Annotated in this window: 226 protein-coding genes, 2 tRNA genes and 1 pseudogene; 81 read left to right on the forward strand and 148 right to left on the reverse strand. The window is 65.0% G+C overall.

Going from position 1 to position 206,908, the window contains the following annotated elements:
- From RBB42_RS28075 to RBB42_RS04470, 11 genes are all read right to left on the reverse strand, one after another.
- The coding region (locus tag RBB42_RS28075) for a helix-turn-helix domain-containing protein (protein ID WP_371932217.1) at positions 1–327 on the reverse strand (327 nt) is incomplete at its 3' end.
- Entirely contained in the window at positions 324–845 is a 522-nt protein-coding gene (locus tag RBB42_RS04425) for a GIY-YIG nuclease family protein (RefSeq protein WP_305968308.1), read from the reverse strand. The genes RBB42_RS28075 and RBB42_RS04425, both read right to left, overlap by 4 nt.
- The gene (locus tag RBB42_RS04430; protein WP_305968309.1) at positions 842–1,072 is read right to left on the reverse strand and encodes a hypothetical protein; all 231 of its coding nucleotides are present in this window, start codon (positions 1,070–1,072) and stop codon (positions 842–844) included. The genes RBB42_RS04425 and RBB42_RS04430 overlap by 4 nt, the downstream gene beginning before the upstream one ends.
- The gene (locus RBB42_RS04435; RefSeq protein WP_305968310.1) at positions 1,069–1,764 is read right to left on the reverse strand and encodes a hypothetical protein; all 696 of its coding nucleotides are present in this window, start codon (positions 1,762–1,764) and stop codon (positions 1,069–1,071) included. Before RBB42_RS04435 ends, RBB42_RS04430 begins: the two co-directional genes overlap by 4 nt.
- The gene (locus tag RBB42_RS04440; RefSeq protein ID WP_305968311.1) at positions 1,761–2,165 is read right to left on the reverse strand and encodes a DUF1064 domain-containing protein; all 405 of its coding nucleotides are present in this window, start codon (positions 2,163–2,165) and stop codon (positions 1,761–1,763) included. The genes RBB42_RS04435 and RBB42_RS04440 overlap by 4 nt, the downstream gene beginning before the upstream one ends.
- Positions 2,166–2,177: 12 nt before the next feature.
- The gene (locus RBB42_RS04445; protein ID WP_305968312.1) at positions 2,178–2,969 is read right to left on the reverse strand and encodes a DUF2303 family protein; all 792 of its coding nucleotides are present in this window, start codon (positions 2,967–2,969) and stop codon (positions 2,178–2,180) included.
- Position 2,970: 1 nt separating this feature from the next.
- Positions 2,971–3,282 (reverse strand): YfdP family phage-associated protein, encoded by a 312-nt coding sequence (locus tag RBB42_RS04450; protein WP_305968313.1) that lies wholly within the window; start codon positions 3,280–3,282, stop codon positions 2,971–2,973.
- Positions 3,283–3,322: 40 nt separating this feature from the next.
- Positions 3,323–3,502 (reverse strand): hypothetical protein, encoded by a 180-nt coding sequence (locus tag RBB42_RS04455; RefSeq protein WP_305968314.1) that lies wholly within the window; start codon positions 3,500–3,502, stop codon positions 3,323–3,325.
- Positions 3,499–3,789 (reverse strand): hypothetical protein, encoded by a 291-nt coding sequence (locus RBB42_RS04460; protein WP_305968531.1) that lies wholly within the window; start codon positions 3,787–3,789, stop codon positions 3,499–3,501. The genes RBB42_RS04455 and RBB42_RS04460 overlap by 4 nt, the downstream gene beginning before the upstream one ends.
- A gap of 152 nt (positions 3,790–3,941) precedes the next feature.
- A complete protein-coding gene (locus RBB42_RS04465) occupies positions 3,942–4,376 on the reverse strand; it encodes a hypothetical protein (RefSeq protein ID WP_305968315.1) in 435 nt (144 codons plus the stop codon).
- Between the two features lie 48 nt (positions 4,377–4,424).
- Positions 4,425–4,646, reverse strand: a complete 222-nt coding sequence (locus RBB42_RS04470; protein ID WP_305968316.1) for a carph-isopro domain-containing protein — start codon at positions 4,644–4,646, stop codon at positions 4,425–4,427.
- Between the two features lie 85 nt (positions 4,647–4,731).
- Here RBB42_RS04470 and RBB42_RS04475 point away from each other — a divergent pair, with 85 nt between their 5' ends.
- The 20 genes from RBB42_RS04475 to RBB42_RS04565 all read left to right on the forward strand — a co-directional run bounded on the left by RBB42_RS04475 (position 4,732) and on the right by RBB42_RS04565 (position 16,298).
- Entirely contained in the window at positions 4,732–5,439 is a 708-nt protein-coding gene (locus RBB42_RS04475; protein ID WP_305968317.1) for a S24 family peptidase, read from the forward strand.
- A gap of 75 nt (positions 5,440–5,514) precedes the next feature.
- Complete coding sequence (locus RBB42_RS04480; protein WP_305968318.1) at positions 5,515–6,264, forward strand: DUF3800 domain-containing protein; 750 nt, start codon at positions 5,515–5,517, stop codon at positions 6,262–6,264.
- A 271-nt stretch (positions 6,265–6,535) separates the two neighbouring features.
- Positions 6,536–6,841, forward strand: coding sequence for a hypothetical protein (locus RBB42_RS04485; protein ID WP_305968319.1), 306 nt, complete (start codon positions 6,536–6,538; stop codon positions 6,839–6,841).
- Positions 6,838–7,176, forward strand: coding sequence for a hypothetical protein (locus RBB42_RS04490; RefSeq protein WP_305968320.1), 339 nt, complete (start codon positions 6,838–6,840; stop codon positions 7,174–7,176). Before RBB42_RS04485 ends, RBB42_RS04490 begins: the two co-directional genes overlap by 4 nt.
- A 94-nt stretch (positions 7,177–7,270) precedes the next feature.
- Positions 7,271–7,447 (forward strand): hypothetical protein, encoded by a 177-nt coding sequence (locus RBB42_RS04495; RefSeq protein ID WP_305968321.1) that lies wholly within the window; start codon positions 7,271–7,273, stop codon positions 7,445–7,447.
- Positions 7,444–7,824 (forward strand): hypothetical protein, encoded by a 381-nt coding sequence (locus RBB42_RS04500; protein ID WP_305968322.1) that lies wholly within the window; start codon positions 7,444–7,446, stop codon positions 7,822–7,824. Before RBB42_RS04495 ends, RBB42_RS04500 begins: the two co-directional genes overlap by 4 nt.
- Before the next feature lie 8 nt (positions 7,825–7,832).
- Entirely contained in the window at positions 7,833–8,507 is a 675-nt protein-coding gene (locus RBB42_RS04505; protein ID WP_305968323.1) for a 3'-5' exonuclease, read from the forward strand.
- Positions 8,500–9,267, forward strand: coding sequence for a hypothetical protein (locus RBB42_RS04510; protein WP_305968324.1), 768 nt, complete (start codon positions 8,500–8,502; stop codon positions 9,265–9,267). Before RBB42_RS04505 ends, RBB42_RS04510 begins: the two co-directional genes overlap by 8 nt.
- On the forward strand, positions 9,264–10,436 hold the full coding sequence (locus RBB42_RS04515; protein ID WP_305968325.1) for a recombinase RecT: 1,173 nt from the start codon (positions 9,264–9,266) through the stop codon (positions 10,434–10,436). The genes RBB42_RS04510 and RBB42_RS04515 overlap by 4 nt, the downstream gene beginning before the upstream one ends.
- Positions 10,436–10,978 (forward strand): hypothetical protein, encoded by a 543-nt coding sequence (locus RBB42_RS04520; protein WP_305968326.1) that lies wholly within the window; start codon positions 10,436–10,438, stop codon positions 10,976–10,978. Before RBB42_RS04515 ends, RBB42_RS04520 begins: the two co-directional genes overlap by 1 nt.
- Before the next feature lie 56 nt (positions 10,979–11,034).
- Positions 11,035–11,340: an HNH endonuclease gene (locus tag RBB42_RS04525; protein ID WP_305968327.1), complete on the forward strand. Its 306-nt coding sequence runs from the start codon at positions 11,035–11,037 to the stop codon at positions 11,338–11,340.
- 5 nt (positions 11,341–11,345) lie between these two features.
- The gene (locus tag RBB42_RS04530) at positions 11,346–11,678 is read left to right on the forward strand and encodes a hypothetical protein (protein ID WP_305968328.1); all 333 of its coding nucleotides are present in this window, start codon (positions 11,346–11,348) and stop codon (positions 11,676–11,678) included.
- Positions 11,675–12,367: a hypothetical protein gene (locus RBB42_RS04535; RefSeq protein WP_305968329.1), complete on the forward strand. Its 693-nt coding sequence runs from the start codon at positions 11,675–11,677 to the stop codon at positions 12,365–12,367. The genes RBB42_RS04530 and RBB42_RS04535 overlap by 4 nt, the downstream gene beginning before the upstream one ends.
- The gene (locus RBB42_RS04540) at positions 12,364–12,897 is read left to right on the forward strand and encodes a hypothetical protein (protein WP_305968330.1); all 534 of its coding nucleotides are present in this window, start codon (positions 12,364–12,366) and stop codon (positions 12,895–12,897) included. Before RBB42_RS04535 ends, RBB42_RS04540 begins: the two co-directional genes overlap by 4 nt.
- A complete protein-coding gene (locus RBB42_RS04545; protein ID WP_306043604.1) occupies positions 12,894–13,634 on the forward strand; it encodes a hypothetical protein in 741 nt (246 codons plus the stop codon). Before RBB42_RS04540 ends, RBB42_RS04545 begins: the two co-directional genes overlap by 4 nt.
- Positions 13,631–13,882 carry a hypothetical protein gene (locus RBB42_RS04550; protein WP_305968332.1) on the forward strand — a complete coding sequence of 84 codons (252 nt, stop codon included), beginning with the start codon at positions 13,631–13,633 and terminating at the stop codon, positions 13,880–13,882. Before RBB42_RS04545 ends, RBB42_RS04550 begins: the two co-directional genes overlap by 4 nt.
- Positions 13,875–14,834: a DUF5131 family protein gene (locus tag RBB42_RS04555; RefSeq protein ID WP_305968333.1), complete on the forward strand. Its 960-nt coding sequence runs from the start codon at positions 13,875–13,877 to the stop codon at positions 14,832–14,834. Before RBB42_RS04550 ends, RBB42_RS04555 begins: the two co-directional genes overlap by 8 nt.
- Complete coding sequence (locus RBB42_RS04560) at positions 14,831–15,103, forward strand: hypothetical protein (RefSeq protein WP_305968334.1); 273 nt, start codon at positions 14,831–14,833, stop codon at positions 15,101–15,103. The genes RBB42_RS04555 and RBB42_RS04560 overlap by 4 nt, the downstream gene beginning before the upstream one ends.
- On the forward strand, positions 15,103–15,411 hold the full coding sequence (locus tag RBB42_RS28080) for an excisionase family DNA-binding protein (RefSeq protein ID WP_371931774.1): 309 nt from the start codon (positions 15,103–15,105) through the stop codon (positions 15,409–15,411). The genes RBB42_RS04560 and RBB42_RS28080 overlap by 1 nt, the downstream gene beginning before the upstream one ends.
- 107 nt (positions 15,412–15,518) lie before the next feature.
- Complete coding sequence (locus tag RBB42_RS04565) at positions 15,519–16,298, forward strand: tyrosine-type recombinase/integrase (RefSeq protein WP_371931773.1); 780 nt, start codon at positions 15,519–15,521, stop codon at positions 16,296–16,298.
- 53 nt (positions 16,299–16,351) lie between these two features.
- On the opposite strand, the gene RBB42_RS04570 is transcribed toward RBB42_RS04565, so the two are convergent.
- Positions 16,352–16,426 (reverse strand) — tRNA-Val (locus RBB42_RS04570).
- A gap of 213 nt (positions 16,427–16,639) precedes the next feature.
- Here RBB42_RS04570 and RBB42_RS04575 point away from each other — a divergent pair.
- Both RBB42_RS04575 and RBB42_RS04580 read left to right on the forward strand, forming a co-directional pair.
- Positions 16,640–16,831 (forward strand): ferrochelatase, encoded by a 192-nt coding sequence (locus RBB42_RS04575; protein ID WP_305968336.1) that lies wholly within the window; start codon positions 16,640–16,642, stop codon positions 16,829–16,831.
- 299 nt (positions 16,832–17,130) lie between these two features.
- Positions 17,131–17,379 carry a hypothetical protein gene (locus RBB42_RS04580; RefSeq protein WP_305968337.1) on the forward strand — a complete coding sequence of 83 codons (249 nt, stop codon included), beginning with the start codon at positions 17,131–17,133 and terminating at the stop codon, positions 17,377–17,379.
- Positions 17,380–17,470: 91 nt separating this feature from the next.
- Here the strand turns inward: RBB42_RS04580 and lon are convergent, their stop codons facing one another.
- Positions 17,471–19,882, reverse strand: a complete 2,412-nt coding sequence (lon, locus tag RBB42_RS04585) for an endopeptidase La (RefSeq protein ID WP_305968338.1) — start codon at positions 19,880–19,882, stop codon at positions 17,471–17,473.
- Positions 19,883–20,637: 755 nt separating this feature from the next.
- On the opposite strand from lon, the gene RBB42_RS04590 reads away from it, so the two are divergent.
- From RBB42_RS04590 to RBB42_RS04600, 3 genes are read left to right on the forward strand one after another with little or no spacing between them, the layout of a single operon-like run.
- On the forward strand, positions 20,638–21,855 hold the full coding sequence (locus RBB42_RS04590) for an NAD-dependent epimerase/dehydratase family protein (RefSeq protein ID WP_305968339.1): 1,218 nt from the start codon (positions 20,638–20,640) through the stop codon (positions 21,853–21,855).
- Positions 21,852–22,646 (forward strand): glycosyltransferase, encoded by a 795-nt coding sequence (locus RBB42_RS04595; RefSeq protein ID WP_305968340.1) that lies wholly within the window; start codon positions 21,852–21,854, stop codon positions 22,644–22,646. Before RBB42_RS04590 ends, RBB42_RS04595 begins: the two co-directional genes overlap by 4 nt.
- Positions 22,640–23,464 (forward strand): NAD-dependent epimerase/dehydratase family protein, encoded by an 825-nt coding sequence (locus RBB42_RS04600; protein WP_305968532.1) that lies wholly within the window; start codon positions 22,640–22,642, stop codon positions 23,462–23,464. The genes RBB42_RS04595 and RBB42_RS04600 overlap by 7 nt, the downstream gene beginning before the upstream one ends.
- Before the next feature lie 8 nt (positions 23,465–23,472).
- Here the strand turns inward: RBB42_RS04600 and RBB42_RS04605 are convergent, their stop codons facing one another.
- Positions 23,473–24,234 (reverse strand): NHL repeat-containing protein, encoded by a 762-nt coding sequence (locus tag RBB42_RS04605; RefSeq protein WP_306043605.1) that lies wholly within the window; start codon positions 24,232–24,234, stop codon positions 23,473–23,475.
- 69 nt (positions 24,235–24,303) lie between these two features.
- Complete coding sequence (tgt, locus tag RBB42_RS04610; protein WP_305968342.1) at positions 24,304–25,431, reverse strand: tRNA guanosine(34) transglycosylase Tgt; 1,128 nt, start codon at positions 25,429–25,431, stop codon at positions 24,304–24,306.
- Between the two features lie 116 nt (positions 25,432–25,547).
- Here tgt and RBB42_RS04615 point away from each other — a divergent pair, with 116 nt between their 5' ends.
- The 3 genes from RBB42_RS04615 to RBB42_RS04625 all read left to right on the forward strand — a co-directional run bounded on the left by RBB42_RS04615 (position 25,548) and on the right by RBB42_RS04625 (position 29,821).
- Positions 25,548–27,275, forward strand: coding sequence for a glycosyltransferase family protein (locus tag RBB42_RS04615; protein WP_305968343.1), 1,728 nt, complete (start codon positions 25,548–25,550; stop codon positions 27,273–27,275).
- Positions 27,272–28,222, forward strand: a complete 951-nt coding sequence (locus RBB42_RS04620) for a glycosyltransferase family 2 protein (RefSeq protein ID WP_305968344.1) — start codon at positions 27,272–27,274, stop codon at positions 28,220–28,222. Before RBB42_RS04615 ends, RBB42_RS04620 begins: the two co-directional genes overlap by 4 nt.
- A 198-nt stretch (positions 28,223–28,420) precedes the next feature.
- Complete coding sequence (locus tag RBB42_RS04625; protein WP_305968345.1) at positions 28,421–29,821, forward strand: DEAD/DEAH box helicase; 1,401 nt, start codon at positions 28,421–28,423, stop codon at positions 29,819–29,821.
- Positions 29,822–29,866: 45 nt separating this feature from the next.
- Here RBB42_RS04625 and RBB42_RS04630 read toward each other — a convergent pair whose 3' ends face one another.
- The 31 genes from RBB42_RS04630 to RBB42_RS04780 all read right to left on the reverse strand — a co-directional run bounded on the left by RBB42_RS04630 (position 29,867) and on the right by RBB42_RS04780 (position 55,910).
- The gene (locus RBB42_RS04630) at positions 29,867–30,544 is read right to left on the reverse strand and encodes a hypothetical protein (protein WP_306043403.1); all 678 of its coding nucleotides are present in this window, start codon (positions 30,542–30,544) and stop codon (positions 29,867–29,869) included.
- An 89-nt stretch (positions 30,545–30,633) separates the two neighbouring features.
- Entirely contained in the window at positions 30,634–32,301 is a 1,668-nt protein-coding gene (locus RBB42_RS04635) for a ribonuclease J (RefSeq protein ID WP_305968347.1), read from the reverse strand.
- A complete protein-coding gene (locus RBB42_RS04640) occupies positions 32,298–33,080 on the reverse strand; it encodes a type III pantothenate kinase (RefSeq protein WP_305968348.1) in 783 nt (260 codons plus the stop codon). The genes RBB42_RS04635 and RBB42_RS04640 overlap by 4 nt, the downstream gene beginning before the upstream one ends.
- A 9-nt stretch (positions 33,081–33,089) precedes the next feature.
- On the reverse strand, positions 33,090–33,833 hold the full coding sequence (locus RBB42_RS04645) for a biotin--[acetyl-CoA-carboxylase] ligase (protein WP_305968349.1): 744 nt from the start codon (positions 33,831–33,833) through the stop codon (positions 33,090–33,092).
- A 129-nt stretch (positions 33,834–33,962) separates the two neighbouring features.
- Positions 33,963–35,405 (reverse strand): NADH-quinone oxidoreductase subunit NuoN, encoded by a 1,443-nt coding sequence (nuoN, locus tag RBB42_RS04650; protein WP_305968350.1) that lies wholly within the window; start codon positions 35,403–35,405, stop codon positions 33,963–33,965.
- 13 nt (positions 35,406–35,418) lie between these two features.
- Entirely contained in the window at positions 35,419–36,987 is a 1,569-nt protein-coding gene (locus tag RBB42_RS04655) for an NADH-quinone oxidoreductase subunit M (protein WP_305968351.1), read from the reverse strand.
- Positions 36,987–39,104 (reverse strand): NADH-quinone oxidoreductase subunit L, encoded by a 2,118-nt coding sequence (gene nuoL / locus RBB42_RS04660; protein WP_305968352.1) that lies wholly within the window; start codon positions 39,102–39,104, stop codon positions 36,987–36,989. Before nuoL ends, RBB42_RS04655 begins: the two co-directional genes overlap by 1 nt.
- Positions 39,105–39,110: 6 nt before the next feature.
- A complete protein-coding gene (gene nuoK, locus RBB42_RS04665) occupies positions 39,111–39,416 on the reverse strand; it encodes an NADH-quinone oxidoreductase subunit NuoK (RefSeq protein WP_023849383.1) in 306 nt (101 codons plus the stop codon).
- A 172-nt stretch (positions 39,417–39,588) separates the two neighbouring features.
- Positions 39,589–39,783 (reverse strand): hypothetical protein, encoded by a 195-nt coding sequence (locus RBB42_RS04670; RefSeq protein WP_305968353.1) that lies wholly within the window; start codon positions 39,781–39,783, stop codon positions 39,589–39,591.
- Positions 39,780–40,382, reverse strand: a complete 603-nt coding sequence (locus RBB42_RS04675) for an NADH-quinone oxidoreductase subunit J (RefSeq protein WP_305968354.1) — start codon at positions 40,380–40,382, stop codon at positions 39,780–39,782. Before RBB42_RS04675 ends, RBB42_RS04670 begins: the two co-directional genes overlap by 4 nt.
- Positions 40,379–40,789, reverse strand: a complete 411-nt coding sequence (locus RBB42_RS04680; protein ID WP_305968355.1) for a carboxymuconolactone decarboxylase family protein — start codon at positions 40,787–40,789, stop codon at positions 40,379–40,381. The genes RBB42_RS04675 and RBB42_RS04680 overlap by 4 nt, the downstream gene beginning before the upstream one ends.
- The gene (locus RBB42_RS04685; protein ID WP_305968356.1) at positions 40,786–41,292 is read right to left on the reverse strand and encodes a hypothetical protein; all 507 of its coding nucleotides are present in this window, start codon (positions 41,290–41,292) and stop codon (positions 40,786–40,788) included. The genes RBB42_RS04680 and RBB42_RS04685 overlap by 4 nt, the downstream gene beginning before the upstream one ends.
- A 24-nt stretch (positions 41,293–41,316) precedes the next feature.
- Positions 41,317–41,811: an NADH-quinone oxidoreductase subunit NuoI gene (nuoI, locus tag RBB42_RS04690; RefSeq protein WP_043143624.1), complete on the reverse strand. Its 495-nt coding sequence runs from the start codon at positions 41,809–41,811 to the stop codon at positions 41,317–41,319.
- 83 nt (positions 41,812–41,894) lie between these two features.
- Positions 41,895–42,932 carry an NADH-quinone oxidoreductase subunit NuoH gene (gene nuoH, locus RBB42_RS04695; RefSeq protein WP_305968357.1) on the reverse strand — a complete coding sequence of 346 codons (1,038 nt, stop codon included), beginning with the start codon at positions 42,930–42,932 and terminating at the stop codon, positions 41,895–41,897.
- Between the two features lie 7 nt (positions 42,933–42,939).
- Positions 42,940–43,326, reverse strand: coding sequence for a YNQ4 family lipoprotein (locus RBB42_RS04700; RefSeq protein ID WP_500862273.1), 387 nt, complete (start codon positions 43,324–43,326; stop codon positions 42,940–42,942).
- A gap of 10 nt (positions 43,327–43,336) precedes the next feature.
- The gene (gene nuoG, locus RBB42_RS04705; protein WP_305968359.1) at positions 43,337–45,322 is read right to left on the reverse strand and encodes an NADH-quinone oxidoreductase subunit NuoG; all 1,986 of its coding nucleotides are present in this window, start codon (positions 45,320–45,322) and stop codon (positions 43,337–43,339) included.
- A gap of 212 nt (positions 45,323–45,534) precedes the next feature.
- Positions 45,535–45,927, reverse strand: a complete 393-nt coding sequence (locus RBB42_RS04710) for a DUF5333 domain-containing protein (protein WP_306043606.1) — start codon at positions 45,925–45,927, stop codon at positions 45,535–45,537.
- Positions 45,928–46,053: 126 nt separating this feature from the next.
- Entirely contained in the window at positions 46,054–46,404 is a 351-nt protein-coding gene (locus tag RBB42_RS04715) for a hypothetical protein (protein ID WP_305968361.1), read from the reverse strand.
- 293 nt (positions 46,405–46,697) lie between these two features.
- Entirely contained in the window at positions 46,698–47,180 is a 483-nt protein-coding gene (locus RBB42_RS04720) for a DUF3291 domain-containing protein (protein ID WP_305968362.1), read from the reverse strand.
- Positions 47,181–47,255: 75 nt separating this feature from the next.
- Positions 47,256–47,729: a DUF3291 domain-containing protein gene (locus RBB42_RS04725; protein ID WP_305968363.1), complete on the reverse strand. Its 474-nt coding sequence runs from the start codon at positions 47,727–47,729 to the stop codon at positions 47,256–47,258.
- A 226-nt stretch (positions 47,730–47,955) separates the two neighbouring features.
- Positions 47,956–49,254, reverse strand: coding sequence for an NADH-quinone oxidoreductase subunit NuoF (nuoF, locus tag RBB42_RS04730; RefSeq protein ID WP_305968364.1), 1,299 nt, complete (start codon positions 49,252–49,254; stop codon positions 47,956–47,958).
- A 3-nt stretch (positions 49,255–49,257) separates the two neighbouring features.
- Positions 49,258–49,476: a DUF5337 domain-containing protein gene (locus RBB42_RS04735; RefSeq protein ID WP_305968365.1), complete on the reverse strand. Its 219-nt coding sequence runs from the start codon at positions 49,474–49,476 to the stop codon at positions 49,258–49,260.
- A gap of 13 nt (positions 49,477–49,489) precedes the next feature.
- Complete coding sequence (locus RBB42_RS04740; protein ID WP_305968533.1) at positions 49,490–50,179, reverse strand: helix-hairpin-helix domain-containing protein; 690 nt, start codon at positions 50,177–50,179, stop codon at positions 49,490–49,492.
- A 213-nt stretch (positions 50,180–50,392) separates the two neighbouring features.
- Positions 50,393–50,968, reverse strand: a complete 576-nt coding sequence (locus RBB42_RS04745) for a hypothetical protein (RefSeq protein WP_305968366.1) — start codon at positions 50,966–50,968, stop codon at positions 50,393–50,395.
- A 79-nt stretch (positions 50,969–51,047) separates the two neighbouring features.
- On the reverse strand, positions 51,048–52,256 hold the full coding sequence (locus tag RBB42_RS04750; protein WP_305968367.1) for an NADH-quinone oxidoreductase subunit E: 1,209 nt from the start codon (positions 52,254–52,256) through the stop codon (positions 51,048–51,050).
- A 91-nt stretch (positions 52,257–52,347) separates the two neighbouring features.
- Positions 52,348–52,656 carry a hypothetical protein gene (locus tag RBB42_RS04755; protein WP_043143603.1) on the reverse strand — a complete coding sequence of 103 codons (309 nt, stop codon included), beginning with the start codon at positions 52,654–52,656 and terminating at the stop codon, positions 52,348–52,350.
- Positions 52,657–52,705: 49 nt separating this feature from the next.
- On the reverse strand, positions 52,706–52,918 hold the full coding sequence (locus tag RBB42_RS04760; RefSeq protein WP_305968368.1) for a hypothetical protein: 213 nt from the start codon (positions 52,916–52,918) through the stop codon (positions 52,706–52,708).
- Positions 52,915–54,138: an NADH-quinone oxidoreductase subunit D gene (locus tag RBB42_RS04765; protein ID WP_305968369.1), complete on the reverse strand. Its 1,224-nt coding sequence runs from the start codon at positions 54,136–54,138 to the stop codon at positions 52,915–52,917. Before RBB42_RS04765 ends, RBB42_RS04760 begins: the two co-directional genes overlap by 4 nt.
- Before the next feature lie 190 nt (positions 54,139–54,328).
- Positions 54,329–54,940, reverse strand: a complete 612-nt coding sequence (locus RBB42_RS04770; RefSeq protein WP_305968370.1) for an NADH-quinone oxidoreductase subunit C — start codon at positions 54,938–54,940, stop codon at positions 54,329–54,331.
- Positions 54,937–55,554, reverse strand: a complete 618-nt coding sequence (locus tag RBB42_RS04775; RefSeq protein ID WP_305968371.1) for a NuoB/complex I 20 kDa subunit family protein — start codon at positions 55,552–55,554, stop codon at positions 54,937–54,939. The genes RBB42_RS04770 and RBB42_RS04775 overlap by 4 nt, the downstream gene beginning before the upstream one ends.
- Complete coding sequence (locus RBB42_RS04780) at positions 55,545–55,910, reverse strand: NADH-quinone oxidoreductase subunit A (protein ID WP_305968372.1); 366 nt, start codon at positions 55,908–55,910, stop codon at positions 55,545–55,547. The genes RBB42_RS04775 and RBB42_RS04780 overlap by 10 nt, the downstream gene beginning before the upstream one ends.
- A 307-nt stretch (positions 55,911–56,217) precedes the next feature.
- Between RBB42_RS04780 and RBB42_RS04785 the strand changes: the two genes are divergently transcribed.
- Positions 56,218–56,943 (forward strand): ATP-grasp domain-containing protein, encoded by a 726-nt coding sequence (locus tag RBB42_RS04785; protein WP_306043607.1) that lies wholly within the window; start codon positions 56,218–56,220, stop codon positions 56,941–56,943.
- Positions 56,944–56,985: 42 nt separating this feature from the next.
- On the opposite strand, the gene RBB42_RS04790 is transcribed toward RBB42_RS04785, so the two are convergent.
- The 10 genes from RBB42_RS04790 to RBB42_RS04835 form a co-directional block, all read right to left on the reverse strand.
- The gene (locus RBB42_RS04790; protein ID WP_305968374.1) at positions 56,986–57,366 is read right to left on the reverse strand and encodes a hypothetical protein; all 381 of its coding nucleotides are present in this window, start codon (positions 57,364–57,366) and stop codon (positions 56,986–56,988) included.
- Positions 57,367–57,379: 13 nt separating this feature from the next.
- Positions 57,380–58,156: a crotonase/enoyl-CoA hydratase family protein gene (locus tag RBB42_RS04795; RefSeq protein ID WP_305968375.1), complete on the reverse strand. Its 777-nt coding sequence runs from the start codon at positions 58,154–58,156 to the stop codon at positions 57,380–57,382.
- A 34-nt stretch (positions 58,157–58,190) separates the two neighbouring features.
- Positions 58,191–59,045 carry a hydroxymethylglutaryl-CoA lyase gene (locus tag RBB42_RS04800; protein ID WP_305968376.1) on the reverse strand — a complete coding sequence of 285 codons (855 nt, stop codon included), beginning with the start codon at positions 59,043–59,045 and terminating at the stop codon, positions 58,191–58,193.
- A gap of 14 nt (positions 59,046–59,059) precedes the next feature.
- On the reverse strand, positions 59,060–59,728 hold the full coding sequence (locus RBB42_RS04805) for a glutathione S-transferase family protein (protein ID WP_305968377.1): 669 nt from the start codon (positions 59,726–59,728) through the stop codon (positions 59,060–59,062).
- Positions 59,725–61,662, reverse strand: coding sequence for an ATP-binding protein (locus RBB42_RS04810; RefSeq protein WP_305968534.1), 1,938 nt, complete (start codon positions 61,660–61,662; stop codon positions 59,725–59,727). Before RBB42_RS04810 ends, RBB42_RS04805 begins: the two co-directional genes overlap by 4 nt.
- A gap of 169 nt (positions 61,663–61,831) precedes the next feature.
- The gene (locus RBB42_RS04815) at positions 61,832–63,430 is read right to left on the reverse strand and encodes a carboxyl transferase domain-containing protein (protein WP_305968378.1); all 1,599 of its coding nucleotides are present in this window, start codon (positions 63,428–63,430) and stop codon (positions 61,832–61,834) included.
- A 16-nt stretch (positions 63,431–63,446) separates the two neighbouring features.
- Complete coding sequence (locus RBB42_RS04820) at positions 63,447–64,994, reverse strand: AMP-binding protein (protein ID WP_305968379.1); 1,548 nt, start codon at positions 64,992–64,994, stop codon at positions 63,447–63,449.
- Complete coding sequence (locus RBB42_RS04825; protein ID WP_305968380.1) at positions 64,994–65,473, reverse strand: lysozyme inhibitor LprI family protein; 480 nt, start codon at positions 65,471–65,473, stop codon at positions 64,994–64,996. The genes RBB42_RS04820 and RBB42_RS04825 overlap by 1 nt, the downstream gene beginning before the upstream one ends.
- On the reverse strand, positions 65,470–65,775 hold the full coding sequence (locus tag RBB42_RS04830; protein WP_305968381.1) for a hypothetical protein: 306 nt from the start codon (positions 65,773–65,775) through the stop codon (positions 65,470–65,472). The genes RBB42_RS04825 and RBB42_RS04830 overlap by 4 nt, the downstream gene beginning before the upstream one ends.
- A gap of 49 nt (positions 65,776–65,824) precedes the next feature.
- On the reverse strand, positions 65,825–66,988 hold the full coding sequence (locus tag RBB42_RS04835) for an isovaleryl-CoA dehydrogenase (RefSeq protein WP_305968382.1): 1,164 nt from the start codon (positions 66,986–66,988) through the stop codon (positions 65,825–65,827).
- 143 nt (positions 66,989–67,131) lie between these two features.
- Here RBB42_RS04835 and RBB42_RS04840 point away from each other — a divergent pair, with 143 nt between their 5' ends.
- Complete coding sequence (locus RBB42_RS04840) at positions 67,132–68,655, forward strand: fused MFS/spermidine synthase (protein ID WP_305968383.1); 1,524 nt, start codon at positions 67,132–67,134, stop codon at positions 68,653–68,655.
- On the opposite strand, the gene RBB42_RS04845 is transcribed toward RBB42_RS04840, so the two are convergent.
- Complete coding sequence (locus RBB42_RS04845; RefSeq protein WP_305968384.1) at positions 68,618–69,859, reverse strand: DegT/DnrJ/EryC1/StrS family aminotransferase; 1,242 nt, start codon at positions 69,857–69,859, stop codon at positions 68,618–68,620. The two genes, RBB42_RS04840 and RBB42_RS04845, sit on opposite strands and share 38 nt — an antisense overlap.
- A gap of 49 nt (positions 69,860–69,908) precedes the next feature.
- Positions 69,909–70,148 carry a DUF2798 domain-containing protein gene (locus tag RBB42_RS04850; protein ID WP_305968385.1) on the reverse strand — a complete coding sequence of 80 codons (240 nt, stop codon included), beginning with the start codon at positions 70,146–70,148 and terminating at the stop codon, positions 69,909–69,911.
- Positions 70,149–70,326: 178 nt separating this feature from the next.
- Here RBB42_RS04850 and RBB42_RS04855 point away from each other — a divergent pair, with 178 nt between their 5' ends.
- Positions 70,327–71,631: an MmgE/PrpD family protein gene (locus RBB42_RS04855; RefSeq protein WP_305968386.1), complete on the forward strand. Its 1,305-nt coding sequence runs from the start codon at positions 70,327–70,329 to the stop codon at positions 71,629–71,631.
- A gap of 12 nt (positions 71,632–71,643) precedes the next feature.
- On the opposite strand, the gene RBB42_RS04860 is transcribed toward RBB42_RS04855, so the two are convergent.
- Positions 71,644–72,309 (reverse strand): HAD-IA family hydrolase, encoded by a 666-nt coding sequence (locus RBB42_RS04860; RefSeq protein WP_305968387.1) that lies wholly within the window; start codon positions 72,307–72,309, stop codon positions 71,644–71,646.
- A 111-nt stretch (positions 72,310–72,420) separates the two neighbouring features.
- Here RBB42_RS04860 and glmU point away from each other — a divergent pair, with 111 nt between their 5' ends.
- Genes glmU through RBB42_RS04875 form a run of 3 tightly spaced genes read left to right on the forward strand, consistent with a single transcriptional unit; the run spans position 72,421 to position 76,301 of the window.
- Entirely contained in the window at positions 72,421–73,773 is a 1,353-nt protein-coding gene (glmU, locus tag RBB42_RS04865) for a bifunctional UDP-N-acetylglucosamine diphosphorylase/glucosamine-1-phosphate N-acetyltransferase GlmU (RefSeq protein ID WP_305968388.1), read from the forward strand.
- Positions 73,774–73,809: 36 nt separating this feature from the next.
- Entirely contained in the window at positions 73,810–75,627 is a 1,818-nt protein-coding gene (gene glmS, locus RBB42_RS04870; RefSeq protein ID WP_305968389.1) for a glutamine--fructose-6-phosphate transaminase (isomerizing), read from the forward strand.
- Entirely contained in the window at positions 75,624–76,301 is a 678-nt protein-coding gene (locus RBB42_RS04875; protein ID WP_305968390.1) for a DNA alkylation repair protein, read from the forward strand. The genes glmS and RBB42_RS04875 overlap by 4 nt, the downstream gene beginning before the upstream one ends.
- On the opposite strand, the gene RBB42_RS04880 is transcribed toward RBB42_RS04875, so the two are convergent.
- A complete protein-coding gene (locus RBB42_RS04880; protein ID WP_305968391.1) occupies positions 76,298–76,780 on the reverse strand; it encodes a hypothetical protein in 483 nt (160 codons plus the stop codon). The genes RBB42_RS04875 and RBB42_RS04880 overlap by 4 nt on opposite strands.
- Before the next feature lie 75 nt (positions 76,781–76,855).
- Between RBB42_RS04880 and moaA the strand changes: the two genes are divergently transcribed.
- Positions 76,856–77,863, forward strand: a complete 1,008-nt coding sequence (moaA, locus tag RBB42_RS04885) for a GTP 3',8-cyclase MoaA (RefSeq protein WP_305968392.1) — start codon at positions 76,856–76,858, stop codon at positions 77,861–77,863.
- Positions 77,864–78,189: 326 nt separating this feature from the next.
- On the opposite strand, the gene RBB42_RS04890 is transcribed toward moaA, so the two are convergent.
- Complete coding sequence (locus RBB42_RS04890) at positions 78,190–79,296, reverse strand: anhydro-N-acetylmuramic acid kinase (RefSeq protein ID WP_305968393.1); 1,107 nt, start codon at positions 79,294–79,296, stop codon at positions 78,190–78,192.
- Between the two features lie 62 nt (positions 79,297–79,358).
- Here RBB42_RS04890 and tyrS point away from each other — a divergent pair, with 62 nt between their 5' ends.
- The 3 genes from tyrS to RBB42_RS04905 all read left to right on the forward strand — a co-directional run bounded on the left by tyrS (position 79,359) and on the right by RBB42_RS04905 (position 82,965).
- Positions 79,359–80,612, forward strand: a complete 1,254-nt coding sequence (gene tyrS, locus RBB42_RS04895; protein ID WP_305968394.1) for a tyrosine--tRNA ligase — start codon at positions 79,359–79,361, stop codon at positions 80,610–80,612.
- Between the two features lie 137 nt (positions 80,613–80,749).
- A complete protein-coding gene (locus RBB42_RS04900; protein ID WP_305968395.1) occupies positions 80,750–81,889 on the forward strand; it encodes a hypothetical protein in 1,140 nt (379 codons plus the stop codon).
- 200 nt (positions 81,890–82,089) lie between these two features.
- The gene (locus RBB42_RS04905) at positions 82,090–82,965 is read left to right on the forward strand and encodes a GNAT family N-acetyltransferase (protein ID WP_305968397.1); all 876 of its coding nucleotides are present in this window, start codon (positions 82,090–82,092) and stop codon (positions 82,963–82,965) included.
- A gap of 7 nt (positions 82,966–82,972) precedes the next feature.
- On the opposite strand, the gene RBB42_RS04910 is transcribed toward RBB42_RS04905, so the two are convergent.
- The 3 genes from RBB42_RS04910 to RBB42_RS04920 form a co-directional block, all read right to left on the reverse strand.
- A complete protein-coding gene (locus RBB42_RS04910; RefSeq protein ID WP_306043608.1) occupies positions 82,973–83,941 on the reverse strand; it encodes a DUF3179 domain-containing protein in 969 nt (322 codons plus the stop codon).
- Between the two features lie 92 nt (positions 83,942–84,033).
- A complete protein-coding gene (locus tag RBB42_RS04915) occupies positions 84,034–84,543 on the reverse strand; it encodes a peptidylprolyl isomerase (protein WP_305968535.1) in 510 nt (169 codons plus the stop codon).
- 181 nt (positions 84,544–84,724) lie between these two features.
- The gene (locus RBB42_RS04920; protein ID WP_305968399.1) at positions 84,725–85,237 is read right to left on the reverse strand and encodes a peptidylprolyl isomerase; all 513 of its coding nucleotides are present in this window, start codon (positions 85,235–85,237) and stop codon (positions 84,725–84,727) included.
- A gap of 125 nt (positions 85,238–85,362) precedes the next feature.
- Here RBB42_RS04920 and RBB42_RS04925 point away from each other — a divergent pair, with 125 nt between their 5' ends.
- Positions 85,363–86,553 carry a phosphoglycerate kinase gene (locus RBB42_RS04925; protein ID WP_305968400.1) on the forward strand — a complete coding sequence of 397 codons (1,191 nt, stop codon included), beginning with the start codon at positions 85,363–85,365 and terminating at the stop codon, positions 86,551–86,553.
- 21 nt (positions 86,554–86,574) lie between these two features.
- On the opposite strand, the gene RBB42_RS04930 is transcribed toward RBB42_RS04925, so the two are convergent.
- The 3 genes from RBB42_RS04930 to RBB42_RS04940 form a co-directional block, all read right to left on the reverse strand.
- A complete protein-coding gene (locus RBB42_RS04930; protein WP_305968401.1) occupies positions 86,575–87,597 on the reverse strand; it encodes an alpha/beta hydrolase in 1,023 nt (340 codons plus the stop codon).
- Positions 87,598–87,685: 88 nt separating this feature from the next.
- Positions 87,686–88,693 (reverse strand): alpha/beta hydrolase, encoded by a 1,008-nt coding sequence (locus RBB42_RS04935; protein WP_305968402.1) that lies wholly within the window; start codon positions 88,691–88,693, stop codon positions 87,686–87,688.
- Positions 88,694–88,734: 41 nt separating this feature from the next.
- Positions 88,735–89,670, reverse strand: a complete 936-nt coding sequence (locus RBB42_RS04940) for a hydrogen peroxide-inducible genes activator (RefSeq protein ID WP_305968403.1) — start codon at positions 89,668–89,670, stop codon at positions 88,735–88,737.
- 119 nt (positions 89,671–89,789) lie between these two features.
- Here RBB42_RS04940 and RBB42_RS04945 point away from each other — a divergent pair, with 119 nt between their 5' ends.
- From RBB42_RS04945 to RBB42_RS04980, 8 genes are all read left to right on the forward strand, one after another.
- Positions 89,790–90,029, forward strand: coding sequence for a YdcH family protein (locus RBB42_RS04945; protein ID WP_305968404.1), 240 nt, complete (start codon positions 89,790–89,792; stop codon positions 90,027–90,029).
- Complete coding sequence (locus RBB42_RS04950; RefSeq protein WP_305968405.1) at positions 90,026–90,169, forward strand: hypothetical protein; 144 nt, start codon at positions 90,026–90,028, stop codon at positions 90,167–90,169. The genes RBB42_RS04945 and RBB42_RS04950 overlap by 4 nt, the downstream gene beginning before the upstream one ends.
- Positions 90,170–90,304: 135 nt before the next feature.
- Entirely contained in the window at positions 90,305–90,607 is a 303-nt protein-coding gene (locus RBB42_RS04955) for an FtsB family cell division protein (protein WP_305968406.1), read from the forward strand.
- A gap of 131 nt (positions 90,608–90,738) precedes the next feature.
- Complete coding sequence (gene pdhA, locus RBB42_RS04960) at positions 90,739–91,740, forward strand: pyruvate dehydrogenase (acetyl-transferring) E1 component subunit alpha (protein WP_305968407.1); 1,002 nt, start codon at positions 90,739–90,741, stop codon at positions 91,738–91,740.
- Complete coding sequence (locus RBB42_RS04965; RefSeq protein ID WP_305968408.1) at positions 91,740–92,123, forward strand: VOC family protein; 384 nt, start codon at positions 91,740–91,742, stop codon at positions 92,121–92,123. The genes pdhA and RBB42_RS04965 overlap by 1 nt, the downstream gene beginning before the upstream one ends.
- A 4-nt stretch (positions 92,124–92,127) precedes the next feature.
- Positions 92,128–93,501: a pyruvate dehydrogenase complex E1 component subunit beta gene (locus tag RBB42_RS04970; protein WP_305968409.1), complete on the forward strand. Its 1,374-nt coding sequence runs from the start codon at positions 92,128–92,130 to the stop codon at positions 93,499–93,501.
- Positions 93,498–93,755, forward strand: a complete 258-nt coding sequence (locus tag RBB42_RS04975) for a hypothetical protein (protein WP_305968410.1) — start codon at positions 93,498–93,500, stop codon at positions 93,753–93,755. Before RBB42_RS04970 ends, RBB42_RS04975 begins: the two co-directional genes overlap by 4 nt.
- Before the next feature lie 69 nt (positions 93,756–93,824).
- The gene (locus tag RBB42_RS04980; RefSeq protein ID WP_305968411.1) at positions 93,825–95,135 is read left to right on the forward strand and encodes a pyruvate dehydrogenase complex dihydrolipoamide acetyltransferase; all 1,311 of its coding nucleotides are present in this window, start codon (positions 93,825–93,827) and stop codon (positions 95,133–95,135) included.
- A gap of 99 nt (positions 95,136–95,234) precedes the next feature.
- On the opposite strand, the gene cysE is transcribed toward RBB42_RS04980, so the two are convergent.
- Complete coding sequence (gene cysE / locus RBB42_RS04985) at positions 95,235–96,041, reverse strand: serine O-acetyltransferase (protein ID WP_305968412.1); 807 nt, start codon at positions 96,039–96,041, stop codon at positions 95,235–95,237.
- A gap of 171 nt (positions 96,042–96,212) precedes the next feature.
- On the opposite strand from cysE, the gene RBB42_RS04990 reads away from it, so the two are divergent.
- On the forward strand, positions 96,213–96,455 hold the full coding sequence (locus RBB42_RS04990; RefSeq protein ID WP_371932200.1) for a TraR/DksA family transcriptional regulator: 243 nt from the start codon (positions 96,213–96,215) through the stop codon (positions 96,453–96,455).
- On the opposite strand, the gene RBB42_RS28230 is transcribed toward RBB42_RS04990, so the two are convergent.
- The 18 genes from RBB42_RS28230 to RBB42_RS05075 form a co-directional block, all read right to left on the reverse strand.
- Positions 96,362–96,727 carry a DUF7742 family protein gene (locus RBB42_RS28230; protein ID WP_500862271.1) on the reverse strand — a complete coding sequence of 122 codons (366 nt, stop codon included), beginning with the start codon at positions 96,725–96,727 and terminating at the stop codon, positions 96,362–96,364. The two genes, RBB42_RS04990 and RBB42_RS28230, sit on opposite strands and share 94 nt — an antisense overlap.
- Positions 96,724–100,659, reverse strand: coding sequence for a baseplate multidomain protein megatron (locus RBB42_RS04995; protein ID WP_305968413.1), 3,936 nt, complete (start codon positions 100,657–100,659; stop codon positions 96,724–96,726). Before RBB42_RS04995 ends, RBB42_RS28230 begins: the two co-directional genes overlap by 4 nt.
- Complete coding sequence (locus RBB42_RS05000) at positions 100,659–101,093, reverse strand: NlpC/P60 family protein (RefSeq protein WP_305968414.1); 435 nt, start codon at positions 101,091–101,093, stop codon at positions 100,659–100,661. Before RBB42_RS05000 ends, RBB42_RS04995 begins: the two co-directional genes overlap by 1 nt.
- Positions 101,090–101,974 (reverse strand): phage/gene transfer agent baseplate hub protein, encoded by an 885-nt coding sequence (locus RBB42_RS05005; protein WP_305968415.1) that lies wholly within the window; start codon positions 101,972–101,974, stop codon positions 101,090–101,092. Before RBB42_RS05005 ends, RBB42_RS05000 begins: the two co-directional genes overlap by 4 nt.
- Positions 101,974–102,606, reverse strand: coding sequence for a DUF2460 domain-containing protein (locus tag RBB42_RS05010; RefSeq protein ID WP_305968416.1), 633 nt, complete (start codon positions 102,604–102,606; stop codon positions 101,974–101,976). The genes RBB42_RS05005 and RBB42_RS05010 overlap by 1 nt, the downstream gene beginning before the upstream one ends.
- 10 nt (positions 102,607–102,616) lie before the next feature.
- Positions 102,617–103,267, reverse strand: a complete 651-nt coding sequence (locus RBB42_RS05015) for an RcGTA-type gene transfer agent tail tape measure protein (protein WP_305968417.1) — start codon at positions 103,265–103,267, stop codon at positions 102,617–102,619.
- The gene (locus RBB42_RS05020; RefSeq protein WP_305968418.1) at positions 103,264–103,464 is read right to left on the reverse strand and encodes a rcc01693 family protein; all 201 of its coding nucleotides are present in this window, start codon (positions 103,462–103,464) and stop codon (positions 103,264–103,266) included. The genes RBB42_RS05015 and RBB42_RS05020 overlap by 4 nt, the downstream gene beginning before the upstream one ends.
- The gene (locus tag RBB42_RS05025; RefSeq protein WP_305968419.1) at positions 103,451–103,783 is read right to left on the reverse strand and encodes a gene transfer agent family protein; all 333 of its coding nucleotides are present in this window, start codon (positions 103,781–103,783) and stop codon (positions 103,451–103,453) included. The genes RBB42_RS05020 and RBB42_RS05025 overlap by 14 nt, the downstream gene beginning before the upstream one ends.
- 3 nt (positions 103,784–103,786) lie before the next feature.
- A complete protein-coding gene (locus RBB42_RS05030; RefSeq protein ID WP_305968420.1) occupies positions 103,787–104,194 on the reverse strand; it encodes a phage major tail protein, TP901-1 family in 408 nt (135 codons plus the stop codon).
- 46 nt (positions 104,195–104,240) lie between these two features.
- Positions 104,241–104,657 (reverse strand): DUF3168 domain-containing protein, encoded by a 417-nt coding sequence (locus RBB42_RS05035; protein ID WP_305968421.1) that lies wholly within the window; start codon positions 104,655–104,657, stop codon positions 104,241–104,243.
- Positions 104,654–104,989, reverse strand: a complete 336-nt coding sequence (locus RBB42_RS05040; RefSeq protein ID WP_305968422.1) for a head-tail adaptor protein — start codon at positions 104,987–104,989, stop codon at positions 104,654–104,656. Before RBB42_RS05040 ends, RBB42_RS05035 begins: the two co-directional genes overlap by 4 nt.
- A complete protein-coding gene (locus RBB42_RS05045) occupies positions 104,986–105,579 on the reverse strand; it encodes a head-tail connector protein (RefSeq protein ID WP_305968423.1) in 594 nt (197 codons plus the stop codon). Before RBB42_RS05045 ends, RBB42_RS05040 begins: the two co-directional genes overlap by 4 nt.
- 156 nt (positions 105,580–105,735) lie before the next feature.
- Complete coding sequence (locus RBB42_RS05050) at positions 105,736–106,917, reverse strand: phage major capsid protein (protein WP_305968424.1); 1,182 nt, start codon at positions 106,915–106,917, stop codon at positions 105,736–105,738.
- Positions 106,918–106,944: 27 nt separating this feature from the next.
- Positions 106,945–107,484 carry an HK97 family phage prohead protease gene (locus RBB42_RS05055; protein WP_305968425.1) on the reverse strand — a complete coding sequence of 180 codons (540 nt, stop codon included), beginning with the start codon at positions 107,482–107,484 and terminating at the stop codon, positions 106,945–106,947.
- A gap of 34 nt (positions 107,485–107,518) precedes the next feature.
- On the reverse strand, positions 107,519–107,746 hold the full coding sequence (locus RBB42_RS05060; RefSeq protein ID WP_305968426.1) for a GTA head formation protein, RCAP_rcc01685 family: 228 nt from the start codon (positions 107,744–107,746) through the stop codon (positions 107,519–107,521).
- Entirely contained in the window at positions 107,739–108,938 is a 1,200-nt protein-coding gene (locus RBB42_RS05065; protein ID WP_305968427.1) for a phage portal protein, read from the reverse strand. Before RBB42_RS05065 ends, RBB42_RS05060 begins: the two co-directional genes overlap by 8 nt.
- Before the next feature lie 335 nt (positions 108,939–109,273).
- Positions 109,274–110,533 carry a DNA-packaging protein gene (locus RBB42_RS05070; RefSeq protein ID WP_305968428.1) on the reverse strand — a complete coding sequence of 420 codons (1,260 nt, stop codon included), beginning with the start codon at positions 110,531–110,533 and terminating at the stop codon, positions 109,274–109,276.
- Between the two features lie 19 nt (positions 110,534–110,552).
- Positions 110,553–110,927: a hypothetical protein gene (locus RBB42_RS05075; RefSeq protein ID WP_305968429.1), complete on the reverse strand. Its 375-nt coding sequence runs from the start codon at positions 110,925–110,927 to the stop codon at positions 110,553–110,555.
- A 265-nt stretch (positions 110,928–111,192) separates the two neighbouring features.
- On the opposite strand from RBB42_RS05075, the gene RBB42_RS05080 reads away from it, so the two are divergent.
- The gene (locus tag RBB42_RS05080) at positions 111,193–112,383 is read left to right on the forward strand and encodes a pyridoxal phosphate-dependent aminotransferase (RefSeq protein ID WP_306043609.1); all 1,191 of its coding nucleotides are present in this window, start codon (positions 111,193–111,195) and stop codon (positions 112,381–112,383) included.
- 126 nt (positions 112,384–112,509) lie between these two features.
- Entirely contained in the window at positions 112,510–112,842 is a 333-nt protein-coding gene (locus RBB42_RS05085) for a TfoX/Sxy family protein (RefSeq protein WP_305968431.1), read from the forward strand.
- Between the two features lie 83 nt (positions 112,843–112,925).
- On the opposite strand, the gene ndk is transcribed toward RBB42_RS05085, so the two are convergent.
- Positions 112,926–113,348, reverse strand: coding sequence for a nucleoside-diphosphate kinase (gene ndk, locus RBB42_RS05090; protein WP_305968432.1), 423 nt, complete (start codon positions 113,346–113,348; stop codon positions 112,926–112,928).
- Between the two features lie 182 nt (positions 113,349–113,530).
- Between ndk and RBB42_RS05095 the strand changes: the two genes are divergently transcribed.
- The 3 genes from RBB42_RS05095 to RBB42_RS05105 all read left to right on the forward strand — a co-directional run bounded on the left by RBB42_RS05095 (position 113,531) and on the right by RBB42_RS05105 (position 116,711).
- On the forward strand, positions 113,531–115,381 hold the full coding sequence (locus RBB42_RS05095; protein WP_305968433.1) for an ABC-F family ATP-binding cassette domain-containing protein: 1,851 nt from the start codon (positions 113,531–113,533) through the stop codon (positions 115,379–115,381).
- A 69-nt stretch (positions 115,382–115,450) separates the two neighbouring features.
- Complete coding sequence (locus RBB42_RS05100; protein ID WP_305968434.1) at positions 115,451–116,071, forward strand: MarC family protein; 621 nt, start codon at positions 115,451–115,453, stop codon at positions 116,069–116,071.
- Between the two features lie 58 nt (positions 116,072–116,129).
- Positions 116,130–116,711 (forward strand): TIGR02281 family clan AA aspartic protease, encoded by a 582-nt coding sequence (locus tag RBB42_RS05105; RefSeq protein ID WP_305968435.1) that lies wholly within the window; start codon positions 116,130–116,132, stop codon positions 116,709–116,711.
- A 7-nt stretch (positions 116,712–116,718) separates the two neighbouring features.
- On the opposite strand, the gene RBB42_RS05110 is transcribed toward RBB42_RS05105, so the two are convergent.
- Positions 116,719–117,177: a DNA polymerase III subunit chi gene (locus RBB42_RS05110; protein ID WP_305968436.1), complete on the reverse strand. Its 459-nt coding sequence runs from the start codon at positions 117,175–117,177 to the stop codon at positions 116,719–116,721.
- Between the two features lie 128 nt (positions 117,178–117,305).
- Positions 117,306–118,769 carry a leucyl aminopeptidase gene (locus tag RBB42_RS05115; protein ID WP_305968437.1) on the reverse strand — a complete coding sequence of 488 codons (1,464 nt, stop codon included), beginning with the start codon at positions 118,767–118,769 and terminating at the stop codon, positions 117,306–117,308.
- Between the two features lie 99 nt (positions 118,770–118,868).
- Here RBB42_RS05115 and lptF point away from each other — a divergent pair, with 99 nt between their 5' ends.
- The 6 genes from lptF to rsmA all read left to right on the forward strand — a co-directional run bounded on the left by lptF (position 118,869) and on the right by rsmA (position 126,366).
- A complete protein-coding gene (gene lptF, locus RBB42_RS05120) occupies positions 118,869–120,041 on the forward strand; it encodes an LPS export ABC transporter permease LptF (protein WP_371931831.1) in 1,173 nt (390 codons plus the stop codon).
- On the forward strand, positions 120,038–121,132 hold the full coding sequence (gene lptG / locus RBB42_RS05125) for an LPS export ABC transporter permease LptG (protein WP_305968439.1): 1,095 nt from the start codon (positions 120,038–120,040) through the stop codon (positions 121,130–121,132). The genes lptF and lptG overlap by 4 nt, the downstream gene beginning before the upstream one ends.
- Positions 121,129–123,300 (forward strand): LPS-assembly protein LptD, encoded by a 2,172-nt coding sequence (locus tag RBB42_RS05130; protein WP_305968440.1) that lies wholly within the window; start codon positions 121,129–121,131, stop codon positions 123,298–123,300. The genes lptG and RBB42_RS05130 overlap by 4 nt, the downstream gene beginning before the upstream one ends.
- The gene (locus RBB42_RS05135; RefSeq protein WP_305968441.1) at positions 123,288–124,508 is read left to right on the forward strand and encodes a SurA N-terminal domain-containing protein; all 1,221 of its coding nucleotides are present in this window, start codon (positions 123,288–123,290) and stop codon (positions 124,506–124,508) included. Before RBB42_RS05130 ends, RBB42_RS05135 begins: the two co-directional genes overlap by 13 nt.
- Positions 124,505–125,461 (forward strand): 4-hydroxythreonine-4-phosphate dehydrogenase PdxA, encoded by a 957-nt coding sequence (gene pdxA, locus RBB42_RS05140; RefSeq protein ID WP_305968442.1) that lies wholly within the window; start codon positions 124,505–124,507, stop codon positions 125,459–125,461. The genes RBB42_RS05135 and pdxA overlap by 4 nt, the downstream gene beginning before the upstream one ends.
- Positions 125,462–125,523: 62 nt before the next feature.
- On the forward strand, positions 125,524–126,366 hold the full coding sequence (gene rsmA, locus RBB42_RS05145; protein WP_305968443.1) for a 16S rRNA (adenine(1518)-N(6)/adenine(1519)-N(6))-dimethyltransferase RsmA: 843 nt from the start codon (positions 125,524–125,526) through the stop codon (positions 126,364–126,366).
- 21 nt (positions 126,367–126,387) lie between these two features.
- Here rsmA and RBB42_RS05150 read toward each other — a convergent pair whose 3' ends face one another.
- The 7 genes from RBB42_RS05150 to RBB42_RS05180 form a co-directional block, all read right to left on the reverse strand.
- A complete protein-coding gene (locus tag RBB42_RS05150; RefSeq protein ID WP_305968444.1) occupies positions 126,388–127,167 on the reverse strand; it encodes a DUF4167 domain-containing protein in 780 nt (259 codons plus the stop codon).
- Positions 127,168–127,379: 212 nt separating this feature from the next.
- Positions 127,380–128,228: a peptide chain release factor N(5)-glutamine methyltransferase gene (prmC, locus tag RBB42_RS05155; protein ID WP_305968445.1), complete on the reverse strand. Its 849-nt coding sequence runs from the start codon at positions 128,226–128,228 to the stop codon at positions 127,380–127,382.
- Between the two features lie 4 nt (positions 128,229–128,232).
- Entirely contained in the window at positions 128,233–129,282 is a 1,050-nt protein-coding gene (prfA, locus tag RBB42_RS05160) for a peptide chain release factor 1 (RefSeq protein ID WP_305968446.1), read from the reverse strand.
- A gap of 211 nt (positions 129,283–129,493) precedes the next feature.
- On the reverse strand, positions 129,494–129,907 hold the full coding sequence (locus RBB42_RS05165; protein WP_305968447.1) for a DUF1499 domain-containing protein: 414 nt from the start codon (positions 129,905–129,907) through the stop codon (positions 129,494–129,496).
- Between the two features lie 93 nt (positions 129,908–130,000).
- On the reverse strand, positions 130,001–130,966 hold the full coding sequence (gene speB, locus RBB42_RS05170) for an agmatinase (protein WP_305968448.1): 966 nt from the start codon (positions 130,964–130,966) through the stop codon (positions 130,001–130,003).
- Positions 130,967–131,070: 104 nt separating this feature from the next.
- Positions 131,071–132,234 (reverse strand): M20 aminoacylase family protein, encoded by a 1,164-nt coding sequence (locus RBB42_RS05175; protein ID WP_305968449.1) that lies wholly within the window; start codon positions 132,232–132,234, stop codon positions 131,071–131,073.
- Between the two features lie 165 nt (positions 132,235–132,399).
- A complete protein-coding gene (locus RBB42_RS05180) occupies positions 132,400–133,557 on the reverse strand; it encodes a M20 aminoacylase family protein (RefSeq protein WP_305968450.1) in 1,158 nt (385 codons plus the stop codon).
- 155 nt (positions 133,558–133,712) lie between these two features.
- Between RBB42_RS05180 and RBB42_RS05185 the strand changes: the two genes are divergently transcribed.
- Positions 133,713–134,327: a DUF6854 domain-containing protein gene (locus tag RBB42_RS05185; RefSeq protein ID WP_305968451.1), complete on the forward strand. Its 615-nt coding sequence runs from the start codon at positions 133,713–133,715 to the stop codon at positions 134,325–134,327.
- A gap of 83 nt (positions 134,328–134,410) precedes the next feature.
- Positions 134,411–135,223: a nucleoside triphosphate pyrophosphohydrolase gene (gene mazG / locus RBB42_RS05190; protein WP_305968452.1), complete on the forward strand. Its 813-nt coding sequence runs from the start codon at positions 134,411–134,413 to the stop codon at positions 135,221–135,223.
- Positions 135,224–135,226: 3 nt separating this feature from the next.
- Here the strand turns inward: mazG and RBB42_RS05195 are convergent, their stop codons facing one another.
- The 5 genes from RBB42_RS05195 to RBB42_RS05215 form a co-directional block, all read right to left on the reverse strand.
- Complete coding sequence (locus tag RBB42_RS05195) at positions 135,227–136,135, reverse strand: AEC family transporter (RefSeq protein ID WP_305968453.1); 909 nt, start codon at positions 136,133–136,135, stop codon at positions 135,227–135,229.
- Between the two features lie 124 nt (positions 136,136–136,259).
- Entirely contained in the window at positions 136,260–136,493 is a 234-nt protein-coding gene (locus RBB42_RS05200) for an acyl carrier protein (RefSeq protein ID WP_043143437.1), read from the reverse strand.
- Positions 136,494–136,709: 216 nt separating this feature from the next.
- Positions 136,710–137,447, reverse strand: coding sequence for a 3-oxoacyl-ACP reductase FabG (gene fabG / locus RBB42_RS05205; protein WP_305968454.1), 738 nt, complete (start codon positions 137,445–137,447; stop codon positions 136,710–136,712).
- Between the two features lie 36 nt (positions 137,448–137,483).
- Complete coding sequence (gene fabD, locus RBB42_RS05210) at positions 137,484–138,425, reverse strand: ACP S-malonyltransferase (protein ID WP_305968455.1); 942 nt, start codon at positions 138,423–138,425, stop codon at positions 137,484–137,486.
- Between the two features lie 94 nt (positions 138,426–138,519).
- Positions 138,520–138,762, reverse strand: coding sequence for a hypothetical protein (locus tag RBB42_RS05215; protein WP_305968456.1), 243 nt, complete (start codon positions 138,760–138,762; stop codon positions 138,520–138,522).
- Positions 138,763–138,994: 232 nt separating this feature from the next.
- On the opposite strand from RBB42_RS05215, the gene rpsF reads away from it, so the two are divergent.
- The 5 genes from rpsF to RBB42_RS05240 all read left to right on the forward strand — a co-directional run bounded on the left by rpsF (position 138,995) and on the right by RBB42_RS05240 (position 143,890).
- Positions 138,995–139,357, forward strand: coding sequence for a 30S ribosomal protein S6 (gene rpsF / locus RBB42_RS05220; protein ID WP_305968457.1), 363 nt, complete (start codon positions 138,995–138,997; stop codon positions 139,355–139,357).
- A 24-nt stretch (positions 139,358–139,381) separates the two neighbouring features.
- Entirely contained in the window at positions 139,382–139,609 is a 228-nt protein-coding gene (gene rpsR, locus RBB42_RS05225; RefSeq protein ID WP_058310770.1) for a 30S ribosomal protein S18, read from the forward strand.
- A 12-nt stretch (positions 139,610–139,621) separates the two neighbouring features.
- On the forward strand, positions 139,622–140,245 hold the full coding sequence (gene rplI / locus RBB42_RS05230) for a 50S ribosomal protein L9 (RefSeq protein ID WP_305968458.1): 624 nt from the start codon (positions 139,622–139,624) through the stop codon (positions 140,243–140,245).
- Positions 140,246–140,458: 213 nt separating this feature from the next.
- A complete protein-coding gene (locus RBB42_RS05235) occupies positions 140,459–142,339 on the forward strand; it encodes a PhoX family protein (RefSeq protein ID WP_305968459.1) in 1,881 nt (626 codons plus the stop codon).
- A 129-nt stretch (positions 142,340–142,468) separates the two neighbouring features.
- The gene (locus RBB42_RS05240; RefSeq protein WP_305968460.1) at positions 142,469–143,890 is read left to right on the forward strand and encodes a homospermidine synthase; all 1,422 of its coding nucleotides are present in this window, start codon (positions 142,469–142,471) and stop codon (positions 143,888–143,890) included.
- Positions 143,891–143,990: 100 nt separating this feature from the next.
- On the opposite strand, the gene tig is transcribed toward RBB42_RS05240, so the two are convergent.
- From tig to RBB42_RS05265, 5 genes are all read right to left on the reverse strand, one after another.
- Complete coding sequence (gene tig, locus RBB42_RS05245) at positions 143,991–145,316, reverse strand: trigger factor (protein WP_305968461.1); 1,326 nt, start codon at positions 145,314–145,316, stop codon at positions 143,991–143,993.
- A 100-nt stretch (positions 145,317–145,416) separates the two neighbouring features.
- Complete coding sequence (locus RBB42_RS05250; protein ID WP_305968462.1) at positions 145,417–146,142, reverse strand: sulfotransferase-like domain-containing protein; 726 nt, start codon at positions 146,140–146,142, stop codon at positions 145,417–145,419.
- Between the two features lie 443 nt (positions 146,143–146,585).
- Entirely contained in the window at positions 146,586–147,107 is a 522-nt protein-coding gene (locus RBB42_RS05255) for a putative pterin-binding protein (RefSeq protein ID WP_305968463.1), read from the reverse strand.
- A gap of 200 nt (positions 147,108–147,307) precedes the next feature.
- A complete protein-coding gene (locus tag RBB42_RS05260; protein ID WP_305968464.1) occupies positions 147,308–148,294 on the reverse strand; it encodes a catalase in 987 nt (328 codons plus the stop codon).
- Entirely contained in the window at positions 148,294–149,679 is a 1,386-nt protein-coding gene (locus tag RBB42_RS05265; RefSeq protein ID WP_305968465.1) for a c-type cytochrome, read from the reverse strand. The genes RBB42_RS05260 and RBB42_RS05265 overlap by 1 nt, the downstream gene beginning before the upstream one ends.
- 94 nt (positions 149,680–149,773) lie before the next feature.
- Here RBB42_RS05265 and RBB42_RS05270 point away from each other — a divergent pair, with 94 nt between their 5' ends.
- Positions 149,774–151,906, forward strand: a complete 2,133-nt coding sequence (locus RBB42_RS05270) for a peroxidase family protein (RefSeq protein WP_305968466.1) — start codon at positions 149,774–149,776, stop codon at positions 151,904–151,906.
- 117 nt (positions 151,907–152,023) lie between these two features.
- On the opposite strand, the gene RBB42_RS05275 is transcribed toward RBB42_RS05270, so the two are convergent.
- The 4 genes from RBB42_RS05275 to ectA are packed head-to-tail and all read right to left on the reverse strand — an operon-like array spanning position 152,024 to position 155,733.
- Positions 152,024–153,457 carry an aspartate kinase gene (locus RBB42_RS05275; RefSeq protein WP_305968467.1) on the reverse strand — a complete coding sequence of 478 codons (1,434 nt, stop codon included), beginning with the start codon at positions 153,455–153,457 and terminating at the stop codon, positions 152,024–152,026.
- A 4-nt stretch (positions 153,458–153,461) separates the two neighbouring features.
- Entirely contained in the window at positions 153,462–153,863 is a 402-nt protein-coding gene (locus tag RBB42_RS05280; RefSeq protein WP_305968468.1) for an ectoine synthase, read from the reverse strand.
- 5 nt (positions 153,864–153,868) lie between these two features.
- Complete coding sequence (gene ectB / locus RBB42_RS05285; RefSeq protein ID WP_305968469.1) at positions 153,869–155,155, reverse strand: diaminobutyrate--2-oxoglutarate transaminase; 1,287 nt, start codon at positions 155,153–155,155, stop codon at positions 153,869–153,871.
- 47 nt (positions 155,156–155,202) lie between these two features.
- Positions 155,203–155,733, reverse strand: coding sequence for a diaminobutyrate acetyltransferase (gene ectA / locus RBB42_RS05290; protein WP_305968470.1), 531 nt, complete (start codon positions 155,731–155,733; stop codon positions 155,203–155,205).
- 211 nt (positions 155,734–155,944) lie between these two features.
- On the opposite strand from ectA, the gene RBB42_RS05295 reads away from it, so the two are divergent.
- The gene (locus RBB42_RS05295; RefSeq protein ID WP_305968536.1) at positions 155,945–156,427 is read left to right on the forward strand and encodes a MarR family winged helix-turn-helix transcriptional regulator; all 483 of its coding nucleotides are present in this window, start codon (positions 155,945–155,947) and stop codon (positions 156,425–156,427) included.
- A 278-nt stretch (positions 156,428–156,705) separates the two neighbouring features.
- Here RBB42_RS05295 and RBB42_RS05300 read toward each other — a convergent pair whose 3' ends face one another.
- The 3 genes and pseudogenes from RBB42_RS05300 to RBB42_RS28085 form a co-directional block, all read right to left on the reverse strand.
- The gene (locus tag RBB42_RS05300; protein WP_305968471.1) at positions 156,706–157,680 is read right to left on the reverse strand and encodes a sensor histidine kinase; all 975 of its coding nucleotides are present in this window, start codon (positions 157,678–157,680) and stop codon (positions 156,706–156,708) included.
- A complete protein-coding gene (locus RBB42_RS05305) occupies positions 157,677–158,351 on the reverse strand; it encodes a response regulator transcription factor (RefSeq protein ID WP_305968537.1) in 675 nt (224 codons plus the stop codon). Before RBB42_RS05305 ends, RBB42_RS05300 begins: the two co-directional genes overlap by 4 nt.
- Before the next feature lie 159 nt (positions 158,352–158,510).
- Positions 158,511–159,836, reverse strand: a pseudogene (locus tag RBB42_RS28085) (DUF4153 domain-containing protein); the annotation flags it as partial.
- Between the two features lie 326 nt (positions 159,837–160,162).
- On the opposite strand from RBB42_RS28085, the gene RBB42_RS28090 reads away from it, so the two are divergent.
- Entirely contained in the window at positions 160,163–160,351 is a 189-nt protein-coding gene (locus tag RBB42_RS28090; RefSeq protein WP_371931738.1) for a hypothetical protein, read from the forward strand.
- A gap of 1 nt (position 160,352) precedes the next feature.
- Here RBB42_RS28090 and RBB42_RS05320 read toward each other — a convergent pair whose 3' ends face one another.
- The 3 genes from RBB42_RS05320 to RBB42_RS05330 form a co-directional block, all read right to left on the reverse strand.
- Entirely contained in the window at positions 160,353–162,857 is a 2,505-nt protein-coding gene (locus tag RBB42_RS05320) for a hybrid sensor histidine kinase/response regulator (protein WP_306043610.1), read from the reverse strand.
- 375 nt (positions 162,858–163,232) lie between these two features.
- Positions 163,233–163,400, reverse strand: a complete 168-nt coding sequence (locus RBB42_RS05325; RefSeq protein ID WP_306043611.1) for a hypothetical protein — start codon at positions 163,398–163,400, stop codon at positions 163,233–163,235.
- The gene (locus tag RBB42_RS05330) at positions 163,401–163,601 is read right to left on the reverse strand and encodes a WecB/TagA/CpsF family glycosyltransferase (RefSeq protein WP_306043612.1); all 201 of its coding nucleotides are present in this window, start codon (positions 163,599–163,601) and stop codon (positions 163,401–163,403) included.
- 268 nt (positions 163,602–163,869) lie between these two features.
- Between RBB42_RS05330 and RBB42_RS05335 the strand changes: the two genes are divergently transcribed.
- On the forward strand, positions 163,870–164,484 hold the full coding sequence (locus tag RBB42_RS05335) for a response regulator transcription factor (RefSeq protein WP_306043613.1): 615 nt from the start codon (positions 163,870–163,872) through the stop codon (positions 164,482–164,484).
- A 512-nt stretch (positions 164,485–164,996) separates the two neighbouring features.
- On the opposite strand, the gene RBB42_RS05340 is transcribed toward RBB42_RS05335, so the two are convergent.
- The 11 genes from RBB42_RS05340 to iscR form a co-directional block, all read right to left on the reverse strand.
- A tRNA-Arg gene (locus RBB42_RS05340) sits at positions 164,997–165,073 on the reverse strand.
- 60 nt (positions 165,074–165,133) lie between these two features.
- Entirely contained in the window at positions 165,134–166,144 is a 1,011-nt protein-coding gene (locus tag RBB42_RS05345; RefSeq protein WP_306043614.1) for a methyltransferase family protein, read from the reverse strand.
- A gap of 114 nt (positions 166,145–166,258) precedes the next feature.
- Positions 166,259–167,479 (reverse strand): cysteine desulfurase, encoded by a 1,221-nt coding sequence (locus tag RBB42_RS05350; RefSeq protein WP_305968493.1) that lies wholly within the window; start codon positions 167,477–167,479, stop codon positions 166,259–166,261.
- Positions 167,472–168,056 carry a YIP1 family protein gene (locus RBB42_RS05355; RefSeq protein ID WP_305968494.1) on the reverse strand — a complete coding sequence of 195 codons (585 nt, stop codon included), beginning with the start codon at positions 168,054–168,056 and terminating at the stop codon, positions 167,472–167,474. The genes RBB42_RS05350 and RBB42_RS05355 overlap by 8 nt, the downstream gene beginning before the upstream one ends.
- Positions 168,053–168,553: a YIP1 family protein gene (locus RBB42_RS05360; protein ID WP_305968495.1), complete on the reverse strand. Its 501-nt coding sequence runs from the start codon at positions 168,551–168,553 to the stop codon at positions 168,053–168,055. The genes RBB42_RS05355 and RBB42_RS05360 overlap by 4 nt, the downstream gene beginning before the upstream one ends.
- Positions 168,554–168,556: 3 nt before the next feature.
- A complete protein-coding gene (gene sufD, locus RBB42_RS05365; protein WP_305968496.1) occupies positions 168,557–169,834 on the reverse strand; it encodes a Fe-S cluster assembly protein SufD in 1,278 nt (425 codons plus the stop codon).
- Positions 169,834–170,589, reverse strand: coding sequence for a Fe-S cluster assembly ATPase SufC (gene sufC, locus RBB42_RS05370; RefSeq protein WP_305968497.1), 756 nt, complete (start codon positions 170,587–170,589; stop codon positions 169,834–169,836). The genes sufD and sufC overlap by 1 nt, the downstream gene beginning before the upstream one ends.
- Positions 170,590–170,728: 139 nt before the next feature.
- Entirely contained in the window at positions 170,729–170,938 is a 210-nt protein-coding gene (locus RBB42_RS05375; protein WP_305968498.1) for a hypothetical protein, read from the reverse strand.
- Positions 170,935–172,467 carry a Fe-S cluster assembly protein SufB gene (gene sufB / locus RBB42_RS05380; RefSeq protein WP_305968499.1) on the reverse strand — a complete coding sequence of 511 codons (1,533 nt, stop codon included), beginning with the start codon at positions 172,465–172,467 and terminating at the stop codon, positions 170,935–170,937. The genes RBB42_RS05375 and sufB overlap by 4 nt, the downstream gene beginning before the upstream one ends.
- 15 nt (positions 172,468–172,482) lie before the next feature.
- Positions 172,483–173,532 (reverse strand): cysteine desulfurase family protein, encoded by a 1,050-nt coding sequence (locus tag RBB42_RS05385; protein WP_305968500.1) that lies wholly within the window; start codon positions 173,530–173,532, stop codon positions 172,483–172,485.
- A 141-nt stretch (positions 173,533–173,673) separates the two neighbouring features.
- Positions 173,674–174,141, reverse strand: a complete 468-nt coding sequence (gene iscR, locus RBB42_RS05390; RefSeq protein WP_305968501.1) for a Fe-S cluster assembly transcriptional regulator IscR — start codon at positions 174,139–174,141, stop codon at positions 173,674–173,676.
- A 185-nt stretch (positions 174,142–174,326) separates the two neighbouring features.
- Here iscR and RBB42_RS05395 point away from each other — a divergent pair, with 185 nt between their 5' ends.
- Positions 174,327–174,980, forward strand: coding sequence for an alpha/beta hydrolase (locus tag RBB42_RS05395; RefSeq protein ID WP_305968538.1), 654 nt, complete (start codon positions 174,327–174,329; stop codon positions 174,978–174,980).
- 12 nt (positions 174,981–174,992) lie between these two features.
- The gene (locus tag RBB42_RS05400) at positions 174,993–175,274 is read left to right on the forward strand and encodes a hypothetical protein (protein ID WP_305968502.1); all 282 of its coding nucleotides are present in this window, start codon (positions 174,993–174,995) and stop codon (positions 175,272–175,274) included.
- A gap of 177 nt (positions 175,275–175,451) precedes the next feature.
- Here the strand turns inward: RBB42_RS05400 and RBB42_RS05405 are convergent, their stop codons facing one another.
- The 6 genes from RBB42_RS05405 to RBB42_RS05430 all read right to left on the reverse strand — a co-directional run bounded on the left by RBB42_RS05405 (position 175,452) and on the right by RBB42_RS05430 (position 183,868).
- Positions 175,452–175,868, reverse strand: coding sequence for a DUF1801 domain-containing protein (locus RBB42_RS05405; protein WP_371931739.1), 417 nt, complete (start codon positions 175,866–175,868; stop codon positions 175,452–175,454).
- A 21-nt stretch (positions 175,869–175,889) separates the two neighbouring features.
- On the reverse strand, positions 175,890–177,284 hold the full coding sequence (gene lpdA, locus RBB42_RS05410) for a dihydrolipoyl dehydrogenase (protein WP_305968504.1): 1,395 nt from the start codon (positions 177,282–177,284) through the stop codon (positions 175,890–175,892).
- A gap of 71 nt (positions 177,285–177,355) precedes the next feature.
- On the reverse strand, positions 177,356–177,937 hold the full coding sequence (locus tag RBB42_RS05415) for a DUF924 family protein (RefSeq protein ID WP_305968505.1): 582 nt from the start codon (positions 177,935–177,937) through the stop codon (positions 177,356–177,358).
- Between the two features lie 99 nt (positions 177,938–178,036).
- The gene (locus RBB42_RS05420) at positions 178,037–179,320 is read right to left on the reverse strand and encodes an MFS transporter (RefSeq protein WP_371931740.1); all 1,284 of its coding nucleotides are present in this window, start codon (positions 179,318–179,320) and stop codon (positions 178,037–178,039) included.
- A gap of 181 nt (positions 179,321–179,501) precedes the next feature.
- The gene (gene queA, locus RBB42_RS05425; RefSeq protein WP_305968506.1) at positions 179,502–180,557 is read right to left on the reverse strand and encodes a tRNA preQ1(34) S-adenosylmethionine ribosyltransferase-isomerase QueA; all 1,056 of its coding nucleotides are present in this window, start codon (positions 180,555–180,557) and stop codon (positions 179,502–179,504) included.
- 17 nt (positions 180,558–180,574) lie between these two features.
- Entirely contained in the window at positions 180,575–183,868 is a 3,294-nt protein-coding gene (locus RBB42_RS05430) for a YhdP family protein (RefSeq protein WP_305968507.1), read from the reverse strand.
- 80 nt (positions 183,869–183,948) lie between these two features.
- On the opposite strand from RBB42_RS05430, the gene RBB42_RS05435 reads away from it, so the two are divergent.
- From RBB42_RS05435 to RBB42_RS05450, 4 genes are all read left to right on the forward strand, one after another.
- Positions 183,949–184,410, forward strand: coding sequence for a peroxiredoxin (locus RBB42_RS05435; protein ID WP_305968508.1), 462 nt, complete (start codon positions 183,949–183,951; stop codon positions 184,408–184,410).
- Between the two features lie 91 nt (positions 184,411–184,501).
- On the forward strand, positions 184,502–185,326 hold the full coding sequence (locus tag RBB42_RS05440; RefSeq protein ID WP_305968509.1) for a ferritin-like domain-containing protein: 825 nt from the start codon (positions 184,502–184,504) through the stop codon (positions 185,324–185,326).
- A 163-nt stretch (positions 185,327–185,489) separates the two neighbouring features.
- On the forward strand, positions 185,490–186,797 hold the full coding sequence (locus RBB42_RS05445) for a M23 family metallopeptidase (RefSeq protein WP_305968510.1): 1,308 nt from the start codon (positions 185,490–185,492) through the stop codon (positions 186,795–186,797).
- A complete protein-coding gene (locus RBB42_RS05450) occupies positions 186,787–187,296 on the forward strand; it encodes a bactofilin family protein (RefSeq protein ID WP_305968511.1) in 510 nt (169 codons plus the stop codon). Before RBB42_RS05445 ends, RBB42_RS05450 begins: the two co-directional genes overlap by 11 nt.
- Positions 187,297–187,407: 111 nt before the next feature.
- Here RBB42_RS05450 and RBB42_RS05455 read toward each other — a convergent pair whose 3' ends face one another.
- Positions 187,408–187,677, reverse strand: coding sequence for a hypothetical protein (locus tag RBB42_RS05455; RefSeq protein WP_305968512.1), 270 nt, complete (start codon positions 187,675–187,677; stop codon positions 187,408–187,410).
- Positions 187,678–187,867: 190 nt separating this feature from the next.
- Here RBB42_RS05455 and RBB42_RS05460 point away from each other — a divergent pair, with 190 nt between their 5' ends.
- A complete protein-coding gene (locus RBB42_RS05460; protein ID WP_305968513.1) occupies positions 187,868–189,247 on the forward strand; it encodes a COG3904 family protein in 1,380 nt (459 codons plus the stop codon).
- A gap of 61 nt (positions 189,248–189,308) precedes the next feature.
- Here RBB42_RS05460 and RBB42_RS05465 read toward each other — a convergent pair whose 3' ends face one another.
- The 5 genes from RBB42_RS05465 to RBB42_RS05485 form a co-directional block, all read right to left on the reverse strand.
- Positions 189,309–189,893 carry an HNH endonuclease gene (locus RBB42_RS05465; RefSeq protein ID WP_305968514.1) on the reverse strand — a complete coding sequence of 195 codons (585 nt, stop codon included), beginning with the start codon at positions 189,891–189,893 and terminating at the stop codon, positions 189,309–189,311.
- 489 nt (positions 189,894–190,382) lie between these two features.
- Positions 190,383–190,679, reverse strand: a complete 297-nt coding sequence (locus RBB42_RS05470) for a putative quinol monooxygenase (RefSeq protein WP_305968515.1) — start codon at positions 190,677–190,679, stop codon at positions 190,383–190,385.
- Between the two features lie 334 nt (positions 190,680–191,013).
- On the reverse strand, positions 191,014–191,679 hold the full coding sequence (locus RBB42_RS05475; protein ID WP_305968516.1) for an alpha/beta hydrolase: 666 nt from the start codon (positions 191,677–191,679) through the stop codon (positions 191,014–191,016).
- Between the two features lie 131 nt (positions 191,680–191,810).
- The gene (locus RBB42_RS05480; protein ID WP_305968517.1) at positions 191,811–192,458 is read right to left on the reverse strand and encodes a DNA-3-methyladenine glycosylase family protein; all 648 of its coding nucleotides are present in this window, start codon (positions 192,456–192,458) and stop codon (positions 191,811–191,813) included.
- Positions 192,425–193,141, reverse strand: coding sequence for a precorrin-6A/cobalt-precorrin-6A reductase (locus RBB42_RS05485; RefSeq protein WP_305968518.1), 717 nt, complete (start codon positions 193,139–193,141; stop codon positions 192,425–192,427). The genes RBB42_RS05480 and RBB42_RS05485 overlap by 34 nt, the downstream gene beginning before the upstream one ends.
- A 292-nt stretch (positions 193,142–193,433) precedes the next feature.
- On the opposite strand from RBB42_RS05485, the gene RBB42_RS05490 reads away from it, so the two are divergent.
- On the forward strand, positions 193,434–194,660 hold the full coding sequence (locus tag RBB42_RS05490) for an MFS transporter (protein WP_305968519.1): 1,227 nt from the start codon (positions 193,434–193,436) through the stop codon (positions 194,658–194,660).
- Between the two features lie 9 nt (positions 194,661–194,669).
- Here the strand turns inward: RBB42_RS05490 and RBB42_RS05495 are convergent, their stop codons facing one another.
- From RBB42_RS05495 to RBB42_RS05515, 5 genes are all read right to left on the reverse strand, one after another.
- Positions 194,670–195,443, reverse strand: a complete 774-nt coding sequence (locus RBB42_RS05495) for a squalene/phytoene synthase family protein (protein WP_305968520.1) — start codon at positions 195,441–195,443, stop codon at positions 194,670–194,672.
- A complete protein-coding gene (locus RBB42_RS05500) occupies positions 195,440–196,156 on the reverse strand; it encodes a class I SAM-dependent methyltransferase (protein ID WP_305968521.1) in 717 nt (238 codons plus the stop codon). Before RBB42_RS05500 ends, RBB42_RS05495 begins: the two co-directional genes overlap by 4 nt.
- Positions 196,156–197,775, reverse strand: a complete 1,620-nt coding sequence (gene cimA, locus RBB42_RS05505; RefSeq protein WP_305968522.1) for a citramalate synthase — start codon at positions 197,773–197,775, stop codon at positions 196,156–196,158. Before cimA ends, RBB42_RS05500 begins: the two co-directional genes overlap by 1 nt.
- A complete protein-coding gene (gene cysS, locus RBB42_RS05510; protein WP_305968523.1) occupies positions 197,772–199,226 on the reverse strand; it encodes a cysteine--tRNA ligase in 1,455 nt (484 codons plus the stop codon). The genes cimA and cysS overlap by 4 nt, the downstream gene beginning before the upstream one ends.
- A 282-nt stretch (positions 199,227–199,508) precedes the next feature.
- Positions 199,509–199,889, reverse strand: coding sequence for a VOC family protein (locus tag RBB42_RS05515; RefSeq protein ID WP_305968524.1), 381 nt, complete (start codon positions 199,887–199,889; stop codon positions 199,509–199,511).
- Positions 199,890–200,047: 158 nt separating this feature from the next.
- Between RBB42_RS05515 and RBB42_RS05520 the strand changes: the two genes are divergently transcribed.
- The gene (locus tag RBB42_RS05520; protein WP_305968525.1) at positions 200,048–200,392 is read left to right on the forward strand and encodes an MmcQ/YjbR family DNA-binding protein; all 345 of its coding nucleotides are present in this window, start codon (positions 200,048–200,050) and stop codon (positions 200,390–200,392) included.
- A gap of 252 nt (positions 200,393–200,644) precedes the next feature.
- Here the strand turns inward: RBB42_RS05520 and mltG are convergent, their stop codons facing one another.
- The 4 genes from mltG to RBB42_RS05540 form a co-directional block, all read right to left on the reverse strand.
- Positions 200,645–201,802, reverse strand: coding sequence for an endolytic transglycosylase MltG (mltG, locus tag RBB42_RS05525; RefSeq protein ID WP_305968526.1), 1,158 nt, complete (start codon positions 201,800–201,802; stop codon positions 200,645–200,647).
- A gap of 6 nt (positions 201,803–201,808) precedes the next feature.
- Positions 201,809–203,071, reverse strand: coding sequence for a beta-ketoacyl-ACP synthase II (fabF, locus tag RBB42_RS05530; RefSeq protein ID WP_305968527.1), 1,263 nt, complete (start codon positions 203,069–203,071; stop codon positions 201,809–201,811).
- Positions 203,072–203,254: 183 nt separating this feature from the next.
- Positions 203,255–203,998, reverse strand: coding sequence for a type I methionyl aminopeptidase (gene map / locus RBB42_RS05535; RefSeq protein ID WP_305968528.1), 744 nt, complete (start codon positions 203,996–203,998; stop codon positions 203,255–203,257).
- A gap of 53 nt (positions 203,999–204,051) precedes the next feature.
- Positions 204,052–204,831, reverse strand: coding sequence for a glycosyl transferase (locus tag RBB42_RS05540; protein ID WP_305968540.1), 780 nt, complete (start codon positions 204,829–204,831; stop codon positions 204,052–204,054).
- Positions 204,832–205,090: 259 nt separating this feature from the next.
- Here RBB42_RS05540 and rsgA point away from each other — a divergent pair, with 259 nt between their 5' ends.
- Positions 205,091–206,128, forward strand: coding sequence for a ribosome small subunit-dependent GTPase A (rsgA, locus tag RBB42_RS05545; protein WP_305968529.1), 1,038 nt, complete (start codon positions 205,091–205,093; stop codon positions 206,126–206,128).
- A gap of 372 nt (positions 206,129–206,500) precedes the next feature.
- Positions 206,501–206,797, forward strand: coding sequence for a hypothetical protein (locus tag RBB42_RS05550; protein ID WP_305968530.1), 297 nt, complete (start codon positions 206,501–206,503; stop codon positions 206,795–206,797).
- Positions 206,798–206,908 lie beyond the last annotated feature (111 nt).

A 206,908-nucleotide genomic window follows, 5' to 3' on the forward strand; every position in this document is an offset into this window, starting at 1 on the left:
ATCCGGTGCGGGGGGTGTGCCGGATGAAGGTGGTGCATCCGGTGCGGGGGTACTGCATCCGGTGCGGGGGGTGGTAACGACAGTGTAGAGATTAGATCCAGCCCGACCGGCGCCGTAATCGACAGTCAGAAGACCCTTATCGCAGAGGCGAACGATGACGTTTCGCGTGCCCCTTTCCTTCATCCCTGTCCGCTCGCACAGGCGGCGAATTGAAGGGTAGCATCGGCCATCGTCATCAGCGTGGTCAGCCATCGCCAATAGCACCAATTTCTCGTATGGGTCGAGGTCATCCCTCTCCCAAACTAATGACATAACTCGTACGCTCATTTCCCATCCCCTCGGAAAAATGGCTGATCACTTTCCCACCGCGCTTTTTTTGTCCGGTAGCGTAGAATAGCTGGAATCATCTCGGACGGCTGGATCAGGTAGAAAGCCGAACACACCTCATTTGGGCTTGATCCGCATTCTTGGGCAATTGCGCCTATGTCACCTGGGTCTAAGAAAAGATCGACCTCGCAAATCGTAAATCCCGGTACGAACGCGTCCAGGAAATCATAGACCTGATCGTAATATGCCTCATCAAGCGCATCTTTCGCCTTGGTTACCTCGCACCTAAAAAATTCACGCCTATTACTGATCCGGCATTCAGCGAGAGCGCCGTGAACATAAGCCTCTGCTTCCCTGGCATTCGGGATGCGGACAGAGTGCTCAACAATGAACGGGACTGGCACCCCCGTCTGGTACAATTCCTGTGCCCGCTTGATCGGATTGCCGGTCGTCATGCCGATTTTAACCAGCCCCGGCATCGCTTCGTTCGATAAGGCATAAACGTAACCCTCGCTCATCCTCTCACCTCCACGACCCGCGCCAGCGCCTTGTCGAGTGCGTCGCGGACCTTCTGTGATGATTTACTGGTGGTGTCCCCGGCGAGACGCGGAGATAGCGCCACACGGGCTGCGTGGGCGCGCTCTGCCGGCAGGATGAGGGCAACCATGCCGCCCTCCTGGATCATGCGTACGACGTCTCTTTCATCGCATATGGCCGCAGCTATGCGCTCCAACACGTCGCTCATGCGAAGACTCCATCAAACAGCCCGGGTCCGGTCGGCGCATCCTTGGCCGGGCGGACCATCCATCGGAAGCCGGGTTCAGTGCGCACGTCGTCGCGGTCCCAGACGAACCAAGCGTTGCGCTGGGGCGGGCTTCCCTCGCCGGTGAAATCCAGCTTCCAGCGCATCAGGTAGCAGTAGGAAAACGGGTGCGCGTCCAGCAGCTCGCCAAGCCCATTGGCGCGGGCTGCGGGCCAATCCCATGACAGCAAGAGTGCAAGATAGCGCCAGCCTGGAATGTCGAGCGTGTGCCGGAGCCAGCGACCATGCCCGTCCCTTGCATTGATCAGGCTGTACGGCGGATTGGTGATGATGGCAGGCGCACGAGACCGCAAGCACCCGAAGAAATCAGCCTGCCATGCGTCTGGGCACCCTCTGTCGATCAGATCGGACGCGCAGCAAGGAATGCCAGCGGCGCGGATTTCGCGCACCATCGCGCCGTCGCCACAGGCCGGCTCCCAAACCGTCCCCAAGGACCGAATGCGGGCGCCGTCAGATTGCAACAAACCCCGGATCGCCTCTGGTTGTCCGGTCGGATAGAAGTCATCCTTGCGGCGCCGGGCTGGCTTGGGCGCCTTCGGCAGGTCCATTTCCAGCGTTGGCGGTTTCGAGCGGCCAGAAATGGCGCGGAAATATGGTTTCGCGGATGCGGTCATGTCTCTGTGACCTCCACGCCCTGCGCCGCAAGGATGGCCTTCTTGATCTTGAAGACGTCCGTCGCCCAGCCTTTCGCATCCTCGACCACCTCGACGGGTTCGACCCCAATGCGGTGATCGAGGTAGACGAAATCGGCGATGTAGCGCATCTGCTGACCGGTCGGCGTCAGGATCGGGCCGTCCTTGCCGAACATGGGGAATGGCACCTGGCGCCGCAGGTCGCTGATGCGGCCGCGCTTCTGCTCATCGCGCAGCACCAGCCAGCGGTCCCGCTCGCGGATGCTGTGGAAGGTCTGCCCTTGGCACTGGACGCGCTTCGCCCCCTGCACCCGGCGCCGATCTTCACCGCCCTGCTTGGCGATGAAGTCCCGGTACTCCTGCGGCGTCATGGTGTCGGTCATGCCGCAATCCCGTCAGATCACCGAGTAGATCGGAATCGAGTCGGAAATTTCGACACGAACTGCGTCTTCACAGCGCTGGAAGGCGCGGTCCTCGACCTGTTCCATGTCGTGAATTTCGAAAGTGAAGACGAGCTTTCCGTCGTCAATGTTGTAGCGCAAGCGCACAACCAAGACGTCCGGCTCCATCCCTTCGAAGACCGGAGTGCGGATCTTGATCCGCTCCGGCAACGTGACCGCGCCACGGGCTTCGTTCTCTTCCTGGTAGTGGAACTGGCGCTGACCATCGTGGAGACGTGTCGACTGACGGAAGGTCACCTTCTTCAAGGCGTCGAACTGCATCACCATATCCATGATGGTGGCCGGGTCCGGTTCCATCACGTCAACTGCCCGTTCCTCTAGGAACTCGCCTGCCCGCTTTTGCGTCATCGGGGAGCCGCTGATATTCCGCCAGCGCGCATAGCGCGGATCGAATTGCGCTTGGAACGTGGGTGTCCAATCGCTCCATCCAGGCGTCTTGTCCACCCTGTGATAGTCCAGCTTGGCGGTGATCTGGCGCCTCCCGGCGCTGCTCTCCACGACGGCAACGCCAGCGTCGGCGAAACGATTGATGTATGCAGTCAAGGACGCTGTATTGCGAAAGACCGGGCACGCCTTGATCCGGTTCGGGGTTTCCTGGAGTTTTTCCAGAGAGTCCACCTTCCACCCTTCCGGCACCATCGCGAACTGACCACGCGCGCTGGCGTCGAAGTGATCATGAGCCGATTCCCCGGCGATGAATTCGAAAAGCGTTGCGTTCTCGCTCATGTCAGGTCTCCGATTTCAGAAGCGTTTGCTGCACATAGTCGGGTGCGGTCCTGGTCAGATCGCCGTCTCTCCCCATGAAGAAGAAGGACTGACCGAACTGCAGTTGCGGGGCCTTTGCAGACACCTTCGCCGTCACAGCAAATCCGGTCTCGCCGTTCGGGCTGACCTCAAGGGTCACAGTCACGGTGCCCTTCTTGCCGGTGCGGTTGACTGCGTTCGTGACCTCGCGCAATTGCTCGTCCGCGACCTCGATCGCGTGCCCTCCGTCGATGCGCCCAAGCGCAGCGAGGAAGTGGCTGTTTCCATCAGACATTTCGGGTCTCCTGTGTCGCCCCTGAACCCCGGGGCCGGGATCAGTCGTTTGATTTTGGCTGCTGGTCTTCCCAAGGCGGCGCTTTCTTGAGCGTGATCGGCACCAGTCCGCGCCTCTGGTAGGTTGCAACGCTCTGCGCCGTCGTCATTCGGACCTTGAGGCTTGGCGGGTTCTCGGAAGGGCGCACGATATGAGGCGGTAGGAAGTAATTCTTGCTCACAGGTCATCACCCTGCGGAGGAAGCGCCTCGCTCAAGGTCTCGAAGTGCTGCCCGCTGGCCACGAGGCAGGTGATGCCGTTGGCCATCGTCACCGTGATCGTCCAGGAGCCGGACTCGATCGAGGCAAAGACCTCCATCACCGCGTTGTTGGCGCCCAGACCAATGCTTTGCCGGGTTTCGCCGTACTTCGTGGCCAGTCGGTCGATCACCTGGTCGCGCGGGGCGCAATGGCGGAGATCTTGCGCTTCCGCTCCGGGGACGAGGAACAGAAAGACCCAGGCGGCCATCAGGAACCGCCAGGGCAAGTGCCGCGCCATCATGGTAAGGGGAAGCGGTGAGGTATGAGTGCGCAGGCCGGTGACCGCCCGGGGGGACGTCTGCTCGCCCCCGGCCTGCTGACCGGCGGCTGCCATCGCCGGATTCCGTGAGTGTATGGCGGTCATGTGTCCCGCCCCCGCGCCAAGGGCTGCAACTGCTCGATCAGCGCCGCCGCGACGGGTTGCATCTGCGCGTGTTCCCGGTGGTCGACGTGGCCATCCGCCAGCGCGTCCGCGATCTTGCCTGTGAGGTGTGACATGACCCCGACAACCTGCATGTGCTGGGGATCGTCGGGGGAGCCGTCCCGCGCGACCTGCCCGCAAGGAGCGAGAACATCGCTGGTGAAGGACGGCCCGAGGACAGAGCAGAGCGACAGCAGGTTTTGCAGCCCCGGCGTGGCGCCCTGGACGTAGCTTTCCAGCGTGCGCGTGGCGATGCCGGTGGCGTCGGACAGGGCCACGAAGGAATATCGCTTTCCGCGCCCGACGCGCAGCCTCAGAGCATCCTCTATCCGGCGCGCCGCATCATCGTGGGAAATGATCGTGCCTTTACTCATGGTGACGTTGCTCCGGGCGGCCCATGTTGGTGGCATGGAACAGGGTGGTTATTCTGCGGGGCTGGTGGGAGTTTCCTCGAAGGGAACGAAATGCGCCGGTGTCAGCGTGACCCCCGCCGCCTTTGCCGCATCCCAAATGTCCGCCTTGCGGTCGTCCGGGATACTCCCGCGAGACTTCCAGCTTTGGACGGTCGAGACGGGATACCCTGCGGCTTTCGCCATCGGGCGGACACCGCCGAACGCCTCAACGATACGGTTCACATAGCTCATGTCTGCATTATGCGCACAATCCGACCGCATTTCAAGCGCATTTTGCGGACAGACAGATGCATTCGAATGTGCTCAAACTGCGCACATGCAAAACGCCGAAGAATTGAGGGCCGCAGTGAAGGCGCTGCGTGAGCGAGCCGGGTTCTCGATCCGGGGGATAGCGGATTTCATGGGCATCAGCCCATCCGGCTATTCCCACTATGAACAGCGGATCAAAGAGCCTTATTTGCCCATGAAGTTCGCCATGCCGTTCGCCGACGCCGTTGAAGCGCGCGGCGTTCCGCGCGCAGAAGTCATGGCTCTGGCGCATCCGGGAAGAGCAGACAATCCAGCCGAAACCGACCTGGTTCGCGTCGAGCATGAACAGGTGCCCACGAACGGATCCACCCTCGTCCCGGTCTATGATGTTCACGCCAGCGCAGGCGGCGGCGCGCTCAACCACGAGGAACCCGAGGTCTATAGCCTCGCCTTTCCACCGGCCTACCTGAAAAAGCTCACCAGCAGCTCGCCTGGCAACCTGGCGATCATTTCAGTGAAGGGTGAGAGCATGGAGCCGACGCTACTGGACGACGACATCGTTCTCCTGGACGCCAGCAAGACGAACCTCAGCTATGACGGCCTGTTCGTCCTGCGGTTCGATGATGCCCTGCACGTCAAGCGCGTCGGCCGCGCGCCGAAAAAGGGGCACGTCACAATTATCTCGGACAACAAGGATCTCTACCCGCCGATGCTCATGTCATCGGAAGAGGTCGAGGCCGTGGGTAAGGTGCTCTGGTACGGGCGGAAAGTGTGATGGCCGCGCGGGTGCGCCTGCATTGGCCGGTGGAACTGGTGAGGAAAGTGTGAGTATTGGCTGGAAAGGTGATCTTTGCAATTTTGCTTTGTAGATGAAAGCGGCACACCGCCGTCTAGACCATCGCCAAAAAAGCCTTTTTTTACACTGGGAGCGGCGATCATAGACGTGCGCGATTGGCGAAGCGTTGCCAACAAGATCCTTGGCTACAAGCTGCATCACAAGATTCGGGGCGAGATTAAGTGGAGGTATTTTTCACCACACAACACCGATAAGGCAAATCCGCTCCTCGACCGCCCAGGTGAAGACAGAGTCGCGTTGAGCGACGAGTTCGCTCGGATCATCGGCAGCAGCCCCGTGACCCTTATAGCCTGCGTGACAGACGTCGAAGCTGCGTTCTCTTATGGCACGATCAGCGGGCAGCAAGACCTCTACCATTTCGCCTACAAGCCGATTTCAGAAAGGTTTCAATACCACCTTCAAGACATCAATGATCTGGGGATTGTCGTGTCCGACCATCGGGGGCGTGACAGTGACAAGATGTTTCGCGCCCATCACGACGCCTTGGTAAACGGCAGAGGGGCAACGAAGTCAGGATATGACAGGCTGATCGAAGGGCTGTTCCTGCAGGACTCGGAGCATTCCATTGGGATCCAAATCGCGGACTATGTGGCAGGTGCGATCCACAGGGCCTACAATGTTGGAGACGGCGCCAAAGCCGCCCTGATCAAATCTAAGATGAGAGGCGCAGACCAAGACGCAATACTTGGCCGCGGACTCATTCTGCATCCCAAGAACGCATTCCGGTCAAGCAGAGGGAGTTGACGCCGGGCGGGGCCGTAGCCCCGACGCCATTGGTTGTCAGGCTCCCGAGCGCCTCTAAGATATAGCACCCCGCTCTGGGTGAAACAATGAGTCTATTGCCCCCGCCCCGCGCGGGGTTTTTCTTTGCGCGCTCGGCGCCGTCGAGGCCGGTAAGCCATAGCGATTCCCCCTGCGCACGCTTTGCGCGCAAGTTGTACGCATTTTGCGCTTGACTAATGTGCGCACAATGCGCACATTCTCCCCATAGCCACACGGCAATGGGAGAGACCGAATGCAACCGAAAGCCCCATTTACCGAACAGATCGCCGCCGCCGCTGGCTGGACGATCTTCGAGGCGCTTGACTACTACGCTGACGGCCACACCACGTTTTTCGGGGTGAATGACGAGACCGGCGAGGTCCGCAAGGCTGACGTGACCGGCTGGCACATCGGCCCGCGCCACTACGAGGAAATCCGCGCCGCGCTGCCCAAGCTGGCCGCGCTGGGTTTTCCGCAACGCACCGGATCCGGGCCGCTGACCGCGCCTGAAATAGACGCGCTCTACGCGGCGCATTATCACCTCGAGGCTGCAGAATGACCCCGCTGGACCTGTTCAACCTGGCCCGCGAGAGCGGGCGCAACACCCCCATGTCGGACACGATGGAAATCCTGTACATGATCCGCGACGGAGATGTTCATCACATCGATGGCGATCTGATCACGGCCATGAACCTTCTCGCCAGCGGGGAGAGCGCGGACTACGCGGGGGCCACGATCCATCCGCCCAGCGTTTCGACTGACGGGCGGTTCTGCCTGGTTCGCGGGCGCCTATCCTGCTTCGAAGACACGGCGCTGTCCGCCATGATCGAGGCGCAGCGCACCGCGCACCCGGTCATGTCGCTCGACAAGATGTCGGGATGGAGCGTGGCATGAAACACAAGCCTCACCTCAAAGTCCCGCTCTGGCTGCTGATCGGCGGTGCCGTGGTCGGCGCCTGCATCTACGGCGCGATCTTCTGGTGGCTTGCATGAGCGACCATCCTGAGATTCACGGCATAGGTGAAGTTCCGCGAGAGGTTCAGCCCGAACAGCGCCGGATGTCAAAGCCCCAGCCCTTCCGGGACTCCTCCCTTTTCTGGATTGCCGCTCTCGTCCTGTTCATCGTGTTCAATGTCGGGTCTTCAATCTTCTGGGGCGGCCAATGATCCGCCAGCCCACCAGACTCTCCGTCGCCTACGCATGGTGGCGACAGGCGCTCGCTGACCCACGCACGCCCCGGCATGATGCGGACCCACAGTGCGGCTACTACGCCCGCCGCGCGGTCAAGAACGGCCCGCTCCTGCCCGTCAGCGTCTACCTGGACCAGGAGGTTGACCCGCAGACCGGCGAGCTGACCGCCGACGAGGTGATCCGCGGTGAACAGCTGGGGCGGCCAATCGACCCGGCACGCATCTGGACACACCTGAAACCGATCACCGTCGCCCGCTACGACGCGCTGGTGGCCGAGCATCGCACCAACGCCCGCATGGCGGCCACGCACGCCGCCTACGACATCACCGAAACCCCGATGAGACCCAGTTAGGAAACGTCATGTTCACAGAATTGCGCAACGAAGAACGGACCCCGAAATTCGTCGTGTTCGACACGGAAACGACAGGGTTGTTTCTCTTCCGTGACAAGGAAACCGGACAGCCGGTTCCTGCCGACGATCCCCGGCAGCCCAGAATGGCATCCTTTGCCGCTATCATCTGCGATGAGGGTGGCGACGAGATTTCGAGCGTCAAATTCTTCGTGCAACCTGACGGTTGGAGTATCGACGGAACGAAGGCGTCTGAAATCAACGGGCTCACCGAATCCTATCTCGCGGAGAACGGTGTCCCCGTGTCTGAAATCCTCGATATGCGGGACGAATGGATCAAGGCTGATCTGATCGTAACGGCCTTCAATGCCCAGTTCGACTGCAAGATGATGCGCGCCGAATTGCGCCGGGCCGGTCGTGAAGATCACTTCGAGGCAACACGCAACATCTGCCTGATGCGTGCCCTCAGCCCTTACGGGAAGGAAGGCCTCTGCATTTCCAGGGGCTACGTCAAGTTGTCCGAGGCCTGCGAGTTCTTCTCGATCACCAACGAGAACGCTCACGATGCCATGTCGGACACCGTTGCCTCCGCCCACATCCTCAAACGCCTGATTGCGGACAATCGCCTGCCCGAGGCGAAGGTTCATTACGCCGCTGGCTCGAAGAAGGAAAAGACCAATGCCTGACGGGAACCAGAACGAATTGCCCGGCATGGGCCACAACGCCCCGCCCGTGTTCCGCCAAGAGGTCGTGGACGCTCACGCGGCCAAGGCGTCCGAATTTCTCGACGCCGCCGGCGAATGGCTCGAAGCCGGGGCCATCGAGACCGAAGAGCGCGCGGCCCAGCTGACCGACTTCATCACCGGACTCAAGGCGGTCAAGTCCAAGATCGAGGAAGACCGGAAGACCGACAAGAAACCGCATGACGACGCGGGAAAGGCCGTGCAGGCCGCCTACAAGCCTCTGGCCGACAAGATCGACAAGGCCCTTGGCAAGGTGAACCCGCTGATGGGCGCGTACCTGTCCAAGGTCGAGGCGGAACAGCGCGCCGAGGCCGAGCGCAAGCGCAAGGAGGCCGAAGAGGCACAGAAGGCCGCTGAGGAGAAGGCGCGGCAGGCACAGGCGCGTCATGACGTGTCCGGCGAGTATGACGCCGAAGAGGCACAGAAGGCCGCCGAGAAGGCCCGCAAGGATGCTGACCGCGCAGCCAAGGCCCGGCCCAAGGCGTCCAGCGCCACGGGCGGCGGCCGCGCCATTTCGATGCGCACGGTCTGGACTGCCGAGTTGGCCGACATGAAGGCCGCTTTCATGCAGTTCGCCGATCACCCGGAGGTCGAGGCCCTTCTCGTCCGGCTGGCCGAGGCCAAGGCTAGGTCGCGTGACTTCGACCCGACCAAGCAGACCATTCCCGGATTCACCCTGACATCAAAGAAAGTCCCAGCATGAACACCCAGATCGCAAAAATCCCGCTGCGCCAGGTGCAGGACGTCAAGACCCTCCTGCACAACGACCAGGCGCGCCAGCAGCTCGCCGCCGTCGCCGCCAAGCACATGAGCCCCGAACGGCTGATGCGCGTGACCGCAAACGCGATCCGCACGACGCCCAAGTTGCAGAGAGCAGACCCACTGTCATTCCTTGGGGCGCTGATGCAGTGCGCGGCTCTTGGTCTTGAACCGAATACGGTTCTCGGTCACGCCTACCTGATCCCATTCGACAAGAAGGAGAAGAACAAGAAGACGGGCCGCTGGGAGGTGGTCGGTACTCAGGTGCAACTGGTCATCGGCTACAAGGGGTTCATCGACCTGGCCCGCCGCTCTGGTCACATCACCAGCATTTCCGCCGGCATCCACTATTCTGACGACGAGTTGTGGGAACACGAGGAAGGCACCGAGGCACGCCTTCGCCACCGGCCTGGCCCGCAGGAAGGCGAGAAACTGCACGCCTACGCCATCGCTAAGTTCACCGATGGGGGGCATGCCTACGTCGTTCTGCCTTGGGCAAAGGTCATGCAGATTCGTGACAACTCCGAAAACTGGAAGACCGCGGTGCGCTACGGGAAGCAGCAGGATACGCCTTGGGCAAAGCACGAGGACGCAATGGCGGCCAAAACTGCGATCCGCGCTCTGGCCAAGTTCCTGCCGCTCTCCGTCGAAATGGCCGATGCGCTCACCATCGACCACGACCAAGGCACGCGCGTCGACTATGCGGCCTTTGCACAAAGCCCGGAAGATGGCCCGCAGGTCGAGGAAGGTGAGGAAATCGACGGCGAGGCAACCGAGGTCGAGGAAGGCTCCGACGAACAGCAGGACGCTGGCCAGCAAGAGGCGCCCGAAAAGACCAAGGACAAGCCGACCCAGAAAACCAGCAGCGAGCGCAAGCCCGAGGCCAAGGAGGAGCAGGACAAGCCGAAGGATGACGACGCTGGAATCCCGCCCGCATCGGACCCGAAGTTCGTCAAACTGTTCCAGGACATCGAAGCCGAGCTGACGGACGGCGCGCCCGCGCGCGGCATTCTCAAGTTCCATGAGGCTGCGCTTGCAGAGGTCGAGAAGGAAGACCCTGACCTGCACGGCCAGATCATGTCCATGATCCGGGAAGCAGAGGCCAACGACTGATGGCCCGCGAACCTCTCCTGCGCTGCATCTTCACCGGGACATGCCTTGAACCTGATGGGGCAATCGCGGCAGCGGCCCTCGCCGACAAGTTCGGCGCGGGAGAGGTTGTCGCGATCGACATTGACCCGGATCGCAGCCCGCGCAGCCACAACCACCAGTTCGCCTTTGTCCATCAGGCATGGTTGAACCTGCCGGAGTCACACCACGGCCAGCCCTACGCCGCTTCCTCCGGCCACCTGCGCAAGTACGCGCTCATCAAGTGCGGCTACCACCACGCCGACATGATCGCCCTAGGCGACCCGCGGCGCGCCGAGCGTGTGGCCGTTACTCTGGCACGCCAGTCCGAGCGCGACGAGGTGTACCGGATCATCAACGTCGAGGGCGCCGTGATCTACTCGTTCACCGCCGAGACCCAGAAGATGAAGGCGATGGGCAAGACCCGGTTCCAGCAGAGCAAGCAGGACATCCTGGATTTTCTCGCCGACATGATCGGGGTGAAGCCAGACGAATTGGCCAAGATGGGCAGGAAGGGCACGGCATGACCAGATCTGTCCCCGAATGGATTGGCGCCAACGACGACACATCGCCTCCGCCCCGCGTGAAAGAGCGGATCGTGCTGCGCCAGGATTACATCTGCGGTTGCGGCTGCGGCATGGAATTGGGTCGTTGCGGCGAGGCCATCGAGTTCGACCACACCAAAGCCCTCGCGAACGGTGGTGAGAACCGGGAAAGCAACCTGCGCGCGCTGCGCCGCCCCTGCCACCAGATCAAGACCCGAGCAGACGTGAGCGAGAAAAGCCGCGTCTCTCGCAAGCGCAAGGCGCGACTCGGGTTCAAGCCGAAGAAGCGCAAGATCCCATACCGGAAATTCGACAACACCCCCGTTTGGCCGAAGAGGAATTGAGACTCATGCGTGACACATTCGACTTCCCTGACCCCCAGCCGATGCCGCCGGTGATTTGCGAAATGCTGGATGCTGGCGCACTGTTCTCCGTCAACCATAGCGCTGGCAAGGACAGCCAGGCTATGCTGATCACGCTTCGACGCATGGGAGTGGCCCGCATGCTGGAGGCCGGGCGCCCCTTGGAGCGCCTGGACGCCGTCCTGCGCGACACGGATTTCGAGACGATCAAGGAAGAGGCCAGCCAGTCGCAAAAGCTGAACGGCGGCACGGTGGCAGGCCACGGCACAGACCGGCTGCTGGTACGGGTCAACAAGGGCCTGCGGGAAAAGGTGACATGACCCGCCCCCTCCGCGTCCTCATAGGCTGCGAGACCTCTGGCATCGCCCGGCGCGCCTTTGCCGCGCGCGGGCATGACGTCTGGTCCTGCGACATCGAACCGGCCGAGGACGGCAGCAACCGCCACATCCGCTGCGACATAAGAGACGGCATCCTGACCGAGGGCTGGGATCTGCTGGCGGTCATGCACCCGCCCTGCACCCGGCTCTGCCGCTCTGGCCGCCGGTGGATGAGCGGCGCGGGGAAATGGACCCCGCCAAAACGCCTGCCGCAGGGCCGCAGCTGGGCCGACATGCGCGCCGAGTTTGAAACCGGCGTCGAGATCTTCACCGCCTGCTGGGCCGCGCCGATCCCGCGCGTGGCGATCGAGAACCCGGAGATGAACGACCTGGCGCGCGATCGGATGCCCGCAGACCTGCCCACGCCGCAGATGGTGCAACCGTTCTGGTTCGGTGAACCCGCTTACAAATCCACCGGCTGGTATTTGCGCGGCCTTCCCGAACTGGTCGAGACCGACCGCCTGCCAGAGCCGGAACGCGGCACCGACGAATGGAAGGCATGGAACAGGGTTCACCGCATGCCACCCGGCCCCGAGCGCGCCCGCCTCCGCAGCCGATCCTTCCCCGGCATGATGAACGCCGCCGCTGACCAGTGGGGCGGCTACGCCCTCGCAATGGAGACCGCAGCATGACCGACCAGTCCCGCTTTCGCGAATACGTCACCAGTGGCGCATTCAAGCTGACCCTGTCCCGCAACCAGGTCTCTGCTCTTTCCATGATCGCAGAGGTCGGCGACGTGTCGTGCGGCGGGCACACGTTGGGGGCGCTGTTTCAGAAGGGCTTCGTGACGCACATCCGCAGCGACTGCGGCAAGCTGGAATACCGTCTGACAGAGGCCGGGGTTTTCGCCCTGAAACTGGTCAGGCTGGCGGACCTGGTCCAGGGCGCGCCTGATCCCGTTGCCGAAGAACTTTCCGCCCTGCGCGGGCAACTGGACAAGGCGCGCCGATACGCCCAGCAACTCGCCGCTGACGCATGGGACATGAACGCCCGCGTCCAGAAGGCCGAACAGGCCGTGGCCGAGGCGAAGGCGATGGTGCATGGCCTGCCAGCTCCGCCCAAGCCGATGGTGACCCTGAAGAACAAGCACCCTGAGCGCAGCCAGGCTCAAATGATCGCCCACCTGACCGTGGCCGAGAACTTTCTGGAGGGAGGGACATGACCGACAAGCCCATTCTTTTCAGCGGCCCTATGGTCCGCGCCCTGCTGGACGGTCGAAAGACACAGACAAGGCGGGTGGCCAAGATCACCGCCGTCATGGGTGACAAGGTGGGAATAACCAGCCCAAATGAAAGCCTGATCGAATTAGAGCCAGGCGAGTTTCACAAGGGTATATTCCATTACGAGAGCGTCGATGCGCTCAGCGGCCCTTGCCGCCTGCCCTACGCCATCGGAGACCGCCTCTGGGTGCGGGAAGCATGGCGCACATCACGGCACTACGACGACCTCAAACCCAGCGAAATGGGCGGTGAGGAGCCTGTGCAGTACATCGCAGATGGAGCAGTCTACGCCCATGCAGGGAGCGTCGATGACCTGTCGGGGCGGGCGCGGCCAAGTATGTTCATGCCCCGCTGGGCCTCTCGCCTGACGCTGATCGTGACGGACGTGCGCGTGCAGCGGGTGCAGGAGATCAGCAACGAAGACGCGAAAGCGGAAGGATGCAAGGGCGACCTGTCGCGCATCCGGCAAATGGACCTGTTCGGTGCGTCGGAAGACGACAGAGAAATGATGCGACTGATGACCTGCGGTTGGCAGTTCCGCGACCTCTGGGACGGCCTGAACGCCAGGCGCGGCTACGGCTGGGACGTCAACCCGTGGGTGGCCGCCTACACGTTCAAGGTTCACCGCCAGAACATCGACCAGATGACCGACACCCTGCAACAGATGAGGACGACATGAGCGATCCAAAGCGAGACGCAGAGCGCTATTTCCGCGCAGCGAAACTGGTCCTCGATGGTCGCGATCCGATCAAGGACCGCGGCGAAATCATGGTCACTCTGGAGGGCACCGTGGCCGCCGTTTTGATCATGGTCATGGGCGGCGACCACAGGAAGGCCGCTGCGATGCTGAATGAGGGGCTCACTCCAGGCGTGGAGGGCCGCATCGCGTGGGGCGCAAAGAACGCAGGGAGACACACCAATGGCTGAGAACAGCAAGATCGAATGGACGGATCACACGTTCAACCCGTGGATCGGATGCACCAAGGTCAGCCCGGCCTGTGACCACTGCTACGCCGAGGCGCAGGACAAGTTTCGAAAATGGACGCCGGATGGCTGGGGGCCGCATGGGCCCCGACGCCGCACCAGCAAGGCGAACTGGCGCAAGCCTCTGGCATGGGACCGGGCCGCCCAGAAGGATGGCGTGCGCCGTAAGGTCTTCTGCGCCAGCCTCGCGGATGTGTTCGACAACCATCGCAGCATCGCCCAGGACTGGCGGCGCGACCTCTGGCAGTTGATCGAGGACACACCGCACCTGGATTGGCTGCTGCTGACCAAGCGCCCGCAGAACTTCGCCAAGCTGGCCCCCGCACGCTGGATCCACGACGGCTGCCCGCCCAACGTCTGGATCGGCACCACGGTCGAGAACCAGGCCGAGGCCAACCGCCGCATTCCGCACCTGCTGTCAATCCCCGCCCGCGTCCGGTTCCTGTCCTGCGAGCCGCTGCTGGGGCCGGTGGATTTGACGGCCTTCAAATATGGCCGTGACAATGGGTCGTTTCAGGACGCGCTACGCGGCAAGATATGGATGCCGCCCGAAGCAGTCGACTGGCCAAAACAACCCGCACCAATTGCAGACGACCGCGAGGCCGTCGATCTCTGTCGTAAAGTTGACTGGGTCATCACCGGCGGCGAAAGCGGTCCGCAGGCGCGACCCAGCAACCCGCAATGGTTCCGCGACCTGCGCGACCAATGCGCGGCTGCTGACGCGCCGTTCCATTTCAAGCAGTGGGGAGAGTGGGCCAGCGTCTCCGAGGTCGAAGGCCCCGGCAACCACCACACCTTCCCTGATGGCCGCACCGTCCGCCGCATCGGCAAGAGCCGCGCCGGTCGCACTCTCGACGGCGAGCCGCATGATGGGATGCCGGGAGAAACCCAATGAGTGACGACCTGAAAGAGCGCCTTCGGATGATGCCAACTTACAGCGGCGATCCGAAAGGCCCACACTGGGTTCCAAACCTAGCCGCCGACCGTATAGAGGCCCTCGAAGCCCAGCTTGCCGATGCACTCGCCCAGGCCCGCGCAGACGGGATGCGGGAGGCGGCCACCGTGGCGCAGGCATACGCAATGCAAGCAGGAGCGTCTGGCGCGTTCGTGGCCGGTGAAATACGCGAGCACATCCTCGCGGCTATCGAGAAGGGGGAAGGGTGATGACCTCACCCCGCCCTATCTCAGAGCGCGCGCGCCCGTTCACCCCAGACACCCTTGCCGAACGCTGGGCTTGCTCTGCGGAGACGGTTCGGCAGATGGTGAAGCGTGGGGAATTGCCGGGCTTCCGCGTGGGGCGTCTGTTCCGCATCCCCGTCAACGCTGTGGAGGAATACGAAGAATGCCAGACATCAGCATCGGAAGGTTCAGAGGTGGGCTGTGCGTCTACTGGACCGACGCCAGCACCGGAAAGCGACGGCGCCACCGCCTTGAGGCACGCGCCCGCAAGGAAGCGGAAGCCGAAGCCCTAGCCGTCTATAGGCGCGAGACAGCAATCGCCCGCAATGGCGCGGCAACGGTCTCTGACGTGTGGGAAGAATACCGCCGAGACCTCGGGACCAAGCCGACTGCCAAGACGATGGGCTACACAGGAAAGGCCGTACTAGCCTATTTCGGCGCCCTGCCCCCGTCGCAGATCACCAAGACCATGTGCATAGACTACGGGCGCAGCCGCATGGATGAGGACGGTGTGAGCCAGGGAACGGTCTGGACCGAACTCGGGCACCTGCGCTCCGCCCTGCGCTTTGCCGAGGATACGCGGATGATCGACCGTGCGCCGAAGATATGGCGACCTGAGAAGCCTCAGACGGACAAGCGGATCTTGAACTCTGGCGAAATGCGCGCCCTGCTGGATGCCACCCGCGCGCCTCATGTGCGCCTTGCCGTCGCGCTTCTGCTGGGGACCGCCGCCCGTGTCGGCGCGGTCCTTGATCTGACGTGGGACCGGGTAGACCTAGATCGAGGCGTGATCAATCTGCGTCTGGACGACGCCGCAACGAGAAAGGGCCGCGCGGTTCTGCCCATGAACAAGACAACCCGCGCGGCCCTCGAAGCAGCCTATGAAGCCGCCCTCAGTGACTATGTGATCGAACATGGCGGGCGTCCGGTCAAGAGCATCCGCAACGGTTTCACATCAGCCGTGGACCGCGCCAAGCTGGGCCACGTCCGCATCCACGATCTGCGCCACACCGCCGCTGTGACGATGCTGGTGGCAGGCGTACCGCTCGAAAAGGTCAGCCAGGTATTGGGCCACAGCAACACCGCCGTGACCTTTTCGACCTATGGCCGATTCCTTCCGAGCCACATGCAGGACGCGGTTGATGTGCTGGATTTTGCCAGCCGCCCAAGAAGCGCTTAGGTTCGCTGAACTCGGGCGCGCTTCGTAAAATGGACGGCAGAGCCAAGGGAATATGGTGGGTGATGAGAGATTTGAACTCCCGACATCTTCGATGTGAACGAAGCGCTCTACCACTGAGCTAATCACCCGGTGGCGGACCTATTACCGACAAGCGCAGCCCTGCGCAAGAGGCTTGGCACGCAAAAAATACCCCTCGTGCAACCGTCCCGGGCCGGACGCCCACCGAGGCAGCATCAGCACAGTCGATGCGCGAAAACAACAGGATGCCGGTGGGTTGCTTGACTTGCGGCGAATCTCCAAGGCAGGGTTTCCCAATCTGCCACTTGGGTTTGGAGACTCACATGAAAAAGACAATTGCTGCCGCAAGTCTTCTGATCGCTGCAACGACCACCACGTCGATCGCCGGAAGCTATGAAACCCCCTATGTCGCACCGCCGGTCGTCGTCGAAGAGACGCAACAGACCAGCAGCAGCGCCGGCATGCTGCTTGCGCTGATGACCATCGTGGTCTTTGGCGTGGCCGCCACACAGTAAGGTACGCACGGCCCCGGCCGCCGCGCTCTCACGGAATTTTCGTGAGGGCCTGGCCGGGGGACGCGGGGACGATACCGAACCCAATACGGGACCAACCGGGGACAAGGGCCTCGCAGCATGGCTGCGAGGCCCTTTTCTTTTGGCTGTCCGGAGATGTTGCATCTTGGCCGCGTCGGACTGCCTCGCATGAATTTTCGTCTTGCCCCAACGTCAGTAAGGCGCAGACTAAACACAGCGCCTTCGGGTGCATTGGTTGCATATGCGGTTGACTGTTTATTGAACCAATCACGGGGAAAAAGATGAAAAAACTCGTACTCACCACCGCGCTGTGCCTGTCGGTGGCCAATGCCGCCGTGGCCGATGGCAAGCCCGCACCCAAGATGAGCCCTGAGCAACTGCGGAACGACATGATCGTTTCGTCGCAGAGCGCCGAACTGAGCACCACGTCCTCTGGCGCGGCACTTCTGATTCCGCTGATGCTCTTGATCATCATCGCAACGGCGGTCCATTCCGGCGGGGGCGGACACAGCTATTACTACCCTGAATAACGACGGGCTCTTCAGCCCCTATTGGGAAAAAGAAAACGCGCGGTGGAGGTCCACCGCGCGTTCCCATTTTCAGGCATTGTGGCCGATGTGATCAGTGCGCGGTTGCGCCTGCCACCGAATCCTCGGCTTTCTTGGCGGATGCCGCGGCTGCCGCTTCCTCGGCCGCTTCGTCCCATTCCACCGGCTCGGGCTTGCCGACCAGCGCAATGTCCAGCACCTCGGAGACGTGCTTGACCGGGATGATCTCCAGCCCGTCCTTCACGTTGTCCGGCAGTTCGGCCAGGTCCTTCTCGTTCTCCTCGGGGATGAGAACGGTCTTGATCCCGCCGCGCAGGGCCGCCAGCAGCTTTTCCTTCAATCCGCCGATGGGCATGGCGTTGCCGCGCAGGGAAACCTCGCCGGTCATGGCGATGTCCTTGCGGATCGGAATCCCGGTCAGGACCGACACGATGGAGGTCACCATCGCCAGACCAGCCGAGGGCCCATCCTTGGGCGTGGCACCGTCGGGAACGTGGACGTGGATGTCCATCTTGTCGAACCGCGGCGGCTTGATCCCGATTTCCGGCGCGATCGAGCGCACATAGGACGAAGCCGCGTCGATCGACTCCTTCATCACGTCGCCCAGCTTGCCGGTGGTCTTCATCCGGCCCTTGCCCGGCAATTTCAGCGCCTCGATGTGCAGGAGATCCCCACCGACCGAAGTATAGGCCAGCCCGGTGACGACACCGACCTGGTTTTCCTCTTCGGCCAGACCATAGCGGAATTTCCGCACGCCCAGGAAATCGTCGAGGTTGTCAGAGGTCACTTCGACCACTTCGGTCTCTTTCTTGACGATCTTGGTCACGGCCTTCCGCGCGCATTTGGCGATCTCGCGCTCAAGATTCCGCACACCGGCCTCGCGGGTATAGTACCGCACCATGTCGGTCAGCGCGCCGTCGGTGATCGAGAATTCCTTGGCCTTCAACCCGTGGTTCTTGACCTGCTTGTCCAGCAGGTGCCGCCGCGCGATCTCGATCTTCTCGTCCTCGGTGTAGCCCGAAAGCGGGATGATCTCCATCCGGTCCAGAAGCGGCCCCGGCATGTTATAGCTGTTTGCCGTGGTCACGAACATCACGTTCGACAGGTCGTATTCCACTTCAAGGTAGTGGTCCACGAATGTCCCATTCTGCTCGGGGTCCAGAACCTCCAGCATGGCGCTGGCCGGATCGCCACGGAAATCCTGACCCATCTTGTCGATCTCGTCGAGCAGGATGAGCGGGTTGGTGGTCTTGGCCTTCTTCAGCGCCTGGATGATCTTGCCCGGCATCGAACCGATGTAGGTCCGGCGGTGGCCGCGGATCTCGGATTCATCCCGCACACCACCCAGTGAGATGCGGATGAACTCGCGTCCCGTGGCCTTGGCAACCGATTTGCCAAGCGAGGTCTTGCCGACACCCGGAGGCCCCACGAGGCAGAGGATCGGCCCCTTGAGCTTTTTAGAGCGCGCCTGAACGGCGAGATACTCGACGATCCGCTCCTTGACCTTTTCCAGGCTGTAGTGGTCGTGATCGAGGATCTCCTGCGCCTTGTTCAGGTCTTTCTTCACACGGCTCTTCACGCCCCACGGAATGCTCAGCATCCAGTCGAGGTAGTTGCGGACCACGGTCGCTTCGGCCGACATCGGCGACATGTTCTTGAGCTTCTTCAGCTCGGCGTCGGCTTTTTCCCGGGCTTCCTTCGACAGCTTGGTGGCTTCGATCTTCTCTTCCAGCTCGGCGATTTCGCCTTCGCCGTCCTCGCCGTCGCCCAGCTCCTTCTGAATGGCTTTCATCTGCTCATTCAGGTAATATTCGCGCTGGGTCTTCTCCATCTGCGACTTGACGCGGGTCTTGATCTTCTTCTCGACCTGCAGGACCGACAGTTCGCCCTGCATCAGGCCGTATACCTTCTCCAGCCGCTCGCTGATCGAAAGCGTCTCCAGCAGTTCCTGTTTCTGCTCGACCTCGACACCCAGATGGCCGGCAACCAGATCGGCCAGTTGCGCGGCGTCATTGGCCTCGCCCACGGCGGACAGGGCCTCTTCGGGGATGTTCTTCTTGATCTTGGCGTACCGTTCGAACTCTTCGGCGACCGTGTGCACCAGCGCCTCGATCGAAGCGGTATCGCCCGGCATCTCGGTCAGGTGCTCGGCCTTGGCTTCGAAGAACTTCTCATTTTCGATATATTCGTCGATGCGCACCCGGCTCTGGCCTTCGACCAGCACCTTGACGGTGCCGTCGGGCAGCTTAAGCAGCTGCAAGACGTTGGCCAGCACACCGGCCTTGTAGATACCGCTGGTGTCCGGATCGTCATCGGACGGGTCGATCTGGCTGGCAAGCAGGATCTGCTTGTCGTCGTTCATCACCTCTTCCAGCGCACGCACGGATTTCTCGCGCCCCACGAAGAGCGGCACGATCATATGCGGGAACACGACAATGTCGCGCAGCGGCAGCACCGGGTAGGAAGGATTGAGGGGTTGTTTCATGCTCGTGTCCTGTTCTTGGCAAGACGTCCCTGCCCCGCTTCGCGGCAGCTTGAGGTCGCCTCCGGTCATGAGGGTCAAAGATGGGGTCGCTGCACCGGAATTCAAGCACGCGCACCCCTGACCCTGGATCGGCAGCATGGCCCTACGCCCCCCGGTGTGCAAGCGCCCATCGCGACCTCGCCCCGTGCCACAGCTGCTATCTGCGGAGAATTCCCGAAAAAACGCCGGCCTTTCCCAATGCAGGAAACTCTGCTCGTGCCCGGAAGGCCACAGCAACCACCATCGGGCAGAAAGTTGCGCCGCAAGACCTCAAGGAACACGAACGGGATTCCGGGCAATGCCCTGCCCCCCGCTCTAGGGATCGCCAAGGCCGCTCGTGATCCTTGTATGGCGCGTTCAACGACCTGGCCAACATCCACCTCGTGCCGGGGGCAAAGATTGATGTCCCTAGACCTGCCTCTCGTCGCCGCGGGCGACGATCACCGGACACGAGTGTCGCGAACCTGCTGTTCAGGGCGTTACGCCGAATGGCCGCCTACCCCCGCCCGATCTGACGGGTGGCGGTGATCCGCCGATATCACACCTGTATCAATTTCGCCTGCTACCCTTGAAAACAAATGATTTTCAACGGCACTAAGGACCAATCATGACAGCAATTGTCAAGAAAGCTTCATTTTACTTCCCCGGTTGTGCACCCTAGGGCCAACCGTTAATGCGGCTTTGAACGCGCGAAAACATCCATGAGGAGACCCCAGATGCGTATCGCGATCCTTGGCGGCGACGGCTTCGTCGGCTGGCCCACCTGTCTGCATCTTTCGGCCCAGGGGCACGAAGTGCACATCCTCGACAACCTGTCCCGGCGCTGGATCGACACAGAACTGGGCGTCCAGTCACTGACACCGATGGATTCGATCCAGGAGCGTTGCCGCATCTGGAAAGAGGTCACCGGAGAGACGATCCATTTCCACCTGCTCGACCTCGCCAAGGAGTATGAGCGCCTTAAACAGTGGCTTGGCGAAACCCGCCCCGAGGCGGTGATCCATTTCGCCGAGCAGCGCGCCGCGCCCTATTCGATGAAGACCGACCGCCACAAGGTCTACACCGTCAACAACAATACCAACGCGACGCATAACCTTTTGGCCGCAATGGTCGAATCCGGAATAGACGCGCATCTGGTGCACCTCGGCACGATGGGGGTCTACGGCTATTCCTCGGTCGGCGCACCGATCCCCGAGGGTTACCTGGACGTGACGATCGACACACCCACGGGTCCGAAAGAGCAGGAAATCCTCTACCCGACGCGCCCCGGCTCGGTCTATCACATGACAAAGAGCCTGGATCAGATCCTGTTCCAGTTCTACGCCCAGAACGACGGTCTGCGTATCACCGACCTGCACCAGGGCATCGTCTGGGGCACCCATACCGACCAGACCCGGCGCCACGAACAGCTGATCAACCGCTTCGACTATGACGGCGATTATGGCACGGTGCTCAACCGTTTCCTGATCCAGGCCGCGATCGGCTATCCGCTGACGGTACATGGCACGGGTGGGCAAACGCGCGCCTTCATCCATATCCAGGACTCAGTGCGCTGTATCGAACTGGCGCTGAAGGACGCACCGGACCGGGGCGACCGCGTCAAGATCTTCAACCAGATGACCGAAACGCACCGCGTCCGAGACCTGGCAGAGAAGGTGGCGGGGCTGACCGGGGCAGAGGTGAAATACGTGCCCAACCCGCGCAAGGAAGCGCCGGAGAACGACCTGATCGTCAAGAACGACCAGTTCCTGGACCTGGGTCTGAACCCGACGACACTGGCCGAGGGTCTTCTGTCCGAGGTCGTGGACGTGGCCAAGAAATACGCCCACCGCATCGACCGCTCTCGCGTTGCCGCCGTGTCCGCCTGGACCAAGGACATCGCGGCCAAGGTCGATCATGACCCCGAAGGCAAGGCACTGCGGTCCGTATCGTGAAGCGCGCGTATGTGACACTGGTGACCAACGCGGATTTCGCGTTGGGCGCCAAGGCCTTGCTCCACTCTCTTAATGCCAGCGGAACAGCGGCGGACCGCGTCGTCCTGTACACTGGCGGCGTGCCTGCTGAGTCGCTTGCACCGCTCACCGCCCTTGGCGCGCGGCTGGTGGAAACTGAACTTCTGCCCACATCGGAGGCTCTCAACGCCGCCCACGCGCGCGAGGCCCTGCACGGCGCCGCCCCCTTCACCAAGGGCGAAAAGCCGGCCTTTCACACGCCGCTCGACAATTTCTGCAAGCTGCGCGTCTGGCAGTTGGACTATGATCGGGTGGTCTTTCTCGACGCCGATACGCTGGTCCTGCGCAACATCGACAAGCTTTTTGACTACCCCGAGTTCTGCGCCGCGCCCAACCTGTACCAGACCCTGGCCGATTTGCACCGCTTGAACTCCGGCGTTTTCACGGCCCGCCCGTCGCAGGCGACCTTCGACGCCATGTTGGCCCGGCTCGACACCCCCGGCGCCTTCTGGCGCCGCACGGACCAGACCTTTCTGCAAGCGTTCTTCCCCGACTGGCATGGTTTGCCCGTTACCTTCAACACGCTGCAATATGCTTGGTTCAACATGCCGGAGCTCTGGAACTGGGACTCGATCAAGGTTCTGCATTTCCAGTATGAAAAACCCTGGCAGGACCACGCCAAGGTTGATCGACTGCGCCCGCTGATCGAGCTCTGGCGCACCTATGCGGCGGGCGAAACGCCCGACCTCGCTGCTCTGCCAAACCCATCATGATCGCGCTGACCGGCGCCTCGGGCCTCGTGGGCCGCTTTCTCTTGGCGGGCCTTCCCGGCCCGGTCACGGTTCTGGGGCGCCGCGCCCTGCCCGGCCATGGGTTTCGGCCGTGGGATCTGACCGGCCCGGCACCGGATTTGGCAGGTGTCGATACCCTGATCCATGCCGCGTTTTCCCACGTTCCGGGCCGCTATCGCGGCGGCGAGGGCGACGACCCACGCGGTTTCCTGCAGGCGAACCTGGACGGCACGAGGCACCTCTTCGATGCCGCGGCCGAGGCCGGTGTCACCCGCATCCAGTTCCTGTCGTCCCGGGCGGTCTTTGACGGCGCGCCGGATGGCACGCCCCTTACCGAGGACAGACCTCCCCATGCTGCCTCGCTTTACGGTCAGGTCAAGGCGGTGGCGGAGGCACATCTCTTTGCAATGCCCCTCATCGGGCAAAGCCTGCGCGCAACGGGCGTCTACGGATCCGGCCCGGACCACAAGTGGCGAGACCTCTTTGCCGACTACCTCGCCGGCCGTCCCATCGCCCCCCGCCGCGGAACCGAGGTTCACGGCGCCGATCTGGTCGCCGCCGCACACCTGCTGCAGGGCAGCGCCGAGCGCGGGGCCTTCCACCTTTCGGACCTGCTGCTCGATCGTCACGACCTGCTGACCGAGGTTCAAAACCTCACTGGTTGCCCACACGCGCCGCCGCCGCCAAGCGACCGGCCGGTCAATCCGCTTGTCTGCCAACGCCTGCCCATGCTGGGCTGGAGCCCCGGCGGCATGGCCCGGTTGCGCGCCGATCTGCCCGCGATGCTGCCCCGGGACTGACAGGTTCCTTACATGAAGGAACAAGGCGGCCCGCGTTCCAGCGGGTGCTCGATGGTTACCTCCGTTGGGGTCCAGTCAAAGATCGCCAGCGCCTGCCCCGCATCGAACCCGATGAAGAGCGTCCCTGTCTCCGGCTGCAAAGCCACCCCTTCGGCGTCATAGCCCCAGTGCGACAGCGGCGTGACCGAAATCACCCGCCCGTCCGGCGCCAGTTCGAACAGGGCGTTCAGCCCCTCGTTGTCGTCCACCACCAGGATATTGCCCGAGTAGGGATCCCGCGCGACGCCCTGCGGCTCGACCATCGGCGGATCGAAGCCATCGCCCCAGAGTTCCATCAGGACCGTCCCGTCCGGCGACACACGCAACAGCCGCGAGGGGTCGTCCTCGACCACGAGGAAGGTGCCATCCGCATCGCGATGCATGCCTTCGGTGTCGCGCACCGTCGCACTCAGGGAAAACGGCGCCTCCAATGCGCGCCCCGTCCGGTCAACCCACTGGAAATCCCCCCAGCCATTGGCGATCAGCACGCCCTCATCGGTCACCGTCACCGACCGGACATAGCCCATGTCGGTCTCGAACCGCAGGATCTCGCGCCCGGCTGGAGAGAGCAGCACCAGGTCCGAGCTTTCGCTTGCCACCCAGACACCGCAGACCTGCGCATCATAGGCAAGGCTTACCGCCCGCACACCCGGAAAGGTCTCGAGGTGGCGCAGGTCAGCACTGGCACTGCCTGCCAGGAATATCGTCAGGACCAGACCCAAGACACGCATCATCCCCTCCCTTGATCACTCGGAAAAGGATGGCACGCGGGACGCGCGCTTCAAGTTTTGAAGGCTGGTTCAGACCGGTTCGATGTCGCCTTGGGCGCGCTTTGCATGAAAATCCGCCTCGAACCCGGCGAAATCGCCCGCTTCGATGGCGCTGCGCATGCCCTGCATCAACTCCTGGTAATAGTGCAGGTTGTGCCAGGTCAGCAGCATCCCCGAGATCATCTCGCCCGAGCGGAAGACATGGTGCAGGTAGGCGCGTGAATAGCCCCGGCAGGCCGGGCAAGTGCAATGCTCATCCAGGGGCCGGGGATCTTCCGCGTGCCGCGCGTTCTTGATGTTGACCTGCCCGCGCCGGGTCCAGGCCTGCCCCGTCCGGCCGGAACGCGAGGGCAGCACGCAGTCCATCATGTCGATGCCCCGCTTGACGGCGCCGACGATATCATCCGGCTTGCCCACGCCCATCAGGTAACGCGGCCTGTCCTCTGGCAGCATGTCCGGCGCATAGTCCAGACAGCCGAACATGGCCTCCTGCCCCTCGCCCACGGCAAGGCCGCCCACCGCGTAGCCGTCAAAACCGATCGCTTTCAGCGCCTCGGCGCTTTCGCCGCGCAGGTCCTCTTCCAACCCGCCCTGCTGGATACCGAACAGCATGTGTTCCGGTCGGTCGCCGAAGGCATCGCGCGAGCGTTGCGCCCACCGCATCGACAGGCGCATCGACTGGGTGATCCGGTCGCGATCCGCCGGCAGGGCCGGGCATTCGTCAAAGGCCATGACGATGTCCGAGCCCAGCAGTTTCTGGATCTCCATCGACCGTTCCGGCGTCAGCATGTGTTTCGAGCCGTCGATATGGCTGCGAAAACTCACGCCTTCCTCGGTCAGCTTGCGCAGGTCCGCCAGGCTCATCACCTGAAAGCCCCCTGAATCCGTCAGGATCGGTTTGTCCCAGTTCATGAACTTGTGCAGCCCGCCAAGGCGCGCCACCCGTTCGGCCCCCGGGCGCAGCATCAGGTGATAGGTATTGCCCAAAAGGATGTCCGCCCCGGTTGCCGCCACGCTTTCGGGCATCATGCCCTTGACGGTGGCCGCCGTGCCCACGGGCATGAAGGCGGGGGTGCGGATTTCGCCGCGCGGGGTGCGGATCACACCACGCCGCGCACGCCCGTCGCGGGCTGTCAACTCGAAGGATGTCTGTGCCATGCGCGCTCCTCTACACGCTTCGCCTGCCGGAACAAAGATGCAATCGAAGCCGCCCGTGCGCGGATTTCGCCGGTCCGACACTTGCCCAGACACGCGCCCAAAGCCACTGTAGCGGCATGAGCAGGACACCCACCTACAAAGGCGGCATCAAGGCCGTTCTGGACCAGTACGAAGCCCGGCGCGCGCCCTTGCCGGGAAATGGCGGCTTGCCGGGTTCCGATGTCGATCTAGCCGCGCTGGCCGCGACGCCGGTGCCCGATCCGGCGCAGGGACCGTTTGCGCCACCTTTTGCCGACAACCTGCAGCGCAAGATCTTTCAACTGCGCGAAGAGTTGCAGGGGCAAAGCGAATTGACCGTGTTGCACGGTCTGACCATCTCGCACCTGCGCAAGCGGGCCTTTCCCGGACAGGCGCCGCACCTGTTCCAACGCATGTGGGCGGAACAGGGCGATCACTTGCTGGCACAGCTCGACGCACGCTGGCTGGTCTCTGCCGTGACGACATTCGGCGATCACGGGGAGACGCCGATCCAGCGCAGTTCAGGGTTGGCCCTGACGGCTCTGTTCGGGATGATGAAACTCTACGAGAGTGAACGCCTTTACAGTGGCAGACCTCCGGAAAAGCCCTTTCCGGTCACGGATCGCATCAAGGCCAAGTTGCCGCTGCAGATGGACAGCTATGCGCTGGTGGACGGCGGGCTGGACGTGAACCTGATCGCCCGTCTCTGGCAGGAGGCCGAGGGCGACGCGGTCATCCGCCCCCTCGCCCATCACCTGCTGGATCTGCTGATCCACGACCCCGCAGGCGTCTTTCGCCGGCTCGCGGTCATGGCCGCCCGCAAGGAGAGGCGCAACCGCCAGGCCGCGCTCCGGAACAACGACGCACCCGTGCCCGCGCGTCCCCGCAAGACGGCAGAGACGCTGCGCTGGGGGCTTGTCAGCACCGTCAAGGCGCCGCTGCCGCAGATCGCGCGCTTTGCCGCCCATCACATCGACATGGGCGCCCAGGCTCTGCACCTCTATCTTGATGCACCCGAAGCGGAGGCGGCGGCCTTCCTGGGCCGCCATCCCCGTATCCATGTCACGCAATGCGACGCTGCCTATTGGCAAGCCTCCGGTCGGGACCGTATGGCCCAGCACCAGTTGCGGCAGGCCTTCAATGCCACCCGCACCCTGCGCGACACGTCGGAGACACTGGATTGGCTGGGGCACATCGACCACGACGAATTCCTGATCACCAACCGCCCCGTGGCCGAGATCTTGGCCAGTGTCGGGCAGGACAAGGCCATCGCCCGCGTCCCCCCGGCCGAGGCACTGGCCCGCGAGGACGGACCGCCGCGACATTTCAAGCTGACGCACAAGCAGGCGGGCATCAAGAAATCCCTGCTGCAGGAAATCTATCCCACCTTCGGGCTGCATCTCTTTGGCGGCTTCCTTAGCCATACCGGCGGCAAGATCTTTGCCCGCCCTGGCATTCCCGACACGCGGCTGGGCATCCACACGCTGAAATACAAGGGCGAGGACGCCACCAACCGAATCAAACCGGACGGCATCTACCTGGCGCATTTCCACGCCCCCGATTGGGCCCATTTCCGAGACCACCTCGATTTTCGCCGCGAGAAAGGGTCGTACCGGGCCAATGACGCGCGTCCCGAAATGGGACAGGGCGAATTGCTGTCTTACCTGCAAGCCGAAGAAGGCGAGGCAGGCCTGCGCGCCTTCTTCGATGAGATCTGTGCCGATACACCGGAACTGCGCGACCGCCTGTCGCGGCACGGGATGCTTCTGGCGCATGAGTTCGATTTTGACGCCAGCGTGCGGCGCGTCTTCGGGACGCTGCCGTGACCCGCTGGGGCACCGTCACGACGGTCAAGGCACCTATGCGCGCGATCCTGGATTTCGCCGCGTGGCATCTCGAGCTCGGCGCACATCGGGTGTATCTTTACCTTGATGACGACGCGCCCCGGACCTTTGCGGTGCTCAAGGCGCACCCGAAGATTCGCGTGATTAAGACCGACGACGCGTGGTGGGCGAAACGCAACGGCCGACCCGATAAACACCAGGCGCGCCAAACTGCCAACGCACGCCACGCCAACAACCGCAAACCAGAGGTCGACTGGCTGGCGCATATCGACGTCGACGAGTTCCTTCTGCCGGATTCGCCGGTGAGCGAGCAACTGTCCGCGCTGCCCGCAGACGCGCTTTGCGCCCGAATCCGCCCCGTAGAGGCGCTGGCGCCGGGGAGCGGCACCGCCCCGGGCGAGACCGCATTCAAGGCCTTCCACCTCGACCAGGGCGCCCGCCAGCGGGCCGCACGGGTCTGTTTTCCGACCTGGGGCCCGCAGTTGTCAGGCGGCTTCCTCAGCCATGTCGCGGGCAAGCTGTTCTTTCGCGCCGGCACCAAGGATCTGCAGGTCAGGATTCACAACGTGATCCTGAACGGGATACAGAACCCCGGACAGGTCCCCCTGACCGGGATCGAACTAGGCCATTTCCACGCGCACAGCTGGGAGCATTTCCTCGCTTCTTTCCGGTTCCGCCTGTCCCGGGGATCCTACCGCGCGGAACTGAAACCGCAGGTCCGGCAGGCCGATGCGGTCAACCTCCACGCGTTGTTCCGAGGCATCGAGGCGGCGGGCGGCGAGACCGCGCTGCGCGCCTTCTTCGACGAGGTCTGCGTGGCGGACCGCGCCCTGTGCGACCGGCTGGAGGCCGAGGGACTGCTGCGGCGCCGGGCGATGAACCTTGGCCAGCTGCGCGCGCGGCACTTTCCCGGGGTCAATGCGGGCTGACGGCCCCGATTGACCCGAATAAAGGCCGGAAAACGCCTGCCTTCGCCCCACCGGTGCAAGCTTTGATTGACGTTTCTGTGTGTTTTCACTAAGGGATGCGCCACCAAGGGGAAGAATGCACTGCCACCGGGCCACACGGGTCCGCTCCCCATCAGACGCGCGGGCCAGGCAAAGTGTCCGCAAACCAATCGGACATAAATGACCAAATTCTCTGATCTGAACCTCAGCCCGAAAGTCCTGAAAGCCGTCGAAGAGGCCGGCTACGAGACACCCACGCCGATCCAGGAAGGCGCCATTCCGCACGCGCTCGAAGGCAAGGATGTCCTCGGCATCGCCCAGACCGGCACCGGCAAGACTGCCAGCTTCACCCTCCCGATGATCTGCAAGCTGGCCCGTGGGCGCGCCCGCGCCCGGATGCCGCGCAGCCTTGTCCTGTGCCCGACCCGGGAACTGGCGGCACAGGTGGCGGAAAACTTCGACACCTATTCCAAATACGTCAAGCTGACCAAGGCGCTGCTGATCGGCGGCGTTTCCTTCAAGGAACAGGACCAGCTGATCGACAAGGGCGTCGACGTTCTGATCGCCACACCGGGTCGCCTGCTGGACCATTTCGAACGCGGCAAGCTGTTGCTGACCGGCATCGAGATCATGGTCGTGGACGAGGCCGACCGGATGCTCGACATGGGGTTCATCCCGGATATCGAGCGCATCTTCAGCCTGACCCCCTTCACCCGCCAGACGCTGTTCTTCTCGGCGACGATGGCGCCCGAGATCGAGCGCATCACCAACACCTTCCTCTCCGCCCCCCAGCGGATCGAGGTTGCCCGTCAGGCCACCGCCTCGGAAACCATCGAACAGGCCGCAGTTGTCTTCAAACCCAGCCGAAAGGACCGCGAGGGCAGCGAAAAGCGCAAGGTTCTGCGCGCGCTGATCGACGCCGAGGGCGAGGCCTGCACCAACGCCATCATCTTCTGCAATCGCAAGATCGACGTGGACGTGGTGGCGAAGTCGCTCAAGAAAAACGGCTACAATGCCTCTCCGATCCACGGTGACCTGGACCAGTCGCAGCGTACGAAGACTCTGGACGGTTTCCGCAGCGGAGACGTGCGCCTGCTGATCGCCTCTGACGTGGCCGCGCGCGGGCTGGACATTCCCGCCGTCAGCCATGTGTTCAACTTCGACGTGCCCAGCCACGCCGAGGACTACGTCCACCGCATCGGCCGGACCGGTCGCGCCGGCCGCTCGGGCAAGGCCTTTACCATCTGCACCCCGCGGGACGAGAAATACTTTGAGGCAGTGGAAAAACTGCTGCAGAAGGACATTCCGCGCATCGACAATCCGGTGGCCGGCGCGCCCGCTCCGGCGGCCCCTGTCGAGGTCAAGGAAGACACCCCCAAGGACAGCACGCGCAAGAGCAGCCGCAGCCGTCGTTCGGAGAGTGACAAGGGCGACTCGCGTCCGGCGCCGACGCGCTCCAAGGACAGCGGTCGGTCTTCGGACCGTCGCAGCGGCAGTGGCCGCGACAAGACCGTGGTCGGCATGGGCGATCACATGCCCGAATTCATCGCGCTGAGCTTTGAAGAGCGCCGCGCCAGCTGATCCCTGAAACCGGGCTACGGCAACAGCCGAAGCCCGGATCGTGCCTCACTCGGGCGCCTCGATCGCTTTCAATCGATGTTCGATCAGCGAGGTGCGCAATGGGGCATCCTTGCTGGGCGCGCTGCGGTTCACGCTCTTGGATCCGGTCCACCATCCAAGCTCCGGATCGTAGAAATAGGTGAAATCACCGCCGGCCACGCGGTCCGACTGCACCTCCTCAAACTTGTATGTCAGCGTCCACACCTCGTCCGAGTGTGCAAGCGGGTTGTCCGCGGGCACGCAACAGCTCTGCTCGACCGACATGTGATAGACCGCGTTGAAATCGTCCGAAGCCCAGGTCTCGGTCCAGGTGACGCGCTTGCCGTCGACCAGGGGAAAGATGGAACCGCCCGTCTGGTCGGAAACGGTGATCTTCTGCACCATCTCCATGTCGTCAAACGCATCGGGATCGTAAGTCAGAGAGGGATCGAAATTGCCCGCGTCGGGATAGGCCGCGCGGACGTATTGAAACAGCCCACGACGCAGAGAGACCATGCAGAACGTCGGCCCGCGACATTCCGAAAACGCGTTCAGACCGTCGGGCGCGCGCAACAGCGTCAGCCGCATCTCCTCCTGGTCCGGGGTGTCGCCGATCACGGCGCTCAACGTATCATAGACCAGAACGGTGCCCGGCGCAGGTTCCGCGCCAGCACTGGTGGCGGCAACAAGAGAGAAAGCAATCAAAGTGGGTCGAAACGGCATAATGGACTCCTGGACAGGTTACATCCGCAACCTGCCCAAGCCTCCCCTTGCCTGCAACCCGCCTACCCGGATCAGCTGAGCCGGCTGACGACCACCGTCACCTCGGGTTTCTTGCCGATCTCGTTCATCGCGGTCTGACGCGCGACCCGCCGCAGGCCTTCTTCCAGCTTGTCATCGTCGGTCAGCGTCTTGCCACCGGCACGGCCCATGAACTGCGCCAGGTCCTCTTCGAGGATATCGACCAGCGGCGCGTGGCTGCGGCCCTGTTCGGGCAGGCCCATCAGGTCGCACCAGGGCTCTCCCAGCGGTTCGTCGTCCTCGTCCAGGATCACGGTCACGACCACATGGCCATTCAGCGCCATGCGGATACGGTCGCGCACGATGCCGTCCAGGGCGCCGATCTGCACGCTTCCGTCCAGGTAGGTGCGCCCGGTTTCGATGTATTCCACGACGCGCGGCTCGTTGCCGCTCAATTCGATCATCATGCCATTGACCGCCAGAACGCCTGCGCGGCCGTTCTGACCTGCCAGCTTGACGTGTTCCCGCAGGTGACGGTGTTCGCCGTGCATCGGCACGACCATCTGCGGCTTGACCAGGTTCTGCACGGTTTCAAGGTCAGGCCGATTGGCGTGGCCGGAAACGTGGTAATCGCCCATCGCGTCGTCCACCACGTCCACGCCCTTTTCGCTGAGCTGGTTCATGATGCGGATCACGTCGCGTTCGTTGCCCGGAATCGTCTTGGAGGAGAACAGGAACAGATCGCCTTCTTTCAGTTCGATCCCGTTGTACTTGCCCCGCGCCAGCTGGGCACTGGCCGCGCGCCGTTCCCCCTGGCTGCCGGTGACAAGCAGCATGACGTTCTCACGCGGGAGTTGCGCGGCATCCTCGGGTCCGATGACCTTGGGAAAGCCTGACAGGACACCGGTTTCCACCGCCGCTTCGATCATCCGCCGCATGGCCCGGCCCAGCAGGCAGATCGAACGCCCGGCGCGGTCGCCCGCCTCTGCCAGCGTCTTGACCCGCGCCACGTTGGAGGCAAAGGTCGTCGCGACGACCATGTTCCGCGCCTCGCTCACCAGCTTTTCGACCGCCGGGCCAACCGTCGCCTCGGAGCGTCCCGCGTGTTGCGAAAACACGTTTGTGGAATCGCAGACCAGTGCCTTGACCCCGTCCTTGGCCACGGACTCCCACAGTGCGGGATCCCATGCTTCGCCCACCAGCGGCGTCGGGTCCAGCTTGAAGTCTCCGGTATGGATCACCCGGCCCGCGGGCGTGTCGATCACCAGCGCGCTGCTTTCCGGGATGGAATGCGAGATCGGCAGGAATCCCACGCTGAACGGGCCGACTGTGACGGTTTCCGGCCAGGCCGAGACGGTCCGCACGGCCTGTCCCTCGACGCCGTATTCGGCCAGCTTGCCGCGCGCGATATTGGCGGTGAAGGCCCGGGCGTAAATCGGCACCCCCAGCGCGTCAAAGGTGTGGCCCACGGCGCCGACATGGTCCTCATGCGCATGGGTGACAAAGAGCGCCTCGATCCGGTTCCTGTTCTCTTTCAGCCAGGTGATGTCCGGCAGGATCAGGTCGACGCCGGGGGTCGTGTCCATGTCGGGAAAGGTCACCCCCATGTCCACGACGATAAGCCGCTCTTCGCCAGGTTTGCCATAGCCGTAGACATAGCAGTTCATGCCGATTTCACCGGCGCCGCCCAAGGGCAGGTAGATCAGTCGGGAGTCGCTCATGCGTGGGCCTCTTTGTTCTTGTTGTGATTGTAGATGCGGACCAGGCCATGCATGGTCAGGAATTCCTCGAAAGCGTCGAACAGGGGGTCCGCCTGCTGGAACAGCGGCGCCAGGCCGCCGGTGGCGATCACCTTCATGGGGCGTTCGCGCTCGGCCTTGATGCGCGAGCAGATCTCGCGCACCAGCCCGACATACCCCCAGAAGACGCCGGACTGCATGCAGGTCACCGTGTTGGTACCCACCACGCGCTGCGGCTTGGTGATGTCCACATGCGGGAGGGCGGCGGCCGCCAGGTGCAACGCCTCCAGGCTGAGATTGACGCCGGGCGCGATCACCCCGCCGACATAGGCCCCGTCCACGTCGACCACGTCAAAGGTCGTGGCCGTGCCGAAATCCACCACGATCAGGTCGCCCCCGAAAAGGTCATAGCCCGCCACGGTGTTCACCAACCGGTCGGGGCCGACCTGCGTGCCTTCGTCGACGCGCACCGCCACAGGCAAGGCGCAGTCGGGTTTGCCGACGACGATGGGCCGCGTGTTGAAATAGCGGTCCGCCAGAACCCGAAGGTTGAAGACAACCCGCGGCACCGTGGTCGAAACGATGACATCGGTGATGTCCGCCTCGATGCCCTGGAACTCCATCAGGGTCGACAGCCAGACATAATACTGGTCCGCCGTCCGCTGATGCTCTGTCGCGGTCCGCCAGGTGGCGACGAAGTCCTGTCCGTCCCAGATCGAGAAGACGGTATTGGTGTTGCCACAGTCGATGGCCAAGAGCATGAGGCCCGCCTATTCGAAAAAGATCTCTGCCGCAGCCACGCTGACGCGGCCTTTGGGCGTCTTTAGGACAAGTTGGCCGGTGCCGTCCACTGTCTCGAAGACGCCAGTGACACTGTCGCGGGTCGTGCGTGCGGTGATCACCTCTCCCAGTCGTGCCGCCCGCGCCAGCCAGAGCGTCCTGATCGGATCGAACCCGTAGCTGGTCAGCCGGTCCTCATGGGTGGCATAGGCGCCTGCCAGCGCCTCCAGAAAGGTCTCCGGCAGGACCCGAATCCCGGTTTCCCCCAAGAGAGATACCGGCGGCACCGCGCCCGGTTCCACGGCCTCCCGCCCCGGTGCGGCCAAGAGGTTGACCCCGATCCCGATGGCCAGGTGCCCCCCCGGGCCCCCGATCCCTTCCAGCAGGATCCCGGCCAGCTTGCCGCCGTTCAGCAGCACGTCATTGGGCCATTTCAGCGCCAGCCCGGTTTCCGTCCCGGTGACAGAGGTCAGGGCATCGTAAAGCGCGAGCGCCGCCACGAAGGACCGCAGGGCCAGCTTCTCGGGCGTGTCCTTGGGACGGATGACCAGTGTCGCAGCGAAATTGCCCGCCGGATTGACCCAGGGCCGCCCTCGCCTGCCGCGCGCGGCGGTCTGGCGCAGCCCGAGGATCCATTCCGGGCCGCTCAGCCCGGCGGCGATCCGTGCCGCTTCGGCATTGGTGCTGTCCACTTCGGCCAGCACACGTCGGCCGTAGCCCTCGGGCCAGTTCATGGCGCGCACCCCTGTTTCTCAGATTTCGAAAAGACCTCGGGGACAGTCTGTCTGGGACAGACGGGGGCATGCCAGAGGCATGACGCCCCCCAAAGCGCAGCGCGCCCGAATGGGCGGGCTGCTGCGGGATCAGTTGACCAGCGTCGCAGCCGCGGCCTGCGCCGCGCCCTCGATACCGAAGAGATTGACCACACCGGCGACCATGATCACCGCCGACACCATCAGGAACCCCCAGAGAACCGGCGATTTGCCCCCGTCCAGCGCATCCTCGCGGTCCTGGCCAAAATACATGTAGTAGACGATCCGCAGGTAGTAGAAGGCGCCGATCACCGAGGCGACGACACCGGCAACCGCCAGCCAGGCCAGCCCGGCATCGTAAGCCGCCCGCAGCACGTAGAGCTTGCCGAAGAAACCCACCAGCGGCGGCACGCCCGCAAGGCTGAACAGCAGCACCAGCATCGCCAGTGCCTTGCCCGGCTCCTTGGTCGAATACATGCCCAGGCTCTGGATATCCGTCACCGGCTGGCCGTCGCGTTCCATCGACAGGATAAAGGCAAAGGTGCCCACGTTCATGGTCACGTAGATCGCCATGTAGATCAGCATCGCCTGCACACCCAGCTCGGTGCCTGCGGCCAGGCCCATCAGCGCATAGCCCATGTGCGCGATCGAGGAATAGGCCATCAGGCGCTTGATGTCGCGCTGGCCGATCGCGGCGATCGCGCCCAGGAACATCGACAGGACAGACAGCAGCGCAATGACCTGCCCCCAGTCGCTGGTCGCTTCGCCGAAGGCGTCGTGCATCAGGCGTGCGAACAGGGCCATCGCCGCGACCTTGGGCGCGGTCGCAAAGAAGGCCGTCACCGGAGTGGGCGAGCCTTCGTAGACATCCGGCGTCCACATGTGGAAGGGCACCGCCGAAACCTTGAAGGCCAGGCCCGCGATCAGCATGGTCAGGCCGATCAGCAAGCCAACCGGCATGTCGCCATCGGTCGCTGTCTGGATGATGCCCGAAAACAGCGTGGTTCCGGCAAAGCCGTAGGTCAGCGAAGCACCGTAGAGCAGCAGACCCGAGGACAGCGCGCCCAGCACGAAGTACTTGAGGCCCGCCTCGGTCGACTTGGCGCTGTCACGGCGCAGCGAGGCCACGACGTAAAGCGACAGCGACTGCAGTTCCAGCCCCATGTAAAGCGCCATCAGGTCACCGGCAGAGACCATCATCATCATGCCGACGGCGGCCAGCGTGATGAGCAGCGGATATTCGAACCGCAACAGGCCGCGGCGCTGCATGTAGCCTTCGCTCATCAGCAGCACGGCGCCGGCGGACATCAGGATCACCACCTTGGCAAAGCGCGCGAACCCGTCGTTCACGAACATGCCGTTGAAGGCCACCTGCGTGCCCTCCCCCGTGGTCGCGATCCAGAAGGCCAGCGCCAGGAACAGCGCCGAGGTGATCCAGACCAGCAGCGGCGCCAGCTTGTCCTTGCCCGAATAGACCGCGCCCACCAGCGCTGCCATCGCAAAGACCGACAGCAGGATTTCCGGCAGGATGATGTTCAGATCGGCCGAGATCATGTCCCGCTCTCCCTCAGTGTTCCGCGACGGCCACTTGCGTGTCGGCCTCTGTGCGGCCGGCAGCGGCAAGCGCCGTGTCGTATTTCGTCACCAGCGCCTCTACCGCGGGGCCGGTCCGGTCCAGGATCGGTGCCGGGTAGACACCCATCCAGATCGTCATGACCACCAGCGGCGCAAAGATCGCCTTTTCGCGCGCGGTCATGTCCTTGATGGTCTTCAGGCTTTCCTTGATCAGGTCGCCCATGACAACGCGGCGGTACAGCCACAGCGCGTAGGCCGCCGACAGGATCACGCCGGTCGCGGCGCCTGCCGCCACCCAGGTGTTGACCTGGAAGATGCCCATCAGCGTCAGGAATTCCCCGATGAAGCCAGAGGTCCCCGGCAGGCCGACGTTCGCCATGGTGAACAGCATGAAGATCAGCGCATAGGCCGGCATCCGGTTCACCAGACCGCCGTAGGCGTCGATTTCGCGGGTATGCATCCGGTCATAGATCACGCCCACGCAAAGGAAGAGCGCGCCCGAGATGAAACCGTGGCTGATCATCTGGAAGATCGCGCCGTCAACGCCCTGCTGGTTGGCGGCGAAGATGCCCATGGTGACATAGCCCATGTGCGCGACGGACGAATAGGCGATCAGCTTCTTCATGTCCTCCTGCACCAGCGCCACCAGCGAGGTGTAGATGATCGCGATCACCGACAGGGTGAAGACGAAATTCGCCATCACGTCACTGCCGACCGGGAACATGGCCAGCGAGAAGCGCAGGAAGCCGTAGCCGCCCATCTTCAGCAAGATCGCGGCCAGCACGACCGACCCGGCGGTCGGGGCTTGAACGTGTGCCTCGGGCAGCCAGGTGTGAACCGGCCACATCGGCATCTTGACGGCAAAGCTGGCGAAGAAGGCGATGAACAGCATCGTCTGCATGCCGCCGATGATCTGGACACCCAGGATGCTGAAGCTCTCGGAGGCGAAGTTGTGTTTCAACAGCGAGACATCACAACCGCCGATGCAGGTGGTGCCCGCGTCGGAATACATCGCCACCATCGCCACCAGCATCAGCACCGAGCCGAGGAAGGTGTAGAGGAAGAACTTGAAGCTGGCGTAGATCCGGTCCTTGCCGCCCCAGATGCCGATGATCAGGAACATCGGGATCAGGCCCGCCTCGAAGAAGAGGTAGAACAGGACCAGGTCCAGCGCCATGAAGACGCCCAGCATCAGCGTTTCCAGCACAAGGAAGGCGATCATGTATTCCTTGACCCGGTGGCTGACGTCCCAGCTGGCCGCGATGACCAGCGGCATCATGAAGGTGGTCAGCATGACAAACAGCACGCTGATCCCGTCAACGCCCATGCGGTAGCTGAGGCCCAGAAGCCATTCGCGCTCTTCCAGCATCTGGAAGCCGGTGTTGCCGGCGTCGAACTGGAACAGGATGAAGAGCGAGATGACGAAGGTTGCCGTCGTCGCAATCAGCGCAAGCCACTTGGCATTGCGTTGTGCCGCCGCGTCGTCGCCGCGCAGGAACAGGCCCAGGATCAGGGCCGCCAGCGCGGGCAGGAAGGTGACGATGGAAAGCAGGTTGCCCATTAGTGTGCCCCTCCGCTGAGCGTCATCCAGGTGATGAAGACCGCGATCCCGATCACCATCCAGAAGGCATAGGTAAAGATGTAACCGGACTGTGCCCGGCCGGCGAGCCGGGTGAAGAAGGGGATGATCCCCATGGCAAGGCCGTTGATGCCGCCCTTGATGATCGACTCGTCACCGCCCTTCCACAGGATGCGCCCCAGCGCAAATGCAGGCCGGACGAAGAGAAAGTTATAGATCTCGTCGATGTACCACTTGTTCAGCAGGAAGAGGTACAGCGGGCGCTGGTTCTCGGCCAGGGTCGCGGGCAGTTTCGGGTTCACGATGTAGAACCAGAAGGCCACCACAAAGCCGAGCACCATGGCGATGAACGGAGAGATCTTGACCCATTTCGGGACATAGTGCGCGTCGTGCAGAACGTGGTTGTCCGGGCCCATGTAGATGGCCCCTGCCCCGGGCGCGGCGACCGCCGCATGATCGCCCGCCGGCGCGGCGTGATCGTCCCCGTGATCGGCCGCCGGTGCGGGATGATCATCCGCGGCCCCGTGGCCCGCATCGGCGGCTTCGCCATGCTCTGCCGCCTCTGCCACCGGAATGCCGAAGAACTTGTTGACGTAGTCCTCCTTGCCGAAGAACGAGCCGTACCAGATCATCCCCGAGAAGACTGCGCCAAGCGCCAGCACGGCCAGCGGGGCCAGCATGACGGTCGGGCTTTCGTGGGCATGCTCATGCGTGTGCTTGTCGCCGCGCGGCTTGCCGTAGAAGGTCAGGAACATCAGGCGCCAGCTGTAGAAGCTGGTGAACAGCGCCGCGATGACCAGCGCCCAGAAGGCAAAGCCGCCGTTGGTGCCGGCATAGGCGCTCTCGATCACGGCGTCCTTGGACAGGAACCCGGCAAAGCCGATGGTGGTCAGCGGAATGCCCACACCGGTGATGGCCAGCGTGCCGATCATCATCGCCCAGAAGGTATAGGGCAGCTTTTTCCGCAGTCCGCCGTAGTTCCGCATGTCCTGTTCGTGGTGCATCCCGTGGATCACCGAACCGGCGCCAAGGAAGAGCATCGCCTTGAAGAAGGCATGCGTGAAGAGGTGGAACATGGCGACCGAGTAGACGCCCACGCCCGCCGCCACGAACATGTAGCCCAGCTGCGAACAGGTCGAATAGGCGATCACGCGCTTGATGTCGTTCTGCACCAGGCCCACGGTCGCGGCGAAAAAGGCCGTCACCGCCCCAAGGAAGGTGATGAACGCGGTCGCGTTCGGGGCGAATTCCATGACCGGCGACATGCGGCAGACCAGGAAGACACCCGCGGTGACCATGGTTGCCGCGTGGATCAGGGCCGACACGGGGGTGGGGCCTTCCATAGCATCCGGCAACCAGGTGTGCAGGATGAACTGGGCCGATTTGCCCATCGCGCCGATGAACAGCAGGAAGGCCACCAGCTCGGCCGCGTTCCAGCTGGTCCAGAGGAAGGTCAGCTGCGTTTCCGCGAGTTCGGGCGCGGCGGCAAAGATGTCGTCGAACTTGATGCTGTCGGTCAGGAAGAACAGCGCGAAGATCCCCAGCGCAAAGCCGAAGTCGCCGACCCGGTTGACCACGAAGGCCTTGATGGCGGCGGCATTGGCCGACGGCTTGCGGTAGTAGAAACCGATCAGCAGGTAGGAGGCGACGCCCACACCTTCCCAGCCAAAGAACATCTGCACCAGGTTGTCCGAGGTGACCAGCATCAGCATGGCGAAGGTGAAGAACGACAGGTAGGCGAAGAAGCGCGGCTTGTAGCTCTCCTCGCCTTCCTTGAAGTTGTCGTCATGCGCCATGTAGCCGAAGGAATACAGGTGCACGAGCGCCGAAACCGTGGTGACGACGATCAGCATGATCGAGGTCAGCCGGTCCAGCCGGATCGACCAGTCGGTCGACAGCGTGCCGCTTTCGATCCAGCGCATGACCTGGATGTGCTGCGTGTCCGGACCGTGGGTAAAGAAGATGATCCAGGAAAAGGCACAGGCCAGGAACAGCAGGCCGGTGGTGATCCACTGGGCACCGCGGATGCCGGTCAGCTTCCAGCCAAAGCCCGCGATCAGGGCGCCCGCGAGGGGCGCAAAGAGGATGATGCTCTCCATGAGGCTTTAGCCTTTCATCACGTTGACGTCTTCCACGGCGATGGTGCCGCGGTTGCGGAAGAAGCAGACCAGGATCGCCAGGCCGATGGCGGCCTCGGCGGCGGCGACGGTCAGCACGAAGAGGGTAAAGACCTGCCCCACGAGATCGCCCAGGTGGGTCGAGAAGGCGACGAGGTTGATGTTCACCGCCAGCAGCATCAGCTCGATGCTCATGAGCAGGATGATGACGTTCTTGCGGTTCAGGAAGAGCCCGAAGATGCCGATGACGAAAAGCACCGCCGCCACCGTCAGGTAATGTTCCAATCCGATCATGTGCGTCCCTCCGGGCCTGTCGCCCGCTTTTGGTCTTCCAAATCGTGCCCCGCGCGGATGCCGGGGCCCTCTTTCGCTCTTGCGGCCCGTCTGGATGCGGGCCCTGTGGGGTCCTCTGCCCCCTGTCCCGGATCTGATCCGCGACCTCTTGTCAGTCTTCGCGCCGCGCGGGTCACCCCAAGGGGCGACGGCGCCCTCGCAGTTTCAGCCTGGCCAGCCGGTCCTCTGTCCAGACTTGGGCCCGGACGGGCAGCAGCAGCATGGCCCGCCGCAGGATCCAGGCCCCCGCCACGATCTTGAAGGCCCAGAACCCGGCGTAGAGCATCAGCCCCGTCGGGGACAGGACCACGTCCCAGAACCCGCTCAAAGCCCCTGCCCCGGCTTGACGTCCTTGAGTTCCATCGCCTTGGCCGGATCGCGATACATCTGCGCCAGGATGTCCTGGCGCTTGACGTCCTGGCGATGGCGCAGGGTCAGAACGATGGCACCGATCATGGCAACCAGCAGGATCAGCCCGGCAAGCTGGAACAGCAGGAAGTATTCGTCATAAAGGATCATCCCCAGCGCCTGGGTGTTGTGCATCCCCTCGGGCATGGGCTGCGCCAGCTGGCCCGCCGCCATGTCAGAGGCCTGCCAGGCGCCAAAGGCCATTGCCAGCTGCATCAGGATCACTAGGCCGATCAGCAGGGCCAGCGGCATGTAGCGCGCCATTTCCGCCTTCAGTTCGGCGAAATCCACGTCCAGCATCATGACGACAAACAGGAACAGCACCGCGACCGCGCCGACGTAGACGATCACCAGCAGCATGGCGACGAATTCCGCGCCCATCAGCACGAAAAGCCCCGCCGACGACAGGAATGCCAGGATCAGCCAGAGCACCGAGTGCACCGGGTTGCGGCTGACCACGGTGAACAGGCCGCCCGCGATGGCGCCGAGTGCGAAGAGGTAGAAGGCAAAGACCATCATGTCTCGTCATCCTTGTGTTCATTGATGACTTCGCGCGCAAGTTCCATTGCGCGGGTCATCGCGGGAATGCCTGCGAACATCGACATATGTCCGATGGTCTCGGCGATTTCTTCTTCGGTCGCGCCCGCTTCGAGCGCGTGGCGCACGGTCAGGCGGAACGGTGTTTCGGCCTGCGCGCCCTGCATGGTCAGCCCCGACAGGGTCAGCAGAAGGCGCGTCTTGGCGTCCAGGCCCTGCTTGGAGATGCCCTTGCCGAACCACATCTCCATTGCGTCCTTGGACATGGTCGGCCAGAGCTTTTCGAAACCCTTGGGATCGAAACTGCTCATGGCCGGATTGAAAGCCTTGGCCATTTCCTGGGCCTGGGCCATCATCAGCTCGAAAGGGGTCTTGTTACTGTCGCTCATTGGCCAGCCTCCAGCGCAGGGCATGTGCCGACAACCGCTGTACGGGCCGACAGCCACTTGGTGCCGTCATACTCTCGCGGCTCAAGGATCGAAACCACTTCGACACCTTCGCGCCGGAACGGGGCCACGCTGGCCAGGCCATCGGGCACGCCGGTGAATTGCTCTCCGTGATCGGCGATCAGCCGGTCAAAGATCGCATCCACCATTCCCGCCTGATCCGGGGCCGACACGCTCATGATACAGTCGCAGAACCCGTCGTGTTCGACCAGGTTCACCACGATTTCCGGCTCGGCCACCCAGACACCATCCTGTCGGGTCAAACCGGCCTCGCGCGCGGTGGCCGCGAAATCGGCATATCCCGGCGCCGTTCCCATGCAGACCTTCGAGAACAGTGCCGCACGCCGCTCGTTCCAGGCGTCGCTGCCCGGCTCCTGCGCAACTCCGCCGCCCGCCGCAAGGGCAAGCGCGCTGAGAGCGATCAGGGAGTTCAGTCGGCGGGACATGGGGCGTGCGGGTCCTGTCGTGGGTCAGCGATACGGCGCGTCGAGTTCCAGGTTGCGGGCGATCTCGGCCTCCCAGCGTTCGCCGTTTTCCAGCAGCTTGGCCTTGTCGTAGTAGAGTTCCTCGCGTGTTTCGGTCGAGAACTCGAAGTTCGGGCCTTCGACGATGGCATCCACCGGGCAGGCTTCCTGGCAGAAGCCGCAGTAGATGCATTTCGTCATGTCGATGTCGTAGCGCGTGGTGCGGCGGCTGCCATCGTCGCGGGGTTCCGCGTCGATGGTGATGGCCTGCGCCGGGCAGATCGCCTCGCACAGTTTGCAGGCGATGCAGCGCTCTTCACCGTTGGGATACCGCCGCAGCGCGTGTTCGCCACGGAATCTGGGGCTCAGCGGACCCTTCTCGTGCGGGTAGTTCACCGTGGCCTTGGGCGCGAAGAAATATTTCAGGCCCAGCTGAAATCCCTTCACGAAATCCGCGAGCAGAAAGTATTTCGCGGCCCGGCCGTAGTCGATGGTCGCCATTCTATCCTTGCTCCTGTGCCGTTGGTTTGCCGCCGGGGCACGTGCCCCGCAGCGATCGCAGTTTCATGGGCTCGCGCAGCATCTCAGGCCCCCGTAACCCAGCGGGCATAGCCGTCAAAGAACCAGCCGAACTTCGCCGCGAAGGCAACGAAGACCACCCAGACCAGCGAGAACGGCAGGAAGACCTTCCAGCCCAGGCGCATCAGCTGGTCATAGCGGTACCGCGGCGTGATCGCCTTCACCATCGCGAAGATGAAGAAGAAGAAGGCCATCTTGCCGACCATCCACAGCGCCCCATCCGGCAGACCCGGGATCGGCGACAGCCAGCCACCGAAGAACAGCAGCGAGGTCAGCGCACACATCAGGAAGATGGCGATGTATTCACCGGCCATGAACAGCAGGAAGGGCGTTGCCGAATATTCCACCTGGTAGCCGGCCACCAGTTCCGATTCCGCCTCCGGCAGGTCAAAGGGCGGGCGGTTGGTCTCGGCCAGGGCCGAGATGAAGAACAGGAAGACCATCGGGAAATGCGGCAACCAGTACCAGCTGAAGAAGCCGTAGGCACCGTCCTGCGCATCGACGATGTCGCCGAAGTTCATCGAACCGGTCGAGATGATGACGCCGATGATGATCAGACCGATGGAGACCTCGTAAGAGATCATCTGCGCCGCAGAGCGCAGCGAACCCAGGAAGGGGTATTTCGAGTTCGAGGCCCAGCCGCCCATGATCACGCCGTAGACCTCAAGCGAGGAGACCGCGAAGACATAGAGGATCGCCACATTGATGTCCGACAGGACCCAGGTATCGCCGAAGGGGATGACCGCCCAGGCGATCATCGCCAGCACGAAACTGGTCAGCGGCGCCAGCATGAAGACCGTGCGGTCCGAGCCTGCCGGGATCACCACTTCCTTGACGACGTATTTCAACGCGTCTGCCACGGTTTGCAGCAGGCCGTAGATGCCGACCACGTTCGGGCCGCGCCGCATCTGGACGGCCGCCCAGATCTTGCGGTCGCCGTAGACGAGGAAGAGTAGCGACACCATCACGAAGCCCAGCACCGCAAGGCATTGCGCGAAGATGATGACAAAGGTGCCCAGAGGCGTGGCGAAGAAGTTTTCCATCAGGTCCTCACACCATCGGTATTCCGTTCTCGGCACAGGCCAGCGCCGCCACTTCGGCGTCGATGGTCTTGAGCCCGCGGGGCAGCGCCGCCGAGATGGTGTAAACCGCATCTCCACGCCAGAGGCCACCCTCTTCGTATACTGTCGTGCGCAAATGCCGCGCAAAACCGTAACCCCGGATCAGCGCGTATTGTGCCGCGGCACATTCGGCATAATCCTCAACGTCGCCCGCATTGCGGGCGCCGCGCATCTCGACCTCGAATTGCACCAGGTCGCCATCCAGAAGCCGGGTCTCGATCCCGGCATAGGTCGGCGTGAAAGGCGCCTCGGAGACGGCCTCTTCGGTGCAGGCCGACAGCCCGGTGGCAATCACCAGTAGCGTTATGATCGCCAAGCCGCGCAAGTTACTGCGCCGCCAGCGGCGCAGCGGCGCGATCGCGCGCCTGTTTCGACAGTTCCGCCATCAGTTCGGAGGCACGGGCGATCGGGTTGGTCAGGTAGAAATCGCGCACGGCGTAGCGGAAATCCGCCTCTCCCAACTGGCCCGCCTCCAGCGGTTGCCAGTCGTTCTCGGGCACTTCGTCGATCTGCTGCAGGTGCGGAACGTCCTTGACCAGCGCCTGGCGCAGTTGCGCAAGGCTGTCCCAAGGAAGCTGCGCGCCGACCTCGGCCGAGAGCGCCCGGAGAATGGCCCAGTTTTCCTTGGCCTCGCCCGGGGCGAACCCACTGCGCAGAGCGATCTGCGGACGGCCCTCGGTATTGACGAAAAGTCCCTGCTCCTCGGTGTAGGCGGCGGCAGGCAGGATCACGTCGGCGCGGTGCGCGCCACGGTCGCCGTGGCTGCCCTGGTAGATCACGAAGGCGCCTTCGCCGATCTCGACTTCGTCGGCGCCGAGGTTGTAGATCACGTCGGCCTCTTGCACGGCCTCCATGCCGCGCTCGTTCACGGCCCCCACGTCCAGCGCGCCAACGCGGCTGGCCGCGGTGTGCAGCACCAGCATCCGGCCCGACAGCGCCATGCATGCGCCCAAAACCGCGGCGCCGTCCGCTTCGTTCAGGGCACCCTGCCCGACGATCACGATGGCATCGTCACCGGCGGTCAGATCGGACAGTGCATCGCGGCCCACGCCACAGTCCTCGACGTCATAGGTCAGGTCGACGGCGGGGCCGACGCGCTTGACCTTGGCGCCATTGGCCCATGCCTTGCGGATACGCGCGTTCAGCACCGGCGCCTCGTCGCGCGGGTTGGTGCCGACAAGGATGATCTCACTTGCGGTGTCGATATCCTCGATGGCGACATTGCCGACATAGCCCGAACGGTTGCCCGCTGGCAGTTTGGCTCCGTCGGTCCGGCTTTCTACGGCACCGCCCTGCCCTTCGACCAGCGTCTTGAGCGAATAGATCGCCTCGACCGGGGCAAGATCGCCCACCAGTCCGGCCAGCTTCTCGGCACCCTTGATCGCCTTGGCGGCAACCCCCAGCGCCTCGGGCCAGCTTGCGGGACGCAGCTTGCCGTTTTCGCGAACATAGGGCCGATCCAGACGCTGGCGGCGCAGCCCGTCCCAGACAAAGCGCGTCTTGTCAGAAATCCATTCCTCGTTCACGCCGTCATGGTTGCGCGGCAGGATCCGCATGACTTCGCGGCCCTTGGTATCGACCCGGATATTGGACCCGAGCGCGTCCATCACGTCGATGGTCTCGGTCTTGGTCAGTTCCCAGGGACGCGCGGTAAAGGCGTAGGGCTTCGACACCAGCGCGCCCACCGGGCACAGGTCGATGATGTTGCCCTGCAGGTTCGAATCGAGCGTCTCGTTCAGGTACGAGGTGATCTCGGCATCCTCACCGCGGCCGGTCTGGCCCATCTGGGTGATGCCCGCGACCTCTGTGGTGAAGCGCACGCAGCGGGTGCAGGAGATGCAGCGAGTCATGTGGGTTTCGACCAGCGGACCCAGGTCCAGGTCGTCGACCGCGCGCTTGGCCTCGCGGAACCGGCTGAAATCGACGCCGTAGGCCATCGCCTGGTCCTGCAGGTCGCATTCGCCGCCCTGGTCGCAGATCGGGCAATCCAGCGGGTGGTTGATGAGCAGGAACTCCATCACCCCCTCGCGGGCCTTCTTGACCATCGGCGAGTTGGTCCTGATTTCCGGCGGCTCGCCGTTGCGCCCCGGGCGCATGTCGCGCACCTGCATGGCGCAGGAGGCGGCCGGCTTGGGCGGACCGCCCACGACCTCGACAAGGCACATGCGGCAGTTGCCGGCGATCGACAGCCGTTCGTGATAGCAGAAGCGCGGAACTTCGATCCCGGCCTCTTCACAGGCCTGGATCAGGGTCATGGCCCCGTCCACCTCGATCTCCTGCCCGTCGATGATGATCTTTCGCGTATCGGACATGCCCGTGCCTCTCCCGTTCTTCGGCTGGCAGCGCCCGCTGGCAGGCAGGCCGCAGTCCTCGGGGTTCTATCGTGGTCCGCCGGACGATACCAGATGCAGGTGCAGCGAAAAGGCAGGAAAAAACGACGCGGCGCACGAGTTTTCTCCGTGCACCGCGTCATCGTGATCACAAAAGTTGAATATGTACCGCCCGTTGGCGGTCTGCATCCGACTCAGCGCAGGAAGTAACCGACCCGCCCGCTGCGTGAAATGTCGTCCCGCCCGAACTTGCACAGGGCGCGGGTGTCCTTGGGATTCACCCCCTGCGAGGTCAACCAGGTCTCGGCCTTGCTGCGCATCCGTTTCTTTTCCTTGTCGGAATTCACGTAGTCGTCGATCTCGGTGTCGGAATAGCCCAGGGCCTTGGCGCGTTTCTCCAATGCCTTGATCTGGCGATAGGCACGAACCATGCGCGGCTGCAGGTCATCGCAATTCCTGCGGATCTCGTCCGCGATCGCGATCGCCATCAGTCCGTCGTCGATTTCGCTGACCTCGCGCAGGGGCGGCTTGGCCACAGCGGGAAGCGCCAGGGTCATGCTGACGATGGAAATGAGAATCAGGCGCATACGCGGCCCTCCGTTATCAGGCTGTTGCCCGTCAGGTGGAGGCAGACGCGCCCGATATTCAATATCGACGGCCTGCCGACCTTCGTTTCGGCAAGGATCCACGCATCCGCGGCGCCTTTGCGTCCCTCAGGCCGCCTCGTCGCGACAGCTGCCCCGGAAGGTCAGGGTGTCGTCCACTACGCGCAATGTCTGCGCATCGGCATCCGGGGCCACGGTCCAGTCGATCTCGGACGTGCCGAAATACTGGATGCAGTGCTGCTTGGCCTTGTAATCGGCCGCGGCGCGCGCGCCCTCGACCGATTTCGATACCTGGTGCACGGTCACGGTAAAGACCTGCCGGTTCTTGCGTTCGGCCTTCACGACGGCGCGAAAACGCTGACCGTCGAACACCGGTTCGTCCGACTTGAAGATCCCGACGCGCCCGCAACCACCAATCGTGGCTGCGAGGGCCAGAATGCACACCACCCGAGTCATCATCTTATTGGCCTCCCCGGCACAGTACCTTGAATCCACGGCGCTGGCCGTCAGACACGGAACTCTTGGACCGGACGATTTCCGCTTGCGCCACGGGCGCCAGCGGCGCGATCGGCACAGCCGTTCCCAAAATCGGTTTCATCATTCCAATCCGTGTCTTTCCTGCCCGCCTCATGCGCATGCCAAACGGGGGCCGCGCGTCGCGCGCACTGTCGCGCCTGCCGGGCAAGAGGTCAAGGAGCGGGCGCCCCGCGCCTTGGATCGAACCACCCCTTCCGGCCAAAACGGATCAAGGCTCAGACGGCCTCGGGTGTGCAGTGTCTTGCCCGCCACAACTGGGCCTCCGGCAGGTACGACCAGCCAAAGGCCGCCTCCGTATCGCCCTGTGTCTTGCGCATCTCCAGACGTTCCAGAGCCTCGTCCAGCGTCGGCCGGTGTCCCTTGGGCACCCACCACATGACGAAATGCTGTTCTCCCATGATCTCGAACCACTCGGCGCGGCGGTCATAGAACTGCTTGTGGATGGTGCCCCAGACAAAGCGTTCCAGGCTTTCCACGTCCTCCCAGACCGTCAGGTTGGACACGAACTGCGGATCGCCATCGATCTTGGCCTCGGTGTTGCCGGTGCCCGGTTCGCCCGAGCCTTCCATCATCCAGACAAAGCCCGGCATCCGTTTGCCCAGCCCGTTGATCCGGTCGAGGTTTGCCATGAACTCGGCCACGCGCGGGTCATCCGTTGGGGCCAGTAGTCGCCCGACATTCAGTTCCGCCAAGTGCATGTGATGTCCTTTCTGAAATCAAGTCGACCAAAGGTCCCGAAGCTTTAGCGCGCGGCCCCCGCCACGCCCAATGAATTATCCCGATGCGCCCCATCGCTTGCGGGCATGGGTCCAGCCGAAGGCCGCGTCGCTCTCGCCTGCCCTTGCCAGGTGGTGCAGCTTGCCCGCCGCCTCCGCGACCCCGGGACGGTGACCTTCGGGCACCCACCACATCACCAGCCGCAGCCCCTGCCCTGCGGCATCGAACCATTCCGCGCGCCGATCGTAGAACCGCCGGTGTACGGTCTGCCAGACGAAATGTTCGAGGCACGGCAGATCGCGCCAGACCGACAGGGTCGACGCGGTCCGGGGATTACCGCCCAAGGGTCCGCCCACATCCGTTTGCGCCGCGTCCATCTGGTCCTCCGGCATGTGCCAGACATAGCCCGGGCTGCGCTCCGCAACCGCAAAGACCCGATCGAGGTTATCGCGGAAATCGGCGATGCGCGGGTCGTCCCAATCGTGTCTCAGAATGCCGATGTTGAACTCGGCCAGGTGCCAGCCGGTCATCGGCCGTCTTGCCGACACAGATCGGAACAGGACCACGCGCCCGGTCGCTCATGCGCATCCCATAGCCGGTGGCGGACGGAAAAGACGTCGAAAGGCGGTCCCTTATGGATCACCTCTTCGGTGGGTTCATTCGGGAATTTGTCCTGTGCCAGCGCGGTCGGCGCCAAACGAAAAAGGCCCCCCGCCGATCGGCAGGAGGCCCTGACAACATCGGAGGGTGCCACGATTATTCCGCGGCGACGGCGCTGAGACGTCCGGTCTTCTGCGCCTTGATGCGGTCCTCGATCTCGTCGCGGAAATTGCGGATCAGGCCCTGGATCGGCCAGGCCGCGGCGTCGCCGAGCGCACAGATCGTGTGGCCCTCGACCTGCTTGGTCACGTCCCAGAGCATGTCGATCTCTTCTTCGTCGGCCTCACCCTTCACCAGCCGTTCCATCACCCGCATCATCCAGCCGGTGCCTTCGCGGCACGGGGTGCACTGGCCACAGCTTTCGTGCTTGTAGAACTTGGCCAGACGCCAGATCGCCTTGATGATGTCGGTGTCCTTGTCCATCACGATCACCGCCGCCGTGCCAAGCCCCGAGCCAAGCTCGCCGCGCAGGTAATCGAAATCCATGATCGCGTCGCGCATCTTTTCGCCGCGCACACAAGGCACCGAGGACCCGCCGGGGATCACGGCCTTGAGGTTGTCCCAGCCGCCGCGAATGCCGCCGCAGTGCTTGTCGATCAACTCTTCGAAGCTGATCGACATGGCCTCTTCGACGACGCAGGGGGTGTTGACATGGCCCGAGACCGCGAACAGCTTGGTGCCCTTGTTGTTGTCGCGTCCGAAGGACGAGAACCACTCGGCCCCCCGGCGCAGGATCGTTGGCACGACGGCGATGGATTCGACGTTGTTTACCGTGGTCGGGCAGCCATACAGGCCCGCGCCCGCCGGGAACGGCGGCTTCATCCGGGGCATGCCCTTCTTGCCTTCGAGGCTTTCCAGCAGGGCGGTTTCCTCACCGCAGATATAGGCGCCCGCACCGTGGTGCAGGAACAGCTCGAAATCCCAGCCCGAGCCGGCGGCGTTCTTGCCCAGCAGGCCCGCGTCATAGGCCTCGTCGATGGCGGCTTGCAGGGCCTCACGCTCGCGGATGTATTCGCCGCGGATATAGATGTAGCAGGCATGGGCCTGCATCGCGAAGCTGGCGATCAGGCAGCCTTCGATCAGAGTATGCGGATCGTGACGCATGATCTCGCGGTCCTTGCAGGTACCCGGCTCGGATTCGTCGGCATTGACCACCAGGTAGGCCGGACGCCCGTCCGATTCCTTGGGCATGAAGGACCACTTCAGGCCGGTCGGGAAACCGGCGCCGCCACGACCACGCAGGCCCGACGCCTTCATCTCTTCGATGATCCAGTCGCGCCCCTTGGCGATCAGATCCTTTGTCCCGTCCCAGTGGCCACGCTTTTTCGCGCCGTCGAGGGTGCGGTCATGCATGCCGTAGAGGTTGGTAAAGATCCGGTCCTGGTCAGCTAGCATCTCTCAATCCTTGTGTTCCTGGCGCTCCCGCCAGAGCCCGTATAACATCCACAGCGCCCAGACAAAGCCACCAATTGCAGCAAGGTCGAAAAGCGCGCGCCAGCGGTGGCTCAGGTCCACCGCTGCGCCGATCACATTGGCCGCGACCCAGCCGAGAGCCGTCCCGATGATCACCAGCGCAATGACGCGGCCTCTCCGGTTGTGGTCCTGCTTCCCGGCCATTGCCGCCTGAGCCTTATTTCACAAGTTCGGCGGCCTGCGCCACCCAGCCGTTGCGCGAGGCCCGGCCGCGTACACCGGCCAGGTTCTCGTCGACCCAGGCGACGTTTTCCTCGGTCCAGGCCGCGATCTGCGAGAAATGGTAGATCCCCTCGGCGTTCAGCGCCTCCGCCAGTTTCGGGCCGACACCGTTCAGAACGGTCAGGTCGTCCGCTTCGCCCTTGGGCGCCTTCAGCGCGGCGGGCTTAACCATCGCGGGGGCGGCTTCAACCTCCGCTTCGGGCGCCGGAGCAGCCGCAGGCGCGGCGGGTTCCGCGACAGGCGCCGTCTCAAGCTTTTCGGGGGCGGCCACGGGCGCCGGTGCCGGTTCCGCCACAGGTTCCGCAACGTCCGCAACGGTTTCAGCCACGGTTTCCTCGACGGTCACTTCCGGCTCGGCCACCGGCTCTGCCGTGGCCTCGACCACGGCGGTCTCGGCCACGTCCTCGACCGGGGCCGCCTCTTCGGTGGTCGTCACCGAAGCCGCAACCGTCACGCCACCCATCGGCGTGCAGATCGAGCCGAAACCCGCCGGCATTCCGGTCCAGGGCATCATGGCCAGTTTCATCATCCCCTGGCTGGCTTCCAACGCAAAGCGCGTCTGAAGCTGCATCATGCGCATCAGCGGCGTAAAGTCAGGTGTCATAGAATAGATCGGGGTCGTCATGGTCACGTTCTCGCTCCACTAAACGGGCGCAGCATCCTGCGCGTGTCTTAGCGCCGTTCCTCCCCAACAGTGCCGGTGCCACGCCTGACATACTGCGCCGCGGCACGCAAGGTATGGCTTTGTCGCAGCCCCGTTTCAGGCGCCGCGACAGCGGGTTTGACCACTCTGTAACCAGCAATCCGTCGCGCGTGCGCCGCCTTCGGCCCCGGGCGATCAGCCGTTTGGCGTATAGGTCCAGCTGCCCCGGCGCGAGGCCAGTTCCGCCTCGCCTGCCAGCACCGTGCCGGTCTTGACCAGCGGTGCCTCGGTGGCTTCGGAGCGGGCCACGGCAGGTGCCGGTTGGGGCCTTGGTTCCGCCGCCGCTTCTGTCGGGGTCGGGACCGCCTCTGCCACGCTGTCGGCACTATAGGTCCAGCTGCCCTTGCGGCTGGCAAGGTCTTCCTCTCCCGGCAAGGCGCCGCTGGGTTTGACAAGGGGCCCGTTGTCGGCGCTCTCGTGCACTGCGGGCGCAGGCTCTGCCTCGGGGATCCTCTCCGGCTGCGGCGCCGGGGGAGCCTTGGGCTGTGGCGCAGGCCGCGCGGTGGAGGCCGGGGCCTTTGCCGCACCGGCACAGAACAGCCTGGAGAACAGCAGCCCGAGGACGACGAGCGTCACACCCGCCGCAATGGCCGCCTGGATCCCCATCCAGTCGCCCAGCGTCAGCAACAATACGAAAACGAGAAAGGCGGCCACGGCCGCCAATCCCCAACTCAACCTGCTGCGGTTCCCCTGCCCAGCCTGATCCTCCATGACGTTCCTCCCTGTCGCCGATATCCTGTCCTGTCTGGACCGGAGTATCGCGAAAAAGGGAGGCCGCGGCTATCAGACTTTAGGACCGCGCCGCCAGCTCCTTGGCCTGCGCCACCCATTCGTCGCGGGTCGCCCGGCCCTTGAAACCCTCGAGGTTCTCGTCGACCCAGGCCAGTTCCTTGTCTGTCCAGGCGGCAACCTGGTCGAAGTGGTAGAAGCCCAGCGAGTGCAGCAGCTCTTCCAGCTTGGGTCCGACGCCCTTGATTTCCTTCAGGTCGTCCGGCTTGCCGCCACGCGGTGCGTCAAGGCCGACAGGCTTGTCCTCTGCCGCAGGCGCAGCCGGCTCCTCCGCGGGCTTTTCCTCGGAGGCCGGGGCCTCGTAGCGCCAGCTGCCCTTGCGGCTGGACAGCTCGGCCTGGCCGGGCAGCGGCGTGCTGGGCTGGACCAGGGCCTGCTCGACCTCGGCAGGTGCCTCGGCAACCTTTTCCGGCTTCGGCGCGGGTTTGGCCGGTTGCGGGGTTTCCTCTGCGGGAACCTCTGCCTCGGGGGCATGCGGCTGGTGGCTGCCACGGGTTCCCGACTGGTCGTTCCAAGGCGCCGACAGCGGCACCTCGGTGCCGTCGATGCGCTTGATCGTGTCGCCGATGTCATCGGCAAGTTGCGCGCTGGCGTTCAGCTTGATCGAGCCGTTCACGAACTCGGTCAGCGACGTGATGCCCGGCTTCGGCTCCGAAGCGAAACGACCGTTCTGCGGCCCGACCTGCGGCACCTCGCCCCGCGCCAGCGCGTCGAGCAGATCGCGCAGTTTCTCGGCAGTCAGGTCCTCGTAATAGTCCTTGCCGATCTGGGCCATCGGCGCGTTGGTGCAGGCGCCCAGGCATTCGACCTCTTCCCAGCTGAACTTGCCGTCCTCGGACAGCGCGTGCGGTTTGTCGGCAATCTTTTCGCGGCAGACGGCGATCAGGTCCTCGGCGCCGCAGATCATACAGGAGGTCGTGCCGCAGATCTGGATATGCGCCAGCGAACCGACCGGCTGCAACTGGAACATGAAGTAGAAGCTGGCCACCTCGAGCGCGCGGATATAGGCCATGTCCAGCATGTCGGCCACGGCTTCGATCGCCGGACGGCTGAGCCAGCCTTCCTGCTCCTGTGCCCGCCACAGCAGCGGGATGATGGCGCTGGCCTGACGGCCTTCGGGGTACTTGGTGATCTGCTCGCGCGCCCAGGCCAGGTTGGCGGGCGTGAAGGCAAAACTCTCGGGCTGTTCGGGGTGCAGTCGGCGCAGCATGGCTTTCGGCTTTCCGTCTTACGTCCGGCGCCAGGGCGCGGCGCCTCGGGTTTCAATCTTGCATCCGGTCCGGCCCGCGGGGCCGGTCAGGTCAGGTTGCCGCCTCGGGCGCGGGCTCGGTCTTGGGGGCGCAGGCGCCGGTCTGAAGACGCACACCGCCGTTCGACAACGGCACCGCCTGTTTCTGTTCGACCTTGTACTGCGAGATGGTCACCACCTTCTCGCGCGGCATCCCGGTCTGCAGTTCCACGGGCAGATAATCGCTTTCGTTCACGAGGTCACATCCGATCGAGGCCACAGCGGCATCAAAGGCCGCCAAGTCCTCTTCGGTGACGCCCTCGGGCAGGAAACAGCCCGAAACCAGTCCAGTCGCGACCAGGGCAAAAGCGTATCTCTTCATCGTGTCGTCCCTCGCAAAAGGCCGCGCGGCGACGGCCCATCTTTCCCCGTCAGGGGCAATTCACCAGCCGCACAGTTCCGGCGGCCACGCCAAACTCGATCGCCCCGGAGGCAACCAGATCCCGGGCGGTATCCTTTGGGATGAAACCGTTGTCCACGATTGCATCGTCGGACGGTGCGCCATTGTCCCCCAACCCTGCGGGCAGGCTCTGCGCCGCGGCGCCTCCGGCCTGCGGACAAAGCGCCAAGAGCGGTCGGATCACCTGTCGATCTCCCCGAAGACGACGTCCATCGTGCCGATGATCGCCGCGACGTCGGCCAGCTGGTGGCCCTTGGCAACGTGATCCATCGCCTGCAGATGCAGGTAGCCCGGCGCGCGGATCTTGGACCGGTAGGGCCGGTTCGACCCATCGGCCACGAGGTAGACGCCGAATTCGCCCTTGGGCGCCTCGACGGCGGCATAGACCTCGCCCTCGGGAACGTGAAAACCCTCGGTGTACAGCTTGAAGTGATGGATCAGGGCTTCCATCGAGCGTTTCATCTCGCCGCGTTTCGGCGGGGTGATCTTGCCGCGGGCCAGCACGTCGCCCTGCCCTTCGGGCGCGCGCAGCTTCTCGATGGCCTGCAGGATGATCTTCACGCTTTCGCGCATCTCGGCCATGCGGCAGAGATAGCGGTCATAGCAATCGCCGTTCTTGCCGACCGGGATCTTGAAGTCGAATTCGTCGTAGCACTCATAGGGCTGCGCGCGGCGCAGGTCCCAGGCAAGGCCCGACCCCCGCACCATGACGCCGGAAAAGCCCCATTCGTTGATCTCTTCCTCGGTCACGACGCCGATATCGGCGTTACGCTGCTTGAAGATGCGGTTTTCCGTCAGCAGGCCGTCGATATCGTCAAGCACATTGGGGAATTCCTTGGCCCAGGCCTCGATATCGTCGATCAGGGCCGGCGGCAGATCCTGGTGCACGCCACCGGGCCGGAAATAAGCCGAGTGCAGGCGCGCGCCGCAGGCCCGCTCGTAGAAGACCATCAGCTTTTCGCGTTCTTCGAAGCCCCAGAGCGGCGGCGTCAGGGCGCCCACGTCCATCGCCTGCGTGGTCACGTTCAGCAGGTGGTTCAGGACGCGGCCGATTTCCGAATAGAGCACCCGAATCAGCGACCCCCGCCGTGGCACCTCGACACCGGTCAGCTTTTCGATGGCCAGGCACCAGGCGTGCTCCTGGTTCATCGGCGCCACATAGTCGAGACGGTCGAAATAGGGCAGGTTCTGCAGGTAGGTCCGCGTCTCCATCAGCTTTTCGGTGCCGCGATGCAGCAGACCGATATGCGGGTCGCAACGCTCGACGATCTCGCCGTCAAGCTCCAGCACGAGACGCAGCACGCCGTGCGCCGCCGGGTGTTGGGGGCCGAAGTTGATGTTGAAGTTGCGGATCTTCTGCTCGCCCGTCAGGGCGTCTTCGAAACCTTTGGAGCCGTCCATCATGCGTTATCTCCCGGCCACTTTTTGAAGGCCATAATCCAGAACATGATCATGGCAATAACGGGTATCACCGTCAGAATAGCGAGCCATGAAGGCATCCCTGCCCGTGGCAGAACCCTCCAGAAAGCGAAGGGGTTGATGAGCAAAACCGCGATAGCAATCAGACCCGGCAGCCCAATGTTACCTATTCCCATCAGCCTGCCTTTTCTTCCGTCTTTTCGTCACCGGGCAGCACGTATTGCGCGCCTTCCCAAGGGGACATGAAATCGAACTGGCGGTATTCCTGCACCAGGCTCACCGGCTCGTAGACGACGCGTTTCTGCTCTTCGTCGTAGCGCACTTCGGTATAGCCCGTGGTCGGGAAATCCTTGCGCAGCGGGAAGCCGCGGAACCCGTAATCCGTCAGGATGCGGCGCAGGTCCGGATGGCCGGCAAAGAGGATGCCGAACATGTCGAAAACCTCGCGCTCGAACCAGTTGGCCGAGGGGTGAACCGACACGATCGAGGGCACCATCTCATCCTCGCGGATCGCCACGCGCAGGCGGATGCGGTGGTTCTGGTACATCGACAGGAAATGATAGACCACGTCGAACCGCTTGGGCCGCTCCGGGTAGTCCACGGCGGTGATGTCCACCAGCGAGGAAAACCGGCAGGTCGCGTCCGTCTTCAGGAACTCCACGAACCCGCGGATGTTCGAAGGCGCCACATCGACGTTCAGCTCGCCATGGGTGACGTCCCAGCCGATCACGCAGTCGGGGCGCTTGGCCTCGATATGGCCGCCCAGTTCGTTCAGCAATTCGCTCATCGCACCAATGTCCCCGTCCGGCGGATTTTCTTCTGCAGCGCCATGATGCCGTAGACCAGCGCCTCTGCCGTCGGCGGGCAGCCCGGCACATAGACGTCCACGGGCACCACGCGGTCACAGCCACGCACCACGCTGTAGGAGTAGTGGTAATAGCCGCCACCGTTGGCGCAGGAGCCCATCGAGATGACATAGCGCGGCTCCGGCATCTGGTCGTAGACCTTGCGCAGGGCCGGAGCCATCTTGTTGGTCAGCGTGCCGGCGACGATCATCAGGTCCGACTGGCGCGGGCTGGCGCGCGGCGCGGTCCCGAACCGTTCGAGGTCATAGCGCGGCATCGAGGAATGCATCATCTCGACGGCGCAACAGGCCAGGCCGAAGGTCATCCAGTGCAGCGAACCGGTACGCGCCCAGTTGATGATGTCCTCGGTCGAGGTCAGCAGAAAACCCTTGTCCTGCAGCTCGCGGTTCAGGGTCTGCGTGGCCACCTCGCGGTCGCCACCAGCGGTGTTCGAGCCGTAGGGGGACAGTGCGGATGGACCCGATTTCACGCGCGCGCCTTGTTGGCCGTCGCCCTGTACATCGGTCACATGGGCCTTGTCGTCGGTCATTCCCATTCCAATGCCCCCTTCTTCCATTCGTAGGCAAAGCCGATGGTCAGAATGCCCAGGAACACCATCATCGACCAGAAGCCCACCATCGAGACGTCCTTGAAGGCCACCGCCCAGGGAAACAGGAAGGCGATTTCAAGGTCGAAGATGATGAACAGGATCGAGACCAGGTAGAACCGGACGTCGAATTTCATCCGGGCATCGTCGAAGGCGTTGAACCCGCATTCGTAGGCGGAAACCTTTTCCGGGTCCGGGTTGCGCACGGCGAGGATCACCGCGGCAAGGATCAGGACAAGGCCGAGACCGATGGCAATGGCCAGAAAGACGAGGATGGGAAGATATTCCCGCAGCATCTCTTCCAAGACGTGGCTCCTTCAAGGATCGGGCGCTGTGGCGCTTGGCTTATTGTCCCTTATCGCTGCCATCTGGCAGGGTCAACACGAGGCGCGTGCATTCAAATCCCTGCGAACAAAAGGCTTTCCCTGAAATTGGCGGTTTTTCCTTTGTTGACAAAGGGATGCCGGAACAGGCGATGCTGCATGGCAGCACGCGCCGCGCGCAAGCGTCGCGCCCGACTTTGTGATCACGGGCCGAGAGGACGGGAATCCCGCCATGTTCAAGTGCCGCCACTTGCGCTAGCAGCCGGGAGCAGACAGGAAAGACAATCCCATGGCCGTTCACATCCTTGCTCCCGACGACACGATTTTCAGCGTGAACCGAGACATTGCGCGCGTGGGTTTTGCGCAGCTCGGCGAAGAGGTCCGGATTTTCGCGCCCGAGGACTTCGACGACCTCACGTTGGCCGCGGGGGACATCGTCGTGGGCGGCATCCGCTATGCCCGGAAGGGCATGGCACGGCTGGGCATTCCCGTGCTGGACCTCGACAGCATACCCGAGGCGCTGATGCCCTTTGCCGGGCGGCGCATCTGGCAATCGACGATGGCCGAGGCGCGACAGGTGGCGGGCAATGGCACGGCAATCTTCGTCAAGCCCCTGCCCGACCGGCCCAAGCTCTTTACCGGAACGCTGCTGTGCAGCTTCGCCGACCTGATCCCAACGGCGCATATCCCCGACGAGGAAGCGGTAATCTGTGCCGATCCGGTGGATTTCGTGACCGAATACCGTGGCTTTGTCCTGCATGGCGACCTGATCGACCTGCGACCTTACCGGGGCGATCCGCTGTGCTTCCCTGACCCCGAGGTGATCCGCGCTGCGCTGGCCGCCCAATCGAGGGCGGGCGCTCCTGCGGCCTATGCGCTGGATTTCGGGGTCACGTCTGACGGGCGGACGCTGGTGGTCGAGGTCAACGATGCCTATGCCGTTGGCGCCTATGGGCTGTCGCCGATGCGCTACGCAAGACTGATCGCGACCCGCTGGGCGGAACTGGCCGCATGACCCTGTGGCCAGGTTTCGGTGCCAAGATCCAGCGGTCGCCCTTCACCGGATCGTTGAAATCATCACATAGCCCGCCAATCCGCACATCACCAGCATCACCGGGAACCAGACGGCGCGTTCTTGCTGCGATGGGGTGATTCCGTTCAGGACGGCGCTCAGCCCACTCACGCCAAGGGCGACCCAGCCGCTCCAGCGCGGCCAACCGAGGCCGGGAAAGCCCGCCGCCGACAGGATCGCCACTGCCTGGAACAAGACCACCGGAACAGAGACCGCCGCCACCACCCGCCCGGACAGCGGCAAAGCGCCTGCGTGCCGCCCACCCTGCGTCCAGCGACCAAGCGGCGCGCCCCCGATCAACGCCAGTTGGAAAAAGACGATGGCAAGGCAGACAGTGGCATAGAGATGGGCAACCTGGATCAGCATGGCCGCCGGTCCTTCATGCCCAGGGCGCGGGCCGCTTGTCGAAAAAGGCGGCGATCCCTTCCTGCGCCTCCGATGTCTCCCAGCGGTCGGCAAGGGCGTCGATGGCCCCGTCGACCTCGGCCTCGGTGACTTCTCCTCCCAGGCGCCGCAACAACGCCTTGGCGTCCCGAACCGCCCCCGGCGCACAGGCCAACGGCAAAGCGACCTCTGCCGCGACGGCCTCGTCCAATTGATCCGCCGGAACCGCCCGGTTCAGCAGTCCCAGCGCCACGGCCTCGTCAGTGCCAAAGATACGTCCGTTCATGAAGATTTCCTGCGCCTTCACAGCGCCCATCCGGGCCATGACATAGGGCCCGATATTGGCCGGTATCAGCCCCAGCTTGACCTCGGTCAGACCGAACTTCACCCCCTCGGCGGCCAGCGCAATGTCACACACGCAGATCAGCCCCAGCCCGCCGCCAAAGGCATTGCCCTGCACCTTGCCGATCAGGGGTTGCGGCAGCGCATAAAGCGCGCCCAATGCCTTGGCGATGCGCGAGGATTCCTCGCGCCGCGTCGCCCGGTCCATCTCGAACTGTTCGCGCATCCAGGCCAGGTCACCGCCGGCGCAAAAGGACTTGCCCTCTGCCGACAGGACAACCACTTTCACCTCCGGGTCTGCCGCCAGGCTGTGCGCCGTGGCCTCCAGCTCGGTCATCATCTGCGCGGACAGCGCATTGTGCTTGTCGGCCCGGCGCAGCCTGATCTCCGCCACGCCCCGCGTGTCGCGCGATACCCCGATCAACTCCATCTCGTCCCTTTCAATCCGTTGCCCAGCGAACCAGTCACGTCCCACGCATGGCGCGCGCCATCTGGGCGGCCTTGTCCAGGACGACACGATCCAGCCCGGTGACATAGCCCCGAGCAACCAGGTGATCGTGCACCGCCTCCGTTGCCACGTTGCCCGCCGCACCCGGCGCATAGGGGCATCCCCCCAACCCGCCGACCGCCGCATCGAATACCCGCAAGCCTCGCGCCAGCGCCACGTCGATGTTCTCCAGCGCCCGACCGGATGTATCGTGGAAATGCCCTGCCAGCTGCGCCGCGGGCATCTCGTCCAGCACGACGGACAGCATGGCATCCACCGCCTCCGGCCGCCCCCGCCCGATGGTGTCCCCCAGAGAAACCTCGTAACAGCCCATGTCCCGCAAGGCCGCAACCACCCGGGCCACGGCCGCGGGCGCCACCGCCCCGTCGTAGGGACATTCCACCACGCAGGACACATAGCCACGCACGGGCAGTCCCGCCTCGCGCGCCGCCTCGGCCACAGGCACGAAGCGCGCCAGCCCTTCCTCGACCGTGGCGTTGATATTGGCCTTCGAGAAGCCCTCGGACGCCGCGCCGAACACCGCCACCTCGTCCGCCTTCGCCGCCAGCGCGCGCTCCAACCCCTTCAGGTTCGGCGTGAGCGCCGCGTAGGAGACGCCCCGCACCCGCGCAATTCCCGCCAGGACCTCTCCGGAATCCGCCATCTGCGGCACCCATTTCGGACTCACGAAAGAGGCGCATTCGATCCGCCGAAACCCCGCGCCGGACAGCAGGTCCACCAGCGCCACCTTCTCCGCCGTGGGGATGGCGCGTTTCTCGTTCTGCAACCCGTCGCGCGGGCCCACCTCGAAGATCTCGACCGTCTCGCTCATCTTCTCTCTCCGGTTCACTCCTCCGGCACCGGGTAGAAGTCGCGCGCATAGAACCGCTGCGGCCCTTCACGCTTGACCGCCCGCCGATATCCGGCCCGTTTCTCCATCCGCGCGCGATATGCCCGAAGGCGCGGAAACCCGTCCATCTCGACATAGTAAGGCGCGGCAAAAAGGTTGAACCCCATCATGATGTCCGCCGCCGAGAATCCACCGGGCAAGAGCCAACCGGCCTCGTCCAGCGCCTCTTCCATGCCGCGCAGGGTCTGGCGCAGACGCGCCACGTGCAGCTTGACAACCACCGGTGCAGGCTTTGCCGGCGGGCGCAGGAAAACCATCTGCAGGTTCAGGTTCTCGATCAGGCTGGCCATCGTCTCGGCATAGTGGAGCCATTGCAGGAAGGCGGGGCGCTCCGGGTGATCCGACGCGCAGGTCAGTTCCGGCGCCAGCCGCTCCGAGAGGTATTCCACGATGGCGCCGGATTCGCTCATCTCCAGCCCGTCCCATTCGATCGCCGGGATGCGGATCGCAGGAGAGACGCGCGCCAGACCGCTTTCGCGCATCTCGGGCGTGCCGATGCGGTGCTCGATCACCTCCAGCCCGCCGAACCGGTCCGGGCCGATCTCCTCGATCAGCCAGAGGACGCGAAAGCTGCGGCCGTACTGGACGTGGTGCAGGCGGATCATCCGTCTTCCCCCAGCAGCACCAGCGGCGCACCCGCCTCGACCTGATCGCCCTCGGCCACCAAGACCTCCGAGACCACGCCAGCACGGCCAGCGCGCATGGTATGCTCCATCTTCATGGCTTCCAGAACGACCAGCCGGTCGCCCTCGGCAACCTCCTGGCCCAGGCCCACATGGACAGAGACGACCCGCCCGGGCATCGGCGCCAGGGCCCCGTCCAGGGCCCCTGCCGCCGCGGCGCCCCGCGCCAGCGGGTCGGGCAGGTCAAAGCCGATCCCGTAGTGGGCAAAGACCGTCACCTGCCCCTCTGCCAGGTGCGCACCGGAAGCCGGGCTGCCGTCGAAGGACCACCCGCGCAGGCCCCGCCGTGCGTCAATCACCTGCCCGTCGACCGAGATCAGCGCCGCATCCGGCCCCTTGACCATGACGCCCACGTCGCGCTGCTCACCGGCCTGCTTCAGCACCACCCTGCGCCATTCCGGCCGCCAGAGCGCAAAGCCGGTCTCCCAGCCCGTGGCCTCTGTCAGCCCGAGTGCCGTCAGCGCCGCCTCGGCCCAGATCACCGGCGTGATCTCGGGCTGTGCGGTCAGGGCATCGATGTCGCGGGCGATCAGTCCGGTGTCCACCTCGCCCCGCGCGAACCCTGCGTGTTCCGCAAGCGCGCCCAAAAAGGCCAGGTTCGTCACCGTGCCCGCCACCCGGCTGTTGCGCAGCCCCCGCGCCAGTCGCTGCAGGGCCACGGCCCGGGTGGGCCCATGCGCCACCAGCTTGGCAATCATCGGGTCGTAGTGCGGGCTGATGGCATCGCCCGCCCGCACGCCGGCTTCGGCGCGCAGACCCTCGGGGAACGTGAGGTCCGACAAGGTCCCCGTGGCAGGCAGGAAACCCGCCGGCACGTCCTCGGCATAGAGCCGCGCCTCGAAGGCGTGGCCGTAGATCGCCAGGTCCTCCTGCCGTGCGGGCAGGGGTTCGCCCGCAGCAACGCGGATCTGCCATTCCACCAGGTCGACGCCACAGATTTCCTCGGTCACCGGGTGTTCCACTTGCAGGCGGGTGTTCATCTCCATGAACCAGAACCCGTCGGGGCGCAGGCCGTTCGCTCCATCGACGATGAATTCCACCGTGCCTGCGCCCTTGTAGCCGATGGCCTCGGCCGCGCGCACGGCGGCGGCGCCCATCGCGGCGCGCATCTCCTCGGTCATTCCGGGCGCGGGCGCCTCCTCGATCACCTTCTGGTGGCGGCGCTGCAGCGAGCAGTCACGTTCGAACAGGTGCACCGCGCGCGTCCCGTCGCCAAAGACCTGCACCTCGATGTGCCGGGGCCGCTGGATGTATTTCTCGATCAGGACCGCATCATTGCCGAAGGCGGTCAGCGCCTCGGCCTTGGCCCGTTCCAGTGCATCGACGAACTCCTCCGGGTCCTCGACCAGCCGCATGCCCTTGCCGCCGCCGCCCGCGACCGCCTTGATCAGCAGCGGATAGCCGACACGGTGTGCCTCGACCTCCAGGTGACCGGGGTCCTGGTCCTCGCCCATGTATCCGGGCACCACCGGCACGCCGGCCTCGTCCATCAGCCGCTTGGCCGCGTCCTTGAGCCCCATCTGCCGGATCGCCTGCGCCGAGGGGCCGATGAAAGTCAGTCCCGCCGCCTCGACCGCCTCGACGAAATCGGGATTCTCGCTGAGAAAGCCGTAGCCGGGATGGATCGCCTGCGCGCTTGTCGCCTGCGCTGCCTCGATGATCCGGTCCGTCCTCAGGTAGCTTTGCGACGGCGCCGCTCCGCCGATACAGACCGCCTCGTCTGCCAATGTCACGTGCAACGCCTCGGCATCCACGTCCGAATGCACCGCCACCGTGCGCAGGCCCATCGCCCGGGCGGTACGGATGACACGGGCCGCGATCTCGCCCCGGTTCGCAATCAGGATGGTGTCAAACATGGTCATCGCCCCTTGCCTCCTGCCGGTCCAACGCGGAGGGCCGTGAGGGGCCAGCCCCTCACACTCCCCGGAGTACTTTCAGCCCAAAGAAACACCGACGCCGGGGCCACCGGTTTTACGATCGTGACAAGATTCTTGATGTCTTGCATGGTTTCCGTCCTCATCGCGATCACATCCGGAACACGCCAAAGCGCGTCTCTTCGACGGGTTTGTTCAGCGCCGCGCGCAGGGACAGTGCCAGCACCTGCCGGGTCTTGCGCGGGTCGACGATGCCGTCATCCCAGAGCCGGGCCGAGGCATACAAGGGGTGCGACTGTTCCTCGAACATCTCCAACGTCGGGCGCTTGAACTCGGCCTCTTCCTCCTCGGACCAGGTACCGCCCGACCGTTCGATGGCGTCGCGTTTCACGGTGGCCAGCACACCCGCCGCCTGGGCGCCGCCCATGACCGAGATCCGGCTATTGGGCCATGTCCAGAGGAACCGAGGCTGGTAGGCGCGGCCCGCCATGCCGTAGTTGCCCGCCCCGAAACTGCCGCCGACCAACACCGTCACCTTGGGCACGGACGTGGTGGCCACCGCCGTCACCATCTTGGCGCCGTGGCGCGCGATGCCCTCGTTCTCGTACTTGCGACCCACCATGAAACCGGTGATGTTTTGCAGGAAAACCAAAGGGATCCGCCGTTGCGAGCATAGCTCGACGAAATGCGCGCCCTTGGACGCGCTTTCCGAGAAGAGCACGCCGTTGTTGGCGATGATCCCGACATCCATGCCCTCGAGCTTGGCGAAGCCGCAGACCAGCGTCTCGCCGAAGCGGGGCTTGAACTCGTCGAAGTAGGAGCCATCCACGATCCGCGCGATGACCTCGCGAATGTCGTAGGGCGTGCGCAGGTCCGCGGGCACCACGCCCAGCAGCTCGTCCGGGTCATAGGCGGGCGCCTCGCCCTGCAAGGCCGGCGCCAGGATGCCGCCGCCAAGCGATCCCACCGCCCGACGCGCAAGGGCCAGTGCGTGGGCGTCGTCCTCGGCCAGGTAGTCGGCCACACCAGACAGGCGCGTGTGCACGTCGCCGCCGCCAAGGTCTTCGGCTGTCACCACCTCGCCCGTCGCCGCCTTGACCAATGGCGGCCCGGCCAGAAAGATCGTGCCCTGTTCCTTGACGATGATCGAGACATCCGACATCGCGGGCACATAGGCCCCGCCCGCCGTACAACTGCCCATGACCACGGCGATCTGGGCGATGCCCTTGGCTGACATCCGCGCCTGGTTGTAGAAAATCCGCCCGAAATGGTCGCGGTCGGGGAACACCTCGTCCTGGTTGGGCAGGTTGGCGCCGCCGCTGTCCACAAGGTAGACGCAGGGCAGTTCGTTTTCCTCGGCGATCTCCTGCGCGCGCAGGTGTTTCTTGACGGTCATCGGGTAGTAGGTGCCGCCCTTCACGGTGGCATCGTTGCAGATCACCATGACTTGCCGCCCCTGAACCAGACCGATGCCCGCAATCACCCCCGCACAGGGCGCCGCGCCGCCGTACATGCCATGCGCCGCCGTCGTTCCGACCTCGAGGAAGGGCGATCCGGGATCGAGAAGGTTGGCCACCCTCTCGCGCGGCAGCATCTTGCCCCGGCTCAAATGCCGGTCGCGCGCCTTTTCCCCGCCGCCGGACATGGCCAGCGCGGCAGCCTCCTGGATCTGGTCGAGCGCTTCGAGATGGGCCGCGCGGTTGGCTTCAAAGGCCTCTCCCGCCGTCAGCACCTGCGATTGCAGTTTCATGTCCCTGTCCCCTTGTTCAATCCTGCACGGTCTCGGCCGCCGCGCGCGCTTTCAGGTCCTTGCGGATCACCTTGCCCGTCACCGTCATCGGCAAGGCATCCAGAAAATCGATTTCCCTTGGATAGGAATAGCTTGCAAGCCGTTCCTTCACCCATTCCTGCAAGGTCCCGGCGTCGACCTCTGCGCCCGGTTTGCGGACCACATAGGCCTTGACGATCTCTGTTCGCAGCGGGTCGGGCTTGCCCACGACGCCCACAGTGGCGACAGCGGGATGGGTGAGCAGGCAGTCCTCGATTTCCGCCGGACCGATGCGGTAGCCGGCAGAGGTGATGACGTCATCCTCGCGGCCCACGAAACGGATAAAGCCCTCTTCCAACGTGCCCCGATCGCCCGTCACCAGCCAATCCCCGCGGAATTTCTCCTCCGTGGCCTCGGGCCGGTTCCAGTATTCCAGCATCATCGAGGCGCAGCCGCGCCGCACGGCGATATCGCCTTCGCCATCCACCGGCGCACCGTCCTCGGAGATCACGGCAATGTCAAAGCCCGGCACCGCCCGCCCCAAAGCGCCCGGCCTCGGATCGAAAAGCGCCGCACAGGACGAGGCCACCATGTTGCATTCGGTCTGGCCGTAGAATTCGTTGATCGTGACACCCAGCGCCGCGCGCCCCCAGGCCAGCATCTCGGGCCCCAGCGGCTCGCCGCCACTGGCAACAGAGCGCAGCCCGGTGATCCGGGCGTCGGACGCCTTCAGGATGCGCAGGGCCGTTGGCGGAAAAAATACATTCCGAACAGCATGTTCCGAGATGATCCTTGTGCATTCATCGACGTCGAACCGCCGCATTCGCGCCGCGGCCACCGGCACCCCCAGCGCCAGTCCCGGCATCAGCACGTCAAACAAACCGCCGATCCAGGCCCAGTCGGCGGGCGTCCAAAGGACATCCACCGGCTGGCCCAGGAAGTCATGGCTCATCTCCACTCCCGGCAGGTGCCCGGTCAGGACATGGTGCCCGTGCAGCGCGCCCTTGGGCGTGCCCGTCGTGCCCGAGGTGTAGATCAACACGGCGGGGGTCTCTGGCCCGCTGTCAAACGCCGGGCCTCCGGCCCCCTCGGACGGCAGATCCTCCTCGCGCACCACAGCGAGGTCGAAAGGTGCCAGCATTCCGGCGCCCTCCGCATCCGTGACCACCACGCGCGCACCGCTGTCCGACAGGCGCGACCGCAGCGCATCCTCTCGGAACAGCATGAAGAGCGGTACGGAAATCGCCCCCATCCGCCAGCAGGCCAGGTGCGCGGCAGCGCATAGCGGCGACTGGCTGAGCAATACGCCCACCCGGTCGCCCGACCCCACGCCGCGTGCCAAGAGCGCCGCCTGCACCCGCCGCGACAGGGTCGCCAGCGCGCCGTAGCTCACCGCCGTGCCGCTGGAATGATCCAGGATGGCCACGCGATCCGGGTCTTGCCGCGCCCACGCATCGCAGGCCTGTTCGGCCATGTTCAGCCGCGCCGGAAGGTTCCAGCGAAAGCCCGCGCGCAGCGCATCATATGTGGGGGCAGAGGTCAGCATCAGCCCGGCGTCACCATGCTTTCGATGTACCAGGTCTGTTCGGCGGTCTCGCGCAGCAGGCATTCGACACCGGCGGGCCCGGCGCCGGTTCCGCCGCCCCAGTGACTGCGGGCATAGGCACATTTGGCGTCACGGTAGGTGATCCAAGCTCGTTGCATCTCGCGCAGGGCCTCCTCTTGCGAGGGGCCAAAGCCTGCGTTTTCGATATCGGCCTGTTTCGCGTAGCGGATCGCAAAGGCATAAGAGTCATTCAGGCGGGCGTCCCACCAGTCCAGTTCGCGCGCGTAGCAACCGCTGAGGACCATGGTGGCATATCCGTTGTCCTCGACGCAGGCCTCGGCTGCCAGCCCGATGCAACTGCGGAACTCCGCGCCCGATCCCAGGCAGCTTTCGGTTGCGCGCTGGGAAAAGACCAGGTCCTGCGCCGCGGCTGGCGTCGACAGACCGGCCGCAACAATGGCAAAGGCAATGAATTTCATGTGCTTGGCTCCTTCATCCTGTCGCCCTCCGCCGGTTTGCCCGTGACCAGGCCGCCAAAACGGTTCACCCGGTAGACCCGCCGATCCTGACCCGTGCCGCAGCGTATGACCAGCCAGACCTCGGCCCCCGGAACCGCCGTGCAATCCGCCGCCCGTGCGCCGGTCTCGGCCATGTAGCGGGCGGCATAGCTCTCGATCGCCATGCTCTCCGTCAGGTTGGCCGCGATCCAGCCGGCCCGAAAGGCCAGCACCGCGCCCAGCGTCACCAGAACCGCCAACGGCAGCCAGAGCAGCAGCCGCATGTTCACCGGAACCGCCCCATCCTGTCGGACATGGGCGCGGCGCAACTCATCAGGACATGGCCCCCATCAGCTCGCGCCCGACCAGCATCCGGCGGATTTCCGACGTGCCCGCGCCGATCTCCATCAGCTTGGCATCGCGGAAGATCCGCGCGACCGGCGCATCGTTCAGGAAGCCCGCGCCGCCCATCGCCTGCACCGCCTGATGCGCCTGCACCATCGCCTGCTCCGAGGCGTAGAGACAGCAGGCCGCCGCATCCTGCCGGGTGACCTCGCCTCGGTCGCAGGCCTTGGCGACCTCGTAGACATAGGCGCGGGCGGAATTCATCGCCGTGTACATGTCGGCAATCTTGCCCTGCATCAGCTGAAAGTTCCCGATCGACTGGCCGAACTGCTTGCGCTCGACCATGTAGGGCATGATCTCGTCCATGCAGGCGGCCATGATGCCCAGGCCGATGCCTGCCAGCACGACCCGTTCATAGTCCAGCCCGGACATCAGCACGCGCACACCCTTGCCCTCTTCGCCAAGGATGTTTTCGAACGGAACCTCGACATCCTCGAAGATCAGTTCGGCGGTGTTCGATCCGCGCATCCCCAGCTTGTCGAAATGCGGGCTGGTGGAAAATCCCTTCATCGACTTCTCGACGAGGAAAGCGGTGATACCCTTGGCCCCGGCGTCCGGGTCTGTCTTGGCGTAGACCACCAGCGTGTCGGCGTCGGGGCCGTTGGTGATCCAGTACTTGTTGCCATTCAGGACAAACCGGTCGTTCCGCTTTTCGGCACGCAGTTTCATGCTGACGACATCCGACCCGGCAGAAGGCTCTGACATGGCCAGTGCGCCCACATGCTCGCCCGAGATCAGGCCCGGCAGGTATTTCCGGCGCTGTTCGTCCGTGCCGTTCAGCTTGATCTGGTTTACGCAGAGATTGGCATGGGCGCCGTAGGAGAGCGAGACGGAGGCCGAGGCGCGCGCCACTTCCTCGACCGCGACCGTATGAGCGAGATAGCCCATGCCTGCGCCACCGAATTCCTCGGGCACGGTGATCCCCAGCAGGCCCAGGTCGCCCATCTCGCGCCACAGAGCGGCGGGAAACTCGTTGCTGCGGTCGACCTCGGCCGCCATGGGCTTGACCCGCTCCTGCGCCCACTTGTGCACCATCTCCTGCAGCGCAAGCACATCCTCGCCCAGGTCAAACTTCATTGTCGCCAGAAACACGCCCGCTCCTCCCAAAGTAATGAACGCTTGTTCATTTAACGCGAGCAAGCGAGTCGGGTCAATGGGCTTGGTTGCAACAACGGGGCCCGAAACTGCGTGCCCTTGCCGCTTGACCGCCGCCGCGCGGCTGACCTAATGGCCGCATGACCGCACCCACATCCCCGCACGCCCCGCTCTGGCTGATGATCCTTTTGCAGGCCACGGTCTCTGCCGCCAGCATGGTGGTCGAGATCGTCGCCGGGCGCATGATCGCGCCCTATGTCGGCATGAGCCTCTACACCTGGACCGCCATTATCGCCGTGGTCCTGGCCGGCCTGTCGGTCGGGCACTGGTGGGGTGGACGGATCGCAGTGCTGGAAACGGGCCGCGCCCTGCGCCGGGCGGCCTGGTGCATGGTGGCGGCGGCGCTGGCCACCGCTGGCGCCTCTCTGCTGCTGCGGGCCACGGCGGGGCCGGTGCTGGGCGCACTGACGCATCCCCTGGCGGCGATCACGGCGATTTCCTCACTGGCCTTCTTCCTGCCCTCGCTCTTTGCCGGAGTGCCCGCGCCCATCCTCAGCGTCGCGGCGATGCGCGGACGCCAGAAATCGGAACAGGCACTTGGGGCGATGTTCGCCGCCGGGGCCGTTGGCGCCATCGCGGGCACGCTTCTGGCCGGGTTCCTCTTCGTCGCCTGGCTCGGCTCGGTCGCCTCGCTGACGGTGATCGCGGCGGTCTACGCGGTCTCGGCCCTGGCCTGCCTAGCCCTTGCGGGCGCATCGCGCGGACAGTGGGTGACGGCGGGCGGCACCTTGGCGCTGGCCCTGCTGCTGACGGTGTCGGCGCTGCGCCTGCCCGCCGTCTGCGACCGCGAAAGCAGCTATTTCTGCATCCGCACCGTGCAATTGTCCGAGAACGCCGAGGCGCCGGTGCGCCTGATGGTGCTGGATCACCTGGCCCACGGGATCAGCGCGCGCGAAGATCCGCGCGTGATGTTCACGGACCATACCGCCATGCTGGACGCCCTGCCCCGGATGCGCATAGGGGATCGCGACTTTACCTCGTTCCATATCGGCGGCGGCTCTTACTCCGTGCCGCGCGCCTGGGCGGATCGCGGTATTACCGGCATCACCGTGGCCGAGATCGACCCGGAGGTGACCGCGCGCGCCGTGGCGGATTTCTGGTTCGACCCAGACACCGTCACCGTCCTGCACCGTGACGCGCGCATCGCGCTGCGCGACAGCGCCGCGCCATTTGATGTCATCATCGGCGATGCCTTTACCGATATTGCCGTTCCCGAACACCTGGTCACGCGCGAGTTCTTTGAACTGGTCCGTGACCGACTTGCCCCGGAAGGCGTCTTTGCGATGAACCTGATCGACAGCACCGACCGGCTGGATGCGCTGGCCGCCATCGTGGAAACCCTGCGCGCGGTCTTTCCCAGCGTCGAGGTCTGGACCGAGGCACGCCCGCCTGAACCGGGAGAACGGCGGATCTTCGTCCTGCTGGCGGGCGCCCAGGACAGTCCGGTCTCAACCATCACCACCCGTGCCCCGCAAGAGATCCGCTTTGCCGCGCTGGGACCGGAGTTCATCGACAGCGTGCTGACGGCCAAGGAGCCGATGGTCCTGACCGACGACCACGCGCCGGTCAGCCGGCTGATGGGGCTGGACCCGGTGATCGACTAGGCGGCCTTCCCCCCCGCGCCTGAAAGACCGCGCCGACCTCGGCCCGGATGATCCGGGCGATCAGCGCGCAATCGTCTAGGCTGAAGGTCAGCGGCAGGCGCATGTCCAGAAGGCCGCGCAGGATACGGTCGGTCTGTGGCATCGGCTCGGACGGGGCATAGCGCCAGCTGTCATAGCGCGAGGTGAACCCGCTGGGCTCGGCCCCGCCGAACCACTTGAGCTCCACGCCGCGCGCGGCACAGCGCGACAGAACGTCCTGCACCGCCTCGCCGCTCCAGCCCGGCAGCAGGAACTGGATCGAAGAGCCGACGTAACGCTCTTCCTGCGGCCGCCGCGGCAGGTGCAGGCCGGGCGTCCCGCGCAAGCCCTCCTCGACCACCGCATAACGGTCATTCCAGCGGTCCGCCTGGGCGTCCAGCGCCCGCAACTGGGGGCGCAGGATCGCCGCGCGCAGGTTGTCCATCCGCCCCGAGACATTGGGCGTCGTGTATTTCACCCGTTCAAAGACCTCCGGCCCCGGCGCCGCGAGGTGCCGTTCATACAGCATGTAGGACCCCGACAGCATCACCGCGCGCGCCGCGATCTCCTCGTCATCAGTGACAAGCAGCCCGCCCTCGCCGGAATTCACATGCTTGTAGGTCTGCATCGAAAAACAGCCGACGGCGCCATGACGCCCCGATGGGACACCGTTCCAAGCCGCGCCCATCGTATGGGCGCAATCCTCGATCACGGTGATCCCCGCCGCGTCGCAGATCGCCATCAGGCGGTCCATGTCGCACAGGTGCCCGCGCATGTGGCTCAGCATCAGGATCCGCGCGCGATCCGCCTTTGCCTCCAGGTCGCCCAGGTCGATCACCAGGTCCTCGGTCACGCCGACATAGACCGGCACGGCGCCCGCACCGGCAATCGCCCCCGGTACCGGCGCCAGCGTAAAGGCATTGGTCAGCACCGGCTCACCCGGTTGGACGCCCACCGCTCGCAAGGCGCAGCCAAGCGCATAGCCCCCCGAGGCCACCGCCAGGCAATAACGCGCCCCTGTCTGGGCGGCGAATTCCTGTTCCAGCAGCGCCGCCTCCGCGGTCTCTCCTGCAAGGGTGTTGTATCGGTGCAGCCGTCCGCCCCGCATGACCTCGACTGCGGCGGCGATGGCCTCCTCGGGGATCGGCTCCTGCTGGGTGAATGTGCCGGTAAAACGCTCTGTCATCCGTCTTTGATGCCGCCTTGACCGGGCGTGGTCAATTCCCCTCCGCGCATCAGGCGGAGCGATCCTCTGTCACGGTCAGCCGTGCCACGAGACGACGCACCAGCGGTGCAATGACCAGGACGCCGGGAAAGGCCAGCAGCCAGCTGGACAGCCATGCCCCCATCCAGAGCGAGAGGATATCGGCGGTCAGACCCGCGTTCTTGAGTGTCGCGACCAGCGACACCAGCAGGGACATCAGCCCGGACAAGAGCAGGCTGAACAGCACATGGGCATATCTGGCGGGAATCATCGGCCACGTCCTTTCACGGAATTGCGGCTTGTCGTTAGCATTCCCACAGCCAAAGGACACGCGCACCGGTTCAAATCGGACCTAACCCGGCGCACAAAGCCTTCGTTTCCGACACACCGGGGGCAATCCTGTCGCGATCCGCGCAGAATCCGTGCAGACGGGGTCAAAGACTTGAGGCATGAGCGATGTCCTGAGCTTCATCCACACCCTGTACTGGGACGACTTGCCCCAAGGCGTTCAGGCCCAGGCGAAACGGTGCCTGCGCGACCTGATCGGTGTCGCGGCGGGCGGGCTTGGCACAGACCTGTCGCGGATCATCCGCGACCACGCGGCCGAGGACATGCCGGGTACGACACCGCTGCTTTTCGACAGCCGATCCGCCGCGCCGGCGGCGGCGGCGATGGCCGCGGGCATGACCATCGACAGCCTCGACGGGCACGACGGCTATAACCCGTCCAAGGGGCACATCGGTTGCCCCCTGCTGCCCGCGCTGCTGGTCTTTGGTCACCGGGCGCGGGTCTCGGGGCGGGACTTCCTTGCCGCGTTGGTCATGGGATATGAATTCGGCGCCCGAGTGGCCGAGGCCCAGCACGCCACCTGCCCCGACTACCACACCTCGGGCAGCTGGGGCGCGGTGACGGCGGCAGCGGGGGGCGCGCGCCTTCTGGGGCTGTCCGCCGAAAAAACGTGGCAGGCGCTTGGGATCGCGGAATACCATGGACCGCGCAGCCAGATGATGCGCTGCATCGACTGGCCGACGATGGTCAAGGACGGCTCCGGCTGGGGCGCCATGTGCGGTGTCTCGGCGGTGCAGCTTGCGCAGCGCGGCTTTACCGGCGCCCCCGCGATCACGGTCGAACAGGCGCCGCAGTTCTGGACCGGATTGGGCGAGGACTGGCGTATCCTGCGGCAGTATTTCAAACCCTACCCGGTCTGCCGCTGGGCGCAGGCACCGGTCGAAGGCGTGCTGGCATTGCGGCGGGCGCATGGGTTGACCTCGGGCGAGGTCGACCGGATCGAGGTCGAGAGCTTTCACGAGGCGATCCGCCTTGCCACCGCCCGTCCCCGAACCACCGAAGAGGCGCAGTATTCGACCTCTTTCCCCTGTGCCGTGGCCATGGTGCGCGGAACCTTGGGTCCAGAAGATCTCGACGGCGACAGCCTGCGCGACCCCGAGATCCTGCGCCTGTCCGAGGGGTTGATCATGTCCGAAGAGGCCCATGCCAACGCGGTCTTTCCTGGCACGCGACTGGCACGGGTGCGGCTGCGCCTGCGTGATGGACGCATACTACAAGGCGACTGGGTGCAACCGCGCTGGGATGCAGAGGCGCCGCCGACAGAGGCGGAACTGGCCGGAAAATACCGCGCCCTGGCGGACCCGATCCTGGGACCGGACCGCGCCCGGGCCATCGACAGGGCCATCGGCCAGCTTGAAACCAGGCCGCTGTCCGCGCTGACCGATCTGCTGTACCTCGCGCCCTGACGGTCTGTCCGGTTATCCGATCAGCCGCCGCACAACGCCGGACAACTCCTCGAAATGGTCAATCACGCCTTCCGGGTTCAACGCCCTGACCGCCTGCCCCTCGGGCGCGAAGGTGACGAGGACCGAGGGCACGCCCGCCGCTGCGGCTGTCTTGCGGTCCGTGTCGCTGTCGCCGACCAAAAGGGACGCCTCACGCAGACCGCCGCAACCCTCGACAGCCGCCCAGTAGGGCGCCACGTCCGGCTTGCGTGTCGGTCCCGTGTCGGCCCCGATCAGCGAGCCGAATAGCCCGCGCACCCCCAACCGTTCCAGCAGAACCCGGGCCAGCGCCTCGGGCTTGTTTGTGCAGATGCCCACCGCGTAATCCGCGCGGCGCAGGGCCTCGACCGCCTCGACCGCACCGTCATACAGCCGCGTATGGGTGTCGATCGCCGCGCCGTAATAATCCAGCAAATGCGGATACCAGGCGTCCACCACGGCCTCGTCCATGCGGCCCGCACGCGTCAGCCCCTCGGTCAGCATCCGCCGACCACCGCGCAATGCCACGCCTGCATCGACGGCCGGATCAAGGCGCACCGCCTCTCCCATTCCCTCGAAACAGGCATTGGCGGCGGCGATCAGGTCGCCGCTGGTATCCGCCAAGGTACCGTCCAGATCAAAGATTACGCATTTCTTCATTTGCCGCCCCTGCTGTCACATGCCGCAACCTGCCGTGATCCACGCCACCTTGCGCCACTCGGACACTCCGATAAAACGGGCGCGAAAAAGAGGCAATTCCGGAGCAGCCTGATGAGCACAGCCCTGATCGTACTTGCCGCAGGCAAGGGCACTCGCATGAACTCGGACCAGCCCAAGGTTCTGCACCGGATCGCGGGGGCGCCGATGCTCTGGCACGCGCTGCGTGCTGGCGCCGCGCTGGAGCCCGAGCGGACGGTGGTCGTGGGCGGACATGGGTTCGAGGCGGTGGCCAAGGCCGCCCGCGACCATGACCCCGAACTTGCCGTGGTCGAACAGGCCGAACAACTGGGCACCGGCCACGCGGTCCGCATCGCGCTGCCCGAGCTGGACGGGTTCGAAGGCGACGTGGTGGTGCTCTACGGCGATACCCCCTTCATCTCGCCCGACACGCTGGAGGCGATGCGGGCGGCGCGCGCCACGCATGACGTCGTGGTGCTGGGGTTCGAAGCCGCGGACCCGGCGCGCTATGGGCGGCTGGTGATGGAGGGGGATGATCTGGTCAAGATCGTCGAATTCAAGGACGCCAACGATGAAGAACGCGAGATAACCCTCTGCAATTCCGGCGTGATTGCGGCCGACGCCGGCCTGTTGGCCGAGATGCTGGCCAAGGTCGGCAACGACAATGCCAGCGGTGAATACTACCTGACGGATGTGCCGGGACTTGCCCGTGCACAGGGCAAGACCGCAACTGTCGTCCGCTGCCCCCAGGCAGAGACCCTGGGCGTGAATTCGCGCACCGACCTGGCCCATGCCGAGGCCGCCTTTCAGGCCGCCGCGCGGGCAGACCTGCTGGAACTTGGCGTGACCCTGCAGGCGCCAGAGACAGTGCACCTGGCCTGGGACACCGCGATAGGCCGCGATGCCGAGATCGAGCCGAACGTGGTTTTTGGCCCCGGCGTCACGGTGGAATCCGGCGCCCGCATCCGCGCCTTTTCGCATCTCGAAGGTTGCCACGTCAGCCGTGGCGCCATCGTCGGGCCCTATGCGCGGCTGCGCCCGGGCGCCGAACTGGCCGAGGATGTGCACGTCGGCAATTTTGTCGAGATCAAGAACGCGGTCCTCCACGAGGGGGCCAAGGCCAACCACCTGACCTATATCGGCGACGCCGAAATCGGCGAAAAGACCAACATCGGCGCGGGCACGATCACCTGCAACTATGACGGCGTGTTCAAGCATCGTACCGTGATCGGCAAACACGCCTTCATCGGCTCGGACACGATGCTGGTCGCGCCGGTCAAGGTTGGCGATGGTGCCATGACAGGATCGGGATCGACCATCACCTCGGATGTGCCGGCGGGGGCGCTGGCGATCGCGCGTGGCAAGCAGGAGAACAAGCCGGGACTGGCGGAGAAACTGATGAACATGCTGCGCGCGAAAAAGGCCAAGCAGAAGGCAAGCGCCTGACCTGGCGAAATTTTTTGAGACGAGGGATTTGAGGACATGTGTGGAATCGTAGGCATTCTAGGGACCCACGAAGTGGCCCCGCAACTGGTCGAGGCGCTGCGTCGGCTGGAATACCGCGGCTATGACAGCGCCGGCATCGCCACCGTGCACGACGGCCACCTGGACCGGCGCCGTGCAATGGGCAAGCTGGTCAACCTCTCGGACGCGCTGGTGCACAACCCGCTGGCGGGGAAATCGGGCATCGGGCACACCCGCTGGGCCACCCACGGCGAACCTTCGACCGACAATGCCCATCCGCACAAGTCCGGCCCCGTGGCCGTGGTTCACAACGGAATCATAGAGAATTACAAAGAGTTACGGGACGAAGTTAAGTCTGCCGGACTGGTCCCCGCGACCGACACCGACACCGAGACCATCGCGCTTTTGACCCACAGCCTGATGCAGACGGGCCTGGCGCCGGTCGATGCGGCGATGGCCTGCATCGACAAGCTGGAGGGCGCCTTTGCCCTGGCCTTTCTCTTTGACGGCGAAGAGGACCTGATGGTCGCGGCGCGCAAGGGATCGCCCCTGGCGATCGGGCATGGCGATGGGGAAATGTTCGTCGGCTCCGATGCCATCGCACTGGCCCCGCTGACGCCCCGTATCACCTACCTGGAAGAAGGCGACCGCGCGGTGCTGACCCGCGAAGGCGTCACAATCCGCGACGAGGCGGGCCGCTTGGTCAACCGCGAGATGCGCAAGGTCCAGATGGATGCCGCGCGCGTCGACAAGGCCGGGTACAAGCATTTCATGGCCAAGGAGATCGCGGAACAGCCGCAGGTCCTGTCGAATGCGCTGAACGCCTACCTGACCGACGAGGGCATCGCCCTGCCCGATCCGGGAATCGATTTTGCCGCGATCGACCGGTTGACGATGGTCGCCTGCGGCACCGCCTATTACGCCTGCCTGACCGCGAAATACTGGTTCGAACAGCTTGCGGCCCTGCCGGTCGAGGTCGATATCGCCTCCGAGTTCCGGTACCGCGAGCCGCCCGTGCTGCCCGGTACAGCCGCGCTGTTCGTCAGCCAGTCGGGCGAGACGGCGGACACGCTGGCCGCCCTGCGCTATTGCGCGGACAAGGCCGACAAGATCTTTTCCGTGGTCAATGTGCCCAACAGCTCGATCGCGCGGGAAAGCGACCTGGCGCTGCCGATTCATGCCGGAGTGGAAATCGGCGTTGCCTCGACCAAGGCCTTTACCTGCCAGTTGAACGTCCTGCTCCTGCTGGCGCTCAAGGCGGCAGAGGCGCGCGGGCGGCTGACAGCCGAGGCGCGCGACGAGATCCTCAAGGGTCTGCGCGCCTTGCCGGGCACCTTCAACGCCGCATTGGACCGCGACGAGGTGATCGCGGGCGTGGCGCGCAAGCTGGCAGAGGCGCGGGACATCCTCTTTCTGGGGCGTGGCCTGATGTATCCCCTAGCGCTAGAAGGCGCACTCAAGCTTAAGGAAATCAGCTACATACATGCCGAAGCTTACGCATCGGGAGAGCTGAAACACGGTCCTATCGCACTGATCGACAAACATGTTCCGGTGGTGGTCATGGCCCCCAAGGATGCCCTTTTCGAAAAGACCGTGTCGAACATGCAGGAGGTCATGGCGCGTGGCGGCAAGGTCTGTCTCGTCACCGATGCAGAAGGCGCGGCGGCAGCGGGCCAGGACGTCTGGCGCGTGGTGCAGATGCCGACGGTGCCCGACTTGCTGGCACCCATTCTTTATGCCTTGCCCGCACAGCTATTGGCCTATCACACGGCCATCGCCAAGGGCACCGACGTCGACCAGCCGCGCAACCTGGCGAAATCGGTGACGGTGGAGTGACACCCGAGCAGGCCCTCGACACCCTGCGCGCGCAGGGCGACGCGGAACGCGCCGAGGGATCGGCGCGCTATCACAAGGTGGATCGTGTTTACCTGGGCGTACCCAACCCGGTGCTGAACGACCTGGCAAAGGACTGTCGGCAAGGCATGGATGTGCCGGGCCGCGTTGCGCTGGCCAAGGCGCTCTGGGCCAGCGACATCCACGAGGCGCGCATCCTGGCTGCCAAGCTGCTGACCCAGGCCCGCCTACGTCCCGACGAAGAGGCCTGGCGGCTGATCTGTTCCTGGGTGCCGACATTCGACGCCTGGGCGGTGGCCGATCATGCCTGCATGGCAGGCCAGCGGCGGATCATGGCGGATCTGTCCAGGCTGGACGAGGTCGAAACCTGGACCACCAGCGATCACCTCTGGACAAAACGCGCGGCGCTGGTCATCACCCTGCCCCTTGCGCATCTGAATTTCCCCAAGCCCGAGCAGGCCGCGGCCCGGACGCGCGTGATGACCTGGGCGGCGGGCTATGTGCCTGACCAGCAGTGGTTCATCCAGAAGGCCGTGGCCTGGTGGATTCGCGAATTGTCGAAACATGACGCCGAAGCCGCGCGCGATTTCCTCGACGCACATGGCGCGGCGATGAAACCCTTTGCGCGCAAGGAGGCGGGCAAATATCTGCCCTAGCCGCCCGCAAAGACCTTGAGCGTCGGCAGATCGGTCAACGAGGCGCCGATCAGCCGCATGGCCGCCAGCGAGATCCGGCTGCCTCCCCCCTCGATCGGGCGCAGTTCCACTTGCGAGGATTTCCCGGTGGCCGGATTTTCCACCCGGCCCTGCCGCACCGATGTCACCAGCGGTGTTTCAAGCCAGAACCCGGTCGCCGCCGGATCGCCCAGGCTGGCCACGGTTTCCCCCAGCAGTGTCTCGCCCCCCGGCTTGGGCGCAGCAGCGGCCTTCTTGCGCTCATCGGCCGTTGTCGTGTCGAACTGTTCCGCGGTGCGCGCGCCCTCCGGTGGCCTGACCGCTGCTGCCCCCTCCGGCGAGGTCTGCGGCTGCGGCGCGGGCACCTCGGCCTGCGAGCGGTCCTGAAGGAAGGGCAGTTTGCCGCAGCCCGCGGGCGCCAAGGCGGCAAAGATCAACAGTGTCTTCAGGATACCGCGCATTTGCGTCCCTCCCCGTTCATGACATTTCCTTGGGCACTCTTGCCGAATTTCCGGCCGAGGACTAGTGTCGAGAACATGACACAAACGCTCATCGATCCGTTTCAGCGCCCGATCTCCTATCTTCGGGTCTCCGTCACAGACCGCTGCGATTTCCGCTGCGTCTACTGCATGTCGGAGAACATGACCTTTCTGCCAAAGAAAGAACTGCTGACCCTCGAAGAGCTGGATCGCATGTGTTCGACCTTTGTGCGACTGGGCGTCGAGAAACTGCGCATCACCGGCGGGGAACCGCTGGTCCGCCGGGACATCATGACATTTTTCCGCCGCATGACGCGGCATCTCGCCTCCGGCGCGCTCAAAGAGCTGACGTTGACGACCAACGGCTCGCAACTGGAACGGTTTGCCGGGGATCTCTACGCGGCGGGCGTGCGGCGGGTGAATGTCTCGCTCGACACGCTGGACGAGAAGAAGTTTGCCGACGTCACCCGCTGGGGTCGCCTGCCGCAGGTCCTGCGCGGGCTGGATGCGGCGCAGGCGGCGGGCCTGCGGGTCAAGCTGAACGCGGTGGCTCTCAAGGGTTTCAACGAGGATGAACTGTTCTCGATGACCGAATGGTGCGCCGAACGTGACATGGACCTGACCTGGATCGAGGTCATGCCGATGGGCGACATCGGCAATGAGGACCGGCTGGACCAGTACTGGAAACTGACCGACCTGCGCGCGCGGCTAGCCGAGCAGTATACCGTGACGGATCTGCCCGAACGCACCGGCGGCCCCGCCCGCTATGTCCGACTGGAAGAGACCGGGCAGAAGATCGGGTTCATCACGCCGCTCACGCATAACTTCTGCGAAAGCTGCAACCGGGTGCGCCTGACCTGCACGGGCGAGCTGTTCATGTGCCTGGGCCAGGAAGACAACGCCGACCTGCGCGCGGCCCTGCGCAACCACCCCGACAGCGACGAACCGCTGGAAGAAGCGATCCGTGCGGCCATCGCGCTGAAACCCAAGGGGCATGACTTCGACTATTCCCGACAGGGTGTCGATGGGCGCGTGTCCCGGCACATGAGCCACACGGGCGGCTGACGTCCGACCGATCCGGCGGAGCGGCTGCGCCGCACAGCGTGTTTGGACGAGGGGCTCTGCCCCTCGCGCTCCCCGGAGGTATTTTCGGCCCAAAGAAACACCCAAAAATCCAATGGGTCGTTCACGTCTGTTTAAGGTTAATGCGCCAGCCTGTCAGCGCGCTACAGGCTTGAGAGCCGATGACCGTGCCCGAAGAAGCGCCCGGCAGACACCGGCAATGCTTCACGCCCGTCTCGTGCTCGCCACGAGGCAGGTGTTCTGAAACCGCCCCATGTTTCTTCTCTCTCCAAATACCTCCCGCCGGAGGCACGCGCCGCAGGCGCGACTCATCGCAGGACGTTTTCCGGCCGGCTGATCTGTCCGCCCCCCACGGGGGCCGCCACCCCCGTTGTTCCCGGCGCAGATGTCGGCAGGCCGCGGGCCACGCGCACCGCGAGATAGGCAAAGGCCTGCGCCTCCAGCATGTCGCCATCCAGGCCCGCCTTTTCCACGGATTCCACCGGACAATCCAGTCCGGCCGCCAGCATCCGCATCATCACCGGGTTCTTGCGCCCGCCCCCCGTGACCAGCACGCGGGCGGGCGGTTTTGGGCAGTGTTCCATGCCTTGCATGACCGCTGCCGCCGCCATCCCGGTCATGGTTGCCGCCGCATCGGCATCCGACAATTCCCGCACGAGATCCAGCATCAGGGAAAAATCGTCCCGGTCCAGAGACTTGGGCGGCATCTTGCGGAAATAGCCTTCGTCCAGGAAAAGTTCCAGCGCGCCTTCCTCGACCCGCCCCTTGCGGGCAAGCCGCCCGTCGAGGTCGCAATCAAGGCCCAACCGTTCGGCGACAAGGTCGTTGATCGGTGCATTGGCGGGCCCCGTGTCAAACGCCAACAGCGCCCCTTCGGCCTCGGGCTTGTCAACGCGGGGATCGACCCAGGTCAGGTTGCCAACACCGCCGAGGTTGAGGAAACAAAGCGGTTCGCGCGCGCCGATGTGGCGCGCGCAGGCCCAGTGAAAGAAGGGCGCCAAAGGTGCGCCCTCCCCCCCCAGGGCCACATCGGCAGAGCGGAAGTCCCAGACCACCGGCTTTCCCAAGGCCTGCGCGAGCGCAGCACCATCGCCCAGCTGATGCGTGCCGCGGCCGCGCGGCTCATGCGCCAGGGTCTGGCCGTGAAACCCGACCATCTGCGCCCCCGGGAACTGCGACAGGAGTTCCACATGCGCGGATTGGATCACCCCCAGCGCAGGCTCCAGCCCCGCACCGGGCCAACGGCCCAGGGCGGACTTCAGCACCGCGCGCTCTTCTTCGGAATAGGCGCGGTATCCACTGGTGCCGAAATCGAAAATACGCACCCCATCGGTGTGCAGCATGGCCGCATCCACCCCGTCCAGCGAGGTCCCCGACATGGCGCCAAGCGCCCAGACGGCCCCATCCTTCAACATGCTCTTTCCCTCGGCCCTGCCCGCGCTTATACCTGCGCCGCGCAGTATACAGAGGCACCCGCATGACCTACCATCCCAAATCGGATTTCATGGCCGTCATGATGCAGCGCGGCTACCTGGCCGACTGCACCGACTACCAGGCGCTGGACGAGGCGCTGAGCAATGGGGTGGTGACCGCCTATATCGGCTATGACGCCACCGCGCAGTCGCTGCATGTCGGGCACCTGCTAAACATCATGATGCTGCGTTGGTTTCAGAAAACCGGGCACAAGCCGATCACGCTGATGGGCGGCGGCACCACCAAGGTGGGCGATCCCTCGTTCCGCGCCGATGAACGCCCGCTGCTGACGCCGGACCAGATCGACGCCAACATCGACGGCATGAAACAGGTCTTTGCCAAGTACCTGGAGTATGGAGAGGCCGGGAACGGCGCTCTGATGCTGAACAACGCCGAATGGCTGGACGGGCTCAACTACCTTGAGTTCCTGCGCGACATCGGCCGGCATTTCAGCGTCAACCGGATGCTGTCCTTCGAGTCGGTGAAATCGCGGCTGGACCGCGAACAGTCGCTGAGCTTCCTCGAGTTCAACTACATGATCCTGCAGGCCTACGACTTCCTCGAGTTGTACCGCCGCTATGGCTGCACCTTGCAGATGGGCGGCAGCGACCAGTGGGGCAATATCGTCAACGGCATCGACCTGACCCGCCGTGTGCTGGACGAAGAGATCTATGGCCTGACCTCGCCGCTGCTCACCACCAGCGACGGGCGCAAGATGGGCAAGAGCCAGGGCGGCGCCATCTGGCTGAACTCGGACATGCTGTCCCCCTATGAGTTCTGGCAGTTCTGGCGCAACACGACCGATGCCGACGTTGGCCGCTTCCTGAAGCTCTATACCGAGCTGCCGCTGGACGAATGCGAACGCCTGGGCGCGCTGGCCGGCTCCGAGATCAACGACGCCAAGATCGTTCTGGCCAATGCGGTGACCACCCTGTGTCACGGGGCCGAAGCGGCTGCGGCGGCCGAGGCCACGGCGCGCGAAGTCTTTGAAAAAGGCGGCGTCGGGGAGGATCTGCCGACGCTGGAACTGTCGGCGGCGGATCTGGGCGATGGCATTTCCATCGTGCAGCTGATCGTCAAGTCGGGTCTCGCGAAATCCGGCAAGGAGGCCAAGCGCCTGATCGCCGAGAACGGCGCGCGCATCGACGACGCGCCGCTGACCGATGCCGGCATGATGCTGGACGCGGGCGCGCTTTCCTCTCCGGTCAAGCTGTCGGCGGGCAAGAAGCGGCACGCGCTGGTCAAGCTGGCGGAGTGAGCCGCCGCTCCCGGCCCAATATCTCTTCGACGGTATTGATCCATGCCTCCGGTCACCGCAAGGTGGCCGGAGTAGATAGCTGTACTAAAAAGAGGTTTACTTTCATGCGATTGCCTGCCGTTCTTGTCGCCCTTTGCATGGCCTGCTCCCACGCCGGTGCCGCCGTTCTGGAAACCGACGTGACCCCGGAGATGGCCGAGATGGGCTGTACCGCGCGCCTGACAGGCGTGATCGAAAACGGCGACCTGGAACGGATCAGGCCCTTTCTCGACCGTTCGCTTGTGGCCCATATCGACAGCCCGTCGCCGGATCACCCGCTGATCTACCGCAATTTCGCCCCGGCGGTGGATTACGGGCCGATGGCCTTTTTCTCGCACCGCCTCTGCCTGGACAGCCCGGGCGGATCGCTGACCGAAGCTTTGCGGATCGTGGATTACATCCGCAAGGAAAGCGCGGACGGGAATGGCGGCCCCAGCGGCATCCAGACCGCCATCGCGCGCGGGGATCGGTGCGAAAGCGCCTGTGCCTATGTCTTTCTGGCCGGTCGATTCGTGCGGTTTTCTGGCACGGCGGCCTATGAGGGGCGGTCGAACCAGTTGCTTCATCCCCTGGGCCGGCTGGGTCTGCACGCGCCGTTCCTGCGGTTCGACTCGGACCGCTATAGCCGCGCGCAGGTGCAGGAGATCTGGAAGATCGGCATGGACGCGACCTCGCTGATTTCGCGGCAGATCGCCAACGGCAACATCTTCATGTCCAGCGACCTGTTTTCCGAAATGGTGACCTATCTGCCCTCCGAGATGCTGATCCTGGACACCGTGGGCCAGGCGGTCCGCTGGGGGATCGAGGTCGAACCCAATTCGCTGACCTACGGCGAATACCCTTTCTCACGCGGGGATTTCGAAAGCGCGATCTGCATGAACGCGGCCGAGATCGCGCCAAGCTATGTCGATCTTGTCCCATTGCAGGACCGTCCCGCCCTGCAACGCGACGGCGACGTCATCCGGTCTAGCGGCGCCTTCAGCGATTCTTTGTCCGGGCGCCGCTATGAATGCGAATTTCCGGCCAACGCATGGGAAGAGTTCCAGGCCGGCCTGAGCTATTTCGAATACTACGGAATCTCGGTGCGGCAGGGATTGTCCTGCTCCGCGCCGACGGTCAAGCTGACTGTGTCGGGAGAGTGCTACGATTGCACCATAGAGGTCGACCTGCCCTGTATCGGGATCTATCCCAATGCCGCGCCGATCAACGCCATCCACATGGACCCGCCGCAGCCCTGAGGATCAGAGCAGCGCCTGAACCACGGCCAGGGCCACAAAGGGAAGTGACAGCGCCACCGCCAGCAAGAGCGCGGCACCCGCTGTCGGGCGCGGGCGGGCCATGTCACGGGCGGGTATGCGGGGCGGATCTTGACGCAGGCGTTCGGTCATCATGAGCGGAGTTAACAGCATGGAAACTTTCCATGTCGTTAATGAGGCCCATGTCCCTGCTCTTGCCCCTGCCCCAGTCACAGGAATTCGCGCGCGCCTGCGCCGCGCTTGGCCAGCCTTTGCGCCGCTGCCGCAACGACAGCGGGGTGGTCTGGCAGGTGCAGTCGCGCCGGTTCGGCCCGCTTGGGCGGCTTGACCTCGTGTCACGCGGGCCGGTCGCGGCAAAACCGGGCGCGTTGGACACCTGGCTGCAAGATTGGGCGCGCTGGCACGACGGGCGGCCAGTGGTGCTGAATGCCGATGGACTGAGCGCAGCTGCGCTGCGCGCCGCCGGATTCTGGCCTCTGGTGACGCCCGCAACGCTGGCGCTGCTGCCACTTGGCTGCGAGGCCGGGATGCGATCCGCCCTCGCACAGAAATGGCGCAACCGGCTGAACCGGGCGGAACGCTCCGGGCTCACGCTGCGTGTGACGGACCTTGCCCCCGATCACTGGATCCTGACAGCCGAGGCCGCGCAGGCGCGCGCCAGAGGCTATCGGGGTCTGCCACCGGCATTCAGCGCAGCCTTTGCCCGAGCCACCCCCGGCGCTGCACAGGTGTTCGAGGCGCTGGACAAGGGTGTGCCCGTCGCGGGCGCCGTGATGCTGAGGCACGGGCGCATGGCCACCTGGCAGATCGGCGTGACCACGCCCGAGGGACGCAGGAGCCACGCGATGAACCTGCTGCTCTGGCGCGCCATGCGGGCGCTTGCCGAGCGCGGGCATGACTGTCTCGATCTCGGCATTCTGAACATGCAGGACGCCCCCGGGGTCACCCATTTCAAGCTGGGCACCGGCGCGCGGGTTCATCGCCTGGGCGGGACATGGCTACACCTTGGCGCGCTGGCGCCGCTGGCGCGACGCCTGCCCCTGCGGATGGCGGCGTAGCCCCGCCCTATTCGCCCAGCATCCACTGCCCCTCGGGCCAGAAGGCATAAAAGGCAAAGGCGAACATCACGTCGTGCGGCAGGTCGGCACCGCCCGCGTCCCGCACCCGGACCGAGCCCACGTCGCGCCCCGCCGCAATCCGGCCCGCGTCCAGCGCCGAGGCCTGACCGGCACGCCAGGTGATGACCACCCCCGCCTCGCGCACCTCGCCTGCCTCGGCAAGCCGGTCCATCGGCCAGGCCCGGTCGCCCACGCGCACCACCCGCATCAACGGCGGGATGTCATGCGGCGGCATCTCTCCGGAATAGAGGAAGGGCCGTTTTGACGAGTCGTAGTTGCGATAGGGGTTCTGACCGTAGGGCCGGTTCCAGGCGGGTTCCGTCATGACAACCCCCTCCGCGTTGCGGTCACGGAACTGGGCAAAGCTTTCCATCCAGCTGGGCAGCGTGTCCAGTTCGACCCCGGTGAGGTCACCCACGATGCCGGTGCCGATGGCCTGCTGCCACCAGCTTTGGGTTTCGCGGTCATACATGACCATGTCCGAGTTGCGCAGCTTGCCCGAGACACCGAAGGTCAGCACCCTGTCTCCCACGCGCCGGTCGAATGTCAGCGCAGAGTTGCACAAGGGGCAGAAGGTGACGGCCACCGGCACCTCTCCGATGACGTCGTTCACGATCTCATGCCAGGTGAGATAGCGGATGGGATAGGCGCGCGGGCGCTCTCCCTCGATCACGACGGTGATGACCGGCTCGCTCCCTGGAATGCGGCTTTCCTGATCGACCGGGATGAATTGCGGATCGGAGAGCGCCGGGATGCCATCCTTGGGCGGACCGCCCGACATGATCTCGGCCCAGTTGGCGATGGTGGTCTTTTCGAAATCCGTGTCCGGCCATTCGTGGCGCCAGAAAGACGGATCCGCGGAAACGGCAGTGGCTGCAACCGTCAAAAGGAAAGCAAGTCTGGGCAAAAGGCGCATTGGATCTCCTCCGGGCTTGCTCCGAAGGATGCCGTGAAACGTGGCCTCTGCCCAGTGGGCCGCACGCGCTTTTGAAAGCGCGTGCGTTCGGGTCACTCCTGCGTGACGGTGACCTTGACCATGCGGTCCGGCTCTCCGGTCACGGCGCCGTTGGCGCGACGGTCGCCGCGCTTGATCGCGTCGACGACGTCCATGCCCTCTGTCACCTTGCCGACGATCGTGTACTGACCATCGAGGAAGGGACCGGGCGCGAACATTATGAAGAACTGCGAGTTGGCGCTGTCGGGGTCCTGCGACCGCGCCATGCCGACGACACCGCGTTCGAAGGACATGTCGGAGAATTCAGCCTCGAGATCCGGCAGGGTCGAGCCCCCCATGCCGGCGCGGCGCATGTCGAAATCCTCGGCGCCGGTACGGCCGAACTGCACGTCCCCGGTCTGGGCCATGAAGCCGTCGATCACCCGGTGGAAGACCACGCCGTCATAGGCGCCGGCCTTGGCCAGCGCGACGATCTGGGCGGTGTGACCGGGGGCCACGTCCTCGAAGAGGTCGATGGTGATCGTGCCTTCTGCCTCACCCGCCACCCGGATCTGAAGCCCCATGTCCGCGCCTTCCGGCAAGGGTTCGAGAACCGGCTCGGCAGCGGGCGCAGGCACGACGGTGGCGCCGTCCTCGGCAGGTGCGGCAGGATCGGGGGCGGCATCCACCGCCCCAGCCCCGCCGCGCAGCACGGAATAGCAGCCCATGCCGACCAGCAGCACGGCGACCGCGAGAATTCCGCCCTTAACCCGCGACATCTGCGGCCACCTTCACCGAGATCATGCGGTCGGGATTCGCGGGCGGTTCGCCCCGCGTGATCGCATCGACATGTTCCATGCCCTCGATCACGCGGCCATACACCGTGTATTGGCCGTTCAGGAAATGGTTGTCCTTGAAGTTGATGAAGAACTGCGAGTTTGCGCTGTTGGGGTTCTGCGAGCGCGCGGCGCCAAGGGTGCCACGGTCATGCGGCAGCTTGGAGAACTCGGCCTTGAGATCCGGCAGGTCGGACCCGCCGGTGCCCGCGCGGCGCAGGTTGAAATCCTTTTCCATGTTGCCATGCGCCACGTCGCCGGTCTGGGCCATGAAGCCCTCGATCACGCGGTGAAAGCAGACATTGTCATAGGCGCCCGAACGCGCCAGTTCCTTCATGCGCGCGGCATGATCCGGTGCCACGTCGGGCAGCAGCTCGATGGTGACGGTGCCGTCCTTGAGTTCCATCAGGATGGTGTTTTCCGGGTCCTTGATATCGGCCATTGGGCTTTCTCCGTTTCTCATTTGCGACGAGAGGTAGCCTGTGACGCGGCCAAAGCCAAGACGGCGTTGACCTGCACGGCACATCGGGTCTAGTGGGCCGGGGAATTGCGACCGGAGAGTGAGAGATGGGCTGGAACACCCTTGACGACATGGACCTTGAGGGAAAGCGCGTGTTGACCCGGGTCGACATCAACGTGCCGATGGAAGACGGGGAAGTGACCGACGCTACACGGATCGAACGGATCGCGGCAACGGTGCAGACCATCCTGGACAAGGGTGGCAAGCCGGTGCTGCTGGCGCATTTCGGCCGGCCAAAGGGCGAACGGCGCGACGACATGAGCCTGCAACCGCTGATCCCGACGATGGAGGCGGTGCTGGGCGTCGAGGTTGTCTTTGCAAGCGACTGCGTCGGCCCGGCGGCGGCTGCGGTGATCGACGAGCTGGGCGAGAACCAGGTCGCCCTGCTGGAAAACACCCGTTTCCACGCGGGCGAGGAAAAGAACGACCCGGAACTGGTGGCCGGGATGGCCGCGCTTGGGGATGTCTATTGTTCCGACGCCTTTTCGGCGGCGCACCGGGCGCACGCGTCGACCACGGGGCTGGCACATGCCCTGCCCGCCTGCGCCGGTCGCCTGATGCAAGCCGAGCTGGAAGCCCTTGAGGGTGCGCTTGGCAAACCCGCGCGCCCCGTTCTGGCGGTGGTCGGCGGGGCCAAGGTCTCGACCAAGCTGGACCTCTTGGGCAACCTGGTCGAGAAGGTCGACATGCTGGTGATCGGTGGAGGCATGGCCAACACGTTTCTGGCCGCCAAGGGTATCGACGTGGGCAAGTCGCTGGCCGAACATGAAATGACCGGCACCGCGAAAGAGATCATGACCAAGGCCGAGAAGGCCGGCTGCAAGATCCTGCTGCCCACGGATGTCGTCGTTGCGCGCGAGTTCAAGGAAGGCGCCGAGAACGAGACCGTTCCGGCGGATGCCTGCCCGGCGGACGCGATGATCCTGGACGCCGGACCGGAATCCGTGGCCGCCGTGATCGCCGCGATCGACGAGGCGCAGACACTGATCTGGAACGGCCCGCTGGGCGCCTTCGAGATCGCGCCTTTCGATGCGGCCACCAACGCCGCGGCGAAACACGCTGCGGACCGCAGCGAACTGGGCAAACTGGTGTCCGTCGCGGGGGGCGGCGACACGGTCGCCGCACTGAACAAGGCCGGTGCGGCCTCCGGGTTCAGCTATATCTCGACCGCCGGGGGCGCCTTCCTGGAGTGGATGGAAGGCAAGACCCTGCCCGGCGTCGCTGCGCTGGAAGCCTGATCCCCCTTCGAGCCCGGCGGCCTACCGCTGCCGGGCCAGTTCCCGTTCCATCCTGTACAGCACCTTGATCGCCTCGGGCGCGGTCAGGGCCGTGATGTGCTTGCGCCGGTCGCCGCCCCGGAAATCGCTGAGATCGACGATCCGGATCGGCAGGCCCGCCAAACGCGTCTTGTCCTGAATCGACCCCAATCGCCAGGGTTTGCCCGTCAGCCAAGCCGACACGCTGAGCGCCGAGTCCATCTTGGAGATCAGCACGAGGAAGGGTTCGGGGAAAGGCTCGATCTTCAGCGCCTGCTGGACGAACACATCCTCGTCGATGTCCGGGCTGATCAGCGCCACGCCGCGCAAAGCCTTGAGCGATGCCTCGTCCCCGGCGATGGCCGCCTGACGCAGTGCCTCCATCGTCAATTGCGCACCCATCGAATGCGCGACCAGGGTCACGCGCCAGCCCTCGCTGGCGAGGTCCCGTAACACCTGGGCCAGCCCGTCGCGCGAGAACATCACGCTGTCACGGTCGTAGACATAGCCGCGCACGCGCCCCGCAGAGGCCCAGGAATACAGGACAATCGGGATCTTGGCGTCGAAGTCATGCGCCACCTGTGCAACCCGGTAGACGGCCTCGGCGTTGCGCACGTTGAACCCGTGCACGAACAGCACGACGTCCTTGCGCCCCGGTTGCGAGGCAAAGGTCAACCCGTCGAGAAACTCGCGCTTGCCCGGATAGGGCGCGCCGTCGCGGGTGACGAAATGGCGGGCCGGATCGGGCTTGGCCGAACCGGGCCATTCGATCTCTCCCTCCTCGTGGTTGGGCGGGATCGAGATGTCGGCCCACCCATAGCGCAATTCCCGAGAGCGGGCCGCACCGAACGCCTGGCGGACCAGCTCCAGGTCACCCTCGGGGGCGAGGTTGCGGTTGGTGGCAACAAAGACACGCCGCAGGTCGATGGCCCCTGCCACGGCGCGCGGCACATGGTCGATCTCTCCCCGAGGGGCGCAGGCGGCAACGAGACCTGCCAGGAGAACGATGAATAAGCCTTTCGTCATGCGACAAAAATTTAACTGGACCGCGATTCGTTTCCAGCCCTTTGTTGCGTCAGCGCGCCAATATCAGTGCAGCGATGCATCGCCGCCCCTATGGCGCGGCCAGGTCGCGCAGCAGGCGGATCGCCTCGGGCGCAGTGAAGGCGGTGGAATGTCCCGCCCTGTCGCCGCCCGGAATGCTGCTGAGGTCGATGATCTCGACCGGCAGTTGCGCCAGCCTCGAGGGATCCTCGATCGAGCCCAGCCGCGACGGCGTGCCAGTCAAGAGGGCTGCAAGGCCCAGGGCCCGATCGCGGCGAGAGACGACAATCATGAAGGGTTCGGGGAACGGCTCGATCCGGCGCGACTGCCGCAGAAAGACATCCTCGTCGATATCGGGGCTGATCAGCGCCACGCCCATGATGCTGGTCAGCGCCCTGCCCTTGCCGGAAATCGAAATCTGCCGCAGCGTTTCCATCACCAGCTGGCTGCCCATCGAATGGGCTATGATTAGCACCCGGCGCTTGTCACGCGACAGGCCCAGCAACAGCGATTCCAGGTCGTCACGCGCAAAGATCACGCTGTCGCGGTCATAGACATAGCCGCGCGGATCACCCGCCGACGGCCAGGAGAAACTGATGACCGGGTCGTCTGTCCGGTAGTCATGCGCGATCTGCGCCAGGCGATAGACCGCCTCGGCGTTGTTCACGTTGAACCCGTGTACGAACAGCACCACGTCCGGACGCCCGCCCGGGCGGGGAAGATCACGCAAAAAGGCCAGTTGGCTGGCGTATCGTTCGCCGGACAGGGCCACGAAATGCTGCGCCGGGTCCGGGCGGTCGTTGCCCGGCCATTCGATCCGTCCTGGCTGGTGAACGGGCGGGATCGAGATGTCGATACGGCCATAACTCACCACCGGGTCGCGGCTCTCGCCGAAGGCCTGGTGCAACGCCTCTTCCGGTGACCCTTGTTCGAGGTGGCGGTTGCTGGCGATAAAGACCCGCTGCACCGCCGCGTCATAGGCTTCGGGCTTTATGCCCTGGACAAGGGAAACCATGCCGCGCGGACCGCAAGCGGCGACGGAAAGACAGATCGTCAGGACAAAAAACACGCGAGTCATGGCCGCACAATCGGGCAAACCGCATGCAAGGTCGAGACCTCTCAGCCCTCGGGAATGACAACACCTGCGTGATCGACGCGAATGACCTCGCGCAGCACATCGGCCAACCGTTCCAGACTGGCCACACGCCCCGAACTTCGCCGCCAGACCAGACCGACGGACCGGGTGAACCGCCCCTTGCGGAAGGGACGCACCGCCACGTCGCCGCGCGGCGCGCTGATTTCCGAACGGACATAAAGCGCGGGCAAAAAGCTGAGGCCCATGTTCATCGCCACCATCTGGCGCAGGGCATCGAGGCTGGTCCCCTCGTAGTCGGCGCTGAGATGCGCGCCCAGGTCACGGCAAAGCGTGGCGATCTGATCATGCAGGGCGAATGCGGGTGACAGGGACAGCACGTCCTGACCGGCCAGGTCGGTATCGCGCACCTCATCCGCCGCGGCCAGCGGGTGATCATGGGCCATCGCCACCACCAATGGCTCGCGGAACAGCCGGGTCACGGTGACGTCCCGGGCCTGAACCGGCAGTTGCGTCAGGATCGCGTCGTGCAGCCCGGCGACCAGGTCCTCTGTCAGGTCGCGCGGCGCGCCGTCCCGCAAGATCAGCTTGGCGTCCGGGTCGGCGGCATGCAGGCGACGGACCAGCCCCGGCAGAAGGTAGGGGCCGATGGTGGGCGTCGAGCCCAGCCGCAACTGCGCCGCCCTGCCCGTTCCCAGCATCTGCGCGGTGTCCACCAGCGCCTCGACCTCTTCGGCGATGCGGGCGGCACGGGCGCGCACCTCGCGGCCCTCTGGGGTCAGGGCGACACCGCGGCGGCGACGTTCCACAAGGCGCAGGCCAAGCCGCTTTTCCAGTTCCGCGATCTGCAGGCTGAGCGAGGGTTGGCTGATGCCTGCGCGCGTGGCGGCACGGCCATACTGTCCGGCCTCGGCCAACAGTAGAAAGTAGCGCAATTGGCGCAGGCTGGGGGTCTCGGGCACGATGGGCCTCCTCTTTTCTGACAAATAGGAAAAACCAATGAAAAATCATCATAGCATTGGGTTTTATCCCGATTTTGCGCCCCCATCTCGGTACCGTAACACCAGAGGAGGACCGCAAGATGAAGACAGCGAAAACCGGCACCACGTCGCTGGAGGCCCGCGTTCAGGCGCTCCGCAGCCGCCACGCCGCGCTGGAACAGGACATCGAGGCCGAACAGCGCCGCCCCCTGCCCAGCATGAGCCGCCTGCGCGCCCTGAAATCGCGAAAGCTGATGCTGAAGGACGAGATGACCTATTACAGCGGCTTGCTACAGACGCTGTCGTCAATGCATCGGGACAATCCCCAGGGGGCCGCATGACCCCCTTCGGTCCGCTGGACTTCCTGCGCGCGGCCCAGCTCCTGCGCAGCGGCGACCCGGACGATTTCGCCGAGGCGGTTCCGGGCGGCGCCCCGCCCCCGCGCCCGCCCGCCCCGAAAACCGAGTCGCCCAGGCGCTGAGTGCATGAATGCAACGCTGCAAGGACTTTTTGCAGCGCGCCGCGAATCAGGCGCCGCGCGGGATTCCCTTTCCCGCGCGGCTGTGCCACTCTCCCCTCATGCGCCCCCAAAGAGGCGCGTGTTTGAGGCAGACACATGACATCCCGTCGATCGCGCCCTTCGCTGGGGGCACTCGTCTTTTTCACCGTGACGCTGAGCCTTTCGGCCTATTTCACCTTTGCCGCCGTGCAAGGGGATTCCGGCCTGTTCCGCCGCGCGGAAATCGCCGTCGAGGGCGACAAGCTGGCCCGCGAGTTGGCCGAGCTGAACGCCGAGGTGGCGCGGATGGAAAATCTCACCCGCCGCTTGTCTGACGACTTCCTGGATCTCGACTTGCTGGACCAGCAGGCCCGCGACGTGCTGGGCCTGATCCGCAGCGACGAGATTGTTGTGCACTGACACCCACTTGCCTTTGCCCTTGCTCCGCCCGGCCCGCATGGCCGGACGGGTATAGGCTTTACGCCGTGCCACACCCCGCCTATCCTCGCCCAAAGTAGTTCAGCGCTGAACGAGTCCTGGGGAGGAGTGTCATGGCAGCCCGAAAGACAACGGCGAAACCCAATGTCTCGCCCGAGGAGCTGACGCAGTATTACCGCGACATGCTGCTGATCCGCCGGTTCGAGGAAAAGGCCGGCCAGCTGTACGGCATGGGGCTGATCGGCGGTTTCTGCCACCTCTACATCGGGCAGGAGGCCGTGGTGGTCGGGCTGGAGGCAGCCGCCGAAGAGGGCGACAAGCGCATCACCTCCTACCGCGATCACGGCCATATGCTAGCCTGCGGGATGGATCCGAACGGCGTGATGGCGGAACTTACCGGACGCGAGGGCGGCTATTCCAAGGGCAAGGGCGGCTCGATGCACATGTTCAGCCGCGAAAAGCACTTTTACGGCGGCCACGGTATCGTCGGCGCGCAGGTGCCCCTGGGCGCGGGTCTCGCCTTTGCCGACAAGTACAAGGGCAACGGCCGCGTAACATTCACCTATTTCGGGGATGGCGCCGCCAACCAGGGCCAGGTCTACGAGACCTTCAACATGGCCGCGCTCTGGGAGCTGCCGGTGGTCTTCGTCATCGAGAACAACCAGTACGCGATGGGCACGGCGATGAAGCGGTCCACCTCGACCCCGGACATCTATCACCGTGGCAACGCCTTCGGCATCCCCGGAGAGATGGTCGACGGCATGGATGTGCTGGCGGTCAAGGCGGCGGGCGAGAAGGCGGTCAAACACTGTCGCGCGGGCAAGGGCCCCTACATTCTCGAAATCAAGACCTACCGCTATCGCGGCCATTCGATGTCGGACCCCGCCAAGTACCGCACCCGCGAAGAAGTGTCGAAAATGCGCGAGGAGCGCGATCCCATCGACCACGTCCGCGAAATGCTGGTTCAGGGTGGTCATGCCTCCGAGGAGGATCTCAAGGCCATCGACAAGGAGATCAAGGCGGTGGTCAATGCATCGGCCGAGTTCGCCCGCGAAAGCCCGGAACCGGCGCTCGACGAGCTCTGGACCGATATCTACGCGGAGGCCGCCGACTGATGCCGCATTTCGAGATCCATGTCAGCGATCCACCGCGCGCACGCGCCTTCTATGCCGGGCTATTCGGCTGGTCCTTTGACCCCATGCCGGGTGGCGAAGAGATGGACTATCACCTGGTGACCGGCGCCAACCTTGGCGCCGACCTCACCGGGGGCATGATGCGCCGCATGGGGCCGGTCCCTGCCCCGCACGGCCCGATCCGCGGCTGTACGCTGACCTTCGAGGTGGCGGATTGCGACACCCTCTATGACTGGGCACTGAACAACGGCGGCGCCGAGGCCTTGCCGCCGACAGACTATCCCGGCATCGGGCGCGCCGCCTATGTCGAAGATGGCGAAGGCAATATCGTGGGCTTCATCGCGCCCGCAACGGGGAGAGAGTGACCACATGCCAACCGAAATTCTCATGCCCGCCCTGTCCCCCACGATGGAAGAAGGCACCCTTGCCAAGTGGCTGGTCAAGGAAGGCGACACCGTCACCGCCGGCGACGTGATCGCCGAGATCGAGACCGACAAGGCCACGATGGAATTCGAGGCCGTGGACGAAGGTGTCATGGGCAAGATACTTGTCACCGAGGGCACGCAGAACGTCGCGGTGAACACGCCTATCGCCGTGCTGGTCGAAGAGGGCGAAGAGGTCCCGGACCTGGCCCGGGATCAGGCCCTGGCGGCCCAACCGGCGGAACCTGCGGCCCAGCCCGCCGCGGCGGCGCCGGAACCTGCCGCCCCGGCCAAGGTCGAGGCCGCCCGCCCCGAGCCCGACTGGCCCGACGGCACCAAGACGAAGAAACAGACCGTCCGCGAGGCCCTGCGCGACGCGATGGCCGAGGAAATGCGCCGTGACGGCGATGTCTTCCTGATGGGTGAGGAGGTTGCCGAGTACCAAGGGGCCTACAAGATCAGCCAGGGCCTGCTGGACGAATTCGGCTCCAAGCGCGTGATCGACACGCCGATCACGGAACACGGCTTTACCGGCATCGGTGTCGGCGCCGCCTTTGGCGGCTTGCGGCCCATCGTCGAGTTCATGACCTTCAACTTCGCGATGCAGGCGATGGACCAGATCATCAACTCGGCGGCCAAGACGCTCTACATGTCCGGTGGGCAGATGGGCTGTCCCATCGTTTTTCGCGGCCCCAGCGGCGCCGCCGCCCGTGTCGGCGCCCAGCACAGCCAGGATTACGCCGCCTGGTATGCCCATATTCCCGGTCTCAAGGTCGCGATGCCCTACAGCGCCTCGGACGCCAAGGGCCTCTTGAAAAGCGCGATACGGGACCCGAACCCCGTGATCTTCCTCGAAAACGAGATCCTTTATGGCCGCAGTTTCGACGTGCCGATGCTGGAGGATTTCACCGTTCCGCTGGGCAAGGCCCGGATCTGGCGCGAAGGGTCTGACGTGACGATTGTCAGTTTCGGCATCGGCATGACCTACGCGCTGGAAGCGGCCGAGAAGCTCGCCGAAGAAGGCATCGAGGCCGAAGTCATCGACCTGCGCTGCCTGCGTCCTATCGACACGGCCACGGTGATCGCGAGCGTGCAGAAAACCAACCGCTGCGTGACCGTCGAGGAAGGCTGGCCGGTGGCGTCGATCGGCAATTACATCTCGGCAACGCTGATGCAGCAGGCATTCGACTGGCTCGACGCACCGGTGATCAATGTCACCGGCAAGGACGTGCCCATGCCTTATGCGGCCAATCTTGAACGCCACGCGCTGGTCACCACGCCCGAGGTGATCGAGGCCGCGAAACAGGTTTGCTACCGGTGACCGGCCGCGTCGAGGTCCGGGGCCGCGACGTCGCGCGCGAGGCATACCGCATCGAGACCGATGCCGGCGCTGCCTTCGTGCCCGAATGCCTGATGGCCAGCGCACTGCGCCCCGGCGCGCGGCCTTCGCACCAGGACGCCTACGAATGGATCGCCGCCCATCGCGCGGCTCTGGCCCGCGCGGTCGACCGGCTGGCGCGCGGCGACACCCCGCGCCCGCCCTATGATATCCTGACGCTGATCGAGGCTCGCTGAGATGCGGCTTCTTCTTGGCAAAAATACCCACGTCCAGCGACTGTCACAGCGCTGAGAGGAGGATCAAAGATGCCCACGGAAATCCTCATGCCCGCCCTGTCGCCCACGATGGAGGAAGGCACGCTGGCCAAATGGTTGGTCAAGGAAGGCGACGAGGTCCGCTCCGGCGACGTGATCGCCGAGATCGAAACCGACAAGGCCACGATGGAATTCGAAGCGGTGGACGAAGGGGTGATCGGCAAGATCCTCGTGGTTGAAGGCAGTGAGGCGGTGAAGGTCAACACGCCCATCGCCGTGCTGCTGGAAGAGGGCGAAAGCGCCGAGGATATCCCCGACGCCCCACCGGCCACGGCGCCAAAGGCGCAGGCCGGCGCGGCTGCCGAGGCGGCCCCCGCCGGGGGCCCCGAGAAAGCCGCCCCTCCACCGCCGCAGGCAGCGGACGGCACACGCATATTCGCCTCGCCGCTGGCGCGCCGGATCGCCGATCAAAAGGGCCTGGACCTTGCGCAGATCACGGGCAGCGGCCCGCGCGGGCGCATCGTCAAGGCCGATGTCGAGGCGGCAGCGGCCTCCCCTGCCCCGGTCGCCAAATCGGACAGGTCTCCGGCGCGGCAAGCCCCCGCGGCGCCTGCGGCACCCGCCACCACCGGTGCAAGCGCCGATGCCGTGCTCAAGACCTACGCCGACCGCCCGCACCAGGAAATCCCGCTCGACGGCATGCGCCGCACCATTGCAGCTCGCCTGACCGAAGCGAAACAGACCATTCCGCATTTCTACCTGCGCCGGGACATTCGCCTCGATGCGCTCATGGCCTTCCGCAAGGAGCTGAACGACCAGCTTGCCGGTCGCGGGATCAAGCTCTCGGTCAATGACTTCATCATCAAGGCATGCGCCAACGCGCTGCAACAGGTGCCGGCCGCCAACGCCGTCTGGGCCGGGGACCGCATCCTGCAACTCGCGCCTTCCGACGTGGCCGTCGCCGTGGCCATCGAGGGCGGTCTCTTTACCCCGGTGTTGCGCGATGCCCACCAGAAAAACCTCTCGACCCTCTCCGCAGAAATGAAAGACCTCGCCGCCCGGGCGAGGGACCGAAAACTTGCCCCGCAAGAATACCAAGGAGGCAGCTTTGCCATTTCCAACCTCGGCATGATGGGGGTCGAGAATTTCGACGCGGTCATCAACCCGCCGCACGGCGCCATCCTGGCCGTCGGTGCCGGTGTGAAGAAACCCGTTGTCGGAGAGAATAATCAGATAGAGGCCGCCACGGTCATGTCCGTGACACTGTCGGTGGATCACCGCGTGATCGACGGTGCGCTCGGCGCCGAGCTGCTACAAGCGATCGTCGACGGACTGGAAAACCCGCTCGCGCTGCTGGCCTGATAACCTCGGCGGCGACGGGACAAAGCCATTGTTCCAAAATCAAAAGCGGCGCGTTTCCAATTGGACGCGCCGCTCGTTCCTATCGGGTGTTCGGACGTTTCAGCTGCCCCGCAGCAACTGGTCCATGCTGATCGAGGGCTGATCGCATCCCGCCTCGCCCACGACCTTGGCAGGCACACCCGCCACGGTCGAGCAGCGTGGAACTTCTTTGAGGACCACCGAACCGGCCGCAATCCGAGAGCAGTCGCCCACCCGGATATTGCCCAGAACCTTGGCTCCCGCGCCGATCAGGACTCCATCGCCGATCTTGGGATGGCGGTCCTCTTCTTCCTTGCCGGTGCCGCCAAGCGTCACCGAATGCAGCATCGAGACGTTGTCACCCACCACAGCCGTCTCACCGATAACGATGGAATGGGCATGGTCGATCATGATCCCCTTGCCAATACGCGCGGCGGGGTGAATATCGATACCAAAGACTTCAGAGCTGCGCATCTGGAAGAAATAGGCCAGGTCACGACGTCCCTCGGTCCAGAGCCAATGGGCCACGCGATAGGCTTGCACGGCCTGGAACCCCTTGAAGAAGAGCAGCGGCTGCAGGAAACGATGGCAGGCCGGGTCACGTTCGTACGTCGCCGCGATGTCCGCCCGTGCGGACAGCGCCAGCTCCGGCGCCTCGCCATAGGCCTCGTCGCAGATCTCCCGCAGGATCTGTTCGGACATCTCGGGGTTGGCGAGCTTCAAGGAAATCCGGTAGCTCAGGGCCCTGTCCAGCGTCGGATGGTGCAGGATCGAGTAATGCACGAGGCCGCCCAGCAACGGTTCGTCGATGACCGCCTGCTCGGCCTCGGTTCGAATTCTGGCCCAGACCGGGTCCAGCTCGGCCAAATGTGCGCGCGTTTCAGCCATGCCTGTCCTCCTTTGACGCCGTGACCTTATCAGATAGGCTCGCCTGATCGAAACGCAATTCCGTGATAAGGGAAATCTTCGATATGGATGAGTCTAAGGCACGCCGTTTCCGGACCCTGATCCAAGACAGGCTGCTGGCTCTCGACAAAGAAGATGCCCTCGGCCGCGACGGTGGAACTGGATCAGCAGGCCGTCGGTCGTCTGTCGCGGCAGGATGCACTATTGAACCAGTCGATGGCCAAGGCATCACAGGCACGTCGCGACGCCCAGCGCCGCGCGTTGGAAGCGGCATTGGCGCGCCTCGAAGAAGAAGACTTCGGCTACTGCGAAGATTGCGGCGAAGAGATCGCCATCAAGCGCCTCGAACTGGATCCGACCGCGATGCGCTGTATCGCCTGCGCATCTGGCCGATAAAAAACGCACAAGGCTTCAAGCATCTTCACCTGGCAATCCAGAAAGTCCGGATCGTCGAAGCTGGATTCCCGCCCCATGTCGTGGCCCTGCGCTGCCCCCATCAGCGTCCCGTTGCCCCAGCGTCCATGCGCTCGCCCCGTTCGTCGGCAATGCAGCTCGGCAGCACAGGCTTCGTCTATCAACCGGCGGGCTAGGTCTGAACGCATTGCGGACGACACAGGCAACAAGGCCCGTGCCGCCGCTGTCAGATCCCCGGGTAGTACCGGTTTCACACCGTCACCTGCAGTTCCGCAAAAGGGCCGGCGCCATACCGTTCCGAGACCTGAGCCACGCTCAACGTGATGTTGCCGCCCGCGCCGTCGCCGGCCATGTCTGAAACAGTGTAGACCCATTGCGGGGTATGTACGGTCACGTCCCGAAGCACAGCCGCGCCTTGGCGCACCTGCACCTGGTAGGCTTCGCTGTCCTCGCCCAATGGCACCTCTGCGCGGTCCCATCCGTCTCCGTCGATCCGTGTGCGCCGAATCCAGCGGACGGACAAGTCGCCGTTCGCTTGTTCCGCTTGCAGATGCGCAGGCCTGTAGGGTCGCAGGCCGTTTCCTTCGAAAACATGCACCCGATGTTCGTACGACGCATGATCATAGGTCTGACTTGCCGGCCCGATCCGATAATGCCGCTCCAGCCCCCTGTGCCGGGATTTGAGCGCGATCTGTGACGACGAGCCATCCAGCAGAACAACCCATGAACCGGCGGGCCAGTTGGGCGGCATCAAACCGTCGCTCCCCACCTGGCCGCGCAGACGGTGAGAAAGGCGCCAGCGCCCCTCTGAGATCATTTCGGCATCCCGGAACTGGAAAAGTTCCCAGTTTCCCGGCGTCCCGTCGCCGATGGCCATCAGATTGCTTCCCGCGAGGAGAGCTGCGTCGCTGATCGATTGCAGGCTTCCACTGGCCAACCGCACTTCGACCGGCGCTCCGTTATCGATCACCCCTGGTCGAGCCACGGGCAGGTCAGTTTCGGTCAGACCGACAATCGACCGTGCGGCCGCGATACCGTTCAAAGCATAGTCCGCGTCCTGGGCGGCGTCATAGATCGCCACGGAACCCGGCCAGGGTGTTGCGGTCAGCGCCAAATGGGGTGCGTGCGGCACTTCATCGCCGCTGATCAATGGCAGGTCGAGGAACACCGGCGTCACTGGCACGGCCGGCGTAAAGGGTCGGACCTGCGCCGCCTCTTCAATCATATCCGAAGGCAGCATCACATCCGGTTCGATCCGGACCGCATCGACGATCTGGTGCTCCATGATGTCGACCTTGTCGATCCGCGCCAGGGTTGGCCCACTTTGAGAAGGCAGTCGGACAATATCACCAGCGCCAAGCGAAAGTTGTGACGGGGGCAAGGCAAACCGCAAGGTATCCCGAGCGACCCTCGCCTCTGCAAGCCAGCGTTCTGCCGTCTGCCGTCCTTCACCGCGGGTCAGCGCCAGCGGCATGTCGGTTTCCGAAACCGCATGCGTCGCCTCATCAGGCAACACCGCCTCTTCTGACGCAACCTGATGATCCGCATCTGCCAGGACAAATTGCACACGCACACGCCCGGCCATTTCGGCCTCGCTTGCCCGAGTTTCCATCAGGTCGCCTTCGATCTCGTCACTGACGGCCAAGACTTCACGCGAAATCTCCACCGGCCCCAACCCCCGGCGCATCCGAAAAACAAGCGTGCCGTCCCGTTCTATGGCATCGAACCCGTAAGCCAACATCAACGGCTGCAGTGCTCGCCTCGCATCACTGACATTGGGCACGACGTATCCCCGCACGATGCCGTCCAGATCCCTCGTATCCACATCCGTCAAACCGACCCGGGAACAGATCTCTCTTACGACAGAGGCAAGGCTTCGAGTGGATAGTCGCCCGTTCAACCAGTGCCCCCGGCGATAGTTCGGCCCGTCCGACCAAAGTTCCTCTTCCGCCGGAAACCAGGGATAAGGCCGTGCATCCCAGGCCCAGACGAAACAGCGCTCGAGATCCAGCATCTGCCCACCATAGACGGACGACACAGGGTTGTTTCCGGCGTCACCCCAATAGCCCAGCTGAGCCTTGAGATATTGTTGCTGGATCGTCTCATCCCTGTTTCCGTTTGAAAAATGCGGAAGGTTCGATTCCGAGGATTTCGGATCCAGAAACTTGTTGGGCTGGTTCGTCCCCTTGTCGATCGCGGCACATCCCAGTTCCGTGAACCAGATCGGTTTGGATTCCGGCTGCCAACCGGTCGCCGTGGATTGCCTTACGCCGCCAATTCGCTCGTGGTGGGTATTGCTCCACCAGTTGCGAAGGTCCTTGTGGCGCCAGACCCAAGGTTCGCCATGCGCTCCGTCGCTGATTGGTGTGCGCACTTGCGCGTCCCGGTCAGCCTCGGACACATATACCCAATCATACCCTTCCCCGCCTTCGATATTGGCGCGCAGGTAGTCGGGGTTGTAGATACTCCCCCAACCCGCGTCCGCGTGCTCTTCTCCATCACGCCAGTCAGAGAGCGGCATGTAATTGTCGATACCGACGAAATCTATTTCGGGATCTGACCAGAGCGGGTCCAAGTGAAAGTACAGGTCGCCAGAACCGTCATTCGGCTGATACCCGAAATACTCTGTCCAATCCGCTGCGTAACCGATCATGACCGAAGACCCCAGCAAGGCGCGACACTCAGCCGCGAGTTCCTTCAGTGCGGCTACCGCAGCAAATCCTGAGGCGCCGCGAATCTGGGTCAAACCGCGCATCTCGGAACCAATGCAGAAGGCCTCCACCCCCCCGGCCGCCGCACAAAGCGCCGCCTGGTGCAGGATAAAACGCCGATAACCCCATTCCTGCGGGCCGGAGTATCCAACCGTACCGTCCGTCACCGAGAAGTCATTTGCAGAAGCCGTGCCAAAGAAGGCCGCGACCTCCGCATCGGCCGTTGCAGTCCCGTCCGGAGAGCCAGATTGTCCGGGCGCAGTGCTCAGCGTGATCCTCCCGCGCCAAGGCAACGCGGACTGTTCCACTGCCCCGGTCCAGGGATCGGGCAATCCATTTCCGGGCATCTGGTCCATCAGGATAAAGGGGTAATACATGACCCCAAGGCCTGCGGCCTGCATCTCATGGATCGCCTGGATTACGGAATCATCGGTTGGCGTACCTCCGTAGACCGGGCGCCCGTCTCTTTGAGCCACGATCTCTGCGGAACTCCGATCAACCCCGGCGACCGACCAGGGCATCGACTTTGCCTCATATTCTGACTGCTCGACCTTGGGGCGGATAGTGCAACTGCCACAGCGCAAATCATTCCCGAACCAGCTCACGATGAGCGAGGCTGCGCCGCAATTCGGCGCCTCTTCGCGGAGTTGTTTCAGCGATGTGACAAAATCCGGCGCTTCGGAGGGCGAATTGACATTGGCGACGGCCTTGCCGTTCGCACCGATACCAAACGGGTTGTCCAACGCGCTTGCGGCGTGCCGCATATAGACTGGATCGGTGGCGAGGGCGTATTCACCGGTCCCCGGGATCATGGCGACACCCCGAACAAGATCGGGAATTTCGCCCGACGAGGAATCCGGGCGCGTCACCTCGAAACTGAACTGCGGGACGCGGTTGCCAAAGCGGTCCAGTGGCAGGTCCTCGATGACCACATAGGCCGTACCGCGATAGGCGGGGGCCTGCCCCGCGCCTTCGACCGCCTCGATCTTGGGATCGGGCAGCTGATCCTGCGTCCCCGCGTAGACCCGCATGTTCAGGTCATCCACGGCAATCTCGGCTCCATCCGTCCAGACCCGGCCGACAGATGCGATCTGACCTTCGCAGAGCGCCAGGGCCAGGCTGACGGAGTAGCTGTGTTCCCGGATCCTGGGCTGAGGTGCTGCCCCCTTGCCAGATCCACCCGTTTCGCGGACGCTCTCTTGGAACTCGGTCGCCCAGATTACGTGGCCGCCAATGCGCATACGCCCATAGACCTGCGCAATCGGCGCCCCTTCTCCGGCCCCGGTCAGCCGAAACCGGTCGATCTTGCCGGTGTCCACCGCCTCTGACCCCGCCCCAAGCAGTCGCTGGTCCAGAGAGCGGCCGATGGAGGCCCCTATGAACCGGCCAACCGCCGTCATCGACATGCCCAGGACAGAGCCGCCGACGGAACTGCCAATTGCCGCACCTGCGGCGGAAAGAAGGATCGTCGCCATCACTCTATCTCCAAAGGAAGGGCGAAGCGGGCCACGACCCGCCGTGCCCAAGGCACGCTAAAGGCGCTCTCGACTACGCCATGTCCGCTGTACGCATGGATGAAGCTTGCCCCCGGCCCTACCCGCGCCTGAAGGCCAAGATGTTTGGCCACCGCCCCGTCCCGCATCCGGAACAGAAGTACATCTCCCTCGGCCACATCTTCCGGATCTTTTTCCGTCATATGCCGACGACCGGCCCGCCAAAGATGTTCCTCACCTTGGGGCTCGGACCAGTCCCTACTATAGGCGGGCACCATCGCGGGTTCTTCGCCGATCACCTCGCGCCAGACCCCACGCAACAAGCCCAGACAATCACACCCCGCACCTTTGCACGAGGCCTGGTGGACATAGGGCGTGCCGATCCAGCCTCGGGCCGCCATCACAATCCGGTTCATCTGCGGCTCCCGCCGTCCAGTCGTTTCGCATGGCTTGGATGAACCGTGATCCAGTCCTCCTCGGGCAAATCGGGGAACCCCCTGTAGTTCAGGTGGTTGCCGAACTTCAGGCGGCAGGTCTCAAAGCGCCGGTCACATCCCGCAGTCAGGCGCACCTGGTCGCCGGTCTGCGGCACTGCCCGCATCAGCTCCCAAAGCTCGATCGCCCGCTTACCATCCTTGCGCACATGGTCCCGCTTGATTGCACCGACCAACCCGTGGGCGTCACCGGTCAGGACTTCCAGCTTGCCGCGTTGGAACCATCCGGCGGAAAAGCCGGACAGACCGCCCGCCAAGAAGACTTGGTTCTGCTCTACGTCGAGCAGCGAGCCTGTATAGACATACCCACTTGACGACAGGTCAAAACCACACTCCGCATCTCCCAACACTGCCGAGCATGGCTTTTGATACACCCGTCCCACCGGACGGTTTAGCATCTCTGTCAGCCCACGAAGTTCGGCATGAAACGCTCCATCGCCACGCCGCAATTCACCAATCGCTCCGCGAAAGATGATCCGACGCGCCGAAACATCCGCCCAATTCACCAACCAAGCAACAACTTCGGCTCCATCGAAGCGGCCTGCGGCGATATCCGTTTCACTGATGGCACTGGCGCTCAAGGCGCCCATCGCCTCGGAATTGTCCACCGACAGGCCGGTTGACTGGCTAAGCGCCCTTGCCGACATACCGCTGTCGGCCTTGAAAACCAGCCCATCGAAAGCCAAGTCCAGATCGTGGTCAGTGAACCCCATGCGCAGGCCATCCTTGCGCGTCACGGCCCAGGCACGAGCGACGGTCGTCAAGCCACCGGACAGGTGGGCATTCAATTCCTCTGCGCCCATCAGACTCTTACCTCCACCACTGGAATGTCGGGAATCTGACCTGCATTGATGGCGCCGGCACTGACATGAATGCGGTCAGTGTCGAACCTTACCGGCACGTCAAAGACGAAACCTGCACGAACCTCCTGCCCGACCCCGGGCGCGCTTTGCAGCGTCACGATGCCCGTTTCGGTCTCGACGACAAACCCCGCCCCTTCGGTCAAAGGGATACCGTCGACCTCGACCAGAACAGACCCGGCAACGGGCTTGGCCACGGGCCGGACATAACTTGCGCCACCTGACGCATATGTCTTGGACAACTGAAACCCGTTGCGTGCACCATCACCGGTTCCAATCAACTGGTCTGACGAGCTTGGAACAGCGGATGGCGCGCAGGATTTGAAGTCCGCCCAGTCTTTCCAGCGAAACCCGTACAACTGCCCCTGCCGCGCCTCGAAAAAGGCGATCAGTTCAGCCAGATCATCAAGTGACCTCAGGCCAAGGCCCGCATCATATCGCCTGCGGGAATGTGCCCAGGGTGTGTTGCGCTCTTCAAATCCAGACGTCAGAGTCACGATATCCGTGCGCCGCTCTGGCCCCCCGACCGAACCAAAGCTCAAATCGGTCGGGAATCTCACCTCGTGAAAGCTCATGGCATCCTCCTCAGCGGTTGCGCGCGCCATGGCTCAGCACCTGCCCCATGCGGGCGGCGATCTGACTCTGGCTGCGCTGGAAGCCCGCCACGTCCGGCGTGGAGATATTCATGACCACCGTCACCGGTCCCTGCCCACCGCCCTCGGCGCGCACGCCAAGCTTGCCATCGGCGCCTCTGGTCAGCGGCATGATCGCCTCTGGACCAGCCTCGCCCATCAGTCCGGTGCCGCCGCGCATCGGGAAATAGGTCGGGCTTGCCACAATTCCGCCATTGGCAAAGGGCATCACCCGACCTTGAGAGAATCCTGCTCCGTCGGCAAAGGGCGAAGCGCTGCCAAAGATGCCCGACACGGCAGAGGACAAAATCCCACCAACGTGGCTGGCGACTGGCGTCACGGCCGCCTTCCAAGCCGCGTCGATCATGGACTGCGCGACCGTGCGGAGCGCATCAGAAAGCTTCATGCCATCCAGAACGACCCCGTCGATGGCCCTGGCCACCCCCCGGCTCAACGTCGACTCCAGCTTGGCTGCACCGCGTCCGGTGGCTGAAAAGGTCTCGTGAATGCGTTTCAATTCGGCATCAAATTGCGCCGCCATCCCGATCGCACCCCCCAAGGAAGCCTCCAGCGCCTCGACCTGGTCGTCAAGATCATCGATCATGTCCCGTCACCTCGCATATCGTCAGGAAAGGCCGACATCAGTTCGGTCAACCTTTCGCGTCCCATTGGTTTCGCGCCGTCTCCCTCGCCCAGCATCAGGTGCAGCTCGGCGGGCGTCAGCGCCCAGAACTCCCAGGGTTTGAGGCCAAGACCCCGCATCCCCGCGCGCATGAGGGCCGGCCAGTCAAACCCCGCCATCACCGGACTCCGGTATCATGAAGGCCCGTGCCAACAGCTCGGCCGCCGCGCGGGCCGCAGCCATTGGACCACCTTCGATTTCTGCGGACAGAAGATCGCCGGCCTGCCCTTTCCAGCCCCCGCCGCGCAGCCCCGCCACGATGAGCGTCAACACGTCACGCGTGCTGAATTCTCCGGTCTCGAAACGCTGCACCAGGTCGACGAGCGATCCGGTAGACAGTCCGGCTTCAAGTTCTGCCAACGCCCCAAGCGTCAACCGCATCAGGTGGCTCTGGCCTTCGATGACCAGCACCACGTCCCCCCGCCACGGATTGCCCATGACTTACACCGCCGTGAAACTGAGCGCGCCCGCCGAGGCCAGCGCTAACTCGTAGGTCGCCTCACCGTCATGTGCGCCGGCATATTCGATCGACGTCACCTGAAAAGGTCCCTCGACCGTACCGAAATCCGGGATAATGACCTGAAAGGCCGGGGTGACGCCGTCAAAGAAGATCTGGCGGGCGCGTTCGTCCGTGGCCCCGTCCTTGAACACGCCCGAGCCGCTCAAGCTTGCCGATTTGACACCGGCACCTGCCAGCAGTTCCCGCCATCCACCGCTGCTTTCCAGCGTGGTCACATCGACCTGCTCGGCGTTAAAGCTGATACGCGTTGCGCGCAGCCCCGCCAGGGTTTCGAACGTGCCGCTGACGTCGACCTTGATCAGCAGGTCTTTTCCGTTCTGTACCGCCATTGTTTCACTCCTGCGAAAAGATTTCATTCTTCATCGGGACGCGCATTCATTGCGCACCGTCGTCCTCGACCCGCGCGCGAAAGGTCAGGTCGATGCACCGCAATCCGCGGCTCTCGCGCTTGGCCTTCGCTCTCTCGAACCACAGGCCGACCAAGTGTCCTCGGGTCAGCGCCAGATCAGCACCGTGCAGCGCATCGCTGACCGCCGCCGCCGCGTCCTTGGCGGTTTGAAAACCCGACTTCGATGTCACCACCGACACGACGAACCTGTGCCAGGCTCCCGCCCCGCTCTTGTCGCCAGCGTCCTTCGCCGTCTCCGGTCCCAGCGCGACATAGATCGGCGGCAAGGTACCCGTGGGAAGCGCGTCGTAGATGTCGCCCCCCACCAGCGCACCCAACACCGCGTCACCCTGAAGGCGGGCAAAGACAGAGGCCTGCAAGGCGCTCGCTACCGCGTAACTCATGCCGAAAGCTCCTCTTGGCATTCGCAGATCAGGTAGAGTCCCGAGGGTTCCTGCTCGGTCACGGATTCGATCCGGAACAGCCGCGTCCCCATGCGAAATCTTTGCCCCGGCCCAGGGCGGTTGGAGTGTCCCTGCGGCGCCCCGCGCACCGTGATCCGAAACCCCCCGATTGAAATCTCGCCGGTCTCTCCCCGGGCGAGCCGCCCGGTCCGCGGCTTGACCTCGGCCCAGAGCGTGCCCAGCGCCGACCAGGTTTCCTCGAACCCTCCGGCCCCGTCGCCAACGCGCTGAGGCGCCTCCAGCACCAACCGCCTGTTCACCCGGAGGCTCATGCGCCCAACCCCATGCGCACCGGACGGTAGCGGGCGATCAGGCTGGTCACACCAAACGGCATGCATCCCTGGCTCAGCGCGGTGTCGCTACGGTACTCGTAGTAGTGCGCCGCCAGCATCAGGACCGCCTGTCTCAGGTCCGCCGGTACCGCATTGAAAGCCGCACCGTATCCAGCGTCGAAACGGATCTCCACCGATCCCCCCGTCGGAACACCCGGAAGACGTGTTCCAGTAGGCCGAAGCTTCGGGTCAAAGAGATCCTTCTGCAGCCGGTAACTGCCGGGGTCGATGGTTGTTGCCGCGCCGTAGGCATCGACAACAGTCACCTCCGTAACCGCCTGAACCGGCCCCACGGGCAGCCGCTGTCCTTCGCAAGAGCTCCAGCGATCGAGCGTCATCAGAAAGCCCCTGGAGATCAGCGCCTTGCTCGTCCGTCCTTCGATCGCGGCCAGCGCCGCGCGCAGGAATGAGATCAGAACCGGATCCTGCAGATCGCTCTCGGTAAAACCGCTGCCCAGCAGCAGGTGGTCCCTCAAGGCATCGATCGGAAGCGCCGCCTCCGGCACCTGGGTTTCTTCCACCAACATCATGTTTCTTCTCCGAAATCCTCGACCATCCCTAGTCCGCCAGGCGGTTGGGCGCGCGCCGCCCAGGCTGCACGGGCGGAGGGGTAGCTGGACAACATGAACAGGCGCGCGCCCCAGAGAGACGGGCCCGGGGGCCCGCCTCCCATCTCATGGCCAGGCTCAGCTGACGGCGACGCGCAGCAGCTTGATGGCAGCGAAATCGCTCACGTCGCCGCCCACGCGCTTGGTGGCATAGAACAGGACATGCGGCTTGGCGCTGAAGGGATCGCGCAGCACGCGCAGGTCCGGCCGTTCGGCGACGGTATACCCGGCACCGAAATCACCAAAGGCGATGGGGCAGGCATCCGCCTCGACGTCTGGCATGTCTTCGACGATCAGCACCGGGTATCCCAGCAGACGCGCGGGTTCACCGGCAGCCAGACCATCGTTCCACAGGTGACGGCCATCATTGTCCTTGAGCTTGCGGATCGCCGCTGCAGTCTTCGAATTCATCACGAAGCTCGCATTGGCGCGATAGCGCGAGTCCAGCGCATAGGTGACGTCGATCAGCACATCGCCGTTGCCTAGATCGCTTGCCGACCCCGATGCCTTGTACCCCAGGCTGCCCCAGGTCCAACTGTCATTCTCGACGGTCGGATGAGTCAGAAAGCCGGTCGGCTTGTCGATACCGTCGCCGTTGACAAAGGCCGCCGCCTCGGCGCGCACGAACTTGTCCGCGATCCGCGCCGCCAGCCAGCTCTCGACGTCGAAGGCACTGTCATCCAGCAGGCGCTGCGAAACCTTGGGCATCGCGTTCAACTCGTAGAGCGGGATCGAGATCCGTTCGACCGTGGGCGTCCCGGTCTCGGCGGTCGACGAGGTCTCGTTGGCCCAACCGGCGCCGGTGTCGTTCTGGTCGATCAGCACGTCAAAGGACGAGGCCTCGACATTCACCACGCTGGAAATCGCACGGATCGAGACCTTGGAGTCCAGCTTGGACTTGATGGTCTGCGCGGTCTCGGGATCCACCAGGAACCCGCCGTCCGAGTTGATCGCGGTGGACATGGCCTTGCCTTCCAGCTCAAGGCCGCGCAGGGCATCATCGTCGCCGGTACGCAGATAGGCGTCGAACGCCTTCAGGTGGGGGGCCTCGACCTCGGTACGGGTCGAAAGCGCCGGACGGTTCGCTTTCGCGGTCTTGTGATCCAGCATGGTCAGTCGCTCTTCCTGTTTCTGAAGCTTCTCTTCAAGGTCGGCCTGCAGGGCCTTGTAGTCCCCGATCAGTCCCGCCATCGCGGCACTCACCCGGGCGACCGGAGACAGATCTTCCCCGGTCCGAGACTTGGTCTCGGTGTCGCTCATCCTTCGTTCCCTCATGAGTGGCGCGCGTCAGCCGCCCGCCAGGTTGCGGCGCATGCCCTCTAGGGCCTCCGCCAGATCGCGCAGGGCGATGTCGTCGGGACTTTCCCCCTTGGACGCCACCCGCGCACTGGGCAGCATCGGAAAGGTCACCAGCGACACTTCCCAAAGCTCCAGTTCCGTCAGGACCCGATGGCCCTTGTCGTTCTTCGTGGCTTTCAGCGTGCGATAGCCGATAGACAACCCGTCGATGGCCCCCGCCTCGATCAGCGCCGCCGCCTCGCGGCCCCGTTCAACACTGTCGAGCAGGCGCCCCTTGACGTAGAGACCGCGTTCGTCCTCGCGGACCTCCTGCCAGATCCCGATGGGCTGCGCCGGGTCGTGCTGCCACAGCATCTTGACCGCGCGGCCTTCGCCGGCCAGCCGTTTCAGCGACCTTGCATATGCACCCCGGGCCACCACGTCGCCGCCTTGGTCGCAGGCACCAAACAACGAGGCATAGCCCTCGATGTCGCGTCCCTCGACCGTCACATCCGCATCGAAGCGGCAAAATTTATGCTCAAGTTCCATCTCGATCCCTCTGCTAGGAGCGCAGCCCGTCTCCTCAGGGCGCCGCGCTCAGAAACCCCTGGAAGAGATCCGCAAGGATCACCCCGGCCACCCCGTAAACCGTCAGCCACAGCCGCCGCTCCAATCGCTCGATCAGGGCTTCCAACCGTTCGAAACGGTCCGTCAGCGCATCGAACTGCAGCTTGCTGACCCGTTCATGCGCCTCCAGGCGCAGTCCCGGCGCACAGGCAAACGCCTCGTGTCGCGAACGCAGATCAGTCACTGGTGTCCTCCTCGGCCTCGGCGGGCAGGCCCAGCATCCGGCGTTTCTCGGCACGGGTCAGGAAATCGGCCTGCGCCACGCGGTTCCATTGCGCATCGCGCTCTGTGGCCAGCGCCGGCACCTGGTCCATGTCGGGGGCCAGCACGACGTCCTCGCCGCTCCACGACGAGAGCCAGCGCCCGACACTCGCCGCCACCTTTGTTGCCAGCGGCAAAACCGTCTGCCGATAGAAGGCCCGGTGCGCCTCGGCGTAGTTGGCATAGGTCGCTTCTCCGGGGATCCCCAGCATCATCGGCGGCACACCGAAGGCCACGGCGATCTCTCGCGCCGCCGATTCCTTGGTTTTCTGGAACTCCATGTCCGAGGGCGAAAAGCCCATCGGCTTCCAGTCCAGCCCGCCTTCCAGCAGCATCGGCCGCCCGGCATTCCGCGCCCCCTGGTGGTGCATCTCCATCTCGGACTGCAGGCGCTCGAACTGCTCCGGGCTCAGGTGTCCCTGCCCGTCCGCCCCCGTCCAGACGATCGCGCCAGAGGGCCGCGCCGCATTGTCCAGCAGCCCCTTCGACCAGCGCGAGGCCGCGTTGTGCACGTCCACGGCCTGCGCCGCCGCCTGCAGGGGCGACAATCCATAGTGATCGTCCTGCGGGTGAAAGGCCTTCACATGGCAGATCGGCGACACCGGACCCGTCACCCCAAATCGATGCTTGCGGCCGCCCACGGCGTATTCATAAGCCACCGGCCAGCCATCCGCGCCGGGCACCACGCTCATCCGGTCACTGCGCAAGACGTGCAACTCGAAGGGCAACCCGCTTTCACCCGCGACCGCCTCCACGTAACCGTCCCCCGACAGCAGCAGCTGGCCATACAATGCCTCGAACAGTTCGGCCCGCCCCTGGGCCGGGTTGGGCGCCGCCACCAGCTTGAGGATCGGGTGCTCGGCATAGCGCGTCGCATTGTCCTGCAGAACCAGAGGCAGCGCCGCCGCCGCCTCGGCGATCAGCTTGACCGCGCGGAACCCCACCGGGTTGCCGGCAAAGGCCTGCTTGGTCAGCGACACGGTATCGCGCGGGCTCCAGGCCACGCGGCCCCCGTTGAGATGCGCCACCAGGCGCCCGGTCGCCGAAGCCTTGACCTGTGGCGCGCCCTGCACCTCGTCGGCCTGTCCGCCCCGCCGCAGAAAATCGAATACCATGCCAAGTCACTCCTTTTCCCAAGGCGGCGCGCCCGACGGCCCGCACCCGTCCCGTCCGCGCGAACCGCTGATCCGCGCGCTGCCGGTCTGTTCCGTCTTCTGATCTGGCCCGGAGGCTGCCCACCTCCGCGTCTCTTGAGGCAATCTAGAAAAACCGCCTTAAAGCCGCGTCACACCACCGTCCGGCCTAAGCGCAACACCGCAACATCAGCGCCGAACCCCATGTTTCTTTGGGCCGTAAATACCTCCGGAGAGCGCGAGGGGCTGGCCCCTCGCCCCACGCGCCCCCAAGGCCGCATGCCCCCGGACCGGCGCGCTTCTCTCCGCCGTTACCGTCACAACACCCGCAGCTGCGGAGCGCGCTTCACCGGACGGGCGCCCAGCATCAGCTCGCTCAGCGCCCAGACCAGCGCATCCACCCGGTCCGGGCTGCCCGACCCGTGATAGCCATTGGGTGTCATCAGGCACATCTGCGCTTCCAGCTCTGCCAGCCCGACGGAATGCTTGATCCGCCCCTGTTCATAGAGCGCCGCCACCGGCTCGGCCCGCAGCGATTTTCCCTGCGAGGCATGCACCGACTTGTAGGCGACATAGGGATCGACCTGCCGCAAGGTGGCTTCAACCATGGCGCCGCCCTGGTTGACCTCGGCCACCACCCGGTCGGCCTGCCAACGCGCCGCCACCTCGATGACGGCTGTCGCCCAGCCGACCGGCGACAGCCCCTGGACAGAGGCATCTTCCAGCACATAGGCCCGCCGCTCGCGCGGGTCTTCGCTGTCGACCAGTCCCGCCACGACGATTCCGCAGGCATCTGCCCGCGCCCCGGCGCCTGCCGGCGGATCTACGGCAACCACGACCCGGTCCATGTCGGGCAACCGCCCGGCGCGCGCACCGTCCAGCATCTCCCGTGTCCACAAGGCCCCGTCCACCTGGTCCAGCAACACGCCGTCCAGTTCCTGCAGGCCAAGCGACTGGCCCTCATAGCGTGCCCGCACCTCGTCGAGGAAGGTCTCGGCCAGATGCGCCTGATTGGCTTCGGTCCGCGCATGGGTCGATACGGTCGAAGGCAAGTCCAGCAATTCCTTCAGCACACCCACGTTGCGCGGCGTCGTCGTCACGCAGACCCTTGGCGTCTCCCCCAACCGCAGCCCGAACTGCAACATGTCCCAGACATCCTGCGCCTTTTTCCACTTGGCGAATTCATCCGCCCAGGCGCCATCGAACTGCGGCCCGCGCAGCGCCTCCGGGTCCTGTGCCGAAAACACCATCGCTTCGGCTCCGTTGGGCCAGACCAGCGTCCGCCTCGTCGAGATGTATTTCGGTTTCCGGTCAGGCGGTGTGCAGTTCATGATCCCGCTATCGCCGTAGATCATCACCTCGCGCGCCTGGTCATAGGTCTCGCCGATCAGCGCGATGCGCCGGCAATGCCCCTTGTCCAGCGGCTTGGCACCCTCGACCTGAGCCCTGACCCATTCCGACCCGGCGCGGGTCTTGCCCGCGCCGCGCCCGCCCAGGATCACCCAGGTGCGCCAGTCGCCCTCGGGCGGCAACTGGTGGGCATGGGCCCAGAACTCGAAAAGGTAGGGGAGCGCCATGCGCTCCCCCTCGGACATTTCATTCAGGAACCTGTCCTTCAGAACAGCAGGCCCGGAGGCTATCCAGGCGGCACCCGACCGCAAGTCGGGCTGCCTCGAGGTCGAGTCCGTAGACATCGCTGATTCCCTCTTCCTTTCGGATGATCTCTTCAAGTTCCAACTCCGTTTCCCGGGCTGCACGCAGCCAGTACCTCAATTCGCCCAGGGCGCTGCTCGCCTCGGACTTCTTCGCCACATCCCCTCTTTTCGCCCTGTCCTGCAGTTCGCCTATCTGGTCGACGAGTTCCGCAATCGTGGCCGTTGCCCGGTCACGCTGCCTGCGCAGACGCTCACACCGCTCGCTGGCGATGATGACGATGCGCGGTTCTTCTTGTTTCTGCTCTGCACTGCTCATGCTCGACACCTTTTTTGCCTGTAGGTTGCCCCTCCTGGGTGGCAGGGCACGAAAAACGGCCCCAAGGGGTTCCCCCGGGGGCCGCCTGCCGTACCTCGTCCAGCATGTCTGAAACCATACGTTCGACCGCGCGCTGGGTCAATCGGGGGCGCGGACGCAAGCATCTGATTTCATTTACATTTATGAACCCATGATTAACGCGTGGAGAAGCGACTTGCCGCGCCATGACAGCTCTGGCAAGACATTTCCAAGAAAGGACAACACCATGGCCCAGCTCTCTTCCCGTATCACCACGCTCAACGAAGGCGGCTCCGACGGGTGGGAGGTGTTCTACCGTGCCCGCGCGCTCGTCGCCGCGGGCGAGCCCGTGACCGAACTGACGATCGGCGAACATGACATCGGCACCGATCCCGCGATCCTTCAGGCGATTCATGACGCCGCCCTTGGCGGTCACACGGGCTATGCGATGGTCCCCGGCGTCTCTGCCCTGCGCGAGGCCGTGGCCAGCCGCATCACCCAACGCACCGGCGTGCCAACCACGCCCGACAACGTGCTCATCACCCCCGGCGGGCAGGCGGCGCTCTTTGCGGCGCACATGGCCGTGCTGACCCCCGGCGATGCCGCGCTCTACATCGACCCCTATTACGCCACATACCCCGGCACGATCCGCGCCGCCTCGGGCCGCGCGGTGCCCGTCGCCACGCGGGCCGCCGACGCATTCCTCCCGCGCGGCGACGCCATCCAGACCGCCGCCCGCGAGACCGGCGCCAAGAGCCTGCTGGTCAACACGCCCAACAACCCCACCGGCATGGTCTATCCCCGCGACACGCTCCAAGAGATCGCGCAAGCCTGCACGGACAACGATCTCTGGCTGATCTCGGACGAGGTCTATGACACCCAGGTCTGGCAAGGCCAGCACATCAGTCCGCGCAGCCTTCCGGGCATGGTGGACCGCACGCTGATTGTCGGCTCCATGTCGAAAAGCCACGCCATGACCGGGTCCCGCGCCGGCTGGATCGTCGGCCCGACAGAGGCCATCGACCGGTTGATCGACCTGGCCACCGCAACCACCTACGGCGTGCCCGGCTACATCCAGGACGGCGCGCTCTTTGCACTGGAACAGGGCGCCGGGCTCGAGGAACAGATCGCAGAACCCTTCCGCCGCCGCCGCGACCTCGCACTGACGGTGATCGAGGGGCAGTCCACGATCAAGGCCATCCCTGCGCAGGGCGCCATGTACCTCATGCTCGACATCCGCGCGACAGGTCTCTCGGGCCGCGATTTCGCCGAGGCCCTGCTGGACGATCACCGCATCGCCGTCATGCCGGGGGAAAACTTTGGCAAATCCGCCGCCGGGCATATCCGCGTGGCGCTGACCGTCGCGGACGACCGGCTAGTAGAGGCGTTGCAGACCCTCTGCGCCTTTGCCGAAACCCAGGCCCGCGCCCATGCCTGACCCTGGCAGGAAAAGGCTCTGCTCGGGCGCTCCTGTCGTTTCGGCCAATGTCCGCAACGCCGGATCGGCCCACCCGAGGGACTTTGTCGCCGCCCTGCCCGTCGCCACAGCCAATCTGATGCCGAGATGAGCGGCACGCCGATCAGTACCATCCGCAACCTGGGGCCGGCCTTCGAAAAGGCTTGCACGGCCGCGGGCATCCCCGACGCCGAAACGCTGCGCGCTCTCGGCGCGCATGAGGCCTATCGCAAGCTGCTTGTTTCCGGCGAACGTCCTCATTTCATCGGCTACTACGTCCTGCACATGGCCCTTCAGGGTCGCCCCTGGAACGACTGCAAGGGCGCGGAAAAGGACGCCCTGCGCGCCCAGTTCGACGCGCTCAAGGCACAGACCACCACCGCCCCCCGGACCGCGTTCGATCGCATCCTGGACGAGATCGGCGTGATCGAACGCCGCTGACCTACCAGACCAGCATCAGACAAACGAAAAATGCCGCCCCCGGTGTCCCGGAGGCGGCATCAATTTCAGAACTCGACGACGGCTTAGCCGACCAGTTCGAGACCCGAGAAGAAGAAGGAGATCTCTTCCTTGGCGGTTTCCGGCGCGTCGGAACCGTGGACCGAGTTCTCACCCACGGATTCCGCGAACTCGGCGCGGATGGTGCCCGGTGCGGCATCGGCGGGGTTGGTCGCGCCCATGACTTCGCGGTTCTTCAGGATCGCGCCTTCGCCTTCCAGCACCTGCACGACGACCGGCTCGGAGGCCATGAATTCGCACAGTTCATCGTAGAAGGGACGCTCGGCGTGCACCGCGTAGAACTGGCCGGCCTGCGCCTTGGTCAGCTGGATGCGCTTCTGCGCGATGATGCGCAGGCCCGCATCTTCGAACTTGGCGTTGATCTTGCCGGTCAGGTTGCGCTTGGTGGCGTCGGGTTTGATGATCGAAAGGGTGCGTTCGGTGGCCATGTCTGTCTTCCTCGCGTTTCGGGGCCGGTTCGCCCGGCCGAATTCTGCGCTGGCGCGTAGCACGCCCCCCTCGGCTTGAAAAGCCCTGACATGGATCTGCGGCCAAGGCGGACGGCGGGCTTGCGGATCGCTCGCCACGACGGGCTCTGGCCCCTCCCCGCGGCCTCTGCTACAGCCCCGCCATGCTCAGGATCGACTCCATCGCCTATTCCGTCGAGGGCCGCCCGCTCTTCGAAGACGCCTCCGCCACCATCCCCGAGGGCCACAAGGTCGGCCTCGTCGGTCCCAACGGTGCGGGCAAGACAACGCTCTTTCGCCTGATCCGGGGCGAACTGACGCTGGACAACGGCGAAATCTCATTGCCTTCGCGCGCCCGCATCGGCGGCGTCAGCCAAGAGGTCCCGTCTTCCGAAACCTCGCTGATCGACACGGTGCTGGAGGCCGATACCGAACGCGCCGCCCTGATGGCCGAGGCGGAAACCGCCACCGACGCGCACCGTATCGCCGAGGTCCAGACCCGGCTGGCCGACATCGACGCATGGAGCGCCGAGGCCCGCGCCTCGACCATCCTGCGCGGACTGGGCTTTGACGACGCGCAGCAGAAACAGCCCTGCTCGGCCTTTTCGGGCGGCTGGCGGATGCGCGTGGCCTTGGCGGGCGTTCTTTTCGCCCAGCCCGACCTGCTGCTCCTCGACGAACCGACCAACTATCTCGATCTCGAGGGCGCGCTGTGGCTCGAATCCTACCTCGCGCGATACCCGCACACGGTGATCGTGATTTCCCACGACCGCGGTCTGCTGAACCGCGCAGTGGGGAGCATCCTGCACCTTGAGGACCGCAAGCTGACCTACTACGGCACGCCCTACGACGGCTTCGCCAAGCTGCGTACCGAAAAGCGCGCCCAGGCCGCGGCGATGGCGAAAAAGCAGGACCAGCGCCGCGCCCACCTGCAAAGCTTTGTCGACCGCTTCCGCGCCAAGGCCTCGAAGGCGAAACAGGCCCAGTCCCGTCTCAAGATGATCGAGCGTATGGACATGATCACCGCGCCCGAGGACGCCGCCAAGCGCGTCTTCACCTTTGCCCAACCCGATGAGCTTTCGCCCCCGATCATCAACATCGAGAGCGGCGTGACCGGCTACGACGGCAAGCCGGTGCTCAGCCGCCTGAACCTGCGCATCGACCAGGACGACCGGATCGCGCTCCTGGGCAAGAACGGCCAGGGCAAATCGACCCTGTCGAAACTCCTGTCTGACCGACTGCCCCTGATGGACGGCCGGATGAGTCGCTCGTCCAAGCTGCGCATCGGCTATTTCGCCCAGCATCAGGTGGATGAACTGCATCTGGACGAAACGCCGATCCAGCATTTGCAACGGGAACGCCCGGGCACGCCACCTGCCAAGCTGCGCGCGCAGCTGGCCAGCTTCGGCCTGATGGCCGCACAGGCGGAAACAGAGGTCGGGCGGCTTTCGGGTGGACAAAAGGCCCGCCTGTCACTGCTGCTGGCCACGCTCGACGCGCCGCATCTGCTGATCCTCGACGAACCGACCAACCACCTCGACATCGAAAGCCGCGAGGCGCTGGTCGAGGCGCTGACCGCCTACTCCGGCGCGGTGATCCTGGTCAGCCACGACATGCATCTCTTGTCGATGGTGGCCGACCGGCTGTGGCTGGTGGGCGATGGCACGGTCAAACCCTACGAGGACGATCTCGACGCCTATCGCGCCATGCTCTTGTCGCGCGATGCGCCGCCGAAACCGGCCAAGCCCGTCGAAAAGCCAAAGCGCCCCTCGCGCGACCAGATCCTCGACCTGCGCGCCGAGGTGCGCAAATGCGAGGACCGGGTCGGCAAGCTTGAGGAAATGCGCGAGAAGCTTGCGAAAAAGCTGGCCGATCCCGCGCTCTACGAGGACAGCCGCCTGGGTGAGCTTGAGACCTGGAACAAGAAATACGCCGAGGTCATGGATGGGCTGCACAAGGCCGAGGGGCTCTGGGAAAAGGCGGTCGAAAAGCTGGACACGGCGGAAAGCGCCTAGTCCGGCATCCTGGCCCGGGCGCCGCCGCAAAGCTGGACAAGCGCCCCGCAAGCGACTAGCCCGAACCTCATGGACACCGCCTTTCTCATCAGCGCCTTTGTCACGGTCTTCGTGATCATCGACCCGATCGGGCTGACGCCGATGTTCATCGCGCTGACGCAGGGCACGGATGCGCGGCACCGGCGCGCGGTGGCCTATCGGGCCTGCATCATCGCCTTTGGCCTGCTGACGCTTTTTGCCTTCTTCGGAGAGGCAGTGCTGGGCTTCATCGGGATCTCCATGCCCGCCTTCCGCATCGCGGGCGGCATCCTGCTGTTCATCACCGCGCTGGACATGCTGTTCGAACGCCGCACCAAGCGGCGCGAGGACAAGGCCGACGAGGAAGACTTCCCCGACCCTTCGGTCTTCCCCCTCGCCATTCCGCTGATCGCCGGACCGGGGGCCATTGCCTCGATGATCCTGCTGGCGGGCGCGGCAGAGGATGCGCTGGCGATGGCCGGTGTGCTGGGTGTCATGGCCGCGGTTCTGCTGCTGGTGCTGCTGCTGTTCCTGACCGCCGGCGTGATCGAGCGTGCGCTTGGCCGCATCGGGATCAACGTGGTCACCCGCCTCCTGGGGATGCTGCTGGCCGCGCTGTCCGTGCAATTCGTGCTGGACGGGTTGCGCAATTTCGGGCTCGCCCCGGTCTGACCCTGTACCTCGGGCGCGGAATGCCTATCTTTTCAGATAGACCAACCGGAGGCCAGCCATGACGGGCGACCAGATCGGAAATCTCATCTACCTCGTCTTGCTGGGCAGCGTGATCGCGGGCTGGTTTTTTGTGCAGAACCGGAGCACCCTGAACAAGTCGTTGCAATACTTGGCCGCCTGGGCGCTGATCTTTGTCGGCTTTGTCGCGATCTATGGCCTCTGGCAGGACATTCGCCAGACCGTACAGCCGCAACAGATGGTCACCGCCAGCGAGGGGCGGATCGAACTGCCCCGCGCGCCCGACGGGCATTATTACGTCAACCTCCAAGTCAACGGCGCTCCGGTGCGCTTTGTCGTCGATACCGGCGCCACCTCGATGGTGCTGACGCGCGACGCGGCCCGGCGCGCGGGTATCGACGACCAGAATCTGCATTTCCTGACCGAGGCCATGACCGCAAACGGCGTGGTCCGCACCGCGCGCGTGACACTGGACGAGGTTTCCATCGGCCCCTTCACCGACACGCGTGTGCCTGCCTATGTGAACGGCGGCGAAATGCAGAACTCGCTCTTGGGGATGAGCTATCTCGACCGGTTCGCCAGCCTGCAGATCACCGGCGGCAAGCTGGTCCTGCAGAGATAGGCAGAGATCAACTCTCGGCCTTCTTCTCCCAGCGGCCCGATTCCTCGGACCAGTATTGCGCCTTGCAGCCCGCGCCCGTCAGGCCGCGCCACTGATCACGGGCGCGTTGCAGCGCGGCCCCGTCGTGGCCATCGAACAGGACACAGACCCTGTCCAGGGCAGAGACCTCCTCAGGCGTCACCTCGGCGCCGTCGATGCACATCAGGCACCCCGGGTCATTTGGCGACTTCGCCTCCAGCGTCAAAAGCACCGGCTGGTCCGCGTCATGCGGGCCACCCGCAAGCCCATGCGGCAGGAACCCCTCTTCCGGCCCAAGCCAGAGTTTCTGGTCCAGCCAGTCCATCCGCTGCGCCTGCGTGCCGCGTACCGAAACACGCCAGCCGCGCGCCAGGGATTTCTCCAGCAGGTCCGGCAGAACCGCCTCCAGCGGGCGGCGGGTCAGGTGATAGAAATACGCCTCTCCCATGCGGGTGCTCCGGGTTGCCGACCGGGGGATGGGGGAACTGCCCCCTCTGCCCAAGGCAGACTCCCCCGAGATATGTGCCAAACAAAGGAAACCGCGCGCCCGTCCCAGTGGACCGGCGCGCGCCCTTGTCAGCTCTCGAAACGGTCGCGCACCAGGCGATCCAGCGCCATCACGCCCCAGCCGGTCGCCCCCTTGGGCGACAGTTCTGTGTCCTTGCTGACCTGCGCCACGCCCGCGATGTCAAGGTGGATCCAGGGGGTGCCCTCCTGGACGAAGCGCTGCAGGAACTGTGCCGCGGTGATCGCGCCCGCCGGGCGGCCACCGACGTTCTTGATGTCGGCCTTCTGGCTTTTCAGCTGATCGTCATAGGCCTGCCCCAACGGCAGGCGCCAGGCACCCTCGCCCTCGGCCCCGGCCGCCTTCAGGAAATCCGCCGCCAGACCGTCGTCGTTGGAAAAGACGCCCGCGTTCTCATGACCCAGAGCGACGATGCAGGCCCCGGTCAGCGTGGCCAGGTCGATCATTGCAGCCGGTTTCTCGGTTTCCTGCGCGTGCCACATCACGTCGGCCAGCACCAGACGGCCTTCGGCATCCGTATTGATGACCTCGATGGTGTCGCCCTTCATCGAGGTGACGATGTCGCCGGGCCGCTGTGCGCGGTCGGACGGCATGTTCTCGACCAGGCCGACCATGCCCACCACATGCGCCTTGGCCTTGCGCAGGGCCAAGGCCTTCATCACGCCCGAGACCGTGCCCGCGCCGCCCATGTCCATCGTCATGCTTTCCATGCCGGCGGCGGGCTTGAGGCTGATGCCGCCGGTGTCAAAGACCACGCCCTTGCCGATCAAGGCCAGCGGCGCGCCCTCGGCACCCTTCCAGCGCATGGTCACGACCTTGGACGGCATGGCAGATCCCATGCCCACGCCCAGCAATGCGCCCATGCCCAGCTTTTCAAGCTGGTCTTCCTCCAGCACCTCGACCTCCAGCCCGATCTCGCGCAGTGCCTCGAGCCGGGCGGCGAATTCGACCGTGGTCAGTACGTTGGCCGGTTCCGAGACAAGGTCACGGGTGAATGCAACACCCTCGGCCACGGCGCGGGCGGCAACGTGGGCGGCCTCGGCCTCGTCGGGGGCCTTGACCATCATCACCGCAGCGGCGGGCGCCTCGGCGGGATCGGACTTGCGCGCGGTGAAGTCATAGCCGCGCAGGGCCAGGCCCAGGGCGATTTCCTCGGGCAGGCGCGTCGCCTCGACCAGCGCGGTCAGTGCCGACTTGCCCGCTGCCCTGGCCATTGTGGCCCCGGCCTTGCGGGCCTCGGCCAACGAGGGGCGGCGGGCCAGCTTGACGATCTCGACACCTTCGGCGGACAGACCCGCGGGCCAGGCCAGGCTCAGCGCCTCGCCGGCAGAGAGCTTGCCCCAGGCCTCGCTTTCGACCGCGCGCCCCAAGGCCCCCTTGGTCAGGCGGTTCAGACGCCGCGCGCCGGGGCTGAGCGTGCCCTCGGGCGTGACGAGGACGGCAAGGCGGCCCTCCGTCTGCTCGAGCCCGTCCAGGGCAACCTCGGCAAAGCTGATCGCGCGCAGATCGGTCATGGGTCATTTTCTCCTGAGCTGAGTTCCGCCCACGAGAGGTAACGCCGCCCGCACCGGTTGACCAGAGCCACCTTTCCCAATTCCGCGGGATGGGGTAGCGTGCCGCCACTGGACAGGTCTGGGGGGACCAAGCCTTTGCAGAGATTCGACAGATACGTCCTGTCGCAACTGATGGTGGTGTTTGGCTTTTTCGCCCTAGTCCTTGTGGCTGTGTATTGGGTGAACAGGGCCGTTGCGGTCTTTGACCGCCTGGTTTCCGACGGCCATTCGGTGGGCGTGGTGATGGAATTCACCGCCCTGTCGCTGCCGGCGGTGATCGCCCAGGTTTTGCCGATGGCCAGTTTCGCGGGTGCGGTCTATGTCACCAACCGTCTGAGCTCCGACAGCGAGCTGACGGTTGTGCAGGCAACCGGTTACTCCCCCTGGCGGCTGGCGCGGCCGGTGCTGATCTTCGGGATCATCGTGGCGCTGATGATGTCGGTGCTGACGCATCTTCTGGTGCCGAAATCTCTGGAACAGCTGCGCATCCGCGAAAAGGCACTGTCGGGATCGGTCAGCGCCCAGCTCTTGCGCGACGGGGTCTTTCTGCACCCTGTGGACGGCGTGACCTTTTACATCCGCGACATCACCGAACAGGGCGAATTGCGCGACGTCGTCCTGTCCGACCGTCGCACGCCCGGGCGCGACGTGACCTATACCTCGGAACAAGCCTATCTCATCAACGACGACGAAGGGCCCAAGCTGGTGATGCTGTCCGGCATGGCGCAGACAATGGATCTCGAGGACCGCCGCCTCTCGACAACGAATTTCAATGACCTCGTTTATGACGTCTCGGAACTTGTCATCGCCGGACGACCGAACAGCCGGCGCCTGAACTACATGCCCACATGGGAGCTGATCACCCAACCCGTCGCCGCCGCAGAAGAGGCGCACGACACGCCCGGCGAGGCGGTCGAGGAAGGCCACCTGCGGTTTCAGCTGGCCCTGCTGGTGATGGTGGCCCCCCTGATCGGCTACGCCGCATTGATGGTGGGCGGCTTCTCGCGTTTTGGCGTGACCTGGCAGATCGTCTTTGCCATCGGCCTCCTGGTGCTGGTCAAGCTGGTCGAGAGCCTGGTGACGGACCCGGTGCGCGCCGATCACACGATGTGGCCGCTGGTTTACCTGCCCAGTCTCATCGGGCTCGCCGTGGTCTGGGTCCTGCTCTGGCAGGCGTCGCGGACCTATCGGCCAAGGCGCAGGCGCCGGCCCGTGCAGGAGGCCACGGCATGACGCTGCATTTCTACTTTGCCCGCCGCTATCTGTGGATGTTCCTGTCGGTCTTCGGGATCTTTGCCCTCTTCCAGGGCCTGCTGGACCTGATCGAGGAAATGCGCCGTTTCGACGACAGCGTCAGCTTTGGCCAGGTGGCACAGGTGACGCTGATGAAACTGCCCAGCGGCATCTATGAAATCGTGCCTCTGGTGATGATCCTCTCGACCGTTGCGCTGTTCATAGGGCTTGCGCGCTCCTCGGAGCTGGTGGTTACCCGGGCAAGTGGACGGTCCGGCGTGACCGCCTTGATGGCGCCGGTTGTGATGGCCCTGCTGATCGGCGGGCTGGTGGTCGGGCTGCTGAACCCGATCGTTTCGGCCACCTCGAAACGCTATACGGAACTGCGCGAGACCTACGAAAGCGGCAGCGCCTCTGCCCTGTCCATAGGACCCGAGGGGCTGTGGCTGCGCCAGGGCGGCGACGAAGGCCAGGCCGTGATCCATGCCGCCCGCGCCAACGCAGAGGCGACCAGCCTGTTCGAGGTCTCGATCGTCGTCTATGCCCCGGGTGGCGGTCCGGCGACCCGGATCCTGGCCGATCGCGCGCACCTCTCGGATGGCTACTGGGTTCTGAACGATGCCAAGGCCTGGCCGCTGACCGCCGGCTTGAACCCCGAATCCGGCGCCAAGCTGCACGACGAGTTGCGCCTGCCGTCGACACTGACGCAGGACAGCATCCGCGATCGGTTCGGCAAACCCTCTGCGGTGGCAATCTGGGATCTGCCCACCTTTATCCAGGGCCTTGAATCCTCTGGGTTTTCGGCCCGCCGTTACATCGTCTGGATGCACATGGAACTGTCGCGCCCGCTGTTCCTGGTCGCGATGACCCTGATCGGCGCGGCCTTTACCATGCGGCCCACGCGCCTCGGACGGACGGGAATTGCGATCCTCTCGGCGGTCCTGCTTGGATTCGGTCTTTATTATGTGCGAAGTTTCGCCCAGATCATGGGGGAAAACGGTCAACTGGCACCACTTGTTGCTGCCTGGGTGCCACCGGTTGCATCCGTTCTCCTTGCAATGGGGTTGGTCTTGCATATGGAGGACGGATGACACGCGCGCTGACATGCCTGGCCCGTCTCCTTGCGGCCGTTGCCTTTCTGAGCCTGCCCGCCTGGGCCCAGGACAGTGCCGAAGACACGGCCGACCCGGCGATGCTGGTGGCGGACGCGGTCTATGTCGAGGCCGACAATCGTCTTGTGGCCACCGGCAATGTCGAGGCCTTTCACGACGGGCTGCGGCTGACGGCAGAGCGCATCGTCTACGATCAGGCCAGCGACCAGCTCATGATCGACGGGCCGATCCGGATCATCGACGCCGACGGCAATATCATCACCGCCACCTATGCCGAAATGGACCAGGGCTTTCGCAACGGCTTGCTGGCCGGGGCGCGCATGGTGCTGGACCAGCAGTTGCAACTGGCCTCCGTCGAGGCGCGCAGGGTCGACGGCCGTTTCACCCAGCTGAGCCGCGTCGCCGTCACCTCGTGCCAGGTCTGCGGCAGCAACCGCGTGCCGCTGTGGCAGATCCGCGCCTCGCGGGTGGTGCACGACCAGCTGGAACGGCAGATGTACTTTGACGACGCTCAGCTGCGCGTACTGGACGTGCCGGTGTTCTACTTTCCGAGGCTGCGCCTGCCCGACCCGACGCTGGAACGTGCCCGCGGCTTCCTGATCCCGACGATCCACAGCAGCACTTTGCTGGGGTTCGGCGTAAAGACCCCCTATTTCATCCCGATCGGGCGCCACCAGGATCTGACGCTGACGCCCTACCTGTCCTCCAAGACGCGGACGCTGGAATTCCGTTATCGGCGGGCCTATCGCAGCGGACGGCTGACGCTTCTAGGGGGGCTGACGTCGGACACGCTGATGGCTGACAGCCTCCGGGGATATCTCTTTGCCAGCGGCGATTTTGACCTTCCAAGAGATTACAAGCTGTCCTTCAACCTCAAGTCGATTTCGGACGAGTCCTATCTCTATGACTACGACATCAGCGACGCGGACAGGCTGGCCAGCGATGTTTCACTGGACCGGATCAAGGCCCACAGCATCATGACCGCGAGTGTTCTGAACTACCAGACGCTGCGCGACTTCGAGAGTAATTCGACCCAGCCGCGCTTTATCGCCGACTACCGGTTGGAACGTCGTTTCTTTCCCGGTCTCGTCGGCGGAGAGCTGCGCCTGGCCGCGGAAACCCACGGCCACCTGCGCCAGTCCAAGAACGATACCGACGGCCCCGATGACGATGACGAAATCGATGGCCGCGACGTGATGCGCATCAATGCCGAGATGAGCTGGCGCAACCGATGGACGTTGCCCGGCGGCATCCGCGCCGGCCTGTCGACGCATCTCTGGGTGGATCGCTACCTGACCGAGCAGGACGTGACCTCGGATGCCGTGGTCAGCCGGGCCATCCCCGGCGTCGCCGCGGAATTCCGCTATCCGTTGCAGCGCCAGGGCGCGGGCGGTGGGCGCACCCTCCTGGAACCCGTCCTGCAATTCGGCTGGGTTGGCGGCGAACGGCTGCGCAATCCCAACGACGAAAGCACCCGGGTCGAGTTCGACGAGGCCAACCTGCTGTCCCTGTCCCGCTATCCCGCCAGTGACCGGCGCGAACACGGTGCGACACTGGCCGCCGGGATGCGCTGGCTGCACCAGGCGCCGGACGGATGGTCCGCCGCTCTGACCTTTGGCAAGATCTGGCGAGAAACCGCCGATACGGATTTCTCGCGTTCCTCCGGGCTGAGCGGCACGTCGTCCGATCTGCTGATCGCCGGGCGGTTTTCCAATCCCTTGGGGCTGACGCTCTCGGCGCGCGGTCTGCTGGACCATGACGGCGGCTTTTCCAAGGCCGAGGCACGCGCAGGTTGGTCGAACACCCGCATGGACCTGGGCGCCTCCTATCTTCTGCTGGTCACGGATCCGGACGAGGACCGCGACCAGACACAGTCGGAATGGACCTTCGACGGCCGGTACCAGCTGAACCGGCACTGGGCGACCTCCAGCGAGGCCCGCTACGATCTGGCGGACCAGCGGGTTGACCGGGTCGGGCTTGGGCTGCAATACCGCAACGAATGCATTCAGGTGGACTTCCAGGTGACGCGGGACTACGCCTCTTCCTCCATTGTCGACCCGTCCACCGATTTCGATCTGACCATCGCGCTGACAGGGTTCGGCGCCGGCAACAGTGGCAAGGAGTACCGCCGCACATGTTCGTTCTGACCCGTCTGTTCGCACCGTTTCTTGCGTTGGCGATTGCCACGGCGCCGGCCCCGCTTGCCGCGCAAAACCTCTTTGCCCCGGCGATCCAGGTAAACGACAGCATCATCACCAATTACGAACTGCAGCAGCGCCGGCGCATGCTGCAGGTCCTGAGCGCCCCCGGCGACCTGACCCAGCTGGCGCGCGAGCAGCTTGTCGACGACCGGCTGCGCCTGCAGGCGGCCAGCGACAACGGCATTCGTCCGACCGACCAGGAAGTCCTGGATGGGATGGCGGAATTCGCCCGCCGTGCCGACATGAGCCGCGAACAGTTCGTCGCCGCGCTGGCCGCCGAGGGTGTGGCCGAACAGACCTTCCGCGACTTCGTGCAAGCCGGCCTGAGCTGGCGTCAGCTGGTGCAGGCGCGGTTCGGTGCCCGTGCCACCGTATCAGAGGACGAGATCGACCGCGCCCTGTCGCAGCAAGGCACCGGCAGCACCGTGCGCGTGCTGCTGTCCGAGATCATCATGCCGGTCCGCCCCGGCGAGGAAGACGTGGTGCGCGCCCGTGCCGAGCGGATTGCCCGGATCAAGAGCTTTGGCGCCTTTGCCGCCGAGGCGCGCCAGTATTCCGCCACCGCCACCCGCCAGGACGGTGGCCGCCTGCCCTGGCGTGACCTCTCCGACCTGCCGCCGCCGCTGCAACCGCTGCTGCTCGGCCTCGCCCCGGGCGAAGTGACCGACCCGATCCCGCTGGACGGCGCCATCGCGCTGTTCCAGATGCGTGACGTTCAGGAAACCGGCTATACCCCGTCCAAGGTCAGCGCCGTGGAATATGCCGCCTACTACATGCCCGGCGGGAGGTCAGCCGAGACGCTTGCCAAGGCGCGCGAGATCATTGGCCGGGTCGACCGCTGCGACGATCTGTACGGTGTCGCCAAGGGCCAGCCGCCCGAGGTTCTGGAGCGCGGCACTTTGCCGGTCGAGGACTTGCCGACCGACATCGCACTCGAACTGTCCAAGCTGGATCCGGGCGAAGTGTCCACCGCGTTGACCCGTTCGGGCGGCCAGACGCTGGTCTTCCTGATGCTCTGCGGGCGCTCTGCCGAAATCCAGGAAGACGTGGACCGCTCGCAGATCACGCTGGGCCTGCGCAACCAGCGACTGGCCAAGCTGGCCGACGGCTACCTGTCGCAGCTGCGCGCCGACGCCCTCATCGTCGAGAAATGAGCCGTCCCGTCGCGCTGAGCTGTGGCGAGCCGGCGGGCATTGGTCCGGAACTGGCCGAAGCGGCCTGGGAGGCCCTGGGCAGCGATCTTGCGTTTTTCTGGATCGGCGACCCTGCCCACCTGCCGGGAAAGGTGCCCCATGTGGTGTTGCAGGATCCCGCCGAAGCGGTGACACGCTGCGCCGAGGGCCTGCCGGTCTGGCCGATCGAGATGCCCGGCCCCCGGGTGCCGGGCACGCCGCAGGCCGCTCATGCCACCGGGGTGATCCGGTCCATCGAGGAAGGCGTGCAGCTGGTACAGTCCGGCGCGGCCTCTGCGCTTTGCACGCTGCCCATCCACAAGCAGGCCCTGGCAGAGGGCGCCGGATTTGCCTTTCCCGGCCATACAGAGTTCCTGGCCCATCTGGCGGGCGCCGACGAGGTGGTGATGATGCTGGCCTCTGACCGGCTGCGCGTGGTGCCGGTGACGATCCATATTGCCATCGCCAATGTACCCTCTGCCCTGACGCCCGAACTGCTGGAACGCCGCATCCGCATCACTCACGAGTCCCTTGTCACGCAGTTCGGCATCGCCGCGCCGCGGCTGGCCGTGGCCGGTCTGAACCCCCACGCCGGCGAAGGCGGGCGCATGGGCAAGGAGGACGCCGGACTGATCGCCCCGGTGCTGGACCGGCTGCGCGCTGAGGGCATGGACCTGCGCGGCCCGCTGCCCGGCGACACGATGTTCCACGACCGCGCCCGCGCGGGCTATGACGCCGCGATCTGCATGTACCACGACCAGGCGCTGATCCCGATCAAGACACTGGATTTCGACGAGGGCGTGAATGTTACCCTGGGGCTGCCCTTCGTGCGCACCTCGCCGGATCATGGCACCGCCTTCGACATCGCGGGCAAGGGGCTGGCCAACCCGTCCTCGACGCTGGCGGCGCTGCGCATGGCGGCACGGCTGGCATGAAGAGGGCTTTGCCCTAGGCCTATGGCCTTCACCCCCAGAGGTATTTGAACAAAGAAGACGCCATGAGCCGCATCGACGACCTTCCCCCCTTGCGCGAGGTGATCGCGCAGCACCAGCTTTCGGCGCGCAAATCGCTGGGGCAGAACTTTCTGTTGGACCTGAACCTGACGGCGCGGATCGCCCGGGTTGCGGGCGACCTGAGCGAAACCGACGTTCTGGAGGTTGGCCCCGGCCCCGGCGGGTTGACCCGCGGGCTGCTGGCCGAGGGCGCGCGCAAGGTGCTGGCGGTGGAAAAGGACGCGCGCTGTCTGCCCGTTCTGGAAGAGATCGCCGCGGCCTATCCCGACCGATTGGAGGTGATCGAGGGCGACGCGCTGGAGATCGACCCCGCAACGCATCTGGCCGCGCCCTACGCGATTTGCGCCAACCTGCCCTACAACGTCGGTACGGAACTCCTGGTGCGCTGGCTGACCCCCCGTGACTGGCCGCCGGCCTGGAAATCGCTGACGCTGATGTTCCAGAAGGAAGTCGCCGAACGCATCGTGGCAGAACCCGGGTCCAAGGCCTATGGCCGTCTGGCCCTGCTGGCGCAATGGCGTTGTGATGCGCGCATCGCACTGACGTTGCCGCCGGGGGCCTTTACGCCACCGCCCAAGGTCAGCTCTGCCGTGGTGCATCTGACCGCCCTGCCCGCGCCGCGATACGAAGCGGATGCAAAAGTCCTGGAACGGGTGGTGGCGGCGGCTTTCAACCAGCGGCGCAAGATGCTGCGCGCGGCCCTGAAAGGTCTGTCACCGCAGATCGAGGATCACCTGGCCGCGGCCGGGATCCCGCCCACGGAACGCGCCGAGCGCGTTCCGCTGGAGGCCTTCTGCGCACTGGCCCGCAGCCTCGCCGCGGACTGAGCGCCCCCCCCGGCGCCGATCTTATTCGGCGGCGTCCGGGGTCGAGCTGTCGCCTTCTGCCGGGGTGCTTGCGGCGGGCGCCTCTTCGGCCTCTGCGGCCTTCGGCTCGGGCTTTTTGCGGGGTTTGCGCGGGGCGCGCGGTTTCTTGGGCTTTTCCTCTGCCTTGGCCGGGGCCTCGGCAGCGGGAGCGGCCTCTTCCGGCGCCTTTTCGGCATCGGCTTCCTTGACGGTCTCCTTCGCCGCAGCCTTCACCTCGGGCTGAGCCTCGGCGCGCGACTCGGGGGTGTCGACCAGGCCCGGCCCGTCATCCTCGGCCCCGAAATCGACCACGTCAGCGCCCATCGCGGCGGTTTCGGGCTGTTGCCGGGGGGGGCGTTCCTTGCGGGCGGGCTTGTCGGCCTTTTCAGGCTTGTCCGCGCGCTCGGGCTTGTCTGCCTTCTCGGGGCGGTCGCTCTTTTCGGCCTCGCCCCCGTCGCGCTGCTGGCGATCCCGGTCGCGTTGCGCCTGGCGTTCGCGGTTTTCCCGTTCCTGCTGTTCGCGGCGCTGTTCCTGTTCGCGCTGCGCCTCTCCCAACATCCGAAGGTAATGTTCCGCGTGCTGCTGAAAGTTCTCGGTGGCCACGCGGTCGTTGCCAAGCGCGGCGTCACGGGCCAATTGATTGTACTTGTCTATGATCTGCTGCGGCGTACCGCGCACCTTGCCCTCGGGGCCGTTGCTGTCGAACACACGGTTGACGACGTTGCCCAGCGAGTTGCGGTTGCGGTTGTTCTTGTTCCGCGAGCGGGATTTGGAAGAACGCATGTTGTCTGGTTTCCAGCCTTATTTCGACGGCTTGGTGACAGGGTACGGCGCTTCCTGCGCCAATCCGGTAGGGTCACCTTCATGTTGGCTTGTCGTTGATCGGGATTGGCGGAAGGCCATTCGACTGATCAACTGTACATGAATATGCATATGGCCCGCGCAGAGACAAGTCAAAATGCCGAAAAACCGTCATATCAGGCAGGAAAATGTCCTTATGCCGGGCTGCGTGTCCCCAGCACCACCCTGTCGCGCCCCGCAAGGTCCGGGATCACCCGCACGCCGCGCAGACCGGCCTGCGTGAACAGTTTGGACACGGCCATGCCCTGGGCCGCGCCGATTTCCACGATCAACCGCCCGCCGGGGGCCAGCACGCCGTTCAATCCCGCCAGGATGGCGCGATAGGCGCTCAGCCCGTCGCCCTCGTCGGTCAGGGCCAGGCGCGGCTCGTGTTCGCGCACCTCGGGGGCGAGAAAGGGCATCTCGTTGACCGCGATATAGGGCGGGTTCGACACCACCAGGTCGAACTCGCCGTCTTCTGGTGTCAGCGGTTCGTACCAGCTGCCTTCGCGCAGATCCGCCCGCGCCTCCAGCCCCAGCGCATTGCGGTTCCAGAAGGCCACGTTCAGCGCCGCCGGGCTGAGATCCGTGCCCAGGCCCACCGCGCCTTCGCGTTCGTTCAGCAGCGTCAGCAGGATGCAGCCGGATCCGGTGCCAAGGTCCAGAACCGTGGCGAAAGGTTCGGTCAGGGCCACCTCGATCAGGGTTTCCGTCTCGGGCCGCGGGTCCAGCGCCTCGGGCGTGACCAGGAAATCGCGTCCGTAGAAGGCGCGGCGCCCGACCAGATGGCTGACCGGCACACGGTCGGCGCGGCGCTCGACCAGGGTCAGGAACACCGCCTCCAGTTCCGGTTCGACCGGTTCGGGCAGGAACAGCGTCAGCCGCCCCGGCGGCACCTTGAGCACATGCGCCATCAGCCGCCGGGCGTCGCGGCCCGGGTCGGGCACCTCTGCCGCAACCAGTCGCGCCGTGGCGCGTGCCAGAAGATCGGACCCGCGCGCCATCGCCTCAGGCCTCCATCTCGGCCAGTTGCGCGGCCTGGGCATGGGCGGTCAGCGCATCGACGATCTCATCGAGATCACCTGCCATCACCTGTTCGAGCCGATAAAGCGTCAGGCCGATGCGGTGATCGGTCAGACGGCCCTGCGGGAAATTGTAGGTGCGGATGCGTTCACTGCGGTCGCCCGATCCTACCTGCGCCTTGCGGTCGGCAGAGCGTTCCGCGTCGGCTTGCTGGCGCTGCTGGTCGAACAGCCGCGCGCGCAGCACCTGCATCGCGATCTCGCGGTTGCGGTGCTGGCTTTTCTCGGAACTCGTGACCACGATCCCGGTCGGAATATGGGTGATGCGCACCGCCGAATCCGTGGTGTTGACGTGTTGGCCGCCCGCGCCCGACGACCGCATGGTGTCGATCCGCAGGTCGTTCGGATCGATCCGGATGTCGACCTCTTCGGCCTCTGGCAGCACCGCAACAGTGGCCGCAGAGGTGTGGATGCGGCCACCGGATTCCGTTTCCGGCACGCGCTGAACGCGGTGCACGCCGCTTTCGTATTTCAGCCGGGCAAAGACACCCTCTCCCGCGATCCGCACCACGAGTTCGCGCACGCCGCCCAGTTCCGAGAGCTGTTCCTCGACCACCTCCCAGCGCCAGCCCTTGGCCTCGGCATAGCGCTGGTACATGCGGGCCAGGTCGCCCGCAAACAGCGCCGCCTCATCGCCGCCGGTGCCCGGGCGAATCTCCAGCATGGCAGGTCGCGCATCGGCCGCATCGCGCGGCAAGAGCGCCAGCTGCACCGCGTGCTCTGCCTCGGGCAGGCGCGCGCGCAGCTCCGGCAGTTCTTCTTCGGCCAGGGCCTTCATCTCGGGGTCGTCCAGCAGCGCCTCGGCCTCGGCGATCTCGGCCACCAGCCGCTCCCACTCGGCGATCTGGCCCACCACGGGGCGCAGTTCGGCATATTCCCGGCCCAGCGCGGCAATATCGCCTTCGCCCGCCGACATGCGGGCCTCGACGTATTCCAGCCGTTCCTTGATCTGTTGGAGTCTCTCTGTCGGGATCATCCGGGATGCATTGCCCATCCCGCGAGGGCCGTCAAGACGCCCTGAACACCCACCCGCAGGGCCGGTTCGCCAACGTCCCCCTTCACATATGCCGAAATGAGGCGAAGGGGACCGGTCCGCAAAGGGTCCAAATCCTCGGCTGGCTTATGCGGGACGGTGGGCGGGGCGACGTTCCGGCAACGCCGGGACAAGCGCCGTCCGACGGACCGCCTCACTCCGTTCCGCGGCCCAAGCGATCCAGCCAGTCATCCACCCGCGCCCGGTTCACGCCCAGGTCCGACTGGCCAAAGCGCGCCCGCGCCCACAATTCCAGGACCTCGCCGTTCTGGCGCACGGTGGTGTAATCCGGGAAGCCCATCCACAAGGAACGCGTGATATAGGTGATCTGCCCTTCGGCGACACTGCCGGCCAGGATTTCTGTCCGGGGCGTTTCAAGGATGATCGCGTGCAGACGGGCAAAACCGTCCTCGCCCGCCGCGATACGACGGCGCACACCGGCGGCAAGGTCCTGATCCGCGGTAACCTGCGGATCGACGTGCCAGACCGCCGGGTCCGAAGGCGCAAGGCGGATCCAGGCCAGCCCGCCCAGGATCACAAGCAATAGGATGAGGAATACCAAGCGCACCTGCTGTCTCTATCTCCGGATTAAGCCCTGGCAGAGGGCATGCCATGCCCCCGCCCGATTCTGAAAGCCAAGGTTTCGCAACAGCCTGTCACTTCACCGTGCCCGCCGGGTCCAGCCCCAGAGGCACAGCAGTTCCATGCCGACATGCGCCGCCGCCACCGCCGTCGCCCCGGTGGTGTCGAAAGGCGGCGAGACCTCGACCACGTCACCGCCCTTGAGGTCGATGCCGGCAAGGTGACGCAGGATCACGGCCGCCTGGTGGCTGCTCAGCCCGCCCCAGACCGGCGTGCCGGTGCCGGGCGCAAAGGCCGGATCCAGCGCGTCGATATCGAAAGTGATGTAACAGGGCTGCGCCCCAACGATCTCATGCACCCGCTCGGCGATCCGTTCGGGCCCGTCCCGGTGCACTTGCCGCGCATCGAGGATGTTGAAGCCGATGGTGTCCGGATTGTCGGTGCGAATGCCGATCTGGACCGAACGCTCTGGCACCACGATTCCCTCTTTCGCGGCCTTGTACATGAATGTCCCGTGGTCGACCCGCGCGGCATCGTCATCGGCCCAGGTGTCCGTATGAGCATCGAACTGGATCACGCTCAACGGCCCGTGTTTCTCGGCATGGGCGCGCAGGCAGCCATGCGTGACCGAGTGATCCCCGCCCAGAACGACACAGGCCGCCCCCGCGTCCAGGATGCCGCCCACATGCTGCGCGATCCTTCCCGGCACCTCCGAGGGCATGGCATAGTCAAAGGCCATGTCGCCGTAATCTGCGATGGCGAATTCCGACAGCACGTCGTAGCCCCAGCCGTAGGGCGCATCGCAGGGTTGCAGCAGCGAGGCCTCACGGATCGCGCGCGGCCCCAGCCGCGTGCCGGGCCGGTTGGTCACCGCCTGGTCGAAAGGCAGGCCCGTCACGGCGATGTCCACCCCCGCCAGGTCCTTGGTGTACTTGCGCCTCAGGAAGGAAGGCGCCCCGGCAAAGACATTTTCGAAAGACGGTCCCTTGAGGTCCTCACGGGTAAAGGCGTGGTCGATCTGGCGCTTGGCGTCTTCAAGGCTCATGCGATTGGTCCTGTTGATGGCGGGGCAAGGGGGCGCTGCCCCCTCTGCGCGCGCGGCGCGCATTCACCCCCGGAGGTATTTTCGGCCCAAAGAAACACGCAGGTTCAAGCCAGCGGCAAGGCCTTTTCCACGAGGCGGGCGAAAAAGCTGGCCCCCACCGGCGCGACCTGGTCGTTGAAATCGTACTTCGGGTGGTGGCAGACCGGCGTGTCGCCCTGGCCCAGGAAGAGATAGGCGCCGGGCCGGGCCTCCAGCATGTAGGAGAAATCCTCACCCGGCATGATCGGCGGCGCGTCCAGGTCGACGGCTTCGGCGCCGACGACCTCGCGCGCGACCCCGGCCGCGAACTCTGCCTGCTCGGGATGGTTGATCGTCGGCGGGTAGCCTTCGATGTAGTCCAGTTCGGCGCTCATGCCGAAGCTCCTGGCCTGGAACTCGGCGATCTCGGCCATGCGGGTCTTGACCACGGCCTGCACATCCTTGTCGAAATAGCGCACGGTGCCGTTGAGCATGGCGGTTTCGGGCACGATGTTCATGGCACTTCCGGTGTGGATCTGCGTGACGCTGACCACCAGCCGGTCCAGCGCGTCCACATTGCGGCTGACGATGGTCTGAAGCGCCTGCACCATCGAGGCGGCACAGACCACCGGGTCGCGGGTCTGGAAGGGCATGGCACCATGCCCGCCCTGTCCGGTGATCCTGATCGTGAATTCATCCACGCCCGCCAGCAGGGCACCGCGATTGGTGTGCATGTGCCCCACCGCTCCGCCGGGCATGTTATGGATACCATAGACCTCTTCGATGCCGAACCGGTCCATCATGCCCTCTTCGACCATGATGCGCCCGCCGCCCTCGTTTTCCTCGGCCGGCTGGAAGATCAGTGCCACCTTGCCCGAAAAATTGCGCGTCTCGGCCAGGTATTTCGCCGCGCCCAGCAGCATGGTCGTATGCCCGTCATGACCGCAGGTATGGGCCATGCCCGGCACCCTGGAGGCATGCTCGGCGCCCGAGAGATCCTCCATCGGCAGGGCGTCCATGTCCGCGCGCAGCCCGATGGTGCGCCCCGGCTCCTGCCCCTCGATGATGGCGACGACGCCAGTGCGCGCGATGCCGGTGTGGATCTCGGAAATCCCGAAGCCCTTGAGCTTCTCCACCACGAACTCCGCCGTTTTGAAACAGTCCAGTCCCAGTTCCGGGTGCTGGTGCAGGTGACGCCGCCAGGCGGTCATCTCGGGTTCGAGTGCGGCAATCGAATTGACGATGGGCATGGGCGGGTCTCCTTTGGGCCGCAGACTGCCCGCTTGGCGCGGCATTGAAAAGGGGCAGGACGGCGCAGGGTTTGCCCGAATTGAAAATGAGTATTTTTCGAGAGAAGAAGCCGAAGGAACGCGCCTTGTTTCTTCTCTCTGAAAATACTCGAAATGGCGCAGGGTTTACCCCAAAGCGTGCCGTTTCTCGATCAGCCGGGCAAAGAAACTGGCGCCGATGGGGGCCACCGCATCATTGAAGTCGAAGGCCGGATGATGCGCCGACGGACCTATCCCCTGGCCAAGGAACAGAAACGCGCCCGGACGCGCCTCCAGCATGTAGGAGAAATCCTCTGCCCCCATTTCCGGCGGCAGGTCGTCGACGACGCGCGACGAGACCTCGCGCGCGATGTCCACGGCAAAGCGGGTCTGGTCTTCGTGGTTGATGGTCGGCGGATAGCTGCGCCGGTAGTCCAGAATCCCCTCGACGCCGTAACCCTCAGCGACACTGGTCGCGATCTGCCGGATGCGGCCTTCGGCCATGTCGCGCACCTGCGGAGCGAGGCTGCGCACGGTGCCGCCCAGGGTGACCTCCTCGGGGATGATGTTCGGGGCGCTGCCTCCGTGGAACATGGTCAGCGAGACAACCAGCGCGCCCAGCGGATCGGTATTGCGCGAGACTACGGTCTGCAGCGCCTGGCCGATGGCAAGGGCGGCCGGCATCGGGTCGCGGCAGGTCTGGGGATAGGCCGCATGGCCGCCCTGACCCCGGATGCGCAGGGTGAAATCATCCACCGCCCCCATGATCGGCCCGGGGCAGGTCCTGAACTCTCCAAGCTCTCCGAAGGGATCGGTGTGCAGGGCATAGACCTCCTCGACGCCGAAACGGTCCATGATCCCCTCTTCGACCATGATCCGCCCGCCACCGACGCTTTCCTCGGCCGGTTGAAAGATCAGCACGACGCGCCCTGTGAAACGTCGCGTGTCGGACAGGTAGTTCGCCGCGCCCAGCAGCATCGCCGTATGCCCGTCGTGGCCGCAGGCGTGCATCCGCCCCGGCACGGTACTGGCCCACGGGGCGCCGGTTTCCTCCTGCATGGGCAGGGCGTCCATGTCGGCGCGCAGGCCGGTCACCGGCCCCGGCCCCTGCCCGTCGATCACCGCCACGACGCCACTCTCTGCAATGCCTTCGTGGATGTCCGTGATGCCCATCTCGCGCAGGCGCGCGACGACAAAGCGTGCCGTTTCGTGACACTCCAGGCACAGTTCCGGATGCGCATGGATATGGCGGCGCCAGCCAGACATCTCTTCGGCGGCGGCAGCGATGGAATTGATGACGGCCATGATCTTCTTTCCGAGGCGGATTCCGTGACGCGTTGCGGCGCACTGGCTGGCATACATCCCCGGCACCGAAAACGCTGCGGGAAAGACGCGCCGCGTGCTATCATTACGTTGCGTCAACCTTTGGTTGGCGTTTTTTCATTGGGGGGATAATCACCATGTCGAATACATCTTACTCCATGATTACCGTCGCCCGTTGCGACACCGCTTTCCTGTCCGACGCGCTGGGTCACCTTGGCGGATTGTGTGACGATCTGAAATCCGGGGCCGGTGCCCTGATGACCCGGTACGGGGTCATTGCCACGGGCGATCATGCCGGGCATCTCGTTCTGCTGCAGGGCTACAGCGACATGAGCGGCATCGGAAAGGCCTTCGACGTCTATGGCACCTCGGCCGCCTACGACAAGATCGTCGGCAGTGGCAAGGTTCGCGTGGTGCTGCGCAACATCCTGAAAAGCGAGGATATCGGCGTTGACGAGCAGCCAACTGAGGTTCCAGCCTACGGTGTCCTGACCCGCTGGGCCTCTCCGACGCCGCAGTCCGAGCGGATCGGGCGGGTTGCTCCGCTCATGCGGCAGAACGGTGCGATGGCCATACGCCATTTCACGATCATGACAGGGTCCGCCACCGGGCACCGTCTGATGGCGACGGGCTATCCATCGATGGATGCCATCGAAAAGACCTACGCCGCGCTGAACGACACAGAGGACTACAAGGCGTTCCTGACCGAAATCGACCTCGACTCCCGCAACATCGTGCGCGTGGCAGGCTGAACCGCCGAGGCCGCGCGCCCGGTTGCTGGACTCCCGTGCCGCCTTCCTGCATCCCTTGAGCCGAAGCTCGGAGGCAAGGCGCGATGAACAAGGACCTGATCCATGACCCCAGGGGCGGAATGCCCCGCCTGCTGGAAATCATGCGGCAGCTGCGTGATCCGGAAACGGGCTGTCCCTGGGACCTGGAGCAGACCTTCGCGACCATCGCGCCCTACACGATCGAAGAGGCCTACGAGGTGTCCGACGCGATCGAGCGCGAGGCCTGGGACGAGCTGAAGGGAGAGCTGGGCGACCTGCTGTTCCAGTCGGTCTTTCACGCGCAGATGGCCGCAGAGGCCGGGCTCTTCACCTTCGACGAGGTCGCCGACGGCATGTCGGACAAGATGGTGGCGCGGCATCCGCATGTCTTCGGCGATGAGAGCCGGGACAAGAGCGCCGACCAGCAGACCCGCGACTGGGAGACGATCAAGGCCGCAGAGCGCGCCGCCAAGGCCGAAAGCGGGGTGCTGGACGGGGTGGCGCTTGGCCTGCCGGCGCTGTTGCGCGCAGTCAAACTGCAAAAGCGGGCGGCGCGCGTGGGGTTCGACTGGCCCACCACGGACGAGGTCATGGACAAGCTGCGCGAAGAGATGGACGAGTTGCGCCAGGCCGAGGATGACGCCCATCGTTTCGAGGAGTTCGGCGACCTGCTGTTCGTCATGGCCAACCTTGGCCGCCACATGGGAATCGACCCGGAGGCGGCGCTGCGGGCCGCGAATGCCAAGTTCACCCGCAGGTTCCGCGCCATCGAGGCGGCCCTGGCGGAACAGGGGCGCCGCCCTGAGGACAGCGACCTGCAAGAAATGGATTCGCTCTGGGACGCGGCCAAGGCGGTGGAAAAGGCGCAGAAAGGCTGACGCTCAGCCGTAGCCCAGCACCAGCAGCACCAGGGGAATCGTCACGATGGCGGCCAGCGTCTGTGCCGTGACCAGTCCGGCCATCAGAGTGCCGTCCCCGCCCAGTTGCCGCGTCAGCACATAGGCCGTGGGCGCCGTGGGGATGGCGGAAAAGACCACCAGAACCAGCGCCTCGACCCCGCCGAGGCCAAAGACCAGCGCCACGCCCGCCGCCAGTACCGGCATGCCCAGAAGGCGCAGCGCGGCGTTGCCGCCCACCACCAGCCCGTCCCGCCCCAACGCGCGCGGTTGCAGCGCCGCCCCCACGCAAAGCAGGCCCAGCGGCAGGCTGCCCCGCGCCAGCAGCTCCAGGAAGGTGCCGATGCCAAAGGGCAGGCCCAGGCCCAGCAGCGCCAGCGCGATCCCCACAAGACAGGCCAGGATCAGCGGGTTCTTCAGCATCGTCCGGACCAGAGCGCCGGGACGGCTCAGCACGTCGCGTTCGCTCAGCGCCATGATCGACAGCACGTTGACCACTGGCACGCAGATCGCAAGGTAGACCGCCGCCCGTTCGATGCCGACATCTCCGGCAAGGCTCGCCGTGACGGCAAGGCCGAGGTAGGTGTTGAACCGGACCGTCCCCTGCAGCGCAGGCCCAAACCGGGCCGAGGGCGCCGAAAAGATCCGCCGCGCCAAGGCAAGCCCGAGCGAAGCCAGCAGGATCGTCACCAGCGCCGCCGCGCCCAGCCGCAGGATCTGCGGATCGCCCAGAGGCGCGTCGACGAGGCTTGAGACCAGCAGCGCCGGGAACAGCAGGAAATAGTTGATCCGTTCCGCCGCGGGCCAGAAGCCCGCGTCCGGGAAGCCCTTGCGCGCCAGGACAAAGCCCAGGCAGATCAGGGCAAAGAGCGGCCAGATCGTGATGAAGAGCACGGGGCGGGCTACCTTGTCACTGTATACGCGGCGTCATTGCCGGGTCGGGATCAAACAACAGAAAAAACGGCGCGCCAGAAAGGCACGCCGTTCCATCCTCACCCGAACAGGTGAAAAGAGCGGCTTACTGCGCGTCCGAGATGAACTTGACCGCGTCGCCGAAGGTCTGGATGGTTTCGGCCGCGTCGTCGGGGATCTCGATGCCGAACTCTTCTTCGAAGGCCATCACCAGTTCCACGGTGTCCAGGCTGTCGGCGCCCAGATCGTCGATGAACGAGGCGGATTCGGTCACCTTTTCTTCTTCGACGCTCAGGTGCTCGACCACAATCTTCTTCACGCGATCTGCGATGTCGCTCATGTCTCTTCCTCACAAGTCTGTCGGGCATTTCGCCCATTCTGCCCTGCCCGTGGCGTGGCGTCTTTTTGCCCTGACGGGCGGCTCGATCCCCCGGCACCCCGGGTGGGCCGGATGCGTACCATGGCACGCAACCGTCCGAAAATCTGCGCGGCCTATAGCACAGGCGGCGGGGATGGCAAACGCTTTCCCACGCCGCAGCGCAACAGGCTCTGGCGCCTACAACATGGCCATGCCACCGTTGACGTGCAACGTGGTCCCCGTAACGTAAGCGGCCTCGGGGCTGGCAAGATAGAGCACGCTGGCGGCGATCTCTTCGGGCGTGCCCATGCGCCCGGTGGGAATCTGCGTCAGGATCGCGCTCTTCTGGTCGTCGGTCAGCTTGTCGGTCATCGCGGTCTCGATAAAGCCCGGCGCGACGGCGTTCACGGTGATGCCGCGGCTGGCGACCTCGTAGGCCAGCGACTTGGACATCCCCACCATGCCCGCCTTGGCGGCGGCATAGTTGCCCTGCCCGGGGTTGCCGGTGGCCCCCACGACGGAGGAGATATTTACAATCCGGCCCCAACGCGATTTCATCATGCCGCGCATCACGCCCTTGCAGAGCTTGAAAGTGGCGGTCAGGTTCACGTCCAGCACGCTTTGCCATTCGTCGTCCGACATGCGCATGAACAGGTTGTCGCGGGTGATCCCGGCGTTGTTCACCAGGATGTCGACGCTGCCCATCGCCTCGGCGGCCTGTTTCGGCAGTGCAGCGACGGCCTCGGCGTCATCCAGCTTGCAGGGCAGCACGAAGGCGCGTTCACCCAGTTCCGCGGCCAGCGCCTCCAGCGGCTCGACGCGGGTGCCCGACAGGCCCACGTTGGCGCCCGCGCCATGCAGCGCCTTGGCAATGGCCCCGCCGATGCCGCCCGAGGCCCCGGTGATCAACGCGGATTTTCCCGTCAGATCGAACATGCTTGCTTCCTCTCCTGTCATTCCTTGGTCCGGGCCTCAGCCCTGCGCGGCCTCGACGGCGGCGGTCACATCCGCCGGCGTGCCGATGTTGCGCACGGCCGCCGGGCGGTGAATGCGGCGCACCATGCCCGACAGGGCCTTGCCCGCACCGATTTCCCAGAACTCCTCGACCCCGTCCTCGACCATGCGGGCCACGGATTCGCGCCAGCGGACCGCGCCGCAGATCTGCGCCTCCAGCAGGGCGCGGATGCGATCGGGGTCGCTCACCGGCGCCGCCTCGACGTTCGAGACCACCGGAACGGCGGGTGCCTGGATCGTGACCTCGGCCAATGCCTTTGCCATTTCCTCGGCGGCGGGCTGCATCAGGGCACAGTGGAATGGGGCGGAGACGGGCAGCATGACCGCGCGCTTGGCACCGGCCCCCTTGGCGATCTCGACCGCGCGTTCAACGGCGCCCTTCTGGCCGGAAATCACCACCTGACCGGGATCGTTGTCATTGGCGGCGGCGACGACATCGCCCTGCGCGGCCTCTTCGGCGACCTTGCGCACCGCGTCCAGGTCAAGGCCCAAGAGGGCCGCCATGGCGCCCTCGCCCACCGGCACGGCGGCCTGCATGGCCTGCCCGCGCTTGCGCAGCAGACGCGCGGCATCGGCCACGGTCAGTGCCCCTGCGGCGGTCAGTGCGGAATATTCCCCCAACGAGTGCCCGGCGACAAAGGCCGCCTTGTCGATGCCCACACCCTCTGCTTCGAGCGCGCGCATGGCCGCCATCGAGGTGGCCATCAACGCGGGCTGGGCGTTCTGGGTCAGGGTCAGGGTCTCGATCTCGCCGTCCCAGACCAGAGCCGAGAGTTTCTCCCCCAGCGCCTCGTCGACCTCGTCAAAGACGGCGCGGGCCGCCGGATAGGCCTCGGCCAGGTCGCGGCCCATGCCGATGGTCTGGGCGCCCTGCCCGGGAAAGATGAATGCGCGGCTCATGCCCCTCTCCTCACCGTGAAATTGCGTCCGCCTGCCTTACTAGCCCGCGGAGGCTTGCGCAATCACCTGAGGAGGCGGGACTGACCCGCCGGGATCAGCCGTCCTCGCCGCGCAGGCGCAGCGACATGCCCAAGCCCCCGCTCAGCATCAGGCAGGACAAGGCCAGCTTGAACGGCATCAGGATCGGCGCATCCAGCCCCATCGGCATGACCCAGATCAGGTAGGCGGCCAGCGCCAGCACGGAGCCCGCGATCCGGCGCATCATGCCCTCGGACAGGCGCGGCAGGGAAAAGGTGGACCCAAGAGCCTGGGAAGCATTGAAGTCTGTCAGGGCCATTTGGTGCGCTCCGATTGTTGGTTAACGACAGGTTAACCGCTCGATTGTGCCCGGAATGCGGCGCCGCCGAGGAAAATCCGAGGACCGCGCGCCCCCTTGCGCCACGCCCTGATCCGTGTATACGGAGCGCTCTCTTCGCAACGACGTTTACCCGCGCAGTCTCTCGTGGGCAGGGCGCGAAGGGATCAGGCCCCTGCCCTATGAAATGCGCCATGATAGAAATGGAGTGCACATGCCGCTTTACGAGCATGTATTCATCTCGCGTCAGGATCTGTCCAACGCGCAGGCTGAAGGCCTTGTCGAACATTTCAGCACCGTTCTCGCGGACAATGGCGGCAAGGTCGTCGACAGCGAGTACTGGGGCGTCAAGACGATGGCCTACAAGATCAACAAGAACCGCAAGGGCCACTACGCCTTCCTCAAGACCGACGCACCCGCGACGGCCATTCAGGAAATGGAACGCCTGATGCGCCTGCACGACGACGTCATGCGCGTTCTCACCATCAAGGTCGACGGCCACGACGAAGGCCCCTCGATCCAGATGCAGAAACGTGATGAGCGCGACGGCCGCCGTGAGCGCCGCAACCGCGACTGATACCTGAAGAAGAGGAGATAACTCATGGCTGCAAAACCGTTTTTCCGCCGCCGCAAGGTCTGCCCCTTCTCGGGCGACAACGCACCCAAGATCGACTACAAGGACACCCGCCTGCTGCAGCGCTACGTCAGCGAACGCGGCAAGATCGTCCCGTCCCGTATCACCGCCGTTTCGGCAAAGAAGCAGCGTGAACTGGCCCGCGCCATCAAGCGCGCCCGCTTCCTCGCCCTGCTGCCCTACGCCGTGAAGTAAGGAGTCCGCATCATGCAAGTCATCCTTCTCGAACGTGTGGCCAAGCTGGGCCAGATGGGCGACGTCGTCGACGTCAAGCCCGGTTTCGCACGCAACTACCTGCTGCTTCAGGGCAAGGCGCTGACCGCCTCGAAAGAGAACATCGCGCAGTTCGAAGAGCAGAAAGCTCAGCTCGAGGCGCGCAACCTCGAGACCCGCAAAGAAGCCGAAGCCCTGGGCGAACGCCTGGACGGACAGAAGTTCGTCGTGATTCGCTCGGCATCGGACGGTGGCAACCTCTACGGCTCCGTCACCACCCGTGACGCGGCGAACGTGGCCAGCGAGAACGGCTTCTCGATCGACCGCAAGCAGGTGATCATCCGCCAGCCGATCAAGGAACTGGGCCTGCACGAAGTCGAGGTGCACCTGCACCCCGAGGTGATGGTCGTCATCACGCTGAACGTCGCACGTTCGCCCGAAGAGGCCGAACTGCAGGAATCGGGCAAGTCGATCCAGGACCTGGCCGCCGAGGAAGAGGCCCAGGCCGAATTCGAGGTCAGCCAGCTGTTCGACGACATCGGCAGCGCCGCATCCGACGACGACGGCGATACAGCCCCCGCCCGTTCGGACGAGGCCGCCGAAGGCGACGACGACTGATCCAGCGACGCTTCGCAGGACAAAAATTCAACCGCGCCGAATTCATTCGGCGCGGTTTTTTCATTTTTATCAGCGCCTTGCCGCATCGGTACATATAAACTTCATAAATCCGTAACACCCATTTCACGTTGCCGGATCACATCAGAGGCTGTTGGAAGCCGCCGCAACACGCGAGCGGCTTTGCCAAGTATGCAAGCTGATATGAGGCCAGCCATGAAGAAATCTGACATTGTCGATCTGTCCTGGGACGATTTCGACGAGATGCGCGACCCGCGCCCTGCCCAGACCGACTTTGACGCCGTTGTCGAACGCGCCATCTCGCGCCGCGGTTTCCTGGGTGGTGCGCTGGCCTTCGGTTCGGGTGCTGCCGTCTTCGGCGCCGGCGTCCTGAACTCGGCCACCTCCGCCCGCGCGCAGGCCGCCGCCTTCGAATTCGAGCCGATCGACATCGCCACCGATTTCGACGTCCATGTGCCCGCAGGCTACCAGTGGAAGCCGCTGGTGCGCTGGGGCGACGCCCTGTGGTCCGAGGCCGACGGCGCCTATTCGCCGGAAACCGGTGTGCCCGCCGCAATGGCCGACAAGGTCTTTGGCGAGAACACCGACGGGATGGAACTCTTCTCCATCGACGGCAAGCAGGTCATCGCGGTGAATTCGGAATACGTGAACCCCAAGATCAACCTGCCCGCCGCCAGCGAAGGCATGCCCAAGAGCGCAGAGGAAGTGCAGCTTCTCAAGCACTTGCAGGGTGTGACCGTGATGGAAGTGGCCGACACCGGCGACGGGTATGCCGTGGTCAAGGACAGCCCCTTCAACCGCCGCATTCACCATGACACCCAGATGGTCATGGATGGCCCCGTGGCCGGCTCGGACCTGGTCAAGACGAATGCCGACCCCGAAGGCATGAGCCCGCTGGGCACCATGAACAACTGTGGCTCGGGCCGCACGCTGTGGAACACCTACCTGACCTGCGAAGAAAACTTCAACGGCTACTTCGGTGCGACCGGCGAGTACGACGCGACCGAGGGCTTCAAGCGCTATGGCATCGGTGGCGAAGGCCGTTATGCCTACGAACAGTTCGACCCGCGCTACGACCTGTCGAAAGAGCCGAACGAACCCCACCGCCACGGCTGGGTGACGGAAATCGACCCCGCCGACCCGACCAGCACCCCGGTCAAGCACACCGCCCTGGGCCGGTTCAAGCACGAGAACGCCGCGATGGTGCAGGCCGCCGACGGCCGGATCGTCGTCTACATGGGCGACGACGAACGCGGCGAGTTCATGTACAAATACGTCTCGAACGGCACCTGGGCCGAGGGTGAGCCCACCGACGGCCTGCTGTCGGACGGCACGCTGTATGTCGCCAAGTTCAACGACGACCAGACCGGCGAATGGCTGGCCCTGACCCCGGAAACCACCGGCATGCCGATCGAGGACATCCTCGTCCACGCGCGTATCGCCGGCTCCAAGGTCGGCGCCACCACGATGGACCGTCCGGAATGGATCGCCGCACACCCGCTCAAGGCCGAGGCCTACTGCGCCCTGACCAACAACAAGAATCGCGGCATCAAGCCCAACGCCGGTGGCGACGAAACCCCGGTTGGCGGTCCGAACCCGCGTGAGACCAACAACTATGGTCAGATCGTGCGTTGGCAGCCCGAGGGCGGCGATCACGGTGCAGACGGCTTTGCCTGGGATCTCTATGTCATGGCCGGCAACCCCGAGATCTATGACAATGCCTACGGCGGCTCGGACAATGTCACCCCGGGCAACATGTTCAACTCGCCCGACGGCATGATCTTCGACACCAAGGGCCAGCTCTGGATCCAGACCGATGGCAACTACAGCAACGAGGGTGATTTTGCCGGCATGGGCAACAACCAGATGCTGGTCGGCAACACGGACACGGGTGAAATCGCCCGTTTCCTGACCGCCCCCTACGGCGCCGAAGTGACCGGCCTGTGCTGGTCCGAGGACCGCAAGGTGGCCTTTGTCGGCATCCAGCACCCGGGTGGCTCCTGGCCCGACGGCGAAGGCAAGCCGCGCTCCTCGGTCATCGCCGTGTGGCGCGAAGACGGCGCCGCGATCGGCTGATCTGCGCTCCCTGATCGACAACGAACCGCGCGGGTCTCGTCCCGCGCGGTTTTTCTTTGCCCCCGTCTGCGGATTTGCCCTGTCGCCGCAAGCCGCCTATGACTGGACACAACCAGACAGGAGACACGCGTGACCCAGGACTACCCCGTCTATGGCCGGATCGACGGCCCCATCGTCATCATCGGCTTCGGTTCGATCGGCAAGGGCGTCTGGCCCCTGATCGAACGGCATTTCGACTATGACGCCGACAAGCTGACCGTGATCGAACCGGACGCCGGACAGGCCAACTTCCTTCGTCAACACAAGCTGAACCACCTCCAGGTGGCGCTGACGCCCGACAACTACCGCGAGGTTCTAGGCGGGCTGTTCCCGGACGGCCAAGGGTTCTGCGTCAACCTCTCGGTCGACACCTCCTCGCTGGACCTGATGAAGTTCTGCCGCGAGATCGGCGTGCCCTACATCGACACCGTGGTCGAACCCTGGGAGGGGTACTACTTTGGCACCACCGACAACGCGGCGCGCACCAACTATGCGCTGCGGCAGGCGGTGCGCGACGAAAAGGCGGCCAATCCAGGCGGCACCACGGCGGTGAGCTGCTGCGGCGCCAACCCCGGCATGGTCAGCTGGTTCGTCAAGGAGGCGCTCTTGACGCTGGCCAAGGACACGGGCCGCGACGTCAAGGCGCCCACGGACCGCGACGGCTGGGCCAGGCTGATGCAGTCGCTGGGCGTCAAGGGCGTCCACATCGCCGAGCGGGACACCCAGGCGCGCCGCCTGCCCCGCCCGCGCAATGTCTTCGTCAACACATGGTCGGTCGAAGGGTTCATCGCCGAAGGCTTTCAACCCGCCGAACTGGGCTGGGGCACGCACGAAACCTGGTTTCCGGAAAACGGCCACCGGCAGGACAGCGGCTGCCAGGCCGGGATCTGGCTGGAACGGCCCGGCGCCATCACGCGCGTCCACACCTGGTGCCCCACGCCCGGCCCGCAGTTCGGATTCCTCGTCACCCATAACGAGGCGATCTCGATTTCGGATTACTACACGGTGGGCGAAGGCGCCCACCCCGAGTTCCGCCCGACCTGTCACTATGCCTATCACCCCTGCGATGACGCGGTGCTGTCGCTGCACGAGATGTTCGGCTCGGGCCAGCAGCAGGAAAAGCATCACATCCTGACCGAGGACGAGATCGTCGAAGGGATCGACGAGTTGGGCGTGCTGCTATTCGGGCACGAGAAAAATGCGCTTTGGTTCGGTTCACGCCTGTCCAACGACGAGGCGCGCGACCTTGCGCCCTACCAGAACGCCACCGGCCTGCAGGTGACCTCTGCGGTGCTGGCAGGCATGGTCTGGGCGCTGGAGAACCCGAACGCGGGCATCGTCGAGACGGACGAGATGGACCACGCCCGCTGTTTGGAGGTGCAACGCCCCTACCTGGGCCCGGTCGAGGCGCATTACTCCGACTGGACGCCACTGCAGGACCGGTGGGAACATTTCCCCGAGGACATCGACGAAAGCGACCCCTGGCTGTTCCGGAACGTTCTGGCAAGTTGAGACCCCGTCGGGATGGGGGCGCGCCCCCCATCCTATGGATCCGCAACGAAAAAAGCCGCCCCGAGGGGCGGCTTTTCCGTGTCTTGCAAGGGCCTGACGATCACTCGTCGTCCAGCTCTTCGACGGCTTTCTGCAGCTCGTCCTTGGTGATTTCCTTTTCGGACACCTGAGCCTGTTCGGCAATGTGGTCGACGACCTTGTCCTCGAAGATCGGCGCGCGCAGCTGCTGCTGCATCTGCGGGTTCTGGCGGACGTATTCGAAGAACTCGCGCTCCTGGCCCGGGTACTGGCGGGCCTGGTTCATGATCGCCTGGGTCATCTCGGCCTCGGAGACCTCGACCTCGGCTTTCTGGCCCAGCTCGGCCAGCAGCAGGCCAAGGCGCACGCGGCGTTCGGCCAGCTTGGTGTGCTCTTCGGTCGGCTCGATCTCGGGGTGATCGTGGCCCTCGACGTCGGGGTTTTCCTCGTGCCACAGCTGATGCGCGATCTGCTTGGCCTCTGCCTCGACCAGGGTCGGCGGCAGTTCGAAGGACACCATCTCGTCCAGCTTGTCCAGCATGGCGCGCTTCATCACCTGGCGCGAGGCGCCGGCATATTCGGCCTCGAGGCGCTCACGGATCTGGTTCTTGAGGCTCTCGAGATCCTCGGCACCGAATTTCTTGGCCATCTCGTCGTTGATCTCGGCGGCCTTGGGCGCCTTCACGGCCTTCACGGTCACGTCAAAGACCGCGTCCTTGCCGGCCAGGTGCTCGGCGCCGTATTCCTCGGGGAACTTGACCTCGACGGCCTTCTCGTCACCGGCGGAGACACCGACCAGCTGCTCTTCGAAGCCGGGGATGAACGAGCCGGAGCCCAGAGCCAGCGGATAGTCCTCGGCAGCGCCTCCCTCGAAGGCTTCGCCGTCGACCTTGCCGACGAAATCGATGACCACCTGGTCGCCGTCCTCGGCCGCGCCGTCCTTGTCCTCGAAGTCCTGAGCCGAGGAGGCCAGCGATTCCAGCGCCTCGTCAACGGCAGCGTCGTCTGCCTTGACCACAAGACGCTCCAGCTCGATGCCGGAGGCGTCGAACTCGGGGACTTCGGGCAGGGCTTCGTAGGTCATTTCGACGTGGATGTCGTCGCCTTCTTTCCAGTCCTCGTTGGTCATCTTGACCTCGGGCTGCAGCGCCGGGCGATCGCCCGACTCCTCGAAGTGCTGGTTCATCGCACCGTCGATCACTTCCTGCATGGTCTCGCCCAGCACACGCTGGCCGAACTGCTTTTTCAGCAGCGGCAGCGGCACCTTGCCCTTGCGGAAACCCTTCATCTCGATGTCGGGCTGCGCCTCTTTGAGCTTTTCGGTGACTTTCTCGTCCAGCTCGGACGCCGTCACGGTGATGGCGTAGCCGCGCTTGAGGCCTTCGTTCAGCGTCTCGGTGACCTGCATGTCTCTTCCCTCGGAATTCAAGCGCCCCGGAAACCGGGGCGCGTCTGGTCGGCGAATTTGGCACCTTCTATTGCCCGAGGCGCCTGCGCGCAAGCCGCTTTCAGGCGCTTGTGCACAGGGTTTCGGCCCGCATTCGCCGATAATACGGCAAGGCGGCGTCATGTACCGCCGCCAGCCCGGGCGAGACAGCGGGCAAGGGCGCCTCGGCCCCGGCAAAGCCGGTAGAGCGGTGGACCGCGTCGTACCAATGGCTTGCCCAGACGCCGTCATCGGCATGGCCCCCGGCAGGCCAGGCCAGCATCGCCGGATCGAAGTCCAGACCGATCGCCGCGCAAAGCGCCCTGAGCGCCGCCTCGGGGGCGCGACGGATGTCGTGGCTGTCTATCACCGCATAGCGCCAGCCGCGGGCGCGCACCCTGTCGAAGATCGCGCATTGCTGGGCAAAGCCGATGTCTGCAAGGGTCGGATTCTCACGCTTGGCGGCATAGCTGGCCAGAACGCGGGCCGGGTGGCGGATCAGAAAGACATGCGCCGCCTCAGCGGCCCAGTCGAGGCTGTCGCCGTCGAGGTGGTGATGGGTCATCAGCTTGAGATAGAAATGCGCCTGCCCGCCCGGAGCGGGTGCGGCACAGCGCCGGGCGACCTCCCCCGGATCGGGGATGCCCTCGGCGATGATTTCGGCGCCCATCGGGTGGTCGATCCCTGTCCGCGACAGGTAAGCCGCGTAAAAGGGCTCATCCCAGACACCGCAGTCCGGCCTGGCCCCGAAGGCATACATCATCGCGGTCGACAGGTTGCGCGGTCCGGACCAGCAGGCGATGTTCATGAGCGATTGTCCCCGTCTTGGCAGATAGTCGTCGCGCCTTTCTGCGCCGAAACGGCGCCCGCGTCGAGCGTTGGCGGATCAGGCGACGCAGGGGCCGGCGCGCCGTATACTTTTGCCCTGCGGGCAGCCCCTGAACTTGACGTTTTCAATGCTCTTGCCAAGTCCGGCCTTGGCGATGCCGACCGCAGGGCGATGAGGCGGACCTCTGGCATACCCCGTCTTTCACCCGGCGATTCGTACAACGCACGGGACGACGCGCACCGCATCTTTGGAAATTTGATCTATACCCGGGCCCGGACCAGTTGATCCCAGCCCGAAGTCGCCAGTTCACGCGGACATAGTTTTCCGCATGTCCTCGACCGGAGAAAACCCGATGGCACCACTACAGCCCTGCGCGCCCCCGAGGACGATGGCGCGCCCGCCTTGCCCGACTGGACGCGCGATCAGTCGCGGATGGTCATGCGGTCAAGCTGCCAGATGCTGCGGGCATAGATGACCTCTGTCCGGTAGGCGCTGGAAGAGCCATAGGGGTAGATCAACCAGAGCGGCCCCTTTTCCCGGCGCGACATGGTCTTGCCATCCATCTCGTAGGCCAGGATCGGCCCGCCCTCGACCGCATCCGTGATGGGCACCGTGACCGCGTAGTCATTGATCGCCTGCGCGTCAATTTCCTGTCCTTCGGCCCCGAGGTAGTCCAGCAGGTCGTTCAGAGCGACACCCGTGAATTCCGTGGTGCCGGCCGTCCAGATCGTCTCGGTCGTGATGGTGGTTTCGCCGATGTCGCGCAGCATCTCAAGATCCAGCCGAGCCTTGCCTTCGCCGTTGGTCACGGCAATCGACCCATCGACCGTCAGGATAACGGTGCCCTGGGGTTCCGGCAGATCATCGGCCAACGCAGCGCCGGCCAAAGAAGCGGCCAGCACAAGGGCGGTGCCGGCGGCACGCATATCAGGAAAGAGCAACATGAATCAGATCCCTCGGGTTGAATCGCATCTTGGCACACCCCCTTTAACAGAGCATGTGCGAATTGGGATGAGCGCCCTATCCGTCCGGATAGGCAATAAATGGACCGGGACACCTCGGCCCTGCCAAAATGCCGATAAGGTCCGCAGCTTTCCTTTCGCGAGACTCAGCTGGGAACGGGCGCCCGCCGCTCTTTCGGCTGTTAGTTGTCCGCTCCGCGTGCCTCGGCCATGACGCGGTAGACCTCGCGCCGCGCGCGGTTGATCGCGCCCAAAGGACGGTGCGCGGGCAGGCTCATCCAGGGCGAAAACCGTAGGGCCTCGGCCTGCGCGATCCGGTCGGCGCTGTTCTCCTGCCGGGGCAGCACGATTTCGGCCAGCGGTTCGAAGACCGCACCGGCAGCGTCCCAGTCGACGCGCGCGTCGTCGACAGGCTGGCGCTCGGGATCGTCTTGTATCACCACGCCAAACGTCATGCGCGCTTCGTCGGCGCCGAGGGCCTGCCAGAGCCGCCTGCCCAACCCGTTCGCGCATTGCACCGGATCGGCAGGCGCGCCCTGCCCCTGCACCCTGTATTTCACCGCCAGGTCGCCCAGCCGGTACGGCGTGGTGCTGTGATACGTCAGCGCCAGCAGCGAGCCCGGCCGCCGTCCGGCAAATGCACGCGCCGCCCGCAGGACGCGCCGGTGAAACAGCCCCAGCATGACCAGCCCGCGCAAGGCACGCATCAGCCGCAGCGGGCTGCACCCTTTGCTGCGCAGCGCCTGAACCGGCAGGAAATGCCGGTTGAAAGGCATGTAATCCGCCATGTCCTTGCAGAAGTAGACCGGGTGATCGACCAGCACGAAGTCCTGCTCTCTCAAATGCCCCTGCCCCGGCTGCAGTTTCATGCCCGGTATGCCCAGCAGCTTGATCGCCATGCCGCGCACGTCGAGCGCCCTGTCGTCCTGTTGGCCGCCGTTGGAAAAGCGCACCAGGCAGGCGTGATCGGCGCCCGGTTGAAACACGCCCTGCGCCAGCGCCTGCGGCAGGTCTGACCGCACCCGGAACCGCCCCTGCAGCAGTGCGTGATGCTTGGCGTGCTGGCCGCGTTTCACGACGCCGTCGCGCCGCGACAGCGTCTGCAGGTTGGCCCGTGTCAGACGCAGTATCTCTGCCGCCTCGCCCGCAGGAACGTGCTCATCCCCCATCAAAGCGACTTGAGATAATCGAGCAGCAGCGCCTTTTCCGCGCCGGGCAGGTCCGTGCCCCAGAGATGCCCGCCATTGCCATTGCCGGTCAGTGACGTGTCCAGTTCAAACCCCGTCTCACAGGTGAACCCGACCCGTTCCGTGTCCAGCACCGTGCACCCGCGAAAAAAGGTGACCGGCCGCGTGTCCGGTGGCGACAACAGGTCTGCCAGGGTCGGGACAGAGCCATTGTGCAGGTAAGGCGCCCGCATCCAGATCCCGTCCAGCGGCATGTTGGCGTAGCCATCCGTGGTGCGGTAGTTGTGAAACCGCCAGGAGTAGTTCTGGCCCACGTCACCGAAATAGCGCACCATTTCCGCATCGAACAGGTCGGTACGCTGCGGGTCCGTGCCCAGGATCGCAAGGGACGTCACCTGCCCCAGGCTGGGACTTCCCGGATCGTGGCAGCTGTCGCAGCCCTCGCGCTCGTAGATCGCGCGGCCCTGCGCCACCCGGTCCGCGTCCAGCGGCAAGGGCCAGTCCGGCGCCGGAAACGCCATCAGCCAGTCCGAGACCCGCTCGATCGACTGACGTTCCAGCAGCCAGTCTGCGGCGCCCCCGGCCAGCGCCGCCGAGATATTGCGTTCGTCCAGCGACCGGTTGTTGCCGTCCCAGTGAAACCAGCCGTCGGTGCGCAGCCGCTGATTCCAGACCGAGGGGAAATCGACCACGCCGACACGGCTGTCGCCGGAGGGATTCAATCCCCAACGTTCGCGCCAGAAATTGCCCGCGTCCGTGCGCCCGGGCCCATGCGGCGGACGGGTGTCCATCCAGGCCAGCCGGGCCTCCAGCGTCGCGACCTCCTCGGCCAGCCGGGGAAAGACCACCCTGCGCAGCACCAGCCTGTCGAACCAGCCCAGCGGCCGGCCGTTTGCTTCTGCCGCTTCGATCACCGCATCGGGGGTCAGACCGGAATCCTGCGCGGCATCGGTCAGGAACCGGATATAGGACTGGATATCCAGCGCGTTGTTGGGCGCCCCCAGAACCAGATGCCGCGACCCGTCGATTTTATAGGTCGAGACATGGCAGGTGGCACAGTTGAACCCGACCCGTTCGACACCGATGCGGCGCACCGAGACACCGATGGGCAGGTCCTTGTCCTCTTCGCGGAGGAACCCGAACCCGGCATAGCCCTCCGGGAGTTCCTCGGCAAAGATCGTGGGCAGTTCACGCCAGATGGCAAAGGGGAAGCCGTCAACCTCGGCCCCGATGGAGCCGTATTTGAAATGCTCGACCACATCCTCGAAATGGGTGGCTGGCCAGGGTTTTATGGTCAGCCGCTTGTATTCCAGGAACAGCGCGGACCCCAGTAAAGCCAGGAACACGATCGGCAGCAGCCGTTTCATGATACATCTATGGCGCGAAAAAATTTGGACATAACCCCTTAAAGCTGCCACAGTTGGCCCCATTAATGAAGGTTTTATTGAAAGGGGCGTGGCCATGGGCACGGCCTCGACGAGGACACCGCGCAAGGGATTTCGCATCGACTGGGCGGTCTGGCGCCGCTCCTTCCTGCAATTGACTTGCCTGCTGGTGGGCGCGATGATGTTCTACCGCGGCCTGCTGAACCTCTTTGGCTATCCCTCTCCCTGGGTCTCGCTGTTTCCGGGCACCCCGATCCTGGGCGCGCTCTGCCGGGTACCGGAATACTGGGAACGCTGGACCTTGGGGCCGATCTTCATGGGCGGCGTGTTTGGCATCGTGCTGATGTGGCGCGAATTGCGGATCGGCTGGTGGATCTTCACCGCGCTGAATTTCCTGGTCGGCTACTGGTTCATCTTCATTCTCGAGGACATCTGGCAGCACCACGTCCTGCCGCATATCGTCTTTTCCGCCGTCTTCCTGCCCTTCTACCCGGGCATGAAACGGTCCGAATGGCTGGCGGCACGCATCAACGGCCTGCTGGCCCGCATCGCGGAACTGGCCCTCTCCCAACTGACCCGTCCCTGGGTCGCTCGGTTGGTCGAGGCGGTGCCGTTCCTGCACCGCAAGCTGAACGCCCTGTTGATCAACCGGATCGTGATGCAGGCGCGCCCGCGTCCACATCCCTTTTCGACGATGGCGCCCTATACCTCCTGGTCCAGCCTGACCGACAGGACCTGGGCGGGCCGTCACCTGGGTGTCAGCGAGATCGACCAGGACAGCCTGCCGGGATGGGAGGGCGATGCCGGTCTCAAACCGCTGTTCGAACGCCCGGACGGCACACAGGTGCTGTGCCCGAAATCCACCTGCCTCTTTCCCAGCTTCGCGCAGTACCTGACCGACGGATTCCTGCGCACCCTGCCCGAAAGCATCGGCGGCGATACCCCGAACCCCGAGCGGCGCAAGCGCAATACCTCGAACCATGAGATCGACCTTTGCCCGCTTTATGGCCGCACCCCAGAACAGACCCGCCTCCTGCGCGTCCCTGGCCCGGACCATGCTCATCGGGGGCTGCTGCGGTCTCAGCGGATCGACGGCGAGGAGTTCCCCGAGTTCCTCTTTGCCGGCGAAGAAATCCGGCCAGAGTTCGAAGGGCTGGACCCGCCGCTGGGCCTGACAGACCTGCTGAAATCCTGCGCCTCGGACGACCCGGCCACTGCCGCGGGCGCACGCGCCTTTCGGGACGCGCTGTTCGCTGTCGGGGGTGACCGCGTCAATTCGGTGCCGCAGGTGTCGATGATGAACACGCTTTTCCTGCGGGAACACAACCGGTTGGCGCGCGAAATCGGCGCCCGTCACCCGGACTGGGACGACACCCGCGTGTTCGAAACCGCGCGCAACGTGGTCGTCGTGCAGTTCATAAAGATCGTGGTCGAGGACTACATCAACCACATCGCCCCCTTCGCGTTGCACCTCATGGCGGATCCGTCGGTCTGCTGGCATGCGCCCTGGAACAAGCCCAACTGGATCACGACGGAATTCAGCCTGCTTTATCGCTGGCACGCGCTGATCCCCGATGCGATCACCTGGGGCGGGACGGAACACCCGGTGGGCCGCAGCTATTTCATGAACAACCTGCCGCTGATCCAGACCGGTCTGAAACGCGGGTTCGAGGACATGAGCGCCCAACCCGCCGCCCGCCTTGGCCCGCGCAACACCAACGACAGCCTGCTGAACATCGAGTGGGACTCGATCCGCCAGGGCCGGATCTGCGAACTGGCCTCATACAACCGCTACCGCAGCTACCTCGGCCAGGCTCCCGCTAAAACCTTCGACGAGATCAGCAGCGATCCGGCGGTCGCCGCGCAGCTGGCGCGCGCCTATGGTTCTGTCGAAGAGGTGGATTTCTTTACCGGGATCTTCTGCGAGGACCGCGTGCCCGGATCGCCCCTGCCCCGCACGATCCTGTCCTTCGTGGCACTGGATGCCTTTTCGCAGGCCCTGCCCAACCCTCTGTTGTCGGAGCACGTGTTTCCGCCGCCACCCGGGTTCGACGAAGATCCGGCGATGGACCACCCCACCTTCACCCGCTACGGCTGGGAGCAGATCGGCGCCTGCGGATCGCTCCATGACATCATCGCGCGCAACGTCGAGGCGCCGGAGACGCTGGGGTTCATCGGCATGACGCGCCCCGGTTGGCAGGGGGAATAGCCCTGCGGCGAGGACGGCCATAAGGACGGCCATAAAAAAGCCCGCCCCATGCAGGGCGGGCCCTTGTTTCAGTCGGGCCGCGTGTCCACGGCCGCCATTGTCGGTCGGTCCGGCGCCTCAGGCGACCAGCGCGACCTTCGCCTTATCACCCTCCGCTTTCTCCTCATCGAAAAAAGCGTCGTGGAGGCTCTTGATGGCCTTGGCCATATCGTCCCGTTCCAGGATGTATTGCGTGTCCACGTTGCGCGGTCCCTGGCTTGCGCCGACCGAATAGATGCCCGCCTGGGCAAAGCTTTCCAGCCCGCGCTGCAGAACCGACAGACCGCTGAGGTCGCGGCCCACGACCGAAACCAGCGACAGCTTGCGCGTCTTGATCTCGGCATGGGGGTAACGCTCGGCCAGATCGGACTCGACCCGGCGCAGCGCTTTCAGCGAGGTGTCAACGTAGTGCGTGACCGTGTTGGCGTTCGAGACCTTGGAGACGATGCGCACGTTGTGGCGCGTCAGCGCGTCAAGGATCGAGGCGTCATAGCCCTTCACCCCGACCATGTCCTGTTCGAACACTTCCAGCGCGATCACGTCCAGGCCGGTCACGATCTCGACGCCCGGGCTGTCTGCCGGCTGGTCGTCGATCAGCGTGCCGGGATCGCCCGGATCAAAGGCGTTGGTGACGCGCAACGGCACGTTGGCCTGGCGCAGCGTCTTGGCCGCGGAGGGGTGGATCGCCTCCATCCCCAGGTTCGCCATCTGGTCGGCCACGTCGTAGTTGGTCCGGCCAAGCTTGCGCACCTTGTCTTCGCCAACGATCTTGGGGTCGGCGGACGACAGGTGGAATTCCTTGTGAATGATCGCCTCGCGCGCGCCGGTCTGTGCGGCCAGTTCGCTGAAGGTCACCTCGGAATAGCCGCGATCGAACTCGCGCATCAGGCCTTCGCGGCACTGGGCATAGCCGGTCACGATGGGCATTTCGGTCTCGGGGTCGATCCCTTCCATGCCACGATCCAGCCGCTCCTGCAGCGTCACCTCGCCATCGTCGCGCCAGCCGGTCAGGTCGACCAGCCGCGCGTTCACGCCGGCACGTTGCAGCAGCAGCACCGCCACATGCGCCGAATGCGCCTCACCCAGGCCGGACAGCAGCTCACGGATGTGCAGCAGATGCGCGTTCAGCCGGAAATGGCCGTAGGAACACAGGCGTTGCAGGTCGATCAGGCAGTTGCGCGCCCCCTCGATCCGCTCCTGGACAAAATTGGTCGCCTGCTCGATGTCGCCGGGGTGGTCAAGCACCGCCTCGTGCGCCTCGATCATGGCGTCGCTGACACGGCTCAGCGCCTCGTGCCAGCCGTGGTCGTCCTCGGCGTTGGCAAAGCGCGCATAGACGCCGTCCTCGCCGGTCTTCTTGTGTTCCAGCAGCAGGTTGGTGATTCCACCAAAGGCCGAAACGACAAATACACGACCGTAACGCGCCTCGCCGTCCTTGAGGAACAGCGTATCGCGCAGGTCGGCGAGGCGGGACATGCTTGTCCCGCCGATCTTTTCAACAGTGTGGGTCATGTGTTTAGGCCTCCACCTCCTCGGGGGCGGCATAGGATCCATCTTCGCGGTGCACTTCCTTGCCGGTCACCGGCGGATTGAAGCAGCAGGCCATCCAGAGTTCTTCCTCGGCCCGCAGCGTGTGCTTGTCGTGCTCGTTGAGCGCATACATGGTGCCCGGCTTGATCTGGTGGGTCTCACCGGTCTTGAGGTCGGTGATCGACCCCTTGCCCTGCATGCAGTAGACGCTCTCGAAGTGGTTCTTGTAGTGGAACGTGTGTTCCGAGCCGGCTTCGAGCACGGTGATGTGGAAGGAAAACCCCATTCCATCATCCGCCAGCAGCATCCGCACGCTCGTCCACTGCGCATCGGAGACGACGCGCTCTTTCTGGTTCTTGCTGATCTCTTCGAAATCTCTGACGATCATGGCTGTTACTCCGCTGCAATCTTCTGGGTCGACAGCACCGAACGCGCCGCGTCGATCAGGATGTTCAGACCATCCTTGAGGGTTTCGTCCGGGGTGGTGAGCGGGGCAAGCACCTTGACCACCTCGTCCTCGGCACCCGAGGTTTCGATGATCAGTCCGTTTTCAAAGGCCTCGGCGCAGATCGCCGCCGCCAGGTCACCGGACCCGACGTCCACGCCGCGCATCATGCCACGGCCCTTCAGCTTGGCGTCCGGGATCATCGAGGCGATCGTCTCCAGCCCATGTTCCACGGTCTGTGCACGACGCTTGATGTCCTTCTGGAATTCATCATCGCTCCAGAACTTCTCGAGCGCCACGCGGGCGGTCACGAAGGCATGGGTGTTGCCGCGGAAGGTGCCGTTGTGTTCGGCGGGTTTCCAGATGTCCAGCTCGGGCTTGATCAGCAGCGCGGCAAAGGGAAGTCCCATCCCGCTCAGCGACTTTGCCAGCGGAATCAGGTCCGGCTCGATGCCCATTTCCTCGAAGGAGAAGAAGGTGCCGGTGCGGCCACAACCTGCCTGGATGTCATCGACGATAAGCAGTGCGCCATGTTCCTTGGCAAGACGCGCGATGCCCTGCATGAACTCCTTGGACGCGGCGTTCAGACCACCCTCGCCCTGCACGGGTTCGATGATAAAGGCTGCCGGCGCGTCGACGCCCGAGGACGGGTTGCCAAGCATCTGCTCGATGATGTCGAGGCTGTCGACCTCATCGCCAAAGGCGCCTTCGAACGGCATGTGCGTGGTGCCCGACAGCGGGGTGCCACCGCCGTTCCGCTTGCCGGCATTGCCGGTGGCGGCGAGCGCACCCAGCGTCATGCCGTGGAAACCGTTGGTGAAGGCGATCACGTTCGTGCGGCCGGTCACCTTGCGCGCCAGCTTGATCGCGGCCTCGACGGCGTTGGTGCCGGTCGGGCCGGTCATCATGATCTTGTGGTCCATGCCGCGCGGCTTGAGGATCAGTTCCTCGAAGGTCTCGAGGAAGCGCGCCTTCTCGCCGGTGTGCATGTCCAGGCCGTGCGCGATCCCGTTATGCGACAGATGGTTCATCAGCGCGCATTTCATGTCGGGATCGTTGTGACCGTAGTTCAGCGACGAACAGCCGGCCAAGAAATCGATATAGGTCCGCCCTGCGGCGTCGGTCATCTCCGAGCCAAGCGCGGTGGTGAAAACGGTATCAAAGCTGCGGCAGTAGCTCCGCGCTTCCGACTCCCGTCGTTTGAAGATCGTGGGGTGAAAGGTCTGGGACGACATTATGTGCTCTCGTTCTATGTGAGGAATGTGGGCGAAGGGCGCGGGGCTCAGGCCGCCTGCGCCAGCTCTTCGGCCACCTTGATGGTCACGAGGTTCTCGGTCTTGTGCCGCTTGTTGAAGTGCAGCGACTGCGTGTAGTAGGGCTGCACGTCGAGACCACGGCCCATGCGGCGCGCGAACTTGCGGAACAGCGCCCACGAAGCGTCGTTGTCACCGGTGATGGTGGTCTGCATGCGGGTCACGTCCTCGCAGACGTCACGGTTCAGGATGGTCTGCAGCATCAGGCCGCCAAGACCCATACCGCGCGCCTTGTCGGACACGGCAACCTGCCAGACGAACAGGGTGTCCGGCTCGTTGGGAAGGACATAGCCCGACACCCAACCGACGATCTCCCCATCCAGTTCGGCAACGACGCAGGTGTCGGCGAAGTGATCGCACTGCAGCAGGTTGCAGTACATCGAGTTCTCGTCGAGCGGCTTGCACGAGCGTACCAGCTCCCAGATCGCCGCCCCGTCTTCTGCGGTGGGCACACGCAGGCTGGGCAAGGACGAACGGGCGATATCGCGCGGATGTTGCATAGGATGAAGTCTCCTCGTTTGCTTTGGATGACGAAATAGCGTGCTGCCCCTGAAATTTCAACTGGCAAAGCAATTTTTATCCGCTTTCAGCCAAATATGGCCTCTATCGCGCGTGTTTCGGCCTTATTTAGCTTAGGATGGCAAAGCACTATTGCCTTGAATACCCCGTGAGAGACCTATATCGTTAGTCATGCTAATCAATGGAACACTGATGGACCGCGTCGATACCTGCCTGATTGCAATCCGCCGAATCCTGCGCGCGACCGAGTTGTACGGACGCGAGCTGAAACAGACGTCCGGCATCACGGCGGTGCAGTTCCGGGTCCTTCAGATCATCTCTGAGCGCAGCCACGCGACGGCCAAGGAAATATCCGTCCGCATGCGCGTGTCGCAGGCCACCGTGACCTCGCTGGTGGACAAGCTGGTGCGCCAGGGCATGGTTGTCCGTGAGAAATCCGAACAGGATCGACGCCAGACCAACATTCACATCACCCCCAAGGGCCGCCAGACACTGGACGAGGCCCCCGATCCGCTGCAGCAGCGGTTCGTGCGCAAGTTCGACGCGATGGAGGACTGGGAGCAATCCATGCTGGTCTCCAGCCTGGAAAGGGTGGCCACGATGCTGGACGCCGAGGATCTCGACGCCTCCCCCGTGCTCGACACCGGAGAGCTCAAACGCACACTGGATCACTGAGCAGCAGCGCGCTGCAGATCTCGCTCGACGTCCCGTCATCTCTCAGGCGGTGCTATTCGTGATCTTGGAGGGCCTGATCAATGACGGCACCGTGTGGATGAACACGACCACCGATCCCGACATCCGCCGTCAATCGCTGCGGCAAAGGGGTGTCCCAAGGGGCCGGTCACAGCAGTAATGCTGTTTCTGAAAACGCGCCGGCACCGGCGTTTTGCCGCCCAGACCGCAGAGAGGGCGCTCGTGGATGCAGAGCGCTTCACGTCGCATCGCAAAGGCGCTCAGCGCTCGGCGGATGCAAACCTGATCCCCAGCCGCGTGCCCCGTTCCGCAGGTAACAACCAGATACCGGCGCCGTGGGCGGTCAGCAGGTTGCGGACGATGGCCAGCCCCATGCCGGTGCCCCCTTCCCCACGGCGCGTGGTGAAGAACGGGTCAAAGACGCGCGCGGCGTTGCCCGGCGAAATCCCCGTCCCGTCATCCTGCACCTGCAAAAAGGGCGCTCCGTCTTCCGACCCGGTGCGCAACAGAACCTGGCGCGCGCCATGTTCCCCCGCGTTGCGCAGAAGCTGCCCCAGGACGATCTTCATACCCGCCCCGGCGATCGGCAAGGGAACGCTGCCACCCTCGACCTGCAGGGCAAGGTCCGGGTGGTCCTCGCGCAGGCCCGTGCGCAGATCGTCCAGCGTGGACGTGCCAAGGTAGCGTGTCTCCCGCGCGCGGGCGACCTCGCGCAGCGCGGCAAGCTGGCGTTCGATCTGGGTGCAGGCGCCATCGACCTGCGCCACCAGCGCCGCGTCCTCACGGCCCAGCGCCCCGCCGTCCTCCAACAGTTCACTGGCCGCGCGGATTGCCGTGACAGGCGTGCGCAGTTCATGCGTGACCTGATCGGTAAAGGCGCGGATCGTCGCCTCTCGGTCGCGCAGCGTCTCGGCCATCGCGATCACGCGGCGGGCGGTGGCGTGCAGTTCATGCGTGCCGAAATGGCGCGGCGGCGCCGGAGTGCCGCCGCGCTCCTGCGCCTCGGCATAGGCCTCGAGCGCGCGGATCGGGCGCAGCAAGAGCCGTACCAACAGCCAGCCCAGCACCGCCGTCACCAGCGTGATCGACAGGGCCAACAGGATCGCCGCGTTGCGGAACCCGATCACCGGCCCCAGGTAGCGCAGCGCCACCAGACCCGCGAAGGAAACGACCAGCGTACCGCCCAGTGCCCCGCCAAGGACAAAGCCCAACGAGGGCCGCCAGTGCCCGCTCATCGGCACGGCCCCATCCGCATTCCCTGCCCGTGCACCGTCTCGACCGCCCCGGCGCAGCCCGCCTCGGCCAGCTTGCGGCGCAGGTTGCGCAGGTGGCTGTCCAGCGTCCGATCCGACACCGCGCTTTGCGCGCCCCAAAGCGCGGCGACGAGATCGGCGCGCCGGGTCAGCCGGGCGGGGTCCTGCATCAGCCGCGCCAGAAGCCCGAATTCGGTTGCGGTCAGGGCGATCTCGGCTGGACCAAAGCGGCAGAGCCGCGCATGGCAATCCAGCGTCAACCGCCCCCGTTCCAGCCGTGCCGGCGCAGCGCCGCGCGCGGTGCGTTTCAGGATCGCCCCGACCCGCGCCACCAGTTCGCGTGGACTGAAGGGCTTGGTCACATAGTCGTCGGCCCCCAGTTCCAGGCCAAGGATGCGGTCGATCTCGTCGTCGCGCGCGGTCAGAAAGAGGATCGGCACCTCGGATCGTGCGCGGATGCGGCGGCAGGTCTCGAACCCGTCCATCTCGGGCAGGCCAACGTCCAGCACCACCAGGTCCGGCGCCTCGCGCGCGGCATGGATCAGCGCCTGCTGCCCGTCGCCGGCGGTGATGACCGCATGGCCCGCCCGTTCCAGCGCAAGCCGCACCAGTTCACGCAGGCGGGGATCGTCGTCCACTATCAGGATCTTCATCAGGGCCGCTTCCACCATCACGCCTTGTACATAACGGCTTGCGCGCCAGGTGCGAAAGCCCCACCCCCGCCAGTCCTCGACCTGCGGACGGGAAATCCGGCAAGGCCCCAAATAGACCGAACGCCCGATAACCCGGCCCAGGCCGCTTTCGACGATCGGCCCTGCGGCCATCGGGCCCAAACCGCAGAGATACCACAGGTCCGGCTCTGCCCGGGTCACGTTTTCTGCCGCGATCACCTGGGCGAAGTTCACCATCGCGCAGAAGTACAGCGTCGCCAGCCCCAGAACACCGCCCCGCACCAGCAACCAGCGGTTCGATCGCGTCCGCAGCACCTGCCATAGCGCCAATCCCAGCCCCGCCGCCACCAGCACCATCCAGATGAACGCGTGTAGTCGGAGGTAGGTCAGCCCGAAGGTCTCGACGTACAGGTCCAGCCGCAGCGCAGCCGCCCCGCACAGCACCATGTTCTGCACCAGCCAGAGCATCAGCAGCGGCCGGATCAGGCGGCGTTCGCCCAGGAATGGCCGCGCCGCCAGGGCAAATACCCCCGCCAGAACCGCCGCGGCCAACAGCGGATAGGCGCCGCGATGGGCGTATTCGGCCAGGGTCATCCCCTCGGGCAGATCGGCACCCCCCAGCAGAATCGTAACATCGGTGAGGCTTTGTACCGCGATCAGCAGGTTGAAGACCGCCAGGCCGCGCAGGACAGAGCCGGAGTTGAGCCACCCCGGCGCAATCGACGGCATCACGGCCCAGCGCGCAGCCCGATCACGCAACGGAACCGGCGCCAGGATTGGAGCGACCAGCACCGCAACCCCACCCCAGAAGACAAGGCGCTGCGCCAGTTGCCACAGATCCAGGTCGATCCGCACAAGCTGTGCCAGCACCGGGTTCGCCTGCATCAAGAGTGCCGCCAGCACCAAGGTGCCACCCAGCGGCAAGGCCCAGTCCCGCAAGAGACCTCGCGCCAGCGGAACCGGCGCCTCTGCCAGGACTGCGGGCAAGACGATCAGGCGTCGCGGATCAAGCTGAGCCAGCCAGGCCAGCGGCAGTCGCGCCAGAAAAGCGCCCGTGCTGGCCAAAAGCACGGATAGCCGCGCCGCCGGGTGATGCGCCCAGATCAGTGCTCCGCCCACCCCGACCAGCAGAAAGGCAATCGAGAGCATTTGCAGGTGCTCAACTGCGGGCAGCGCCGCGACCAGGAACAGCCCCACGGGGCGCCACCCCGCCTTGGTCCCCGGCAGGCCCCATGCCAGGATCGCCGCAGCAAAGATCACCAGCGACAGGCCCGGCGCCTTGCCCCAGAACAGAACGTCCGCCAGCGCCACAAGGCTCAGAACCGCCGCTATTCGCCGGGGAAACCGCAGCCCGGCACGGGCGGTCCCACCGTCGCCCTGCGCTGGCGGGGTGGCGCCGTCGTCCAGCCACCAGCCGTCCTTTGCCAATGCATGTGGCAGACCCGGGATGCTCAATTGCCTGTCCATGTCCCAATCTCCTGTTTCGGAATGGGATCAGACTGGACCTGGCTGCGTGCAGAGCTTGCGCGTGATTTGTGCAGTTTTCGTGCAGAGCCGGTCGGTACAGGCCGCGCCACGGATCGAGGACGCGGCCCAAAGCCCGGCTGCGGCGGGCCTTGATGCCTTTCGTCATGCAGACCCGGGCCCATAGCGCCGAACAGTCCGCCCGGCGTGTCACTGTTCCAGTCCAATCCGACCCAACCTGCGACCGGCAACGTGCCTTCGGCCCTCGGGCGCGACGTCCGCGCGGTTCCAGCGCCAATCGGTCGGCTCTGCTGAATACGCGCGGTCCGATGACCGCTGTGTCGATCGTGTTCGAACGCCGGAACGTGGACGAGTTGCGGCGCGCCGACCGCGATAATCATGACCCAAATCTGCTGCCAGGCGACGCCATCGACGGCTACGGCAGCGGTGTCACCAATATGGTCGAGGTGGCGCGCGTTCCGGGGGCAGTCGGCGCCGTGGCGGTGCTCGGCACCTAAGTCAGTCGACGCGCGGTTCGGGCGCGTTCTTCCACGCCGTCAGGGCGACCTGCACCGCCTCCGTCAGGGCAGTTGCGTTTTCTGCCTCGGCTGCCGTTTCGACCTTGAGAAGGGCCAGACGCAGCTCCGGTTGACCGAAGGCGGCCGCGCTGCCGGCCGTTCTGTGGCTGCGCTCGGCGATCTCGTTCCAGTCGTCGGGCCCCGTGGCCAACCAATCGAAGAGCTCTGTCGCCTCTGCGACATAGCGCGCCTTGAGTGCAGCAATCGGATCGGCGGGAGCGGTAACGCGATCCGTGGCAGACGCCACGCCGGGCTTGTCGGTGCAGAACCGCGCGATCACCTGAGCCAGTTCCTGCTTGTCCAGCGGTTTCCCCAGGAAATCCGACATGCCCCCCGCGATGAAGCGATCCTTGGCCTCCGGCAGGACATTGGCGGACAGCGCCACGATCGGTACATCCCGGCAAGGCCCCTGCCCCTCGCGAATGGCCCGCGTCGCAGCGAGGCCATCCATCACCGGCATCCGGATGTCCATAAGGATCAGGTCAAACCGCTGTTCGGCCGCGGCATCGACAGCCTCTTGCCCGTTGCGCGCCACGCTGACGCGATGCCCGATCAGGCGCAACATGTCCTGCGCCAGTTGCAGGTTGATCTCGTTGTCCTCGACCAGGAGGATATCGCGCGCCACAAACTGCGCGCTGCCGCGATCCGGCGCGCGCGCGTCATGCGGTGCTTCGGCAAGCTCGACAGGGATCCGCAGCCAGAAGACACTGCCCTCGCCCAGGGCGCTTTCGGCACCGATTTCGCCGCCAATCGCGGTGACGAAGCGCCGTGCGATCCCCAGGCCCAACCCGGTCCCCTGACCACTTTCCGCAGGGTTCGACGTGCCGGTTTGGAAATCCTCGAAAACGCGATCGAGGTCTTGTTCGGGAATGCCGACTCCGGTGTCGATGATCCGGAACTCGACCATCGGCGACGCACCTGCCGGGGTCTCCAGACGCTCCAACTCGATCGAGATACGGCCATAGCGGGTAAATTTCACCGCGTTGCCGAGCAGGTTCAGAAGCACCTGCTGCAACCGCGACGCATCCACCGCGACCCAGGTCACCGGCTCTCCGATCCAGCCCCAGCCCAGCACGTTGCCAGCCGCCTCTGCCGGGCTGGTCTGGCTGTCGATCACGTCCTGAACCAAGTCTCCGATATGGACCACCTCCATCTGCGTCCCCGCTGTGCCCGCTTCGAAACGCGCGATGTCCAGCACGGCATCGACATGCGACATCAGCAGCTTGCCCGACACCGCCATGTTGTGGACAAAACGCGATTGCTCGGGCGTCAGCCGGGTCTCTCGCAACAGTGACAGGTTGCCCAGGACGCCATTGAGCGGCGTCCGGATCTCATGTGTCATCATCGCAAGGAACTCGGCCTTGGCCTTTTCGCCGGCCAGCGCCTTGTCGCGGGCCTCGACCAGTTCGTTTTCCGCACGCACGCGCTGCGAAATGTCGCGAAGAAACCCGATGACGATTTTCTCGTCTCCGGTCTGTGCCTGCTCCACGGCCAATTCGACAGGAAAGACCTCACCGGTGCTGCGCTTGCCATCCATCCGGACGCGGCCGTGACCGACAACCCGGTGTTCCCCGGTCTCCTGCATCCGCGTCATGCCGGCGTCATGCGCCGCGCGAAGATGCTCGGGCACGATCACCTCGCCGATGCGGAGGCCGATCACCTCCTCGACATCGTACCGGAAAATGCGTTCGGCGGCCGGATTGAACCGCTGAATCCGCCCCTCTTCATCCGCCACGATCACCGCGTCGAGCGAGGCGTCGAAGATCGTGTTCAAGCGGGCATAGGCGGCCTCCAATTCCCGGCCCCGCCGCTTGGTCTGGCGTGAGACCCGTCGTGCGTGGCGCAGCAGGACAGCCAGCACAAGAACAAGGACCCCGGTCAGCAGCGCCAGACGTGACAGTGTAACGGCAACCGAGTCACGCTGCGTGTCGGATTGGCGCGCGAATTGAAACAGACCCGCGGTCGCAAGCGCGCGCAGATCTGGCCTGGCCGTCTCGAGGAGAGCGTCGACCTCGTCCAGTTCCGCCTCAAGCTGAGCGCGCGGCCCGTCGATCAGCGGAACGAGGTTCTCCAGCATGGTGCGGGTTCGCCCCAGCGGTTCGGAAAAGCTCGGGATCTCGCGCAATTCGGCATAGAGATCCCCATACGCAAGCGTGTCGACGCGGCTGTAGAAAACGTCGAATTCCTCGACCACCTTTTCAAGGTCGTCGTCCGGTTCCGACCGCGCTTCACTGATGGCGTGGCGCAGTTCGAGGAATTCGACCTCGGCTTGCGACAGGGTCCATTGCACGTTGTCCGAGTTGGCCGAATTGAGCAACTGCAGGTCCTTGACGACCTCGGTCGCGAGATAGCCGATCGCAACAAGACACAGCACGACGCTCCCAAGAAAGAGCCCCCTGCCGCCCTGCTTGAGCCAGCTTGTCCACCGCACCGACAGTTCGATCACCTGACCTACCCTCCGACCTTCCAATTGCGCCAGCCGCCAACGGTCCGGCGGGCAAGCTGCCGGATGCTGCGCGGATGGATCGTACCGGCGCAACCGACGTTCGCGCACATACGGGAACAAATCGACCAGAATTGGCCATTTGGTGACACGGACCTGCCCTCCATGCCCCGACTTTCCTTCGCACGGGTCCGGGCGCCACCGTGGACGCCACTGCCACTTGCCCGGCCCCTTGCGCGCGGTCCGTCGTCATTGGCACCGCTGCGCCGGCCGCCCGCGTTCGGGATGGTCAGTTTCACACGGATCGAGCGTCCCCCGTTCAGGATCTCTTCTGCCACGGCAAGAGCCAGAGGACATCGGGAATTCCGGATCAGAGACCTATCCGAAAGTGGAGGTGTCGCGCAGCGCACAGCCCCCCGCGACCGGACAAGCCCCCCGGACCGTCATCGCCATCAAGAGGATGTCCAGCATGAGACTGCGGAAACGGACACAGGTCACCACCATGTCGACCATCTTGCCAAAGCCGACGTCGGTCCGGACCGACACTTACCACAGCCCGGTGATCCGCAGCGCGGGCATGCTCTGCGTCAGTTTGCGCGCCGCCGTCCCTGCCTTACCGGGCCGGGCAGCAAACGGAAACACCGATTGCCCCGGCTGCGCCGCCCCATGCAAGCGCGTCGGCGTCAAATCGGTTCCCTTCAGGCTATCCGTCAGCCGCCTGCCGGTCATCCGGGCGGCGAACTCCACGCCGTTAAATCCGGCAGCAGCATGTCAATCCGCATCGATGCCTGATCGGTTTGTTCGCGCGCGGCGTCGGCCAGTGGCAGCCCGAGCACGTCGCACGCGGATGGAGAGCGCGCGATCTTGTGAGGAGATCGCATGGTGCGGCAGTGTGGGACAGCCAGTCATGCGGATAGGATCAACTCCTCCTTGGAAAATCTGCAAGCGGATACCCCTTGTTTGCGCATGGCCATGTGGGGCTTTATGGCAGTTCAGAAAGCTGTAGGGTGATGTAATGCGAATTCTGATTGCCGACGACCACGACCTCTTGCGCGACACGCTCGTCGCCTTTCTGGGGGCAACCGACGGGTTTCAGGTCGGCACAGCGGCCAGCTATGCAGAGGCCGTTACGCGCATCCGGGAGGATGAGCGTTACGACCTGGTGCTGCTGGATTACAAGATGCCCGGCATGGCGGGCCTGGACTCCCTGCGCGAGGCCCTGACGATTGACGGCGGGCAACGCGTGGCGCTGATTTCGGGCGAAGCCACGCGTGAGATTGCCGAGCAGGCATTGGAAATGGGGGCCGCCGGTTTCGTCCCCAAGACCCTGCCGGCGAAATCGCTGGTCAACGCGATCCGGTTCATGGCGATGGGCGAGAAATATGCGCCGATCGACTTCATGACCGCCCAGGAAGAAGAATCGGCGCATCCCCTGACAGAGAAACTGACGCCGCGGGAAATGGACGTGCTGAACGGTCTGAGCGGTGGCAAGTCGAACAAGGAAATCGCACGCGATCTTGGACTGACGGAACCCACCGTCAAACTCCACATGAAGACGCTTTACCGCAAGTTGGGTGTGAACAACCGCACGCAGGCCGCCATCGCGGCCCGGGACGCGGGTCTTTTCTAGCCCGCGCAGGGTCGTGGCAGCTTCAGCTCCTTGCCGATGACAACCGCGAGGCTGAAAAACCTCCCGATGCCCGGAACGCTATCCGTCGCGACAGGCGAACCGCGGCTCTCCGCCCGCCCAGCGGTCATGGCGGCGTGCAACGGACAAGTCTCCGCTCACAGGAGACAACTGCCATAGCCGTTCAGCGCTCGTTCACACCCTGCCACCAGCGCATACCCGAGATGACCCCTACCCCGCTGCGGAGGTTGTTGTTCCTGCGTCTGGTCTTCCTCGGCCAGGCGTCCTCGCGTGCGGGTTCGGCTTTCGCCTCCAACGCTGTGAGCCGTCACGGAAACCCGCAAGAGGCGTCTCCGCGCAGCTCGGATCCTCGAAGATGCAACCGACAGTCGCGGACTGGAGCGTCGCGCGTCAGGCTTGCCCAAGATCCGGCCGGTCGATCAGACCGCCTGCATCCACGTCGAGATTGCCGGCACAAAACCGCGACAGGTCCACTCTGTACTGAAAAAGTGAGATGGCGCACCCGAAAGGATTCGAACCTTTGGCCTCTGCCTTCGGAGGGCAGCGCTCTATCCAGCTGAGCTACGGGTGCTTCGCGGGTGTCTATACCCGGTCGCCCGCACCGCCGCAATGGGGTGCGGGCGCAAAAGCGTCAGGGTTTTTTGGCCTGCGCCAGCATTGTCATTTCGGGGATCATCGTGCCCACGCTCACCTCCTCGAAGCCCGCCGCCGCAAGCGCCCCCTCGAGCCAGCCCGCATCGAGCGAGCGTGCCTCGGGCGTGAAGGCCGTGTGCTGCAACTGCCAAAGCGCGGCAAGGCCCGGGCCGGTGCGGTCCTCCTTGACGATGAAATCATGGATCAGCACCACGCCGCCGGGATTGAGCACCTTGAAGGCCTGCGCGATCAGCCCGGCGTGGGTTTCCCCGGGGACGCCGGAAAAGAGGTAGGACATCAGCACCACGTCCTGCCCCTCGGGCCAGGGCGTTTCCAGCGCATTGCCGTTCAGATAGGCGATCCGGTCCGACAGGCCCGCTTTCTCGACGTAACCGCGTCCCAGCGCCGCGACATTTGGAAACTCCAGCACCGTGGCCGTCAGATCGGGGTTCTTCTGGCACAGGGTGATGTCGAAGGCCGCCGTGCCGCCGCCCACGTCCAGCATCTTTTTCTTGCCGGAAAGGTCCAGTGAACGGGCCAACTGCCGCGCCGGGCCAAGCGACCCGGCGTGCTGGCTTTCGGAATAGAGCTTTGCCTCTTCAGGGTCCGAGAACCAGTCGGCATAGGACGCGGTGTCCTCATCGCTCATCTCGCCGGACAGCGCGCCTTCCAGCTGCTCCATCAGCGGGTACATCTGCTTGCCCACCTGCAGGCGCAGGTAATCCGAGAAATCGTATTTCGCCCCCTGGACCAGGAAAGCCTCGGCCGCGGGTGCGTTGGAAAAGCGCCCCTCTTCGACCGCGACCAGCCCCATGCCCGCAAGCGCCGTAAGCAGCGTCATCGCACGGTCCTCGTGCATCTCGGCGGCGGCGGCCAGTTCCCCGGCCGTCATGGCGCCCTTGGCGAGATGGGTAAAGACCTCGAGCTCGAGCGCCGCGAAAAGCGCCTTAGAGCCCATGAATCCAAATGCGATCTGCGAAATCTCGTCGGCTTCGGTCAAAAGGGGCATGCGGGTCTCCGGAGTTGTTGCATCCCCTGCAACCTGCCAAGACCCGCCCCGGAATTGAACCGCCTGCCGCGAAAATAACCCGTTCCGCTGCGGCACTGCCCCTTTTTGGGGCGTTCAGCCGAACAATTCGTGCGCCAGTTCCAGCGCGTCGACCAGCGCGTCGATCTCGCCCTCGGTGTTGTAGAGGCCCATCGAGGCGCGGCAGGTGGCCGTCACGCCCAGGTGATCCATCAGCGGCCCGGCACAGTGATGGCCCGCGCGCACCGCCACACCCTTCTTGTCGAGGATGGTGGAAATGTCATGCGCATGCCCTGCCCCCTCCATCGTGAAGGAGAAGATCGCCGCCTTGTCCGGTGTCGTGCCCTGAACGCTGAGCCAGTTCAGCCCACCCAGTTTCGACACGGCGTAATCCCGCAGGCGCGCTTCATGGGCGGCGATGTTCTCCATCCCCAGGCCCATCATGTAGTCCAGCGCCACACCCAGCCCGATCTGCTGCACGATTCCGGGCGTGCCGGCCTCGAACTTCATCGGCGGATCATTCCAGGTGACCTCGTCCTTGTGGACCTCGCGGATCATGTCGCCGCCGCCCAGGAAGGGGCGCATCTCGTCCATGCGGGCACGCCTGATCCAGATCGCCCCGGATGCGGAAGGACCGTATAGCTTATGCCCGGTGATGGCGTAGAAATCGCAGCCCAGTTTCTCGACGTTCACCGGCATGTGGACCGCCGCCTGAGAGCCGTCGACCAGCACCGGCACGCCCTTGGCCCGCGCGCCGTCACAGATCGCCTTCACATCCACCACCGTGCCCAGCACGTTCGACAGATGGGTGACGGCGACCAGCTTTGTCTTCGGTCCGATGGCATCCACCACCTTCTGCGGGTCGAGATAGCCGGTGCTGTCCACGTCCACCCACTTGATCTTGACGCCCTGCCGCTCGCGCAGGAAATGCCAGGGCACGATGTTGGCATGGTGTTCCATCACCGACAGGACGATCTCGTCCCCCGCCTCCATCTGCGGCATGGCCCAGCCATAGGCGACAAGGTTGATCCCCATCGTCGTGCCGGTGGTATAGACGATCTCCTCGGGGTCCTTGGCACCAAGAAAGCGCGCCACGGTCTCGCGCACGCCCTCGTATTTCTCGGTCGCCAGGTTTGACAGGTAGTGCAACCCCCGGTGGACGTTGGCGTATTCCTCGGCGTATCCGCGCGTCACCGCGTCGATCACCACCTGCGGTTTCTGCGCCGAGGCACCGTTGTCCAGGTAGACCAGCGGCTTGCCGTTCACCTCGCGCGAGAGGATCGGAAAATCGGCGCGGATCGCCTCGATATCATACATTGTCCAACATCCCTTCCGGTGTGACCCCGGCCAGGGTCAGTATCAGCGAGACCGCAAAGGCCATCGCAAGCATGCCCAATACCAAGACGGCCAGAGCACGCAAGAGGCTGCGCAGTTCGTGCGCCTCGTCGAGGAAATTCACCGCGATCCAGACGCCAAGCGCGGTCGCGGCCATCGTCACCAGCCCCGCCAGCGCCAATGACACCGGCACCACCAGCAGCGTCGCCGCCTGCACCAGCACGCGCAGCCCCTGCATCCAGATCATCAAGAGCGCGACTTCCTCGACCCGCGCGCGCCCGCCGAACAGCCGTCCCATCCAGGTCAGGGCCAGGATCGTCGCTGCCAGCGCCAGACCCTGCATGACCAGGAAACCGACCGGGCCACCGATAAAGGCCGGTGCGCCCGTCGGGTCCAGCAGGATTGACAGGCCATAGAGCAGCGCATTCAGCACCACCACCAGCGCGAAGCCTGTGAAAAGCGCCTCGCGGTTGGGGCGGATCGACAAGAGCAGCGCCGCCACCTCGCGCGGGTTCGTGACGCTTTGCAGCGCCAGTTTCAGGAACCCATCAAGTGTCACGCCGGTTCCGCCCCAGCGGTCAGGCGCCGCGCCTCACGCAACCCGCTGCTCCAGAACCACAGGAAGGCCGCGAACCACAGGATGCCGACCAGCGTCAGGGCGCCCCCGGGTCCGATGAACCCGGCCACGAGGCCATTGAGCAGCGCCAGCGGCGAGGCCGCCAAAAGCGCCCAGAACAACGCAAGCCGCGTTCCGTAGCCGTCGATCGAACGGCCCAGGGCACGCGCGACCAGCCGGCTCAGCCCGGCGATCAGGTAGAAGATCAGCGGCAGGAAGATCAGCGTCGCCAGCAACGCCCCGCCAAGCGCCGGTTGCAGTTCCGTGTCCTCAAGATGCGCCTCGCGGGCGAGGCGCGGCCATTGCGCGACGAACATCACGCCGCAGGCCCCCATCAGGTAGGCCAGCGCGCGCGGCTCGTGCGCCCCGCGCGCCAGAAGCGCGCGGAACACCCTGCCCGGCCCGCGATAGCTGGCCGCGATATCCGTCGTGACGCTCACGGTTCAGCCGCGCCGCCGCGCCAGCCAACCAGCGACGCGCTCCACCAGGTCTTCCTGCAGGCTCTCGTCGTCGACCTCCTGCACCGCCTCGGCGATGAAGGCGATGGTCAGCAGGTCCTCGGCGGTGCCGCGCGGCACCCCGCGCGCGCGCAGGTAGAACAGCCCGTCCTCGTCGATCGCGCCGCTGGTGGAGCCATGCGAACAGGCCACGTCATCGGCGTAGATTTCGAGTTCAGGCTTGGCGAGGAACTGGCTGTCCTCGTCCAGCAGCAGCGACTGGCTGATCTGGTAGCCGTCGGTCTTTTGCGCGTCTGGTTTCACCAGAATCTTGCCCTGGAAGACGCCGGTCGCACCGTTGCGCAGCACCTTCTTGAACACCTGGCGGCTTTCGCAGTTCACCGCGTCATGGGTAACAAAAACCGTATCGTCATGATGGAAATCGCCGTCGCCCATGCAGGCGCCCGCGACATGCGCCACACCATCGTCGCCGGTGAATTCCACGACCACCTCATTCCGGGTCATGGCGCCGTTAACAGAGAGCGTGAAGCTCTTGAAAACGCTTTCTTTCTCCAATCGGGCAAAGACATGCGTGGCGGCGCGGCGCTCGTGGTCGCGGCCCTGTGCACGGACGTGATGCAGGCGCGCGCCCGCGGCCAGATCGACCTCCATGCACTTGTTGAAGCGCGCGGCGGCGGGGCCGTTCTCCAGGATCGTCGCCTCGGCGCCTGCGTCCACCTTGATCACATGGTGCAGGATCGCGTCGGAGCTGTCCGAGACGTGGCGGTAGATCAGACTGATCGGCTTCGACGGTTTGCCGGTCACATGGATCAGCAGCCCGTCGGTGGCGAAAGCGGTGTTCAGCGCGGCCAGCGGACGCGCCACCGGTTCCTGCCCCCGCGCCTCAAGAGTGCCGTACAACTCCTTGGCCCAATGGATATCTTTCGCCTCGGCCAAGCGATCGATCGTGACGCCTTCAAGGCTCAGGTCGTCCGACTCCTCGGCCGAAAAGACACCATCGACAAAGACCAGTTTCAACCGGTCCCGGCTGTCGAAAAGCGGCGCCTCGCCGGTTTCCAGCACCCGCGCGGCGGGCGCTTCGGCGCTGACCAGCGTGTCGGGCCGGGTGAACTTCCAGTATTCGTCGCGCGCATTGGGCAGGCCCATGGCCCGCACCCGCGCCAGCGCCTCGCGCCGCGCGGGCTCGGCCCAGCCGCCCTCGGGCAGGCTGAGCGCCGCGATACGCGCCTCTGTTACGTCCTGTTTCGCCTGCGGCAATGCCATTACGCCACCTCCGACATGATGTCGGCATACCCGTTCTGCTCAACCTCAAGGGCCAGCTCGGGGCCGCCAGTCTTGATGATGCGGCCATTGGCCATGATGTGCACCACGTCCGGCTTGATGTGGTCCAGAAGCCGCTGGTAGTGCGTGATCACCAGAAAGCCCCGGCCCTCGTCACGCAGCGCGTTCACGCCGTCGGCGACCAGCTTCATGGCGTCCACGTCCAGGCCCGAGTCGGTCTCGTCCAGGATGCACATCTTGGGTTCCAGCATGGCCATCTGCAGGATCTCGTTACGCTTTTTCTCACCGCCCGAGAATCCGACGTTGACCGGACGCTTGAGCATCTCGGCGTCGATCTTCAGCTCCTTGGCCCGGGCGCGGATCACCTTGAGGAAATCGGCCGAGGACATTTCCTCTTCGCCGCGCGCCTTGCGCTGCGCGTTTACCGCGGTGCGCAGGAAGGTCATGTTGCCGACGCCGGGGATCTCGACCGGGTACTGAAACGCCAGGAACAGGCCGGCGGCGGCGCGTTCCTCGACGTCCATGTCCAGCAGGTCCTCGCCCAGCAGCGTGGCGGACCCGTCCGTCACCTCGTAGCCATCGCGGCCCGACAGGACGTAGGACAGGGTCGATTTGCCCGAGCCGTTCGGCCCCATGATCGCATGCACCTTGCCCGCCTCGACCTCCAGGTCGACGCCCTTGAGGATCTGCTTGTCCTCTTCTTCAAGTTTGACGTGCAGGTTCTTGATTTCCAGCATTTTCTTTCCTTTCACTCGACCTGGCACCACAGGATCTGACGATCTGGACCGCGGTGCTATTGGCCGGCTCCATCAGCAAGTTGTTGAATATTTCAGAATCCGGATCGACGCCCGCATATGCGTTCCCCCGGGGCGCCCATCACATCCACCAGCCGCAGATCTGCGGCAGAAAGAGAGGTGTCACACAGCGCCGGACCTCCAGCGCGCTCCAGACATCCAGTCCGGGCAAGAGCGGCGGGTCAAAGCGGGCACCGGCGGCCAGCGCCGGTTCCTGCCAGCCGACACCGCTGACCAACATCATGATGCCGGCCAGCAGCAGAACGGCCTTGCCCGCGCCGCGCAGGCTCACCCCACCGATCCTTCGAGCGAGATGGCTACAAGCTGTTGCGCTTCCATCGCGAATTCCATCGGCAGCGCCTGCAGCACGTCGCGGCAGAACCCGTTGACCACCAGCGCCACGGCCTCTTCCTCGTCCATGCCGCGCTGGCGGCAATAGAACAGCTGGTCGTCGTCCACCTTGGATGTCGTCGCCTCGTGCTCCACCCGGCTCGAGTTGTTCTTGACCTCGATGTAGGGCACCGTGTGAGCCCCGCACTTGTCGCCGATCAGCAGAGAGTCACACTGCGTGTAGTTGCGCGAGTTCTTTGCCTTGGGATGCATCGACACCAGCCCGCGATAGGTGTTCTGCGCCACGCCAGCCGAAATCCCCTTGGACACGATGCGCGAGCGCGTGTCTTTGCCGAGGTGGATCATCTTGGTGCCGGTATCGGCCTGCTGATGGTTGTTGGTGATGGCGATCGAATAGAACTCGCCCTGGCTCTCGTTGCCGCGCAGGATGCAGGACGGGTATTTCCAGGTCACGGCAGAGCCGGTTTCCACCTGCGTCCACATGACCTTGGCACGGTCGCCCCGGCAATCGGCGCGCTTGGTGACAAAGTTGTAGATACCGCCCTTGCCGTTCTCGTCGCCCGGGAACCAGTTCTGCACCGTGGAATATTTCACCTCGGCGTCTTCCTCGACCACGATCTCCACCACCGCTGCGTGCAGCTGCGCGGTGTCGCGCTGCGGCGCGGTGCAGCCTTCGAGGTAGCTGACATAGCTGCCCTTGTCGGCGATGATCAGCGTGCGTTCGAACTGGCCCGTGTTTTCCGCGTTGATGCGGAAATAGGTCGACAGTTCCATCGGGCAGCGCACGCCAGGCGGAACGTAAACGAACGACCCGTCAGAGAAGACGGCGCTGTTCAGCGTCGCGTAGAAGTTGTCCGAGACCGGAACGACCGAGCCAAGGTATTTCTTGACCAGCTCCGGATGCTCGCGGATCGCCTCGGAGATCGAGCAGAAGATCACGCCCGCCTTCTTCAGCTCTGCCTGGAAGGTCGTACCGACGGAAACGGAATCGAACACCGCGTCCACGGCGACCTTGCGGTCGCTGTTGCGGCCCTCCGCCGGCATCGCCTCGGCGCCTTCGACGCCGGCCAGGATCATCTGTTCCTTCAGCGGGATCCCCAATTTTTCATAGGTTTCCAGCAGCTTGGGATCGACCTCGTCCAACGACTTGGGCTTTTCCGTCATCGACTTGGGCCGAGCGTAGTAATACTGCTCCTGGAAATCGATTTCCGGGTATTCGACCATCGCCCAGTCCGGCTCTTCCTTCTGCAGCCAGCGTTCGTAGGCCTGCAGGCGCCAGTCGGTCATCCACTGGGGTTCGTCGTTCTTTTCCGAGATCAACCGCACGATGTCCGGCGTCAGCCCCTTTGGGGCGTATTCCATCTCGATGTCGGTTTCCCAGCCGTGCTTGTAGGTGCCGACGGATTTGACGGCATCCACCGTCTCCTGGTCGACACCCTCTTTTACCGTCACGTCTTCAAAAGCCGCCATCGGGTTCCCTTCCTTTCACGCGGCCCGTGCCCGGTGCCGCTGGTACTTGTCGATCCATGCCGCGCAGAACCGCGTCACGTCTTCTTCGGTGGTCTGCAGACCCAGGCTCACCCTTATGGCGCCGCCCGAGGTCGCGTCGTCGTATCCCATCGCCTCCAGCACCCGGCTGCGGCGGACCTTGCCGCTGGAACAGGCCGATCCGGCGCTTACGGCAAATCCCGCCAGGTCCATCTGCATCACCTGTGTTTCCCCCTTCCACCCGGGGGTCGCGAAACAGGAGGTATTCGGCAAACGGGGCGAATCTTTCCCGACAAAAATAGTTACGTCGGAAGAAGCCTCAAGAGATTCTTCTAGAATGTTTCTAAGTTTTTCGACACGGCCCCAGGCTCCGGACGCCACGTCACGCCCTGCCGCCTCTGCCGCCGCCCCGAATCCGGCAATGCCGATGACATTCTCGGTGCCGCTCCGCCGGCCCATTTCCTGCCCGCCGCCGCGCAGGATCGGCCGCGGATCGTCGCGGGTGAAATTGATCAGGGCGCCCACGCCCTTCGGCCCGCCGATCTTGTGCGCCGAAAGGATCATGTAGGACGGCTTGCCGCCCGCCGGGTAAAGCACGGGCATCTTGCCCGCCATCTGGGTGATGTCGCAGATCACCGCCTGCCCCTCGCGGTTCGCCACCACGGCCCGGTCGGGCTGCATGACCCCGGTTTCGCTGTTGGCGGCGGAAATGGCCACAAGGCCCGCGTCCATCTCGCCCCCGCTCCAGGCCAGGAGGCAGTCATGTTCCGTCGGCAGCGCCGCAAATCCCCCGCCGTGCCGGTCCTTCTGGGCCACCGCCAGCGCGGCCGCCTCGGTCGCCGAGCCGGTAAAGACCACCTGGCTGGCCATGCACCCCACCAGGTCCGCCACCTGCGCCCGGGCCGCCTCGACCATGCCCTTGGCCGTGCGACCCTCCGCATGGACGGACGAGGGGTTTCCGATCACGTCCATCGCGCGCAGCATGGCCTCGCGGGCCTCTGCACGCAGCGGCGTCGTCGCATTATGATCCAGGTAAACCCGGCTCATGACATCTCCCACAGGGCGGCCGCCCCCGGTTTCTTTGGGCCAAAAATACTCCGGGGGAGCCCCGGCCCGCCGGGGCGGGGGCAGAGCCCCCACGGGCGGCGCAAGCCGCCTTCACTTGCGCGCCGCAGGCGCTCCGCCGGATCACGCCTTTTCATCATCGACCACGGAAAAGATCGAGGGCACCGCCGGACAAGGCGCAAGCGTGTTGTCCACCACGTCCGACAGCCGCGTCTGGTGGAGGAAGACGTAGACATGGGCCGACAGGCTCTGCCACAGGCGGTTGGTCAGCGACTGCGCCCGGCTGCCGGACAGCGCGCCCGAGGCGCCCGCCCCCTTGTGCATCGCATCCACGGTTTCATCCACGGCGGCCAGAACGTCGACCACGCGGATTTCGGTGGCCGGGCGCGACAGGCGATAGCCGCCCCCTGGGCCGCGCACCGACTCGACAAGGCCCGCCCGCCGCAGCTTGACGAACAACTGTTCGAGATAGGGCAAGGAAACGTCCTGCCGGCGCGAGATATCCCCCAGCGTCACCAGGTCCCCGGCGGGCTGAAGCGCGATATCCGCCAGGGCGACCATCGCATAGCGTCCCTTTGTGCTCAGTTTCACGGCGTTTACGCCCCCACGTGCCGCGGCAATTGACCTTGACCGCCACATTGCCTATCTGCTTCGCAGCCCGGATCACGCCCGAACTGATTTAGAACACTTCTAAAGAAGCTGCGTGTTTTGGTCAAGAATTTCAGGCACGCCGCGGTCTCGCGCCCGTCGCCATTGTGAAGGAGCTGTTCCGCCCTATGCCCGAGGTCATCTTTCCCGGACCCGAAGGCCGTCTCGAAGGCCGCTACCACCCGCAAAAAGACCGTGATGCGCCGATCGCCATCGTTCTGCATCCCCACCCCCAGTTCGGCGGGACGATGAACAACAAGGTTGTCTACAACCTGCATTACGCCTTCTACAACATGGGCTTTACCGTGCTGCGGTTCAATTTCCGCGGCGTGGGCCGGTCCCAGGGCGAATACGACCAGGGCGTGGGCGAACTTTCCGACGCCGCCTCGGCGCTCGATTACCTGCAATCGATGAACCAGAACTCGAAACACTGCTGGGTCGCGGGCTTTTCCTTCGGCGCCTGGATCGGGATGCAGTTGTTGATGCGCCGCCCCGAGATCACCGGCTTCGTCTCGGTTTCGCCGCCCGCGAACATGTATGATTTCTCGTTCCTGGCACCCTGCCCGTCGTCGGGCCTGATCATCAACGGCGCCGCCGACCGCGTCGCCCCGCCCGCCGATACGCGCGCGCTGGTGTCGAAGCTGCACGAGCAGAAGGGCATCTCGATCACCCATGAAGAGGTCGAGGGCTCCGGCCACTTCTTCGAGGAACCGCATATGGAGACGCTGATGGACAGTGTCTCGACCTATGTGAAACGCCGCCTGACCGAGAACACCCGCTGAACGGAGGCCCCCATGTCCGTCGTCGATGACCTCGCAGACAAGCTTGCCCGCGACACGATCAAGGCGATGGACGCCCTGGGGGATGAGAACCTGCCCGAACAAGTGGCCAGTGTGCTGGGCGCCTCTTCGCCCTCTTCCGAAGAGATCTTTCGCGCCGCGATCCGCATCCGCTTGGCAGAGCGGCGGGCGCGGAATTTCCTGAACGACCACGTCCAGAAGGCGCTGGAGGCGAAGAAGCGCGGCGAAGCGGTGCCCGAGGCGCGCGCGCCCGGATCCGACAACGAGAACCTCTGACAGAAGATCACCTGAAATCCCTGAAAATCAGGGGCTTGCGCCGCACTCCTCATCCTTTTCTGAAGACCCCACCGTCCGGACCGGGGCTCTGCCCCGGACTCCGGAGGTATTTTCGGCCCAAAGAAACAAGGGGGGTCCGGCACCCGGTCCGGCGCATCGGAACCGATCAACGCGGCATCAACTCGGCGAGATGTCCCAGCGGGAGCCGAGATCGGCCAGCCCGGCGCGGATCAACTCTGACAGGACATCCAGGTCGATCCTGGACAGCGCGCCGAGGTAGAGGCAGGACTTGCCCAGCCGATGCGGCCCCAGCCGCGACAGGATCTCCTGGAAATCCGCGTAGCCGGGCATGATATAGACCACCATGTTGGCCTTGCGCGGGGCAAACCCGGTGGCAAGGCTCTGGCCGGAATGCCCGCTGGCATAGGTGTAGTCGTAGCGCCCGTAGCCCAGGATGGACGTCCCCCAGAGCACAGGCTGCCAACCCGTCACCTCGCGGAACAGCGCATCCAGAACGCGCGCGTCCTCGCGGCGCCGGGCCGGTTCGACCGTGTCCAGGAACGCCGACACCGAGGCATCCGAAGGCTGTGTCATCCGGTCCGCCATGATCTCACCTCAGAAATGGATCGCCCGGCCCCAGGCATCCAGAACGGATTCATGCATCATCTCGCTCAGCGTCGGATGCGGAAAGACCGTCTGCATCAGGTCCGCCTCGGTCGTTTCCAACTGGCGGCCGACGACATAGCCCTGGATCAGTTCCGTGACCTCGGCGCCAACCATATGCGCCCCGAGCAGCTCCCCCGTCTGCGCATCGAAAACCGTCTTGACCAGCCCCTCCGGCTCCCCCAGCGCGATGGCTTTTCCGTTGCCGATGAAAGGGAAGCGTCCGACCTTGATGTCATAGCCTTTGTCCTTGGCCTGCGCCTCGGTCAAGCCGACGCTGGCCACCTGCGGCTGGCAATAGGTGCACCCTGCGATGCTGTCCGGATCGACCGCGTGCGGATGCTGCCCGGCGATCAGTTCCGCCACCATGACGCCCTCGTGGCTCGCCTTGTGCGCCAGCCAGGGCGCGCCCGCCACGTCACCGATGGCATAAAGCCCCTCGACCCCGGTGCGGCAGTAGGGATCGGTCACGATATGGCTCTTCTCGACCCGGACCCCCAGTTCCTCCAGCCCCAGTTCCTCCACGTTGCCGACAATGCCGACAGCAGAAATCACCGTATCCACGGAGATTTTTGACTTATCCCCATTTCTGTCCACATGGGCGACAACCGTGCCCTTGCCGCGTTCCAGCTTTTCGACCTTCGCCCCTTCGAGAATGGTCATGCCCTGTTTCTCGAACTGCTTCTTGGCGAAGGCCGCGATCTCGGCATCTTCGACCGGCAGGATGCGGTCCATGACCTCGACCACCGTCACCTCGGCGCCCAGCGTCTGGTAGAAACTGGCGAACTCGATGCCGATGGCGCCCGACCCGATAACCAGAAGTTTCTTCGGCATGTGCGGCGGGACCAATGCGTGCTTGTAGGTCCAGACCTGTGTGCCGTCCGCCTCCAGCCCCGGCAATTCGCGGGCCCGCGCGCCGGTGGCCAGCACCACGCTGCCCGCCTCCAGCACCTCCTCGCCCTTGTCGGTGGTGACATGCACCCGGCCCGGCCCGTCCAGCCGCGCGGTGCCCATCAGGGTCGTCACCTTGTTCTTTTTCAGAAGATGGCCGACGCCGGAGTTCAGCTGTTTCGCCACCCCGCGCGAGCGTTTCACCACCGCGTCGAGGTCATAGGACAGGCCCTCGGCCTTCAAGCCGAATTCCTGCGCACGGTGCATCAGGTGGAACACCTCGGCAGAGCGCAACATGGCCTTGGTCGGGATGCAGCCCCAGTTCAGGCAGATGCCCCCCATGTGTTCGCGTTCGACCACGGCGACGCTCAATCCCAGCTGCGCGCCGCGGATCGCCGCGACATAGCCGCCGGGGCCCGCGCCGATCACCACCATGTCAAAGCGTTTCGCGCCCATGCCGTTCCTCCCCTGCAGGCCATTGCAAAGGAGGCTAGCCGCTCACCGGACCAAGGGCAATCGGGTGGCGATCAGGCCGCCACGCCGGACTGGAAGTCCCGCAGGGTCGCGCCATAGCCGCCCTGGTCGAGAAAGGCCTGCTCTGGCGGGTTCGTCCGCCGCGACAGAGCCTCGTTCCGATAGGGAAACCGGCCAAAGCGGCGGATCACCTCGCGGTGCACGCGGGCGTGCAGCAGGTTGTTCTCGGCGTCGGGCATGCGCTCCTTGAACAGGCGCACACAGCGGTCCTGGTCGCAGAGGTTTTCCGAATGCATCAGCGGCAAGTAGAAGAACTGCCGCGCCGGCGGATCGATCTTGAGGTCCCAGCCGCGATGGATCGCCTGTTTTGCCGCCGCACGGCCGACCTCGTCCGAGGCAAAGGCACGCGCGTCGTCGCGAAACATGTTCCGCGGAAACTGGTCGGCCAACAGGATATAGGCCAGCGCCCCGGACGGATAGGTCAGCCACAGCCCATAGCGCCCTTCCATCAGTCCTTCCCAGGCCGCGCCGAACCGCTCGGTGATCGCCGCATCCAGCGCGTCGTCCTTTGCGTACCAGCCCTTGGGGCCGACCTCGTCAAGCCAGAAGGCCAGTATACTGTCGGGGGTGCTCATCTGTTTCTCCTTTGTCACCCTGATCTCATCCTGCCACGAAATTATATTGCGCGAGGAATCACCGGCACCCAAATCACGAATTCTGACAGGTTCTGACAGTCATTGTGCGCCGGCTTCGTCGTCCTCTTGCTGACCGATGAAGTATTCCTGCGCCACCTCGACGGCGACCGGGGTCGATGAGGGCATGACCGGGGCATAGGCGCCGGTATCCTCGACCGAGGGCGCGGCCCGCTGCGTCATGCGGTAGAGCGCGTAGAGCGAGATCAGCGCCAGCAGCGCGAAGATCAGCATGAAGAAGGCCTCCGGCCCGGCGACTTCCATGACCCAGCCGATGATCAGCGGCCCGGCGATGGCGCCCAGCCCGTTGACAAAGAGCAACCCGGCAGAGGCGCTGGCCATGTCCTCGGGCTGGAGAAAGTCGTTGGTATAGGCGATCAGCAGCGAATAGAGCGGGTTGGAACAACCGCCAATGACAAAGGCCGCGGCCACCAGCACCGCGAAGGCCCCGCCCGATACGGCGGCCAGGATCGCGGCCCCGGCACCGCCCGCGGCCACCAGCATGATCAGCCAGCGCCGGTCGACCCGGTCAGACACCCAGCCCAGCGGATACTGCAGCACGACCGCGCCGACGTAGAAGGAGGCCACGAAGATCGAGATCTGGCTGAGCGTCAGCCCGGCCTCTGTCGCATAGACTGCGGCCATGCCGAATTGCGCCGCAAAGACACCGCCGAGGAAGAACATGCCCACCATGCCCAGCGGCGAAACGCCGTAGAGTTCCCGCAGGGTCATCGGCTTGGAGGAGTCGAAGGCCGGGGTCGGCGAGATCGACAGCAGGATCGGTGCAAAGGAGATCGAGACCAGCACCGAAGGGATCACGAACAGCAGGAACCCGCTCGCATCCGGGACCACCAGCAGGGCCTGGCTGACGATGATGCCCGCCATCTGCACGATCATGTAGGCGGACAGGGTCTGACCGCGGGTTTCATTGTCCGCGGCATTGTTCAGCCAGCTTTCGGCGGTGACGTAGACTCCGCAAAAGCAGAACCCCAGAACCAGCCGCCCGAAAGTCCAGGCGATCGGGTCCTGCACCGCCGGAAACAGGATCAGCACCGCCGAGACGAAGCTCCCCAGCGCGGCAAAGACCCGCACGTGCCCGACACGCCGGATCATTCCCGGAACGGTCCGCGAGGCCAGCAGGAACCCGGCGAAATAGCCCGCCATGACAATCGACATGGTACCGGCGGAGAAACCCGCCGCCGCGCCGCGCACACCCAGCAAGGAGCCCTGCAGCCCGTTGCCGATCATCAGGAGCAACATGCCCAGGAGCAGCGCCCAGGAATTTTTCAGCACATGGATCAACGGTTTGCCCTTTCTCTTCGGCATACTGCAAAACGGCGCACCACTGCCGGATGGCCATTGGCGACGCCCTGCCCGATTCTGTGTCGCAGGGGAACCAAAAGCATCACCGCTTGGCGAATTGCTGCGACTTTTCCCGGCAGGCTCACGGCACGCGGTTTCCTGCCGCGACCGCTCTGTGACCGATGCGGAACGCCCGCGCGGCGCCTCAGCCCGCGGGCGGGATCAAAAGCGAGGCATCCCCGTAGGAAAAGAACCGGTACTCGGTCTCGACCGCATGGGCATAGATCGCCCGGATGCGTTCAGGTCCCATCAGGGCCGAGACCAGCATCATCAGCGTCGATTTGGGCAGGTGGAAATTCGTCATCAGCGCGTCGGTCACGTTGAAGGTGAAACCGGGATAGATGAAGATGTCCGTCACGCCCCGGAACGGCGCGATCTCGCCGCCCCTTGCGGCCGTCTCGATCAGGCGCAGCGCGGTGGTGCCGACGGGGATGATCCGCCCGCCCGCGGCGCGGGTGGCGGCGATCTCGGCAGCGGCCTCTTCGCTGACCTCACCCCATTCGCCGTGCATCCTGTGGGTGGTCACGTCCTCGACCTTGACCGGCAGGAAGGTACCCGCCCCCACATGCAGGGTGACATGGGTGAAGGCCACGCCCATGTCACGCAGTTGCGCCAGCAGCGCGTCGTCGAAATGCAGCGATGCGGTGGGTGCGGCAACCGCGCCCGAATGCCGGGCCCAGACCGTCTGATAGTCTTCGCGGTCCTGCGCGTCGGCGGGGCGTTTGGCAGCGATGTAGGGCGGCAACGGCATGGCGCCCGCGGCGTTCAGCGCGGCGTCGAAATCATCCCCTTCGAGGTTGAAGCGCAGAAGGCCCTGCCCTTCGTCGCGCGCCTCAAGAGTTGCGCTCAAGGTATTGGAAAAGATGATTTCCTCACCGTCGCGCACCTTTTTCAGCGGCTTGATCAGCGCCGCCCATGTGCCGCCGGCGCGCGGCTCCAGCAGCGTGACCTCGATCCTTGCCTCGGTCTCTCCGGCGTCGGACATGCGCCGCCGGACTCCTTGCAGCCGCGCCGGGATCACCCGCGTGTCGTTCAGAACCAGGCGGTCGCCCGGGCGCAGCCAGTCCACCAGGTCGGTGACATGCGCATCGGTGATCGCATCGCCCTCGGCCACCAGCAGCCGGGCCGAGGTGCGCGGGCGCGCGGGCCGCGTGGCGATCAGCCCATCCGGCAGATCGAAATCGAAATCGCTGAGCTTCATGAGGCAACCCGTTGGAATCACTGTGACAGCTTGGGCGGAGGCCGGCGGAAGATGTCACGGAACATGCCCGGGGTGAAGGCCGAAAGCGGGTTGACCGCAACACGCGGATTCTCGACCGAGCCACGCAGGTTGAAGTTGAAGCCGATCAGCCCCTCGCCCCGGCGCGAGAAGATCTGGCCGATGCCGTTGATCAGGTAGATCGGCGACAGCACACCTTGCAGATCCATGCGCCCGGTGGCGAGGTCGTAATACCCGTCCAGCGAGATCCCCATCGAGGGGCCGACCGCGCTTGACCGGCTGATGATGACCCGGCTGGGCGTCAGCCGAAACCGCGCCTCGACATCGGTAAAGAAGATCCCCGGCCCGTTGAGCTGATCCAGTACCCCGACCACGCTGACCGCGTCCAGCAGGGCGGCGATGGCGGGGGCTTTGCGCAGGCGGGTTTCCTCGATCCGCATGAGACCGTCGTAGCTGCCCGGTTGGCCCCGGACCGGCGCGATATCCAGTTGAAAGGTGCCGTCACGCACGGTCTTGAGAAGCCCGGCCGCCCGCAAGACGTCGCCTGCGTCCTCTCCGGTGATGCGGAAGGCAGTGCCGCCCCGCTGCGGCACGGCAAGCCCCTTGACCAGCGTGCGCCCGCCCAGTTGCGCGTCGAACCGCCCGTTCAGCCCGCGCGTCGTGTCGAAATCGGCACGGAAGTCCTCGAAGACGATGCTGTCGGTCAGGCGCAGGCTGTCCAGCGTCAGGGTCAGCGGCGCGCCGCCGCCAGGGCCCCCGTCGCCGTTCCCCGCCGCGCCGGAACTAGAGGTGAAGGGCGCGCGCCGCATGTCCACGCTGCCAGATCCGACCTCGATCGCCGGCATCGCCCCGGCACCGCGCCCGCGCAGGCGCCCGCTGACGTCCAGCCAGTCGCCCACCGTCAGGCGCGCCAGTTCCAGCCTGTCAAAGCCGCCCTGCGCCGTCAGCAGCACGCGGCCCTCGGCCTCCAGCCCGGCGCCCTGCAACTCCAGCCGCTCGATGGTCGGCACCTCGCCCAGCAGGCCGGCGACGAAAAAACGACCGCGTTCGCCCGGCGTCATGTCCCACCCCAGTTGCGGCATTGACAGGCCCATCCCCGCCAGGTCGCTGGTCAGCGAAAAGCGCGCCGGGGCCCCGCGTGGCATGTCGATGCGCAACTGGCCCTTGCCGCTGCCGCGCACCGTGCCCGGCGGCAGGCCGATCCCCAGCGCCGCAATGCTTTCGGGCGTCAATGTCACCTCGGCGTCGACCTCTCCTCCGGAGCCCGAGAAGGGCCGCGCCCAGCGGCCCGTGGCCGGGATACCATCGACCATGACCGCCCCTTCCAGCGCCACCGCCTTGTTGGTGACGCTCAAGGCCAGCCGGTCGGCGGTCAGCGGCTTGCCCGGGATGGCCGTGGGCGCGTCCACGTCGCGCAACGTGCCTTCGAGGTTCAGCGCCACGTCCTGCAGCGTCAGGCCCCGGACCAGCGGCAGCGCGATCCGCCCGGACACCCGCGCCCGCCCGCTGGCCATGTCGACGGTCCGGTCGGCCTTGTCGATCAGCCGCCAAGCCTCGTTGTTGAGATAGGAGAGCGCGGCGGTGATGCTGCCCCGCGCCTGCAGGCGCACCTCGCCGGTCGCGGGTTTGACGCGCAGATCGCCGATGACGAACTCGGAACCGCCCAGGTCGATCGGCCCATGCCCGGCATCGGTGGTGCCCGCTTCCAGCCGCAGGCCAAGCCGCCCGTCGTAGATCGTCACCCGGCCCGCGGCGTCCCTCAGGCCCGGCATCCGCGGGTTGAAGGTGGCCAGCCCCTCGGAAAAGGCGAAGTCGATATAGGTCTTGGGCTGGTCCGCGCCGGGTTCGGCGCGCAGCGCGAACTGCACGTCCTCGATGCGTCCGCCGTGCACGTTGTTCACGACCCAGCGGCGGGTGCCCGGATGAAGCTCCTCGGGCCAGAAGCCCAGAACCTGCTCCGGCGTCGTCTTCTCTATCTGCGTGTCCAGCGCCAGCCGCCATCCCTCGGCCTGCGCCGAAAGCTGGCCCGAGGCGCGCAATGGATAGGTCGGATCGGTCAGGCGCAGCTCACCCAGCGTGACCTCGAAAGGATCGAGCCGCACCTTGAAGGCGGCCTCGGCCCCCGACAGGCTCATCTCGCGGTCCAGCAGCGCGCCCTTGGCAAGCGCCATGTCGCTCAGGGTGAACTGCCCGGTCAGCCCCTGCGGCCAGCCGGTCTCGATCCCGTTCAGCCGTGCGGTCCCCGCCGCCGTCACCTTGCCCAGCGGAGAGGCCAGGCGAATGCGCTGGAACCGCAAAAGCCCCTCTGCGGGCGTGTAGGTAAAGGCGGTCTCGGCGCTGTCGAAGGGCAGCGCGCGGGTGGCCGCGGTGGGCTGCAACGCGCCCTTGCCGATCCGCAGCGAGGCCTCCAGCGGATTCAGCGCGCCGCTTTCATCGAGGCCCGAGCGCAACGCGCCCGAGATCGGCGCATCCAGTTCCTCGAGCCAGGCCAATGCCGGGCTTTGCGTGGCGATATCGCGCGCGGCAAGCCCGTGCAGGATGATACCGAAATCCAGGCTCTGCTGGCCGATGGGGCTTTGTGCCTCGACCTCGACGGTGGCCACGCCGTCGCCGCCTGACAGCAGCGCCACATCGCCGGACAGGGCAAGCCGACCGTCTTCGCGCGCCAGCCGCAGCCGCCCGCCATCGGCGGTCCATCCGCGCCGCGCGCGCTGGTCCTCGAAGCGCAGGGTCAGAGCGTCCGCCTCGAAGGAGGTGAGTCCCGCCAGCCGCGGATCCTCCATGACCGTGTCGATGCGAGCGATGATCTGCCCGATGTCAGGCATTTCGGAACTGGCGGCAAAGGCATCGCCCAACGACAGGCCCAGCCGCCCGTCCGCATCGCGCCGCAGGGTGACGAAGGCGCCGGAGACCTGTGCCTCGCGCAGGTCGACCTGGCCATTCAGCAGCGCGGCGGGCGACAGGCCCGCCTCGATGTCCGAAAGCTGTGCCACCGTCGCGCCATCGAGATTGCGGATTTCCACGTCCCAGAGGATCACCCGGGCCAGGCCGCTGCGCTGAACCAGCAGGCTCATGCGGCCGAAATCGACCTCGATTCCCGGCAGGCTTTCGGCGATCCGTGTCTCGATCCGCTCACGGACCCAGTCGGGCGCATCCACCGGGCGGCCGACCATCGCATAGCCCGCCACCCCAAGCGCCGCCAAAAGCGCCACCAGGACATAAAGAACCCGCCGCCCGCGTCTGCGCCGGCGGGGCGGCGTGGATTTTTCCTGATTTCCGGCCTGTCTGCTCACTGGAAGCCCGCGCCCATTGTCTTACTCTCCTGGCAGAGCTTTATGGCACATCATACCGCAACGCACCAAAGGAGACACCCATGTCCGACACCGCGCTGAGCACAGCCCCCGATTTCACACTGCCCTCGACCTCGGGCGAGGTCTCGCTCTCGGCCCTGAAAGGCGCACCGGTGGTTCTGTTCTTCTACCCGCGCGACGACACCTCGGGCTGCACCAAGGAGAACGAGGCCTTTACCGCGCTTCTGCCGGAGTTCGAGGCACTGGGCGTGAAGGTCTACGGCGTATCCAAGGATTCGCTCGCCAGCCATGAGAAGTTCATGGCCAAGAAGGCGCTGACCGTGCCGCTGATCTCGGACGAAGGATCGGACATGTGCGAGAAATACGGCGTCTGGAAGGAAAAGAAGATGTACGGCAAGACCTTCATGGGCATCGAACGGTCCACCTTCCTGATCGATGCCGAGGGCCGCATCGCGCAGGAATGGCGCAAGGTGAAGGTCCCCGGCCACGCCGAGGCGGTGCTTGAGGCGGCCAAGGCCCTGTAATCCCGGCACCTGCGCCCGGGACTTGCGTCATGGGGGCTCTGCCCCCATACCCCCGGAGGTATTTTCCGAGAGAAGAAGACAGGGGCGCCTCATGATGAGCCTTTGCGAGATGGCGGTGGACGTTCTGACCACTGCGGACGGACGGCGGAAAACCGCCAAGTCGCGGGCCTATGCGGCGCAGTGGTTCGCGGCGCGCGCCGCGGGCGAGGAAATCCCGCTGGGCCGGGCGGTGCCACCGCTGCGGCCCGCGCGGCCCGATGCGCCCGAGCTGCTGGATCCGCGCGAGGTGCCCAAGCGCAAGCCTGGCAGCCCGCAGGGGCGGATCGCCCTGTTGCATGCCGTCGCCCATATCGAGCTGAACGCCGTCGACCTGCACTGGGACATCATCCCGCGCTTTGCCGGAACGCGGATGCCTGCCGGGTTCTACGACGACTGGGTCAAGGCCGCGGACGAGGAGAGCAAGCACTTCAACCTGATGTGCGACTGCCTGGAAGAGCTGGGCAGCCACTATGGCGCCCTGCCCGCCCATGCGGGCATGTGGCGCGCCGCCGAAGACACCGTCGAGGATTTCATGGGCCGGCTGGCGGTTGTGCCCATGGTGCTGGAAGCGCGCGGGCTGGACGTGACGCCGGGCATGATCGAAATCTTCCGCAAGGCCGGGATGGACAGCGCTGTGGCGGCGCTGGAGACGATCTATGCCGAGGAGGTGAGCCATGTGGCCTATGGCTCGAAGTGGTTCCATTTCCTTTGTGGCCGGCATGACGCGGACCCGAAAACCGTGTTTCACGAGTTGGTGAGGACGTACTTCAAAGGCGCGTTGAAGCCGCCCTTCAACGAGGATAAACGCGCCGAGGCCGGGTTGCCGCCGGATTTCTACTGGCCCCTTGCCGAAGATATCCCCAACCGAACTCGTTGAATCGGCGGATTTTTGCCATTTCGGCCCCTTCCCGCCGGTGCGACCGAATCGCAGGGCCAAAAATCTTGCGGTTGCGTGAAAGGCTGGGGTAAGCCCGACGACAGGGTGTCGCTAAGTGGGGACTATGCGCGCCTTGATTGGGACGGGACTAGGGGACAGTCAGGTGAGATCACGTCTGACCATCAGACTTCACGCGCTTGTAGAGCGCTTCTTTCCGGAACGCAGGCTCTTTCTGAGGTCCGACAGCGACACGCGCTTTATCCGGCTGAGATCGGAAACGCAGGCGGTCGGTGTTGTCGGGCTGACCTTGCTTGTGGGCTGGAGCATCGTCGCCACCTCGATCCTGTTGATGGATTCGATCGGCGCCGGGAACTTTCGCGACCAGGCCAAGCGTGACCAGCTGACCTATCAGCAGCGCCTGAACGCCCTGTCGGCCGAGCGCGACGCGCGCGCCGCCGAGGCGCTGGCCGCGCAGGATCGCTTTGCCGCCGCGCTGAAGCAGATCTCGGTCATGCAAACCGAACTGCTGAATTCCGAGGCGCAGCGCCGCGAGCTGGAAACCGGGATCGACGTGATCCAGGCCACGCTGCGCGAGGTGATGAAGTCGCGCGAAGAAGCGACCGCCCGGCTGGCCGAACTGGAAAGCGACCTCAAGGGCGAGGTCGCCCTGGCCCGCGCCAGCGGCGACGACGCCACCGTCAAGCTGCTGAACGAGGCGTTGACCCGCGTCGCCGAGGAACGCGACCAGGTGATCGCCGACGCCCAGGCGGCGCTGATCCGCGCCGCAGAGATGCAGGCCGAGATCGAGATCCTCGAGGACAAGAACGACCGCATCTTCCGCCAGCTCGAAGAGGCGATGACCGTCTCTGTCATGCCGCTGGACAAGATGTTCGAAAAGGCCGGCATGGACCCGGACCGCATCCTGAACGAGGTCCGCAAGGGCTATTCCGGCCAGGGCGGCCCGATGACGCCGCTGAGCTTTTCGACCAAGGGCGACGCCACCTCCCCCGAAACGCTGCGCGCCAACCGTATCCTGAACCAGATGGACCGGTTGAACCTCTACCGGATCGCCGCCCAGAAGGCGCCTTTCGCCTCGCCGCTCAAGGACAGTTTCCGCTTTACCAGCGGCTTCGGATATCGGTGGGGCAGGTTGCACGCGGGCACGGATTTCGCGGCGCCGCACGGCACGCCGATCTATTCCACCGCCGACGGCGTGGTGATCCACGCCGGCTGGCAGTCGGGCTATGGACGGCTGGTCAAGATCCAGCATGAATTCGGCATCGAGACGCGCTACGCGCACATGTCCAAAATCCGCGTGAAGGAGGGTCAAAGGGTCTCGCGCGGGGATCGGATCGGTGATATGGGGAACACCGGTCGGTCGACCGGGACTCATCTCCACTACGAAGTCCGAGTCGGCGGCAAACCCGTCAATCCGATGATCTATATCAAGGCTGCGAAAGATGTTTTCTAAGAGCAAGATCAATGAGCCCGGCCACAAGGCCGACGATACGTCGAAACCGGCCATGCCCGAGCCCTCGAAAGCCTCCGGTCAGGAGTACAAGCCCGCAGCCACGCCCAAGGCAAAGCCGCCGGCCTCGTCGCTGTCGGCCGATCTGCACGTGACGGGCAACATCAAGACAACCGGCGACATCCAGGTCGAAGGCACGGTCGAGGGGGACATTCGCGCCCACGTCCTGACCATCGGCGAAAGCGCCACCATCAAGGGCGAAGTTGTTGCCGACGACGTGGTGGTGAACGGCCGCATCGTGGGCCGCGTGCGTGGCCTCAAGGTCCGCCTGACCGCCACCGCCCGTGTCGAAGGCGACATCATCCACAAGACAATCGCGATCGAATCCGGCGCCCATTTCGAAGGCTCGGTGCAGCGCCAGGACGATCCGCTGAACGGTGGCAAGCGCCAGCAGCCGGCGCCCCAGGCCCCCGCAGCGGCCCCGGCGACCAGCAACGACTGATCACGACGCTCTTGATCTCAGGACGTGAAAAGGCCCCGCCATTGGCGGGGCCTCTTGTTTTCGTGGCAGGGAGTTTCGCCGCGCGGGTTCACCGGAAGCGACCCTCGCCGGTCAGCCGCCCTTCTTCTTTTGCTGGGTCTGCTGCTGCTGGTATTGCTGTTCGGTCCGTTCGCGGTTGCGATTGCGGTTCCCGCCGCTGACGTCCGGGCTGACCGGGCCGACGACTGTGCCATCGTCCAGCACATAGTTGCCATCCACGATCGTCCCGCCGACCACGTTGCCGTACTTGTCGAACTCGACCGGCACATGGACCGGCTCGGGCTGGGTGCAGGCGGCAGCCAGGGCAAGCATCCCGCTGGCTGCGACGACTTTGAGCTTCATTGAATGTCCCCCTCGTTCGGATTCTGCGTCCGAGTTTGCGCCCTTGCAGTCTCAAATGCAACATCCGGAATATCTAAGTACCGCGCACCGCGCAGGCTTGCCACGAATCCCCTCGCCTTTCAGAGGTGGCTTTGCTTTGCTGTGTCCGGGGCGGCCCCGAACAGGCCCCCGCAGAGAAAGGAGCCGCCCAATGCACCGCCTGCTGATGATCGCCCTGATCCTTGCGTCCCTGCCGATTGCGTCCAAGGCCGCGCAACTGTCGCTGACACGGGACGCGGATTACGGCTGCCTCATCGCGCTTAAGGGCCAGATCGCCGAAGGCGACAGCGCCACCCTTCTGGCGCTGCTCCGGCAGGCCGCGTCCCAGCCGCGCTATGCGGACACGATCTACGTGAACGAGGACCCGGCGGGCGGCCCGCCCAACATCGCCATCTACAAGCCGATGAACCTTTGTCTCGACAGTCCGGGCGGGTCGCTGACAGAGGCCATGGCGCTGACGCGGCTGGTGCATGGCAGCCTTGGCACGGTTGTCCGGGCCGGCGCGCGCTGCGAAAGCGCCTGTGCGCTGGTCTTCATGGCTGGCAGCCATTCGACGGAAACGGATTACGGCGTCTCGGTGAACCGCTTCCTCCATGTCGACGGGCGGCTTGGATTTCATGCGCCCAGCCTGACCGTCCCCGAGGGCCGCTATGACGCGGCCAGCGTCGCCCGCGCCTACGAGATCTCCGTCGCGGTAAGCGAGCTGATCTTTCGCAACCTCGTGACCTTTCGGTTCGCGCCCTCGCTGGCGGCGCGGATGCATGCCACGCCTGCGACCGACATGGCCTATATCACAACCGTGCAAGAGGCGGCGCGGTGGCGCATTGGCATCCTCGGCGTGGACCGCCCGACCGCACTGCCGGATCAGGCGATCCGGCAGGCCTGTTCGAACCTGTTTCTCTCGGCTTGGGACCAGGTCAGCAGCGACCCGGACAACTGGCCGCGCAGCCTGCAACTGCCCTCGGCCCCGGTCGACCGCGACCGGGACAGCTTCCGCTATACTGCCTTCGGACAGGAAGGCGCGGGCACCTGCGAACTCCGCCGCATAAACCCTGAGGACGAATTCGGCGCCAATCGCCTGTTCTGGGGCGGTGAGCCGATGATCGCGGATTCCGTCTGGGCCGATGGGCATGTGCGCGACTCGCGCCCGGCGGTGTTCTTCGGGCTGGTGCAGAATTACATGGCCTGGCCGGGTGAGATGCCGCTGGCGGCCCTGCCCCGTGCTGGCCGCAGCCAGCCCGCGCAGACAGCGGGTCTCTGTTTCGTCCTGGACGCAGAGCAGCGCCTGACCGACCAGGAACCCTGCAGCCGCAGCCGAGAGGCCACGTCTGACGGGGGCGTGATCGACACCCACACCTGGCCGTCGGGCGCGCGGACAACGCTGGATTACCATGCCGAAACGCCGCGCGTGAATGGCGCAACCGGCCGCTGGGGATACTGGCCGCTCGCCCCCCTGCCCGGCGCAACTCCCAACTGCGTGGTCAACACCGGGTCCGGCAATACCTTCTGCTTCCAGCCCGGCGCCACCTGACGCGCGGAACGGTCAGACCGCGGCCCGCAATGCAGCGTTCGCCCCTGCCTACGCCGTGGCGTCAGGCCTCCAGCTCGGCATCCCAGTAGAGGAAATCGACCCAGCTTTCGTGCAGATGGTTCGGTGGGAACCGGCGTCCCATGTTCAACAGTTCCGAGGCCGAGGGCTGGCGCGGTGGCTTGCGCAGGCTCATGTTCACCTGCCGCAGGCTTTTCGATCCCTTGCGCAGGTTGCAGGGCGCGCAGGCAGCGACGACGTTTTCCCAGCTTGTGATGCCGCCCGCGGCGCGCGGGATGACATGGTCAAAGGTCAGCTCTGCCTTGGTGCCGCAGTACTGGCAGCGGAATTCGTCCCTCAGAAAAAGATTGAAGCGCGTGAAGGCCACGCGCTTCTGGGGTTTGACGAAATCTTTCAGGACCACCACGCTGGGAATCCTGAGAGTCATACTCGGACTGCGCACCACCTCGTCATACTCGGCCACGATGTCGACCCGGTCGAGGAAGGCCGCCTTGATCGCGTCCTGCCAGGGCCAGAGGCTGAGCGGATAATAGGATAGCGGGCGGTAATCCGCGTTGAGCACCAAGGCCGGATGGTGTTTGAGAGCCCCTGGCTCTCTTACGAAATGTGTCCTGAACTCGCTGTTCATGAGAGACTCTTCCCTCGCCCTGCCTGCTCAACCTGTAAGCACCAGAGCGGGGAACCCGCCCCAGCCTGACAAACACTATATCTCGCGTTTTGCCTCTGGCAAGTCCCGCAAGATAGAGTGGTCGCAACGAGGAGTAGCCTGCCTAGGTAAAAGGCATGTGACAGCTGCGCCGGTTTATCCACATCCGACCGGGCCCGCCCGGAACCCTCTTTGCGTTGGACACGGATGTTGGTTTGAGCGCCGGGGCGCACTTGGCGTCCGCGTCTTCGACCGTAGGACCACCCAAGGCCGCCGCAGGCAAATGCGAGCCGTCAGACCGGCAGTGCGCCCGGAACTCGACGGGTCGAGCAATGTCAGATCCAGCCCCAAAGCCGGGCCGGGCAAACCAAAAATCGCCCCAGACGGCAAAGAGCGGCCCATGACAACATCCGGTAGAAAACAGGCCGGCTCCGGCAAATCGCCGACCGGTTCAGACACGGGATGCCCCGTTCAGCCTGCCACGAGATCATAGTGCCGGATCAGCCGGGACTCGACCAGTTCGTCCTCGGCGGGGTCGATATGGGGCGTGGTGTAATCCTCGCCGACAAAAGCCTTGAGCGAGGCAAGGTCGCGCCAGATCATGACAAAGGCAAACTCGCGCGGGCTCTCTTCGCGGGCGGCGCCGGGATAGACGTCGACGATGCCATCGGTGCCCCTCATGAGCGGAATGGCCGTGTCATGAAAGAACTTGGCGAATGCCGCCTCCTTGCCGGGGCGGATGGTGACCTGGAAGATGCGCATGATCATGGGATGGGACTTTCCTGTGCCAGGACCGGAGCAGCCCGGCCCCTGGACACAGTGTAGCATATCCGTCTCCCGGCCTCAGGCGCGCCCCATATGCGAAGGGTGCCATCTTGGCCGGCGGTCAGAACCCGTCTCCGGTCCGGGAAATAGACGGCACTCTGAACACGACCGCCGGAGAGACCGGAGTTGTGGCAATCAAAGTCCCGCTCTGAGCATCCCTTGCCATTGCCGTGTTGTCGGGCGCCCGGGTCACGATCCCTGTCCGGTCCGGCGAGAAGGCGACGCCCCTGCCGCAGCGCCCGGAAACAGACGCAAGGGCCCTCTCAGGCCCGCGCTCTCAGAAACCGCACTTGTCCCGCAGAAAGGCCAGCGCCACGCCCAGCCCGTCGGGGGCGATGCCATGGGCAGTGCCTTCCATGATATGGGCAAAGACCTCCTTGAAGCCCGCCTCCTGCAGCGCCTCCGCCGCCTGTGGCAGCGATTGCGGCGGCACCACGTCGTCCTGGTCGCCATGCACCAGCAGGATCGGCGGCTTGCTCTTCCACTCGTCGGCCAGCAGTTCCGGCGCCACCAGGCGGCCCGAGAAACCGACGATGCCCGCCAGTTCGTCCTCGCGGCGGGGTCCGACGTGAAGGCTCATCATGGTGCCCTGGCTGAACCCGAACAGGGCCACCTGTTCCGGCAGCAGATCCTCATCGACCATCAACGCATCGAGAAAGGCGTTGAGGTCGTCGACCGCGCGCGCCATGCCCGCCATGGCCTCTTCCTCGGACGACCCGTCGATCCAGGGGATCGGAAACCACTGGAACCCGAACGGTGCTCCGGCGCAGGCCTCGGGCGCGTCGGGCGCCACGAACAGCGTGTCGGGCAGGTGTTCGCTCAGAGGATCCGCCAGCCCCAGCAGGTCCGCCCCGTTGGCGCCGTAGCCGTGAAGGAACACGACGCAGGACCGCATCTCTCCTGATACCGGCCCCTTGCGGCCCGTCTGCAATACTCGTGTCATACCCTGTCTCCCGTGATGATCCTGTGGTCAGCCTTTCGCGAAAAAGCCGACCTCCCTTGCGCCGGCGATGTCACGCGGCACCCTGTCCCTGGTGCGAAGATCGATGATCCCAGCGGCAATAAACGCGTGCTTCATGCGATCCCTTCGCGGTTCTTCTCCACATGGTAGTAGGCCCAGAGCGCGCGCGCCGCAACCGACCGCCAGGGGGCCCAGTCGCGGGCCATCTCGCGCAGCGCCTTCTCGCGCGGGCGTTCGGGCAGGTCAAAAAGCACCCGCGCCCCTTCCTGCAGGGCCAGGTCACCGGGGGCAAAGACATCCGCCCGCCCGAGGCTGAACATGGCATAGATCTCGGCGGTCCAGACGCCGATCCCCTTGACCGCCACCAGTCGCTTGATCACCGCCTCCGTCGGCATCTCGCGCAGGGCGTCGAAGTCGATCCCCGCCCCGGCCAGCGCCTGGGCATAGCTGGCCTTCTGACGCGACAGGCCCAGCGCACGCAGATCGTCATGGCTGACCGCGGCCACCGCGTCCGGCGTGACCATGCCCGCCGCCTCCAGCCGGGCCTGGATCGCCCGGGCCGAGGCCACGCTGACCTGCTGGCTGACGATGGCGCTCAGCAACTGCGCGAACCCGTCGGGCCGCAGCCGCAAGGGCAAGGGCCCGGTCCGCTCCAGCGCAAAGGCAAAGCGCGGCTCATGCGCGGCCAGCCACGCCGCCCCCTCGGCCACGCAGGCGTCCGAGCGGATCAGCCGTCCGACAGGTGATGCATCCTCAGCCATGCCAGGGCCTCCTTCACAGTTGCGACACGCGGGCCGCCGGGCCGGCGCGGACGGGCGATCATGGCAACCGGCAGATGCAGGCGGCGCGCCGCCTCCAGCTTGGGCCATCCGCCGGATCCGCCCGCGTTGTGCACCATCAACCAGTCGATCCGCTCGTGCCGCAAGAGCCGGATCTCCTCGTGAACGGTAAAGGGCCCGTCGGCGGGCAGGTAGCGCCCCCGGCGCAACGGCAAGGGCGCCCGCCCGCCGCCGATGCGCCGCATCAGCACATGCGCCCGCAGCGCCCGCAGCCCCGGCAGGGCCGCCCGCCCCGTGGCCACCAGCACGCGGGCGCTCGCCGGGATCACAGCCGCCGCCGCGCGGACATCGCGCAGCGGCACCCAGCGGTCGCGCCGCATCGGTCGCCACTCCGGGCGCACCAGCTGCAGCAGCGGCAGACCAGCCGCGCGCGCCGCCCGCGCCACGGCAAAGGCCGTCTCCACGTCGCAGGGATGCGCGGCCTCCACCACCGCACGGGCACCGCTCTCGCGCAGCCATTCTGCCGTCACCGGCCCGAAACTCACCATCCCCGGCCAGCGCCGCGCAACGCGTTCGCGCGAAGGCAGTCGCACATGGGCGCCGGGCATGGCCCGGGCCAGGTCATGCGCTTCCGCCGCGCCGCCGATGATCACGATCCCCGTCATGGCCCCCCCATAGAACAGCCCGGCCGGAATGGGAAACCCGCTGCGCCTCATCCCGCTCCCGCAGCGCGGCAGTGCCCGGGTAATCGCCGTCCCTGTTTCTTCTCTCTCCAAATACCTCCGGGGGGAGTCGACCGAAGGGAGACGGGGGGCAGCGCCCCCCCTTCCGCCCCAGGATGCCGGGCCATCCTCCGACGACATGACGCCGCGTCACCGGACAAGCGCCGCGCGCCCTGTTGCGCAGCGCGACATATTCTCTCTTGCCCATATAAGCGGCGCCGCCTAACCCATACGCATGAGTGACGTGACAGTGCCCCCCACCGACAGCCGCGCCAAGCGCAACGTGACCGTGCTGGTGCTTGCCCAGGCGATCCTCGGCGCGCAGATGCCGATGATCTTTACCATCGGCGGGCTGGCGGGGCAGTCGCTGGCCTCGAACGCCTGTTTCGCCACGCTGCCGATCTCGCTGATCGTGCTGGGCTCGATGCTCTCGGCGACGCCGGTCTCGGCGCTGATGCAGCGCTACGGGCGCCGCGCGGGCTTTTTCGTCGGCGCCGGGGCCGGCGCGCTGGGTGGCATGGTCGGCGCCTACGGGCTCTACATCGCCTCCTTCCCGATCTTCCTTCTGGGGTCGCTCATCACCGGCACCTACATGTCGGCGCAGGGGTTCTACCGGTTCGCCGCAGCCGACACCGCCTCGGACGCGTTCCGCCCCAAGGCGATCTCCTACGTCATGGCGGGCGGGCTGCTCTCGGCGGTGATCGGCCCGCAGCTGGTCAAGGCGACCTCGGACGCTTTCGTGGTGCCCTTCCTGGGCGCCTATGCCGCCGTGGTGGCCATCAACGTGATCGGCGCGCTGCTCTTCCTCTTCCTCGACATCCCCCGCCCCCCGCGCCCCTCCGAGGATGCACCCAAGGGCCGGACCCGCTGGGAACTGCTGACCACGCCCCGCATCGCCGTCGCGGTGATCTGCGGCACCGTCTCTTATGCGCTGATGAACCTGGTGATGACCTCGACGCCGCTGGCGGTGGTGGGCTGCGGGTTCGAGACCGGGGATGCGGCCAATGTCGTCACCGCGCATGTCCTGGCCATGTTCGCGCCCAGTTTCTTCACCGGCCACCTGATCGCCCGCTTCGGCGTCGAAAAGATCATGGCGCTGGGGCTGATGATCCTCGCCGGGGCCGGCGTCGTGGGCCTGTCCGGGGTCGAGCTGGAACAGTTCTTTGCCGCGCTGGTGCTGCTGGGGCTGGGCTGGAACTTCGGCTTCATCGGCGCCACCTCGATGCTGGCCGGCGCGCATGAACCGCACGAGCGCGGCCGGATGCAGGGTCTGAATGACCTCATCGTCTTCGGCGGCGTGACCTTTGCCTCGCTGGCCTCGGGCGGATTGATGAACTGTTCGGGCGGTTCGGCCCAGCAGGGCTGGACAGCGGTCAACCTCGCGATGGCGCCCTTCCTCGTGCTGGCGGGCGGTGCGCTGATCTGGCTGGTGCTGCGCCCCCGCGACACGGCAGAGGCGTGACCCAGCCCGTCAGCTTGTCAGCAGGTGCCAGCGGCGGGAAAACTCGCTGAGCCGCAACCGTCCCTCGCCCACGGCCGCAGGATCGCGCGCCGCCAGCGCCAAGAGCGGCTTGCCCTGCGCAAATTCCCGCAAAGCCGCCCCGGCCGGGCCATGCGCGCGCCGCAGCGTCCGCAACGAGGGCGCCTTGCGCACCTCTGCCAGCCGGGCGCGGGCCAGCCCTGTGATCGCCTCTGCCCGCCCGTCCGGCAGGGGCAGCTTGCCACGCGCCTCCAGCTCCGGCACCGCCTGCAAATACCTTGCCAGCGCCGCCGCCCGGGCATGGGCCAGCACCGCCGCCTCGTCCGCCTGTGCCCCAAGCGCCGCAAGCGCCGCCAGCGCCAATTGCCCCGCCGTCGCGTCCAGGTAGTCGATCAGCGCGGTTTCATCCGCGAACGGGGCGCGTTCCAGGTCCGCCTCGCGTGCGGCCACGGATCTTTGCAGGCCGGACACATCCACACCTGCCAGCGCCTGGGCCAATGGCGTCACCACCTCGTGCCGCCGCGTGAACCCGCCCGAGGCGATCTCGTCCAGCGCATCCTGCCACCATTGCAGCCGCATTTGCGCGATCATCGGCTCCTGCGTGACCCAGGGCGCGCGGCTGACCTCGACATTGAAGGCATAGAGCGGCATCAGCACCGCCCGCGCCGGCAGAGGCGCCGCCATGGCCGCGACAAAGCGCTCGGGGTCGCCGCGTTCGACGATCTGCGCGCAGGCGTACAGGTCGCCACCCTCTTCCCAGCTCATGAAAGCCGCCGCGCCACGACAAGGTGATAGCCGGTCTCGGATTTGACCGCGCGCCAGTCGCGCGCCTCCTGTTCGCAGAGGTCCAGCATCTCGGCCAGCCGTGCATCGGCCCCGGGGCGCAACGCTTCGATCCTTGCTTCCATCGGTCGGTAATAGGCCTCCCAGCCCACGTCAGAGACATCGCGCGTGCCCAGGATCTCGAACCCGGCCGCGGCCACCGCGGCGGCGATGCCCGCGCGATCCCGGGTCGGGTAGTCCTCCCAGAAGGCGCGCGCCTCTGCGCCGGGTGTCTCGGTGAAATAGCAGGGTTCCGAGAAGGCCAGCACGCCGCCCGGTTTCAAGGCCCCGCGCATCGCCTCCAGCCCCGGTTTCAGCCCCAGGAAATAAAGCGCCCCGGCGCACCAGATCATGTCAAAGGGCGCCTCGGGGAAATCGGCGATACGGCCCATGTCGTCCTTGCGCACCGTCACGTGCGGCAGGTCGGCAAAGCGCGCCTGCATCTGCGCGACAAAGCCCTCCTGCCGGTCTACGGCCAGCACCCGGCCCGCGCGTGCCAATGCGGCCACGTCACCGCCCGCCCCGGCGCCAGCGTCGCAGATCATCGCGCCCTCGGGCAGCGCGGCAAGCTCCAGCGCCCAGGCCACGTCCTCCTCGCTGCCCGGCCCTTCGCGCGGCAGGTCCTTGTGGACGGTAAAGAAGGCCTCCCAGTCCATCAGCCCGGCACCCCGTCGCGCACCAGCTTCCAGCGCACCGCATCCAGCAACGCCTCGAACGAGGCGTCGACGATATTGGCGCTGACGCCCACGGTGGCCCAGCGCCGCCCCTGCCCGTCCTCGCTGTCGATGATGACGCGGGTCACGGCCTCGGTCCCGCCCTGGGTGATCCGCACCTTGAAGTCGACCAGCCGCATGTCGTCGATCGCCTCCTGGTAACGGCCCAAGTCCTTGGCCAACGCCTTGGACAGCGCATTGACCGGCCCACGGTCATTGCCCGCCTCGTCCATCGACTCCGACACCGACAGCTTCTTTTCGCCATCGACCTTGACCACGACCACGGCCTCGGACAGCGAGACCATCTGGTTGTACTTGTTCTTGCGCCGCTCCACCGTCACCCGGTAGCGCTTGACCTCGAAGAACTCGGGCAGCATCCCCAGTTCGTCCCGCGCCAGCAGTTCGAAACTGGCCTGCGCGGTGTCGTAGGAATAGCCCTCGGTCTCGCGCGCCTTCACGCGTTCCAGGATGCGCGCCAGCGCCGGATCGCTCTTGTCGACCTCCAGTCCCATTTCCGACAGGCGGCGGCGCAGGTTCGACTGCCCGGCCTGGTTCGACATCGGCACGACGCGACGGTTGCCCACCAGCCCGGGGTCGATGTGTTCGTAGGTGGTGGGATCCTTGAGGATCGCGCTGGCATGCAGCCCCGCCTTGTGCGCAAAGGCCGAGGCGCCGACATAGGCCACCTGTTTCTGCGGCACCCGGTTCAGGATGTCGTCCAGCATCCGGCTGGTCCGCGTCAGCCCGGCCAGCGCCTCCATGCTGACGCCGGTTTCGAACAGGTCCTTGTAAGGCGCTTTCAGCAGCAGCGTCGGGATCAGCGCGGTCAGGTTGGCATTGCCACAGCGTTCGCCCAGCCCGTTCAGAGTGCCCTGGATCTGGCGCGCGCCGGCCATGATCGCCGCCAGCGACCCGGCCACGGCCGTTTCCGTGTCGTTGTGCGTGTGGATACCCAGGTGATCGCCCGGAATGCCCTTGTCGATCACATCCTGCACGATCTGCCCGATTTCATGCGGCAAGGTCCCGCCGTTGGTATCGCAGAGCACGATCCAGCGCGCCCCCGCCTCCAGCGCCGCGCGCAGGCAGTCGAGTGCATAAGGCGCGTTCGCCTTGTAGCCGTCAAAGAAATGCTCGGCATCGAACAGCGCCTCGCGCCCCTGCCCCACGAGGTGAGAGACCGAGGCGGCGATATTGGCGATGTTCTCTTCCAGCGTGATCCCCAACGCCTTGGTGACGTGGAAATCATGGGTCTTGCCGACAAGGCAGACGGCGGGCGTCCCCGCGTTCGTCACCGCCGCCAGCACCTCGTCATTGGCAGCCGAACGCCCCGCCCGCTTGGTCATGCCGAAGGCGGTCATGGTCGCCCGCGTTTCGCCCACGTCTTCGAAAAAGGCCGAGTCCGTGGGGTTCGCCCCGGGCCAGCCGCCCTCGATATGGTCAACGCCAAGCGCGTCGAGCGCCGCGGCGATCTTGAGCTTTTCGGCGATCGAAAACTGCACGCCCTGCGTCTGCTGCCCGTCGCGCAGCGTGGTGTCGTAGAGGTAGAGGCGTTCGCGGGTCATCCCAACGCCTCCAGCTTGGCCGCGTCGAAGCCAGCGCCAGGCACCAGGTCCACGCCCGCCTTCGACATGCGCACCTCGACTCCCGCCTCGATGAGCGCCTGTTTCATCCGGTCGACTTCGGTAAAGTCCTTGCTCTGCATGGCCTCGGCCCGCGCTTGGGACAAGTCGTTCTCATACTTCTCCAGAAGCAGTGAAACAGCCAGTTTGTCGACGGCGCCACCGAAGACCCACGAACCCATCATGGCATTGTCTTCAAGCAAACCAAGCAATCCCGCTGACGCAGCAAAGAGATCAATATCGGCTTGGGAGGCTTCCGAACTCTGGGTTCGATTTAGAGCGTCCGCAAGCCTATGCAGCTCTGCGATCGCTTTGGGAGTGTTCAAGTCGTCAGCCAATGCGGCCAGAACCGACTGGCTCACTTCTTCACTCGGCTGGGCACCCGTCACCAATCCGCGCCACTTGCGCAGCGTGGCTTCCGCCTCGCGCGCCTTCTCCGCCGTCCAGTCCATCGGCTTCCGATAGTGCGTCGACAGCATGACAAAGCGGATCACCTCGCCCGGGATGCCCTGGTCGAGCAGGTCGCGCACGGTGAAGAAGTTGCCCAGGCTCTTGGACATCTTCTTGCCCTCGACCTGCAGCATCTCGTTGTGCAGCCAGACCCGTGCAAAATCCCCCTCGGGGTGGGCGCATTTGGACTGGGCGATCTCGTTCTCATGGTGCGGAAAGGTCAGGTCGTTGCCGCCGCCGTGGATGTCGAACGTCTCGCCCAGCAGCGCATGGCTCATGGCCGAGCATTCGATATGCCAGCCCGGACGCCCCCGGCCCCAGGGCGAGTCCCAGCCCGGCAGATCGTCCGACGACGGCTTCCACAACACGAAATCCATCGGATTCTTCTTGTAGGGCGCCACCTCGACCCGCGCGCCCGCGATCATGTCCTCGACCGACCGCCCCGACAGCGCGCCATACTGGGCATAGCTCTCGACCGAGAACAGCACATGGCCTTCGGCCGCATAGGCATGGCCCTTGTCGATCAGGTCTTCGATCATCGCGATCATCTGGTCGATGAACTCGGTTGCGCGCGGCTCTTGCGTGGGGCGCAGGGCGCCCAGAGCATCCATGTCAGCGTGATACCAGCCGATGGTTTCGTCGGACCGTTCGCGCACCAGTTCTTCGAGCGTTCCCTCGGCCCCCGCCTCCTTGCGCTTCAAGGCGGTGGCGTTGATCTTGTCATCCACGTCGGTGAAATTGCGCACATAGGTGACGTGATCCGGCCCGTAGACATGGCGCAACAGGCGAAACAGCACGTCGAACACCAGCACGGGCCGCGCATTGCCCAGGTGCGCGCGGTCATAGACCGTGGGACCGCAGACATACATCCGCACGTTGTCCGGGTCGATCGGGTGAAAATCTTCCTTCTTCCGGGTCCGGGAGTTGGTGAAGCGGATGTTCATGGCCTCGTCCTTCGCAAATCTTGCGGCGGGCCTAGCAACTCTACGGATCGAAGGGAATAGAGGACCGTCCCGCCACTGGCCGGGATGTCCCGACCGATGTCAGCAGGTAATGCAGCAGAGAGTGTGTGCAGCGGTCGTCATGCGCGTGGCTTAGCACGGCGTCCCGGCCCTGCCAAGCGCGCTTTGCCAAGGTTGCAAGTGAGTATTTTTGGAGAAAAGAAGCACAAGGGCGCGCACAATGGCTTCTTCTCTCTAAAAATACTCACCTGAAACGGCCCGAAATCAGCGGTAGCCCACCATTTCATATTCCACCGCATCCGGCCCGTCGAAATAGAAGCGGCGGCCGGGTTCGTAGTCGGCGTGGTTGAAGGTCTCGATGCCCAGCGCGCGGACGCGGGCCTCGATCGCGTCGAGATCCTCGACCACGATGCCGACATGGTTCAGCCCGGCGGCGTTGCCGTAGCGCGGATGCGCCTCTGCGATCGGCTTTTCCGGCGTGTAGAGGGCAAGGTAGCTGTCCGCATTGCCGACGTGGACGGAATAGCCGTTGTTGAGCGAGGCGCCTTCCCAACGGATGTGCCAGCCGAGGAGATCGGACAGGAAATCGGCGGTGGCGCGGGCATCGGGGACGGTGATGTTGACGTGTTCGAGGCGGGCGTTCATGGATTTTTCCTTTCTTCGAATGTGACGGGACGAGCGTAATTCCTCAAGTTCACTTGAGTTCAAGGGATTTTTTTCCTGCTCTGCCAGAGGCGTAGGCATCTCCCTTGTGCCGATTTGCGCAGCTTGCGCCGGGGATGCGCCCGGGGCATCCTGCGGGCATGGGACGCGATACGGTCAACGATATCTGCCGCGCGCTGCCCGGGGCGGAATGGTCCGATCCTTGGGGCGGCGGGCATGATGCCTGGAAGGTGGGCGGCAAGATGTTCGCCTGTATCGGCGTGGCCAACGACGGGGTGTCGGTCAAGACCCCTTCGGTCGAGGATGCGGCCCTGCTGATCGAGATGGCACGCGCGGTCAAGGCCCCCTACTTCCACCGTTCCTGGGTGCAGGTGGATTGGGAGGCGGTGCCGGAGGAGGAGTTGCGCGACCGGATCGAGACCTCTTACGCGATCATCTTTGGCGGGCTGACCAAGAAACTCCAGCGCCAGATCACGGGCGGCTGAGCCGCCACGCCCGACGCCCGCCGGCGGCGCGCTGGCCGGGCGGGTCGTCTGCTGTTTCTCATGGACGTCTGAAAACGGCGGCCGCCGGACGGATCGCTCATGCCGGGGTGTCACTCCCGGCCCTTTTCGGGGCGTCGCCCCTTCGTTCCGCGCAGATCGAAAGGCCCCCGAGCGGGGTCATGATCCGGTTTTCAGTGCTAGCGGGAAGGAAGATGCGCCCCCACGGTTCACAAACCGTGAGGGCAGCGTACGCTACTGGTCGCGCTGTGCCTCCAGCGCGCGGTAGGCGGCGACGTTGCGGTTGTGCTCGTCCAGGGTGACGGCAAAGTTGTGCCCGTCGCGCGGGTCCAGCGTCTTGGCCACGAAGTAGATGTAATCCGTGTCCGCCGGGTTCAGCGCCGCCTCGATGCTGGCGCGGCCCGGGTTGGCGATGGGGGTCGGCGGCAGCCCGTCGATCCGATAGGTGTTCCAGGGCGTCTCTGCATCCAGTTCCGACCGGCGCAGACCCCGGCCCAGCGGACCTTCGCCCTTGGTGATGCCGTAGATCACCGTCGGGTCCGTCTGCAGGCGCATGCCCTTTTCCAGACGGTTGACGAAAACGCTGGCCACCTCGCGGCGCTCTTGCGGGCCGCCGGTTTCCTTTTCGATGATCGACGCGAGGATCAGCGCCTCTTCCGGGCTTTCCAGCGGCAGGCCGGGGGCGCGATTGGCCCAGGCCTGTGCCAGGATCACCTTCTGCCGTTCCTGCATGCGCGCGATGACATCGGCGCGGCTGTCGCCGGGAAGGATCTCGTAGCTGTCGGGGGCAAGGCTGCCTTCCTCGGGCACGTCGACCTCGCCTTCCAGCACGTCGATCTGGTTCAGTTCGGCAACCACCTGCCAGCTGGTCACGCCCTCGGCCAGCGCCAGGCGGAACCGGGTGCCGGTGGTGTCCTTGACCTGGGTATAGGCCTCGGGGGCGTCGCCTTCGCCGGGATCGAAGCTGGCCTGTTCCTCGTAGCGGCCGGTGGCCGGATCCACGGCGCGGACCTGCACCGTCGCCCGGGTGATGCCGATGCGGTAGACCACCTCGGTGCCGCAGGTCGAGGCGCCGCCACGGGTGACGATGTCGGTGATCTCGGACATCGAGGCGCCCTCGGGCACAAGGTAGCTGCCCGCCTTCAGCGCCTGGGTCTTGTCGGTGTAATCTGCCCCGACGCGGAACATCATCGCGCTCTTGACCGCGCCCTGATCCGACAGGTCCTCCGACACCGCGCGCATGTTGGTGCCACGCGGCACCTCGAGGCAGATCGGCGCCGTCAGCGGTCCCTGCGCATGATATTCGCGCTGCGCCCAGATCAGGACGCCGCCGAAGAGAAACAGCGCGACGACCAGGAAGGTCAGCGCGTTCGAGGCGATGCTGCGCCACATGTGGGGTTACTCCACCTTGCCGAAGACCACGCTGGCATTGGTGCCGCCAAAGCCGAAGGAGTTGGACAGGGCGTAGTCCACCTTGCGGTCCCGCCGGGCATTGGGGGCCAGGTCGATGGGCGTGTCCACCGCCGGATTGTCAAGGTTGATCGTCGGCGGGGCCACCTGGTCACGGATGGCAAGGATCGAGAAGATCGCCTCGATCGCGCCGGCGGCGCCCAGCAGGTGGCCGGTGGCGGATTTGGTCGAGGACATGGTGACCTGCGCGGCGTGATCGCCCAGCAGGCGTTCCACCGCGCCCAGTTCGATCGTGTCCGCCATCGTCGAGGTGCCATGCGCGTTGATGTAGTCCAGCGCCGCGGGCTCGATCCCCGCATCCTTCAGCGCCGCGCGCATCGAGCGTTCGCCGCCCTCGCCGTCCTCGGACGGGGCGGTGATGTGATAGGCGTCGCCCGACAGGCCGTAGCCCGCCACCTCGGCGTAGATCCGCGCGCCGCGCGCCTTGGCGTGTTCGTAGTCCTCCAGCACGACGACACCGGCGCCCTCGCCCATGACAAAGCCGTCGCGGTCGGCGTCATAGGGCCGGCTGGCGGATTTCGGATCGTCGCCGCGTTTCGTGCTGAGCGCCTTGCAGGCGTTGAAGCCCGCGATGCCGATTTCGCTGATGGCCGCCTCGGCGCCGCCCGCGATCATCACGTCCGCATCGCCGTACTTGATCAGCCGCGCGGCATCGCCGATGGCATGCGCGCCGGTCGAACAGGCGGTCACGACCGCGTGGTTCGGCCCCTTGAAGCCGTACTTGATCGAGACATTGCCCGAGATCAGGTTGATCAGCGCGCCGGGGATGAAGAAGGGCGACACCCGGCGCGGACCCTTGTCACGGATCAACAGCGCGGTTTCTGCGATGGCGTTCAGCCCGCCGATGCCCGATCCGATCATCACGCCGGTGCGCAGGCGGTCTTCCTCGTTCTCGGGCTTCCAGCCCGCGTCGGTGACCGCCTGTTCCGCCGCGGCGATGCCGAAACGGATGAACTCGTCGACCTTGCGCTGTTCCTTCTTGTCCATCCAGTCGTCGGGATTGAAGGTCCCGTCGCTGCCGTCACCATAGGGCACCTCGCAGGCATAGGTGGTTGCCAGGTGGCTGGCATCGAACTTGCTGATGGTGCCCGCCCCGGACTGACCATCCAGGATCCGGCCCCAGGTCTCTTCGACTCCGCAAGCCAGCGGCGTGACCAATCCCAGCCCGGTGACAACTACGCGACGTGCCATGCGCCTGCCCTTCTCTTGTTCGCTCTTTATCCCGCTCTTACCGCGCCAAGCCCTGCATGGGCAAGGGGATGCGGGCGTGATCGGCAGACAACCGACAACCTGACTTTGCCCGCGCTGACTGCGAAGGCCGCGCCCTGGACCGAGCCCGAAGGCCTTGGGCCGGATGCCAGCGTGACAGCGGTTTCAGCCCGGCAAGGTCAGGATCTGGGCACCGCGAGACGTGGCGACGACCGTATGCTCGAATTGCACGGTCTCGGCAGGCGGCACGCTGTGAAGGGTCCAACCGTCACCGGCCTCGTCCGCCATGCGCCCTCCGCGCGACAGGAAGGGCTCGACGGTCAGGACTAGGCCCTTGGTGATGCGGCGGCGCTCACCTCGGGTGGGCCATGTGGCGATTTCCTGTGGGTACTCGTGCAGGCTGCGCCCGACGCCGTGACTTGCGAGATTGCGAATGAGCGAGTAGCCGCGCTTTTCGGCAAAGCGCCCGATGGCGGACCCGATACCTGAAAGCAACTTGCCCGCCGCGACCTGCGCAATACCGATCTGCATTGCGCGGCGGCCGTCCTTGCACAGCCTGTCGGGCTGCGCCGCAGCAAGGCGAAAGCTGGCCCCGGTGTCCGCAAAATAGCCATCCTTGCTGGCAGAGACATCAATGTTCACCAGATCCCCGGCACGCAGCAGGCGGTCGCCGGGAATTCCGTGGGCGATCTCTTCGTTGACGCTGATGCAGGTGGCGCCCGGAAAGCCATAAGTCGCCTCCGGCGCCGGTATGGCCCCTGCCTGTTCCAGCAAGTTGCGCCCGAGGGCGTCCAGTTCGCGGGTGGTCATGCCCGGCTCTGCCGCGCGGATCATCGCCTGCAAGGTGTTCGCCACTATGCGGCCGATGGTCCGCATCCCGTCGAGTTCGTATTCCTGCGTAATCGTCATGAAGTGCCTTTTGCTATGCCCAACCAGCCTGCCCGCAGGCAATGCCATGTGCCTCAGGCCCAGTCCGCGCCCAGGTCCTCGCGGGCGCGGTCGATCCAGTGCTCCTGCAGCCAGTCGCAGGGTTTTGAATAGCGGATGACAGAGCCGGTATAGCCCGAAAGGGCATCCGTCATCTTGGGGCGCCCGTGGAAACAGACCACGCGGGCCTCCGCCGGCAGGCGCGGCGCGTGCAGGTAGTTGCCCGGAAAGGGATTGCAATCGTATTTGAACGACACCACCCATTCGCCCGGAATATAGGTGAACAGGTCCCGGTCCATCGCCTTGTGCGAGGTATAGCGCTGTTCCGAACCGCGCGCCTTTTCCACCTCTTCATAGGGGTTGGCGGCCAGGTCTTCATACAGGAACCCGTGCAGCGCCGGATCGAAGCGAAAAACCGACCCGTGCCCGGTTGGCCGGCCCTTGCGCTTTTCCGTCCAGTCGTGGCGCATCGCCACGGTGCCGGGCGCCAGGTCGTGGATCTCGTCCAGCGATCCGGTGATCACAACGTCCAGGTCAAAGCCCAGCACCGGACCTTCGAGGTCGGGCACCAACCCGGGCCGAAACAGCGAGGTCTTGCGCATCGCGCCCTGCCGGTTGGCCACTTTCAGAGCGGCCTCCATCGGTTCGGCATAGGGTTCCACCGGCAGGTCCAGCACCTCGATATCCGGGTGCAGCCCCTCGGCGTGTTCCGTCATCACCATGAAGCGGACCGGCCGCGACAGGTTGCGCCGCACGCCGGAATAGAGCCGGTTGACATACTCGGGGCCAAAGAGCGTGCCCCACTTGATGCACATGATGTTGACCGCCGTCACGCCGCGCCCCTGCCTTGGTGTTGCCCGCGCGGCATAGCAACGCCCGCGCGGGAACACCAGCGCTTGCAGTGGGGCGGGGCCGCGCCTAGAGTGCCCACGAACCCGAATTCAGGACGGAGGCCTTGATGGAGATTGCATCGCCCCTCCGGGCCGCGCGCTAACCTTCAGCCCGCCGCCCGAGCACGCACACCGGGCCGCCTGCAGCGGCCTGAACCTGCATGTCTGAACGGGACTTTCAACATTGACAGATCATGACCTGGCCGGCCTTGGATGGTCGGCCCATTTCGCACGCCAGTTTGGCGACGGCGACCGGGGCCTGGCCCCTGCCCGCCTCTCCGAGGTGCACCGCGACCGCCTGCGCGCCCTGACCCCCGAGGGCGCCATCGGCCTGCTGCCCAGCGCCCCCACCGGCGCCTATGCCGTGGGCGATTGGGTGCTGGGTGACGGCACCCGCGCGGTCCGCCGGCTGGCGCCTACCAGCGACCTCACTCGCCGCGCCGCCGGACGCGAGGCGAAACTCCAGCGGATCGCGGCGAATGTCGACACGCTGGGCATCGTCACAAGCTGCAACGCCGATTTCAACATCGCGCGGCTGGAACGCTACCTGGCGCTGGCCCATACGGCCGGCTGCCTGCCGCTGGTGGTGCTGACCAAGGCCGACATGACCGAGGACGCGGGCGATTACCTGCGCCGGGCGGAACGGCTCTCGCCGCTGGTGACCGCCGTCGCGCTGGATGCAACCGACCCGCAGGAGGTCACCCGCCTCGCCCCCTGGTGCAAGGGCGGGCAGACTCTGGCGCTGGTCGGCTCTTCGGGCGTGGGCAAGACGACCCTGCGCAACGCGCTGACCGGCGAAGAGGCCGGAACGCAGGGCATCCGCGAGGATGACGCCAAGGGCCGCCACACCACCACCTCCCGCAGCCTGGTGCCGACACGGGCGGGCGGCTGGCTGATCGACACGCCGGGGATGCGCGAACTGCAATTGGCGGATGCGGACGAGGGCATCGGCGCCGTCTTCGCGGACATCGAGGACCTGGCCCGCCTCTGCCGCTTTCGCGACTGTGCCCATTCCGGTGAACCCGGCTGCGCGGTCCAGAAGGCCATCGGCAGCGGCACACTCGATCCCGACCGCCTCTCCCGTTGGGAAAAGCTGCGGCGCGAGGACCGCTACAACAGCGAAACCGTGGCAGAGGCCCGGGCGCGCGGCAAGGCCTTTGGCAAGATGGTGCGCGAGATCTCGGCCAGCAAGAAGCGCCGCCACGATCCGGGCGCGCCATGACCACGGCGCGGGCAGCCCCCCTGCCCGCGCTTATTTTGCCCCCGATTTTCCCCCCGTGGTCGTTCCGCATGACCTGTTCGCCGCCCCGCATGGACCAGGTTGCGCACAGCACCGCTACCCGGGCTCGCTGGTGGGGGTGGCGGCACGCACACGGGACGTTCGTGCCTGCCCATTCACCAGCCTGACCGGGCACAGCGGACAAGCGCAGCACGCGCACTGCATGAAACGCGCGATGGACAGCGGAATCGGCTGCCCGAACGCGCCTTTCCGGCAGGAAAACCAGCGCGCTCCTTTGGGCGCCACGGCCTGGGTGGTCTATGCTGCCGTCGTGACGCGCTTCGGCGAACAGGGCAGTCCCATGGCGAGTTCGAATTGCATCGTCTCAGCCGGGAAAACGGCGGTGCCTTCCGCTGCCCAGCAACCCTGGACAAGACAAACACCGGCGGGCTGCTGATCGTGCATCGTTCGGTCCGGATCCGCAGGCCCCGGATCCAGATCGACCGCTGCCTTGCCTTGGCACAGGCGATCCACGGTTTGTCGGACGGCCAGTTGCGACCGGCCCGGCAGATCGCTGACCGCAAGGGCCCGATAGCGGCCGCCGAGACGCCGGATAACCGCGTCAACACCGCCCGCCCCGCCTGTCCCGACTCCATGATGAAACCAGGGTAACGGCGCAGACGGCACGCTCGCGCCTGCGACCGAGCGACCAGCACCCCGCGCGGCACGCGCCCCTGCTTCTTCTCTCTCGAAATACTCCGGGGAGCGCGAGGGGCTGGCCCC

This window comes from Mameliella sp. MMSF_3455, from assembly GCF_030733205.1.
GTDB lineage: Bacteria > Pseudomonadota > Alphaproteobacteria > Rhodobacterales > Rhodobacteraceae > Antarctobacter.

Bases quoted from the DNA above. Each gene is read 5' to 3' on its own strand.
- RBB42_RS04825 (WP_305968380.1), bottom strand. From the start codon at position 65,473: ATGAAATTCATTGCCTTTGCCATTGTTGCGGCCGGTCTGTCGACGCCA.
- pdhA (WP_305968407.1), top strand. From the start codon at position 90,739: ATGGCAGCCCGAAAGACAACGGCGAAACCCAATGTCTCGCCCGAGGAG.
- RBB42_RS05255 (WP_305968463.1), bottom strand. From the start codon at position 147,107: ATGTTGCTCTTTCCTGATATGCGTGCCGCCGGCACCGCCCTTGTGCTG.
- RBB42_RS04750 (WP_305968367.1), bottom strand. From the start codon at position 52,256: ATGCTGCGCCGACTGCACCCCGAACAGCCCGAGAGTTTTGCCTTCACG.
- RBB42_RS04965 (WP_305968408.1), top strand. From the start codon at position 91,740: ATGCCGCATTTCGAGATCCATGTCAGCGATCCACCGCGCGCACGCGCC.
- RBB42_RS04715 (WP_305968361.1), bottom strand. From the start codon at position 46,404: ATGATGACTCGGGTGGTGTGCATTCTGGCCCTCGCAGCCACGATTGGT.
- RBB42_RS05385 (WP_305968500.1), bottom strand. From the start codon at position 173,532: ATGAGCCGGGTTTACCTGGATCATAATGCGACGACGCCGCTGCGTGCA.
- RBB42_RS05420 (WP_371931740.1), bottom strand. From the start codon at position 179,320: ATGCCGAAGAGAAAGGGCAAACCGTTGATCCATGTGCTGAAAAATTCC.
- RBB42_RS05350 (WP_305968493.1), bottom strand. From the start codon at position 167,479: ATGTATGATATCGAGGCGATCCGCGCCGATTTTCCGATCCTCTCGCGC.
- RBB42_RS05050 (WP_305968424.1), bottom strand. From the start codon at position 106,917: ATGAGCGACACCGAGACCAAGTCTCGGACCGGGGAAGATCTGTCTCCG.
- RBB42_RS28090 (WP_371931738.1), top strand. From the start codon at position 160,163: ATGACCGCTGTGTCGATCGTGTTCGAACGCCGGAACGTGGACGAGTTG.
- nuoL (WP_305968352.1), bottom strand. From the start codon at position 39,104: ATGGAGAGCATCATCCTCTTTGCGCCCCTCGCGGGCGCCCTGATCGCG.
- RBB42_RS04815 (WP_305968378.1), bottom strand. From the start codon at position 63,430: ATGAAACTGCAATCGCAGGTGCTGACGGCGGGAGAGGCCTTTGAAGCC.
- RBB42_RS04735 (WP_305968365.1), bottom strand. From the start codon at position 49,476: ATGGCCGGGAAGCAGGACCACAACCGGAGAGGCCGCGTCATTGCGCTG.
- RBB42_RS05250 (WP_305968462.1), bottom strand. From the start codon at position 146,142: ATGAACATCGCCTGCTGGTCCGGACCGCGCAACCTGTCGACCGCGATG.
- sufD (WP_305968496.1), bottom strand. From the start codon at position 169,834: ATGGCATTGCCGCAGGCGAAACAGGACGTAACAGAGGCGCGTATCGCG.
- RBB42_RS04930 (WP_305968401.1), bottom strand. From the start codon at position 87,597: ATGACGAAAGGCTTATTCATCGTTCTCCTGGCAGGTCTCGTTGCCGCC.
- RBB42_RS04645 (WP_305968349.1), bottom strand. From the start codon at position 33,833: ATGAACTGGCCCGAGGGCTACGGCCGACGTGTGCTGGCCGAAGTGGAC.
- RBB42_RS04555 (WP_305968333.1), top strand. From the start codon at position 13,875: ATGGCTGAGAACAGCAAGATCGAATGGACGGATCACACGTTCAACCCG.
- RBB42_RS04575 (WP_305968336.1), top strand. From the start codon at position 16,640: ATGAAAAAGACAATTGCTGCCGCAAGTCTTCTGATCGCTGCAACGACC.
- RBB42_RS05070 (WP_305968428.1), bottom strand. From the start codon at position 110,533: ATGGCGCTCCCCTACCTTTTCGAGTTCTGGGCCCATGCCCACCAGTTG.
- RBB42_RS04935 (WP_305968402.1), bottom strand. From the start codon at position 88,693: ATGACTCGCGTGTTTTTTGTCCTGACGATCTGTCTTTCCGTCGCCGCT.
- RBB42_RS04900 (WP_305968395.1), top strand. From the start codon at position 80,750: ATGGCCTGCTCCCACGCCGGTGCCGCCGTTCTGGAAACCGACGTGACC.
- fabF (WP_305968527.1), bottom strand. From the start codon at position 203,071: ATGGCACGTCGCGTAGTTGTCACCGGGCTGGGATTGGTCACGCCGCTG.
- RBB42_RS04655 (WP_305968351.1), bottom strand. From the start codon at position 36,987: ATGGGCAACCTGCTTTCCATCGTCACCTTCCTGCCCGCGCTGGCGGCC.
- RBB42_RS05100 (WP_305968434.1), top strand. From the start codon at position 115,451: ATGGACACCGCCTTTCTCATCAGCGCCTTTGTCACGGTCTTCGTGATC.
- tyrS (WP_305968394.1), top strand. From the start codon at position 79,359: ATGACCTACCATCCCAAATCGGATTTCATGGCCGTCATGATGCAGCGC.
- RBB42_RS04565 (WP_371931773.1), top strand. From the start codon at position 15,519: ATGGGCTACACAGGAAAGGCCGTACTAGCCTATTTCGGCGCCCTGCCC.
- RBB42_RS04495 (WP_305968321.1), top strand. From the start codon at position 7,271: ATGAGCGACCATCCTGAGATTCACGGCATAGGTGAAGTTCCGCGAGAG.
- fabG (WP_305968454.1), bottom strand. From the start codon at position 137,447: ATGTTCGATCTGACGGGAAAATCCGCGTTGATCACCGGGGCCTCGGGC.
- RBB42_RS05475 (WP_305968516.1), bottom strand. From the start codon at position 191,679: ATGACACGAGTATTGCAGACGGGCCGCAAGGGGCCGGTATCAGGAGAG.
- mazG (WP_305968452.1), top strand. From the start codon at position 134,411: ATGAACAAGGACCTGATCCATGACCCCAGGGGCGGAATGCCCCGCCTG.
- RBB42_RS04425 (WP_305968308.1), bottom strand. From the start codon at position 845: ATGAGCGAGGGTTACGTTTATGCCTTATCGAACGAAGCGATGCCGGGG.
- RBB42_RS04740 (WP_305968533.1), bottom strand. From the start codon at position 50,179: ATGACGACCCCGATCTATTCTATGACACCTGACTTTACGCCGCTGATG.
- RBB42_RS04860 (WP_305968387.1), bottom strand. From the start codon at position 72,309: ATGAAGAAATGCGTAATCTTTGATCTGGACGGTACCTTGGCGGATACC.
- RBB42_RS04615 (WP_305968343.1), top strand. From the start codon at position 25,548: ATGAGCAGGACACCCACCTACAAAGGCGGCATCAAGGCCGTTCTGGAC.
- RBB42_RS05005 (WP_305968415.1), bottom strand. From the start codon at position 101,974: ATGGGCGCAGAGGAATTGAATGCCCACCTGTCCGGTGGCTTGACGACC.
- RBB42_RS04820 (WP_305968379.1), bottom strand. From the start codon at position 64,994: ATGCTGACCTCTGCCCCCACATATGATGCGCTGCGCGCGGGCTTTCGC.
- nuoI (WP_043143624.1), bottom strand. From the start codon at position 41,811: ATGGCGACCATCGACTACGGCCGGGCCGCGAAATACTTTCTGCTCGCG.
- RBB42_RS05105 (WP_305968435.1), top strand. From the start codon at position 116,130: ATGACGGGCGACCAGATCGGAAATCTCATCTACCTCGTCTTGCTGGGC.
- speB (WP_305968448.1), bottom strand. From the start codon at position 130,966: ATGAGCCTTGAAGACGCCAAGCGCCAGATCGACCACGCCTTTACCCGT.
- RBB42_RS04450 (WP_305968313.1), bottom strand. From the start codon at position 3,282: ATGTCTGATGGAAACAGCCACTTCCTCGCTGCGCTTGGGCGCATCGAC.
- RBB42_RS05515 (WP_305968524.1), bottom strand. From the start codon at position 199,889: ATGAACGCCCGCCTCGAACACGTCAACATCACCGTCCCCGATGCCCGC.
- nuoK (WP_023849383.1), bottom strand. From the start codon at position 39,416: ATGATCGGATTGGAACATTACCTGACGGTGGCGGCGGTGCTTTTCGTC.
- glmS (WP_305968389.1), top strand. From the start codon at position 73,810: ATGTGTGGAATCGTAGGCATTCTAGGGACCCACGAAGTGGCCCCGCAA.
- RBB42_RS05495 (WP_305968520.1), bottom strand. From the start codon at position 195,443: ATGAGCTGGGAAGAGGGTGGCGACCTGTACGCCTGCGCGCAGATCGTC.
- RBB42_RS05300 (WP_305968471.1), bottom strand. From the start codon at position 157,680: ATGAGCGGGCACTGGCGGCCCTCGTTGGGCTTTGTCCTTGGCGGGGCA.
- RBB42_RS05520 (WP_305968525.1), top strand. From the start codon at position 200,048: ATGGGACGCGATACGGTCAACGATATCTGCCGCGCGCTGCCCGGGGCG.
- RBB42_RS04640 (WP_305968348.1), bottom strand. From the start codon at position 33,080: ATGCTCTTGGCCATCGACTGTGGCAACACCAATACCGTCTTCTCGATC.
- RBB42_RS04500 (WP_305968322.1), top strand. From the start codon at position 7,444: ATGATCCGCCAGCCCACCAGACTCTCCGTCGCCTACGCATGGTGGCGA.
- RBB42_RS04845 (WP_305968384.1), bottom strand. From the start codon at position 69,859: ATGACAGAGCGTTTTACCGGCACATTCACCCAGCAGGAGCCGATCCCC.
- RBB42_RS04910 (WP_306043608.1), bottom strand. From the start codon at position 83,941: ATGCGCCTTTTGCCCAGACTTGCTTTCCTTTTGACGGTTGCAGCCACT.
- RBB42_RS05150 (WP_305968444.1), bottom strand. From the start codon at position 127,167: ATGCGTTCTTCCAAATCCCGCTCGCGGAACAAGAACAACCGCAACCGC.
- RBB42_RS04855 (WP_305968386.1), top strand. From the start codon at position 70,327: ATGAGCGATGTCCTGAGCTTCATCCACACCCTGTACTGGGACGACTTG.
- RBB42_RS05540 (WP_305968540.1), bottom strand. From the start codon at position 204,831: ATGTGCATCAAGTGGGGCACGCTCTTTGGCCCCGAGTATGTCAACCGG.
- RBB42_RS04850 (WP_305968385.1), bottom strand. From the start codon at position 70,148: ATGATTCCCGCCAGATATGCCCATGTGCTGTTCAGCCTGCTCTTGTCC.
- RBB42_RS04790 (WP_305968374.1), bottom strand. From the start codon at position 57,366: ATGCTGATCCAGGTTGCCCATCTCTATGCCACTGTCTGCCTTGCCATC.
- RBB42_RS05030 (WP_305968420.1), bottom strand. From the start codon at position 104,194: ATGGCGGTACAGAACGGAAAAGACCTGCTGATCAAGGTCGACGTCAGC.
- RBB42_RS04605 (WP_306043605.1), bottom strand. From the start codon at position 24,234: ATGCGTGTCTTGGGTCTGGTCCTGACGATATTCCTGGCAGGCAGTGCC.
- RBB42_RS05465 (WP_305968514.1), bottom strand. From the start codon at position 189,893: ATGAACAGCGAGTTCAGGACACATTTCGTAAGAGAGCCAGGGGCTCTC.
- RBB42_RS04755 (WP_043143603.1), bottom strand. From the start codon at position 52,656: ATGAAGAGATACGCTTTTGCCCTGGTCGCGACTGGACTGGTTTCGGGC.
- RBB42_RS05235 (WP_305968459.1), top strand. From the start codon at position 140,459: ATGAAGAAATCTGACATTGTCGATCTGTCCTGGGACGATTTCGACGAG.
- RBB42_RS05065 (WP_305968427.1), bottom strand. From the start codon at position 108,938: ATGGTATTCGATTTTCTGCGGCGGGGCGGACAGGCCGACGAGGTGCAG.
- RBB42_RS04435 (WP_305968310.1), bottom strand. From the start codon at position 1,764: ATGACCGCATCCGCGAAACCATATTTCCGCGCCATTTCTGGCCGCTCG.
- RBB42_RS05095 (WP_305968433.1), top strand. From the start codon at position 113,531: ATGCTCAGGATCGACTCCATCGCCTATTCCGTCGAGGGCCGCCCGCTC.
- RBB42_RS05000 (WP_305968414.1), bottom strand. From the start codon at position 101,093: ATGAACCGGATTGTGATGGCGGCCCGAGGCTGGATCGGCACGCCCTAT.
- RBB42_RS05275 (WP_305968467.1), bottom strand. From the start codon at position 153,457: ATGACCCACACTGTTGAAAAGATCGGCGGGACAAGCATGTCCCGCCTC.
- RBB42_RS04920 (WP_305968399.1), bottom strand. From the start codon at position 85,237: ATGGCCGATATCAAGGACCCGGAAAACACCATCCTGATGGAACTCAAG.
- RBB42_RS05400 (WP_305968502.1), top strand. From the start codon at position 174,993: ATGTCCGTCGTCGATGACCTCGCAGACAAGCTTGCCCGCGACACGATC.
- RBB42_RS05175 (WP_305968449.1), bottom strand. From the start codon at position 132,234: ATGCCCATCGTCAATTCGATTGCCGCACTCGAACCCGAGATGACCGCC.
- RBB42_RS05485 (WP_305968518.1), bottom strand. From the start codon at position 193,141: ATGACGGGGATCGTGATCATCGGCGGCGCGGCGGAAGCGCATGACCTG.
- RBB42_RS04795 (WP_305968375.1), bottom strand. From the start codon at position 58,156: ATGGAGTTGATCGGGGTATCGCGCGACACGCGGGGCGTGGCGGAGATC.
- RBB42_RS04685 (WP_305968356.1), bottom strand. From the start codon at position 41,292: ATGTCCCGCCGACTGAACTCCCTGATCGCTCTCAGCGCGCTTGCCCTT.
- RBB42_RS04470 (WP_305968316.1), bottom strand. From the start codon at position 4,646: ATGAGCTATGTGAACCGTATCGTTGAGGCGTTCGGCGGTGTCCGCCCG.
- RBB42_RS05270 (WP_305968466.1), top strand. From the start codon at position 149,774: ATGGGCACGGCCTCGACGAGGACACCGCGCAAGGGATTTCGCATCGAC.
- RBB42_RS05265 (WP_305968465.1), bottom strand. From the start codon at position 149,679: ATGAAACGGCTGCTGCCGATCGTGTTCCTGGCTTTACTGGGGTCCGCG.
- RBB42_RS04535 (WP_305968329.1), top strand. From the start codon at position 11,675: ATGACCCGCCCCCTCCGCGTCCTCATAGGCTGCGAGACCTCTGGCATC.
- RBB42_RS04955 (WP_305968406.1), top strand. From the start codon at position 90,305: ATGACATCCCGTCGATCGCGCCCTTCGCTGGGGGCACTCGTCTTTTTC.
- RBB42_RS05185 (WP_305968451.1), top strand. From the start codon at position 133,713: ATGTCGAATACATCTTACTCCATGATTACCGTCGCCCGTTGCGACACC.
- mltG (WP_305968526.1), bottom strand. From the start codon at position 201,802: ATGTGGCGCAGCATCGCCTCGAACGCGCTGACCTTCCTGGTCGTCGCG.
- RBB42_RS28080 (WP_371931774.1), top strand. From the start codon at position 15,103: ATGACCTCACCCCGCCCTATCTCAGAGCGCGCGCGCCCGTTCACCCCA.
- rpsR (WP_058310770.1), top strand. From the start codon at position 139,382: ATGGCTGCAAAACCGTTTTTCCGCCGCCGCAAGGTCTGCCCCTTCTCG.
- cysS (WP_305968523.1), bottom strand. From the start codon at position 199,226: ATGAACATCCGCTTCACCAACTCCCGGACCCGGAAGAAGGAAGATTTT.
- RBB42_RS05470 (WP_305968515.1), bottom strand. From the start codon at position 190,679: ATGATCATGCGCATCTTCCAGGTCACCATCCGCCCCGGCAAGGAGGCG.
- lpdA (WP_305968504.1), bottom strand. From the start codon at position 177,284: ATGGGCGCGAAACGCTTTGACATGGTGGTGATCGGCGCGGGCCCCGGC.
- RBB42_RS05080 (WP_306043609.1), top strand. From the start codon at position 111,193: ATGGCCCAGCTCTCTTCCCGTATCACCACGCTCAACGAAGGCGGCTCC.
- RBB42_RS04625 (WP_305968345.1), top strand. From the start codon at position 28,421: ATGACCAAATTCTCTGATCTGAACCTCAGCCCGAAAGTCCTGAAAGCC.
- RBB42_RS05280 (WP_305968468.1), bottom strand. From the start codon at position 153,863: ATGATCGTCAGAGATTTCGAAGAGATCAGCAAGAACCAGAAAGAGCGC.
- queA (WP_305968506.1), bottom strand. From the start codon at position 180,557: ATGAAGCTCAGCGATTTCGATTTCGATCTGCCGGATGGGCTGATCGCC.
- RBB42_RS05110 (WP_305968436.1), bottom strand. From the start codon at position 117,177: ATGGGAGAGGCGTATTTCTATCACCTGACCCGCCGCCCGCTGGAGGCG.
- prmC (WP_305968445.1), bottom strand. From the start codon at position 128,228: ATGGCGCGCGGGTCCGATCTTCTGGCACGCGCCACGGCGCGACTGGTT.
- RBB42_RS04840 (WP_305968383.1), top strand. From the start codon at position 67,132: ATGACCGCACCCACATCCCCGCACGCCCCGCTCTGGCTGATGATCCTT.
- tig (WP_305968461.1), bottom strand. From the start codon at position 145,316: ATGCAGGTCACCGAGACGCTGAACGAAGGCCTCAAGCGCGGCTACGCC.
- RBB42_RS05395 (WP_305968538.1), top strand. From the start codon at position 174,327: ATGCCCGAGGTCATCTTTCCCGGACCCGAAGGCCGTCTCGAAGGCCGC.
- sufB (WP_305968499.1), bottom strand. From the start codon at position 172,467: ATGGCGGCTTTTGAAGACGTGACGGTAAAAGAGGGTGTCGACCAGGAG.
- RBB42_RS05035 (WP_305968421.1), bottom strand. From the start codon at position 104,657: ATGAGTTACGCGGTAGCGAGCGCCTTGCAGGCCTCTGTCTTTGCCCGC.
- RBB42_RS04995 (WP_305968413.1), bottom strand. From the start codon at position 100,659: ATGGCGACGATCCTTCTTTCCGCCGCAGGTGCGGCAATTGGCAGTTCC.
- RBB42_RS04945 (WP_305968404.1), top strand. From the start codon at position 89,790: ATGAAGACAGCGAAAACCGGCACCACGTCGCTGGAGGCCCGCGTTCAG.
- RBB42_RS04720 (WP_305968362.1), bottom strand. From the start codon at position 47,180: ATGCACTTGGCGGAACTGAATGTCGGGCGACTACTGGCCCCAACGGAT.
- ectA (WP_305968470.1), bottom strand. From the start codon at position 155,733: ATGCAACATCCGCGCGATATCGCCCGTTCGTCCTTGCCCAGCCTGCGT.
- RBB42_RS04680 (WP_305968355.1), bottom strand. From the start codon at position 40,789: ATGAGCGACAGTAACAAGACCCCTTTCGAGCTGATGATGGCCCAGGCC.
- RBB42_RS04905 (WP_305968397.1), top strand. From the start codon at position 82,090: ATGTCCCTGCTCTTGCCCCTGCCCCAGTCACAGGAATTCGCGCGCGCC.
- RBB42_RS04520 (WP_305968326.1), top strand. From the start codon at position 10,436: ATGGCCCGCGAACCTCTCCTGCGCTGCATCTTCACCGGGACATGCCTT.
- RBB42_RS04635 (WP_305968347.1), bottom strand. From the start codon at position 32,301: ATGAGCGACTCCCGACTGATCTACCTGCCCTTGGGCGGCGCCGGTGAA.
- RBB42_RS05295 (WP_305968536.1), top strand. From the start codon at position 155,945: ATGGACCGCGTCGATACCTGCCTGATTGCAATCCGCCGAATCCTGCGC.
- RBB42_RS04770 (WP_305968370.1), bottom strand. From the start codon at position 54,940: ATGAGCGAATTGCTGAACGAACTGGGCGGCCATATCGAGGCCAAGCGC.
- RBB42_RS04485 (WP_305968319.1), top strand. From the start codon at position 6,536: ATGCAACCGAAAGCCCCATTTACCGAACAGATCGCCGCCGCCGCTGGC.
- RBB42_RS05015 (WP_305968417.1), bottom strand. From the start codon at position 103,267: ATGATCGATGATCTTGACGACCAGGTCGAGGCGCTGGAGGCTTCCTTG.
- RBB42_RS04800 (WP_305968376.1), bottom strand. From the start codon at position 59,045: ATGAGCGAGACGGTCGAGATCTTCGAGGTGGGCCCGCGCGACGGGTTG.
- RBB42_RS05215 (WP_305968456.1), bottom strand. From the start codon at position 138,762: ATGGCCCTGACAGACTTCAATGCTTCCCAGGCTCTTGGGTCCACCTTT.
- RBB42_RS05200 (WP_043143437.1), bottom strand. From the start codon at position 136,493: ATGAGCGACATCGCAGATCGCGTGAAGAAGATTGTGGTCGAGCACCTG.
- RBB42_RS04710 (WP_306043606.1), bottom strand. From the start codon at position 45,927: ATGCGCCTGATTCTCATTTCCATCGTCAGCATGACCCTGGCGCTTCCC.
- RBB42_RS05180 (WP_305968450.1), bottom strand. From the start codon at position 133,557: ATGGCCGTCATCAATTCCATCGCTGCCGCCGCCGAAGAGATGTCTGGC.
- RBB42_RS04745 (WP_305968366.1), bottom strand. From the start codon at position 50,968: ATGGAGGATCAGGCTGGGCAGGGGAACCGCAGCAGGTTGAGTTGGGGA.
- RBB42_RS04950 (WP_305968405.1), top strand. From the start codon at position 90,026: ATGACCCCCTTCGGTCCGCTGGACTTCCTGCGCGCGGCCCAGCTCCTG.
- RBB42_RS04675 (WP_305968354.1), bottom strand. From the start codon at position 40,382: ATGATGGTCTTTGCCTTCTACCTCTTCGCACTCGGCGCCATCGCGGGC.
- RBB42_RS04810 (WP_305968534.1), bottom strand. From the start codon at position 61,662: ATGTTTGACACCATCCTGATTGCGAACCGGGGCGAGATCGCGGCCCGT.
- RBB42_RS04775 (WP_305968371.1), bottom strand. From the start codon at position 55,554: ATGGGAATGACCGACGACAAGGCCCATGTGACCGATGTACAGGGCGAC.
- RBB42_RS05415 (WP_305968505.1), bottom strand. From the start codon at position 177,937: ATGAGCACCCCCGACAGTATACTGGCCTTCTGGCTTGACGAGGTCGGC.
- RBB42_RS05345 (WP_306043614.1), bottom strand. From the start codon at position 166,144: ATGCCCCTTTTGACCGAAGCCGACGAGATTTCGCAGATCGCATTTGGA.
- lptG (WP_305968439.1), top strand. From the start codon at position 120,038: ATGACGCTGCATTTCTACTTTGCCCGCCGCTATCTGTGGATGTTCCTG.
- prfA (WP_305968446.1), bottom strand. From the start codon at position 129,282: ATGATCCCGACAGAGAGACTCCAACAGATCAAGGAACGGCTGGAATAC.
- map (WP_305968528.1), bottom strand. From the start codon at position 203,998: ATGACGATTACGCAGGAATACGAACTCGACGGGATGCGGACCATCGGC.
- nuoG (WP_305968359.1), bottom strand. From the start codon at position 45,322: ATGTCCGATACGCGAAAGATCATCATCGACGGGCAGGAGATCGAGGTG.
- RBB42_RS05435 (WP_305968508.1), top strand. From the start codon at position 183,949: ATGTCCGACACCGCGCTGAGCACAGCCCCCGATTTCACACTGCCCTCG.
- RBB42_RS05335 (WP_306043613.1), top strand. From the start codon at position 163,870: ATGCGAATTCTGATTGCCGACGACCACGACCTCTTGCGCGACACGCTC.
- pdxA (WP_305968442.1), top strand. From the start codon at position 124,505: ATGAGCCGTCCCGTCGCGCTGAGCTGTGGCGAGCCGGCGGGCATTGGT.
- RBB42_RS04475 (WP_305968317.1), top strand. From the start codon at position 4,732: ATGCAAAACGCCGAAGAATTGAGGGCCGCAGTGAAGGCGCTGCGTGAG.
- rsmA (WP_305968443.1), top strand. From the start codon at position 125,524: ATGAGCCGCATCGACGACCTTCCCCCCTTGCGCGAGGTGATCGCGCAG.
- ectB (WP_305968469.1), bottom strand. From the start codon at position 155,155: ATGTCGTCCCAGACCTTTCACCCCACGATCTTCAAACGACGGGAGTCG.
- nuoF (WP_305968364.1), bottom strand. From the start codon at position 49,254: ATGCTAGCTGACCAGGACCGGATCTTTACCAACCTCTACGGCATGCAT.
- RBB42_RS04530 (WP_305968328.1), top strand. From the start codon at position 11,346: ATGCGTGACACATTCGACTTCCCTGACCCCCAGCCGATGCCGCCGGTG.
- RBB42_RS04560 (WP_305968334.1), top strand. From the start codon at position 14,831: ATGAGTGACGACCTGAAAGAGCGCCTTCGGATGATGCCAACTTACAGC.
- RBB42_RS04460 (WP_305968531.1), bottom strand. From the start codon at position 3,789: ATGGCCGCCTGGGTCTTTCTGTTCCTCGTCCCCGGAGCGGAAGCGCAA.
- RBB42_RS04510 (WP_305968324.1), top strand. From the start codon at position 8,500: ATGCCTGACGGGAACCAGAACGAATTGCCCGGCATGGGCCACAACGCC.
- RBB42_RS05010 (WP_305968416.1), bottom strand. From the start codon at position 102,606: ATGAGCTTTCACGAGGTGAGATTCCCGACCGATTTGAGCTTTGGTTCG.
- RBB42_RS04890 (WP_305968393.1), bottom strand. From the start codon at position 79,296: ATGTTGAAGGATGGGGCCGTCTGGGCGCTTGGCGCCATGTCGGGGACC.
- RBB42_RS05490 (WP_305968519.1), top strand. From the start codon at position 193,434: ATGAGTGACGTGACAGTGCCCCCCACCGACAGCCGCGCCAAGCGCAAC.
- RBB42_RS04980 (WP_305968411.1), top strand. From the start codon at position 93,825: ATGCCCACGGAAATCCTCATGCCCGCCCTGTCGCCCACGATGGAGGAA.
- RBB42_RS05405 (WP_371931739.1), bottom strand. From the start codon at position 175,868: ATGACACAGCCTTCGGATGCCTCGGTGTCGGCGTTCCTGGACACGGTC.
- lon (WP_305968338.1), bottom strand. From the start codon at position 19,882: ATGAAACAACCCCTCAATCCTTCCTACCCGGTGCTGCCGCTGCGCGAC.
- RBB42_RS04580 (WP_305968337.1), top strand. From the start codon at position 17,131: ATGAAAAAACTCGTACTCACCACCGCGCTGTGCCTGTCGGTGGCCAAT.
- cysE (WP_305968412.1), bottom strand. From the start codon at position 96,041: ATGGCTGAAACGCGCGCACATTTGGCCGAGCTGGACCCGGTCTGGGCC.
- RBB42_RS05055 (WP_305968425.1), bottom strand. From the start codon at position 107,484: ATGGAACTTGAGCATAAATTTTGCCGCTTCGATGCGGATGTGACGGTC.
- tgt (WP_305968342.1), bottom strand. From the start codon at position 25,431: ATGGCACAGACATCCTTCGAGTTGACAGCCCGCGACGGGCGTGCGCGG.
- RBB42_RS05130 (WP_305968440.1), top strand. From the start codon at position 121,129: ATGACACGCGCGCTGACATGCCTGGCCCGTCTCCTTGCGGCCGTTGCC.
- RBB42_RS05040 (WP_305968422.1), bottom strand. From the start codon at position 104,989: ATGAGCCTCCGGGTGAACAGGCGGTTGGTGCTGGAGGCGCCTCAGCGC.
- RBB42_RS05440 (WP_305968509.1), top strand. From the start codon at position 184,502: ATGATGAGCCTTTGCGAGATGGCGGTGGACGTTCTGACCACTGCGGAC.
- RBB42_RS04505 (WP_305968323.1), top strand. From the start codon at position 7,833: ATGTTCACAGAATTGCGCAACGAAGAACGGACCCCGAAATTCGTCGTG.
- RBB42_RS04880 (WP_305968391.1), bottom strand. From the start codon at position 76,780: ATGCGCGGTATCCTGAAGACACTGTTGATCTTTGCCGCCTTGGCGCCC.
- RBB42_RS04590 (WP_305968339.1), top strand. From the start codon at position 20,638: ATGCGTATCGCGATCCTTGGCGGCGACGGCTTCGTCGGCTGGCCCACC.
- RBB42_RS05115 (WP_305968437.1), bottom strand. From the start codon at position 118,769: ATGACCGATCTGCGCGCGATCAGCTTTGCCGAGGTTGCCCTGGACGGG.
- RBB42_RS04440 (WP_305968311.1), bottom strand. From the start codon at position 2,165: ATGACCGACACCATGACGCCGCAGGAGTACCGGGACTTCATCGCCAAG.
- RBB42_RS04970 (WP_305968409.1), top strand. From the start codon at position 92,128: ATGCCAACCGAAATTCTCATGCCCGCCCTGTCCCCCACGATGGAAGAA.
- moaA (WP_305968392.1), top strand. From the start codon at position 76,856: ATGACACAAACGCTCATCGATCCGTTTCAGCGCCCGATCTCCTATCTT.
- RBB42_RS04445 (WP_305968312.1), bottom strand. From the start codon at position 2,969: ATGAGCGAGAACGCAACGCTTTTCGAATTCATCGCCGGGGAATCGGCT.
- RBB42_RS05020 (WP_305968418.1), bottom strand. From the start codon at position 103,464: ATGGCGGGGTTTGACTGGCCGGCCCTCATGCGCGCGGGGATGCGGGGT.
- RBB42_RS05075 (WP_305968429.1), bottom strand. From the start codon at position 110,927: ATGAGCAGTGCAGAGCAGAAACAAGAAGAACCGCGCATCGTCATCATC.
- RBB42_RS05305 (WP_305968537.1), bottom strand. From the start codon at position 158,351: ATGAAGATCCTGATAGTGGACGACGATCCCCGCCTGCGTGAACTGGTG.
- sufC (WP_305968497.1), bottom strand. From the start codon at position 170,589: ATGCTGGAAATCAAGAACCTGCACGTCAAACTTGAAGAAGAGGACAAG.
- RBB42_RS05135 (WP_305968441.1), top strand. From the start codon at position 123,288: ATGTTCGTTCTGACCCGTCTGTTCGCACCGTTTCTTGCGTTGGCGATT.
- RBB42_RS05500 (WP_305968521.1), bottom strand. From the start codon at position 196,156: ATGGACTGGGAGGCCTTCTTTACCGTCCACAAGGACCTGCCGCGCGAA.
- RBB42_RS05085 (WP_305968431.1), top strand. From the start codon at position 112,510: ATGAGCGGCACGCCGATCAGTACCATCCGCAACCTGGGGCCGGCCTTC.
- RBB42_RS04465 (WP_305968315.1), bottom strand. From the start codon at position 4,376: ATGAGTAAAGGCACGATCATTTCCCACGATGATGCGGCGCGCCGGATA.
- RBB42_RS04925 (WP_305968400.1), top strand. From the start codon at position 85,363: ATGGGCTGGAACACCCTTGACGACATGGACCTTGAGGGAAAGCGCGTG.
- RBB42_RS04515 (WP_305968325.1), top strand. From the start codon at position 9,264: ATGAACACCCAGATCGCAAAAATCCCGCTGCGCCAGGTGCAGGACGTC.
- glmU (WP_305968388.1), top strand. From the start codon at position 72,421: ATGAGCACAGCCCTGATCGTACTTGCCGCAGGCAAGGGCACTCGCATG.
- RBB42_RS04545 (WP_306043604.1), top strand. From the start codon at position 12,894: ATGACCGACAAGCCCATTCTTTTCAGCGGCCCTATGGTCCGCGCCCTG.
- RBB42_RS05260 (WP_305968464.1), bottom strand. From the start codon at position 148,294: ATGGGGGATGAGCACGTTCCTGCGGGCGAGGCGGCAGAGATACTGCGT.
- fabD (WP_305968455.1), bottom strand. From the start codon at position 138,425: ATGAGCCGCGCATTCATCTTTCCCGGGCAGGGCGCCCAGACCATCGGC.
- RBB42_RS04540 (WP_305968330.1), top strand. From the start codon at position 12,364: ATGACCGACCAGTCCCGCTTTCGCGAATACGTCACCAGTGGCGCATTC.
- RBB42_RS04765 (WP_305968369.1), bottom strand. From the start codon at position 54,138: ATGATGGACGGCTCCAAAGGTTTCGAAGACGCCCTGACGGGCGAGCAG.
- nuoH (WP_305968357.1), bottom strand. From the start codon at position 42,932: ATGGAAAACTTCTTCGCCACGCCTCTGGGCACCTTTGTCATCATCTTC.
- RBB42_RS05045 (WP_305968423.1), bottom strand. From the start codon at position 105,579: ATGATGTTGGTGGAAGAAACCCAGGTGCCGGAGGCGGCGCTTCCGATC.
- RBB42_RS05450 (WP_305968511.1), top strand. From the start codon at position 186,787: ATGTTTTCTAAGAGCAAGATCAATGAGCCCGGCCACAAGGCCGACGAT.
- RBB42_RS04430 (WP_305968309.1), bottom strand. From the start codon at position 1,072: ATGAGCGACGTGTTGGAGCGCATAGCTGCGGCCATATGCGATGAAAGA.
- RBB42_RS04550 (WP_305968332.1), top strand. From the start codon at position 13,631: ATGAGCGATCCAAAGCGAGACGCAGAGCGCTATTTCCGCGCAGCGAAA.
- RBB42_RS05025 (WP_305968419.1), bottom strand. From the start codon at position 103,783: ATGGGCAATCCGTGGCGGGGGGACGTGGTGCTGGTCATCGAAGGCCAG.
- RBB42_RS04725 (WP_305968363.1), bottom strand. From the start codon at position 47,729: ATGACCGGCTGGCACCTGGCCGAGTTCAACATCGGCATTCTGAGACAC.
- RBB42_RS04915 (WP_305968535.1), bottom strand. From the start codon at position 84,543: ATGGGGCTTCAGATCCGGGTGGCGGGTGAGGCAGAAGGCACGATCACC.
- cimA (WP_305968522.1), bottom strand. From the start codon at position 197,775: ATGACCCGCGAACGCCTCTACCTCTACGACACCACGCTGCGCGACGGG.
- RBB42_RS04830 (WP_305968381.1), bottom strand. From the start codon at position 65,775: ATGCGGCTGCTGCTCTGGCTGCCGTTGGCGGTTCTGGTGACGCTGGGC.
- RBB42_RS05480 (WP_305968517.1), bottom strand. From the start codon at position 192,458: ATGGCTGAGGATGCATCACCTGTCGGACGGCTGATCCGCTCGGACGCC.
- RBB42_RS05460 (WP_305968513.1), top strand. From the start codon at position 187,868: ATGCACCGCCTGCTGATGATCGCCCTGATCCTTGCGTCCCTGCCGATT.
- RBB42_RS05455 (WP_305968512.1), bottom strand. From the start codon at position 187,677: ATGAAGCTCAAAGTCGTCGCAGCCAGCGGGATGCTTGCCCTGGCTGCC.
- rpsF (WP_305968457.1), top strand. From the start codon at position 138,995: ATGCCGCTTTACGAGCATGTATTCATCTCGCGTCAGGATCTGTCCAAC.
- RBB42_RS04805 (WP_305968377.1), bottom strand. From the start codon at position 59,728: ATGATCCGCCTGCACCACGTCCAGTACGGCCGCAGCTTTCGCGTCCTC.
- ndk (WP_305968432.1), bottom strand. From the start codon at position 113,348: ATGGCCACCGAACGCACCCTTTCGATCATCAAACCCGACGCCACCAAG.
- nuoN (WP_305968350.1), bottom strand. From the start codon at position 35,405: ATGATCTCGGCCGATCTGAACATCATCCTGCCGGAAATCCTGCTGTCG.
- RBB42_RS04785 (WP_306043607.1), top strand. From the start codon at position 56,218: ATGGCCGTTCACATCCTTGCTCCCGACGACACGATTTTCAGCGTGAAC.
- RBB42_RS04490 (WP_305968320.1), top strand. From the start codon at position 6,838: ATGACCCCGCTGGACCTGTTCAACCTGGCCCGCGAGAGCGGGCGCAAC.
- rplI (WP_305968458.1), top strand. From the start codon at position 139,622: ATGCAAGTCATCCTTCTCGAACGTGTGGCCAAGCTGGGCCAGATGGGC.